The organism is Sphingobium tyrosinilyticum, assembly GCF_042654265.1.
Lineage (GTDB): Bacteria > Pseudomonadota > Alphaproteobacteria > Sphingomonadales > Sphingomonadaceae > Sphingobium > Sphingobium tyrosinilyticum.
In genome coordinates, this window is sequence record NZ_JBHSFZ010000006.1 from 111,416 (window position 1) to 282,333 (window position 170,918).

162 protein-coding genes and 2 tRNA genes (1 of these 164 cut by a window edge) are annotated in these 170,918 nt (G+C 62.0%); 83 read left to right on the plus strand and 81 right to left on the minus strand.

What is annotated here, in order from left to right; genetic code table 11:
• The 4 genes from ACFO3E_RS04945 to ACFO3E_RS04960 all read right to left on the minus strand — a co-directional run.
• On the minus strand, positions 1-231 hold the beginning of the coding sequence (locus ACFO3E_RS04945) for a flavin reductase family protein (RefSeq protein WP_380802863.1). 426 nt of this gene lie to the left of the window's left edge; only the first 231 of its 657 coding nucleotides appear in the window; the start codon lies at positions 229-231; the stop codon falls past the left edge of the window.
• A 12-nt stretch (positions 232-243) separates the two neighbouring features.
• Entirely contained in the window at positions 244-1,053 is an 810-nt protein-coding gene (locus ACFO3E_RS04950; RefSeq protein ID WP_380802865.1) for an enoyl-CoA hydratase/isomerase family protein, read from the minus strand.
• A gap of 95 nt (positions 1,054-1,148) precedes the next feature.
• The gene (locus ACFO3E_RS04955; protein WP_380802868.1) at positions 1,149-1,883 is read right to left on the minus strand and encodes a TetR/AcrR family transcriptional regulator; all 735 of its coding nucleotides are present in this window, start codon (positions 1,881-1,883) and stop codon (positions 1,149-1,151) included.
• Between the two features lie 178 nt (positions 1,884-2,061).
• Complete coding sequence (locus ACFO3E_RS04960) at positions 2,062-4,116, minus strand: PQQ-dependent dehydrogenase, methanol/ethanol family (RefSeq protein ID WP_380802870.1); 2,055 nt, start codon at positions 4,114-4,116, stop codon at positions 2,062-2,064.
• A gap of 158 nt (positions 4,117-4,274) precedes the next feature.
• On the opposite strand from ACFO3E_RS04960, the gene ACFO3E_RS04965 reads away from it, so the two are divergent.
• The 3 genes from ACFO3E_RS04965 to ACFO3E_RS04975 are packed head-to-tail and all read left to right on the plus strand — an operon-like array spanning position 4,275 to position 6,672.
• Positions 4,275-5,045 (plus strand): enoyl-CoA hydratase/isomerase family protein, encoded by a 771-nt coding sequence (locus ACFO3E_RS04965; RefSeq protein WP_066523951.1) that lies wholly within the window; start codon positions 4,275-4,277, stop codon positions 5,043-5,045.
• A 7-nt stretch (positions 5,046-5,052) separates the two neighbouring features.
• Positions 5,053-5,481 carry a Zn-ribbon domain-containing OB-fold protein gene (locus ACFO3E_RS04970; protein ID WP_066523953.1) on the plus strand — a complete coding sequence of 143 codons (429 nt, stop codon included), beginning with the start codon at positions 5,053-5,055 and terminating at the stop codon, positions 5,479-5,481.
• A gap of 3 nt (positions 5,482-5,484) precedes the next feature.
• Positions 5,485-6,672, plus strand: coding sequence for a thiolase family protein (locus ACFO3E_RS04975; RefSeq protein WP_066523955.1), 1,188 nt, complete (start codon positions 5,485-5,487; stop codon positions 6,670-6,672).
• Here ACFO3E_RS04975 and glgX read toward each other — a convergent pair.
• From glgX to ACFO3E_RS05005, 6 genes are all read right to left on the minus strand, one after another.
• The gene (gene glgX / locus ACFO3E_RS04980; RefSeq protein ID WP_066523958.1) at positions 6,656-8,527 is read right to left on the minus strand and encodes a glycogen debranching protein GlgX; all 1,872 of its coding nucleotides are present in this window, start codon (positions 8,525-8,527) and stop codon (positions 6,656-6,658) included. The genes ACFO3E_RS04975 and glgX overlap by 17 nt on opposite strands.
• Positions 8,524-9,972, minus strand: a complete 1,449-nt coding sequence (glgA, locus tag ACFO3E_RS04985; RefSeq protein ID WP_066528501.1) for a glycogen synthase GlgA — start codon at positions 9,970-9,972, stop codon at positions 8,524-8,526. The genes glgX and glgA overlap by 4 nt, the downstream gene beginning before the upstream one ends.
• 17 nt (positions 9,973-9,989) lie before the next feature.
• Entirely contained in the window at positions 9,990-11,249 is a 1,260-nt protein-coding gene (glgC, locus tag ACFO3E_RS04990) for a glucose-1-phosphate adenylyltransferase (RefSeq protein ID WP_066523959.1), read from the minus strand.
• A gap of 49 nt (positions 11,250-11,298) precedes the next feature.
• A complete protein-coding gene (gene glgB, locus ACFO3E_RS04995; RefSeq protein ID WP_066523960.1) occupies positions 11,299-13,458 on the minus strand; it encodes a 1,4-alpha-glucan branching protein GlgB in 2,160 nt (719 codons plus the stop codon).
• A 19-nt stretch (positions 13,459-13,477) separates the two neighbouring features.
• Positions 13,478-15,943, minus strand: a complete 2,466-nt coding sequence (locus tag ACFO3E_RS05000) for a glycogen/starch/alpha-glucan phosphorylase (protein ID WP_066523962.1) — start codon at positions 15,941-15,943, stop codon at positions 13,478-13,480.
• 103 nt (positions 15,944-16,046) lie between these two features.
• Positions 16,047-17,246, minus strand: coding sequence for a serine hydrolase domain-containing protein (locus ACFO3E_RS05005; RefSeq protein WP_380802877.1), 1,200 nt, complete (start codon positions 17,244-17,246; stop codon positions 16,047-16,049).
• A gap of 146 nt (positions 17,247-17,392) precedes the next feature.
• Here ACFO3E_RS05005 and ACFO3E_RS05010 point away from each other — a divergent pair, with 146 nt between their 5' ends.
• From ACFO3E_RS05010 to ACFO3E_RS05020, 3 genes are read left to right on the plus strand one after another with little or no spacing between them, the layout of a single operon-like run.
• Complete coding sequence (locus ACFO3E_RS05010) at positions 17,393-17,905, plus strand: RNA polymerase sigma factor (protein WP_066523965.1); 513 nt, start codon at positions 17,393-17,395, stop codon at positions 17,903-17,905.
• 55 nt (positions 17,906-17,960) lie between these two features.
• Positions 17,961-18,890, plus strand: coding sequence for a FecR family protein (locus ACFO3E_RS05015; protein WP_380802880.1), 930 nt, complete (start codon positions 17,961-17,963; stop codon positions 18,888-18,890).
• Positions 18,874-21,306, plus strand: a complete 2,433-nt coding sequence (locus ACFO3E_RS05020; protein ID WP_066523969.1) for a TonB-dependent receptor — start codon at positions 18,874-18,876, stop codon at positions 21,304-21,306. Before ACFO3E_RS05015 ends, ACFO3E_RS05020 begins: the two co-directional genes overlap by 17 nt.
• A gap of 284 nt (positions 21,307-21,590) precedes the next feature.
• On the opposite strand, the gene ACFO3E_RS05025 is transcribed toward ACFO3E_RS05020, so the two are convergent.
• The 4 genes from ACFO3E_RS05025 to gatC form a co-directional block, all read right to left on the minus strand.
• On the minus strand, positions 21,591-22,466 hold the full coding sequence (locus ACFO3E_RS05025) for a hypothetical protein (protein ID WP_066523971.1): 876 nt from the start codon (positions 22,464-22,466) through the stop codon (positions 21,591-21,593).
• A gap of 74 nt (positions 22,467-22,540) precedes the next feature.
• On the minus strand, positions 22,541-24,043 hold the full coding sequence (gatB, locus tag ACFO3E_RS05030; protein WP_380802882.1) for an Asp-tRNA(Asn)/Glu-tRNA(Gln) amidotransferase subunit GatB: 1,503 nt from the start codon (positions 24,041-24,043) through the stop codon (positions 22,541-22,543).
• 98 nt (positions 24,044-24,141) lie between these two features.
• Positions 24,142-25,626, minus strand: coding sequence for an Asp-tRNA(Asn)/Glu-tRNA(Gln) amidotransferase subunit GatA (gene gatA / locus ACFO3E_RS05035; RefSeq protein WP_066523975.1), 1,485 nt, complete (start codon positions 25,624-25,626; stop codon positions 24,142-24,144).
• A complete protein-coding gene (gene gatC, locus ACFO3E_RS05040; protein ID WP_066523977.1) occupies positions 25,626-25,913 on the minus strand; it encodes an Asp-tRNA(Asn)/Glu-tRNA(Gln) amidotransferase subunit GatC in 288 nt (95 codons plus the stop codon). Before gatC ends, gatA begins: the two co-directional genes overlap by 1 nt.
• Before the next feature lie 126 nt (positions 25,914-26,039).
• Between gatC and ACFO3E_RS05045 the strand changes: the two genes are divergently transcribed.
• Both ACFO3E_RS05045 and ruvX read left to right on the plus strand, forming a co-directional pair.
• Positions 26,040-27,158, plus strand: a complete 1,119-nt coding sequence (locus ACFO3E_RS05045) for a DUF3089 domain-containing protein (RefSeq protein WP_066528503.1) — start codon at positions 26,040-26,042, stop codon at positions 27,156-27,158.
• Positions 27,155-27,628, plus strand: a complete 474-nt coding sequence (ruvX, locus tag ACFO3E_RS05050; protein ID WP_066523978.1) for a Holliday junction resolvase RuvX — start codon at positions 27,155-27,157, stop codon at positions 27,626-27,628. The genes ACFO3E_RS05045 and ruvX overlap by 4 nt, the downstream gene beginning before the upstream one ends.
• Positions 27,629-27,646: 18 nt before the next feature.
• Here ruvX and ACFO3E_RS05055 read toward each other — a convergent pair whose 3' ends face one another.
• Positions 27,647-28,036 (minus strand): MerR family transcriptional regulator, encoded by a 390-nt coding sequence (locus tag ACFO3E_RS05055; RefSeq protein ID WP_066523980.1) that lies wholly within the window; start codon positions 28,034-28,036, stop codon positions 27,647-27,649.
• Between the two features lie 66 nt (positions 28,037-28,102).
• Here ACFO3E_RS05055 and ACFO3E_RS05060 point away from each other — a divergent pair, with 66 nt between their 5' ends.
• On the plus strand, positions 28,103-28,867 hold the full coding sequence (locus ACFO3E_RS05060; protein WP_066523982.1) for a MauE/DoxX family redox-associated membrane protein: 765 nt from the start codon (positions 28,103-28,105) through the stop codon (positions 28,865-28,867).
• A gap of 48 nt (positions 28,868-28,915) precedes the next feature.
• Here ACFO3E_RS05060 and ACFO3E_RS05065 read toward each other — a convergent pair whose 3' ends face one another.
• From ACFO3E_RS05065 to serB, 3 genes are all read right to left on the minus strand, one after another.
• Positions 28,916-30,535 (minus strand): L,D-transpeptidase scaffold domain-containing protein, encoded by a 1,620-nt coding sequence (locus tag ACFO3E_RS05065; RefSeq protein ID WP_082919527.1) that lies wholly within the window; start codon positions 30,533-30,535, stop codon positions 28,916-28,918.
• Positions 30,478-30,741, minus strand: a complete 264-nt coding sequence (locus ACFO3E_RS05070) for a hypothetical protein (RefSeq protein WP_082919528.1) — start codon at positions 30,739-30,741, stop codon at positions 30,478-30,480. The genes ACFO3E_RS05065 and ACFO3E_RS05070 overlap by 58 nt, the downstream gene beginning before the upstream one ends.
• Positions 30,742-31,010: 269 nt before the next feature.
• On the minus strand, positions 31,011-31,889 hold the full coding sequence (gene serB / locus ACFO3E_RS05075) for a phosphoserine phosphatase SerB (RefSeq protein WP_380802886.1): 879 nt from the start codon (positions 31,887-31,889) through the stop codon (positions 31,011-31,013).
• Here serB and miaA point away from each other — a divergent pair.
• The 9 genes from miaA (at position 31,888) to trmFO (ending at position 41,473) form a co-directional block, all read left to right on the plus strand.
• On the plus strand, positions 31,888-32,862 hold the full coding sequence (miaA, locus tag ACFO3E_RS05080) for a tRNA (adenosine(37)-N6)-dimethylallyltransferase MiaA (protein WP_380802887.1): 975 nt from the start codon (positions 31,888-31,890) through the stop codon (positions 32,860-32,862). The genes serB and miaA overlap by 2 nt on opposite strands.
• Before the next feature lie 101 nt (positions 32,863-32,963).
• Entirely contained in the window at positions 32,964-34,712 is a 1,749-nt protein-coding gene (locus ACFO3E_RS05085; protein WP_066523986.1) for an acetolactate synthase 3 large subunit, read from the plus strand.
• Complete coding sequence (locus ACFO3E_RS05090) at positions 34,709-35,059, plus strand: hypothetical protein (RefSeq protein WP_066523988.1); 351 nt, start codon at positions 34,709-34,711, stop codon at positions 35,057-35,059. The genes ACFO3E_RS05085 and ACFO3E_RS05090 overlap by 4 nt, the downstream gene beginning before the upstream one ends.
• Positions 35,059-35,574: an acetolactate synthase small subunit gene (gene ilvN, locus ACFO3E_RS05095; RefSeq protein WP_066523989.1), complete on the plus strand. Its 516-nt coding sequence runs from the start codon at positions 35,059-35,061 to the stop codon at positions 35,572-35,574. The genes ACFO3E_RS05090 and ilvN overlap by 1 nt, the downstream gene beginning before the upstream one ends.
• A gap of 189 nt (positions 35,575-35,763) precedes the next feature.
• Entirely contained in the window at positions 35,764-36,783 is a 1,020-nt protein-coding gene (gene ilvC / locus ACFO3E_RS05100; RefSeq protein ID WP_066523990.1) for a ketol-acid reductoisomerase, read from the plus strand.
• A 273-nt stretch (positions 36,784-37,056) separates the two neighbouring features.
• The gene (locus ACFO3E_RS05105; protein ID WP_066523992.1) at positions 37,057-37,683 is read left to right on the plus strand and encodes a YceI family protein; all 627 of its coding nucleotides are present in this window, start codon (positions 37,057-37,059) and stop codon (positions 37,681-37,683) included.
• A 65-nt stretch (positions 37,684-37,748) separates the two neighbouring features.
• Positions 37,749-38,048 carry a GIY-YIG nuclease family protein gene (locus ACFO3E_RS05110; RefSeq protein ID WP_066523993.1) on the plus strand — a complete coding sequence of 100 codons (300 nt, stop codon included), beginning with the start codon at positions 37,749-37,751 and terminating at the stop codon, positions 38,046-38,048.
• A 344-nt stretch (positions 38,049-38,392) separates the two neighbouring features.
• Positions 38,393-40,057: a 2-isopropylmalate synthase gene (leuA, locus tag ACFO3E_RS05115; RefSeq protein WP_066523994.1), complete on the plus strand. Its 1,665-nt coding sequence runs from the start codon at positions 38,393-38,395 to the stop codon at positions 40,055-40,057.
• Positions 40,058-40,129: 72 nt separating this feature from the next.
• Positions 40,130-41,473, plus strand: a complete 1,344-nt coding sequence (gene trmFO, locus ACFO3E_RS05120; RefSeq protein WP_066523996.1) for a methylenetetrahydrofolate--tRNA-(uracil(54)-C(5))-methyltransferase (FADH(2)-oxidizing) TrmFO — start codon at positions 40,130-40,132, stop codon at positions 41,471-41,473.
• Between the two features lie 4 nt (positions 41,474-41,477).
• On the opposite strand, the gene ACFO3E_RS05125 is transcribed toward trmFO, so the two are convergent.
• Both ACFO3E_RS05125 and ACFO3E_RS05130 read right to left on the minus strand, forming a co-directional pair.
• Positions 41,478-41,942 carry an EF-hand domain-containing protein gene (locus ACFO3E_RS05125; RefSeq protein ID WP_066523997.1) on the minus strand — a complete coding sequence of 155 codons (465 nt, stop codon included), beginning with the start codon at positions 41,940-41,942 and terminating at the stop codon, positions 41,478-41,480.
• 10 nt (positions 41,943-41,952) lie between these two features.
• The gene (locus ACFO3E_RS05130; RefSeq protein WP_335675835.1) at positions 41,953-42,597 is read right to left on the minus strand and encodes a hypothetical protein; all 645 of its coding nucleotides are present in this window, start codon (positions 42,595-42,597) and stop codon (positions 41,953-41,955) included.
• Between the two features lie 135 nt (positions 42,598-42,732).
• On the opposite strand from ACFO3E_RS05130, the gene ACFO3E_RS05135 reads away from it, so the two are divergent.
• The 3 genes from ACFO3E_RS05135 to ACFO3E_RS05145 are packed head-to-tail and all read left to right on the plus strand — an operon-like array spanning position 42,733 to position 46,059.
• A complete protein-coding gene (locus tag ACFO3E_RS05135) occupies positions 42,733-44,748 on the plus strand; it encodes a TadE/TadG family type IV pilus assembly protein (RefSeq protein WP_380802893.1) in 2,016 nt (671 codons plus the stop codon).
• Between the two features lie 23 nt (positions 44,749-44,771).
• Positions 44,772-45,365 (plus strand): TadE/TadG family type IV pilus assembly protein, encoded by a 594-nt coding sequence (locus tag ACFO3E_RS05140; protein ID WP_380802894.1) that lies wholly within the window; start codon positions 44,772-44,774, stop codon positions 45,363-45,365.
• Positions 45,366-45,375: 10 nt separating this feature from the next.
• Complete coding sequence (locus ACFO3E_RS05145) at positions 45,376-46,059, plus strand: TadE/TadG family type IV pilus assembly protein (RefSeq protein WP_380802896.1); 684 nt, start codon at positions 45,376-45,378, stop codon at positions 46,057-46,059.
• Between the two features lie 53 nt (positions 46,060-46,112).
• Here ACFO3E_RS05145 and ACFO3E_RS05150 read toward each other — a convergent pair whose 3' ends face one another.
• The 4 genes from ACFO3E_RS05150 to eno form a co-directional block, all read right to left on the minus strand.
• Positions 46,113-47,501 (minus strand): pyruvate dehydrogenase complex E1 component subunit beta, encoded by a 1,389-nt coding sequence (locus ACFO3E_RS05150; protein WP_066524003.1) that lies wholly within the window; start codon positions 47,499-47,501, stop codon positions 46,113-46,115.
• A complete protein-coding gene (gene pdhA, locus ACFO3E_RS05155; protein ID WP_066528507.1) occupies positions 47,501-48,574 on the minus strand; it encodes a pyruvate dehydrogenase (acetyl-transferring) E1 component subunit alpha in 1,074 nt (357 codons plus the stop codon). Before pdhA ends, ACFO3E_RS05150 begins: the two co-directional genes overlap by 1 nt.
• Before the next feature lie 111 nt (positions 48,575-48,685).
• Positions 48,686-48,997, minus strand: coding sequence for an FtsB family cell division protein (locus ACFO3E_RS05160; RefSeq protein ID WP_066524004.1), 312 nt, complete (start codon positions 48,995-48,997; stop codon positions 48,686-48,688).
• A gap of 76 nt (positions 48,998-49,073) precedes the next feature.
• Complete coding sequence (eno, locus tag ACFO3E_RS05165; protein WP_066524006.1) at positions 49,074-50,348, minus strand: phosphopyruvate hydratase; 1,275 nt, start codon at positions 50,346-50,348, stop codon at positions 49,074-49,076.
• A gap of 211 nt (positions 50,349-50,559) precedes the next feature.
• Between eno and ACFO3E_RS05170 the strand changes: the two genes are divergently transcribed.
• The 4 genes from ACFO3E_RS05170 to ACFO3E_RS05185 all read left to right on the plus strand — a co-directional run bounded on the left by ACFO3E_RS05170 (position 50,560) and on the right by ACFO3E_RS05185 (position 52,829).
• The gene (locus ACFO3E_RS05170; protein WP_066524007.1) at positions 50,560-51,174 is read left to right on the plus strand and encodes a hypothetical protein; all 615 of its coding nucleotides are present in this window, start codon (positions 50,560-50,562) and stop codon (positions 51,172-51,174) included.
• Positions 51,175-51,228: 54 nt separating this feature from the next.
• Entirely contained in the window at positions 51,229-51,603 is a 375-nt protein-coding gene (locus tag ACFO3E_RS05175; protein WP_066524008.1) for a phage holin family protein, read from the plus strand.
• A gap of 312 nt (positions 51,604-51,915) precedes the next feature.
• Positions 51,916-52,503: a DUF883 family protein gene (locus tag ACFO3E_RS05180; RefSeq protein ID WP_066524012.1), complete on the plus strand. Its 588-nt coding sequence runs from the start codon at positions 51,916-51,918 to the stop codon at positions 52,501-52,503.
• Positions 52,504-52,607: 104 nt separating this feature from the next.
• The gene (locus ACFO3E_RS05185; protein ID WP_066524013.1) at positions 52,608-52,829 is read left to right on the plus strand and encodes a DUF4170 domain-containing protein; all 222 of its coding nucleotides are present in this window, start codon (positions 52,608-52,610) and stop codon (positions 52,827-52,829) included.
• Positions 52,830-52,833: 4 nt separating this feature from the next.
• Here ACFO3E_RS05185 and ACFO3E_RS05190 read toward each other — a convergent pair whose 3' ends face one another.
• The 6 genes from ACFO3E_RS05190 to carA all read right to left on the minus strand — a co-directional run bounded on the left by ACFO3E_RS05190 (position 52,834) and on the right by carA (position 59,177).
• The gene (locus ACFO3E_RS05190; RefSeq protein ID WP_066524015.1) at positions 52,834-53,475 is read right to left on the minus strand and encodes a rhomboid family intramembrane serine protease; all 642 of its coding nucleotides are present in this window, start codon (positions 53,473-53,475) and stop codon (positions 52,834-52,836) included.
• A gap of 27 nt (positions 53,476-53,502) precedes the next feature.
• A complete protein-coding gene (gene greA / locus ACFO3E_RS05195; protein ID WP_066524017.1) occupies positions 53,503-53,979 on the minus strand; it encodes a transcription elongation factor GreA in 477 nt (158 codons plus the stop codon).
• 83 nt (positions 53,980-54,062) lie between these two features.
• Entirely contained in the window at positions 54,063-57,398 is a 3,336-nt protein-coding gene (carB, locus tag ACFO3E_RS05200; protein ID WP_380802903.1) for a carbamoyl-phosphate synthase large subunit, read from the minus strand.
• Positions 57,398-57,622, minus strand: a complete 225-nt coding sequence (locus ACFO3E_RS05205; RefSeq protein WP_066524022.1) for a hypothetical protein — start codon at positions 57,620-57,622, stop codon at positions 57,398-57,400. Before ACFO3E_RS05205 ends, carB begins: the two co-directional genes overlap by 1 nt.
• Positions 57,623-57,648: 26 nt before the next feature.
• On the minus strand, positions 57,649-58,017 hold the full coding sequence (locus ACFO3E_RS05210; protein WP_380802905.1) for a ribonuclease E inhibitor RraB: 369 nt from the start codon (positions 58,015-58,017) through the stop codon (positions 57,649-57,651).
• Complete coding sequence (carA, locus tag ACFO3E_RS05215; protein WP_066528508.1) at positions 58,014-59,177, minus strand: glutamine-hydrolyzing carbamoyl-phosphate synthase small subunit; 1,164 nt, start codon at positions 59,175-59,177, stop codon at positions 58,014-58,016. Before carA ends, ACFO3E_RS05210 begins: the two co-directional genes overlap by 4 nt.
• Before the next feature lie 154 nt (positions 59,178-59,331).
• Between carA and ACFO3E_RS05220 the strand changes: the two genes are divergently transcribed.
• The 9 genes from ACFO3E_RS05220 to ACFO3E_RS05260 all read left to right on the plus strand — a co-directional run bounded on the left by ACFO3E_RS05220 (position 59,332) and on the right by ACFO3E_RS05260 (position 68,761).
• Positions 59,332-59,784, plus strand: a complete 453-nt coding sequence (locus ACFO3E_RS05220; protein ID WP_066524024.1) for a GatB/YqeY domain-containing protein — start codon at positions 59,332-59,334, stop codon at positions 59,782-59,784.
• Between the two features lie 63 nt (positions 59,785-59,847).
• Positions 59,848-60,258 carry an endonuclease domain-containing protein gene (locus ACFO3E_RS05225; RefSeq protein ID WP_066524025.1) on the plus strand — a complete coding sequence of 137 codons (411 nt, stop codon included), beginning with the start codon at positions 59,848-59,850 and terminating at the stop codon, positions 60,256-60,258.
• The gene (gene dnaG, locus ACFO3E_RS05230) at positions 60,255-62,153 is read left to right on the plus strand and encodes a DNA primase (protein WP_380802909.1); all 1,899 of its coding nucleotides are present in this window, start codon (positions 60,255-60,257) and stop codon (positions 62,151-62,153) included. Before ACFO3E_RS05225 ends, dnaG begins: the two co-directional genes overlap by 4 nt.
• Positions 62,154-62,190: 37 nt before the next feature.
• On the plus strand, positions 62,191-64,236 hold the full coding sequence (gene rpoD, locus ACFO3E_RS05235; protein ID WP_066524028.1) for an RNA polymerase sigma factor RpoD: 2,046 nt from the start codon (positions 62,191-62,193) through the stop codon (positions 64,234-64,236).
• A 141-nt stretch (positions 64,237-64,377) separates the two neighbouring features.
• The gene (locus tag ACFO3E_RS05240) at positions 64,378-65,058 is read left to right on the plus strand and encodes a DUF6975 family protein (protein ID WP_066528516.1); all 681 of its coding nucleotides are present in this window, start codon (positions 64,378-64,380) and stop codon (positions 65,056-65,058) included.
• A gap of 70 nt (positions 65,059-65,128) precedes the next feature.
• Positions 65,129-65,974, plus strand: a complete 846-nt coding sequence (locus ACFO3E_RS05245; protein WP_066524029.1) for an AAA family ATPase — start codon at positions 65,129-65,131, stop codon at positions 65,972-65,974.
• Positions 65,975-66,041: 67 nt separating this feature from the next.
• On the plus strand, positions 66,042-66,455 hold the full coding sequence (locus ACFO3E_RS05250; RefSeq protein ID WP_380802912.1) for a GFA family protein: 414 nt from the start codon (positions 66,042-66,044) through the stop codon (positions 66,453-66,455).
• 93 nt (positions 66,456-66,548) lie between these two features.
• On the plus strand, positions 66,549-67,574 hold the full coding sequence (locus ACFO3E_RS05255) for a hypothetical protein (RefSeq protein WP_066528518.1): 1,026 nt from the start codon (positions 66,549-66,551) through the stop codon (positions 67,572-67,574).
• A gap of 269 nt (positions 67,575-67,843) precedes the next feature.
• The gene (locus ACFO3E_RS05260) at positions 67,844-68,761 is read left to right on the plus strand and encodes a DUF817 domain-containing protein (RefSeq protein ID WP_082919640.1); all 918 of its coding nucleotides are present in this window, start codon (positions 67,844-67,846) and stop codon (positions 68,759-68,761) included.
• Here the strand turns inward: ACFO3E_RS05260 and ACFO3E_RS05265 are convergent.
• Positions 68,687-70,051, minus strand: a complete 1,365-nt coding sequence (locus ACFO3E_RS05265) for a methyl-accepting chemotaxis protein (RefSeq protein ID WP_197486324.1) — start codon at positions 70,049-70,051, stop codon at positions 68,687-68,689. The two genes, ACFO3E_RS05260 and ACFO3E_RS05265, sit on opposite strands and share 75 nt — an antisense overlap.
• A gap of 146 nt (positions 70,052-70,197) precedes the next feature.
• Here ACFO3E_RS05265 and ACFO3E_RS05270 point away from each other — a divergent pair, with 146 nt between their 5' ends.
• Positions 70,198-71,373, plus strand: a complete 1,176-nt coding sequence (locus ACFO3E_RS05270; protein WP_066528521.1) for a vWA domain-containing protein — start codon at positions 70,198-70,200, stop codon at positions 71,371-71,373.
• A gap of 7 nt (positions 71,374-71,380) precedes the next feature.
• Here the strand turns inward: ACFO3E_RS05270 and ACFO3E_RS05275 are convergent, their stop codons facing one another.
• Positions 71,381-72,469: an anhydro-N-acetylmuramic acid kinase gene (locus ACFO3E_RS05275; protein WP_066524035.1), complete on the minus strand. Its 1,089-nt coding sequence runs from the start codon at positions 72,467-72,469 to the stop codon at positions 71,381-71,383.
• A gap of 126 nt (positions 72,470-72,595) precedes the next feature.
• Between ACFO3E_RS05275 and tyrS the strand changes: the two genes are divergently transcribed.
• Positions 72,596-73,813 (plus strand): tyrosine--tRNA ligase, encoded by a 1,218-nt coding sequence (gene tyrS / locus ACFO3E_RS05280; protein ID WP_066524037.1) that lies wholly within the window; start codon positions 72,596-72,598, stop codon positions 73,811-73,813.
• Positions 73,814-73,888: 75 nt separating this feature from the next.
• Entirely contained in the window at positions 73,889-74,242 is a 354-nt protein-coding gene (locus tag ACFO3E_RS05285) for a PilZ domain-containing protein (protein WP_380802915.1), read from the plus strand.
• Here ACFO3E_RS05285 and ACFO3E_RS05290 read toward each other — a convergent pair.
• Together ACFO3E_RS05290 and recG are read right to left on the minus strand one after the other, a co-directional pair.
• Positions 74,208-75,305 carry a mechanosensitive ion channel family protein gene (locus tag ACFO3E_RS05290; protein WP_066524039.1) on the minus strand — a complete coding sequence of 366 codons (1,098 nt, stop codon included), beginning with the start codon at positions 75,303-75,305 and terminating at the stop codon, positions 74,208-74,210. The genes ACFO3E_RS05285 and ACFO3E_RS05290 overlap by 35 nt on opposite strands.
• Positions 75,306-75,495: 190 nt before the next feature.
• Entirely contained in the window at positions 75,496-77,559 is a 2,064-nt protein-coding gene (recG, locus tag ACFO3E_RS05295; RefSeq protein WP_380802918.1) for an ATP-dependent DNA helicase RecG, read from the minus strand.
• An 85-nt stretch (positions 77,560-77,644) separates the two neighbouring features.
• Between recG and ACFO3E_RS05300 the strand changes: the two genes are divergently transcribed.
• The 4 genes from ACFO3E_RS05300 (at position 77,645) to ACFO3E_RS05315 (ending at position 82,850) form a co-directional block, all read left to right on the plus strand.
• Positions 77,645-77,914: an FAD assembly factor SdhE gene (locus tag ACFO3E_RS05300; protein ID WP_066528526.1), complete on the plus strand. Its 270-nt coding sequence runs from the start codon at positions 77,645-77,647 to the stop codon at positions 77,912-77,914.
• Between the two features lie 141 nt (positions 77,915-78,055).
• Positions 78,056-81,517 carry a transcription-repair coupling factor gene (mfd, locus tag ACFO3E_RS05305; RefSeq protein WP_380802920.1) on the plus strand — a complete coding sequence of 1,154 codons (3,462 nt, stop codon included), beginning with the start codon at positions 78,056-78,058 and terminating at the stop codon, positions 81,515-81,517.
• Between the two features lie 192 nt (positions 81,518-81,709).
• Positions 81,710-82,132 (plus strand): hypothetical protein, encoded by a 423-nt coding sequence (locus ACFO3E_RS05310; RefSeq protein WP_066524042.1) that lies wholly within the window; start codon positions 81,710-81,712, stop codon positions 82,130-82,132.
• Between the two features lies 1 nt (position 82,133).
• Complete coding sequence (locus ACFO3E_RS05315) at positions 82,134-82,850, plus strand: TorF family putative porin (RefSeq protein ID WP_225870564.1); 717 nt, start codon at positions 82,134-82,136, stop codon at positions 82,848-82,850.
• 27 nt (positions 82,851-82,877) lie between these two features.
• On the opposite strand, the gene ACFO3E_RS05320 is transcribed toward ACFO3E_RS05315, so the two are convergent.
• Positions 82,878-84,896 carry a putative bifunctional diguanylate cyclase/phosphodiesterase gene (locus tag ACFO3E_RS05320; RefSeq protein ID WP_066524047.1) on the minus strand — a complete coding sequence of 673 codons (2,019 nt, stop codon included), beginning with the start codon at positions 84,894-84,896 and terminating at the stop codon, positions 82,878-82,880.
• Positions 84,897-85,017: 121 nt separating this feature from the next.
• On the opposite strand from ACFO3E_RS05320, the gene moaA reads away from it, so the two are divergent.
• The 3 genes from moaA (at position 85,018) to ACFO3E_RS05335 (ending at position 86,958) form a co-directional block, all read left to right on the plus strand.
• Complete coding sequence (gene moaA, locus ACFO3E_RS05325; RefSeq protein ID WP_066524048.1) at positions 85,018-86,031, plus strand: GTP 3',8-cyclase MoaA; 1,014 nt, start codon at positions 85,018-85,020, stop codon at positions 86,029-86,031.
• Positions 86,028-86,804 (plus strand): NAD kinase, encoded by a 777-nt coding sequence (locus ACFO3E_RS05330; protein WP_066524049.1) that lies wholly within the window; start codon positions 86,028-86,030, stop codon positions 86,802-86,804. Before moaA ends, ACFO3E_RS05330 begins: the two co-directional genes overlap by 4 nt.
• 79 nt (positions 86,805-86,883) lie before the next feature.
• Positions 86,884-86,958 (plus strand) — tRNA-Asn (locus tag ACFO3E_RS05335).
• A 259-nt stretch (positions 86,959-87,217) separates the two neighbouring features.
• On the opposite strand, the gene ACFO3E_RS05340 is transcribed toward ACFO3E_RS05335, so the two are convergent.
• The 3 genes from ACFO3E_RS05340 to ACFO3E_RS05350 are packed head-to-tail and all read right to left on the minus strand — an operon-like array spanning position 87,218 to position 89,794.
• Complete coding sequence (locus ACFO3E_RS05340) at positions 87,218-88,525, minus strand: SPOR domain-containing protein (protein WP_066524053.1); 1,308 nt, start codon at positions 88,523-88,525, stop codon at positions 87,218-87,220.
• 15 nt (positions 88,526-88,540) lie between these two features.
• Positions 88,541-89,053: a hypothetical protein gene (locus ACFO3E_RS05345; protein WP_066524054.1), complete on the minus strand. Its 513-nt coding sequence runs from the start codon at positions 89,051-89,053 to the stop codon at positions 88,541-88,543.
• Positions 89,054-89,071: 18 nt separating this feature from the next.
• Positions 89,072-89,794 (minus strand): ParA family protein, encoded by a 723-nt coding sequence (locus ACFO3E_RS05350; protein ID WP_066528529.1) that lies wholly within the window; start codon positions 89,792-89,794, stop codon positions 89,072-89,074.
• Between the two features lie 183 nt (positions 89,795-89,977).
• Here ACFO3E_RS05350 and ACFO3E_RS05355 point away from each other — a divergent pair, with 183 nt between their 5' ends.
• The 5 genes from ACFO3E_RS05355 to purU all read left to right on the plus strand — a co-directional run bounded on the left by ACFO3E_RS05355 (position 89,978) and on the right by purU (position 93,039).
• The gene (locus ACFO3E_RS05355) at positions 89,978-91,018 is read left to right on the plus strand and encodes an SPOR domain-containing protein (RefSeq protein WP_380802926.1); all 1,041 of its coding nucleotides are present in this window, start codon (positions 89,978-89,980) and stop codon (positions 91,016-91,018) included.
• Between the two features lie 324 nt (positions 91,019-91,342).
• Complete coding sequence (locus tag ACFO3E_RS05360; RefSeq protein WP_380802929.1) at positions 91,343-91,525, plus strand: hypothetical protein; 183 nt, start codon at positions 91,343-91,345, stop codon at positions 91,523-91,525.
• 15 nt (positions 91,526-91,540) lie between these two features.
• Positions 91,541-91,876, plus strand: coding sequence for a 2-oxoadipate dioxygenase/decarboxylase family protein (locus ACFO3E_RS05365; protein WP_380803075.1), 336 nt, complete (start codon positions 91,541-91,543; stop codon positions 91,874-91,876).
• A gap of 54 nt (positions 91,877-91,930) precedes the next feature.
• Positions 91,931-92,104, plus strand: coding sequence for a hypothetical protein (locus ACFO3E_RS05370; protein WP_380802931.1), 174 nt, complete (start codon positions 91,931-91,933; stop codon positions 92,102-92,104).
• A 95-nt stretch (positions 92,105-92,199) separates the two neighbouring features.
• Positions 92,200-93,039 carry a formyltetrahydrofolate deformylase gene (gene purU, locus ACFO3E_RS05375; protein ID WP_380803078.1) on the plus strand — a complete coding sequence of 280 codons (840 nt, stop codon included), beginning with the start codon at positions 92,200-92,202 and terminating at the stop codon, positions 93,037-93,039.
• Positions 93,040-93,609: 570 nt separating this feature from the next.
• On the opposite strand, the gene ACFO3E_RS05380 is transcribed toward purU, so the two are convergent.
• The 4 genes from ACFO3E_RS05380 to ACFO3E_RS05395 all read right to left on the minus strand — a co-directional run bounded on the left by ACFO3E_RS05380 (position 93,610) and on the right by ACFO3E_RS05395 (position 97,314).
• On the minus strand, positions 93,610-93,813 hold the full coding sequence (locus ACFO3E_RS05380) for a DUF2093 domain-containing protein (protein ID WP_066524057.1): 204 nt from the start codon (positions 93,811-93,813) through the stop codon (positions 93,610-93,612).
• Positions 93,813-95,216, minus strand: coding sequence for an NAD(P)H-dependent flavin oxidoreductase (locus ACFO3E_RS05385; RefSeq protein ID WP_066524059.1), 1,404 nt, complete (start codon positions 95,214-95,216; stop codon positions 93,813-93,815). The genes ACFO3E_RS05380 and ACFO3E_RS05385 overlap by 1 nt, the downstream gene beginning before the upstream one ends.
• A gap of 93 nt (positions 95,217-95,309) precedes the next feature.
• On the minus strand, positions 95,310-96,452 hold the full coding sequence (locus ACFO3E_RS05390; protein ID WP_066524060.1) for a glycosyltransferase: 1,143 nt from the start codon (positions 96,450-96,452) through the stop codon (positions 95,310-95,312).
• Complete coding sequence (locus tag ACFO3E_RS05395) at positions 96,445-97,314, minus strand: alpha/beta fold hydrolase (RefSeq protein WP_380802934.1); 870 nt, start codon at positions 97,312-97,314, stop codon at positions 96,445-96,447. The genes ACFO3E_RS05390 and ACFO3E_RS05395 overlap by 8 nt, the downstream gene beginning before the upstream one ends.
• Before the next feature lie 74 nt (positions 97,315-97,388).
• Between ACFO3E_RS05395 and ACFO3E_RS05400 the strand changes: the two genes are divergently transcribed.
• From ACFO3E_RS05400 to ACFO3E_RS05435, 8 genes are all read left to right on the plus strand, one after another.
• Positions 97,389-98,783, plus strand: coding sequence for a protein adenylyltransferase SelO family protein (locus ACFO3E_RS05400; protein WP_380802937.1), 1,395 nt, complete (start codon positions 97,389-97,391; stop codon positions 98,781-98,783).
• Between the two features lie 62 nt (positions 98,784-98,845).
• Positions 98,846-100,279: a succinylglutamate-semialdehyde dehydrogenase gene (gene astD / locus ACFO3E_RS05405; RefSeq protein ID WP_380802939.1), complete on the plus strand. Its 1,434-nt coding sequence runs from the start codon at positions 98,846-98,848 to the stop codon at positions 100,277-100,279.
• 117 nt (positions 100,280-100,396) lie between these two features.
• Positions 100,397-101,185, plus strand: coding sequence for a uroporphyrinogen-III C-methyltransferase (gene cobA / locus ACFO3E_RS05410; protein ID WP_380802942.1), 789 nt, complete (start codon positions 100,397-100,399; stop codon positions 101,183-101,185).
• Positions 101,182-101,478, plus strand: a complete 297-nt coding sequence (locus ACFO3E_RS05415; protein WP_066524068.1) for a DUF2849 domain-containing protein — start codon at positions 101,182-101,184, stop codon at positions 101,476-101,478. The genes cobA and ACFO3E_RS05415 overlap by 4 nt, the downstream gene beginning before the upstream one ends.
• A gap of 3 nt (positions 101,479-101,481) precedes the next feature.
• The gene (locus ACFO3E_RS05420) at positions 101,482-103,113 is read left to right on the plus strand and encodes a nitrite/sulfite reductase (RefSeq protein WP_380802944.1); all 1,632 of its coding nucleotides are present in this window, start codon (positions 101,482-101,484) and stop codon (positions 103,111-103,113) included.
• Entirely contained in the window at positions 103,106-103,546 is a 441-nt protein-coding gene (locus ACFO3E_RS05425; RefSeq protein ID WP_066524073.1) for a DUF934 domain-containing protein, read from the plus strand. Before ACFO3E_RS05420 ends, ACFO3E_RS05425 begins: the two co-directional genes overlap by 8 nt.
• Positions 103,539-104,330, plus strand: a complete 792-nt coding sequence (locus tag ACFO3E_RS05430; protein ID WP_066524074.1) for a phosphoadenylyl-sulfate reductase — start codon at positions 103,539-103,541, stop codon at positions 104,328-104,330. Before ACFO3E_RS05425 ends, ACFO3E_RS05430 begins: the two co-directional genes overlap by 8 nt.
• A 96-nt stretch (positions 104,331-104,426) precedes the next feature.
• Positions 104,427-104,822 (plus strand): MAPEG family protein, encoded by a 396-nt coding sequence (locus tag ACFO3E_RS05435; protein WP_380802947.1) that lies wholly within the window; start codon positions 104,427-104,429, stop codon positions 104,820-104,822.
• On the opposite strand, the gene ACFO3E_RS05440 is transcribed toward ACFO3E_RS05435, so the two are convergent.
• Positions 104,812-105,669: an SGNH/GDSL hydrolase family protein gene (locus ACFO3E_RS05440; protein WP_380802949.1), complete on the minus strand. Its 858-nt coding sequence runs from the start codon at positions 105,667-105,669 to the stop codon at positions 104,812-104,814. The two genes, ACFO3E_RS05435 and ACFO3E_RS05440, sit on opposite strands and share 11 nt — an antisense overlap.
• A complete protein-coding gene (locus tag ACFO3E_RS05445) occupies positions 105,662-107,146 on the minus strand; it encodes a replicative DNA helicase (RefSeq protein ID WP_380803081.1) in 1,485 nt (494 codons plus the stop codon). The genes ACFO3E_RS05440 and ACFO3E_RS05445 overlap by 8 nt, the downstream gene beginning before the upstream one ends.
• 118 nt (positions 107,147-107,264) lie before the next feature.
• On the opposite strand from ACFO3E_RS05445, the gene ACFO3E_RS05450 reads away from it, so the two are divergent.
• The 5 genes from ACFO3E_RS05450 to ACFO3E_RS05470 all read left to right on the plus strand — a co-directional run bounded on the left by ACFO3E_RS05450 (position 107,265) and on the right by ACFO3E_RS05470 (position 110,246).
• The gene (locus ACFO3E_RS05450; RefSeq protein ID WP_066528531.1) at positions 107,265-107,747 is read left to right on the plus strand and encodes a UPF0262 family protein; all 483 of its coding nucleotides are present in this window, start codon (positions 107,265-107,267) and stop codon (positions 107,745-107,747) included.
• 81 nt (positions 107,748-107,828) lie between these two features.
• Positions 107,829-108,446 carry a GH25 family lysozyme gene (locus tag ACFO3E_RS05455; RefSeq protein WP_066524080.1) on the plus strand — a complete coding sequence of 206 codons (618 nt, stop codon included), beginning with the start codon at positions 107,829-107,831 and terminating at the stop codon, positions 108,444-108,446.
• Entirely contained in the window at positions 108,443-108,892 is a 450-nt protein-coding gene (locus ACFO3E_RS05460) for a cytidine deaminase (protein WP_066528534.1), read from the plus strand. The genes ACFO3E_RS05455 and ACFO3E_RS05460 overlap by 4 nt, the downstream gene beginning before the upstream one ends.
• 1 nt (position 108,893) lies before the next feature.
• Positions 108,894-109,448: a dCTP deaminase gene (gene dcd / locus ACFO3E_RS05465; RefSeq protein ID WP_066524082.1), complete on the plus strand. Its 555-nt coding sequence runs from the start codon at positions 108,894-108,896 to the stop codon at positions 109,446-109,448.
• Between the two features lie 45 nt (positions 109,449-109,493).
• A complete protein-coding gene (locus ACFO3E_RS05470; RefSeq protein WP_380802953.1) occupies positions 109,494-110,246 on the plus strand; it encodes a metallophosphoesterase family protein in 753 nt (250 codons plus the stop codon).
• Positions 110,247-110,308: 62 nt separating this feature from the next.
• Here ACFO3E_RS05470 and ACFO3E_RS05475 read toward each other — a convergent pair whose 3' ends face one another.
• Positions 110,309-111,004, minus strand: coding sequence for an anti-sigma factor family protein (locus ACFO3E_RS05475; RefSeq protein WP_380802955.1), 696 nt, complete (start codon positions 111,002-111,004; stop codon positions 110,309-110,311).
• Positions 111,001-111,489: an RNA polymerase sigma factor gene (locus ACFO3E_RS05480; protein ID WP_380802958.1), complete on the minus strand. Its 489-nt coding sequence runs from the start codon at positions 111,487-111,489 to the stop codon at positions 111,001-111,003. The genes ACFO3E_RS05475 and ACFO3E_RS05480 overlap by 4 nt, the downstream gene beginning before the upstream one ends.
• Positions 111,490-111,647: 158 nt before the next feature.
• Between ACFO3E_RS05480 and ACFO3E_RS05485 the strand changes: the two genes are divergently transcribed.
• Together ACFO3E_RS05485 and ACFO3E_RS05490 are read left to right on the plus strand one after the other, a co-directional pair.
• On the plus strand, positions 111,648-112,895 hold the full coding sequence (locus ACFO3E_RS05485) for a S8 family serine peptidase (protein ID WP_380802961.1): 1,248 nt from the start codon (positions 111,648-111,650) through the stop codon (positions 112,893-112,895).
• 100 nt (positions 112,896-112,995) lie between these two features.
• A complete protein-coding gene (locus ACFO3E_RS05490) occupies positions 112,996-113,685 on the plus strand; it encodes a hypothetical protein (protein WP_380802964.1) in 690 nt (229 codons plus the stop codon).
• Positions 113,686-113,873: 188 nt separating this feature from the next.
• Here the strand turns inward: ACFO3E_RS05490 and ctrA are convergent, their stop codons facing one another.
• Complete coding sequence (gene ctrA, locus ACFO3E_RS05495) at positions 113,874-114,581, minus strand: response regulator transcription factor CtrA (RefSeq protein ID WP_066524089.1); 708 nt, start codon at positions 114,579-114,581, stop codon at positions 113,874-113,876.
• A gap of 207 nt (positions 114,582-114,788) precedes the next feature.
• Entirely contained in the window at positions 114,789-115,682 is an 894-nt protein-coding gene (locus ACFO3E_RS05500) for a LysR family transcriptional regulator (protein ID WP_380802967.1), read from the minus strand.
• 107 nt (positions 115,683-115,789) lie between these two features.
• Between ACFO3E_RS05500 and ACFO3E_RS05505 the strand changes: the two genes are divergently transcribed.
• The gene (locus ACFO3E_RS05505) at positions 115,790-116,509 is read left to right on the plus strand and encodes a pirin family protein (protein WP_380802970.1); all 720 of its coding nucleotides are present in this window, start codon (positions 115,790-115,792) and stop codon (positions 116,507-116,509) included.
• Between the two features lie 114 nt (positions 116,510-116,623).
• A complete protein-coding gene (gene wrbA / locus ACFO3E_RS05510; RefSeq protein WP_380802972.1) occupies positions 116,624-117,223 on the plus strand; it encodes an NAD(P)H:quinone oxidoreductase in 600 nt (199 codons plus the stop codon).
• 101 nt (positions 117,224-117,324) lie between these two features.
• Here the strand turns inward: wrbA and ACFO3E_RS05515 are convergent, their stop codons facing one another.
• Positions 117,325-118,311, minus strand: a complete 987-nt coding sequence (locus ACFO3E_RS05515; RefSeq protein ID WP_380802974.1) for an acyltransferase family protein — start codon at positions 118,309-118,311, stop codon at positions 117,325-117,327.
• Between the two features lie 65 nt (positions 118,312-118,376).
• Between ACFO3E_RS05515 and ACFO3E_RS05520 the strand changes: the two genes are divergently transcribed.
• The 6 genes from ACFO3E_RS05520 to ACFO3E_RS05545 all read left to right on the plus strand — a co-directional run bounded on the left by ACFO3E_RS05520 (position 118,377) and on the right by ACFO3E_RS05545 (position 121,420).
• Positions 118,377-119,054 (plus strand): RluA family pseudouridine synthase, encoded by a 678-nt coding sequence (locus ACFO3E_RS05520; protein ID WP_066524095.1) that lies wholly within the window; start codon positions 118,377-118,379, stop codon positions 119,052-119,054.
• Positions 119,041-119,445, plus strand: a complete 405-nt coding sequence (gene arfB, locus ACFO3E_RS05525; RefSeq protein WP_380802976.1) for an alternative ribosome rescue aminoacyl-tRNA hydrolase ArfB — start codon at positions 119,041-119,043, stop codon at positions 119,443-119,445. The genes ACFO3E_RS05520 and arfB overlap by 14 nt, the downstream gene beginning before the upstream one ends.
• 78 nt (positions 119,446-119,523) lie before the next feature.
• The gene (locus ACFO3E_RS05530; protein WP_380802979.1) at positions 119,524-120,009 is read left to right on the plus strand and encodes a GAF domain-containing protein; all 486 of its coding nucleotides are present in this window, start codon (positions 119,524-119,526) and stop codon (positions 120,007-120,009) included.
• A 130-nt stretch (positions 120,010-120,139) separates the two neighbouring features.
• The gene (locus ACFO3E_RS05535) at positions 120,140-120,991 is read left to right on the plus strand and encodes an RcnB family protein (protein ID WP_380802982.1); all 852 of its coding nucleotides are present in this window, start codon (positions 120,140-120,142) and stop codon (positions 120,989-120,991) included.
• 52 nt (positions 120,992-121,043) lie between these two features.
• Complete coding sequence (locus ACFO3E_RS05540) at positions 121,044-121,295, plus strand: VOC family protein (protein ID WP_380802985.1); 252 nt, start codon at positions 121,044-121,046, stop codon at positions 121,293-121,295.
• Positions 121,238-121,420, plus strand: coding sequence for a VOC family protein (locus ACFO3E_RS05545; RefSeq protein ID WP_380803083.1), 183 nt, complete (start codon positions 121,238-121,240; stop codon positions 121,418-121,420). The genes ACFO3E_RS05540 and ACFO3E_RS05545 overlap by 58 nt, the downstream gene beginning before the upstream one ends.
• Before the next feature lie 57 nt (positions 121,421-121,477).
• Here the strand turns inward: ACFO3E_RS05545 and ACFO3E_RS05550 are convergent, their stop codons facing one another.
• Positions 121,478-122,296 carry an arginyltransferase gene (locus tag ACFO3E_RS05550; RefSeq protein ID WP_380802987.1) on the minus strand — a complete coding sequence of 273 codons (819 nt, stop codon included), beginning with the start codon at positions 122,294-122,296 and terminating at the stop codon, positions 121,478-121,480.
• Between the two features lie 122 nt (positions 122,297-122,418).
• Positions 122,419-123,666: a threonine ammonia-lyase gene (locus ACFO3E_RS05555; protein WP_380802989.1), complete on the minus strand. Its 1,248-nt coding sequence runs from the start codon at positions 123,664-123,666 to the stop codon at positions 122,419-122,421.
• Positions 123,667-123,763: 97 nt separating this feature from the next.
• Here ACFO3E_RS05555 and ACFO3E_RS05560 point away from each other — a divergent pair, with 97 nt between their 5' ends.
• Together ACFO3E_RS05560 and ACFO3E_RS05565 are read left to right on the plus strand one after the other, a co-directional pair.
• Positions 123,764-124,633 (plus strand): NAD(P)-dependent oxidoreductase, encoded by an 870-nt coding sequence (locus ACFO3E_RS05560; RefSeq protein WP_066524104.1) that lies wholly within the window; start codon positions 123,764-123,766, stop codon positions 124,631-124,633.
• Entirely contained in the window at positions 124,630-126,324 is a 1,695-nt protein-coding gene (locus ACFO3E_RS05565) for an amidohydrolase (protein WP_380802991.1), read from the plus strand. Before ACFO3E_RS05560 ends, ACFO3E_RS05565 begins: the two co-directional genes overlap by 4 nt.
• On the opposite strand, the gene ACFO3E_RS05570 is transcribed toward ACFO3E_RS05565, so the two are convergent.
• From ACFO3E_RS05570 to ACFO3E_RS05660, 19 genes are all read right to left on the minus strand, one after another.
• Positions 126,321-128,063 (minus strand): MFS transporter, encoded by a 1,743-nt coding sequence (locus tag ACFO3E_RS05570; protein ID WP_380802994.1) that lies wholly within the window; start codon positions 128,061-128,063, stop codon positions 126,321-126,323. The two genes, ACFO3E_RS05565 and ACFO3E_RS05570, sit on opposite strands and share 4 nt — an antisense overlap.
• A complete protein-coding gene (locus ACFO3E_RS05575; RefSeq protein ID WP_066524107.1) occupies positions 128,064-128,816 on the minus strand; it encodes an FkbM family methyltransferase in 753 nt (250 codons plus the stop codon).
• Entirely contained in the window at positions 128,813-129,958 is a 1,146-nt protein-coding gene (locus ACFO3E_RS05580) for a glycosyltransferase family 4 protein (RefSeq protein ID WP_380802996.1), read from the minus strand. The genes ACFO3E_RS05575 and ACFO3E_RS05580 overlap by 4 nt, the downstream gene beginning before the upstream one ends.
• On the minus strand, positions 129,955-131,241 hold the full coding sequence (locus ACFO3E_RS05585; protein ID WP_380803086.1) for a hypothetical protein: 1,287 nt from the start codon (positions 131,239-131,241) through the stop codon (positions 129,955-129,957). The genes ACFO3E_RS05580 and ACFO3E_RS05585 overlap by 4 nt, the downstream gene beginning before the upstream one ends.
• Positions 131,242-131,270: 29 nt before the next feature.
• Entirely contained in the window at positions 131,271-132,023 is a 753-nt protein-coding gene (locus ACFO3E_RS05590; RefSeq protein WP_380802998.1) for a class I SAM-dependent methyltransferase, read from the minus strand.
• A 62-nt stretch (positions 132,024-132,085) separates the two neighbouring features.
• Positions 132,086-133,219 carry a glycosyltransferase gene (locus ACFO3E_RS05595; RefSeq protein ID WP_380803001.1) on the minus strand — a complete coding sequence of 378 codons (1,134 nt, stop codon included), beginning with the start codon at positions 133,217-133,219 and terminating at the stop codon, positions 132,086-132,088.
• The gene (locus ACFO3E_RS05600; protein ID WP_380803004.1) at positions 133,219-134,568 is read right to left on the minus strand and encodes a sugar transferase; all 1,350 of its coding nucleotides are present in this window, start codon (positions 134,566-134,568) and stop codon (positions 133,219-133,221) included. The genes ACFO3E_RS05595 and ACFO3E_RS05600 overlap by 1 nt, the downstream gene beginning before the upstream one ends.
• A gap of 101 nt (positions 134,569-134,669) precedes the next feature.
• Positions 134,670-136,565 carry an XrtA/PEP-CTERM system amidotransferase gene (locus tag ACFO3E_RS05605; protein ID WP_380803006.1) on the minus strand — a complete coding sequence of 632 codons (1,896 nt, stop codon included), beginning with the start codon at positions 136,563-136,565 and terminating at the stop codon, positions 134,670-134,672.
• 11 nt (positions 136,566-136,576) lie between these two features.
• A complete protein-coding gene (gene xrtA, locus ACFO3E_RS05610; protein WP_380803009.1) occupies positions 136,577-138,112 on the minus strand; it encodes an exosortase A in 1,536 nt (511 codons plus the stop codon).
• Positions 138,109-139,338: a TIGR03087 family PEP-CTERM/XrtA system glycosyltransferase gene (locus ACFO3E_RS05615; protein WP_380803012.1), complete on the minus strand. Its 1,230-nt coding sequence runs from the start codon at positions 139,336-139,338 to the stop codon at positions 138,109-138,111. Before ACFO3E_RS05615 ends, xrtA begins: the two co-directional genes overlap by 4 nt.
• The gene (locus ACFO3E_RS05620) at positions 139,335-140,399 is read right to left on the minus strand and encodes a FemAB family XrtA/PEP-CTERM system-associated protein (RefSeq protein WP_380803013.1); all 1,065 of its coding nucleotides are present in this window, start codon (positions 140,397-140,399) and stop codon (positions 139,335-139,337) included. The genes ACFO3E_RS05615 and ACFO3E_RS05620 overlap by 4 nt, the downstream gene beginning before the upstream one ends.
• A complete protein-coding gene (locus ACFO3E_RS05625) occupies positions 140,396-141,244 on the minus strand; it encodes an XrtA system polysaccharide deacetylase (RefSeq protein WP_380803089.1) in 849 nt (282 codons plus the stop codon). Before ACFO3E_RS05625 ends, ACFO3E_RS05620 begins: the two co-directional genes overlap by 4 nt.
• A gap of 19 nt (positions 141,245-141,263) precedes the next feature.
• Complete coding sequence (locus ACFO3E_RS05630; RefSeq protein ID WP_380803015.1) at positions 141,264-142,469, minus strand: XrtA/PEP-CTERM system-associated ATPase; 1,206 nt, start codon at positions 142,467-142,469, stop codon at positions 141,264-141,266.
• A gap of 23 nt (positions 142,470-142,492) precedes the next feature.
• On the minus strand, positions 142,493-144,076 hold the full coding sequence (locus ACFO3E_RS05635; protein WP_380803017.1) for a hypothetical protein: 1,584 nt from the start codon (positions 144,074-144,076) through the stop codon (positions 142,493-142,495).
• Positions 144,073-144,987 carry a P-loop NTPase gene (locus tag ACFO3E_RS05640; protein ID WP_380803019.1) on the minus strand — a complete coding sequence of 305 codons (915 nt, stop codon included), beginning with the start codon at positions 144,985-144,987 and terminating at the stop codon, positions 144,073-144,075. The genes ACFO3E_RS05635 and ACFO3E_RS05640 overlap by 4 nt, the downstream gene beginning before the upstream one ends.
• A gap of 10 nt (positions 144,988-144,997) precedes the next feature.
• Complete coding sequence (locus ACFO3E_RS05645) at positions 144,998-146,515, minus strand: XrtA system polysaccharide chain length determinant (RefSeq protein ID WP_380803020.1); 1,518 nt, start codon at positions 146,513-146,515, stop codon at positions 144,998-145,000.
• Between the two features lies 1 nt (position 146,516).
• Entirely contained in the window at positions 146,517-147,161 is a 645-nt protein-coding gene (locus ACFO3E_RS05650; RefSeq protein WP_380803023.1) for an XrtA/PEP-CTERM system exopolysaccharide export protein, read from the minus strand.
• 133 nt (positions 147,162-147,294) lie between these two features.
• A complete protein-coding gene (locus tag ACFO3E_RS05655) occupies positions 147,295-148,527 on the minus strand; it encodes a pyridoxal-dependent decarboxylase, exosortase A system-associated (RefSeq protein ID WP_380803026.1) in 1,233 nt (410 codons plus the stop codon).
• On the minus strand, positions 148,524-150,056 hold the full coding sequence (locus ACFO3E_RS05660; RefSeq protein ID WP_380803028.1) for an acyl-CoA ligase (AMP-forming), exosortase A system-associated: 1,533 nt from the start codon (positions 150,054-150,056) through the stop codon (positions 148,524-148,526). Before ACFO3E_RS05660 ends, ACFO3E_RS05655 begins: the two co-directional genes overlap by 4 nt.
• A gap of 49 nt (positions 150,057-150,105) precedes the next feature.
• Between ACFO3E_RS05660 and ACFO3E_RS05665 the strand changes: the two genes are divergently transcribed.
• Both ACFO3E_RS05665 and ACFO3E_RS05670 read left to right on the plus strand, forming a co-directional pair.
• The gene (locus ACFO3E_RS05665; RefSeq protein ID WP_066524134.1) at positions 150,106-151,113 is read left to right on the plus strand and encodes a GNAT family N-acetyltransferase; all 1,008 of its coding nucleotides are present in this window, start codon (positions 150,106-150,108) and stop codon (positions 151,111-151,113) included.
• A 29-nt stretch (positions 151,114-151,142) separates the two neighbouring features.
• Positions 151,143-151,433 (plus strand): acyl carrier protein, encoded by a 291-nt coding sequence (locus tag ACFO3E_RS05670; protein WP_066524135.1) that lies wholly within the window; start codon positions 151,143-151,145, stop codon positions 151,431-151,433.
• Between the two features lie 138 nt (positions 151,434-151,571).
• Here ACFO3E_RS05670 and trxB read toward each other — a convergent pair whose 3' ends face one another.
• The 5 genes from trxB to ACFO3E_RS05695 form a co-directional block, all read right to left on the minus strand.
• Positions 151,572-152,534 carry a thioredoxin-disulfide reductase gene (gene trxB, locus ACFO3E_RS05675; protein ID WP_066528545.1) on the minus strand — a complete coding sequence of 321 codons (963 nt, stop codon included), beginning with the start codon at positions 152,532-152,534 and terminating at the stop codon, positions 151,572-151,574.
• 118 nt (positions 152,535-152,652) lie between these two features.
• Positions 152,653-153,390, minus strand: coding sequence for a proteasome-type protease (locus tag ACFO3E_RS05680; RefSeq protein WP_066524137.1), 738 nt, complete (start codon positions 153,388-153,390; stop codon positions 152,653-152,655).
• A gap of 24 nt (positions 153,391-153,414) precedes the next feature.
• On the minus strand, positions 153,415-154,287 hold the full coding sequence (locus ACFO3E_RS05685) for a transglutaminase family protein (RefSeq protein ID WP_380803032.1): 873 nt from the start codon (positions 154,285-154,287) through the stop codon (positions 153,415-153,417).
• Between the two features lie 15 nt (positions 154,288-154,302).
• Positions 154,303-155,238: an alpha-E domain-containing protein gene (locus tag ACFO3E_RS05690; RefSeq protein WP_066524140.1), complete on the minus strand. Its 936-nt coding sequence runs from the start codon at positions 155,236-155,238 to the stop codon at positions 154,303-154,305.
• A gap of 199 nt (positions 155,239-155,437) precedes the next feature.
• Complete coding sequence (locus ACFO3E_RS05695) at positions 155,438-156,847, minus strand: circularly permuted type 2 ATP-grasp protein (RefSeq protein ID WP_380803035.1); 1,410 nt, start codon at positions 156,845-156,847, stop codon at positions 155,438-155,440.
• Between the two features lie 233 nt (positions 156,848-157,080).
• On the opposite strand from ACFO3E_RS05695, the gene ACFO3E_RS05700 reads away from it, so the two are divergent.
• Positions 157,081-157,157, plus strand: a tRNA-Met gene (locus tag ACFO3E_RS05700).
• A gap of 253 nt (positions 157,158-157,410) precedes the next feature.
• On the opposite strand, the gene ACFO3E_RS05705 is transcribed toward ACFO3E_RS05700, so the two are convergent.
• The 3 genes from ACFO3E_RS05705 to ACFO3E_RS05715 all read right to left on the minus strand — a co-directional run bounded on the left by ACFO3E_RS05705 (position 157,411) and on the right by ACFO3E_RS05715 (position 162,088).
• Complete coding sequence (locus tag ACFO3E_RS05705; protein ID WP_380803038.1) at positions 157,411-158,649, minus strand: hypothetical protein; 1,239 nt, start codon at positions 158,647-158,649, stop codon at positions 157,411-157,413.
• A gap of 75 nt (positions 158,650-158,724) precedes the next feature.
• On the minus strand, positions 158,725-160,827 hold the full coding sequence (locus tag ACFO3E_RS05710) for a S8 family peptidase (protein WP_380803040.1): 2,103 nt from the start codon (positions 160,825-160,827) through the stop codon (positions 158,725-158,727).
• 142 nt (positions 160,828-160,969) lie between these two features.
• Complete coding sequence (locus tag ACFO3E_RS05715; RefSeq protein WP_380803043.1) at positions 160,970-162,088, minus strand: AAA family ATPase; 1,119 nt, start codon at positions 162,086-162,088, stop codon at positions 160,970-160,972.
• Positions 162,089-162,596: 508 nt separating this feature from the next.
• Between ACFO3E_RS05715 and ACFO3E_RS05720 the strand changes: the two genes are divergently transcribed.
• The 3 genes from ACFO3E_RS05720 (at position 162,597) to ACFO3E_RS05730 (ending at position 164,655) form a co-directional block, all read left to right on the plus strand.
• Complete coding sequence (locus ACFO3E_RS05720; protein WP_380803046.1) at positions 162,597-163,337, plus strand: hypothetical protein; 741 nt, start codon at positions 162,597-162,599, stop codon at positions 163,335-163,337.
• A gap of 131 nt (positions 163,338-163,468) precedes the next feature.
• The gene (locus tag ACFO3E_RS05725; protein ID WP_380803048.1) at positions 163,469-163,840 is read left to right on the plus strand and encodes a glycine zipper 2TM domain-containing protein; all 372 of its coding nucleotides are present in this window, start codon (positions 163,469-163,471) and stop codon (positions 163,838-163,840) included.
• Between the two features lie 86 nt (positions 163,841-163,926).
• Positions 163,927-164,655: a hypothetical protein gene (locus tag ACFO3E_RS05730; RefSeq protein WP_380803051.1), complete on the plus strand. Its 729-nt coding sequence runs from the start codon at positions 163,927-163,929 to the stop codon at positions 164,653-164,655.
• Positions 164,656-164,821: 166 nt separating this feature from the next.
• Here ACFO3E_RS05730 and ACFO3E_RS05735 read toward each other — a convergent pair whose 3' ends face one another.
• Positions 164,822-165,262: a CBS domain-containing protein gene (locus ACFO3E_RS05735; protein ID WP_380803054.1), complete on the minus strand. Its 441-nt coding sequence runs from the start codon at positions 165,260-165,262 to the stop codon at positions 164,822-164,824.
• Between the two features lie 296 nt (positions 165,263-165,558).
• On the opposite strand from ACFO3E_RS05735, the gene ACFO3E_RS05740 reads away from it, so the two are divergent.
• A complete protein-coding gene (locus ACFO3E_RS05740; protein WP_380803056.1) occupies positions 165,559-165,795 on the plus strand; it encodes a DUF5818 domain-containing protein in 237 nt (78 codons plus the stop codon).
• Between the two features lie 83 nt (positions 165,796-165,878).
• Here the strand turns inward: ACFO3E_RS05740 and ACFO3E_RS05745 are convergent, their stop codons facing one another.
• Entirely contained in the window at positions 165,879-166,550 is a 672-nt protein-coding gene (locus ACFO3E_RS05745; protein WP_380803058.1) for a DNA ligase-like domain-containing protein, read from the minus strand.
• 228 nt (positions 166,551-166,778) lie between these two features.
• Positions 166,779-166,946 (minus strand): hypothetical protein, encoded by a 168-nt coding sequence (locus ACFO3E_RS05750; RefSeq protein WP_380803060.1) that lies wholly within the window; start codon positions 166,944-166,946, stop codon positions 166,779-166,781.
• 213 nt (positions 166,947-167,159) lie between these two features.
• Between ACFO3E_RS05750 and ACFO3E_RS05755 the strand changes: the two genes are divergently transcribed.
• Together ACFO3E_RS05755 and ACFO3E_RS05760 are read left to right on the plus strand one after the other, a co-directional pair.
• Positions 167,160-168,839 (plus strand): SIR2 family protein, encoded by a 1,680-nt coding sequence (locus ACFO3E_RS05755; RefSeq protein ID WP_380803063.1) that lies wholly within the window; start codon positions 167,160-167,162, stop codon positions 168,837-168,839.
• Positions 168,832-170,616: a hypothetical protein gene (locus tag ACFO3E_RS05760; RefSeq protein WP_380803065.1), complete on the plus strand. Its 1,785-nt coding sequence runs from the start codon at positions 168,832-168,834 to the stop codon at positions 170,614-170,616. Before ACFO3E_RS05755 ends, ACFO3E_RS05760 begins: the two co-directional genes overlap by 8 nt.
• Positions 170,617-170,918 lie beyond the last annotated feature (302 nt).

Genomic DNA, 170,918 nt, shown 5'->3' on the forward strand with positions numbered 1-170,918 from the left:
GATGATGTTACTGGCGGTATTCTTCAGGCCCCGCGAAGCAGGTTCCTTCAGCAGTCCCAGCACCACCAGTGGCGGTTCCGTGCCTACGCAATTAAAGAAGCTGTAAGGGGCGGCATTGATGATGCCGTCCTGCGACTGGCTGGTGATCCAGGCGATGGGGCGCGGCGTGATCGTCGAATTGACGATCTTGTAACGGGTGACCATCGGCACCTCACGCATGTCGAACTGCATGGATAGCCTCCCCTACTGCGCCGCTTTTGCTGCAGCCTTGGCCGCCGCTCGAGCCCTGAATTTTTCCCGCGCGCGTGGCACTTCCTCGCCCGCCTGACAGCTGTGGCAATAAACCAGCTCCAGCGCATGGGTTGCCGCCAGATCACCGCTCTCGGCCTGATTGAGCAACCGCTTCGTCAGTTCGACCGCGTGACGGTTACCGCTGCCGATCGTCTCCCCCAGCGCCAGCGCTTCGCCAACCGCCGTGCCCGGCGTCACTAAGCGGCTGACAAGCCCAAGCGCCAGTGCTTCGCCAGCATCCAGCGTTCGCCCGGAAAAGATGATCTCCGCCGCTCTTGCCCGCCCAAGCTGGCGCATCAAAAACCAGGCCGCGCCGCCATCGGGGACCAGCCCGAACTCCAGGAACGGCGCACCAAATAGCGCATTTTCCGCCGCGAAGATCATATCGCAGGCCATGGCAAGGCTCCACGATACGCCGAAGGCGCCGCCCTCCACGGCCGCGACGGTGGGGATCGGCAAAGCCCGAACCCGGCTTATGATCCGCTGCCCCATCTCCAGACGCGCGGCCAGCGCCAGCGCGCCCTCACCGCGCGCGGGAGGCAGCTTCACATCACCGCCGTTGCTGAAATATCCCTCCGCCCCGCTGATGATCAGCATCCGCGCAGGCGTCGCATTTTCCAGGGCGTCGAGCGCCCCGGAAAACTGCTCCCACATGGCGAAGGAAACGGTATTCTTCGCGCGCGGCCGATTGAGGATGATGTGCGCCACACCCCTGTCGTTCAGTTCGAACAGCAATTCGGGGGCATCGCTCACCGCGTTCATCCTTCGCTCTCCATTCCGCGCATCTTTTCGGGGCGCGGAAACTGCCTAACCGACCCGCGCCTCCTCATCAAGTAAAATTGCATCTATGTGCAAATTCACGCTGCAATGGCCTTGCTACGCTGGGGCGCGGGCAGCGCATCGATTCCGCGTTCGGCAATGTCCTTGATCAGCGTCTCGACCTCCTTGCGCGCGTTACCCTTCAACGCGCCGAGCACGCAGATCAGATAACTGCTGACCAGCCTAACGATCACGTCGTCATCGGGGATTCGGCCCTGCGCCCAGTCATTGATCGTCGCATATTCGAAACGCACCAGATCATCGACCAGCTTGTCCACCTCCACCCAGGGCTGCAGCTGCTTCTTCGCCTCCAGCACCTCTATCCACTGGCGGTTATGGTGGATCGCGGGCGAGTGCATCGCCGTCCAGATGTCATGGTCAACGTCCGAACTGAAATAGAGCGCCATGATCGCTTTGATATAGTTGCGGATTTTCCGATTGCGCTGGACGACGGAAACCATGCGCTCCAGATTGTGCTGCATCGTTCCAGGCGCGCTCGAATAAGGGATCTTGCCAACATATTCGTCGAAATATTCCTGGATTGCCGATGCGATCATCCGCTCGCGGGTCTGGAAGGCGTTGTAGAGGGTCCGCTTGGCGACCCCGGCACGCTGCCCGATCTCGTTCATGCTAAGCGCGGCGATGCCCTGTTCAGCGATTACCTTGCGGGTCTCTTCCAGTATCCGCTTGCGCCGTTCGATGATCGCGGGGCTGGAATAGGTTTGCGGCCGATCGCCCACATCCTTCAGCACCGGCTTGTCCTTGGTCGTCAAAATGCGTCGTCCTCATTATCTCGCCAATTCATGCGGACGCTCATAATAGCGACAATGCATGAACGTGCAAATTTCCCGGTGAGCGACTGCTTACCTAGACAAAGAAGCCCCGCTCCGCCGTCAGGCGAAGCGGGGCCATCGGCTGCCCGCAGGGAGGTCGGGCAGGCCAGGGGAAACATCATTTGGCCTGCTGGGCGCTTTCCCGCGCCCGCTGACGAATATAGTGGCGCAGCCCTTCCAACTCGGCGTCGGTCAACTGAGCGAAGGAACCCATGCCCCGCGCCATCAGCGCTCCGTCTCGCACCACAGAGGTGAAGGTTTCCGCATCCATGGGAACCGCCGACTTGCGCAGGTCAGGCGCCGCACCGCCAGCCATCATCCCCGAACCATGGCAGATGACGCAGGAGCCGTTATAAATGCCAGCTCCGACCTTTGCCTTGCCCGGGTCGATGACGAACGCAGGATCATCCTGGATCGGGTCGTCCACGGGTTCGAAAGCGGGCAATTTCTTGACGCCGCCGATGGCGAAGGTCAGTAACCGCCGCTGCTGCTGGCGATAGTCCCAGTTGGGCGAGTTGGGGAAACTGCTGCGAAATCCGGTGATTACGCTCACATATTGCTTCCCACCGACAGTATAGCTGATCGGCGCCGCCAGCATCCCGTTCTGCACCGGATAGGACCACAGCTTGCGCCCGTTCGCGGCCGAATAAGCGTTGAGGTTGCCGTCATTGGTGCCTTGGAAGATCAGCCCGCCGCCCGTCGCCAGCGTTCCGCCGTTGAACACGCCGGGTTGCGGCACTGACCAGGCGATCTTGTTGTTCGCAACGTCGAAGGCGACCAGCTTGCTCGATGCGGTCGGCGGCACGAGATTGGCGGGAGGAGCCCCAAGGCCGGTATTGACGAACATGCCGGGCTTATACTGCCACTCCTTGACGTTCGGCGGATCGACAAACACGCGCCCGCCTTCCATCACCGGGATGTAGCTCAGCCCCGTCTTGGGGCTGAACGACATGGCCTGCACGCCGTGCGCCCCATTGGGGAAGGGGTACATGAGGAAAGGCTTGCCCCCTGGATATTGGGCTTCCGGATTGATTTCCGGCCGTCCCGTCACAGGATCGATCCGCTTCGCCCAGTTCTGCTTGGCGAACTCTCCTGCGGAGATCAGCTTCCCATTCTGTCGGTCGATGACATAGAAAAAGCCATTTTTAGGCGCATGGATCAACACGGACCGCTGCTTGCCGCCGATCATCATGTCGGCCAGTTCGATGTCCATCGCATTGTTGAAGTCATGGCTGTTTTCCGGGTTCACCTGATAATGCCAGACATATTCCCCGGTCTTGGCATTCAGCGCCACGATCGAAGAAAGATAGAGATTATCCCCACCGCCCGGGCTGCGGATCTTCTGATTCCACGGCCAGCCATTGCCGGTGCCGAGATAAATGCGATCATATTTCGCATCATAAGCCATGGCGTGCCAGACAGTCCCACCGCCGCCGAACTTCCACCATTCGCCGGTCCAAGTCTTGGCGGCCGCCTCCATCGCCTTGTTTTCGAAACCCTTAGCCGGATCGCCGGGCACGACATACCAGCGCCACGCCTTCTTGCCCGTCTTGATGTCATAAGCCGTCACATAGCCGCGTGTCGGGCTATAATCCGCGCCGCCAAAGCCGACGACTACCTTGTCCCCCGCTACCCATGGCGGACCTGTGATATAGCCGTTCTCCGCTTCATCCAGCGTCTTGGCCGACCAGAGCGGTTTCCCCGTCTTCGCATCGACGGCGACCAATCGCCCTTCACGCGTGGCGGTGAATAGCACGCCATCCTTATAGGCGATGCCCCGCGTGCCCCAGCCTGCGCGGAGCCGCCACTTAGCCTCTGGCTGGCTCGCCACGTCGGGATCATATTGCCACAGCAGTTTGCCGGTCCGCGCATCCACCGCATGAATGACGCTAAGCCCCGCCGCGAAATAGACGACGCCGTTGACCGCGATCGGCTGAGTATAGCTGTCGAAGGTGTCGATGTCGTAGGATGACACCAGCCCGAGCTTTCCGACATTCTGCTCAGTGATTTCCTGCAGCGGGCTGTAATGCTGCTCCTTGTCATCACCGCCATAGGTCGACCAGTTGACCGTAGCCGCTGCTGGAGCCGCGCTTTGCGCCGAATATGAGGAGATGCCCTCGGCCAGCGCCAGAATCGCAGCGCCAGCCACCAGAGCGGAAACTCTTCCCTTCATCGGTCCTATCCTTGTTTTCGCGCCCTCAAGGGTCGCATCTTTTATTGCACCATCGTGCAATATTTATGACTTGTCAAGCGACGGCAGATCATCATAATATTGCACCAAAGAACATATTTAGGAGAGGATCCCATGGGCAGGTCCAGTGGAGCCGTGCGATGACCATTCGCGCCGCCAGGGATGGTCCCGTTGCCATCATCACGATCGACCAGCCCGGCCGGATGAACGCCTTCACCATGGAGATGCGCGAGCAGCTCTGGCGTCAGTTTGAAGATCTGGCGGAGGATGATGGAGTCCGCGCGATCATCCTGCGCGGGGAGGGCGAAAATTTCTGCGCAGGGGCAGATACTGGCGATATGGGCGCGCAATCCACCGGGGCTTTCCTGCGCCGGATGCGCTGGCTGCACCGCATGATCCGTTCGATCACCGCCATTCGCAAGCCGGTGATGGCCGCCGTGGACGGGGCCTGCGTAGGCGCGGGCTGGAGCATTGCGCTCGCCTGTGACTTCGTCCTTGCAACGCCGCGCGTTCGTTTCTGCCAGAGTTTCGGCCGCATCGGCTATGTTCCAGACGCCGCCGCGGTGTGGCAGCTCAGCCGCCTGATCGGCGTCATGCGCGCCAAGGAGATCGTCTATTCCAGCCGCATGGTGGAGGCCGACGAAGCGCTGCGCCTCGGACTTCTACTCGACATCGTCCAACCTCAGGCCCTCATGGACGAAGCGCTGACTCTCGCCCGATCGCTCGCCGCAGGGGCCCCGCTGGCGATCGGCATGGCCAAGCGCCAGTTCGAGGCCGCCCATGCCCTCTCGCTCGATCAGTTTCTAGAGCTGGAATTCAACATGCAACCTTTGATGGCCACGACGAGCGACCATCAGGAAGGGCTCTCCGCCGCCCGCGAAAAGCGGCCACCTCTCTTTGAGGGAAAGTAGCAGGACCATGACCGCAACCGCCACGACCCAGCGTCCCCTTCCCGTCCCCGATACGCTGTCCACCCCCTTCTGGGCAGCAGCGCGCGATCATGCGCTTCATATGCAAAGATGCGACAGCTGCGGCCATATGGCCTACCCGCCGGAGATCGCCTGCCGCGCCTGCGGGGGCGACCATCTCCACTTCGCGCCGGTATCGGGCCGCGCCACGCTCCACAGTTGGACAGTGCTGCATGAAGCACCGGCTCCGGGTTTCCGCGATCGCCTGCCGCTGATCCTGGCCGTCGTCGAGTTGGAGGAGCAGCCTGGGCTCCTCATGAGCACCAACCTTGTCGATGCAGATCCCGCCGCGCTTCGCATCGGCATGCCCCTGCGCGCTTGGTTCGAAAATATCACCGACCAGTGCGCACTTGTCCAGTTCCGCCCGGCGGGCCGCTGATCGATGTGGGCGCATCGCAACAAGGTGGCGGTCGCTGGCGTCGGATACAGCAAGCTTGAGCGGCGCTCCGGCCGGACACTCGCGGCGCTGACGCTGGAGGCGTGCGACGCCGCTCTTGCCGACGCGGGGCTGTTACGCAGCGACCTGGATGGCATCGCCACATCGCCCTCCATGCCTCGCTATGGCGGCAGGAAAGGCGTCGATGAAGGGATCGACATCGTCACCCCCTGGTATCTCGCTGACCTGCTGGGCGCTGCGGGCCGGGTCCAATGGATCGGCTCCACCAACGGCATGGTGACGCAGAGCCTGATCGACAGCGCTCTGGCGATCATCGCGGGACTTTGCGATCATGTCCTGGTCTATCGGTCTCTCCATGTGCCGGAGGGCCGCTATGTCAATTTCGACACGGCCCATGCCGTGGGGACTGACCAATATCTCGCCCCTTACGGCTTCAGCATGCCACCCGCATGGGCCGCAGTCGTACTGCGTCGCTATTTCGAGCTTCATGGCTATGACCGGCGCGACTTCGCCCATTATATCGCCGCCAACCGCGCCAATGCCCAGCGTAATCCCCACGCCTATTGGCGCGGCAAGAGCCTATCCGAAGCGGACTATATCGACGCCCGCATGATCGCCGACCCGCTCTCCATCCTGGACTGCGACATACCCGTCGATGGCTGCTGCGCCCTCATCCTGACCTCTGCCGAGCGGGCACGCCACCTGCGCCAGCCGCCCGCCCTGCTTACAGGCTTCGCCGCGTCCGCCTATCAGGGCGCAAGTGGCACCCCGATGAACCTGGAAGACATGTGGAGCGGTGCGCGCGCTTTGGGCCGCCGGCTGTGGGACATGACGGGCCTCACCCCCGCCGATGTGGACACGGCTCAACTCTATGACGGCTTCAGCGTGCTGGTCCTCACCTGGCTGGAGGGCATGGGCTTCTGCCGCGATGGAGAGGGGCTGGGCTTGTTGCGTGACGGATACGGCGATCTGGACGGCAAGCTGCCGATCAACACCGGCGGCGGAGCACTTGGGGAGGGTCGCCTGCACGGCATGACGCAGCTTGCCGAAGCGGTAGCGCAAGTCACTGACCGTGCAGGCGTTCGCCAAGTTCCCGGCGGCGCCTGCGCCCTCGCCACCATTTCCAACGGCCTGGCGAAATCGACCGCGTTCCTGTTCAGCCGAGACAGCTGACCGATCGCGCAGCCACTTCCAGATTCTCGCCCCCGACCCTGAACAGGCAGCTCTCGTCCGTCCCATTGATGCACAGAGTAAAGCCCGACTTGCGGTAACGCACCACCAGCCGCCTGCGCCGGGCTTCTTCCCATTGTACCGGACTGAGCGGCCGCCCCTCCTCGTCCAGCCATTCCACATCATCGTCGGTCAGCAATGCAGGATCAGCAAGCTCCGTCCGATAGGCCCGCAGCGCCGCCATGGTGAAGGCATGCTCCTCAATCTCTGCATCGCGTGCAGCCCAATCGACCCAGCCGATGGGATTGTCCTGCGCATAGGCATTGTTGTTCCCCTGCTGGCTACGGCCGAACTCGTCTCCCGCCGTCAGCATGATCGTCCCGCGCGAACAGAAGAGCGTGGACAGCAGAGCCTTGACGTCACGCCGCCGCGCGGCCGCGACAGCGGGATCATCGCTCACTCCCTCGACGCCGTTATTCCAGCTGAAATTCTCCCCATGGCCATCACGATTCCGCTCGCCATTGGCCTCATTATGCCGCTGCTCATAAGCGGTAAGATCGGCGAGGGTGAAACCATCATGCGCCGCGATGAAGTTGACGGTTCTGCTGCTGCCCTCACCGCCGAACAGGTCCGAAGAACCAGCCAGCCGCGTGGCAAGTGGCCCCAGCATCCCCGCATCCCCGCGCCAAAACCGCCGCACATCATCCCGATAGCGATCATTCCATTCGATCCACGGCTCGCCGAACCGCCCCAGCTGATAGCCGCCGGGCCCAATGTCCCATGGCTCCGCGATCATCACCCGGTCGCTCAGCACTGGGTCGTCCCGCATTGCGCGCAACAATGGTGCATCCGGGTCGAAGCCTTGGGGCATCCTCCCCAGCGCGGGCGCCAGATCGAAACGGAACCCATCCACTCCCGCCTCTGTCACGAAATAGCGCAGCGACGACAATATCATCTCCTGCATCACCGGATGATTGCAATCGATACTGTTGCCGGTGCCGGTGTCGTTGATCAGCCGCCCATCGCCTGCATGCCGGAACGCACCCCGCGCATCCAGGCCGCGCATCGACAGCGTCGGCCCCAGCGCATCGCTTTCCCCATCATGATTATAGACCATGTCCAGGATCACGCCGATCCCGGCCGCGTGCAGCGCCTCCACCGCCCGGCGCAGCTCCGCCATGCCGCCCGGAGCCAGTCGAGGGTCGAGCGCGAAAAAGCTCACCGGATTATAGCCCCAGGCGTTCCGAAGCCCCAGCGGCCCAAGATGCCGCTCATCGATCCAGGCGGTGATGGGCATCAATTCCACTGCGCTGACATGCAGCCGCCGCAGATGATCGATGATCGCGGGATGCCCAAGCGCCGCTACCGTCCCGCGCTGCGCCTCCGGCACATCGGGATGCAGCATCGTGAAACCGCGCACCTGCAATTCGTAAATCAGCCCGCCCCGCTGGAACATAGGCGGCGCTAGATCGACCTTGGGCAGCGGCTCCACCACCACCCCCTTTGGCATCAACGCCGCCGTGTCGACCCCGTCCAATCGGGGCGCGGCAAGTCGCGGATCATAGACAAAGGGCCGATCGATCGCCCGCGCATAGGGGTCCAGCAGCAGCTTGGCTGGGTCGAACCACAGACCTGCCCCCGGTTCATAAGGTCCGTCGGCGCGCAAGCCATAGCGCGCGCGCGCGCCGACGCCCGGCACATCGAGCGACCAACTTTCCTCACCATCCCGTTCCATGGCGATCCGGGTCTCGCGATCCCCGGCATCGAACAGGCACAGCCACAGTTGCGTAGCATCAGGCGACCGTACCCGAAAATGCGTGCCGCGCTCGCCAGCCTGCGCGCCAAATGCTGCCGTCACGCCGCGCCCTGCACGAGCGAACGGAACAGTCCGGCATATTGCGCCGCGCTATGCGTCCAGGAAAAGTCAGACCGCATGCCTGCCCGCTGCATCGCTTGCCAACCGGCTTTATCCCCATGCAGCCGGATCGTCCGCGCGATCCCGCCATGCAGCGCCAGCGGATCGGATGGCGCAAACACCACGCCCGTCGCGACCCCCGCTCCAACCGCAGCCTCATTGGCGTCGATCACCGTGTCGGCCAACCCACCGACCCGCGCCACCACGGGCACGCAGCCATAGCGCAGCCCATATAGCTGGGTCAGTCCGCACGGCTCGAAGCGAGAAGGAATGAGGATCGCGTCTCCCCCTGCCTGCATCAGATGCGACAGCGGCTCGTCATAGCCGATATGCGCGCCCACCCGACCGCGATGCCGCTCGGCCGCAGACAGGAAAGCCCCCTCCAGCGGATGGTCGCCCGCCCCCAGCACCGCCAGTTTGCCGCCAAGCCCCACCAAATGATCGATGGCGTCGGCGACCAGGTCCATGCCTTTCTGCCAGGTCAGTCGGCTGACGATGATGAAGATCGGCGCATCGTCCCGGTCCAGCCTGAAATGCTTCTCCAGCGCCCGCCGGTTGGCCGCTCGCCCGCCCAACGCCCTGCTCGTATAGCGCCGCGCGATCAACTCATCGGCTGCGGGGTCCCAGATTGCCGTGTCGATACCATTCAATATGCCGTGCAGCCGGTCAGCACGCCCGTTGATCAACCCGTCCAGCCCCATGCCTTGCGTCGGCGACCTGATCTCATCGGCATAGGTAGGGCTGACCGTAGTGATCGCATCGGCAGACACCAAACCGGCCTTCAAATAGCCGATCCCGCCATAATATTCGACGCCGTCCATTCCCCACGCTTCAGGCGGTAGCCCGAGGCCCGCGAACACATCCGCGCCGAACCGGCCCTGAAAGGCCAGGTTGTGGATCGTCACCACCTTGGGCACTCTATGAGCCGGGCCGAAGCGCATATAGGCGGCCGTCATCGCCGCCTGCCAATCATGAGCATGCACCAGATCGGGCCGCCAGCCCTTCACGCCATCTTCCGCTATATCCGCGCCGACCCGCGACAATGCGGCGAAGCGGCGCCAGTTGTCGGACCAATCGGTCCCGCTTAGGTCGCCATAAGGCCCGCCTTCCCGCTTGAAGAAGTCTGGCGCGTCCAGCACCAGCAAGTCCAACTCGCCCACCTTCGCAGCCAATAACGCGGCGGAAGCGCCGAACAGCGCTTCATAGCGCCGAACGGTCTTCGTCTTCCCCAGCTTTGAAAGAACGGAAGGATAGCCAGGCACCAGCGTCCGCACGCCTATGCCATGTTCCGCCAACGCGCCCGGCAAGGCCCCCGCCACATCGGCCAGCCCCCCCGTCTTGATCAGCGGATAGATTTCGGACGCGACCGAAAGAACCTGCATCGCCACTATCTTGCCCAAGCGCCTCAGCCTGCCAGCCGGTCGATCATATATTGCGTGATTAGACACACACCATTGTCCGATCGCCGAAAGCGCTGTGCATCATGTTCGGGGTCTTCGCCAACCACCAGCCCCGGCGGGATGACCACTTCGGAATCGAGCACGCATTTATGCAATCGCGCACCCCGGCCGATCACGCAGTCCGGCATGATGATGCTCTCCGTAATGGACGAGAAGCTGTGCGTGCGCACTCCGGAAAAAAGCAGGCTTTTGTGCAGCGCGGACCCCGACACGATGCACCCGCCCGCAATAAGCGAAGAGGTCGCGGACCCGCGCCGCCCTTCCTCATTATGCACGAACTTGGCCGGAGGCGTGACTTCCGAATAGGTCCACAGCGGCCAGTTGCGGTCATATAGGTCCAGCGACGGCACCACTTCGGTCAGGTCGATATTCGCCTGCCAATAGGCGTCCAGCGTTCCCACGTCGCGCCAATAGGGCACCGGCTCGCTTTCGGCCCGCACACAGCTGCTTGAAAAGCGATGCGCCACCGCTTTCCCATGCTTGACGATATAGGGGATGATGTCGCCCCCGAAATCGCGCTTGCTGTTGGGGTCATCGGCATCCCGCCGCAATTCCTCGATCAGAAAGCGGGTGCGGAAGACATAGATGCCCATCGACGCCAGCGCCATCGCCGGGTTGCCCGGCATGCTCGGCGGCTTCTTGGGCTTTTCGACAAAGGCTGTGATGACGTCATTCTCATCGACATGCATGACGCCAAAGCCCGTCGCATCGCGCAGCGGCACCTCCAGGCACCCGACGGTGACGTCAGCGCCACTATCGACATGCTGCTGGAGCATTAGCTCATAGTCCATCTTATAAACATGGTCGCCCGCCAGAATGACCATATATTCGGGAGCATAGCTTTCGATAATGTCGATATTCTGGAACACGGCGTCCGTCGTGCCTTCGTACCATTGGCTTTCCGATACGCGCTGGCTGGCGGGCAAGATGTCGAAGCTTTCGTTGCGTTCCGGCCGGAGGAAATTCCACCCGCGCTGCAAGTGCCGGATCAGCGAATGGGCCTTATACTGCGTCGCCACGCCCATGCGCCGGATGCCACTGTTCAGCGCATTGGACAGCGCGAAATCGATGATGCGCGCCTTGCCGCCGAAATGCACCGCAGGCTTGGCGCGCCGGTCGGTCAGTTCGGCAAGGCGGCTGCCGCGTCCGCCTGCCAGGACATAGGCCATGGCGTCGCGCGCGATCGGCTGGTTTCTGGCTTGCATAGGGCTCCTCTCCTTCATGCCCGCGACCGCCTTCGCGCGTTCGTCGGTCTCAATGGTCCAGTTCCAGCATCAGGGTCGCCAGCGGCGGGATGTTGATCTCCGCCCACCCATCCTCTGCAGCGAAGACGGACCCCAGATTCCCCGTCCCGCTGCCGCCATAGTCGGCCGCATCGCTGTTCATAATTTCCCGCCAGCGCCCGCCGGCCGGCAGGCGGATGCCATAACCCTGCCGCAGCATCGGCGTGAAATGGCTGATGACGACGATGGGCGCTTCACCCGGCGCGCGCCGCGCCCAGGCGAAGACCGAATCCGCCGCCGCATCCACGAGTACCCATTCGAACCCTTCCGCCTCGCAGTCGCGGGCATGCAGCGTCGCGCGGGAGCGGTAGAGCCGGTTCAAGTCACCCACCAGCCGTTGCACCCCCTGATGCGGCGCATGGTCCAGCAGATGCCAGTCCAACGCGCGCGTCTCGCTCCACTCCTCGCGCTGGGCGAATTCCTGCCCCATGAACAGCAGCTTCTTGCCCGGATAGCCCCACATCATCGCATAATAGGCGCGCAACGTAGCGAACTTCTGCCAGTCATCCCCCGCCATCTTGTGCAGCAGCGACGCCTTGCCATGCACCACCTCGTCATGGCTCAGCGCCAGCACGAAATTCTCGGTAAAGGCGTAGAGCAGGCCGAAGGTTATATCGTCATGATGGTGGCCCCGATGCACCGGATCGCGCGCCAGATAGCGCAGCGTGTCGTGCATGAAGCCCATATTCCATTTGAACCCGAAACCTAGCCCGCCCTCATGCACCGGATGCGAAACCTTGGGCCAACTGGTCGACTCCTCGGCAATCGTCATGACGCCGCGATGCGTGCCATATAGCGCCTTGTTCATCTGCTGGAGGAAATCGACCGCCTCTATATTCTCGCGCCCGCCCTGCGCATTGGGAATCCACTCCCCATCCTTGCGCGAATAATCGAGGTACAGCATCGACGCGACCGCATCCACGCGCAGGCCATCGACATGATAGCGCTCGGCCCAAAACAGCGCATTGTTGATCAGAAACTGCGCGACCTCCCGCCGACCAAAATTGTAGATCGCGGTATTCCAGTCGGGGTGAAACCCCTTGCGCGGGTCCTCATGCTCATAGAGCGCCGTGCCGTCGAAGCGCGCCAACCCGTGCGCATCGGTGGGGAAATGCGCAGGCACCCAATCCAGGATCACGCCAACCCCCGCTCGGTGCGCGCCGTCGATAAACCGCGCAAAGCCATCCGGATCACCAAAGCGCGCGGTCGGCGCATACAGGCCAGTCGTCTGATAGCCCCAGCTTGGATCATAGGGATATTCGCTGATCGGCAGGAACTCGATATGGGTAAAGCCCATGCCCACGACATAGGGGATCAGCCGGTTCGCCAGTTCGTCCCAGCTCAGGAAATGCCCATGCTCATCCTTCTGCCAGGACCCGGCATGAACTTCATAGATTGAGACAGGCTCGCGGCGCGGGTCTGCCTTCGCCCAATGGTCGCGGTGCCGCTCGTCGCCCCATTGGTGATCGGGAACGCCCGCGACGATCGATGCGGTCGAAGGCCGCAATTCCGACCGAAATGCGAAGGGGTCGGCCTTCAGCGGCAACAGCTTGCCGTCCGGCCCCATGATCTCAAACTTGTAGGGGCTGCCCGGCCCCACCTCCGGCAGGAAAATCTCCCACACCCCGGCATCCTGCCGCCGCCGCATCAGGCCCCTGCGCCCGTCCCAGCGGTTGAAGTCTCCCATGACCGACACCCGCTGCGCATTGGGCGCCCAAACGGCGAAATGCGTGCCCTCCACCCCTTCATGGGTGATCAGATGCGCGCCCATCTTGTCGAACAGGCGGCCGTGCGATCCTTCAGCGAAATAATAATCGTCCAGCGGCCCCAGCACCGGGCCAAAGCCATAAGGATCGATCATCCGATATTCGCCGCCATCGGCATAGCTGGCGTGATAGCGCAAAGGCTGGCGCTTTCTGATCGACACCTTGCCTGAAAACAGCCCGCGCGGATCCACCTGCGTCAGTGAACCGGCTTCCTTGCCGTCCAGCCTGTAGGCCGTCACGCTGACTGCTTCGGGCAGCAGCACGCAGGCAGTAAAGCCGTTGCCCGCCGGATGAACGCCAAGCGTCGCGAAAGGATCGTCCTCACGGCCTTCCAGCAGCCGGGCGATCTTTTCCGGAGTCAGCACCGCGGCGCGCAGCCCGTCATCACAGCACCTTCCAGATATCCGTCGCATATTCACGGATGGTCCGGTCCGACGAAAACCATCCCATCCGCGCGACATTATGGATCGCCATCTTGGCCCATTTCGCCTGATCGCGCCAGATGGCATCTACCTTTCTCTGGGCGGCTGAATAGCTGTCGAAATCGGCCGCCACCATGAACCAGTCATGGTCGTAAAGCCCCTGGATCAGGTCGCGATAGCGGTTCGGCTCGTCCGGCGAAAAGACACCGCTGGCGATAGCCTCCAGCGCCTGCCCCAGTTCGCGGCTCTGCGCGATCACGTTGCGCGGATCATGACCCTGGGCCCGCCGTTCGTTCACCTCCTGCGCGGTCAGGCCAAAGATCACGATATTCTCTTCGCCGACATGGTCGCGCATCTCGACATTGGCGCCGTCCAGCGTGCCGATGGTCAGCGCGCCGTTGACCGCGAACTTCATGTTCCCGGTGCCGGACGCCTCCATGCCCGCGGTCGAAATTTGCTCCGACAGGTCCGCTGCGGGGATCATCATCTCAGCCAGCGAAACATTGTAATTAGGCACGAACTGCACCTTCAGCAGCCCCTGCACCGCAGGGTCGTGATTGACCGCCCGGGCGACGTCTCCCGCCAGCTTTATGATCAGCTTGGCATTATGATAGCTCGGCGCCGCCTTGCCACCGAACAGCTTCACGCGCGGCACCCAGTCCCGCTCGGGATGCGACCGGATTTGATCGTATAGCGACACCGCTTCGATGATGTTGAGCAGTTGGCGCTTATATTCGTGGATGCGCTTGATATGGATGTCGAACAGAGCCGCCGGATCTATCCGCGCGTTCACGCGCTGCTTCAGAAGGTCCGCCAGCGCCACCTTGTTGGCGCGCTTTACTGCAACGAACTTCTCCTGAAAGGAGGCATCGTCGGCAAAGCGATCCAACTCCCGCAGCGCCTCCGGATCGTCCATGAACCGGTCGCCGATCGCCTCGCGGATCAACCCGAAAAGCCCCGGATTGCATTGCATCAGCCACCGGCGGAAGGTAACGCCATTGGTCTTGTTATTGATCCGCGCTGGATAGAGCCGGTGGAAATCGGCGAACACCGTTTCCTTCATCAACTCGGTATGCAGCGCCGACACGCCATTGACACTATGCGATCCGGCAAAGGCCAGGTTGCCCATCCGCACCCGCCGCTCGCCGCCCTCATCGATCAGCGATATACAGCCGATCGCCCGGTCGTCGAAGTGACCCGATCGCCGTGCCTCGCCCAGCAACCGGCTGTTGACGGCATAGACGATCTGCATGTGCCGGGGCAGCAGCCGCTCGAACAGCGGCACCGGCCAACTCTCCAGCGCCTCGGGCAGCAGCGTGTGGTTGGTATAACTGAACGTCCGCCGCGTCACGTCCCAGGCTTCGTCGAAATCCAGGCCGTGATCATCCAGCAGGATCCGCATCAGTTCAGCAACCGCCACAGCGGGGTGGGTGTCGTTCAGCTGGATCGCGGCCTTGTCCGCCAGCGTGCTGATGTCGCCGAAATATTGGATGTGCCGCCGCACTATGTCCTGCAGCGAAGCGGAGGAGAAGAAATATTCCTGCCGCAGCCGCAATTCCTGTCCGGCAGGCGAACTGTCCGCAGGATAAAGCACCCGCGTCAGCGCCTCCGCCCGGTTGCTCTCGGCCAGCGCGCCCAGATGGTCGCCCGCATTGAAGCGGTCGAGCAGGATCGGGTCGATCGGCTGCGCCTCCCACAGCCGCAGCGTGTTGACCCGCTTGCCCCTCCATCCCACGATCGGCGTGTCATAGGGCGTGGCGATCACGCGTTCCGTGGGTCGCCAGTGCATCTGGTGCAGCCCTGCATCCGCACCCTCCGCCGGGTCCACCCGTCCGCCGAAGCCGATCTCGTAACTCGCCTCGCGCCGCTCGAACTCCCATGGATTGCCATGCGTCAGCCAGGTCTCCGGCAGTTCCACCTGCCAGCCGTCCGAAATTTCCTGCCGGAACATGCCGTTCACATAGCGGATGCCATAGCCATAAGCTGGCACGTCCACCGTCGCCATGCTCTCCATGAAACAGGCCGCCAGCCGCCCTAGGCCCCCATTGCCCAGCGCCGCGTCGGGTTCCAGCGCCGCTATGACGTCCAGGTCCACGCCCAATGAATTGAGCGCCGCCTGCACCTCGTCCAGCATCTCCATGTTGGACGCCGCATCGCGCATCAGGCGGCCGATCAGAAATTCCAGGCTCAGATAATAGACCCGCCGCCCTTGTTCCTCGTAGGTTTTCTGGGTCGAGGCGATCCAGGCGTCGATCACGCGGTCGCGGATCGACAGGATCACCGCATGCAACCAGTCGTGGGGCTTTGCAGCCTCCGCATTTTTGCCGATGCGATAGGTCAGCCGCTCGACGATCTCATGGGCCAGCGCCTGTGGATCGACTTGCCGGGGCGCGGGCTTGGGAAGGGTGGTGTTGCCCTTGAGGTTCATGATTGGCGTCCCCTTGGCTGAATCCGGCCCCGATGATGGCACAGGCTCCTCACCCTCGCCAACAGCAAATTTTGCAGCGCAGCATGATCCTTATGATTGTGGATCAGCCCCGCCGATCACGGATTGCCGCGCGTACGCCCTCGCGCAGCTGGCGGCGCACCGGATAGGCGCTCGATGGCAGATGTTGTGTCAACAAAAGGCCGATAATGCTCTCGCGCGGATCGATGAAGAAGAAGGTCGAAAACACCCCGCCCCAGAAATATTCTGCCGTCTTGAGATCGGTCGCAAAGCCGAGGCCGAAGCCAACGCCTGCATAATCCGCCTCGCTGAACATTGACGATGAGTGACGGGCAAGATCACCGCCGCCCGGCAGATGGTTGGCACGCATGCTGGCGACCGTCGCGGGCTTGAGAAGGCGGACGCCATCCAGTTCGCCGCCCCGCAACAGCATCCGGGCGAACCGATTATAATCCGCTGCGGTTGAGATCAGCCCGCCGCCCCCTGAGTGGAATCGAAGCTTACGCCTCCATCCGCTGCGCGCACCACGGTCGTAAAGCGACAATCGGCCGTCCTGATCCAATTGCCAGGCGTCCGTCATCCGCTCTACCTTCTCCTCGGGCAGCTCGAAAAATGTGTCCATCATGCCGAGCGGACCGAATATGCGCTGGGATAAGAAGGCATCAAGGGGAAGGCCACTCAGCCGCTCCACAACCACGCCCAGCACATCGGTGGAAACAGAATAATTCCACCGCTCGCCCGGCGAAAATTCCAGCGGCAGCCCAGCCAGCGCTTCGATGAATTCGTCCGCACTGCGCTTCTGCTGAAATTCGTCCAACCCCAATTCGCGATAACGCGCATCGATCGAGGTTTGCCGCTGAAGTCCGTAGGTCAGGCCGGACGTATGCCTTAGCAAGTCGATCATCCGCATCGGCTGCCGCAACGGCCGCCCATCCGTCCCCACGCGCAGCTTTGAAAATTCCGGCAGGACATGGGTCACCGGATCGTCCAGCGCAACAAGCCCCTGTTCGACCAGCATCATGAAGGCGGCGGAGGTCACCGGCTTTGTCATCGACGCGATCCGAAACAGCGAGTCATCCACCAACGGTTCCTGCGTCGCGCGGCCGACCCCGCTCACATGCGACAGCAGCACATGTTCGTCCCGCGAGACCAGTAGTTGCAGATGCGGAAGCTTGCCCGTCGCGACATAATCGGCGTGCAGCGCGCAAGCTAAAGCATCCAATCGCACCGGGTCCATGCCCGCGGCCTCCGCTGCCGCTACGTCAACCTGCGTCCTCGCCTGCATCCTGCCTCCAAACCGGCTCCTTATTGTCCGCTAAAGCAGCGCGAACTGCAGGACAATGGCGGCGTCGGCTTTCGCTTGTCCATTGCCAAAGCCCTGCGCTGCCCTCTATCTCAACCTGCCTTCACCTGCACGGGACCCAATAGGGCATGGCCAGCGGCCTATCTGCGATATTTCTGAACAACCGCCCCGCCTTGCTGCGATTCCTGCGCGCGCGCGGCGCGGGCGACGATGCCGAGGATTTGCTGCAGGACATGTGGATGAAATTGGAGTCGAAGGACCTCGGCCCCGTCTCCGATCCGTTGCCCTATCTCTACCGCATGGCCAACAATCTCATGCTGGACCGTTATCGCTCAGCCACCCGGCGCGAGCGGAGGGAGCAGCATTGGGCGGAGGGCGGCGGTGGTGTGATGGCTGACCCAAGCGAAGACATCGCCGTCGATGAAAGGCTCATTCTCGCCCAGCGCCTGGAAGAGGCCGAAGCCGTGCTGCACGGCCTTGGTCCCCGCGTCGAACTGGTGTTCCGCCGCTTCCGCATCGAAGGCGTCGGACAGCGCCTCATTGCCGAGGAATTGGGCGTCAGCCTGACCACCGTGGAGAAGGATCTTCAAAAGGCTTATCGCGCGCTTATCGCACTCCGGCAAAGGCTGGATACGGAATGAGCGGGCGCGCGCCGTCTCTCCCGGCATGGGGTCATATATGACAGGGGCCAGCATAATGCTGCACGAGGAAGCGCTCGGATGGGTCATCCGCATGCGCGATCCGGAATTTACAGATTGGGACGCTTTCACCCTCTGGCTGGAAGCAGACCCCGCCCACGCGCCTGCCTATGACGCGCTGCTGGCGGCAGACGCTGACCTACCCGACCTCTTGCCCGCGGATCCCATCTTCGTGGGCGCACCCGCCAATGATCCGGGCGAGCGGCGATGGCGCCCGATGCGCTGGATCGGTGGTGGCGCGCTGGCCGCCGCTTTGGTGGCCGCGCTCTCAATTGGTCTATGGAACCGCACCGACATCTACAGCGTCACCACCCGTCCCGGCGAAACCCGCACCATCGCGCTGAATGACGGTACGCGCATCGACCTTAATGGCGGCACGATCCTCAGGCTCGACCATAATAATAGCCGCTTCGCCGCCCTCGACAGCGGGGAAGCCGCCTTCACCGTGCGGCACGACCCGCGCAACCCGTTCCGCGTGACCGTTGGCGATGCGCTGTTCGAGGATGCGGGCACGATCTTCAACATCGTCCACAGCGGCGGGATGACGCGCATCGACGTATCAGAAGGCAAGGTCATCTATAATCCGCAGACGCAGGCCATCGCCCTCCCCGCAGGCCGCGCACTAACCCAAGACGCCACCGGCCTGCGCGTCATGAACATCGCCCGTCAAGCCGTCGCAAGCTGGCGTCAGGGACAGCTGAGCTACGACAATATGCCCGTGGCCCAGATCAGCGCAGACATTGCGAGGTCGCTCGGCGTTCGGCTGGCGACAACGCCAGGCGCAGGCGCTGCCCGCTTCACCGGCACCATCCGGCTCGATCGCAACGCCCCCCGCTTTTTCGCCACCGCCGCCCCGCTCATGGGCCTTTCCGCCATCCGGCAAGGCGACGGTTGGTTGCTGAAGGAAGGGGATGCCGCGCCACGCTGACGTCCTTTTCGTCACCGCCATAGCCTTAGCGGCCGTATCGCCAGCCAGCGCGGCGGACAGACAGATGATCAGCATCGCCCCCGGACGGCTGGGCGAGGCGGTGATCGCGCTCGGCCACCAAACCGGGGCCAGCATCGGCATTTCAGACCAGTCGCTAACGGCGCTCCCCACGCCAGCGGTGCACGGCCACCTGTCCTCGGAAGCCGCCTTGAAACGATTGCTTCGCGGCACCGGCGCGACCCTCCAACGCATTGACGCCAACAGTTGGCGCGTCATCCGCCGCCTTCCCAAACGCCGTCCCTCTCTCGCCTTCGGTCCACCGCAGCCTCCCCCGGCGGCAACCCCACCCCCGGCGGAAATCATCGTCACCGCCTCAAAGCGCGACCTTCCCCTGCCGCGCTATCCCGGCATGGTCGAGGCCATCGACTATGGCGCGATTACCAGCGGGGAAGCGGCATCAGGCACGGCCAGCCTGCTCAGTCGCGTCGCCAGCCTCAGTTCGACCCATGCGGGACCGGGACGGAACAAGCTGTTCCTCCGCGCCATCGCCGACTCCGCCGTCGCTGGCCCTACTCAGGCGACGACGGGACAATATCTGGGCGACATGCGCCTCAACTATGCCGCGCCCGATCCAGACCTGCGGCTCTACGACATGCAGGGTGTGGAGGTGCTGGAAGGGCCACAGGGCACGCTTTATGGTGCGGGATCGCTGGGCGGCATCATCCGCATGATCCCCAATCCGCCCAATCTGACGCGCTATGGCGGCCTACTATCCGCGGGCTTCAGCGCAACCCAGCATGGCGACCCCGGCGGCGATCTGTCCGCAACCCTCAATCTCCCCATCGTCGCGGAAAGGCTGGCGCTGCGGCTGGTTGGATATGGGGTGCGGGAGGGCGGATATATCGACGACGTCCAGCGCAACCGCGACGACGTAAACCGCACCGACATATATGGCGGCCGCGCCACGCTCCGCTTCGCCCCTACCGAAAACTGGATCATCGACCTCAGCGGAGTGTACCAGCATATCAGCGGGGACGACGCGCAATATGCCGACAAGACGGCTGGCCACCTCGACCGCGCGTCCAGCGTGGCTCAGCCTTATTCGTCCGACTATGCGCTCGCCAATCTGCGGGTGGAGCGGCAGTGGAGCGACCTTCGCTTCATCTCCTCGACCGGCTTTGTCCGGAACATCCTGTCCGAAAGCTATGACGCGACGCAGCCCAACACCCCGGCCAGCCTTTTCCGGCAGCATAATCGCGTAACGATATTCTCGACCGAAAACCGCCTCGTCCGGGATCTCGAAAATGGCCTGGGCTGGATCCTCGGCGTCTCCTATCTCGAAAGCACATCGACGATCAGCCGCTCGCTGACCTCGTTCGGCATGGCGCCCGTGGCAGCGCAGGTCATACCGGGCGTGCCCCTTTACGGCTTCGGTATGCCCGCGACGACCACCGGCGTTCGCAACCGCATCCATGAAGCCACTCTCTTCGGCGAAGCCTCGTTCGAACCGATAGCCGGGCTTGTCGCGACGCTGGGTGGACGCGTCACTAACAGTCGGCTTTCGGGCCAGGCGATCGATCCCATCTCGCTGCTGTCCAGCGCCGAGATCGCCCGCGCCGAAGCTGCCGCGGATCGCAACGAAACCATGTTTCTCCCGTCCCTGTCGCTGCTGAGCGACGCCATCCCCGGCCTTACCCTCTACGCTCGTTTCCAGCAGGGCTTCCGTCCAGGCGGCCTGGCGGTGGACGATCAACATGTGCTGCGCTTCAGCAACGACCGCGCATCAACATTGGAACTTGGCATCCGTAAGGGCCTTGCCGGGCGCGATCCGATCGCGATCAGCGCCAATGTCGCCTATACCGACTGGCGAGACATCCAGGCGGATGTGATCGATCGGATCGGCCTGCCGGCGACGGCGAATATCGGCGACGGACGCATTTATACGCTCGAAGGCCGCATCGCCGTCAGGCCGTTGCCCGGCCTCACCCTGGACGGCAGCATCGTCTATAATGACAGCCGCCTCAGCCGCCCTACCCCCTATGTGAGGGCGCTGGCCATCGCCGATCAGTCGATGACGCTGCCCAATGTCGCCAACCTCGGCGGCAGGCTAGCGATCGACTATCGCAGTGGGATCAGCAACGACATCAGCCTGAATCTGAATGGATCGGCCCGCTATGTCGGCAAGTCGCGCGTGGGCATAGGGCCCATCCTTGGCCGCAACCAGGGCGATTATTTCGATACGGCGGTCACCGCCAGCCTTGCGCGCGGTCCCGTCCAACTCTCGCTTTCCCTCAGCAACATCCTGGACAGCAGCGGCAACCGCTTCTCGCTCGGCACGCCCTTCAACCTGCGCGGCGATTATGTGACGCCGCTCAGGCCAAGAACGCTCCGGGTCGGCATAGACTTCGCCTTTTAAATCTTGAAAGTGGCCGTGGCAGATGCGCCCACTTCTCCGTTCGGTTCGAGCGAAGTCGGGACGCCCCGCGCGGCTTCGCTGGGCAGCAACGCATTTATGTCAGTCATCATGCTCCAAAGAGGACGGCAAACCCCATCCCGCGCCGTCTAGCAGATGAAAAGCTGGCGGGCGCCACCCCACGACCCTCCTGGTCCGCCGGCCCTGCCATGAGGCAGTCCCGCCCCCCGGGACATGCCTTGTGGGCGGGGACGCTGCTTGCTCCTCAGGCGGCGTCCCCCTTGCCCTTAGGGGTGAACGGCAAAGTCGAAAATGCGCGCTGATCCGGTGCCATGGCTCCACATCCCCGGCCCCGCCCCCGCGCTTATCGAGTAGATGAAGCCATATTCGCCCGCCGGGAGATCGGCTGTAGGCGTGACCTTGAACACGCCCGGCGTCACCTGCTCATAGTCGAAGGCGATCCGGTCCTTGTCCATGACGCCGGACTTTGCGCCCGCCAGGTTCATGCTCCCCGTCCGCGTCTCGCGCCGGTCCTTCTTGACGTCGAAGCGGATGAGCGTGAACTCATTGGGTGACGTGATCGCGCTTGCCGGGCCGGATAGCCAGGGTGAAGGCGTGCCGGCCTGGGAAAGGCTGCGGGTCGCTTCATCGAAGTAGAAATAGAATGTCGGCCGCGCCCGCCCGGTTCGGACCCTGGCCGTGACATTCGGGATCACCGCCTTGATGCTGAGTGACGCCAGCCCGCCGGTGAAGGCATAGCCGAGCAGCCCGCCAGTCTTGCTCTGGTTCGACGTCGTCGGGTCGATCCGTACCATGCGCGCGTCGCTCAACAGATACAGGCCCGACGGATGCGGCGTCAGCGGATCAGGGGAATCGGCGGAATAGGCCGCCTTCGCCGAAACCGCTCCTTGTGAACCGGACTCGATCATCGCTGCGATCACCGGCCCCGGCACGCCGCGTTTCTTCAGCGCGATCAGGTCGTCCGTCGTCAGCGCATAATTGCCGGCAGACGCCCTGATCTTCCCGATCACCGCGTCATCGCCAAGACCCGCCTGAACCAGCGCCACGACCATGTCGTTGGTCAGCGTCTCGGCCCGCGCCGTCATCGGCGACAGGCCGGACGCCATCAGCGCCAGCACGGCAATCAGTCTGCCTGCTTTCATGTCCACCCCCCCGTTTGACGGAAGCGCCCCCGCGTCCGCCCGATACCCCAAGGGTTTAGACAGCGGCCTCCGATTTACGCAAGCGCCTTGCGAACCAGTTCGTTCACGACCTGGGGATTGGCCTTGCCCTGCATCGCCTTCATCGTCTGTCCGACGAAGAAGCCGAACAGCGCTTCCTTGCCCGCCTTATACTGATCGACCTTGTCGCCATTATCGGCCAGCACCTTCGCCACCGCCGCTTCGATCGCGCCGGTGTCGCTGGTCTGTTTGAGGCCCTTTTCCTCAACGATCCTGGGTGCCCGCTCGCCGGTCTCCAGCATGATCTCGAAGACCTGCTTGGCAATGGTGCCCGAGATGGTGCCATCGGCGACGAGCGCCAGCAGTTCCGCGCCCTCTTCCGGCCCAACCGGGCTGTCTTCCAAGCTCTTGCCCAGACGATTAAGCGCACCATACAGCTCCGACAGCAGCCAGTTGGCCGACGCCTTGGCGACTTCCCCCTCGCTCTTCTTCTGGATGCGCGCACCTTCCGCAAGCAGCGCCTCAAACCAGCGCGCGGTATCCGCATCCGCGGTCAGCGTCGCTGCGTTATAAGGGGAAAGGCCCAACTGCTCTTCGTAGCGGCGGCGCTTGGCGTCCGGCAGCTCGGGCAGCGACTGGCGGCACTCTTCCAGAAACGCGTCGTCCAGTTCCAGCGGCAGCAGGTCTGGATCCGGGAAGTAGCGATAGTCATGCGCATCTTCCTTCGACCGCATGGACCGGGTCTCATTCTTGTCCGGATCGTAAAGGCGGGTTTCCTGCACCACCTTGCCGCCAGCCTCCAGCACATCGACCTGACGGCTGGCCTCATATTCGACCACCGCCATGACGAAGCGGACCGAGTTCACATTCTTGGTCTCGGTGCGGGTGCCGAACTCATGACCTGGCTTGCGTACGGAGACGTTGACGTCTGCGCGCATAGAACCCTGGTCCATATTGCCGTCGCACGAGCCGACATAGCGCAGGATGGTCCGCAGCTTGGAAAGATAGGCCCCGGCTTCGGCGGGCGAGCGCATGTCCGGCTTCGACACGATTTCCATCAACGCCACGCCAGAACGGTTCAAATCGACATAGGACCGCGTCGGATGCTGATCGTGCATCAGCTTGCCCGCATCCTGCTCGACATGGATACGCTCGATGCCGATCCGCTTCGTTGCGGCGTCGGGATTCTTCTCGTCGAGATTGATCTCGATCGCGCCCTCGCCCACCAACGGGTGGTACAGCTGGCTGATCTGGTAACCCTGAGGCAAGTCCGCGTAGAAATAATTCTTGCGGTCAAAGCGCGACCATTTGTTGATCTTGGCGTCGATCGCCATGCCGGTGCGTACCGCCTGGCGGATGCACTCGCGGTTGGGCACGGGCAACATGCCTGGCATCGCCGCATCGACCAGCGACACCTGAGTGTTCGGTTCCGCACCGAAAGCCGTCGCCGCGCCGGAAAAGAGCTTCGCCTGGCTCGTTACCTGCGCATGGACTTCCAGGCCGATCACGACCTCCCACTCGCCGGTTGCGCCCAGAATGCGATATGCTGTCTCGGTCATCTTCTACACCGTCATCCCAGCGAAAGCTGGGATCTCTCTTTTCTAATGTCACAACATAGGCACTGAGATGCCAGCTTCCGCTGGCATGACGACACCTGTTACCACCACTTCTCCGGCCGCGCCGTGAATCCGGCGCGCTCCTCGATCGCAAGCCCCGCGTTCAGCACGGTCTGCTCGTCCAGCGCCTTGCCGATAATCTGCAATCCCAGCGGCAAACCTTGCGCATCCAGCCCACCCGGCACCGCCATGGCGGGCAGACCCGCCAGCGAAGCCGGAACCGTGAAGACGTCGTTCAGATACATGGCCAGCGGATCGGCCTGCTTCTCGCCCAGCGCAAAGGAAGCGCTCGGTGCAGTCGGCGTCAGCAGCAGGTCGCAATTCTCGAAAGCCTGCTCGAAGTCGCGCGCGATCAGTGCCCGAACCTTCTGCGCCTGCGTATAATAGGCGTCATAGAAGCCCGCCGACAGCACATATGTGCCGATCATGATGCGGCGCTTGACCTCCGGCCCGAAACCGGCGGCGCGGGTCGCGGCATACATGTCTTGCAAGCCCGCCCCATCGGGCAGGTCGCGTTGGCCGTACCGCACACCGTCATAGCGGGCGAGGTTCGAGGAAGCCTCGGCAGGCGCGATGATATAATAGGTCGGCAGCGCATATTTGGTGTGCGGCAGCGACACCTCCACCACCTCGGCGCCCGCATCCCTCAGCCATTCGATCCCGCGATCCCACATCGCGGAGATTTCCGCATTCAGGCCATCGGGGCGATATTCCTTAGGAATGCCGACCTTCTTGCCGCGCAGGTCGCTGGAAAGCCCTGCCTCCCACTGCGGCACCGCCAGATCGAGCGAGGTCGAATCCTTGGGATCAAAGCCCGCCATCGTCTCCAGCAGGATCGCATTGTCCCGCACCGTCCGCGCCATCGGCCCTGCCTGATCGAGCGACGAGGCAAAGGCGACGATACCCCAGCGCGAGCAGCGGCCATAGGTCGGTTTGATACCCGAAATCCCGGTAAAGGCCGCAGGCTGGCGGATCGAGCCACCCGTATCGGTCCCGGTCGCCGCCGGACACAGCCGCGCCGAAATCGCCGCGGAAGACCCACCCGAAGACCCACCCGGCGCCAGCGCGGCATTATCGCCACCGCCGCGCCGCCATGGCGAGATCACATTGCCAAAATAGCTCGTCTCGTTGGACGACCCCATGGCGAACTGGTCGAGGTTGAGCTTGCCCAGCATCCCCGCGCCCGCATCCCACAGCTTCTTCGATACCGTGGACTCATAGGTCGGCGTGAACCCCTCCAGCATGTGGCTGGCGGCGGTCGTCTGCACGCCTTCGGTGCAGAACAGGTCCTTCATGCCGATCGGCACGCCCGAAAGCGGCTTCAGAACCTCGCCCGCAGCCTTGGCCTTATCGGCGGCATCGGCGGCATCCAGCGCCTTCTCCGGCGTTTCGACAATAAAGGCGTTCAGCGCCTTGGCGGCAGCGACATTGGCGTTGAACGCCTGCGCCGCTTCGCGCGCCGAAAAGTCGCCCGCGCGAAAGCCGTCACGGATTTCCGCGACCGTCAGATCAGTCAGATTGCTCATTATTCGATCACCTTGGGGACCGCGAAAAAGCCATGTTCGGCCTGCGGCGCATTGGCCAGCACCCGGTCGCGGACATCGCCATCGGTCACGGCGTCCTCACGCAGGCGCAGCTTGTTGGGGATGACGGCGGTCATCGGCTCAACGCCGGTCACATCCACCTCGCCCAATTGCTCCACCCAGCCAAGGATGTTGTTGAGTTCCGGCACCATCGCTTCGGCTTCGGCGTCGGTCACCGAAATACGCGAAAGGCTGGCGATCTTCTTTACGGTCTGCAGGTCTATCGACATGGGCCGCCGCTACCACCCGCTCACGCCCGCTTCAAGTCCGCACTTGCGCACTACCAGCACCTGCGCCAGACAAGCGCCGCCAGAGGCGCGGGTCGGGGCCCCGCCGAAGTGACGGAGAGCAAAGCCTTGGCCCGCAAGTTCCTTTATGTCGTCGCCAGCCTGATCGTGCTGGTGATCGCGGCGTTGCTGGTTTACCGAATCTGGGGCATGCAGCTGATCCGCGCCGTCATGGTGCCGCGCGAAGCCTTCGCCCCGCTCTCCCCACTGCCCCCCAACGCCTATGATGATCCCAAGATGTGGATCGCCCGTCCCGACATCACGACAGGCAATCCCGCGCTCTGGAAACCCGCAGGCGTGAAGGACCAGCCCACCGCGCAGAAGGCCGCTATCTTCTTCATTCACCCCACCTCCTACATCACCACGCTCGGCGACGCGCATTGGAACATGCGCCTGGATGACAAGGATTCGCTCGCGACTGCCCGCCGCTTCGTGCAGGGGCAGGCAAGCGCCTTCAATGCCGTGGGCGACGTCTGGGTCCCTCGCTACCGCCAGGCGAACTACGGTGCCTTCCTCACCGACAAGCCCGCAGGCGATCAGGCCCTCTCCGCCGCCTATCACGACGTAGTCCAGGCGTTCGCCGCTTTCCTGAACGCCAATCCCACCGGTCCGCTGATCCTCGCCGGGCACAGCCAGGGCTCGCGCCACCTCCTCCAGCTCCTGCGTGAACAGGTAGCCGGCAAGCCCGTCGCATCCCGCGTCGCTGCCGTCTATGCCGTGGGTTGGCCCGTTTCGGTCGAAGCCGATCTCCCCGCGCTCGGCCTACCCGCCTGCGCGCGCCGCGATCAGGCGCACTGTATTGTCAGCTGGCAAAGCTATGCCGAGCCCGCCGATCCATCACCCGTCGTCCAGACGTTCGAACGCCGCAACGGCTACACCGGCAAGCCGCGCAAGGGCACGCACATGCTCTGCACCAACCCGATCACCGGCGCCTTCAACGGAGCCGCCCCAGCAAGCGCCAATCGCGGCACACTCGATAGTCGCGACGAAGCCAAGCCGCCGCGTCTCCTTAAGGGCGTCGTCCCCGCCCGCTGCGACACCAGCGGCGTGCTGATGATCGGCGAGCCGGTGGACATGGGCCCCTTCACCCTTCCGGGCAACAACTACCATGTCTATGATTACAGTCTTTTCTGGGGGGATGTTCGCGAAGACGCCCGCCAACGCCTCGCGGCGTTCCTGACGAAATGACCACCCTCCTCACTGCCGACCGCGCCGCCTTCCGCGAAGCCCTTCCGCAAGGCGGCCGCCTGCTCGGCATGGACGTAGGCACAAAGACGATCGGCCTTGCCCTGTGCGACGCGGGCTGGTCCATTGCGAGCCCGGCCCACACCGTCTCGCGCGGCAAGTTCAGCAAGGACAAGATCGCCCTTGCCGCCTTCATGGAGCAGCAGCAGGTGAAGGGCGTCGTGATCGGCCTACCCCTGAACCTCGACGGCAGCGAAAGCCCCCGCAGCCAGGCGAGCCGCGCTTTCGCCCGCAACATTGCCGACTTGGGGCTCCCCATTTTCCTCTGGGACGAACGCTGGTCCACCCAGGCGGTCACCCGCACCCTGCTCGAAGCCGACGCCAGCCGCGCCCGCCGCGAAGAGCTGGTGGACAAACTCGCCGCCAGCTATATTCTCCAGGGCGCGATCGATGGCCTGATGGCCGGATTTTGACGACACGGGGTCAGGCACTCATCCCTCAAACGCCGAAATAATCGGACAAGGCCCCTCCTCCGACGCATGACAAGCGCTCGCCAACCGCCGCAGCGCATCCCGCGCCGCCTGCAACTCCGCGATCTTCGAATCCAGCGCCGCCAGCCGCTCCGCCGCCAACTCCCGCGCTCTCGCCCGGTCTTCCCCGGCATCCAGCCGCAGCAACTCACCAATCTGCTCCAGCGTGAAACCTGCCCCCTGCGCCGATCGGATAAAGCGCAACCGCCGCACATCGTCCTCGCCATACCGCCGCACGCCGCCGCTGCCCCCACGCTCCGGCGTCCCGAGCAATCCCTTGCGCTGATAAAAGCGCACCGTTTCGACGCCCACGCCGCCAGCGCGCGCCAGACCAGAAATCGTCATCGCCATACTTGACTCCGGACCATGGTACGGAACCCATATAGGCGGCATCGGATCACGAACAAAGGCCATGCCATGACTTCATCAGCCGCCCTCGTCAGCACCCCGACGCGCACCGCGCAACTCCACCGCATGGTGATGCCGGGCCATGTCTGCCCCTATGGCCTCAAGGCGCGCTGGCTGCTCCAGCGAAAGGGATATGTGGTTGAGGATCATTGGCTCACCACCCGCGAGCAGGTCGATGCGTTCAAAGCTGCTCATGACGTCAAAACGACGCCACAGATCTTCATCGGCGGCGAACGGATCGGCGGCCATGATGACCTGCGCCGCCATCTCGGCCTGAAAGTCGCCGACCCAAAAGCTACGACTTATACCCCGGTCCTGGCCGTTTTCGCCGTGGCCGCGCTGCTTGGCCTGGCGCTCACCTGGCTGACCGGGATGCCGCTCGCCAGCATCATGACCGTCGAACATTTCATCGCCATCAGCATGATGCTGCTCGCCATGCTGAAGCTGCAGGATGTGGACCGCTTCGCCACCATGTTCCTGAACTACGACCTGCTTGCCCGGCGCTTCGTCCCTTATGGCCGCATCTACCCTTTCCTTGAGCTCGGCGCGGGCGTGCTGATGCTGACGGGGCTTCTCAACTGGCTCTCCATCCCCGTCGCCCTATTCATCGGCGGCATCGGCGCCGCCTCGGTGTTCAAGGCCGTCTATATCGACAAGCGCGAACTCAAATGCGCCTGCGTCGGCGGCAGCAGCAATGTGCCGCTGGGGTTCGTGTCCCTGACGGAGAATATCATGATGATGGCGATGGCATTGTGGATGCTGGCAGGGCGCTAGACCGCCACTCAATGGAGCGGGCTATATCACTGCCCCCCATGCAGCAGATCAAACCCCATCCCGCCCGTAAACATCAGGCAGGAACTGCACCCCCTGCCCGATCGGCACCGCAGTCAAATAGGTGAGGTAAACCGGCACCGGCTGGGGCAGCGGAACATGCTGCTCGGGTTCGCCGCTCTCCGCCACCAACGGCTTGCCGAAGAACCAGCGGCCCAGCCTTTGCGCATCCTCCAACCGGACGCATCCATTGCTGAAATGCCGCGCCGGTTTGGCAAGCAGATCGCGCGAAGGCGTATCGTGCAGGTAGATGCCCAGATCATTGGGGAACATGAACTTCACCTTCCCCATGGCATTGGCGCCGCCCGGCAACTGACGCACGCGCAACTGCTGCCGCCCGTCCGCCACCGCCTGCCAATCGATCTCGGTCTCGTCCAACCGCCGGGCATTGGCGCCCCAGTCAGACAACGCCTCATAGTTGAGCTGGCTCAGAGACGCGCCGTTCAGGATGCGCTGGGACAGCTTCCGCTGCACCAGGTCGGACGGCACGTTCCAATAAGGATTGAGCGTGGCGTAACGGATCATGCCCGCCATCAACGGCGTCTGGCTTTCCGGTGCGCCAGCGACGACCTTCATCGTCCCGTCCTGCCGCCCATTGCTAAAGTACCAAAGCCGGGCCGACGCCGCATCCACCACCACATGCCGCACCCATGGCCCCGGCAACAATCGCGCCCTATCCAGGTTGAGCGCCAGCATCCGGTCGTACCAGCCAGAGGGCCGATTGAGCGCCTCGACCGTCTGCGCGCCCGCAACGCCATCCGCCTTCAGGCCATGATCGGCCTGAAACGCTCGCACCTTGGCGGCGAGCGCCTTGTCGTAGCTGCCCCCCTCCGCAAGGCCCAGCCGACGGCGCAGCAAGACGGCCGCCTGCCCCTTCACCCCCGGCCGCAGCTTCGCGCCTGCAGAGACCATGACGTCAGGCAGGTTCCCCCAACGCTCGGCGAACCCCTGCCGCGCTGTGCGCAGCTGCATATAAAATGGGTTCATCCAACCGGCTTGACGCACATAGTCGGTAAAGGAAGCCGCGACAGCGGCGGCACGCAATATCTCCGCGGGGTCATCGTCGCGCGGCTGCACCTCTGGATCGAGATAGCGCATCTTCACGCGTTTCGATGGACGCCGCATGTCGCGCACGATCGCAGAGAAGGATTTGGAAAGCGCCAGGTCGGCCCGCGCCAGCAGCTTGGGATCGCCGCCTCCGGAATTCGCCTCCTCGACCACCCGCTCGAGGTCGCGCAGGTCATAATCCTTGGGATCAAGCCCATCGGCACGCGCGGTGCGGATCAGGTCCAGCAAGGCATCGGCCTGGCCGCCGACCCTGCTCCCATCCACCCATAGTGGCCAATAGCCGCGCGGCGCGTAGAAATCGCGCAGCTTGCCGCCCACCGATGCGCGAATTTCCGCACCAATACTGGATCGCACACCCTCTTGACCCGCCGCAGGCTGGGCAAGCGCGGATGACTCAATCAAGGCGACCGCCAACAGCGCGGCGATCATCGGCGCGCAAATTTGGCGGGCGCGGCGAACATGCCGCGCCCTAAAAGCCATATCGGTCAGCCGCGTTCTCCGCGTCTGGACGGCGGCGGCGGCGGCGGTGGCGGCGGCGGACATGGCGGCCCCATCACCTCATGATACATGCCGTCCGGCGAGTAATAGCCATCGATGATGCCATCGCCGTTGCGATCCGCCGCGACAGTGCCGGCAATCGCACCGGGGCCGACTGGCGGCGCGGGCGCGATAGGTTCATCTCTCGTCGTCGAGCAAGCGCTTAATCCAAGCGCAGCTCCGCCAAGAAGAGCCAAAAGCCTGATGTTCATATCCTCTCCCTTGGCGCAACGAGGACCGTGCGCCGGTTTTAGGTGGGCACTGCGGAATGCAGCGGAGGTGTAACGACCCACGTGGCCTTTCGAACCCATTACCGGAGCGCAATGACGGTGAGATGTGCCTAATGCACGATTAACCGTGCACGACCATTTGAGGGCGATATCGCAAAAACGCGTTCGCTTCTCCCACCTCCGTTCAGGATGAGCGTGCCGAAGCCCACGCTCCATAGTCAGCTTACTCGCCCGCCAGCGGAACTAAGGCGTCAGCCCTCAACCCAATCCGCCGACGCAATGCCCTGCGCATAGAGCAGCACGGACAGATCCCCATGCACGATCTCCGCGGCCGCAGCCTCCCGCGTCTTGGGCTTGGCGTGATAGGCGACGCCCAATCCCGCACCTTGGATCATCGGTATATCATTGGCCCCGTCGCCCACCGCCAGCGTCAAAGCCCGGTCGATGCCGCCTTCGATCGCCGTCTCCAGTTCCGCGCGCTTGCGCGAGGCATCCACAATCGGCAGCGTCACAGTTCCCACCAACGCGCCGTCTGCAATTTCCAGTACATTGGCGACAGCGCGATCGAAGCCAATCTCCTCCGCGACAGGCCCAGTGAAACGCGTAAATCCGCCCGACACCAGCAGCGTCTCCGCGCCGCGCGCCTTCATCGTGCGCACCAGCGCCCGCGCGCCGGGCATGATCTTCACGCGCTCGGTCCGGCACTGGTCGATGGCCTCGTCCGCCAGCCCCTTCAGCAGCGCCACCCGCTCATGCAGCGCGCCCGCAAAGTCCAGTTCGCCGCGCATCGCCCGCTCCGTGATGTCGGCGATCTGCGGCTTGATCCCTGCATAATCGGCCAGCTCGTCGATGCACTCGACCGTGATCATCGTGGAATCCATGTCCGCGATCAGCAGCTTCTTCTCGCGACCGGCGGCTGGCTGGACGATTACGTCCACCTTGTCGCCAATGTCCGTCAACGCAGCGCGCGCCGTCACCGGATCGCTGCCAAAGAAGATGTCGGCCGCCTTGCCCTCGTCGATCCAATTGCTATCGACCGGCGCGCAGCCAGCGGTCGCCAGCCGCGCAACGGCTTCCTCAATATCCCCCTGACTCAAGGCCGCACTTGCCACTAAGGTCGCGACGAACATGGACACTCCTGAAACATCTTGGCCTGAAACAAACCGGCCCGAAACGAACAAGGGCGAATCCCGCCCGCGCGTCGCGCTTATTGCCGGGCCGACCGCCAGCGGCAAGAGCGCGCTGGCGGTTCGCTTGGCGCAGGCCGCGAACGGCGTCGTCATCAACGCCGACGCCAGCCAGGTCTATGCCGACCTCCAGGTCCTTTCGGCTCGCCCCAGTGCACAGGAAATGACGCAGGCCCCTCATCGCCTCTTCGGCCATATCGACGGAGGGGAGGCTTGCACCGCCGCGCGTTGGGCCGCCGAAGCCCGGTTGGAGATCGACAGCGCGCATCAGGAAGGCCGTCTCCCCATCCTCGTCGGCGGCACCGGCCTCTATCTCCGTACGCTGCTCGATGGCATCGCTCCGGTCCCTGACATCGACCCCGGCATCCGCGCCGCCGTTCGCGCGCTGCCGGTGGCCGAAGCCCACGCCGCGCTGTCCCGCGAGGACCCCGATGCTGCCGCCCGTCTCGCCCCCGCCGACACGACCCGCGTCGCCCGCGCCCTTGAAGTCGTCCGCTCCACCGGCAAGCCGCTCTCCTATTGGCAGCAGCACAAGAGCGGCGGCATCGCCGATCGCATCCACCTCTCCCCCCTCATCCTCCTCCCCCCGCGCGACTGGCTCATCGCCCGCTGCGACCTGCGTTTCGAGCAGATGGTGGAGGGCGGAGCGGTGAAGGAAGTTGAAGCCCTTCTGGCCCGCAATCTCTCCCCCTCCCTCCCCGTCATGCGCGCCATCGGCGTCCCCGAAATCGTCGGGTGGCTGCGGGGCGACATGGATCGCGAGACCATGCTGGAACGCGGCCGCATCGCCACCCGCCAATATGCCAAGCGCCAATATACGTGGTTTTCCCGCCAGCCGCCGGACAGCTGGGCGCGTGAAGGACGCTCCATTGATGACAAGATTGCCGCCGAACTGATAATAAAATTACGCCGATAGGTGTTGACTAGCCATTTTATGTCTAATAGAGGCACCCGCCTTGCCATCTCTCCGCTTCCGGGGCAGAGGGCGCAACCTGCATCCAGTGGAAGGATTTCATCGTGGCCGAAAAGAGCGGCGCGGACATTTTGGTTGAATGCCTGATCGATCTGGGCGTCGAAGTCGTGTTCGGTTATCCGGGCGGCGCGGTGCTGCCCATCTATGACGCGCTTTTCAACCATCCGAAGATCCGCCACGTCCTCGTCCGCCACGAACAGGGCGCTACCCATATGGCGGAAGGCTATGCCCGCTCGACCGGCAAGCCGGGCGTCGTCCTCGTGACCTCCGGCCCCGGCGCGACCAATGCCGTCACCGGCATCACCGACGCGCTGATGGATTCCATCCCCATGGTCGTCATCACCGGCCAGGTCCCGACGCAGCTGATCGGCACCGACGCGTTCCAGGAAGCGGACACGGTCGGCATCACGCGCCACTGCTCGAAGCACAATTATCTGGTCAAGGACCCAGCGAAGCTCGCTAGCGTGGTCCATGAGGCGTTCCATATCGCCACCACCGGCCGTCCCGGTCCGGTCGTTGTCGATATCCCCAAGAACGTCCAGATCGCGACTGCGGCCTATGCCCGGCCGCTCGGCTTTGAACATGCCAGCTACAAGCCGCAAACCAAGGCCGACGCCTCCGCGATCGCGACCGCCGTCGAAATGCTGGCGGCTGCCGAACGCCCGATCTTCTATACCGGCGGCGGCGTAATCAACTCCGGCCACAAGGCATCGCTGCTCTTGCGCGAACTGGCGGAACTGACCGGCGCGCCCGTCACCTCGACCCTCATGGGCCTCGGCGCATTCCCCGCCTCCTCGCCGCAATGGCTGGGGATGCTGGGCATGCACGGCACCTATGAAGCCAATTGGGCGATGAACAAGGCGGACCTCATCATCTGCGTCGGCGCCCGCTTCGACGACCGCGTCACCGGCCGCCTCGATGCCTTCGCGCCGAACAGCAAGAAGGTCCACATCGACATCGACCGCAGTTCGATCAACAAGACGGTCGAGGTCGATCTCCCCATCGTCGCGGACGTCGGCAACGCGCTGACCGACATGATCACCGCCTGGAAAACGCACGGCCACAAGCCCGCGGACCTCTCGGAATGGTGGGCCCGGATCGAAGGCTGGCGCGCCCGCAACAGCCTCGCCTATCCGGAAAGCCGCGAGGAGATCATGCCGCAGGAGGCGATTGCGCAGCTTTACAAGGCGTCGCGCACGGCAAAGGACGTCATCATCACCACCGAAGTCGGCCAGCACCAGATGTGGGCGGCCCAGCATTTCGGCTTTGACGAGCCCAACAAATGGCTGACCTCCGGCGGCCTCGGCACCATGGGCTATGGCTTCCCTGCCGCCATCGGCGCGCAGGTCGGCAATCCCGACAGCCTGGTCGTCTGCGTCGCGGGCGATGCCTCGATCCAGATGAACATCCAGGAAATGGGCACCGCGAGCCAGTATCGCCTGCCGGTCAAGATATTCATCCTCAACAATGAATATATGGGCATGGTCCGCCAGTGGCAGGAACTGACCTATGAAAGCCGCTATTCGAACAGCTATTCGGACAGCCTGCCCGACTTCGTGAAGCTGGCCGAAGCCTATGGCTGGACCGGCATTCGCATCGAAGGACCGCAGGAACTGGAGGCGGGCATCCGCCAGATGATCGACACGCCCGGCCCGGTGATCGTCGATTGCCGCGTGGCGAAGCTGTCCAACTGCTTCCCGATGATCCCGTCGGGCGCGGCGCATACCGACATGCTGCTCGATCCCAACCAGATCGCAGGCATCATGTCGGATGAGGCGAAGGCTTTGGTGTGACGCAACATCTGAAGCTCCGCGTCCATGTGAGCGAACCCTTCGACTTCGAACGGATCAGCGGCACGGCCGAGCTGAAAGGCTGGACCGTGGATCATGCCGATCCAGAAAATGAAGCATGGGAAGTGCATCTGGATGAAGGCTTCGATTTCCATGATCGCCATATCGGCCGCCTGCTGGTCAGCCCGCGCTATGTGGGCGAGCATCTGGCCCGCATGTTCGACGCGATCGCGGGCTTCCCTGTCCGCCTCGCGCATCGGGACGACGGCAGCTGGCACTATGCCTTCACCGGGATGATCTCCCAGCGCCATGAGCGCGAAAAAGAACCGGATAACGGAACGAGCATCTGATGCACATTCAGGAAGAATATAGCGAACGGCACGTCCTGTCGCTCACGGTCACCAACGAAGCGGGCATCCTCGCACGCATCGCGGGCCTGTTCACCGCGCGCGGCTATAATATCGACAGCCTGACCGTGGCGGACATCACGCCCGATCACGCGATCAGCCGCATCACCATCGTCACCAATGGCCCGCCCAAGGTGATCGACCAGATCATCGCCCAGCTCGACCGCTTGGTGCCGGTGCACAAGGTCACGGACCTCACCGCCAACGGCCCCTTCGTCGAGCGCGAACTGGCGCTGGTGAAGGTGTCGGGCACCGGCGAAGACCGGATCGAGGCGCTGCGCCTCGCCGACGTCTTCCGCGCCAAGGTGGTGGACACGACGATCGAAAGCTTCATCTTTGAGATCACCGGCACGACCGACAAGATCGACAATTTCGTCGGCCTGATGCGCCAGATCGGCTTGGTCGAAGTCGGCCGCACCGGCGTAGTCGGCCTGATCCGCGGCAAGGAGCCGAACTGACTTAGACCCCTCTCCCGCCTGCGGGAGAGGGAGGGGCCCGCCGCGCAGCGGTGGGAGGGTGAGGGCCAGCCCAGCGCGGCCCCGCTCGGTGGTTCCCCCTCACCAACTTCGACTAGGACCATTCGGCCCAAGTCTTCGTATCCTCTCCCTCCAGGGAGAGGGTCAGGATATGAAAAAGGAAGAACGGACATGAAGGTTTACTACGATCGCGACGCCGACATCGGCCTCATCAAGGGCAAGAAGGTCGCCATCCTCGGCTATGGCAGCCAGGGTCACGCCCACGCCCAGAACCTGCGCGACAGCGGCGTTGCCGAAGTCGCCATCGCTCTCCGCCCCGGTTCGGCCTCGGCCAAGAAGGCCGAAGGCGCAGGCTTCAAGGTTCTGCCCAACGCCGAAGCGGCTGCGTGGGCCGACGTCCTCATGATCCTCGCCCCCGACGAGCATCAGGCCGCCATCTATGCCGACGACATCCATGCCAATCTGAAGCCCGGCGCGGCGCTCGCCTTCGCCCACGGCCTCAACGTCCATTTCGGCCTGATCGAACCCCGCAAGGACGTGGACGTCATCATGATCGCGCCCAAGGGTCCCGGCCACACCGTCCGCAGCGAATATCAGCGTGGCGGCGGCGTGCCCTGCCTGATCGCCATCGCGCAGGATGCGACCGGCAACGCCCATGACATCGCCCTGTCCTACGCTTCGGGCGTCGGCGGCGGCCGCTCGGGCATCATCGAAACCAACTTCCGTGAAGAATGCGAAACCGACCTGTTCGGCGAGCAGGCCGTGCTTTGCGGCGGCGCGACTGCGCTGGTCCAGGCTGGCTTCGAAACGCTCGTGGAAGCTGGCTACGCGCCGGAAATGGCCTATTTCGAATGCCTCCACGAACTGAAGCTGATCGTCGACCTGATGTATGAAGGCGGCATCGCCAACATGCGCTACTCGATCTCGAACACCGCCGAATATGGCGACATCAAGACCGGCCCGCGCATCATCACCGAAGAAACGAAGAAGGAAATGAAGCGCGTCCTGGCCGACATCCAGTCGGGCCGCTTCGTGAAGGACTTCGTGCTCGACAACCGCGCTGGCCAGCCCGAACTGAAGGCCAGCCGCCTGGCCGCCCAGCGTCACCCGATCGAGGAAACCGGCGCAAAGCTGCGCGCCATGATGCCCTGGATCGGCGCGAACAAGTTGGTGGACAAGGAAAAGAACTAAGCCAATCAACCTGGAGCAGATTCCGATCTGATGGCATCGGTTCGGCTGCTCTAGGTTTTTGTTTTACCGCGTTTTCCGAGTCAGCAGGTAATTCTACCTGCTTAGAAAACGCTCTAGCCTCTCCCTTTCAAGGGAGGGGTTGGGGTGGGTGCGAGCGAAGCGAGCTTCCAATATCGCAAGCCGGTAACTCTCTGTTTCCAGTTACACCTCTGGAACAATCAAAGGACGCCGCTATGGTAGCGCGTCCTTTGACTGCTTCTGGAGAACCCATTCATGCGCAAGTTGCTGATTTCCGCCGTCGCTGTCGCCACCCTCACTGGCGGCACCGTCGTGATCGCCCAGCAGATGCCCGCCGCCCCAGGCGCGAAGGACCCCGCCCGCGTCACCGGCGGCACCTATCAGATCGACCCAGGCCACACCCAGGTCGTTTTCGCCTATGATCATATGGGCTTCTCCAACAATCTCGGCATCATTTCCGAATCCACCGGCACGCTGACGCTCGATCCAAAGAATGTGGCCGCCTCGAAAGTCTCCGTCGAAGTCCCGATCAGCAACATCCGGACCGGCGTCGCGAAGCTTGACGAACATTTGATGAAGCCCGAATTCTTCGACTCCGCCAAATTCCCCAAGGCCACCTTCGTTTCGACCGCCGTAAAGGCAGACGGCCCGACAGGCGCCGAAATCACCGGCAATCTCACGATCAAGGGCGTGACCAAGCCGGTGACGCTGGACGCCGAGTTCTACGGCGCGGGCAAGGCTCCGGCGATGGCAGGGGGCAAGGAAAATGTCGGCTTCGTCGCGACCGGCGCCGTGAAACGCAGCGACTTCAAAATGGGCTATGGCGTGCCGATGGTCGGCGATACAATCGAACTGAAGATCGTCGCCGCGTTCCAGAAGTAATCGGCCCTGCCAATGCCGTCACCCCGGGCTTGACCCGGGGTCCCGCTTTTTTAAATACGCCAGTAATGACAAGCGACCAGCAAGGCGGCTGGGTCTATATCATGGCCGATCGCTATCGCGGCACCATGTATGTCGGCGTCACGGCAAACCTTGCGGCACGCATCCATCAGCATCGATTGGGCGAAGGATCTGACTTCTGCACCCGTTACGGACTTGTCCACCTCGTATGGGCGGAGCATGCAGATGACATCGCAAGCTGCATTGAACATGAAAAGCGCCTCAAGCGCTGGCGCCGCCAATGGAAGTTCGACCTGATTGAAAGAGCCAACCCGGATTGGCGGGACATGTTCGATACACTTGCGTGAATGGTAGCGGGACCCCGGATCGAGTCCGGGGTGACGCGACTGTGGTAGGGCGCACTATCCAATTCGTCACCCCGGGCTCGACCCGGGGTCCCGCTTCTTCATCACTCCCCACTCCCTCCCCCAACACACCAAAACTTGCACTTCCCCGCCAATCCCGTTAAACCCCCACCCATCATGCAGCGCGCGCTTCTTCCCCTGCTACGACTTACACGCCCTTAGGCGTGGCTTTTGTGCTGCTCTTCGCTTGAATGACGCAGCAATCCGCCTAAGGGCAAAACCAAGCAGATAGTCGTTTCACCGGACCCGCGATGCGCGGCCCGTTTGCGTAAAGAAGTAGCTTTCCCATGATGCTGACCGACCCTTCGCAGAAATACCGCCCCTTCCCTCAGGTGGATCTGCCCAACCGCCAGTGGCCCAGCGCCGTCATCACCTCGCCGCCGCGCTGGCTCTCGACCGACATGCGCGATGGTAACCAGTCGCTGATCGATCCCATGAACGCGGAAAAGAAGCGCCGCTTCTTCGACCTGCTGATCAGGGTGGGCGTCAAGGAGATCGAGGTCGGCTTCCCCAGCGCGGGCGCGACCGAGTTCGACTTCATCTCCGGCCTGGTCCGCGACGGCGCGATCCCCGACGATGTCTTCCCGCAAGTGCTGACCCAGGCCCGCGAAGACCTGATCGCGACCACCTTCGAAAGCCTGCGGGGCGCCAAGCAGGCGATCGTCCATGTCTATAATGCCGTCTCTCCGGCGTGGCGGAACATCGTGTTCCAGATGGACCGACCGCAGATCAAGGAAATCGCGATCAACGCGGCAAAGCTGCTGCGCGACAATGCGGCCAAGCAGCCCAACACCGACTGGCATTTCGAATATTCGCCGGAAACCTTCTCCACGGCGGAGCTGGATTTCAGCCTGGAATGTTGTGAAGCGGTCATGGAAATCCTGCAGCCGACGCCAGAGCGCCCGCTGATCCTGAACCTGCCCGCGACGGTCGAAGCCGCGACGCCCAACATCTACGCGGACCAGATCGAATGGATGTGCCGCAACATTTCGAAACGCGACAGCGTCGTCATCTCGCTGCACACCCATAATGACCGCGGCACCGGCGTCGCGGCGGCCGAGCTGGGACTGATGGCGGGTGCGGATCGTGTCGAAGGCTGTCTGTTCGGCAATGGCGAGCGTACCGGCAATTGCGATCTCGTGACCGTCGCGCTCAACATGTACACGCAGGGTGTCAATCCGGGGCTCGACTTCTCCGACATCGACGAGGTCATTCAGACCGTCGAATATTGCAACCAGCTGCCCGTTCATCCGCGCCATCCCTATGCGGGCGAACTGGTCTTCACCGCCTTCTCCGGCTCGCACCAGGACGCGATCAAGAAGGGTTTTGCCGTTCAGGAAACGCGCAACGACCGGATTTGGGACGTGCCCTATCTGCCCATCGATCCCAAGGATCTGGGCCGCGACTATGAAGCGGTGATCCGCGTCAATTCGCAGTCCGGTAAGGGCGGCGTCGCCTGGGTGCTGCAGCAGGACAAGGGGCTGAAGCTGCCCAAGCGCATGCAGGCGGATTTCTCCCGCGTCGTCCAGGCGCTGGCCGACCAGACCAGCCGCGAGCTGAACGCCGCCGACATCTGGACCGCGTTCGAGGATCATTACCGCCTCTCGGGTGACCAGCCCTACAAGCTGATCGACTATAATGAGAGCGGCCATGCGGGCGACCGCATCTTCACCGGCAAGATCGCGCACAAGGGCGGCGAACGGAGCATTTCCGGACGCGGCAACGGCCTGCTCTCCTCGGTGCTGGCCGCCCTGCGCGAGGATCTCGGCGTCGATCTGGAGATTGCCGACTATAGCGAACATGCGATCGGCGCAGGCACGGACGTTGCCGCCGCCGCCTATGTCGAATGCCGCACGCCCGACGGCCGCACAATCTTCGGCATCGGCACCGACACCGACGTCGCCACCGCGTCGGTCCAGGCTGTGCTTTCGGCCGCCAATAGCATTTCATAACGAAACTGAAAATAGGAAATGGCGAGCAAAACGCGTTTTTCTCGCCATTTCATTCATTAAATCGGAAAAACAGTGCCAGATCATCAGGTTCACATAATCGGCGGCGGCCTCGCCGGTTCGGAAGCCGCCTGGCAATTGGCGCAGGCTGGCGTCAAAGTCCGCCTCTCCGAAATGCGCGGCTCCGGCGACATGACTCCGGCGCACCAGACTGACGGCCTCGCCGAACTCGTCTGCTCAAACAGCTTCCGCTCCGACGATCCCGACAAGAACGCCGTCGGCCTCCTCCACCAAGAAATGCGCCGCCTCGGCTCCCTCATCATGGCGCAGGCAGAACCGGCGAAGGTTCCTGCCGGTTCGGCCTTGGCAGTCGATCGGCATATCTTCTCCGAAGGCGTCACCCGCACCCTGTCGGAACATCCCAATGTCGAAATCGTCCGCGAACGCATCGACCAGTTGCCCACAGAAGGGCTCACCATCGTCGCCACCGGCCCCCTGACCGCGCCCGCCCTCGCCGCCAGCATCGGCCAAGCAGCAGGCATGGACCATCTCGCCTTTTTCGACGCCATCGCGCCCGTCATCCATTTCGACAGCATCGACATGGACAAATGCTGGATGGCGAACCGCTGGGACAAGATCGGTCCCGGCGGTGGCGAAGGCAAGGATTACATCAATTGCCCCATGAACAAGGAGCAGTATCAAGCCTTCGTCCAGGGACTGCTCGACGGCGAAAAGACTGAGTTCAAGGATTGGGAAAAAGACACTCCCTATTTCGAAGGCTGTATGCCAATCGAGGTGATGGCGTCCCGCGGCCCTGAAACTCTGCGTCACGGTCCGATGAAGCCGATGGGCCTCGACGACCCCCGCACGGGCCGCTGGCCCTATGCCGTTGTCCAGCTGCGCCAAGACAATGCCTCAGGCACGCTCTGGAACATGGTCGGCTTCCAGACCAAGCTCAAACACGGGGCCCAGGTCGAACTGTTCCGCACCATCCCCGGCCTCGAACAAGCCGAGTTCGCCAGGCTCGGCGGCCTGCACCGCAACACCTTCATTCAGAGCCCCAAGCTGCTCGACGCCACCCTCCGGCTCAAAAGCGCCCCCCACATCCGCTTCGCGGGCCAGGTGACCGGCTGCGAAGGCTATGTCGAAAGCGCGGCCATCGGCCTGCTGGCCGGGCGTTTCGCTGCCGCAGAAGTGGTGGGCAAGGAATTTGCGCCGCTCCCGGCCACAACCGCCCTAGGCGCGCTGCTGGGCCATGTTATCGGCAACGTAGATACCGCGGACTATCAGCCGATGAACGTCAATTTCGGCCTCTTCCCGCCGATCGACGATGTGAAGAAAAAACAACGCAAAGAAGCCCTGACTTCCCGCGCTCGCGCGGCACTTGGCCAATGGCTGGGCGAGCTTCAGCCCGCCTGAACCATTAGCACTTGCACTGGGGCTTAGCGGCCCGTTTCGGCGCAGTAGTGGCGAACTCTACCGGAGTCAGCTTGCCGTTTGCATCGCTATCCGCCTTGCCGAAACGATCGGATGTGGCGACCGCCCATTCTTCGAAGGACAGCAGATTGTCCTTATCCGTGTCGAGCGCCTTGAACGCCTTTACCCGGCTGCCCAGCATCTCAATACGCGTGATCACGCCGTCGCGATTGCGGTCATAACGGGCGAAGCGTTTCTGTTCACGGCTTTGCGGGCTCGCCTCGCCAGGGCTGGGCGGCGCTTTTCCAACGGCAGCGGCGTCACCCTCCGGCAGGGCATCAATTGCTGGAGGCGGAGGCTGAGCAATGACAGCTTCCGGTGCCGGACCGTTGGCTGCCCGCCCCTGCCACCAGAATAGACCCGCCGCGACAAAGAGCAGCGCAGCGCCCGCACCGGCTATAACTCGCCCCACCAAATCCCCCTCAACGGGCAGCCAGCGCTACGCGCAACAGCCGCAGATATAGCCCCAGCGTCAAATATTTAGGGGCAGCCCTGCCCCGTAGAATGTCCTGCCGCGCCAAGCCATAGGCAATCTGCATCGGGCGCCATGCCGCGGGCCATGAAGGCGATGCCGAAAGGAGTTTCTCTCTGCCGCGCTCGATTGCGTCGGCGGCGAGAACAGGGTCGCTCACATGGCCGGACAAGTCCCACAACGCCCAAGCAGCACCAGCCTGGATTAGCCAAGGCGGCGCTTCAGCCTCCCCCGCAAGCGAGTGAAACAACCCTCCACCCCGCCCATCCGCATAGGCGTTTAGATCGATGTCTCCAATCATCGCCTCCCAGCCATCTAACCACGCGGAAAGACCCACAGGCGGAACCGCTTGGATGCCGCGCAGGGCATCGATCAAGGGTTCGCCCCTTCCTTTAACCCCCGTCTCGTCGTTCAAGGCGTCCTGCCACCAAGCAAGGCGGATCTGACCGATCATCGACTCACTCGTCGTTGCGGCCAACCGCGCAAAGCGCGCGTCCAAGGCCCACAAGAGCTGATGGCGCGATATGGCCTCACCCGCATAGGCACAGAGCAACGCCACAATCGGGGCTAACTCTTCATCCACTATTTCAGTCACAGGGCATATATCACCAGATATAGATTAGCGTCATTTTAACTATGCCCCGAATAATGATCCTAACAACTGTCCATTAAGGAACAGCGGCTGCCCTGCCTAAATGGGGGGTCGGGACAAGCACGGGTGAAAGCAAAAATGAGCGACAGGATCAAGCAAACGCTGTTCATTTTAATGCGGCTTTTTCACAATCAGGCAGGCAACACGCTGGCGATTGTGGCGGCTGCCATCTTTCCTCTGGCGGCACTTATTGGCGGAGGCGTGGACATGAGCCGCCTTTACCTCACCAAAACGCGCCTGCAGCAGGCTTGCGACGCCGGAGCGCTCGCGGGGCGGCGCTCCATGACGGGTCTCACCTGGACGACCGGTGCCGGCAGTTCGGAGGACACCGCCAATCGCTTCTTCAACATCAATTTTCCTGCTAATAAATATGGCACCAGCCTGGCCACGGTCACCTACTCCGCAAGCGCGGCAGGCGCAGTAACGGGGAACGCTTCTGTCTTAGTGCCAATGACCTTGATGTCGCTGTTTCATATGCCCGACAAGACCGTCACGGCGCGCTGCACCGCTGATCTCCAGTTACCCAACACGGACGTAATGTTCGTTCTGGATACGACCCTGTCTATGAACGACATCAACCCAGGCGACAGTCAGAGCCGCATCGCTGTTCTGCGGGGCGCAGTTAGCAGCTTCTATACAGAGTTGGAGAACGTCCGTCCCGCCGGCTCGCACATCCGCTATGGGTTCGTGCCTTATTCCTCCACGGTCAATGTGGGCATGTTGCTCAAGCGAAGTTGGATCCAGGACAATGCGATTTACGATTCACGGGCTTATGAAAATAACGACAAAGAGTTGAAGGATGGCGGCACGCAAGGAACCACCATCTCTGGTACCGATCCGTGGCAGAAGGTCAGCGGATCGTCCGCAACCGGCACAAAATATCAAGGCTCCTCTGAACAATGTGCAGCTCCCGCCAACACGTTGTCTGATAGCAGCACTTATACAAGCTGGTCTCCTTCAAACACGGCAGTCCCTCGCAGCCGCGTACGGACGCGCACGCGTAATGGGACGACCTATTCAGCCGGCTTGACCAACGGCATTTGTTGGATAACGCCAACGATATACACCAATCTCGTCGAGACCCAAAATGAATGGGTCAAAGAAAACCCCAACGCCGGTCAGGAAAACGCCGACAGCTGGGTATATTATTGGCAGTATAAACCAATAAGCTACTCGATGGCTGCTCTGAAAGGTGCAGGCGACGAGAATGGAACCGTCAGCGGCGGCAGCTTCAATGCGCTGGTAAATAACATAAACACAACCACCGGCACGGCCACCAACCGTTCCATTGCATGGAACCAGACGAACGCCTGCATCGAGGAACGCGCTACCCGTCGTTCGGATGAGGGCAACACTGTTCCTCGTTATGACATGGACATCGATCTGATCCCGGACAAGACCAAGCCCGAAACGCAGTGGAAACCGTTCCTTCCGGGACTGGTCTATGGCCGGAACGCTACCGCTTTCACGGCGACGACGAACTGGGTTTATAGCGGATCGACTGCCACCCGAAGTTCCACCAACCTTCCGACGCCATCATCAAGCCCGACCGAATATGGCGCTTGTCCGACCTATGCGCGGAAAATGGGAGAGATCGATTTATCAACACTGTCCACCTATCTAACCGCGCTCAAGCCCGCCGGTTACACATATCATGACATCGGCATGTTGTGGGGTCTGCGCCTGATGTCGCGCGAGGGTCTGTTCGCAGCCGAGCATGCGGCGGCGGAAGCCAGAGGACGCTATGCGCGGAACCTGATCTTCATGACCGATGGGGGCACGGATACCCGCATCGGCGCCTACGACGCATGGGGCATGTCGGGCGTTGCCCGCCGCCGCACGCCGACGGGATCGATCCCCACAAATGCAACCCAGAACGCCATCACCGAAGCGCGTCTCGGGGAGCTTTGTACGATTGCCAAGAACCAGAAGAACATCACGGTGTGGGTGATCGCCTTCGGCACCACCCTTACCACCATGCTGTCAGACTGCGCCTCGCCGGGCCGCGCTTATCAGGCCAACAACGCCGCGCAATTGACGGCAACTTTCTCACAGATCGCTTCGCAAATCGCGCAGTTACGGATTACGCAATGAGGAAGCTATCCACTCTCATGCGCGTGAGGCAGAAGGGTCCGTTCCTCTCCCGCGACACGCGCGGGGCTACACTGGTCGAATTCGCCTTCGTCGCGCCCATTCTCGTGCTTATGCTGATGTTCCTCTTCGACACCGGCTACTATCTCTATGCCCGAGCAATATTGAGCGGAGAAGTTCAGGCAGCCGGGCGGGCATCGGCGTTGGAGACAGCCACCGACACAAACCGGGCACTGCTCGATGCCTCCGTCGAAACGGCGGTCAAGAGACTGGTCGGAGGCGGCACACTTAGCTTCGATCGCCTTTCCTTCAAATCCTATGGCCGCGCTCAATCGAGGGCAGAAGCCTTCATTGATTCAAACTCGGACAATATCTGCAATAACAACGAGAGCTTCGACGACGCCAACCGCAACGGCTTTCGCGACACAGATTCTGGGGTGGCAGGTCAGGGCGGTGCCAAGGACGTCACGATATATTCGGTGACCCTTCGATATGATCGCCTGTTCCCGATGGCCTCTCTTTTGGGATGGAGCCAGCAGGTCAGCATGAACTCGCGAACGATCCTTCGCAATCAGCCCTTCGACAAGCAGGCCGAAGCTCTGATCGGCCGGTGCACTTAAGGATTTATTGATGAACAAGTCCCCCTCTGCGCCAGTTCAGCCCGCGAGCAACCGAGCACCACTTTCGCTCCGACAGAAGTTGTTGCGCTGCCAAAGTGGTATAGCACTGACCGAATTTGCCATGGCCTTTCCCATTCTTATGATCCTAGCCACTTCGGGGCTGGAACTCACAAATTACGCGTTGACCGTGAAACGGGTGGGCGAACTCGCAGTGATGGTCTCGGATAATGCGTCCCGCATGGGTTCGCAGAGCGCGATCAACAACAAACCGGTTAGCGAGGCAGAGATCAACGACGTCTTCGTCGGTGCCGACCTGCAAGCATCCGGCCTGAACATCGAGCAAAAGGGCAAGATTGTTCTCTCCAGCCTACAGACAAACGCCGATGGCGGACAGACCATCAAATGGCAGCGCTGCTTCGGTGGGGACGCCTACCATTCTGCTTATGGATCGGAGGGGACGGGCGCCACGGGCACGAGCTTTACAGGCATGGGCCCAACGGGGCAGGAGATCAGGGCGGCTACGGGAACCGCGGTGATGGTGGTGGAAGTCCACTACACCTACAACCGCCTGATGCCGATCATATCGCTGCCCCTACGTGACATCACGGAATTCTCTGCCTACAACGTGCGGGACAGCCGGGATATCACTCAGGTCTATAACAGCGAAAATGTCACTCCATCCACCTGCACCTGATATAGCGCAGGGAAACCCGGCGAAGGCTCCGACCCTCGCCGGCTCTCGATTCATCAGTTGCGGTAGCACACCTTCTTTACCGCAGTGACCACCCGCGACGCGTCGATAAGCGCAGCCTTTTCCAGATTAGCGGCATAGGGCAGCGGCACGTCTTCGTTCGTGACCCGCAACACAGGCGCATCAAGGTCGTCAAAGCCTTGCTCCATGACCACTGCTGCGATTTCCGATGCGATAGAGCAGACGGGCCAGCCTTCCTCGACGACCACCAAGCGGTTGGTCTTCTTGAGGCTTTCCAACACGGTGGCGGTATCCAGCGGACGCAGCGTGCGCAGGTCGATGACCTCGGCATCGATGCCCTCCGCCGCCAATTGCTCCGCGGCTTCAAGGGCAACGCCCACGCCGATAGAGTAGCTGACCAGCGTTACATCCTTGCCCGCGCGCATGATCCGAGCCTTGCCGATGGGCAGGACATAATCGTCCACCTTCGGCACGTCGAAGCTGCGGCCATAGACCAGCTCATTTTCCAGAAATACGACCGGATCTTCCGACCGAATCGCCGCCTTGAGCAAGCCCTTCGCGTCAGCAGCATCATAGGGCGCGATGACAATGAGGCCGGGAACAGCCGCATACCAAGGGCCGTAATTCTGGCTGTGCTGGGCCGCTACACGGCTCGCCGCGCCATTGGGACCACGGAACACGATCGGACAGCGCATCTGGCCGCCGGACATATAGTTGGTCTTGGCCGCCGAGTTGATGATGTGATCGATCGCCTGCATGGCGAAGTTGAACGTCATGAACTCGATAACCGGGCGAAGACCACCCATCGCCGCGCCTGCGCCGATGCCGGCAAAGCCATACTCAGTGATCGGCGTGTCGATGACCCGTCTGTCGCCAAATTCGTCGAGAAGTCCCTGGGTCACCTTGTAAGCGCCCTGATATTCTGCGACCTCTTCACCCATGACGAAGACGCGCTCATCGCGGCGCATTTCCTCGGCCATAGCGTCGCGTAACGCTTCGCGCACCGTCGTCTTCACATATTCGGTGCCTTCGGGAAGGTCGGGGTCAGCAACGCTGGCCTTCGCTTCCGAAGCCAGCTTAGCCGTGCCACTCTCCGCCTTTGTCGGCGCTTCGGGCGCGGCTTCAGGCTGAGCAGGAGCTGCGGTTTTCTCGGTCTGGGGCGTAGCCTTCACGGTCGCACCGCCTTCGCCCGCCATGGTGGCGATGACGGTGCCGACTTTCACGCCTTCGGTCCCTTCGGGAATGACGATCGCGCCGATCTTGCCTTCATCGACCGCTTCAAATTCCATCGTCGCCTTATCCGTTTCGATCTCGGCGAGAATGTCACCCGAACGCACTTCGTCGCCTTCCTTCACTAGCCATTTGGCCAGCGTGCCTTCCTCCATCGTGGGGGAGAGCGCCGGCATCTTGATTTCGATACCCATCAATATTGCTCCACCAGCACGTCGGTATAGAGTTCGGACATTTCCGGTTCAGGCGACGTTTCGGCGAAGTCCGCCGCATCGCTTACGATCTTGCGGATGTCCTGATCGACCTTCTTGAGCTCGTCCTCGCTTACCCCCTCGTCGATCAGATATTTCTTCACGCCTTCGATAGGATCGGATTTGTCGCGCATGGCCTGTACCTCTTCACGCGAACGGTATTTCGCCGGGTCGGACATGGAGTGGCCGCGATAGCGGTAGGTCTTCATTTCAAGCAAGATGGGGCCGTTGCCGCCTTGCACCCATTTGAGTGCTTCCTCGGTTGCTCCCCGCACCGCGAGGACGTCCATGCCATTGACCTGAATGCCGGGAATGCGGAAGCTTTCGCCGCGGCGATAAAGCTGGTCCTCTGCGGAGGAACGGTTGACGCTGGTGCCCATGGCATATTGGTTATTTTCGATCACGAAGATGATCGGCAGCTTCCATAGCTCAGCCATGTTGAAGCTTTCATAGACCTGGCCCTGATTGGCCGCGCCGTCGCCGAAATAAGCGACGCAGACGCCACCGTCATTGTTATATTTGTGCGCGAACCCCAGACCGGCCCCGAGCGAAACCTGCGCGCCCACAATGCCATGGCCGCCGAAGAATTTATGTTCGACGCTGAACATGTGCATCGAACCGCCCTTGCCCTTCGAAATGCCAGCTTCGCGGCCAGTCAGTTCGGCCATGATGACATTGGGATCAATACCGTAGGCGAGCATGTGGCCATGGTCGCGATAGCCGGTTATCACGCTGTCCTTGCCAGGCGTCAGCGCAGATTGAATGCCAACCGCAACAGCTTCCTGGCCAATATAAAGGTGACAAAAGCCGCCGATCAGGCCGAGGCCGTAAAGCTGGCCCGCCTTTTCCTCAAAGCGGCGGATAAGGACCATCTGCCGGTAGAATTCCAGCAATTCTTCCTTCTTTGCCTTGTAGTCCGTAGGAGTTTCTGGGCGAGGCCGGTTGTGGTCCGCGCTGGCAGGGCTTTGCGCCTTTGCCTTTGCACGCGAAGGACGCGGCGTCGTAGGTTTCGCCAAGGCTCTTATCCTTTTGCCTGGGTATGGATTGGAAGGAAGCTCGATATAGCGGCAGAGCAGGCCGAAATGCAACGCTGCAGCCCGTGGAATAGCGGCATTGGATGCCGCGGCTTAGTTCAGCGGCACGATCACTTCATCATGATGTATCACGCCGAGCTGGCGGCGGATCAGTTCATCGCTGAGATCAGGATCCACGCGGCGCGGATTGAGTAAATCCACGCGATTGCGGAGATCATTCCGCTGCGCCTGAACCGACTTCAGCTCGCCTTGAGCGCGATGAAGCTGGCGCGTGTAATCGCCCCACGCAAGAACCCCGTTAGAGCCGAGCACGACATAACCGGCGAAGAAAAGAAGAAGAAGCACCGCGATCGCTGGCCCGAAAGCCGAAAACAACAACATGCGAAGCTTAGCGATGTGCGCCATGGAACAGTTGAATCACAGGCCGGAGCCGGCCGCAAGCAAAATCTCGTTAACTTGCGGCCGAGTGCTGAAATAGGGATTAGCGGAAGATAGACCGTCCCGCATAAACGGCCACATCACCCAATTCTTCTTCGATGCGGATCAACTGGTTATACTTGGCGAGCCGATCGGAACGGGCCAGGGATCCCGTCTTGATCTGCCCGCAATTGGTGGCGACGGCGAGGTCGGCGATGGTAGCATCCTCGGTTTCGCCCGAGCGGTGGGACATAACCGCAGTGTAACGCGCACGATGGGCCATATCGACTGCAGCGAGTGTTTCCGTCAGCGAACCGATCTGGTTCACCTTCACCAAAAGGGAGTTAGCCAGACCCTTGCCGATCCCCATCTCCAGGCGCTTCGGATTGGTGACAAAGAGGTCATCACCCACCAACTGGACCTTACCGCCAATCTTGTCTGTCAGCGCCTTCCAGCCCTCGAAGTCATCCTCGCTCATCCCGTCTTCGATCGACTTGATTGGATAGTCGGCGCAAAGCGCGGCCAGATAGTCCGCCATCTCGACGGGACTCAGGGACAGGCCCTCTCCCGAAATCTCGTACTTGCCGTTCTTGAAGAATTCGGTGGCTGCACAATCCAGTGCCAGCATCACATCATCGCCGGGCTTATAGCCCGCCTTTTCGATCGACAGCATGATGAAGTCCAGCGCATCCCGGGTCGAAGCAATATTGGGGGCAAAACCACCCTCATCGCCGACCGAGGTGGCCAACCCCTTGTCATGCAGGCCCTTCTTAAGCGTGTGGAAGATTTCCGCGCCCACGCGCACAGCGTCCGCGAGACTGTCAGCCCCGACCGGCATAATCATGAATTCCTGGAAATCGATCGGGTTATCGGCGTGTTCGCCTCCGTTGATGATGTTCATCATCGGAACCGGCAATACGTGAGCGGACACACCGCCGACATAGCGATACAGAGGCAAGCCCCGTGCATCCGCAGCCGCCTTGGCCGTGGCGAGGCTGACGCCCAGAATCGCGTTGGCGCCGAGGCGGCTCTTATTCTCCGTGCCATCGAGCGCGATCATCGCAGCATCGACTTCGGCCTGATCCTCGGCATCGAGGCCGATCAGTTGCTCGGCGATTTCGTCATTGACCGCGGCGACAGCGGCGAGAACGCCTTTGCCGAGATATTTGCTCTTGTCCCCATCGCGCTTCTCAACCGCCTCATACGCGCCGGTCGATGCGCCCGAGGGCACGGCGGCGCGGCCGAAGCTGCCATCTTCCAGCATGACATCGACTTCGACAGTGGGATTGCCGCGGCTATCGAGAATCTGACGGGCATGGATATCAAGAATGGCGGTCATGGTCGCTCCCTGGAATGCTGCAATGCGCCTCAAGTCGGGGCCCGCTTAGCCAGCACCTTTCCGATTGGCAATGCAGGGGCTTGCATGGACTCGAAAAATGCCGATGCTCAAATTAGTAACGGCAACGGAACTGTGGCCCGTCGCGAGCATTGAGGACGGATATCCATTCGCCCGCATCGCGACCCCACAATATCTGAGGAGACATAGGACGATGGCCGACACCCCGGAAACCCCGCCCACCAAGCGCACGAAAAAGGCCAGCCCGGCCAAGCCGGTCAAAGGCAAGCCCGTTGCGGCCACCGAGGCGACAGCCACGCCAGCAGCACCAGTCAAGACGGCTGCAACGCGGAGCGCCCCGACAGCAAAGCCCGGTAATGGCGCGGCTTCGCATGGCTGGGCGGCGCAGATAGCTCCTCTCAAGGCGCAAGCGGAAAAGGCAGCAAAGAGTGCAGCAGACAAGCTGAACACCGTGGATTGGAAGACGCATATCGACCCGCTGAAAGACCAGGCGACAAAAACCGCTAAATCTGCCGCTGTTGTAGCGAAGGACAAGACTGGCACGGCTATGCAGAGCCTGGCCAAGCTTATCACGGATACGGCTGGCACGGTCGATGCCAAGCTCGGCCCGCAATATGGTGATTATGCGCGTCAGGCCGCTGAGGCAGTCGCAGGCGCGGCCGACACCTTGGACAGCAAGGATGTCGATCAACTGATGAGTGAAGCGCGCGATTTTGTCCGTAAAAGTCCGGCCGTTGCGATCGGCGCTGCGGCGGTGGTCGGCTTCGTGCTGATGCGGCTCGCCAAGGGTTCCGACGATAAAGCCTGACGCCGTCACTTTTGACAATTTACAATAGGCCCCTCTGATGGGGCGGAGGGGTTTTTGACGGAAGAGCCAAGCCTGGTAGCGGCGCAGCCGGAAACTGAACGGCAGCAGGACAGTGTGCGTTCGGCGTTCAGCAAACTTTATACGGACGGCCGCGCCTATGCCGACGCGGAGATAGAGCGGCAAAAGCTGCGCGCGGGGATCGCCGGGGCGGGCGTTCGAGATGCCGCGATCTTCGCTACGGCGGGGCTCATGCTGGCCTTCGCAGGTCTGATCGCCTTCCTCGTGGGAATGGTGCTGATGCTCAGTCGGCATCTTGGGGCGGGCTGGTCAGCCTTGGTGATATTTGGCTCTTCGCTGATCGTTGCGATCATATTGCTGCTGATGGCCAAAGCGCGGATCTCAAGGATGCGGAAAGCCATTAAATCATGAACGCGCTAGAACGATATCGGCAGGCTCAGGCTCGGGCGGAGCAGAAAAAAGCTCAATTTTTGTCGAGCGCCTCGGCTGCAAAGGCCCGCATCAGACCTGCTCGCCTAAAGCAGGACATCAAGCAACGGGCCTTGGACAGCTTTTCGAACGGCCGCGATTATGTGTCGGCGAAGGTTCAGGAGCGCCCAGTGGCAGCCGGAGCCGCTGCTGCTGCGCTAATGATCTATCTGTTCCGCCGTCCGCTTTCGGCACTTTTCAGGCGGACATACGTTCGGATTACCAATCGTCACCCGGAGAGAGCGGAGACCGACAATGGCTGATATTCATGCTCAGATTACACGCGTGCGCGATGCCGCGAATGACATTGCCGAAACGGCGTCCGGCAAGTTCCGCGACACAACTGGCAAAGCGCGCGACAGCGCTGCGGACCTGATCCAGACAAGTCGCGACCGCGCGGGCGATGCTTACAGCGATGTGCGTGACCGGACGCAGCGCGTGGCCGCGCGCGCAAATGAAATTGTCCAGGAGCACCCCATTGCTGCCGTTGCTGGGGCAGTTGCGGCTGGAGCCGTAGTGGCGTGGTTGTTTCCTAAGAGCCGCGCGGCGATGAAGGCGCTGCCGGGCTTGGCGGCGACGGCAGGCAGCCGCGTCGTTGAAGCGGCGCTTGCGGCACGGGCCGCCGCTGCAGAGGGCGCGGAAACCATCCGGTCGAATGCGAGCGATGCGCTGCATCATGTCCAGGAAAGCGCCAGTAAGACGGCATCTTCGGCCCGTGAGACCGCAGCATCGGCAGACATAACGGGTACAGCGTCGCGAGTTGCGGATGACCTTGTCTCTCTGGTTGCGAGCAAAATTGATTCGGTCAGCGAAGCCTTGAAAGCGCGATTGCCGAAACGGTAATTGCTCCGGCCTAAAAAGCAGCCCGCTACGACTGCTGGAAGCCTTGGACGGGAGTGCGCGCACTGCTAGAGTGGCCACTCCTTCCATGGGAGACTGATGAAATTATGAGTAAACTCCACCTGGTCATGGGGGGACGGGTCAAAGACCCCCAAACTCTGGAATTCGAAGACCTGACCTCGATCGACCTCGTCGGCGTTTTTCCCGATTATGCATCGGCTGAAAATGCATGGCGCGGCGCTGCCCAGCGCACCGTCGATGACGCTGAAATGCGCTATGTCATCGTTCATCTGCATCGCCTGCTGGAGCCCGAGTTGCCACAGGGGTAAGCGATCAAACTAGAGGCTTCGGCCCCTTGCGGAAGCGCCAGCGAAGCAAGGGACGGGTCAGTACAAGCCCGACGAGAAAACCGCCAATATGCGCGGCGATGGCAATCTGGCCGAGATCACCAAGCCCACCGCGCGCCGATGCGAGTCCGATCATCAACTGCAAGATGATCCATCCTGCCGCCAGCCAAAGCACCCGCAGCAAATTGGCGGAAAAGGGGCCAATCCGCCGGACCGTGCGCTGACCATAAAGAAGCGCATAGGTCGCCAGGATCGCGGAAATCGCTCCGCTGGCGCCCACCATGGGATTGGGAGATGACGGTCCTGTAGCCCATTGCAGCAGTGCCGCGCCATAGGCGCCAGCGATGTAGAGGAGCAGAACCGCGCCTTTCTGCAGCACCTGTTCAACTTGACGCCCACAAAAGACCAGCATCAGAAGGTTAAAGCCGATGTGCAGCCAGCCAGCATGAACGAGCGTGCAGCTAAGCGGCGTCAGCCATAGGGGAACAGCCAAAACCCCCTTAAATAACTGGGGATCATCGATCCGGACGGGTATGAAGCCGCCCAAGATCGCCGCATTGTCCACCTGCCCCGTCAACGACAACAACATAAAGGCGACGAAGGTAATCGCCGCGATTATGTCCGTCATCCGTCCAGTGGGTAGTCTCACCGGCGTTTAGATGAATTCGATTTTGTCGATCAGGTAGAATTTGTCCCCGGAGGGAACCGACACTTCAACCTCTTCACCGACCTGGCGGCTGATCAGCGCGCGGCCCAGCGGGCTGTTATAGCTGATCATGCCGAGCTTTGCGTCAGCCTCAGCTTGGCCGACTATTTGATATTTGACGGGCTTTTCGTCCTCATCGAGGAGGGTGACGGTGGCACCAAACACCACCTTGTCGCCTGAGAGCGCCTTAGGATCGATGATCTGGGCGCGCGACAGCTTGTCCTCAAGATCTGCGATCGTTGCTTCGACCTGGCCCTGCCGTTCCTTTGCCGCATGATATTCGGCATTTTCCGACAGATCGCCATGGGCACGCGCTTCTTCGATGGCGTCCACGATCAAAGGCCGTTCCGCCTTCAGTTCGCGGAGCTGCTCATTGAGCTTGTCATAGCCCATCTGCAGCATCGGCATCTTTTCCACGGTGGCCATTTTATCGCAGATCCTTTGTCAAAACTTCCCTTTGGCGGCCTCGCTTATGAGGCCGCCCGCAGCATGGTTCCTGATGCAGGGGGTCAGGCTTGCGGCCTTGGATAATAGGACTGCAACGACCGTACTTCAAGGGCGTGGCCGCGCAGCGCCTCAATCGCATCCGCTGCCGCCACGCTGGCCGCGGCGGTAGTGAAGCTCGCCACCTTAGCCCGCAGGGCGCTGGTGCGGATGGCCTTACTGTCCTTTAGCGACTGCCAGCCTTCCGTCGTGTTGACGATCAGATCGATGTCGCCATCGGTGATCTTGTCCACGATATGCGGACGGCCTTCGGCCACCTTGTTCACCAATTGCACCGAGACGCCCTGCTCTTCCAGATAGCGGGCGGTGCCGCCGGTCGCGATGATGGTGAAGCCCAGAGCCGCCATCTTTTGCACGGCGGGCAGCACCACCGGCTTGTCACTATCCTTGACCGACACGAACACCGTGCCACTTTTGGGCAGAATGGTGCCGGCGCCAAGTTGTGCCTTGGCGAAGGCGGTCGCGAAGTCACTGTCGATGCCCATGACTTCGCCGGTGCTCTTCATTTCCGGCGATAATACGGGATCGACGCCGGGGAAGCGGGCGAAGGGGAAGACCGCTTCCTTGACCGCGATGTGTGAAATCGCATTACGATCGATCTTCGGCAGATCCTTCAGCTTCTCGCCCGCCATGACGCGGCTGGCGATCTTGGCGATAGGCGTGCCGATCGCTTTGGCGACGAAGGGCACTGTGCGGCTAGCGCGCGGGTTCACCTCGATCAGGTAAACCACGCCGTCCTTGACCGCGAATTGAATATTCATGAGACCCCGCACCGACAGCGCACGGGCTAGAACATCGGCTTGACGCTCGATTTCGGCGATGACCTCATCGGAAAGGCTGTAGGGTGGCAGGGAGCAGGCGCTATCACCGGAGTGCACGCCAGCCTCTTCGATATGTTGGAGGACCCCTGCAACCACGACATCATCACCATCGCAGAGCGCGTCCACGTCCACTTCGACCGCGTCGCGCAGATACTGATCGATCAGCACAGGCGAGTCACCCGACACCTGCACGGCGGTGGCGATATATTCTTCCAACTGCGCCTGGCCATCGACAATCTCCATGGCGCGGCCGCCAAGGACATAGGATGGGCGCATCAGCACCGGATAGCCGATGCGGTTGGCGACCGCGATCGCCTCTTCCCGACTGCGGGCAATGCCGTTGGCTGGCTGCTTAAGTCTGAGCTTGTCGATCAGCGCGGCGAACCGTTCACGGTCTTCGGCCAGATCGATGGCGTCGGGCGACGTGCCCAGGATCGGGATGCCCGCATCCTCCAGCGCCTGTGCGAGCTTGAGCGGCGTCTGGCCGCCGAACTGGACGATGACGCCCGCCAGCGTGCCGTTCGACATTTCGACGCTAAGGATCTCGAGGACGTCCTCGGCGGTTAGCGGTTCGAAATAGAGACGGTCGGACGTGTCATAATCGGTGGACACGGTTTCCGGGTTGCAATTGATCATGATCGTCTCGAAGCCAGCTTCGCTGAGCGCGAAGCAGGCGTGGACGCAGCAATAGTCGAACTCGATGCCCTGGCCAATCCTGTTGGGGCCGCCACCGAGGATGACGACTTTCTTCCGGTCACTGGGCTGCGCCTCGTTCTCCGGCTCACCGAAGATCGGAGCCTCATAGGTCGAATACATATAAGGCGTCTTCGCCTCGAACTCGGCCGCGCAGGTGTCGATGCGTTTGAAGACGGGGCGGATGCCCAGCCTATGACGGAGCGCGCGAACCTCATCCTCGGTGACGCCGCCGGTCATCGCCTTGACCGCTTCGTGGATCAAACCGGAACCACGCGCGATGCCGCGCTCCATGCCGCGCAGATTAGCGGACTTGAGCGCGAGGTAAGCGAGGCGCTTGTCGGCAAAACCCATAGCCTTCAGGCGGCGCATGCCCTCCGCGTCCTGCGGCAGACCGTTGCTGAGGATTTCCGCCTCGGCGTCAATGATCTCCTTGATGCGCTCCAGAAACCATGGATCATACTTCGCCACGGCATGGACTTCTGCAACCGTCAGTCCTTCCCGCAGAGCTTGGGCAGCGACCAGCAAGCGATCCGGAGTTGGTTGAGCGAGCGCTGCGATGATGTCGTCTTTCGGCGCGCCGACCAGATGTTCGACCTCATTGAAACCGCACAGCCCCGTTTCAAGGCCGCGAAGGGCCTTCTGCATGGATTCATGAATGTTGCGGCCGATCGCCATCACTTCGCCCACCGACTTCATCGCGGTGCCGAGCAGCGGTTCAGAGCCCTTGAACTTCTCGAAGGCGAAGCGCGGGATTTTGGTTACGACATAGTCGATGGTCGGTTCGAAGCTGGCGGGCGTCGCGCCGGTGATGTCGTTCTCAATCTCGTCCAGCGTGTAGCCTACGGCGAGTTTCGCCGCGACCTTGGCGATGGGGAAGCCGGTCGCCTTCGACGCCAGCGCCGAGGAGCGAGATACGCGCGGGTTCATCTCGATGACGACCAAGCGGCCGTCTTTCGGGTTGACGGCGAACTGGACGTTGGAGCCGCCGGTCTCAACGCCGATCTCACGCAGCACCGCGATGCTCGCGTTGCGCATGATCTGATATTCCTTGTCGGTCAGCGTCAGCGCCGGCGCGACGGTGATGGAGTCGCCGGTATGGACGCCCATCGGATCGACATTTTCAATCGAGCAAATGATGATGGCATTGTCATTCCGATCCCGGACGACCTCCATCTCATATTCCTTCCAGCCGAGGAGCGATTCCTCGATCAGGACTTCGGTGGTCGGCGAGGCGTCGAGCCCTTCGGCTACGATCCGCTTGAACTCTTCCTTGTTGTAGGCGACGCCGCCGCCGGTGCCACCGAGCGTGAAGCTGGGGCGAATGATCGAGGGAAGGCCGGTGAACTCCAGCCCCTCCAGCGCCTCTTCCATCGTATGGGCGATGCGCGAGCGGGCCGATTCCAGCCCAATCTTGTCCATCGCGTCGCGGAACTTCAGGCGGTCCTCGGCCTTGTCGATGGCTTCGGCATCCGCGCCGATCATTTTGACGCCATATTTCTCCAGCGTGCCGTCATTGAACAGCGCCAGCGCCGTGTTGAGAGCCGTCTGGCCACCCATGGTCGGCAGCACCGCGTCGGGGCGCTCCTTCTCGATGATCTTCGCCACGATTTCGGGCGTGATCGGCTCGACATAGGTCGCGTCGGCAAATTCCGGGTCGGTCATGATGGTGGCTGGGTTGGAATTCACCAGAATGATGCGATAGCCCTCTTCCCTGAGCGCCTTCACCGCCTGCGTGCCCGAATAGTCGAACTCGCAAGCCTGGCCGATGATGATCGGGCCAGCGCCGATGATGAGGATGGAGGAGATGTCGGTGCGTTTGGGCATTAGAAGTGACTTTTCCCGAGCTGGACCAGCTTTTCAAAAGCGGCTTTATCTAAGCGGATTGTTTGCGACAGCTTGCCAGGAATTTCTCGGCCTGGCCGCCCGTAAGTATCAATTTGGATGAGCTTCTCTCGACCGCAATCGACCAACCGAACGATCGTTTCGACCTCTTCATGAGGCCGAGCATTTTCTAGATGCTCAACAGTAAAGTCGCGCACTGTAGCCATCGCTCAGTTCCCCCACCGTTGCTTCATCAATGCACAGCCCCCGTCCGGGCCTCGCAACCCCAGCCGTCATATTCGACGCCGCACAGGATTTCGATCTGGAGGCACTTCTTCGTCAGCGCGCGGATGGACGCTTTGTCGACCGCCTGCTCGGTTTCGAGGAACAGGTAGAGATCGCCATCCTCATCCTCTTCGCGGTCGAGTTCGACAAAGCCGAACTGACTGGCGATGGTCAGCACGCGTTCGAAATCCTTCTCGCTTCCCCGGAAGCTGACATCGACCAGGCGCGGGATGCGCGGCTTGTCGCCATTCTCGGTGAGATTGGCGAGAACGGCCTTGTCCGCCTCCCACTCCGCTTCGAGCCGGGCGGGATCAACCTGAGGCAGATTGAGGCTCACTTCAGCCCTTCGACGAAGCGCTGGAACAGGTAGAAGCTGTCCTGAGGGCCGGGCGATGCTTCCGGGTGATACTGAACAGAAAATGCTTTCTTATCAGTTAGTTCTATGCCGCAGTTGCTGCCATCAAAGAGCGACACATGGGTCGGCTTGACATTTTCAGGCAACGTGTCGCTATCGACCGCGAAGCCGTGGTTCATCGAGGTGATCTCGACAAGGCCGTCTGAGAGCCGCTTGACGGGGTGATTGGCGCCGCGATGGCCCTGGTGCATCTTCACGGTCTTGGCGCCGGCAGCGAGCGCCAGCATCTGGTGGCCGAGGCAGATGCCGAAGACCGGCAGGTCGGCCTCCAAAACCTGCCTGATGACGGGCACGGCATATTCGCCGGTCGCGGCCGGGTCGCCGGGGCCGTTGGACAGGAAGACGCCGTCGGGCTTCTGCTCCCTCACCTGCTCATAGGTAGCGGTGGCGGGCAGCACGGTGACTCGGGCGCCAGCCTTCACCAGGTTACGAAAGATGTTGTTCTTCGCGCCATAATCGATCGCGACGACATGAGGGCGTTCATCGCCCGCTTCGCCCAGGCCATAGCCATGACCGAGCTTCCAGACGCCGTCCTTCCACAGGCGGCTTTCCTTGCCGGTGACTTCAATGGCGAGGTCCATGCCCTCAAGACCGGGCCAACTGTCGGCCTTGTCAGCCAGCGTAGCGAGGTCGAAATTGCCGTCCGGGTCATGGGCGATCACAACATTGGGCGCGCCCTTGAGGCGGATCATGCGCGTCAGTGCGCGGGTATCGACGCCCGAGAGGCCGATGCGGCCATGTTCCTTCATCCACTGGTCGAACGGCTCGACATTGCGGAAGTTGCTGGGCGCGGTGACGTCCTCGCGGACTATGCAGCCCAGCGCATGCGGGGCATCCGCCTCCACATCGTCGACATTGGTGCCGACATTACCGATATGGGGGAAGGTGAAATTGATGATCTGACCCGCGTAGGAGGGATCGGTCATAATCTCCTGATAGCCAGTGATCGAGGTGTTGAAGCAAAGCTCGCCCACCGCATCGCCGACCGAGCCGAAGCCGCGTCCAAACACCGCGCTGCCGTCAGCAAAAACCAATACCCCTGTCGCTCCTTTGGGCACGGTGAGGGTCTTGGCATCAGCCATGGTCGTAGCGTCCTTCATGTTTTTGCGGGAACCCGTCTGCAGCGGGTTAAACGGCCGGTCACCTATGCCTTGAGCCCCGCGCGGTCAACCGCTGTTAAAAATCTCTTTTCGCATTATATCTGGCTTTTTCCCGTAGCACAGGATTCGTGTCGCCATGATTCGCGAGAAGGTAAAGAGCGCCCAGGTCGAAGCCATGAAGGGCGGGGACAAGGAACGCCTGGCCGCGGTGCGGCTGATCCTCGCCAAGCTGAAGGACCGGGACATCGAGTTGCGGACCACCAGCAGCGTGCCTGATGACGACACGATCGTGGTCGAGGTGCTGCAGAAGATGGCCAAGCAGCGGCGCGAATCGATCGACATGTTCAAGAGTGGCGGACGCGACGAGTTGGCCGCGAAGGAACAGGCGGAATTGGTGGTTATCGAGAGCTTCCTGCCGCAGCAGCTGAGCGAGGATGAGACCAAGGCGGCCATTGACGCCATCAAGGCTGAGGTTGGGGCGAGCAGCGTCAAGGATATGGGGAAGGTCATGGCCGTGCTGAAGGAACGGCATGGGGCTGTGATTGACATGAGCAAGGCTAGCGGGCTGGTGAAAGCGGCGCTGTCCTAAAGCTGCGATACGGTTCCCCTGCCGCCTTGCGTGAGGGATCAGGGGAGGGCATGTTCAAGATCAATGGACAAAGGCTATGCCCGCCCTACCCTCCGCGCACGCCCCCTCCGCAACAATGCGACCGATGCGGAGCGCGTTCTGTGGCAAGCGATCAGCGCGCGCAAACTAGCCGGCATTCGGTTTAATCGGCAGGTTCCAGTAGGCCCGTTCATCTGTGATTTCGTAGCACGATCGATCCGGCCCGTGATTGAAGTTGATGGCTGGCAGCATGATGCGTCCGTCGATGCAGGCCGGACAGCGTTTCTAAAGCAACGCGGGTATAGAGTGTTGCGCTTCTGGAATAATGATGTGCTGGGGAATTTGGATGGGGTTGTGGCCGAGATTGAGCGCGTCATTTCCCGGATGATGGCACACATCCCCTCCCCCAACCCCTCCCGCGAGCGGGAGGGGAGCTTTTGTGGTGAGGGGACATGAGCCTTTCCCCCGCCTTCCTTGACGAGCTGCGTATGCGGACATCCCTGTCCACCCTGATCGGGCGGACGGTGAAGGTCACCAAAGCGGGGCGGGAGTATAAGGCTTGCTGTCCTTTTCATAATGAGAAGACGCCCAGCTTCACCATCAATGATGAGAAGGGCTTTTATCATTGCTTCGGCTGCGGAGCGCATGGGGATGCGATCCGGTGGATGACCGATCAGCGCGGCTTGCCGTTCATGGAGGCCGTGAAGGAACTTGCTGCGACGGCGGGAATGGATGTGCCCGCGCCCGATCCGCATATGGCGAAACGGGCGGAGAAGGCGAAGGGCCTGCATGACGTCATGGTGGCAGCGCAAGCCTTGTTCGAAGAGCAGCTTGGCGGGATCGAAGGCGCTGAAGCCCGGGATTACCTGAAGCGGCGCGGGATCAGCGAAGCCACTCGGCGAGCCTTTGGCTTTGGCTATTCCGCGGATTCCAATGGAAAGCTGAAAGGCGCGCTAACCGAGTTTGGCGAGCCTATGCTGATCGAGGCCGGATTGCTGATCGATCCGGATGCGAGCGAGGGTGAAAAGGCGCGAAAGCGCGAAAGCTATGACCGGTTCCGGGGGCGGCTCATGCTGCCGATCCGCGATATTCGGGGGCGAGTGATCGCCTTTGGCGGGCGCATATTGGGCCAGGGCGAACCCAAATATCTGAACTCGCCGGACACGCCGCTCTTCGACAAGGGACGGACGCTTTACAATATCGATCGCGCCTCCCCCGCCAGTCGCCAGAGCGGACGGGTGATCGTGGTCGAGGGCTATATGGACGTGATAGCGCTGGCCCAGGCTGGTTTCGGCGAAGCCGTCGCGCCGCTCGGCACGGCTCTCACCGAGCATCAGATCCAGCGACTGTGGAAGATGGTGGACGTGCCGATCCTTTGCTTCGACGGGGATGCAGCGGGTCAGAAGGCGGCGATCCGGGCGGCGACGCGCGCGCTGCCGCTGCTACGGCCTGGGATGAGCCTGGCTTTTGCGACGCTCCCGGCTGGGCAAGACCCCGACGACCTGATCCGGGCCGAAGGACCGGTAGCGATGGAGAAGGTGTTGAGTGTTGCTGAACCGCTGGTCGAGCGGTTGTGGGCCCATGAACAGAATGCGGTGCCGCTGGATACGCCCGAGCAGCGAGCGGCCTTAAAACAGCGGCTGGGCGCTATCACGGACGCCATCGCGCATCCCGATGTACGGGCGCATTATGTGCAGATATTCCGCCAGCGTTACGATGCCCTGTTCTTTGCGCGGCAAGCTTCGGGCGGCGGCCCCCGGCATCAGCGAGGCGGCGGCGCTCGTCAGGGGTGGCAGCGTGACCGGCGGGGCAATTGGAAGCCTCCCCTGCCCCCGGTTGGCAGCGAAGCGCGGGCGATCGGGGTGAGCGGCATGGAGCAGCGGCTGCTGCGCGCGGTACTCGCAAGCCTGCTGCGCCATCCGGAGCAGATCATGCTGCATCGGGAGATGCTGTCAGCACTGCATATCGGCGATTCGGCCTTGGCCGGACTGCTGCGCGCGATGGTGACGGCTTCCTTCACGCAAGAAACAGTTGAAACCGAGGGCCTCCTTACCATATTGGGCCAAGGTGAAGTGTATAATATGGCGAAGGGGATGCTCCGGGCCGACACGTTCACATTCACCCCCAACAGGATGACCGCCGACTCGGGTCGCGTTTCGCGCGATCTGGAGGAGGCTATCCGGGTGATGGCGCAAGGACCGGAGTTGGAGACGGCGCTGGCGGAAGCCACCAGACGGGCAAAGGAAGACCTCAACGAGGAGACCTTTGCCGAGCAGCAGCGGGTTCATCGGATGAAGATGGATCATGACCGGCGCTTGGCGGAACTGGCGCAGTCCGAAGATATTGTTTGATTCGTCCCAATCGGGACGGCGGAGTTAAGGCGAATAAATGGCGAGCAAGGCGACAGGCAAGGGTGCGGGCGAGGATGTGGATACCGGCGATGCGCCGCTCCTTGATCTGAACGAGGCGTCGGTCAAGAAGCTGATCGCGCGTGCGAAGAAGCGCGGCTACATCACCTATGACGAGCTGAACGACGCCCTGCCGCAGGACCAGATGTCTTCCGAGCAGATTGAGGACATCATGGCCGCGCTCAACGAGATGGGCGTGAACATCGTCGAAAATGAAGAAGCCAGTGAAGATGGCGACGATCAGCGCGACGACAGCGATGACGACGCAGCGGACGACAGCGCCGATGATGACGGTTCGCCTCGCCCCGTAGCCGAGAAGAAGAAAGAAACGGTCGATCGCACCGATGACCCTGTGCGCATGTATCTGCGCGAAATGGGTGCGGTCGAGCTGCTGAGCCGTGAGGGCGAAATCGCCATCGCCAAGCGCATTGAGGCCGGGCGCGACACGATGATTCTGGGCCTGTGCGAAAGCCCGACAACCTTCAACGCGATCATCGAATGGTCGACCGCGCTCAATAATGGCGAGATGCAGCTGCGCGAGATCCTGGATCTCGACGCGATGCTCTCCAAGGATCCGGCTCCGGAGAATCTGGAGGAAGGCGCCGAGGATGATGATGGCGAAATCAGCGAGAAGACCGCTGGGCCCAGCTTCAAGGAAGAGGAGGAGCCCGAGGAAGAGGCGGCCGATTCCGACGAGGATGAGGACGGCCTGACCGAGCGCCGGACCCGCCGGGTGGAAGAGGAAGAGGAAGAAGACAACACCCTCTCCCTCGCCCAGATGGAAGAGACCCTGAAGCCGATGGCGCTGGAGAAATTCGCGACCATCACGGAGATTTTCCGCACCTTCTCGCGCGCGCAGGAATCGCGCATGGCGGCCATGGCCAATGGCGAGGCGCTAAGCCAAGCGGCGGAGGACGACTATCAGGACCTGCGCGAGCAGCTGACCGCGGAAGTCGAAAGCGTTCAGTTCCACCAGCAGAAGATCGAATATCTGGTCGATCAGCTTTATGCCTATAACCGGCGCCTGACCGCGCTGGGCGGCCAGATGCTGCGCCTGGCCGAGCGGCACAAGGTGAGCCGCAAGGATTTCCTCGACCGCTATGTGAACCATGAACTGGACGATGGCTGGATGGACAAGGTGTCCGGCATCGACAAGAAATGGGCGGCCTTTGCCGCAGCCGAGGCACGCGCCGTCGAGCGCATCCGCAATGAGGTGAGCGAGATCGCGCAGGCGACCGGCATGTCGCTGAATGAATTCCGCCGCATCGTCAACATGGTGCAAAAGGGCGAGCGCGAGGCGCGCATCGCGAAGAAGGAAATGGTCGAGGCGAACCTGCGCCTGGTCATCTCCATCGCTAAAAAATATACGAACCGTGGCTTGCAATTCCTTGATCTTATTCAGGAAGGCAATATCGGCCTGATGAAGGCTGTCGATAAGTTCGAATATCGGCGCGGCTATAAATTCTCGACCTATGCGACCTGGTGGATCCGGCAGGCGATCACCCGTTCGATTGCGGATCAGGCGCGGACCATCCGCATTCCGGTCCATATGATCGAGACGATCAACAAGCTGGTGCGCACCAGCCGCCAGTTCCTGCACGAGCAGGGCCGCGAGCCGACTCCGGAGGAAATGGCCGAGCGCCTTTCCATGCCGCTGGAGAAGGTGCGCAAGGTGATGAAGATCGCCAAGGAGCCGATCTCCCTCGAAACGCCGATCGGCGATGAGGAGGATTCACATCTGGGCGATTTCATCGAGGACAAGAATGCGATCATCCCGGTGGATGCCGCGATCCAAGCGAACCTCAAGGAAACCGTGACGCGGGTTCTGGCTTCGCTGACACCGCGCGAGGAACGTGTGCTGCGCATGCGCTTCGGCATCGGCATGAACACCGACCATACGCTGGAGGAGGTGGGCCAGCAGTTCAGCGTGACGCGCGAACGTATCCGCCAGATCGAGGCAAAGGCTCTGCGCAAGCTGAAGCATCCGAGCCGCAGCCGCAAGATGCGCAGCTTCCTGGACCAATAGGGGCTCTGGCGCGGCGAAACGATAGGGAGGACGGCTTTCGGGCCGCCATTTTTTTTGAGCGCATAAACCCCTCTTTTACCTCGCTTCCCTATAGTGCGCAAAACGGCCGCAATGGCGCTGGCGGCCGCGCAGGGGTTGACGATGAACGAAGCAGCAGCACGCCTGGGGACAGGCGACATATCTCAGGTGATCGAGGCGCTTGTCGCAGCCGACGGGACGGATGGTCATGCCCATGCCAGCAGCGCGCGGGCGGGGATCGGCCGCGACGCAGTGTTGACGCTGGCAGATCTGGCCGATGCCGCGCACTATCTTTGCCTGCTGCATGGCCGCCATCCTGGCGTGATCGATCATGCCGCGACGCGATCGGCAGACAATGGGGCTAGGGCGTGGCTAGTGCAGGCTGCTGACGCCTTTGCGCGGGAGCGGGCGTATTTGACGCAAGTGACAGTGGCGGTGGGGCCGGTGCCCAGCACAGCCGGGCAAAGTGATTGCGAGGCGATTGTCAGTCAGCAGCGCCATGCGCTGGACATGCTGGCGCAATCGGACCGACGAGGCTGCGCGATGGGCGCTGCGATCGCGCTGTTGCTGGACTGGCGAGCGGTGCGCCACATATTGGAAATGGCGGGGATCCGCGTTGGGGTGGAACCCCACGCATGCGACCTGCCCGATCGGGCCGCGACCTTCAATGTCGCGCGCGCCATCGGCGGAGACGATGCGACGGATCGAGCGATCCAGTTCGGTGCGCGCCAGTTGCTGAGCCAGCAGCGCGGCTTGTGGGACCTGTTGCAGGCGCGGGCCGAAATAAGGCGGCAGAAGCGATAGGAATAAACGCATTGCGGCGCTGGTTCGCTTTCCCTAGGTCGAAGACAGGACAGGAAAGCGAAGCAGGCTCATGCGGTTTGAAGGTACGGAAGATTATGTCGCAACCGACGACCTGAAGGTCGCGGTCAACGCTGCGGTGCTGCTGCGCCGCCCGCTGCTGGTGAAGGGTGAGCCGGGCACCGGCAAGACGGTGCTGGCGCAGGAAATCGCCAAGGCGCTCAATGCTCCGCTGATCGAATGGAACGTCAAATCGACGACGAAGGCGCATCAAGGGCTGTATGAATATGACGCGGTGGCGCGCCTGCGCGACGGGCAACTGGGCGACCCGCGGGTTCATGAGATCAGCAATTATATCCGCAAAGGCAAGCTGTGGGAGGCGTTCACCTCCCCTACCCTGCCGGTCCTGCTGATCGACGAGATCGACAAGGCGGATATCGAGTTCCCCAACGACCTATTGCAGGAACTCGATCGCATGGCGTTTCATGTTTATGAGACGGGTGAGACGGTCGCGGCCCAGGAAAGGCCTGTGGTTGTCATCACGTCGAACAATGAGAAGGAATTGCCCGACGCGTTCCTGCGGCGCTGCTTCTTCCATTATATCAAGTTTCCTGACCGGGAGACGATGCAGGCGATCATCGATGTGCATTTCCCAGGCATCCAGAAGATATTGGTGAACCGCGCGCTCGAGATTTTCTACGAGATCCGGGATGTGCCGGGGCTCAAGAAAAAGCCGTCTACGAGCGAATTGTTGGACTGGTTGAAGCTGCTGCTCAACGAGGACATGCCGCTTGACGTTCTGCAGGAGCGTGATCCGACAAAGGCCATCCCGCCGCTGCATGGTGCGCTGCTGAAGAATGAGCAGGACATCATGATGTTCGAGCGGCTGGCCTTTATGGCTCGGCGGCAGGGGCGTTAGTTTGTAACCTGCCCCCTCCCCTAGCCCCTCGCGCCAGCGGGAGGGGAAGCTGGAAGGAGAATTTTCGATGACCCATCAAGCCGGATGCCTGTGCGGGGCGGTGGGGATCGGCATTGAGGCCGAGCCGCTGGCGGCGCGGATGTGCTGGTGCAGGCTGTGCCAATATCTGGGCGGCGGATCGGCAACGGTCAATGTCTGCTTCCCTGCCGAGAACGTGCAGACGCAAGGCGAGGTGCGGTGGCATGAGAGCGTTGCCGACAGTGGCAACCGTATGCGGCGCGGTTTCTGCCTGGAATGCGGGACGCCGCTGTTCAGCATCGCCGAATCGCGGCCCCATCTTATATTCATACGAGCAGGCGCGCTGGACGATCCCGGCCTGATTGGACCAGAGGCGGTTATCTGGACCAGCGCCGCACCCGATTGGGCGCATCTGGACCCGAACCTGCCCCATTATCCGGCGCAAATTCCGCCGGTCGCGTAAAAGCAGGCTTGCCTACTGCCTGCAATTCGGCTCAACTTTCCTGACATATATTTCAAAGCCGCGACAAGACGGCGTGAAATGGGAAGGATGCCGATGTTCAAGCCTGTCTTGTCCCTGTTGCCGGTTCTGCTGATCGCGTCAGCGCCCGCGCTGGCCGATGCTGTCGAAGAGCATGAAGCCTGGTCGGCCAGCGACACGAGCCTGCGTGCTGACGCCGCGGGTATCAGCCTGCCGCAAACGATCGCGGGGCTGTCGCTCGCGAAGAGCGGTGAGGTTTCCAACGGCGGCAAGGGCATCGACAATTACGCGCAATATCTGTCCGAAGACGGAGCGATCCAAGCGACGGTCTATGTTTATTTACCGAGCTATGCCGACAGTTCGCTCGCGGCGCATATGACGGATCGCGCCATCATGGAGCGGTTCGGCACGAAAACCCGCCGCACCGCTTATGCAAGCGCGCCACTCGCCGGCCAGACGGGTCGAGCAATCCGAGCGGTTTATGAAGACGCCGCCGATGGCGCCCTGACCACGGCGGCTGGTTTCGCTCATGCCGGACGCTGGCTGGTGAAGCTGCGCGTTACCGGCCCTACGGAACGGCGCAAAGAAGTCCTGGCAGGATTGGACAGCATGCTGAACGGGCTACGTTTCGATGATCCGGGCAGCGTAAAGCCGATAGCCCCAGCCCGTTTCGCGGCTTGCCCGACGCAGGACGGGACGGACGCAAAGCTTACCGCTCAGGCGCCCGCGGCTGCCGCGGATGCTGCTCCTCTGATCGAGGGGCGCGCTTCTTTCTGCATTCGCGGGCAGGTGCGGACGGCGGAAGGCAGCTACGACGTGCTGCAACAGCGCGATGTGGCGAATGGCGCGGTGATCGTTCCGGTCGATGATGCCGGGACCGTGATGACCTTCGATCCCGCGGCGGCGGGCAAGGGTTATCAGCTATCGATCCATTCGATCGGCCAGACGCAGCTTTTCGGGGTTTATGATCGGGTGCCGAGTTCACGCCAGATAGCTGAGATACTGGGTGGCAAGGATCCGCAAACAGCCCAGGCGCGGACGACCGCGCATTATGCCGCCAGTGGTGAAGTTATCATGCGGCATGCTGGGGCGGCGCAGTAAGGGATAGTTCCCGACCCTTCGACGTAGTTCAGGGCAGCTTTACTCCGAGCGAAAGCTGGCGGGCGGGCGGGTGCCATTGCCGTTCCGGCTTCATTTTGGCTATGGCATCCCCGGTCATTTGCGTCGTTTCTCATCTCCATGAACTTGTCGAAGGGCGTTCTTTTCTTCAGGTGAATGAAGGGTCGTTCGACCTACCTGCTTGCAGCAGGCGCTCAGGACAGGCTTTGCCAGGCTCAGCCCGAACCGGGGAGATGGTTTTGGAACCCGCCATGATCGACCACGCCAACGCCACACGGTTTGGGCGGGTTCGCACACATTTGGAGGCAGTGCGGATCGCAGCCGGGCTGCGGGCTTGGCTCTATGAATTTCTACTGTTCGGGTTCAAGCAGGGCTGGGCCTGCCTGTTCGGCGCCCTGATGCTGGCGCTGCTGCTCGGCACTCATCTTTTCTACCCGGCAGATGCACCGCTGCACCGATATGATTTCCTGACGCTGGCGGCGGTCCTCATTCAGCTTACGATGCTGGCGTTGCGCCTGGAAACGCCCCGTGAGGCGATTGTCATTTGCGCCTTTCACCTGATCGGCACGGTTATGGAACTGTTTAAAACGCAGGCGGGATCATGGATTTATCCGGAACAGAGCCTGCTGCATGTAGGCGCAGTGCCTCTATTTTCCGGCTTCATGTATGCGGCGGTCGGCAGCTATATCGCGCGCATCTGGCGCATCTTCAGCTTTTCCTTCAGCGGCTATCCGCCCATGTGGACGACCGCCCTCCTGGCTGGGGCGATCTATGTCAATTTCTTCGCCCATCACTGGTTGCCCGATGTCAGGATCGCCCTGTTCACCGCCGCCATAGCAATATTCTGGCGCAGCTGGATTTGGTTCACGCCCTGGTATGAGGTACGGCGCATGCCTTTGCTGTTGGGTTTTCTGCTGGTCGCGCTCTTCATCTGGTTTGCGGAGAATATCGGGACGTTCGCCAACGCCTGGAATTATCCCGATCAGCACCATGGGTGGCAGATGGTGAGCCTGCCCAAGCTCGGCTCCTGGTATCTGCTGATCATCATATCCTTTGTGCTGGTGTCGTTGATCCATGGGATCAGGCGTATGAGATCAGATGAGATAGCCGACCTCATACAGACCCCAGCGGCGTCCGTTGAACAGCAAGGGCACGAAAACGCTGCGTAGTGCGCGATAGCGGCCCTCCCCCAGATCCTGCCGGTAGGTGAAGAGGAAGAAGTCGCCGTCCCCGTCCAGGGCGCGGCGGGTCTGGCTGTCCATGAAAATCTGCCGGTTACGGGCATGTTCCATGTTCCAGTTACGTGCGCCCTCACGCTGAGGGTGGCTGCGCGCGGTGATGTGCGTCGGAAGATAACCGTTCATGTCGATAAGGCAGCAGCCGACGATCGCTTCATCCTGCGCCGTGCGCCGGTCCAGCACCGGCCGAACAGCACGATCCGCAAAAGCCGTGAGGCCATTTTCATATTGCGGCGGATCTGACGCCAGGATCGGGCGATAATTAGCGTCAAACAGGGCTGAGGGAGACAATTCGCCTGATTGCAGCGCAGCTTCGATCAGGCGCGAAATCTCTTCCGCGCCTTCTTCCGCATAAGCGATATAGCGGCTGTTGCGCGTGCGATGGCCGCCATGGGCGGCGGTGTTGAGCATGTCGTTCGCCATGCCTTCGAGCTGTTCGAGCTGCACCTTCGCCACTTCGACCCGGCCGGCGCTTTCGGCGGCGGACTGGCTGAAGCTGGTAAGGCCCTGGCGCAGCGCCCCGACATCGGCGTCGGCTTCGTCGGTGCAGGTGACGATCGCATTGGACCGATCGCCAAATTGGGTCACCAGGGACGCGATTTCGGCCATGGTGACGCTCAACGTGTCGATATGCGCGCTGACGTGGCGACCGCGCACGATATTGGCTTCGACGCCGCTGATGAGGTGGCGAGCGTCCCGATCGAGCTGGCCAAGCTTGTCGCCGACCGACGCCGCCGAATCGCCCGCCTGCCCCGCGAGACGGCGGATTTCGTCTGCGACTACGGCAAATCCTTGCGTTGCTTCTCCGCCGCGAGCCGCCTCGATGGCGGCATTTACCCCGAGGAGCCGGGTCTGGCGGGCAATGGCGCCGAGCTGATCGGAGATGCCCCCTACTGCTTCGATGACATCGAGAAACTGGCGGAGGCGGCCCTCCAACCCCGTGACATGTTCGACCAGCCCGGCGACCTGCGCCAGAGATTGGGTGATCGCCTCATGCCCCTCGGCGATGATGCGGGCCGCACGGCGGGAGGTGAGGCTAAGCTCCTGTGCAGCGACGACACTTTCATTCTGACTGCCTGCGAGGGCCTCCATGTTGGATTGGAGTTGGCTGAGCAGTACCGAGTCGGCCTGAATGCGGCGCGTCAATTCTCCCAAGAAGCCAGCAGTTTCGCTGCACTGCAGCGCTATGTCCCCCGACCGCTCGCCCAAGTCCGTCAACAAATGCCCGTTTTCCAATGGTTGTTCGCCCCCACGACCCGTCATGGATACTGCCCTATTAACGATGCAATGCAACACTTAACATTCCCTCAACCAAGCGGAGGGTGGGTCTTGCATCCGCAACCCTGCTGGCGGAGAAGGACGCCGTCATGATGTTAAATTTCCTTGATGCGCTCCGCGCGGCCGGCATCCCGGTCGGCATAAAGGAGCATCTGCTGCTGCTGGAAGCGCTGGACCGCGATGTGATTGGGCAGCGGCCGGAGGAATTCTATTATCTCGCCCGCGCGACCTATGTGAAGGATGAGGGTCTGATCGATCGCTTTGATCAGGTCTTTGCGAAGGTCTTCAAGGGCGTGCTTGGCGCGGAGGGCGTTGAGGCAGAAATTCCGGAGGAATGGCTGCGCCTGGTCGCCGAGAAATATCTGAGCGCCGAGGAGATGGAAAAGATCAAGTCCTTGGGCAGCTGGGACGAGATCATGGAGACGCTAAAAAAGCGGCTGGAGGAGCAGAAAGGCCGTCATCAGGGCGGCAACAAGTGGATCGGGACCGGCGGGACGTCGCCCTTTGGTTATGGCGGCTATAATCCGGAGGGCGTTCGGATCGGCGGCGAGAGTCGGCACAAGCGCGCGATCAAGGTGTGGGAAAAGCGTGAGTTCCAGAATCTGGACAGCAGCAAGGAGTTGGGCACGCGAAACATCAAGGTGGCGTTGCGGCGGCTGCGACGCTTTGCGCGGGAGGGCGCGGCGGAGGAGCTTGACCTGGAGGGCACCATTCGCGGCACCGCGCGGCAGGGCTGGCTGGATATCCGCATGCGGCCGGAGCGGCACAATGCGGTCAAGCTGCTGCTGTTCCTCGACGTGGGCGGATCGATGGACCCGTTTATCCGGCTATGCGAAGAGCTGTTTTCAGCGGCCACCAGCGAATTCAAGAATATGGAGTTCTTCTACTTCCACAACTGCCTCTATGAAGGGGTGTGGAAGGATAATAACCGCCGCTTTTCAGAGCGCATTCCTACCTGGGACATCCTGCACAAATATGGGCATGATTATAAGGTGATCTTTGTCGGGGACGCGGCGATGAGCCCCTATGAGATCAGCTATCCGGGCGGATCGGTCGAGCATATGAATGAGGAGCCCGGCGCTGTCTGGATGAGCCGCGTGCTGCATACCTATCCCGCGACGGTGTGGCTGAACCCCACGCCGCGCTCGCACTGGGATTACAGCCAGTCCACGCGCATGATCCGGGAAATCATGAGCGAGCGCATGTATCCGCTGACGCTGGAAGGCATTGACGACGGGATGCGCGAGTTGACGCGGAAGCGGTGATCCTGTCTCAGGCCGGTGGGTACAGGACACCGCCAGTCATCGGCTGCGGCGCGCCAGTGGTGCCGGGGAAACTGATAGGCAGCCCTTTCAAATGACGGACGGCCATATAGGCGAAGCCCTGCGCTTCCAGGGCGTCGCCGTCCCATCCGAGATCATCGACGGGGAGGACCGTTGCGCCCGTGTAGCTGGCGAGCATAGCCATGAGCGTGGCGTTATGGCGGCCGCCGCCGGCTACGTAAATGTGGGCCGGGCGTTGAGGCAGATGATCGAGGCCGCGAGCGAGGGCCCTCGCGGTGAAGGCGGTTAGGGTTGCGGCCCCGTCTTCCAGTGAAAGGCCGCTGACGGCGTCGATCGAGAAAGCCTCACGATCGATGCTTTTCGGCGGCGGGAGCTCGAACCAGGGGTCGGCGAGCATCTGATCGAGGCGGGCTTCATCGATGCGGCCGGTTCCGGCGGTTTCGCCATTTTCGTCGAAGCTGCGGTCGCTGTGGGTCTGCATCCAATTGTCTATGAGGCCGCTCGCCATACCGGTGTCGAAGGCGGTGATGTCGCCATCGGCTGCGATGGCGGTGATGTTGGCGACACCGCCCAGGTTTAGGACGGCGACCGGCTTGGGCAGGTCATGAGCGAGAGCGCGGTGATAGACCGGGAGCAGAGGAGCGCCCTGCCCCCCTGCAGCTACGTCGGCGCTGCGCAGGTCGCTCACTACTGGAATGCCGAAGGCTCCGGCCAGGGCAGCGCCGTCGCCGATCTGCCAGGTCCAGCGCCATTCGGGACGATGTGCGACAGTGTGGCCGTGGAAACCGATGACCGCGATGTCCTCTGCGATATGGCCGCTGCGCGCGAGCAGATCGGACACGGCCTCCACATGCAATTCGGTGAGTTCTTCTTCCACCGAATGGAGCAGCGGTTCGAAGCCCGGCTTGTCCATGGCCATGGCCCGCCGACAGGCTTCGGCAAGGCGAACACGGAACCCTTCCTGATAGGGCATCGCGTGGAAGCTGATCGCTTTGTTGACGCCCTCGCCGTCCGTTTCGATCAATGCCGCGTCTATGCCGTCGCGCGAAGTGCCCGACATGAGGCCGATTGCCAGCATTGTTCCTTCCTTCCGTTGGGGCTGTGCTTCTTTCGTCTTTAAAGAAGTGGAGGGCTTCGACAAGCTCAGCCCGAGCGGAGGAGGGACTTTCCCGGCCCGCGACGCAATGCTAGAGGGCGCGGCATTATGACCAATTACCAGTCCGATCTGCTCCGTCTACTCGAAACGCGCGGCTACATCCATCAGCTGACCGATGCGGAGGGGCTCGATGCCCTGGCCGCCAAGCAGATCGTGCCGGGCTATATCGGTTTTGATCCCACAGCGCCTTCGCTGCATGTCGGGCATCTGGTGTCTATCATGATGCTGCGGCTACTGCAGAAGGCAGGACACAAGCCGATCGTCCTGATGGGCGGCGGCACCGGAAAGATTGGCGATCCGAGCTTCAAGGACGAAGCGCGCAAACTGCTGACCACCGACCTGATCGCGGAGAATGTCGCGAGCATCAAGCGCGTGTTCGAGCGGTTCCTGACCTTTGGAGACGGGCCGACCGACGCGATCATGCTTGATAATGCGGAGTGGCTCGACCGCCTGGAATATATCCCTTTCCTGCGGGACATCGGCCAGCATTTCTCGGTCAACCGGATGCTAAGCTTCGATTCGGTGAAGCTGCGGCTGGACCGGGAACAGTCGCTGAGCTTCCTCGAGTTCAATTACATGATCCTCCAGGCCTATGACTTTCTGGAGCTTTCGCGACGGTCGGCTTGCCGGTTGCAGATGGGCGGATCGGATCAGTGGGGCAATATCGTCAATGGCGTCGAACTGGCGCGGCGGGTTGATGGCACGCAGGTATTTGGCCTCACCACCCCGCTGCTGACCAACGCGGACGGCACCAAGATGGGCAAGACCGTGGGCGGTGCGGTGTGGCTGAACGAAGATCAGCTTTCCAACTACGACTATTGGCAGTTCTGGCGGAACACGGCGGATGCCGACGTGGCGAACCGCCTGCGGCTGTTCACCGATCTGCCGATGGACGAGGTGGAGCGGCTTGCTGCGTTGCACGGCGCGGAGATTAACGAGGCGAAGAAGATCCTGGCCAATGAGGCGACGGCGCTTTGCCGTGGCCCCGAGGCTGCTACTCTGGCGGCCGAGACGGCACGTAAGACGTTCGAGGAAGGCGCTTCCGACGCCAACCTGCCGACCATCAGCCTCGGCGCCGACGGGCTCAACATCGTTCAGGGCACAACCGCGCTCGGCTTTGCGGCATCCAACAAGGAAGTGCGGCGCAAACTTGCCGAAGGCGCGATTCGCGTGAATGGCGAAGTGGTGAGCGACCCCGCCCTGACGCTGAAGCCCGGTGACAAGCTGAGCTTCGGCGCAAAGAAACATGGGTTAGTAACTGCTTGAAATTATAGAGAGTTAAAGCGGCATTAGGCATGTCCGGCAAGGAAGGGGCGACTGTCCCGGACTTAAGCTTCGGACATGTCTTCGGTGCTCGCAAGCCTCGCCCAGGTCGCCCGTTTACGGGATCCTTCGATTAATCAGCGGCGCGCTCAGCGCGTGCTGGTCGATATGGTCAGCCATATCATGGCGCGAGGCCGAACCCATCGCGTCCGCGTCATCAATATTTCCGAACTGGGGCTGATGTGCCGCACCGATGCCGAGGTGTTCATCGGCGAGCGCGTTTCCGTGTGGCTACCGGTGATCAAGGATGTGGAGGCGGAGGTCCGCTGGGCCGAGGATGGCCGGGTCGGCATGGAATTTCGCGAACCCATCAAGCCGCGCATCTATGAGGCGATGCTTAGCCTGATCCCACCGCGCCAGACGGCCTGGTAAAGGCGTCCGCGAATCCCTCTGCCGCTTCGAGCCGCTGGCGTGAGCGCACCAGCGCTTCCGGCATTTCGGCGCGTAGAAAGAGCATCATCGCTTCGCGAACCTCACATCGCAGATCGAAGGCGAGGCCCGCATTGCGGGCGCTGAGCAGTCCCCTCAGTTCCAGCGCGTCGGCCCGATGATCGGTGACCTGCAAGATTGCGACGCGGCCATCCCAACGGCTGTTCGCCTTCACCGCTTCGACGAACTTCGCACGGATGCGTTCCACATCCGCTGACGGATCGACATAGAGGAAGACGGTGCCGAGCAGGTCGGACGTTCGGGTCGTCCAATTTTGGAAGGGCTTTTCTAGAAAATAGGAAACGGGGACGATCATCCGGCGATCGTCCCAGATGCGCACCACGACATAGGTGAGCTTGATATCTTCGATACGGCCCCACTCACCCTCCACGATGACGACATCATCGAGGCGGATGGGCTCGGAAAAAGCCATCTGGATGCCCGCGATGAGATTCTTGAGCGCGGGCTGAGCGGCGGCGCCTACGGCAAGTCCCACAAGACCCGCCGAAGCCATGAGAGTTACGCCCACCGTGCGGACGCCGGGGATCGCGATCAGCATGAGCGACAGGATCAGGAAGCCGATGATGAACTGCACCACTCGGTAGAGGATGCGGATGCGGGTATGTTGGCGACGGGCCTTGAGATTGTCTTCAACCGTGATGTCGCTGCGGCGTTCGAGAAGAACACGCATTACGCGCATGAGGGAGAAAATCAGCCAACCGGTGAGCAGGATGAACAGCATCTTCGAGGAGATCGACCAGATCGCCTCTATCCGCGGACTGAAGGTGAGTGGTTGAATCCCCGCAGCGAGCGTCATCAGGACGACGATCCAGCGGGTCGGATGATAGATGGCGGGCAGGATAATCGGCGCGATGCCGATGCGGCGAGCTACGCGGGTCGCGATCCAATATACCAGCCAGTGGAGCAGGAAGGCGGCGGCGACCGAAATGGCGATGGACATGGCCGCCATGGGGGTGACGTGATCGAGGCTGATGTCTGTGCGCATGACTTTGGCAACGAGGCGGCATGCGGGATGGTTTCGCAGGCATCTGTCGGTTTGGATGAGCCGTGCGTGGGGAACGTTGTCACCCTCCGCCTTACTGTCATTCCAAAGCTGGGATCTAAGTCATCCTCCCATCTCACCTCCCGAAATGCCAGCTTTCGCTGGCATGACGCGTAGAGTGGAGATGATCGGCTTATCCGCTGCGGAGCAGACCTACCGCTGCATCTCGTTCGAAAAGATAGAGGCACGTTCGAGCCGCTTCCCCCCTCGCCTCCGTGAGGCCGCCGTCGCGGTCGATGAGGAGGTGAGCGTCGTCCCGCGCCGCGTCGAGCAGGGTGGAGAGATGTTCCGGCGTGGCGATCTTCAACTGCTGCTCACCGGATTGGCGGGTGCCGAGGATTTCGCCGGCACCGCGCAGGCGCAGATCCTCTTCGGCTATGCGGAAGCCGTCATTGGTTTCGCGCATCAGGGCAAGACGCGCGCGCGAGGTTTCGGACAGGGCATTGCCGCGTAGCAAGAGGCAGACCGAATGGTTCTGGCCGCGCCCTACCCGGCCCCTTAGCTGGTGGAGCTGAGCTAGGCCGAAGCGGTCGGCGCCTTCGATAATGATGAGGCTGGAATTGGGCACATCGACGCCGACTTCGATCACGGTCGTGGCGACAAGGATCTGCGTCCGGTTGGTGGCGAAAGACTCCATCGCGGCGTCTTTTTCCGGGCCTTTCATGCGGCCGTGTACGAGACCGACGCGGTCGCCAAAGCGCATCTTGAGGTATTCGGCGCGCGCTTCGGCAGCAGCCTGGTCGCTGACTTCGCTTTCCTCCACCAGCGGGCAGACCCAATAGGCCTGACCGCCGCCCTCGACATGGCGGGCGAGTGCATCGACAACCTCATCCAGACGGTTGGCGGACATGACGACCGTCTGGATGGGCTGGCGGCCGGGGGGCATCTCGTCAAGGCGGGAAACGTCCATTTCGCCATAATAGGTGAGCGTCAGCGTGCGCGGGATTGGCGTTGCGGTCATTACCAGCAGATGAGGCGTGCGCTCGGCCTTGGCCGCCAGCATCATGCGCTGGGCGACACCGAAGCGATGTTGCTCGTCGATCACCGCGAGGGCGAGATTTTTGTAGCGGACGGCTTCCTGAAAGATGGCGTGGGTGCCGACGAGAATGTCGATGCTGCCGTCGGCGAGGCCCATAAGGGTGGATTCGCGCGCTCTGCCCTTTTCGCGGCCGGTAAGGATGGCGATGGTGACCGGCAGGCCGGAAGCCATCTTGCGAAGGGTTTCGTAGTGCTGGCGGGCAAGGATTTCGGTGGGCGCCAGAAGTGCACCTTGAGCGCCCGCCTCGACCGTGTTGAGGAGCGCCATCAGGGCAACGAGCGTCTTGCCCGAGCCGACATCGCCTTGGAGAAGGCGGAGCATGGGGACGGGTTGGACCATGTCGCCTTCAATCTCTCCGAAGGCGCGGCGCTGAGCGCCTGTCGGGGCGAAGGGAAGCTGGAGCATGGCGCGAAGGCGGCCGTCTCCGGCGATAGGGACGCCCTTGCGCTTGCGGGAGGATTGGCGAACCAGCATCAGTGCGAGTTGGCCGGCGAAGATCTCGTCATAGGCGAGGCGTTCGCGCGCCTTGGCATCGCTGGGGTCAGCGTGGATGCGGGTTAACGCGTCGCGCCATGCGGGCCAGCCTTTCCGCGCGAGCAGGCTAGGCTCAATCCATTCGGGAAGGTCGGGGGCGCGGGCGAGCGCCTGAGCAACGAGGTCGCGCAGGCGGTTGTTGGTGAGACCTTCGGAAAGGCCATAGACCGGCTCACGCGCGGGGATGGTGGCGGCTTCCTCCGGGGGCAAGACATAGTCGGGATGCACGATCTGGAGATTGTCGCCATAGGCCTCCAGCTTGCCGGAGATAAATTTGGGTTCGTTTAGCGGCAGCAGCTTGCGTGGCCAGGCGCTGTTGCGACCGAAATAGACCAGCGCGACGATGTTGCCGTGCTTGTCCTGCGCGATGACCCGGAAGGGCGCACGGGCGCTGCCGGAGGCTCGATAGTCGGTGGGCGTCAATTCTATTCCGATAACGCGGCCGGAGTCGCTCAGCACCAGCTCGTCGACCATGCGGCGGTCGATGAAGCTGACCGGCAGGTGGAAGGCGACGTCCACGGCGCGGGCCAGCCCCAGCCGCTCCAACGGTTTGGCGAGCGCAGGGCCTACGCCCTTGAGCGCTTCGATTTCGGTGAAGAGTGGGTTGAGGATATTCGGGCGCATGTCTATCTGACGGCATCTAGCCCAGCCGGGACGATGCGCAAACATCCGATCGGCGATTTTGGCATGCCCGATCAAGGAACAAATTGTGAACGAAGATCCCCGTATCCGCCGCCTGCAATTCCGGGCCTGGCATCGCGGCATCAAGGAAGCCGATCTAGCCGTAGGGGGATTTTTCGATCGCTATCATACCGAGTGGAGCGAAGAGGAGATTCAGTGGTTCGAGCGGTTCATGGATGAGCAGGACGCGGACATCATGGCCTGGGCGATGGGGGTGCTGCCGGTGCCCCAGGAATGGCAGGGCGCAATGTGGGACAAGTTCGCCCAGTTGGATTTTGTGGAGATTGGGAAGACGTGACTTCCATGTCCCTCCCGCAAGCGGGAGGACAGCGAGACTTGCCCGGGCCGCAGGCCTGGTTAGCGGGGTGGGCCTGATCCGCCAGCGCTGCAATGCCCACCCCTAACCCCTCCCGCTCGCGGCAGGGGGATTGAGAAGCGAATGACCGATCTTCTGAAAATCCTCAAAGCCGCCGCGCCCATCACGCTGTCCGGGGTGCCCGCCGGGTTTCAGCCCTGGTTGTTGGCGGACATCGCGCGGGCGGCGCCTTCGCGGGCGCTGTTCGTCGCGCCCGATGAGCAGCTCATGCGGGCGGTGGCGGACACGGCGCATTATTTTGCGCCCGAGATCGAGATTGTCGAGATTCCGGCGTGGGACTGCCTGCCTTATGACCGGGCAAGCCCTTCCTTGCGAACGGCTGCGGCGCGTCTGGCCGGACTGCATGCTTTGCAGGCGAAACCTAAGGGGCCGCAGCTTGTCCTGACGACGATCAGTGCGCTGACCCAGCGGACGCTCACCCCCTTCCGCGTGCGGCAGCTGGTGGCGAAGCTCGCGTCCAAGGAGCGGATCGCGATCTCGCGATTGGCGGAGATGTTGCAGGCCAATGGTTATGTGCGGACTGATACCGTGCATGACCGAGGGGAGTTCGCCATTCGCGGCGGGATTGTCGATCTGTTCCCCGGCGGCGAGGAGCAGCCGCTTCGGCTCGATTTCTTCGGGGATGAGATCGAAACGGTGCGGCGATTCGATCCAGCGGACCAGCGGACCAGCGGGGGCGTCGATGGCTTCACGCTTCTGCCCGCGTCCGAGGCGTTGCTCGACGAGGACACGATCAAGCGCTTTCGCGGGCGTTATCGCGAGACCTTTGGGGCGACGGCGACGGGCGACCCCCTCTATCAGGCGGTTAGCGACGGGCGGCGGCTGGCGGGGATGGAGCATTGGCTGCCGCTGTTCGAGGAAAAGCTGGTGCCGATGACCGAGCATCTGGGCGACGACACCATCGTCGTACTGGACCATGGCGTGGCGGGCGCGGCAGAATCGCGGTTCGAGGCCATCCGGGATTATCATGCCAATCGAGTGCAGGCGAAGTCGTCCGATCCGGGTGCTTACCGGCCTTTGGAGCCCAAGGCGCTGTATCTGGATGCGGCGGAATGGGACCGCCTGGTGCGTGACTGGCCGATGCACGCGACCTCGCCCTTCCACGAGCCGGAAAGCGCCACTGTCCTCGATTTCGAGGTTGATGGACCGCGCGATTTCGCGCCGGAGCGGGCGCAGAACGCTAATGTCTATGAGGCGGTGGGCAAGCATATCGCCTCGCTCCAGCGGGCCAAGAAGAAGGTGGTCATTGCTAGCTATTCCGGCGGTGCGCGGGAGCGGCTTTCGGGCCTGTTGATCGATCATGGACTGAAGCGGGTCGCAACGGCGGACAGCTGGCAGGAGGCGCTGGGGATCGCGGCGGGCGGGAGCACGGTGCTGACCGTGTTGGCGCTGGATCACGGCTTTACTGCCCCCGACGTCGCCGTGCTGACCGAGCAGGACATGCTGGGCGACCGGCTGGTGCGGCGCGCCAAGCGGAAGAAGAGCGCCGACGCCTTCCTGGCCGAACTGGCGACGCTCTCACCGGGCGATCTGGTCGTGCATATGGACCATGGCATCGGCCGCTATGAAGGGCTGACGCAGATCCCGGTCGCCAAGGCGGCTCATGATTGCGTGGCGCTGGAATATGCAGGCGGCGACAAACTCTATGTGCCGGTGGAGAATCTGGAGGTTCTCTCCCGCTATGGCTCCGACAGCGAAGGGGTGAGCCTCGACAAGCTGGGCGGCGAGGCGTGGCAGCGGCGCAAGGCGAAGATGAAGGAGCGCATCCGCGAGATTGCGGGTGAATTGCTCAAAACGGCAGCGGAGCGGGCCCTGCGCATGGCGACCGTGGCGGAGCCGGACAGCGCTGGATATCCGGCGTTCGTCGATCGCTTCCCCTATCAGGAGACAGAGGATCAGGATCGCGCGATCAGCGATGTGGTCGAAGACCTGGGCGCAGGGCGGCCGATGGACCGCCTCGTGTGCGGTGACGTTGGGTTCGGCAAGACCGAAGTGGCTTTGCGTGCTGCTTTCGTGGCGGCGATGGCGGGGATGCAGGTGGTGGTGATCTGCCCGACCACCCTGCTCGCCCGGCAGCATCATATGAATTTCGAGGAGCGCTTCCGGGGCTTTCCGGTGAATATCGGGCGCCTGTCGCGACTGGTGCCGGATAAGGAGGCGAAGGCCGTGAAGGCCGGGTTGGCCGATGGGACCGTCGATATTGTCGTGGGCACCCATGCGCTGCTGGCGAAGGGGCTGGAGTTCAAGCGGCTGGGGCTTGTCATTGTCGATGAGGAACAGCGGTTCGGCGTGACTCATAAGGAACGGCTGAAGAGCCTCAAGACCGACGTGCATGTGCTGACGCTGACGGCGACGCCGATCCCGCGGACGTTGCAGATGGCGATGTCAGGCTTGCGGGAACTGTCCGTGATCCAGACGCCGCCGGTAGATCGCCTGGCCGTGCGGACCTATATCATGCCCTGGGACGGGGTGGTGATCCGCGAGGCCCTGCTGCGCGAGCATTATCGTGGCGGGCAGAGCTTCTTCGTGGTCCCGCGCATTGCCGATCTGACCGAAGTGGAAGAATTTCTGCGGACCGAAGTGCCGGAGGTGCGGCCCGTTGTGGCGCATGGGCAGATGGCGGCTAGCGAGGTCGAAGAACGCATGTCGTCCTTTTACGACAAGCGCTATGATGTGCTGCTCTCGACCACCATCGTTGAGAGCGGCCTCGACATTCCGTCAGCCAACACGCTGATCATACACCGGGCAGATCGGTTCGGGCTGGCGCAATTGTACCAGCTTCGCGGGCGTGTGGGGCGGTCGAAGACACGCGACTATGCCTATTTCACGACGCCTGCGAACAAGGTCATCACCGAGACCGCGGAAAAGCGGCTGAAGGTGCTGTCCGATCTGGATACGCTGGGGGCCGGGTTCCAGCTGGCGAGCCATGACCTTGATATTCGCGGCGCGGGCAATCTGGTCGGTGATGAACAGTCCGGTCACATAAAGGAGGTCGGGTTCGAGCTGTATCAGTCGATGCTGGAGGATGCGATCCTGGAGGCGAAAGCTGGCGGCGCGGGGATTGAGAGGCGGGAAAGCTTCTCACCCCAGATCAGCGTGGATGCGCCCATCCTCATCCCGGAAGATTATGTGCCGGATCTGGACCTGCGCATGGGCCTCTATCGCCGCCTGAATGAGGTCGAGGACCGGCAGGGGCTGGAGGCTTTTGCAGCGGAACTCATCGATCGCTTCGGCAATCTGCCTGCGCCGACGCAGAATCTGTTCAAGATCATCGAGATCAAACAAAATTGCGTGGCGGCAAACATCTCGAAGATCGACGTCGGGCCAAAGGGTGCGCTGGTGAGCTTCTTCGAGGACCGTTTCCCGCGGCCCGAAGCGCTGGTGGCCTATATCCAGCGGTTGAACGGCGTGGCGCGGTTGCGGCCGGACAGCAAGGTCGTGGTCAATCGGGCCTGGGCCGATCCCGCCGCGCGATTGAATGGAGCTTTGCAGCTGTCGAAGGGACTGGCGAAGGCGGCGGGGTGACGGCGATGGAGGCCGTGAAGCGTTAGCAAAGCGCTTTTCCGTTTCTCGATTCCGCTCGAAACGAACGGAAGCGGTGCGTGGCTCTTCGCAGCACCCCTTTGTCGCCCGTCAGCAAAATAGCAGCAATAGTCGCAACCTAAATCCCGCCTCGATGAACGGACAGCAAAGTCCGGCATCGAGCAGGAGATAGACATGAGTTTGACCTTCATCGCCATGGCGGCTGCGGCTGCCACGCCCCATGCCACGCATGTTGTTCAGTTAGACCATCGCGGCACGCCGATGCAGGCGACCTATACCGCGCGGGCGGAGGTTCGTCACAAAACGGTTGGGGCGAAGGTCCCGAACCGGATGGACATGACGCGGTGCCAGTGGACGGCGACAATCGTCGTGGACCGCGCGCTAAATCACGGCCCCGCGCTGGCCCGCACTGTTTCGAGCGACAAGCAGATTTCGGGCAGCGAAACGGGCGCATGCACGCCGGGCCGCCGGTCGGGCGAACGCAATCTGGCGCAACATGATGCGGCGATCCGGGATCATCTGCTGGCGGTGGCCGAGGGTGATCGCGCGCCCTTGCTGGCCGAACTTGATGCCGTCCGCAACCTTGCGTCGAACTGACATGCGCCTGGCGCTGGCGAGCGGATTGATCGCTTGCGCCAGCGCCTCCCCCGCCCTCGCGCAATATGAGAGCGGGGTGTCGGCGACGGTTGAAGCAGCGAGTGAGGAGCGGCGGCGGGGACTAAGCTGGAGCGACGGCGAGCCGGTGCTGCGCGGGTCAATTTCGATGCCCGTGGCGAAAGGGCTGAGCATCGAGGGGGCTACAACATCCTTGTGGGGCAGCGACCGGCATGGCGACGCGGACGCCGTCATTGACCTGGGCGCAGTCTTTGCCCGGCAGTTCGGCGGGTGGAGCCTCTCGGCCGAGGGCCGTTATCATCTGTTCCCAGGAGCATCCGGGCCGGGCTATGGCGAGATCGGGGCAGGCGCGGCTTTTCTGATCGGGCCAGCGAGCGTGGACCTGAGCGCGAACTATGCGCCTAAGCAGTCAGCCATCGGCGGGGACAATCTTTATCTGTCGGCTTCGGCGGTGGTTGGGGTGCCCGGAACACCACTGACGGTGTCCGCACGGATCGGGCGGTCTTCAGGAGATGTTCGTGATCCGGTCCGCGCGGCTCGGTTACGGCCGAACGGCGCATATTGGGATCATGGCTTCAACATCGATTATCTGAAAGGGCGGTGGTTTGCCGGGCTACGCTATGCTGACAGCAGCATCGATGGGCCGGGCTCGCATCACGCTGGAGCCACGCTGATAGGCCGCGTGGGCTTCAACCTTTAGCTTTCCATGTCACCTTCGCGGTCGCGGTCAGGCCGCCAGCGCCATGGCGACGAGGTCTGCTGACGCCACGCCCGCCGAGCGCAGGAACCCTTGATAATAGTCGCATCCTTCGCGGGCGAGCAGATCGAGTTGCTGCTGCGTTTCCACGCCCTCCGCGATGACGGCGAGGCCGAGGGACTTGGCCATGTGGATGACTCCCCGCACGATGATGCGGTCGCGGGCGGTGCCCGCTATGTCCTGCGCCAGGCCGCTGTCGATCTTGAGATAGTCGAGCGGCAAGCTCTTCAGGTAGGCGAGGCTGGAGTAGCCGGTGCCAAAATCATCGACCGCGACCGCCAACCCTTCGGCCCGCAATGCGGTCAGGAGCGCGGTGGCCGCACCGACATTTTCGATGAGCCCGCTTTCGGTAATCTCAACGGTCAGGCGCGCGCGTGGAAAGCCACTGCCATCGACGAGATTGAGGAACTGACTCATGAAGCCAGGCTGAGCGATGTCCGCGGCCGTCACATTTATCGACAGGCGCAGATGCGACAGCGCACGGGGCCATGCGGCTGCCTGATGCAACGCTTCGGCCTGTATATGGGCCGAAAGCGGGAGCATATAGTCGGACCGCTCGGCCGCGGCGAAGAGCATGCCCGCGCCAAGTGAGCCATATTGCGGATGATTCCAGCGCGCGAGCGCCTCCACGCCGACCATATGAACGCCATCCACCGGATATTGCGGCTGAAACAAGATACCGATCTCCCCCCTGTGGAGGGCCAGGCGGAGGTCGGTTTCGAGCTGGTCCGGATCGACTTGACGGCTGCGCTTTTCAGCAGAGAAGATGCGGATGCCCTCCCCGCCTCCGGCCCTCGCATCGGCCAGTGCAGTGCCCGCACGGCGGAGCAGGCGGGTAGCGTCGTCGTCGGCGCGCGACTGGGCAATGCCGCAGCGCGCGGTGAGGCGAATGAGGTGATCGCCCGCGCTGAATGGCCGGCCGATCGCTGCCATGAGCTGACGAGCCAGGAAGGTCGCCCGGTCGCTCGCCGCCGCTTCGCCGGTCAGGCCGATGAGAAATTCGGTCCCCGCAATGCGCGCGACGATTGCGCCGGGTGCGGCGTCACCGGCCATGCGCTCGATCCGACGGGCGATGCGGCCCAGCAATGCGTCGCCCACGACCTGGCCATAGGCAGCATTCATGCGATCGAACTGGCTGATGGAAAGCAGCAGAATTGTCTTCGCGAGCCCTGAGCGCTTCTCCAGCCAATCGAGCGCCGCCTGGCGTGAGCGAAGGCCAGTCAGGTCATCGCGTCCAGCCGCATCATGACCATGCGCCTCCGACAGCCACTCGACATCGGCGGCGACGGTGCCATCGATCCGTCGCACGTGATGCACAAGCCTGTCATCCGGCCGTCCGGGAGCGGCATGGGCGAAGACTTCCGCCCGGCCAGAACGCATCATGCCGCGCAGCGCCGCGATGACCGAACGGCGTTCGGAACGCGGCAGGCAGCGGACGAAGCGCGCGGGGCTGATCGTCTGACGATCGAGATTGAGATGCCGGGCGAGATTGTCGCTGAGCCGTACAGCACGCCCGCCCTCCTCCAATTCCCAGAAAAGCGCATCGCCACGGCGGATGCGCTGGGCTCTTTGGCTGTGTGTCACGCCGCCGCCGAGGCGATCGACCAGCCGCTGGGCGGAGGCGAGCGTTGCGTGCATCTGTTCCGGCGAGAATGGTGCGGCGAGAAAATGAGTCGCGCCAGCCTCGAACAGTCCCGATGTCCCGCCCACATTTGGGGCATCGATGAGTGCAATCAGCGCGCCACCGCCTGCCTCGACTGCGGGAAGGATGGAAGCGATCAGGCGGACATCACCTTCCGAAGCGTGACGCATGTCGACTATCGCGATCTGAGCATCGCTGTGAAGGAATCGTTGCGCCGCGTCGGTCGGCCGCCGCGCGGCGATGGCGCGCCAGCCAGCCTGATCAGCTGCTCGCGACAGCCCATCACGATCTCCAGGAGACAGGATGAAAAGGCTGCGCTGTCCATGCAGTGCGGTTTCACCGCTCACGTTAAAACTCCTAGGGCGCAGCGCATTGGGCGTAGATAGTGGAAAGGGGTTAGCGACCCGTTCACGCCGCTGCAACCGGCAGTGCTTGCGCGGCGGTTTGCCATGGCTTAGCTAGTCGAACATGAACAAGCCCGATCTCCCGCGCACGGGCCTGACCGATGCGTTGGGCCGCCGGATCAACTATTTGCGGATTTCGGTGACGGATCGCTGCGACCTGCGCTGCCGCTATTGCATGGCGGAGCGGATGAGCTTCCTACCCAAGGATCAGGTACTGACGCTGGAGGAGATCGCGCTGCTGGCGGACCTCTTCATTGCGCGGGGGGTTCGCAAGATCCGGCTGACGGGCGGTGAACCGCTGGTTCGCCGGGACATTGTCGATCTGGTCCACCGCATCGGGCGGCATTTGGGCGAAGGTCTGGACGAACTGACGCTGACCACCAACGGCACCAGGCTCGCTCAGCACGCCGACGCGCTGTTCGATGCCGGGGTGCGACGGATCAACGTGAGCCTGGACAGCCGCGATCCGGAACGCTTTGCCCATGTGACGCGCAACGGCAATATCGGGCGGGTGTTTGAGGGGCTTGCAGCGGCGAAGGCGGCGAGCCTAGCGGTGAAGATCAACATGGTGGCGCTGAAAGGCGTGAATGAAGATGAGATCCTGCCAATGCTGCATTGGTGCCATGAGCAGGGTTTCGACCTGACGCTGATCGAAACGATGCCGTTGGGCGAGACTGGCGAGGATCGGACGGATCATTATCTGCCGCTGACGGAAGTCGTGGATCAGCTGCGGGCGCATCATGAACTGCGGCCGCTTGCGCATCGGACGGGCGGGCCGTCACGTTATCATGCGGTAGAGGGCCTGACGGCGCGGTTGGGACTGATCACGCCGCTGACGAACAATTTCTGCGCAGATTGCAATCGGATGCGGATGACTTGCGAGGGCAAGATTTTCATGTGCCTGGGGCATGAGGATCATGTGGATCTGAAGTCGGCCTTTCGCGAAGGCGGGCTGTTGGCGGTCGAGCCGCTGATCGATCGAGCGCTCCGGCTGAAGCCTGCCGCCCACGACTTCCGCATCGGCGCGGGCGCACCTGGCGCAGCGGTCAGCCGCCACATGAGCGTGACCGGCGGATGAGCGAGGAGCCCCGGCGGGCCCTGCTCGCCTCCCCCACTCAGGCCGCCAGGGCCGCGGAGGAGCGGCTGCGCGCCGCTTATGACTTCGTGCCGGTCGAGCAGGCCAATATGATCATCGCGCTCGGTGGCGATGGCTTCATGCTGCAGACGCTGCATTCGATGCTGGAGGGCCACAGGATCATGCCGGTATTTGGCATGAACCTGGGCACGGTCGGCTTCCTGATGAATGAATGGCGGCTGGAACGGCTGGAGCAGCGGATCGAGGCGGCGAAGCCGTTCAAGGTCAATCCGCTGCGCATGACCGTCGATACCGTCGATGGCGAGCGTTTCTCGATCCCCGCGATCAATGAAGTGTCGCTGCTGCGTGAGACGCGCCAAACGGCGAAGCTGGAAGTGCATGTGAACGGGCGCACCGCGCTTTCCGAACTGGTTTGCGACGGCGTGCTGGTAGCGACTCCAGCGGGATCGACCGCCTATAATCTTTCGGCGCATGGCCCGATCCTGCCGCTGGGTTCGGGGCTGGTCGCGCTGACGCCGATCAGCCCGTTCCGACCCCGCCGGTGGAGAGGCGCTATCCTGCCGGAAAGCACCGCGATTCGTTTTACCGTGCTGGACCCGGTGAAACGTCCAGTCAGCGCCGTGGCGGATCAGCGGGAAGTTCGCGATGTCGCGCAGGTGGAAGTGCAGATCGATCGGGGCACGCCGCTCACGCTGCTGTTCGACCCCGAACATACGCTGGATGACCGCATTGCGGCCGAACAATTCATCGCCTAAAAAAATTCGCAATTCTGCGCTTGCCATCCGAAGAATCCCACTGCTATAGGCGCGGCCTGCCCAGCGAGAGCCGGGCTGCTCCCCGATAGCTCAGCGGTAGAGCATTCGACTGTTAATCGAATGGCCGTAGGTTCGAATCCTACTCGGGGAGCCACTTTCACCACTCTGGCGGGTGTTCAAAATGGCCGGAAATTCCTATAGATCAGGATGATAGCGCGGAGATTTTGCGCACGTAGGCGATCGTATGTTGCGCGAGGCGCGCGTCGGCTTGCGTGAACGGCCTGGGCGGCCTGAGCCTATCGTGGGCGCCCCTTTTCGAAAGAAGAGGAGCGCTTGGATAAGCTCAGCCCAATGGCGGGAGCTAGCGAGACATGCGTGGTTTAGCGGGGCGGCGAAGCCCCGGTGCTGCCGCTTCAGCGCGATGCGAACTGACGGGGTTTAAGCGCCAGCGCCCAGCGCTGGGGCGCTGCGTCAGGAGCGTTTTCGCGCACGAAGCATTGGCCGCGGCGAGCGCGGATGGCTCGACATAGGGCGGCCGCTTCAATGCGATCGTTGAAGCCGCTGACAGCCAGGCGAGAATAGCTGACGCCGTTCACCGTGATCTGGCTGGTGAGTACGGGCAGGGTTGAAAGCGCGTTGTTGCGGCGTGCCATCTCAAACCATTTTTCCTTGGCGATAGCAGCATTTTCGTAGGCGCCGAGTTGCACGACCCAATTGCTGCTACCCCTTCCTTCCACATGGAAGGCCGCCTGCATGCGGCGGGGCGCGAGTTGGGCACGGACAGTTGCCGGCTGACGGACGCTGGCAACCTTCATCGGCGCTCGAGGCGCTGCGAAAGCCGGGGTGGGGGTTTCGGCAGCCACATAAGCGGCCTGCTGCACGGCTTCGGCCTGCGGCATATCTGCCGCGGCGACTTCCACAGGCACGGGCTCGGCTACAGGTTCCGGCGCGGTAGCTTGTGCGGCCTGGACCGGCGCGGCTTCTGGCGCGAGCGCCAGCGCGACCGGCTGACCGACATCGGCGCCGCTGATAGTTACGCCCATCAGTCCAGCAATGCGCTGCTGCGCGAAGTCCGGAGCTGCGGTCTGTGCCCACTGCGCGATCCGCTGATTGGCGGCGAGCGGCTCAAGATCAAGCCCGGCCATCATGCGGGCGTCCTTCCAGCGACCTGCCATCGCATAGGCATAAGCCAAGTTCTGGCGCGTGCGCGCTGTAGCCGACGGATCGTGGATGGCATCGGCAAGGATGCGGACCCCTTCGGCAGCGTCACCCGCCATCGCTATGGCAAGACCATAGTCGCCGGCGGGAACGATGTCGGCATGGGCCGCGAGAAGATCGCGGGCCGCTTCATTCTTGCCGAGCGCTACCTTGACCAGCGCCAGGCTGACGATGGTGCGAGGATCGCGGTTGCCAAGCGTCATGGCGTCGCTGAGCGCTGTTTCAGCCGAAGCAAAACGGCCGTTGGCGACATAGGCGCGGCCCAGCAACTGGCGGTAACCGGCGTCACGAGGCGCAGCCTGCACCGCAGCCTCGGCTGTAGCAAGGGCATGCGCGCCATCCCTGCCTGCCAGCGCCTTGTCGATCGCCGCAGCGGCGCGATCGTCGCCCCGCTTCACCGGGGCAATGGCGGAGGGACGAAAGGCGGCGCCGGTGCAACCGACCATCGTCGTTCCAACGAGCAGCGACGACAGGGCCGCCTTGGCAAGAGCGTTGCGCTTCATGGCGATGTCCTTCTCTTACTCTGCTTCGCTACGCGGCAGTTGCTGCGCGAGCCGGTCTATTTCGGGCAGGCTGGCGAGGAATATGTCGAGCGCCTCCGTCACCATCTGCTGCGACGACCGGCCGATGACGGCGCTGGCAAGGCGGAGCTTGAGGTGGCGACTCGCATCGAGGCGAAGCGTGAACGCGGCTTTCCGGCCCTTCGAGCGCGTGGCAGGAGACACCGTCTTGACGGCTTCCTCCATACGCTCAACCAACTCTTCGCGTGCGATCACCACGGGTGGTACGGGAGCAGCGACAGGCGGTAGAGTCATCGGGGTAAGCCCCACGACAGCGCGGGGCTCTGCGGGCACAGGCTCCGGTTCCGTCACGTCAAAGCCCATGTCGTTCCAGCCCAGATCGTCCTGCATCAGGGCGGCGTTCGCCTGACGTCCGAAACCCATGACCGGACGGCGCATGGCGGGTTGAGCAGCGCCCTTGCGAGCGAGAAGCCCGGAGGTCAGCGAAGCGAGTGGCTTAGGTTCGGCCATGATGTCTTCCCTTTCCTTTTACTGGCCAACGACTCGGCGGCCGAAGCCACCTGTCGCCGGACGAACTGCACCAGGCGTGCCCGCAGTGCCGTTGGGCACCGAGAAGACGGTTCGGCGGAAATTCTTTTCAAGCCGGTCGGAGACGTAGCTCCAGAGTTGGGTGACTTCGCCAGCGGACCGGCCGTTGGGATCCACCTCCATCACCGTGCGGCCATCGATCATCGACGCCGCAAAATCGGTACGATGATGCAGCGTCACCGGCGCGACCGTGCCGTGCTGAGAAAGGGCCACAGCGGCTTCGGAAGTGATCCGCGCCTTGGGCGTCGCAGCGTTGACGACGAAGATCAGCGGCTTGCCCGCACGGTCGCAAAGATCGACAGTCGCGCCAACGGCGCGGAGGTCATGAGGGCTGGGGCGCGTCGGCACTACGATCAGTTCGGCGACGGAAATCACGCTCTGGATCGCCATGGTGATGGCGGGGGGCGTATCGATGACGGCGAGCTTGAACCCCTGCTGGCGCAGAATTTCCAGGTCTGCGGCGAGCCGCGCGACCGTTGTCTGCGCAAAAGCGGGATATTCCGCTTCACGCTCGTTCCACCAGTCAGCGAGCGACCCCTGAGGATCGATGTCGATCAGAACCACCGGGCCGGCGCCCGCCATCTGGGCCTGCACGGCCAAGTGACCAGACAGGGTGGTCTTGCCTGATCCACCTTTTTGCGATGCCAATGCGAGTATGCGCACGCGCGTTTCCCCCAGAAAATCCAATTGCGGACTGAAGTGCCATGGGGGCGCCTAAGAATTGGTTAACGCCTCGCCATCCCTTCGAGATGAGCGAAACACTATCACGCAGCATGTGCTTAATGCTAAGTTGGCATTAACCTTGTTAGATCATAGGCTGCGGCGAAGCTGTCCTTTCAGGAGCACATGCATATGAAGCAGATCTGGGGCGCCTTGGCCGCCGCAACCATGCTGAGCCTGGCGCCGCCCGCCTTCGCCGATGTGAAGGCCGGGGTAGATGCTTGGCAGCAGGGAGATTATGACAAGGCGGTCACCCTATGGCGGCCACTCGCCCAGGCTGGCGACCCCGACGCGCAGTTCAACATGGGCCAGGCCCACAAGCTGGGACGCGGGGTGAAGGCCGATATGGCCTCTGCCATCGATTGGTATCGCAAGGCGGCGGCGCAGGGCCATGCACGAGCGGAAGATAATCTGGGGCTGCTGATGTTCCAACAAGGAGACCGTGCGGGTGCCCTACCTTATCTTCAGCGGTCGGCGGCAAGGGGGGAGCCGCGTGCACAATATATCGTCGGCACCGCCCTGTTTAACGGAGACATTGCGCCGAAGAATTGGCCGCGCGCCTATGCGCTGATGACTCGCGCATCGGCAGCGGGACTGGCTCAGGCGACGGCCAGCCTTAAGCAGATGGACAAATATGTCCCGGCCGACCAGCGCGAGCAGGGCCTCGCTATGGCGCGGGACATGGGACAGAAGGAAGTAGCGGCGCTGGCGGAGGCGAATGGCCGGACGTCAAGCGCACCTGTTGTGCGCGAGGGGCCGCCGCCGCTCGCAACCGCAGCCTTGCCCCCTGCCCCGGATGCTGAGAAGCCTGCTTTACCCAAGGCTTCCGCGAAGGCGAAGCCGGCGGCTCCCAAAGCGGTCGCGGCCGTTCAGCAGCCGAAAACGCCCGCTGCCAAGGCGCCTCGCGAGGCGGAAGCCCCAAGAGCAGCTACAAGCGGCGGCTGGCGGGTACAGTTGGGCGCGTTCAGCGAAGAGGGCCGTGCGCGCGCTCTCTGGAACAGCTTGCGCAGCAAGGTTTCCGGCCTGTCCACCTATCAACTTTTCCTAGTGAAGGGTGGCGCGGTGACGAAGTTGCAGGCCGGGCCCCTGGCTAGCAATGCCGAAGCGGCGCGACTGTGCGGCGCGATCAAGGCTGCTGGCGCAGACTGCATGCCTCGAAAAATGTGACATGATTGGCGGCTTCTGCATCTTGGCAGAGTGAAGGTCGCAGGCGATAACAGGCTTTCTGTCTGTGAAGCGCCATGGGCTGGTGACAGGGAATTATTCCGGCACTCGCCGAAGCGGTGCTGGAGCAAGATGCTGCCCGGCAGGTGATGGCGACGATGACTATCGCGCCGTCATTGCTGGCGGAAAAAAGACCCGCCGTATCGCGGGCGGCACTTGCGATGACAATGAACGTCGTCCTGTTCCACGGGCTTCTTGAGCGGGTTACGAGCGGGACGGCTTATGTTGCCGACACGCTTGCGCGAGGCGGCAAGGTGATGTTCGACCATGGCGCATGCGGACGGTACGCTTGGTCCAAGGGCCACTGGCGCCCTGCCCGCTGGCGAGGATGCCTTCGCTCGTATCTTTTTGCCTTTGGGCTATCAACTGGCAGGCGTCTATCCGCTCGATCAGCTGAAGATGACCGGCAGGACCTATGCCCATGCTGACGCGCCCGAGGATATTCCATAGTTCTTCCTTTCCGAACTGCATGTCGATCGTTTTGACGCCGATTTTGCCAATGTTGCGGCGAGGACATTCGGGACTTCGCGCGATCCGCTGAACGCGGACACAATGGGCCTTCTGGAAAGCTATGCCCAAGGGGGACCGGTGCGGTTCGACCAGGCAGCAGCGGCGCTGCCCGTGCTGGTATCGGCGTTCGACCGGCAGCATGACCCAGTAACGCTCGATGACTATGAGTTGTTGCTGTCGAGGTCCCATGAGGCGGCCTGGATCGCGACGGAAGGCAATGCCTTCAATCATGCGACCGACCGGGTGGCAGATGTTGCCGCCCTTGCCGACCGGCTGAAGCGGGAGGATTGACCGATCAAGGACAAGATCGAAATATCCCGCACCGGCCGCGTGCCCCAAACGGCGTTGCGAGCAGACCCCGTCGAACGAAATTTCGCAGGGAGAGAGCTGCGCGAGGTGCCCGGATCATTTTACGAGTTCATCAGCCGCGACGTCGATCCGGCGACCGGCCGGCTGGACCTGTCCTTCGACGCGGGCAATGCGACCGGCATTTTCGCGACGACCAGCGTGAAGGGCTGATCCTTTAACGGCTTGATCATGCAGCCGCCATAAGGCAACGGCGTTGCCGATCATTGGCGGAGGCGTTGTTGAACAATCCGGTTGTCCCTTCCTGGGTGCTGACGCTCGTCTGCGCCGACCGCGTCGGCATCGTTGCTGCGGTCAGCCAATTTCTGGCCGAGCGCGGGGGCTTCATCACGGACAGCCAGCAATATGCCGACCGGGAGGCCGGACGCTTTTTCATGCGGGTGGCGTTTGAGGCGACCGATGGGCAAATGGCGGATACGAACCGGCTGCAGGCGGAGTTCGAGGCCATCGGCACGCGCTTCGCAATGGACTGGCGGATGACGCCTGCACAGGAAAAGCCGCGCATGCTGCTTGCGGTGTCGAAGGGATCGCATTGCCTGGCCGACCTGCTACACCGCTGGCAGACGGGCACGCTAGCGATCGATATTATGGGCGTGGTGTCCAACCATCCCGACATGCGACGCATCACCGAATGGCACGGCATCCCCTATCATGAACTGCCGCCTAATGGGGACAAGGCTGGACAGGAAGCGGCGTTGCTAGGGATTTTTGACAGGACGCGGTCGGACTATCTTGTCCTTGCGCGCTACATGCAGGTGCTGTCAGAGGACCTAGTCGGACGGCTTGAAGGCCGCTGCATCAACATCCATCACAGCTTCCTACCCGGCTTCAAGGGCGCGCGTCCTTATCACCGTGCGCATGAACGCGGCGTCAAGTTGATCGGCGCAACGGCCCATTTCGTTACGGCGGACCTGGACGAAGGGCCGATCATTGAACAGGCAGTCGAGCGTGTCGACCATCGCGCGACGGCGGAAGATATGATCCGCATTGGTCGCGACATCGAGGCACAGGTGCTGGCCCGGGCGGTCGGATGGATCGCCGACCGCCGGGTGCTGCTGAACGGCGGGAAGACCGTCGTTTTCCGCTAATCAGAGACCGAGACGGGCCCAGAAATCTTCGGGCGCAATCGCTGCATTCGCGCTCGCTCGCGGCGTTCTGGACCAGGATGAGTGGGGCAGGTAAATGTCGCGCCGCCGGTCGGATGGGCGCTTTTGCTGAGAGCGAACAGATTTGCGGGTCATCGTTTTCTCCTTGTGCGGAGGAACACGAAACCTTGCGTGGTCGCATCAGGGTCGTGCGCTTTAGCCGTTGTTGACGCGGAGCAAGCTGTCATCCTTCAAAAGCCGCGGAGCATATACTCACGATCTTATCTACTTATAAGGTTGAGAAAGGAAACATAGCTTTGCTTTAGCGGTAACGATTCCCGCTACTGGGGGGGGGGAACCCGAAGCGGGCAGCCTAGAAGATGATGCTGTAAATGAACCAGCCCACGATCAGGAAGCTGGTGGCGACGCAAATTCGATCGCCATAGATATCTATTCGCGACATCGCTGACATCCTTCCGCACGCGGCGATCTTTGTCGCCTGCTTGCAAAGCATAACGCACAGATCGGCGGAAGGGAACAGAAAGGATGAAGCTCAGCGAGCGCTAATTTTGCCTAGAGGCCGCGATGGCGCAGGAAGGATTGCGTCGCCTCTACCGGCCCGCGATACGCCTCCTGAAATTCGGCGCTCCAATATTTCAGATCATCGAGATCGATTCGCGCGCCCGAGACAGCACAGAGAACGAACTGTCCGGGGCGCACGATGTCGAAATGTGGCGTGTGATATTCCAACACCGCCAATCCCTGAATATCCGCCATCAGTGGCCCGTCAGGATGCGATCGACCAGCTGCTTCACGGTGGGCACGAAGCCGTTGGAGTAGAAGGGGTCCTGCTTGAATTTATAGGCGCCATGGCCAGCAAACAGCAGATTCTTGTCCAGGTCGCCGCCATGGACGGCTTCCTGCAGCGACTTTTGAATGCAGAAGCTGCGCGGATCGGCGAGGCGGCCGGTCGAGTTGGTTTCGCTGTCCATCCAGCTGGAAAAAGCGCACTGGCTGAGGCAGCCCATGCAGTCGGTCTGATCCTTGCGGATCTCCGCCTTTTCCTCTTCCGTGACGAAGACAAGCGTGTTGTCCGGCGTCTTGAGCGCGGAGGTGAAGCCCTGCCCCACCCATTCCCGCGCCCGAAGGAGGTCGCCGCGCGTGACCCAGAAATTCTTGCCCTTCACGCCCGCGTCAAGCTGATGCGTGTGATCACCCGCCTGTTCGGTGCTGAACGGAATCTGCCGTTCCGACCGAGCCTCCAACTGGCGCAAGAAGGGATTGCGCACCGCCGAGCTGTAAAAGCCGGTGGGCGAAAAACGGTGCAACAGGACATCGCCCGGCTCGAGCTGGGTCAGGCGCTGCTTCCACTCATCCGGGATCGGGCTTTCCTGCGTCAGCAGGGGACGGGTGCCGAACTGGAAGGCGATGGCGCCCAGTTCCGGATTGTCGATCCAATCATTCCAATCCTTAAGCGCCCAGACGCCGCCGGCCATGACTATCGGCACATCGTCGGAAATGCCGCCTTCGCGCATGGTCGCGCGCAGGTCGCGAACCCGGGGATAGGGGTCTTGCGGCTGACGCGGATCTTCGGCGTTGGACAGGCCGTTATGCCCACCCGCGAGCCAGGGATCTTCATAGACCACCGCCGCCAGCCATTCCGACGCCTTCGAATAAGCGCGCTTCCACAGCGCACGGAAAGCGCGGCCGGAACTGACGATGGGAAGGTAGCTGACGCCGTAGGAAGCGGCGATTTCGCTCAGCTTGTAGGGCATACCCGCGCCGCAGGTTACGCCGGCAACCATGCCCCTGGTCTTTTCCAGTACGCCGTGCAGCACACGCTGGGCCCCGCCCATTTCCCACAACACGTTGATGTTGATCGCGCCCTTACCACCTGCGATTTCAAAGGCGCGCTTTACCTGTTCGACGGCGCCGTCGATGGCATAGGCGATCAGTTCTTCGTGGCGGTCGCGGCGGGTGCGGCCATGATAGATTTGCGGGATGATATTGCCCATGCTGTCATAGCTGTCGGCGTTGACGGCCGACACCGTGCCGATGCCGCCCGCTGCCGCCCAGGCCCCGGAGCTGGCGTGGTTGGACACAGCGACGCCCTTGCCGCCTTCGACCAGCGGCCAGACTTCACGACCACCATAGATGATGGGCTTCAAACCCTTGAACAACGCAATCTCCCGCGCAATAGCTGCTGGGTCCCCGATCGGGTGAAAGCGGCTTTATAGCAGCTTCCGCCAGCGGTGACGAATTTCCGGCGCGCCCTACCGCAAAATATGGGGGCTGGATAGTGCTTGTCCATAGAGGGACGCATAAGCATCGACCATGGCGGCTTCGTCGAAATCGCGTTGAGCGCGGTGGCGGTTGGCTTTACCGAGGCGGGCGCGAAGCTCGGGATTTGCCGCAAGGTTGCCGAGAGCGTGGGAAAGGCTGGCTTCATCAGGCACGATAAAGGACTGATTTTCAGGGGCGATCATCTGTATGACGTCACCCACGTCCATGGATGCTATGGGCAGTCCCGCAGCCATCGCTTCAACCAGCGAGATCGGGAACTGCTCACTGTCGGACGAGAGCGCAAAAATATCGAGCGCTCCCATGAAACGCCAGGGTTGGGTGAGGAAGCCGGGCATGCAGATGTCATCCAGCCCGTGGCGGTCCGCTTCTGCCAGGATCGAATCTCGTTCCGGGCCATCACCGATGATCACCAGTTGCAGCCGGTCCCGATGAGGCGCGACGGAGCGTATCAGGCGAGGAATATTCTTGACGGGGCGCAGCCCGGCCAGGGTTCCGACGAGCAGCTTGCCCGGCGAACGCAGAAGCCCAGGTATCGCGTCAGCAGCGACGGGCCGCGCATAGCGGGCAACGTCAATACCGTTGCGGATCAGATGAACCTTAGACGCAGGCTGCTTCCAAACGGTGCGCGCGATTCCGTCGAGGCGGATTGACGGCACGACCACGGCCCTCGCCCGCTGAAGCGCCAGACGGCGATAGAGGTTGCGCTCGGCCTTCAGCCGTTCGGCTTCCTCTATATTGAACCCATCCTCATGGTGGATAAGCGGCGGCATCCGAAGAAAGGGCGAGCAGAAGCGGTGAGCCATGACCGCATCCATCGCGCCCCAATTATAGGTCAGAATCAGATCGAACCCGGCCAGGAAGCGGCCGAGCGCACGGAAACGCAAGGGACCGGGGCGACCGGTGAGCGCCGGGGGTTCGGGAAAGCTGACTGCGACGGAGGGATCGATCGCAGCGCGTGCGCCCATAGATTGGGGCGCAGCGCTGACGATCATATGCTGGGCGCGGTCGCCCCACAGGTTCATCAGGCGTACCGCACGCGCTTCCTTCCCGCCAAGCGAGAAGCTGCCATGCACGTGCAGCAGCCGGGGCGGCCGCCGGGAAATATCAGCCATGGAGGACCCGCACCAGCAAGCGGTCTATGGCGGCGGCGGCTGCCGGCTCGTCTAGGACGGGGGCGTGGCCCACATCGGGAACGGTGACGAGTTCCGCGCTGGAACCGATTTCGGTCGCCATCCGCTCCGCCGTGGCGGCGCTGAGCAGATCCGAGCGTTCGCCGCGCAATATCAGGGTCGGCACGTCACTGAAGGACGCCATGACGGGCCACATATCGACGCCTGCCTCTCCGCCCATTATGCGAAGCGGCTCGGCAACGCGCATGTCATAGTCGAGTACAACACGGCCCCCGCTGCTGAGCCGGTAAAGGCGCTTGGCCATGGCCAGCCATTGTTCCAGTCCATAGCCAGGATAGACGTCGCGATTGGCCTCCTCCAGCGCGCGGGCGGCCTGCACCCAGCTTTGATGCGACTGGCCGACGCCGACATAGGTGCGAATCCGGTCCAGCCCCGCCTGCTCCAGCTTCGGGCCCACGTCATTGAGCAGCGCGCCTGCGAGCCATTCCTTGTGCGTTGCGGCTATCAACATGGTGATGAGTCCACCAAGAGAGGTGCCGATCGCCACGAAGCGAGTGATCGCCAGGTCGGCCAGAAGGCGGCTGATGTCCTGCAGATAATTGAGCGGGACATAGGTCATCGGGTCTTTGGCCTGCGCACTTTCCGCGCGACCGCGCATGTCCGGGCAGATTAGGCGCCAATCACCGGCGAGACGCTCAGCCAGCGGCTCGAAATCGCGGGCGTTGCGCGTCAGGCCGGGGAGGCAAAGGAGCGGCGGACGGCCATCGTCATCACCGGGATAGTCCCGATAATGAAGCCTGAGGCCGTCGGGGGACCACCAATATCCGTCGGTGAACTTGGTCAACGGTCGTGCGCCCTCATTTACTTGGGTTTGTGGCAGCGGTTGCAACTTCCTACCCTGTTCCCCCATATCGCCGCATGGACAAATCCTCGCAAGCCACCAGATACAATCCGGCAAAGGAAATATTCGCTCTTCAGCCGGACTTTGCCGACAACGTCGCCGCGGCGAATTTTCCGCAGACAATTCTGCGCTTTCGCAATGACAAAGCGGCGACCAGCGTCGGACTGGATGGGCTGACGGATGAGGAATGGGTGCGGCATTTCGGCCGGTTCGAGCCGCTCGCCGATAATCTGCCCGAGCCGCTGGCGCTGCGTTATCATGGACATCAGTTCCGGGTTTATAATCCCGATATCGGGGATGGCCGGGGATTCCTTTTCGCCCAACTGCGCGACAAGGCGGGGCGGCTGCTGGACCTTGGGACAAAGGGTTCGGGACAGACCCCCTACAGCCGGTTCGGCGACGGCCGCCTGACGCTGAAAGGCGGAGTGCGCGAGATATTGGCGACCGAAATGCTGGAGGCGCTGGGCGTAAATACGTCCAAGACCTTGTCCCTGATCGAGACCGGCGAGGCGCTGGAGCGCAATGATGAGCCCTCCCCTACCCGCGCGGCGGTGATGGTGCGCCTCAGCCATTCGCACATCCGCATCGGCTCCTTCCAGCGCGCCGCTTATTTTGATGACAAGCCGCTGCTGGAGCGGCTGACGGATTATGCGCTGCGCGAACTTTACGGCGAGGAGTCGGGGAATAACGCACCCGCCCAGCTGCTAGGCCGCGTCGTGGAGCGGACGGCGGATCTGGCGGCGAGCTATATGGTCGCAGGCTTCGTTCATGGGGTGCTGAACAGCGACAATATCAACGTCACGGGTGAGAGCTTCGACTATGGGCCTTGGCGCTTCACACCGTTGTGGCAGCCGGGTTTCACCGCCGCCTATTTCGATCATGCAGGGCTATATGCCTTTGGGCGCCAGGCGGAAGCGATCCATTGGGACGCGGCGCAGCTCGCAGTGTCGCTGCGGCCGCTGGTGGAGGCGGAACCACTGATCGAGCAACTTGAGCGCTTTCCGCAGCTTTATGGGGAGGCGATGGTGCGGCGCTTTTGCTGGCGGCTGGGGGGCGTGCCTTCAGGTGACGCGAATGGGATGATCGAGGCGGCCGTGCGGGCGATGGCGGCGACCGAGACTCCGATCGATCGTTTTTTCCATGATTGGCGCGGCGGGGAACCGCGTGACGGGACGGACTATTCCGCAGAAGATTGGGCACCATTTCGCGATGCCATCGCCGGGTTTGACGCCCGCGAAAAGGATGAGCATCCCTATTGGCGGGATGCGGCGCCTTGCTCGATGTATATCGACGAGGTCGAGGCGATCTGGAGCGCAATTGCCGAGCGGGATGATTGGGAGCCGTTGCACGCGAAGGTGGCGGCAGTCAGGCGGATGGGAGAAGCGATGGGAAGCGGGCCGAAAGTGCCGTAGTTCCCGCTCTTCCTCGTGCCACCGCCCTTCCCTAACGTCCCGTTATCCTCCATATCGGAACAATGGCCGCCACGCTGACTTCGACCGAACCCGCTACCGGCGCTGTCCTGTGGCAAGGCTCTTTCAGCGATGTCGAGGCCGAGGTTGCACGGGTCCGCGCAGCCTGGCCTTCATGGGCTGCGCAGCCCGTTGCCTACAGGATCGAGACGCTCCGCCGCTTCGTCAATGTCGTGCGGGCGAATGAGGAGGCGCTGGCCGACCTGATCGCGCGCGAAACGGGCAAGCCGCTGTGGGACGCGCGGACCGAAGTTGCGGCGGTGATGAACAAGGTCGATATCTCCGTCGCCGCTTATTCGGAGCGCACCGGGCAGCGGCGGCTGGAGGCGGCAATGGGGGCACGCCAGTCAGTGCGGCACAAACCGCATGGCGTGATGGCCGTGCTAGGCCCCTATAATTTCCCGGCGCATCTGCCTAACGGACATATCGTTCCCGCGCTGCTGGCGGGTAATGGCGTGCTGTTCAAGCCGTCCGAAAAGACGCCTGCAGTCGGCGAGATGTTGGTGCGCTTCTATCATGAGGCAGGCGTGCCGCAGGATGTCGTGCGCGTGGTGGTGGGCGGCCCGGATGAAGGCAAGGCGCTGGCATCTCATGGAGATGTGAACGGCGTCCTTTTTACCGGCTCGGCGGCAACAGGGATTGCGATCAACCGTCAATTCGCAGCCAATCCAGGCAAGATTTTGGCGCTCGAAATGGGGGGCAACAATCCCATCATTGCATGGGATACCGGCGACATCGCAAGCGCGGCGGCTTTGATCGTCCAGTCGGCCTTTCTGTCGAGCGGACAGCGTTGCACGGCGGCAAGCCGATTGATCGTGAAGGAAGATCTGGCGGGCCTGTTGATCCCGGAAATCAAGAAGATAGCAGATCGGCTAATCGTCGATCATCCCCATGCGGACCCTGCGCCTTTCATGGGTCCGGTGATCGACAATCAGGCGGCGGATCAACTCACCGAAAGCTTCCTCTACCTGATGAGTCACGGCGGCCGGCCGATCAAACATCTGGTGCGTCTGTCAGAGGAGCGGCCTTTACTAAGCCCCGCGATCATAGACGTGACCGCGATGGCTGAGCGGCCTGACGTGGAACTGTTCGGGCCTTTGTTGCAGGTCATCCGGGTGCCGGATTTCCCAGCGGCGATCGCGGAGGCGAACAATAGCCGTTATGGGCTTTCCGCTTCGCTGATCGGGGGATCGCCAGAGCAATATAATCAATTCTGGGCGAATGTCCGATGCGGGATCGTCAACTGGAACCGGCCGACCAACGGCGCTTCGTCATCGGCGCCTTTCGGCGGGCTTGGGATTTCCGGCAACCACCGGCCGAGCGCTTATTATGCCGCGGATTATTGCGCCTATCCTGTGTCTTCGGCAGAGATTGAGCAGCCGCGAGCATCCATTGGCGTCGGGCTGAAGGATATTGATACGAGCACAATGGGGGAGTGAAGCGATAGCTTCTTTGCCCCAGCCGTTGCTCGAGGACGAGCTTACCCCAAATTTTCCTTCGTCCCGGACAAAGCATTCTGAATTGAAACGCTTGGGCCTTTTCGCCATTTGCCCGTCATGGCCGAACAAGCACCTGCTACCGTCTTTCTCGTCGGCGCGGGTCCGGGTGATCCGGAACTGCTGACACTTCGCGCTGCACGGTTGATCGCGCAGGCGGAGGTGATCGTGCATGACGGGCTGGTTTCGAAAGATATCCTGGCGATGGCGTCGCAGGGTGCCGAACTGATCTCGGTCGCCAAGCAGCGCAGCCGCCATTCAATGCCGCAGGAGGGAATCAACGCGCTGCTGGTGAAGCTGGCTCTCGCCGGGCGGTCTGTGGTGCGGTTGAAGGGTGGCGATCCGTTTGTTTTCGGGCGGGGCGGCGAAGAAATGGAAGCCTGCCGCGAAGCCGGCGTGCCCGTGGAGGTAGTGCCGGGAATCAGCGCGGCGATCGGCTGCGCAGCGCAGGCGCAGCTTCCCCTCACCCATCGCGATGCGGCAAGTGCGGTGAGCTTCGTCGCGGGCCAGTGCAAGGGGCTGACGGATCAGGATTGGTCGGGATTGGCGGGCAAAGGGCGGACGCTCGTCATCTACATGGGCGTGGCGACGGCGGCGGACATTGCGGACAAGCTGATCGCCGATGGCGTGTCGCCGGCCATTCCGGTGGCGGTGCTGGAAAATGGCACGCGGTCTGACATGCGGACGCTGCGGACGCTACTCGCCGACCTGGGCGACATGGTGGTTCGCGAACACGTAAAAAGCCCGGCGCTGATTGTGGTTGGCGATGTGGCGGCCTATGCGCTGGCGCAGGATGTGCTGGCCGGCTGGGCTGCGCAAATGAAAAATGGGGTGGAGATGCATTCGTGAAGATTTTGACCGGCAATGACCTTGGCACCGGGGATGTGATCTGGTGGGCGGGCGACGGCTGGTCGCGGCAGGTCGGCGATTCCATTGATGTGGGCGACAAGGGCGAAGAACTGGCGCGCTCCGAAGAGGCTGCGCTGCGAGTCGTTGGCGCTTATGTGATCGATGCGACCGTCACTGACGAAGGCGTGCGCCCGGCCCATATCAAAGACCGCATCCGCGCTCTGGGACCGACCGTGCGGCCCGACCTGACGCTGAAACCGAATGACGCCGATGCCGGCAACTGGGTGATCTAAACCATGTATCGTTACGACAGCTACGACCAGTCCATCGTTGACGCACGCGTCGAGGAATTTCGTGATCAGGTGCAGCGGCGCCTGGCCGGTCAGTTGACTGAGGATCAATTCAAGCCCCTGCGGCTGATGAATGGCCTCTATCTGCAGCTCCACGCCTATATGCTGCGCGTAGCCATTCCCTATGGCACGCTGAATGCGCGGCAAATGCGCAAGCTGGGCGAGATCGCGCGTAAATATGACAAGGGCTACGGCCATTTCACGACGCGTACGAATTTGCAGTATAATTGGATCAAGCTGGCCGACGCGCCGGACATCCTGGCAGAGTTGGCGACGGTCGAGATGCACGCCATCCAGACCAGCGGCAACTGCATCCGCAATATCTCTTCTGACCAATATGCAGGGGTATCAGCGGACGAAGTAGCCGACCCACGTCCTTGGGCGGAGCTGCTGCGTCAGTGGTCGACCTTCCATCCGGAATTCACCTATCTGCCACGCAAGTTCAAGATCTGCGTGATCGCGTCCGAAGAGGATCGTGCGGCGATGAAGCTGCACGATATCGGCCTAAAGCTGGTGTCGCGCGATGGGCAGGTAGGCGCGGAAGTCTATGCCGGTGGCGGTATGGGCCGTACGCCGATGGTTGCGCCGCAAATCAGGGACTTCGTGCCCGAAGATGAGATCGTGCCTTATCTGGAAGCGTGCCTGCGCGTCTATAACCGTTACGGCCGCCGCGATAACAAATACAAGGCGCGGATCAAGATCCTGGTCCATGAACTGGGGGTCGAGGAATATAAGCGCCAGGTGGAGGAAGAATTCGCGCATATGCGGATCCTCGGCCTCAATCCGCCGGTCGAAGAGCTGAATCGTATCCGGCCTTTCTTCGCCAACCCGGCCTATGAGCAGGGTTTGAGCGATGATCTCGATCGCACCGATCCGGCCTTCGCGCTGTGGGTTGACCGTCAGGTCGCAGCCCACAAGCAGCCCGGTTATGCCATCGTCAACATCAGCCTGAAGCCGCGCGGCGGCATTCCAGGCGATGCTTCGGCGGAACAGATCGAACTGGTGGCGGATCTGGCGGAGACTTATTCGCTTGACGAACTGCGCGTCACGCATGCGCAGAACCTGGTCCTGCCGCATGTGAAGAAGGCGAATCTCCACGCCATCTGGCAAAAGCTGGATGAGGCTGGGCTGGCCGAGGCCAATCTGGACCTGATCACTGACATCATCGCCTGCCCCGGCCTCGACTATTGCAGCCTCGCCAATGCGCGGTCGATCCCGCTGGCGCAGAAACTGTCGGAGCGGTTCGCCGCGGCAGACCGGCAGAAGGATCTGGGCGAACTGAAGGTCAAGATTTCCGGCTGCATCAACGCTTGCGGCCACCATCATGCCGGCCATATCGGCGTGCTGGGCGTGGACCGGAAGGGCGTGGAGAATTTCCAGCTCTCTCTCGGGGGATCGGGCGCGGAAGATGCGAGCGTCGGTCAGATCACCGGCCCCGGCTTCTCCGAGGACGGCGTGGTGGACGCGATCGAGAAGGTGACGGACCTCTATCTTGCCCAGCGCGAGGAAGGCGAACGCTTTCTCGATACCTATCGCCGTCTTGGCATGAAGCCCTTCAAGGAGGCGATCTATGGTTGAGTTCCTGTCTTTCCGCGACGGTGAAGCCGCGCAGGAGCCCGCCGTGACGGTCGAATCCTTCACGGGCCAGTCCAACTCGACCGCCGTTCGGATCGAAGCGGGCGAGGATGCGCGCGAATTGCTGCCCTATATTGACCGCCTGTCGCTGGTTGAGGTGAACTTCCCGGCCTATGGCGACGGGCGTGGCTATTCTGCGGCGCGTATCCTGCGTGAGGCCGGATATCAGGGCGAACTGCGTGCCGTCGGCGATGTACTCGTCGATCAGCTTGTCGCGATGCGCCGCTGCGGTTTCGACAGCTTCCGGCCCGACAAGGCGCTGGACGATGCCGCCGTGGAGCGTGCGCTCAATCGTTATGCCGACGTCTATCAAAAGACCGTCGATGGCCGCAGCCCGGTTTGGGCAAAGCGGCACCCGGAGAGTGTGAATGGCTGAACCAGCCCGCCAGCTTGACGTCATAGACGCCCGCCCCGCCTTTACCCAGGCAGATGCCGATGCGCTCAATGCGCGGTTCGAAGGTGTGGATGCGCTGACCATGCTGAAAACCGTCTTCGCCGAAGGGCTGGCTGGCAAGGTTGCTGTCGTATCGTCTTTCGGCACCGAGAGCGCCGTGCTGCTTGACCTAGTGGCAAGGGCGGACAAGACCGTTCCCGTGATCTTCGTCGATACGCTCAAGATGTTTGCAGAGACGCTGAACTATCGCGACACGCTTATCGCGCGACTGGGCTTCACAGACAGCCGTTCGGTGGTGCCCGATCTTGATGTGCTGGCGAAGAAGGACGAGACGGGCCTGCGCTGGTCTTACGATCCCGACGGCTGCTGCGACATCCGCAAGGTTGAGCCGATGAACCGTGCCAAGCAGGGATTGGACGCATGGATTTCCGGGCGCAAAGCGTTCCAATCGACCACGCGCCAGAATATGCCGCGCTTCGAGATTGAGGATGGTCGGCTGAAGATCAATCCGCTGGGAGATTGGGCCAAGGACGACCTTGAAGCCTATTTCGCGGAACATGACCTGCCGCGCCACCCTCTAGAAGCGCAAGGCTATCTGTCAGTAGGCTGCGAGCCGTGCACATCCAAGGTGCTGCCGGGCGAAGACCCGCGTGCAGGACGCTGGCGGGGTTGGGACAAGGTGGAGTGCGGGATCCACTCGCCGATCACTCCCATTCCGGTTCCGGTTGTCGATCCGGATGATCCGGCTAACCAGCCAGTGTTCTGAGGCGCGGTCCATGGTTCGTCTCGTTTCGACCGAGCCATGGCGCCGCCGCTCCTGGTAAGATAGTGTCGCGCCCGGAACAAATGGCGGGAGAGACATATGGCCGTGGAGTTGAAGATCCTTACATGGAGTTGCGCACTGCTGCTCGTGCATATTTTTGCGGCGGCGCATCTCAAGACACGGCAATATGGCGTTAAATGGAACATGGGCGCGCGGGACGAGACGCTTCCGCCGCTTAATCCGCTCGCCGGGAGGCTGGTGCGAGCGCAAGCCAATTTCATGGAGACCTATCCCGTGGCCATTGTGGGTCTGCTGGGGGCAGTGATCGCCGGACAAACAAGCGAAATGACGGCGATCGGCGGCTGGCTATGGCTGGCAGCCCGCGCGGTCTATCTCCCCCTCTACGGCATAGGCGTGCCTGTTGTGCGGACGCTGGCCTATGGTGTCAGCATGGTCGGCTTGGCTCTCGTGTTCGGAGCGTTCGTCAGCGGCTGAGCGATTTGCTCGTCATTCGTTCGAGCGCATCGGCCACGGCGGTCATTCCCGCCAGGTTGGGGTGATAGGGGGCGAAGGACGAACTGCCTGTCGCTTTGATGAAACCGTTCATCCAGGGATCTGCCGCGCAGGCATCATGCCCGCGGCTGAGCGAAGATGCTGCCAGTATCTCAGCACCCGCGTCGTGGGCCACCTTGGCTGTCAGCGCTGCGAGGCGGCTCGCGATCATCCGGCTCCTGTCGGCCTGCTCGGGCGACAATGGTGCTGCTGCACATTGTCCGTGGTCCGGGAGAACCGTCGGATAATCGACAAGAATTATGCGGGCGTTCGGTGCCCGGCGTCGCATTTCGGCAAGCAGCTTGCGCATATCGGCTTCGAGCTTCTGCCATTTCTGCTCGGTGGGTTCCGGCACGGTCATGCACGCCTTGCCGTTCATCGGCTGGCATGACGCGGCCATGATGCCACCAATATAGCCCATATCATTGCCGCCGATGGTCGCGGTTATCAGCGATGTGTCAGGGGTGAGCGCGTCAAGCTGCGGAGGCAGTTCGGACCAGGGACCAAGAAGATGAGCCGTAGTCGCAGCACTACAGCTTACGTCGATCAGCCGAAGTCCCTTTTTTCGCGCGAGTTGATGCGCATAATTATCGATAGATCGAGCGCAGCGCGTGGGCGGCGTGTCCGCCGGTTTGCTGATCCCTGGCCCGGCCGCGAAAGAGCTGCCAATGGCCACATAGATGTCACCCGGCGCCAGAGATCGCCTGCCAGCGCCTGGTTCTAGGGTCATGCAGCCCGGCAGGCCGAGCGCCACAGCGCAGGCGGAGATTATCCGCCCGATTTTATTCATAATCGCCCATATATCCACCGTCGGCGAGGTCGGAGAAGCGGGTGATCTTGGCATCGAACTTCATGCGGATGCGGCCGGTGGAGCCATGGCGCTGCTTTGCCACGATCAGCTCGGCAAGGCCGTAGATCCGCTCCATTTCCTGCGCCCACTCGAGATGCTCGGAGCTTTCCTTATTCCCCGGCTCTTTGGCTGCGACATAATAGTCTTCACGGAACACGAACCAGACCATATCCGCGTCCTGTTCGATCGAGCCGGATTCGCGCAGGTCCGATAGCTGCGGGCGCTTGTCCTCGCGCTGCTCGACGGCGCGGCTGAGCTGCGATAGGGCTAGAACTGGAACGTTAAGTTCCTTCGCCAAAGTCTTTAAACCACGAGATATCTCGGAAATTTCTTGCACGCGGTTGTCGCTGCCCCTCCCACTACCCTGAAGCAGTTGGAGATAATCGACGATGACCAAGCCGATGTCGTGGCGGCGTTTCAGACGGCGGGCGCGGGTGCGTAGGGCAGCGATGGTGAGGCCGGGCGTGTCGTCGATAAAAAGCGGCAGCTCCTGGAGATCGCGCGCGGCGCGGGAGAGATTCTGGAAGTCAGCGCGGCTGATCTTGCCCATGCGAAGTGCTTCACCGCTAATGCCCGACTGCTCGGCGAGAACGCGGGTAGCCAACTGGTCGGCCGACATTTCCAGGCTGAAGAAAGCCGTCTTTGCGCCCATATTTTTTTCAGGCGGGATGCCGTCGCCATTATCCCGCATCCAGCGGGAGGCAGCGTTATAGGCAATGTTGGTAGCGAGCGAGGTTTTGCCCATGCCAGGGCGCCCAGCCAGGATCATAAGGTCCGAATTGTGGAGGCCGCCGATCTTCTCATTGAGACTAGCCAGCCCTGTCGTGATGCCCGAAACATGACCGCCGCTGTTCAGCGCCCGTTCTGCGACCTGAACGGCCATGGTGGTAGCGGTGGCGAAGCTCTTGACGGAGCCGGTCTCCCCCTCGCCCTCCGACACCTTATAGAGCGCAACTTCGGCCTGCTCGATCTGCTCGCGGGGATTGACATCCTCGCTAGTATCCAAAGCGTTTTCAACAAGTTCACGGCCAACATTAACAAGCTGACGCAGCAAGGCCAGGTCATAGATTTGGCTGGCGAAGTCGCGTGCGCCCAGAAGCGCCGCACCATTGCCCGTCAGCTGGGCGAGATAGCCGACGCCGCCCAGCTCCTTGAGCGCCGGGTCCTGTTCCAGCAGCGGCTTCAATGTCACGGGATTGGCGATCATGTCGCGTTCCACCAGCTTCATGACCGATTCATAGATGCGGCCGTGGAGCGGCTCGAAGAAATGCTCTGGCTTCAGCTTGAGCTGCACGTCCTCGGCGATTCGATTGTCGATCATCAGTGCGCCAAGCAGCGCCGCCTCCGCCTCCACATTGCGAGGGAGTTCGGGCACGCCTGCTTCCGCGGCGGGGTTTATCTGCACCAGTTCGACCATGCGCTTCTCATCGCCTTCGCAGCGGTCCGGCGCAAGGGGCAAGCTACGAGGCGATCGGCAAAACTGTGGAGAACTCCGCTTGCTTTTCGGCGGCCGCAGCAGCAGGGACTATGAGCCCATGACCGACCCGCGCATCATAGATATCACGCTCGACGAGCGGACGATCCTGTGGCGCAATGCGGATGTCGAGCAGGAACGGCGGATCGCGATTTTCGATCTGCTGGAGGACAATCATTTCGAGCCGCAGCGCGCTCACCCCGACGGCTATGCCGGACCCTATCGCGTGCTGCTGCGCGTCGAAGAAGGCCGACTGGTGATCGAGATCAAGCGGGAAGATGGGGAACCGCTGGAGGCCATCATCCTAAGTCTCGGGCGGTTCCGGCGGCCGATCCGCGAATATTTCGCCATTTGCGACAGCTATTATCAGGCAATCAGCAACGCGTCGCCCCAGCAGATTGAAACGGTGGACATGGCGCGCCGCGCCATTCACAATGATGCGGCGGACATGCTGATCGATCGGCTCGAGGGGAAGATCAAGGTCGATTTCGATACGGCACGCCGCTTGTTCACGCTGATCTGCGTGCTGCATATCAAGGGGTAAGGGGACATTCGTCAGGGTTCTTCCGGCCAGTTTCTGGTCCGCATCTTTGCGGGCGCGGCTATCATCGCTCTGCTGGCGGTGATGCTGTGGGCCTATGCGTGTCGCTGGGCACCGGAGCGCGACGTCTATCCGGTTCAGGGTGTGGCGGTAGCGGCCGGCAATGGCCGTATCGATTGGGGTACTCTGGCAGCCAATGGCGTGGATTTCGCCTATATCCGCGCGGCCGAGGGGGCGGAGGGACGCGATCCCGCCTTTGCGCGCAACTGGTCGGCGGCGCGCTCTTCCGGGCTGCGCTATGGGGCGGTGCTCGACTTCAGCCTCTGCAAGCGTGCGGCCGAGCAGGCGACACGCTTCATCACCACCGTGCCTCGCGACAATGCCGCTTTGCCTCCGGTGATCAGGCTGGCGTTCGATCCGTCCTGCACAGCACGACCGGGTCGGGACGCGGTGCTGTCCGAACTCAACACATTGGTGAACCTTATCGAAAGCAATGCCGGCAAGCCTGCCTTGATCAATGTTTCCAACGACTTCGAGGAAGAATATGACATCGCGTCTGGGATCAACCGGACGCTGTGGCTGGATGGCAATTTCTTTCCGCCTGATTATGCGACGCGTAAATGGGTGATGTGGACCGCCAATGACATGCGGCATATCGATGGGGTTGAAGGGCCGGTAAGATGGGGCGTGGTAGCGCCATGAGCGTGGACGAGGCCGTCAAAGAGTTGGTCGAGGCGGCGCAGTTGGCGAAGGGGAACGCCTATGCCCCCTATAGCCGCTTTGCTGTTGGGGCTGCCGTACGGTTGACGGATGGCACGATCATCGGCGCGGCAAATTTCGAAAATGCCAGCTATGGCCTCTCGCTCTGTGCTGAAACGGTGGCTCTTGCAGCGGCCAATGCGCAAGGGCGGCTGGGCGACGTAGAGGCGATCGCAGTGGTTGGCGGAGATACCGCGCCCGTGACCCCGTGCGGCAGATGCCGCCAGATATTGAACGAGGCGGAGCAGGTGGCGGCACGGCCGATCGCCATCTATTGTGCAACGCGCGGCGATGATTCTGTGGTCACGTACAGCGTCGCTGAACTTCTGCCTTTTGCATTTGGAACCAAAGACTTAGGCTGTACTTCTTCAAGGACGAGTCAAGAATAGCATGTCGATCTTGTCGGATAAATGGATACGCGAACAGGCCCTCTCCCATGGCATGATCGAGCCTTTCGTGGAGAGCCAGCGACGTGACGGTTGCATCAGCTACGGCCTTTCGTCCTACGGCTATGATGCGCGCGTAGCGGATGAGTTCAAAATCTTCACCAATGTCGATAGCGCAGTCGTCGATCCGAAGGACTTCGCGGCGAACAGCTTTGTCGATCGCAAAACCAGCTGCTGCATCATCCCCCCCAACAGCTTCGCTCTGGCCCGGACGGTCGAATATTTCCGGGTGCCGCGCGATGTCCTGGTCATCTGCCTAGGCAAATCCACCTATGCCCGCTGCGGCATCATCGTGAATGTGACACCGCTGGAGCCAGGCTGGGAAGGGCATGTGACACTGGAATTTTCCAACACCACCCCCCTGCCCGCGAAAATCTACGCCAATGAGGGCGCGTGCCAGTTCCTATTCCTGAAAGGCAATGAGCCGTGCGAGGTCAGCTACGCCGACCGGGCCGGAAAATATATGGGGCAGCAAGGCGTCACATTGCCGCGACTCTGACAAGCATGCGAAGATCGAGCTTATGTTTTCCATGCGCGACCCACCATGCTGAAATTCCTCCGCCGCAGAGAAGCGCCGCGTCCCCTGCCCAGCCTCGGTGAGGACCGGCGCGTCTATGCGGTCGGCGACATACATGGCCGCCTAGACCTTTTCGACCAACTGCTTGAGTTGATCGAACGAGACGATGCCCGGCGCCACCCCCTGCCCTGCCATCTCATCCTGCTCGGCGATTTGGTGGATCGAGGTCCGCACTCAGCACAGATGGTCGAGCGGGCGATGGCGCTGCAGGACGTAACCGAGAAGGTGCACTTCATCAAGGGCAACCATGAGGAAGTGTTCGTCAGCGCAGCACGCGGAAGCTCCCAATATGCGGGCTATTGCCGACGGATTGGCGGTGTTCAAACGCTGGCCAGCTACGGGCTCGACGTTGGATCATCAGAACGAATGACCGACGAGGACGTGGCGTCATGGATGCTCAATCACGTGCCGCGAAGCCATGTGGATTTTCTGGACCGGTTCGAAGATATGCTAACGATGGGCGATTATCTGTTCGTTCATGCAGGGATTAGACCCGGCTTGCCGCTGCAGGCGCAAACAGCTGCGGACTTGCACTGGATCCGCAGCGAATTTTTGAACCATAGGGGCGATCATGGATATGTCGTGGTCCATGGCCACAGCATCAGGGCCAAAGTTGACGAAAAGCCCAACCGCATCGGCATCGATACTGGAGCATGGAGCAGCGGCAAGCTGACCGCCATCGGCTTGCAGGGAACAGAGCGCTGGTTCCTGCAAACCTAGGCCGAAGCAAAAAGAGGCCCCGACAAGCTCAGTCCGAATGGGGGGACCCGACCTAACAAAGCCTAGCGCCAACCTTTCGCCTTGGCGGCAGCTTCTCCCGCAGCGTCGGCAGGCGCACCTTCGATCAGGGCATCAACTGTGGCTGTGACGCGAGCATCAGTGGAGGAAGCCTGGCGATAATCGTTTGTAGGGCCCTTCCCCGATATCAGTTGCTGGACTTGCCAGCCTTTGGTTTCACGGCAGGCTACTCCAGAAAGGGCGCTGCCCTCGAAGCTGCGGCACCAGCCGCCGCCCTTCCTCTGAAAGCTGAGTCCAATGCGGACGCCTGAGTCCTGCGGGACGGAGGCAAGTTGGGTATCGAGAGCGGAAGCGAGTTGCCCTTGTGCCATCATGACGCCATTGCTGACGGCAACGGGCCCTGCGGGGCCGCTTGAGATACGGCCGATACCCAGGCCCAGCAACAGGCTGGCGGCGATCGCGCCGCCAATGCTCCAACTGCGCCAGCGGGGCGCTGCGGGACTGACCAAGGAAACAACCTTGGCGCTGTCTTCCAGCAGCGTGCGCATTGCCGGCGGCACCGGCTCGGCCTCGATCGGGGCATAATAGCTCGAAAGACGCGTGCGCAAGCGGCGGTGCATCTCCAGGCGTTCGGCGAGAGCGGAGTCTTCCGCCACCGCGCGATCGATGCGGCGACGGGTCACCTCGTCCAGTTCCCCATCGACCCAGGCGATCAGCATGGCTTCATCAATGTCGGTCATGCCGCTTCCCCCAACAGTTCAAGTAGGGCGCCGCGCCCCCGCACCATACGCGAGGTGAGCGTGCCCATCGGGATGCCCAGAACCTCCGCCGCTTCCTTGTAAGACAGGCCCTCAACGAGCACGAGCGCAATGGCTTCGCGCTGCTCGTCCGGCAGAGCGTGCATCGCGCGATCGACGTCGGAGAGCATGACATGCGCCTCCACATCCCGGTCGCCGGCATGACCGACATGCTCGCCCGCCTCTTCCGGTGCAAAGGTCCGGGCGGCGCGCTGCCGCGAACGGCCCTCATCAATCCAGACATTACGCATGATCCGATACATCCAGCTGTCCAATCTCGTACCCGGCTGCCATTGATCGCGCGCCCGCAGCGCCTTTTCCAGCGCCGCCTGGCACAGATCGTCGCCGTCGGCACGGTCCCGCGAGAGGCTGGCGGCAAAGCGCCGCAGCCGGGGCAGGATCGCCAACAGATCGCTCTCGAATGACATCCGTTCTCCATTACATGGTCGAAGGATGAAACGGCCCTGCCCAAGCGTTTCATCCCTAAAGCCACATCATCTATCGGAATTTTTTCGCGATGAAGCATTTTGCGGAGGACAGGATCGAAAAATTCGCGTCTGCGCAAGGCGAGAGTAAAGAGGCTGATATGAGATTGGGACGAACCTGGATCGCCGTTGGCTTACTGCTGGCCGGGCCCGGTGCGCAGGCGCAATTATTGCCTTCTCCGGGCGGTGGGCTTGGACAGACGGCGGGCGTGGTACCCAACTTACTCAATCGGGTGGACGGGACGCTGGATGAAGATGGGCCGGACCGGCTAAACCCGGCGCGGCTGGCCGAACGGCTTACTGCGGCACGGGCAGCGCGTATCGGCGACTTGCTGCGGCGGCATGGCGACAGCATCGAACTGGACGACCGGCGTGAGCCCGCGCGGCGTGGCGTCATCCTGCTGACCGGCGCGAAAACAACCAGCATCGAGGCGCTACGCGGTGCAGGCTATGGCGTTGAGAGCGAGGCGCTGGAGGGCATTGAACTTCCCGTCACCCGCCTGATGGTCCCGCAGGGACGCAGCCTGCCGCGCGCGTTGAAGCAAGTGCGATCAATCGCCCCCGAAGCCCAAGCGAGCGCAGACAACCTGTATTTCCCCAGCGGCGTACTGACTATGGCGACAGCCGCGACGCTGGCGGGCGCAGGGTCCGTGCGCGGGCGCGCGGTGGGCTTGATCGATGGCGGGGTTGCGCGGCACGCGTCCCTGACCGGCGAGGTCGAGCAGCGCGGCTTTGTTCGCGGGGCGCCAAAGGCCAGTTCGCACGGAACAGCCGTAGCCTCCCTGATCAGCGGGACCGGAATTGTTCGCGGCGCAGCGCCCGGCGCGCCGCTACTGGCAGCAGATGTCTATGGCGATGATCCGGCTGGCGGGAGCGCTTTCGCGATAGCCCGCGCGTTGGGCTGGATGGCGGCGCGAGGCGTCCCTGTCGTGACGGTGAGCTTGGTCGGACCAGACAATCCGCTGCTAGCTGGGGCGATACGGCTCGCCCGAGACAAGGGCGTCGCAATAGTAGCGGCCGTAGGGAATGATGGGCCTGCCGCTCCCCCCGCCTATCCCGCTTCCTACCCCGATGTAGTGGCCGTAACGGGCATAGATGGACGCGGGCGTCTGCTGCCAGAGGCGGGGCGCGCGCGCCACGTGGACTTTGCCGCACCGGGCGCCGACATGAATGCGGCTCGTAGCGATGGCGGCAAGGGACGGGTGCGCGGTACGTCTTTCGCAGCTCCCCTGGTGGCGGGACGTCTCTTTGCGGCGGGAAATATCGGCGCGCTGCGGATCGAGGCCAAGCCCGGCCAACGCGAGTTTGGCCGGGGCGTGATCTGTGGAAATTGCAGAAATATCGATTGATTTTCATTGGTTTGAGAAATTTTTTGCGAGGCTTGGGATTAAACTGAAAGTGCGTCCCGTTCTCTTTTCATCGGATCGACAACGAACAAGGAGACGATCGATGAAAGCGAAGTTTTTTCTTGCCACAGCCTTCCTCGCCGCGCTGACGACGGCCCCTGCTTCCGCCCAACTGCTTGGCGGCGGCGGTGGACTGGGTGGCGGTCTTGGCGGTACGCTGGGTGGCGTTGGCGGATCGCTCGGCGGCACGCTGGGCGGATCAGGCGGCGTCGGCCTCGATCGCAGCATCGACTTGCAGAATGGCCGGGTTAGCGCGAACGGCTCCGGTTCTGGCCGGGCCGACGGCTCAGCAGCCGGTTCAATCAGCCGCAAGGGCAAGAGCCGCAGCGCGAACGCATCGGGTTCGGCAAGCGGATCGGCAAGCGGCGGTCTGACTGCCGACACGCTGGGCACCAATGATGTGGCCAATGCTGTGGGCAGCGTGCGTGACAGCGCCAGCCAGACAGCAGGCGCCACTCGGGACCGCGCGGTGACCGCCACCGCGGCAGCCCAGGGACAGGCGAGCGCCACTGCACAAGCGGCGCGTAACCGCGCCACCACGGCAGCTAACGGCGCGGGTAGCGCAGCAGGCAGCGCGACGGGCGCCGCTCAATCTGGCGCGAGCAACGCGGGTGGTAATGCGGGTAATGCGCTGAACGGCGCGGCTTCACTCAGCGCTGCCGGACAGCTTTCGGGAAGCGGGCAAGCCTTCGGGTCGAACGATGGCGCGTCCTCCGGTCAGACGGAAGAATAACCCTTTGCGGGGCGGCTCCCCCCACCTGACGGGCTTTCAGCCCGCCCCTCTCCGCCCCACCGTCTGACAAGGCAGGGCCGGTGATCTCGACGGATCACCGGCCCTTTTTTTCGCGCTTTCCCAACGAAAAAAGCCGGCAGTCCTTCGAGGACGACCGGCTTTTTCTACACTTGCAAGAAGCTATTTGATCAGGCCACCTTAGTGGCGAAGTCCACCGCCTCATCCGGATCACGCAGCACATAACCACGGCCCCAGACAGTCTCGATATAATTGTCGCCGCCACAGGCCAGCGCGAGCTTCTTGCGCAGCTTGCAGATGAAGACGTCGATGATCTTGAGTTCAGGTTCGTCCATGCCGCCATAGAGATGATTGAGGAACATTTCCTTGGTCAGTGTCGTGCCTTTGCGGAGCGAGAGCAGCTCCAGCATCGCATATTCCTTGCCGGTCAAATGGACGCGGTTACCATCGACTTCCACCGTCTTGGCGTCCAGGTTCACCGCCAGCTTGCCGGTGCGGATGACCGACTGCGAATGCCCCTTGGATCGGCGGACCACAGCGTGAATACGGGCGATCAACTCTTCGCGATGGAAGGGCTTGGTCACGTAATCGTCAGCGCCGAAGCCGAAGGAACGGACCTTGCTGTCCATCTCTGCAATGCCCGACAGGATCAACACCGGCGTCTGCACTTTGGCCGCGCGGAGCTTCTTCAGCACGTCGTAGCCGTGCATGTCCGGCAGGTTGAGGTCCAGGCAGATGATGTCGTAGTCATACAGCTTGCCGAGATCGAGGCCCTCTTCGCCCAGGTCGGTTGTGTAGACATTAAAGCCTTCGGTCGTGAGCATCAGCTCGATCGCCTTGGCTGTGGTCGGTTCGTCTTCGATTAGCAGAACGCGCATGTGAAGCCCCTGTCCTTGCAGATCCCGTCAACCCCTCAGAACGGCGTCTGCTCCAATTCATTAACCAAAAAACTTCTGAAGGACAAAGGTTAATTTTTCGCTAACCCGCAGAAATCCACGAGTCGTGCGGAATTGAATCTATTTCAAAAGATTTTCAACCGAAGTGATTCAAATTGAGTCAAGATGGATTCGCCTGTGCAACGATGCTCAGCAACCATGATGTTCCGCGATGAAATCAAGTAGCGCCTGCACACGAGCGGGCCGTAGTCGGGATGGCGGCGTCACCAGGTGCAGGCCCAAAGGCGGCGGCCTCCAGTCGATCAATATTTCTTCCAACTCGCCCGATGCCAGCGCGTCTCCGACAATAAAATCGGGGAGCCTCGCAATGCCGATCCCCGCGCGAAGAGCCGGCAACATCGCCTCACCACTGTTGACCGTGATCCGTGCCCTTACCTGGATGGTGACATTCTGCTGCCCTGGCCCAGAGAAACGCCACACGTCGGGCGTCGGGACATTTGCGTAGCAAAGGCAATCATGATCGCTGAGATCCGCGGGATGCGCTGGGCGCCCGCGCTCTGCCAGATAATCAGGCGAGGCGATGAGGTGCATGTTGACGTCGGCGAGACGCCGCGCGCGGAGTGAACTGTCGGGCATGTCCGCGATGCGGATGGTCGCGTCCAGCCCCATGTCGATCATGTCGATGCGCGCGTCGGAAAGGTGGAGGTCCACATTGACGGCCGGGTGAAGCTTGGTGAATTCGGCGATCAGGGGAGCGACGCGAAACAGGCCGAAGGTCATGGGTGCGCCAAGGCGAACCGTGCCCGAAAGTTCGGCTGTGTCGTCCCGCGCCGCTTCCTCGGCGGCCTGTCCCTCGGCCAGGATGCGGGCAGCATGGTCGGCCAGGCGCTTCCCGCTTTCGGTAAGGGCGAGACGACGGCTGGTACGGCTGAACAGGCTGGTCTCCAGATGCTGTTCAAGGCGAGTGACCGCTTTCGACACGGTGGCCTTGGAAACGCTCAGCGCCTTGGCGGCATCCGTAAAGCTGCGGTGCTCCACCACGGCAGCAAAAATGGCCCAGGCTTCAAAGTCGGGAAGACGCATAAGGAAACAATCCGTTTCAATGCTGCTTATTTCAGAAACGATCCTGATAGCTAAATTGATCGAAAGCAAGCGGGAATGGCTTCCCGCCTCATTGGAAAGGCACCGCAATGACCATGACTGTGGATAACTCTATCGAACGCCGCCCCTTTGCGTCGCTGGGTCACGCCGACCATGGGTGGCTGAACGCCCGCCACCATTTCTCCTTTGCCGACTACCATGATCCGGCCCGGATGGGCTGGGGTGCGATCCGCGTCTGGAACGATGATGAAATCGCGTCGCACACCGGCTTTCCGCCGCACCCGCATCGGGACATGGAAATCATCACTTATGTTCGCAAGGGCGCGATTACCCACCAAGACAGCCTGGGCAACAAGGGCCGTACCGAAGCGGGCGACGTTCAGGTGATGAGCGCCGGCACAGGTATTCGCCACTCCGAATATAATCTGGAAAGCGAAACGACGACCTTGTTCCAGATCTGGATCATTCCCAAGGCACAGGGCGACGCTCCCAGTTGGGGAGCCAAGCCTTTTCCCAAGGGCGATCGGTCGGGACGGCTGGTGGTACTCGCCAGCGGTTATGACGAAGATCAGGACGCACTCCGAATCCGCGCCGATGCTCGCCTGCTGGGCGGCACGGTCAAGGCCGGCACGAGCGTGACCTATGACAGCGCGGATGGACGGCATCTTTATCTTGTGGCTGCGACGGGCCGGATTGAGATTGACGGCCAAACCTTCGAAGCACGGGACGGCGCAGCCATTTTGGGCGGAAAGCCCATCACGATGACCGCGATCGAAGATAGTGAAATCGTCCTGGTCGATAGCGAATAGGGCGACGGACCTGGTGGCCGCCTGCTCCCTTCACCCCCCATCTGGAGCAGGCGGTCGCATCTTCGAAGAAACCTTTTTCAGTTCAATGCATTACATCTGATTGGAGATAGCCCCATGGCGAAGGTACTCGTCCTTTACTATTCCTCCTACGGCCACATCGAAACTATGGCGAAGGCCGTGGCGGAAGGTGTGGCATCCACAGGCGCTCAAGTCGATATCAGACGAGTGCCTGAGACTGCTCCCCTGGAAGTTGCCCAAAATGCGGGGTTCAAGCTGGACCAGGATGCGCCCATCGCGACCGTGGCTGAATTGGCAGACTATGATGCGATCATCATCGGAACCGGCACCCGGTTCGGGCGCATGTCCAGTCAGATGGCAGCATTCCTGGATCAGGCGGGCGGCCTTTGGGCTCGCGGCGCCCTGAACGGCAAGGTGGGTGGCGCTTTCACTTCGACCGCCAGCCAGCATGGCGGGCAGGAAACGACGCTTTTTTCCATCATCACCAACCTGCTCCATTTCGGCATGGTGATCGTCGGGCTGGACTATGGGTTCACGGGACAGATGGGCGTCGATAAGTTGCGCGGCGGTGCGCCCTATGGGGCGACAACCATTGCTCACAGCGACGGGAGCCGCCAGCCAGGCGAGGAGGAACTGGAAGGCGCACGATATCAGGGGCGGCGGATCGCAGAGACGGCGATCAAGCTGCAAGGTTAGGAAAAGGCTGCACCCTCCTCTCAGTGCAGCAGTTGAGCCTTGGGTCGCAAGGCGCAACGATAGGCCGGCGCACAGGATGGGTGCGCCGGCCCCTTTTTTGCTCACAGGAAGATGCGTCGGCCCCAGCCGTTTGCGCGCAGAAAATAATAGAGGGCGATAGGCAGCAACAGCGCGTGGATCAACAGCCAGGGCTTGGAAAAATAAGGCGACAGATAGTGTATCACCGCCACATGCAGATACATGATGACGAGCGAGGCCCGCCCGATAGCTGCCAACCATCCGGCGACCGGGGCGATCCGAACCGAAAGCCGAAAGAGAAGCAGCGTGCTCGCGACGGCTGAAGCGATCGACAGCAAGGGCAAGCCATAGTCGGCCGCCTTCATGTTGAGCGTGGGCAAGACAGCGGAAAGCCCGGCGAGAGACAAGGCCGTGAGCGGCAACCACATCCACCGTCGCCATGGAACGCGCTGCCATGCCGCGCCCACCCAGAGTAGGACCAGCGCCATCGGCACGGTGAGAGAGCCCAGCACTGATGCTCGCGTCACGTCGCCTACGATATAAGCCCCGATGAACGCGGGCACGATCGCAAGGGCCCAGCGGTGGTCGAGCGGATCGGGCCAACGAGCGGACAGTGCATTGAAAATTATGCGCGAGGCCATCAAGCAGGGCACGAACCAGAAGATGGTGAAAGGGCCGCGCAGCCAGGAACCGCCAAGCAGGACAGGCAGTAGATCTTGCGGCCACTGGTCGAAAATCGGGCTGTTGCCTTTCGACGGTTCGATGATCGAGTCCGCTATGATCAGCAGTATGAGAAAAGCGGCATAGGGACGCATCTGCGAAACCAACTGCCGGATCGCAAAGCGGGCAGGCGGCTGCGGCCGTGACAAAAAGCCTGACAGCAGAAAAAAGAGCGGCATGTGGAAGCTGTAAACAGCATCCCGCAGCGGGCCGCGCGTCCAGACATGCCCAGCCACTACGGCGATAATGCCGATGCCGCGCGCGACGTCGATCCACTCCAGCCGCCCGCCCCCGCGCACCCATTCGGATGCCGCGGACCGGGACTGGACCTCGTCCCCCCTGTTCTCCATGGCTTCCACGCCCTATAGGAAGCCGCGCGCGCGTCAATCATCCCCTATTATCCGGATACTGCCTCTTGTCCCTGCTCCATGACCGAGTTCTTTTTATTGATGGTGAAGCCATCATCATCGACAAGCCTGCTGGCCTGCCAGTGGATGCGCCGCGCGACGGGTCGCTGAGCCTGGAAAACCATCTTTCCTCGCTGACCTTCGGATTCCAGCGCTGGCCGCTGCCGGTGCATCGACTAGACCGTGATACCAGCGGTTGCCTCCTCCTCGCGCGCAATCCCAAGGCGCATAAGCGCTACGCTGCAGCGTTCGAGGCCGGGACGGTCCAGAAACGCTATGTCGCAGTGGTAGAGGGCGTGCCGGAACTGGACAGCGGGACGATTGAATTGTCGCTCAAGAAAGTGAGCAGCGCAGCTAAGGGTTGGCGCATGATCGCGGCGAAGGATGGCAAGTCAGCCGTCACTGAATGGCGCAAACTGGCCGAAAATGATGGCCGCGCCCTTATCATCTTCACCCCGCGCACAGGCCGGACGCATCAGATCCGCGCTCATACCCTCCATGGTCTGGGCTTTGGCATCGCGGGAGACCCGGTTTATGGCACCGGCCATGGACCGATGCTGCTGCACAGCCGTTTTCTGAGCATCCCTCGTACCGGCAAGGCGCCGGCGGAGGCGACCGCTCCCCTGCCCGCCACCTTCACCGCGGCGGGGTTCGGTCCGGAGTATCTGGACGATGCCGGACTTTGATATTCCCGAAGACGCGCTGGAAGAGCGTTTCATCACAGCGGGCGGTCCAGGCGGCCAGAATGTCAACAAGGTCGCCACGGCAGTGCAATTGCGTGTGGACCTCTACAAACTAGGGCTGCCAGTCCATGCCTTTCGCAAGATGAAGGAATTGGCGGGATCGCGGCTGACCTCCGGCGGAGAAGTCGTGATCCAGGCATCCCGTTTCCGTACGCAGGAAGCTAATCGCCAGGACGCGCGAGAGCGGCTAGTCGACATGATCGCTCAGGCGCATCAGCGCGACGCCCGGCGGATCGCGACCAAGCCGGGAAAGGCCGCCAAGGCACGAAGGGTTGACGCGAAAAAGGCCCGAAGTTCAGTCAAACAGGGGCGCGGCAAAGTTCGTATGGATTAAAAGCAACCCCAGCCTCTCTAGAACTTGGTCAGGATGACGGCCGCAGCTGGGGGTTTCCGAAGATGAGGTGGATGTAGCATGTTCGACTTCTATCCCGCCGAGCAGGGCAGCAAGGTGGAACTCTACCAAGACCTTCTCTCCGCCGCTGAAGCCGTGACCAGGGGCGAGCCGGACATCATCGCCAATATGGCCAATGTCGCTGCGCTGATCTGGCAATTTCTGCCGGACCTGAATTGGGCAGGCTTTTACCGCATGGTGGCCGATGAACTGGTGCTTGGCCCGTTCCAGGGCAAGCCTGCCTGCATCCGCATCGCGTTGGGGAAAGGCGTATGCGGCACCGCCGCCGCCACAGCTCAGACCCAACTGGTGAAGGACGTTCACAGCTTTCCCGGCCACATCGCCTGCGACGCCGCCAGCGCTTCGGAAATCGTGGTGCCGGTCATTGTGAAGGACCGCGTTATGGCAGTTCTCGATCTGGATAGCCCATCCCTCGGACGCTTCGATGCTGTCGATCAGCAAGGCTTGGAGGCGCTGATCGCTAGGATCGGCACGCGGATCGCTTGACTCGCGCTGCCTCGTTTCGGGACAAAGCAGCCGCCCTCAACGCGTGGATCGGCGGGGTTCACCATGCTAAACAAGCCATTAACATTGCGGCCGGGTGATCGGCGTGAGGCAAGCAACGGGAGGTTTTGGCATGCGGATCTGGAGCATCATGCTGGCGAGCGCGAGCATAGCGGTCGGCGCATCGGCCCCTGCATCAGCAGGCGAAGCCGTTTTGGCGGGCGCCGCACTGCCCGTGATGGGGAAGAGCTTCACCTCTCCCGGAGTCCGGCATGGCGGCATCCGTGGGGGATCGGCCGTGCACCGCTGGGGTCCGCGCTTTCAAGGGCGCTGGTTCGCGGGCTGGCATGCGCCGGGCGGCTGGACTGCTTACCGTCGGCCAGTCGTGGGCTACGTCTTGCCAAGCTATTGGATCAACCCTTCCTACCGCATCGGTAACTATGGCGGCTATGGCCTGCCCGCTCCGGTGGATGGTTATGGCTGGTCCCGCTATTATGATGACGCAGTGATGGTCGATCGGCACGGAAGAGTGCGGGATCATCGCAGTGATGTCGATTGGGATGCCCATGATGGCGGCGACTTACCGCGCGGGGCACCCTATGACGACGACGTGACCGCACATGATGGCCCGCCACCGCCCCATGAATATGAGGGCCGCTGGACCGGGACCTGGACGGACGACAAAGGCCGGACGGTCAGCGGGGAATATGAAGGCCGCTTCGAAGGCGAAGCGCGGAGTAATTATGGCGTCGAATATAATGCTCCACCCTATGCGGCTTCGCCCGCCGTCGTGCATCATAGCGGTCCCGGCCAGCCGGTCGTGACTACCACTCAGGCGCCGGGCTATATCGCAGGCGGCTATTATTATCCCGGCGCGACGACGACCACCGTCGTGGTTACCCCGACGATAACGGAAACCAGCTATGTGACCGACGTCTCCTCGCACCGGCGTCATGGAGCCAAGCGACAGTGCAACTGCAAATAGCTCTGCTCGTTTAAGCCTGTCCGCACCCCATGGCAGGACAGGAGGAAACGGCATGATCCATCATGTGTCAGTCGGCACCAACGACGTCGATCGCGCGAGGGCCTTTTACGATCCGCTAATGGCGCTGCTCGGTTACCGCAACGTTCGCGATTATCCCCATTCGCTGGACTATGGCGTTACCGATGTGGTGTTCAGCGTCGAGACGCCGGTGAACGGGAACGGGCCTCTGCCGGCAACGGGGTCCACATATGCTTCGAAGCGGCGGATCGGGAAACAGTCCGGGAATTTTATCGCCTGGCTTTAAAACTGGGCGGGACTGACGAAGGAGCGCCGGGAACGCGCCCTAACTATGACGCCTACTATTATGGCGCGTTCGTCCGCGATCCGGATGGCAACAAGATTGAGGCGGTCACTTTCGTGGCGAAGTAAGCTCAGCATGACGCGAGACATCGCAGTCCATTCCTAGCAGGACTAAGCTGACCGAGTTTATTTCCGGAAAATCCCCGCGAGCTCGATCGGCAGTGGCGGCTCGTCCCGCGGCAAGACGACGCGGATGGCCTGCGCCTGCTCCTGCGGATCGAAGCGGACCCAACCGCTGCGGCTCAACTTTTCGAGCGGGCGGTAGCGGACCTTATATTGCATCCGCTGCGACCCCTCGACCCAATAGCCAAGATAGACATAGGGCAACCCCGCCTTCGCCGCGCGCAGGATATGATCCATGATGATGAAGTTGCCGAGCCCCTTGCGATGCTCCAGCTCGGTATCGAAGAAGCTGTAGATCATCGAAAGCCCGTCGCCCTGCCGATCGGTCAGGCATGCGCCTATCAGCTTGCCGGGCCGGCCGTTTTCGCCCGGCTCGCGATATTCGACGACATGGCTCTCCACCGGGGTCTGCTCGACCATGTCGGCGAAATCCATCTCATCCATCTCGGTCATACCGCCGCCCGGATGGCGGGCGCGCAGATAGCGCTGGAGCAGTTCGAACTGCTCCTCGGTGGACCAGGGCTTGCACGCGGTAACGATGAGATCGCTGTTGCGGCGGATGAGCTTGCGCTGTGTCGCGTTCGGCGTGAATTCACCAGCGACGACCCGGACTGATACACAGGCAGAGCAGTCCGCGCAGCTCGGACGATAGGCCACATTCTGGCTACGACGAAAACCGATGCGGCCGAGCGCGTCGTTCAGTTCCGACGCATTGTCGCCGTTCAACTCGGTGAACACCTTCCGCTCACTCCGGCCCGGCAGATAAGGGCACGGGCTGGGGTTTGTCACAAAGAAGCGCGGGAAACGAAATGGTGCGCTCACGCCACGGTCTCCGTCAAAACGCTGCGCGAAACTTGAGTCATGGACAGACTATGACGCCCGCAGCCTTCCATGAAAAGGTCATTTACCACGAAAAAAATGCGTACTCCCGACGAGGCTCGCGATCAGGCGACCTCGATCGGGGCGACCTCATAACCTGCCTCACGAAGGGCGGCGATCAGGCGATCAAGATGATCGCCATCGCGAGTCTCGCACTCGACGTCGAGGCTCAAGCCCTTGGCCGGGAGGTTGGTGAAGATGCGCTGGTGTGACAGCTCCAGGATGTTCACCGCTTCCTGGTCGAAGATGCGCGCGACGTGGAAAAGTGCCCCCGGCCGATCCTGAAGGATGATGCGCAGCCGCGCCAGACGGCCTGAGCGCGCCAAGTCACGCAGTAGCACGTTCGCCAGCAGGCGCGTATCGATATTGCCGCCGGTCAACACGAGGCCGACATTGCGGTCCACGAACATATCCTTATGCGTGATCAGCGCCGCGAGGCCAGCGGCTCCCGCACCTTCCACCACCGTCTTTTCGATCTGGAGCAGCAGGCTGACCGCTTCCTCCAAATGACGCTCGCTGACCAGCAGTACGTCATCCGCCAGACGTTCGACGAAGCGGCGGGTGAGTTCGCCCGGCTCCTTCACCGCGATGCCTTCGGCGAGCGTGTCGCCGTCACAGGCGAGCTTCGCGCCCTTGATATGGCTGTACATCGACGGATAAAGCTCCGCCTGCACGCCATAAACCTTGATATCCGGCTTCATCGCCTTGGCAGCTGTTGCCATGCCGGAAAAGAGCCCGCCGCCGCCGATCGGGATGATCAGCGTATCGATCTCCGGCGCATCCTCCAGCATTTCCAGCGCAACAGTCCCCTGCCCCGCCATGATGTCAGGCTCGTCAAAGGGATGGACGAAGGTCAGCCCATGTTCCTTGGCAAGCTGGCGCGCATAGGTGCTGGCGTCGTCGAACTTCTCGCCGTGCAGCACCACGGTCGCGCCATGCCCTTGCGTCTGCGTGACCTTCACCGTCGGGGTGGTCACCGGCATGACGATCGTCACCGGCACGCCCAGTCGACGACCATGATAGGCAAGGCCCTGCGCATGATTGCCGGCTGAAGCAGCGATTACGCCCTTCTCCTTCGCCGCCTTCTCCAACTGAAGCAGGCGATTGAGCGCCCCGCGCTCCTTATAGGCGGCGGTGAACTGAAGATTTTCGAACTTCAGGAAAACCTTGCAACCAAACATCTCGGACAGCGTCTGGCTGACCAAAGTCGGCGTATGAACGACCGCGCCCGAAATCCGCACGCGCGCCGCCAATATGTCATCGACGGTAACGGGGAGCGGCATCGCGCTTTCAATCTTGCTCAAGGTGTTCATGGGGTCGCCCCTAGCTTAATTTTGCTGCGGAAGGAACTGGCCCTCATCGAAAACTCGCCCTATGGCAAAAGGCTACGCGGCTAACTGTACGAGGCATATGGCTAATATCGCGTTTATCGGTCTGGGCATCATGGGCGGCCCGATCGCCGGGCATCTCGCGAAGGCCGGGCACAAGCTGACCGTCTATAATCGCTCCATCGGCAAGGCGAAGCGCTGGGCGGAAGCCTATGGTGGCGCGGTCGCGGTGAGTCCCGCTAAAGCGGCCGAGGATGCCGAGATCGTCATCAGCTGCGTGGGCACGGACGATGATCTGTCACAGGTCACGGTAGGCCGCGAAGGCGCATTCCGTACGATGAAGCCGGGCGGCTTGTTCGTCGATCATACTACCGTGTCGGCGCGGATCGCACGGCAGTTGTTCGTGGAAGGCGAGAGCCGGGGCCTGCACTGCGTCGATGCACCGGTGTCGGGTGGCCAGGCAGGCGCGGAAAACGGAAGGCTCTCCATCATGTGCGGCGGCACGAAACCGGCAGTCGAAGCAGCGAAGATCGTCATGCAATCCTATGCCGCGCGTATTGTCCATGTCGGCGGCGCCGGATCGGGCCAGACCACCAAGATGGTGAACCAGATATGCATCGCCGGCGTTATCCAGGGCTTGTCGGAGGCGCTGCGCTTCGCCCAGGCGGCGGAGTTGGACCTCGACAAGGTGTTCGAGGCCGTTTCGGGCGGGGCGGCGCAAAGCTGGCAGATGGACAACCGTTGGAAGACGATGGCCGAGGATAGTTTCGATTTCGGTTTCGCGATCGATTGGATGCGCAAAGATCTGGGTCTGGCTCTGGAGGAAGCGCGCGCTAACGGCGCGACGCTGCCGGTCACAGCACTGGTCGATCAATTTTACGCCGATGTGCAGGCGATGGGCGGCAACCGTCAGGATACAAGCGCGCTTGTGCGGCGGATCACACGGGCATGAAGCGAGCTTTGTTGGCGGCGGTCGCCGCGCTTGTGTTGCCAGCGGCCGCCTTTGCGTCGGGCGTCATCGACAATGTGAACGGCATCGCTCTGGACTCGACCGGCAAGGTCGTTCGCTTTCGGGCACTGATTATCGATGACGAGGGCAAGGTCGAAAGGCTGCTACCCGGCCGCTATGAAGCCCCGCCCCCCAAGAAGAAGCTGAAAAAGGGCGAGTCTTGGCCCAAGGGTCCCGACTTTCAACTGGACGGCGGCGGCAAGACGCTGATCCCCGGCTTCATCGATTCGCATGTCCATGTGATGGCGCTGGGCCTCTCCCAGATCACGCTCGACCTGTCCACGGCGCGCTCATTGGCCGAAGCACAGGCCCGGATACGGGAATATGTAGCGGCCAATCCGGGACGTAAGTGGATCATCGGGACGGGCTGGAACCAGGATCTTTGGGGCCTCGGCCGCTTCCCCACCGCTGCCGAACTGGATGCAGTCGCGAGCGACGTGCCGGTGTGGCTGGAGCGCGTAGATGGCCATGCGGGCTGGGCCAACTCAGTGGCGATGCGCGCGGCCAACGTGACCGCCGCGAGCAAAGCGCCCCCAGGGGGCCGGATCGAGATGGCGGGCGGGAAGCCCTCCGGCGTCTTTATCGATAAGGCGATGGACCTCATCCAGCGGGCAGTTCCCGCGCCTGCGCCTAAAGACCGGGACATCGCGCTCGAGAAGGCACAGCAGCAATTGCTGGCGAACGGCGTCACCGCCATCGCCGACATGGGAACCAATATTGAGGATTGGCAGGCTTTCCGGCGATCGGCTGACCGGGGTGCATTGCGCGTCCGGATCATCTCCTATGCGCTTGGCCTCGACAATATGGTGCTGATCGCCGGACCAGAGCCGACACCCTGGCTGTATGACGACCATCTACGGATGGGCGGGCTGAAGCTCGGGCTCGACGGCGCTCTGGGATCGCGCGGGGCATGGCTGAAGACGGATTATGCCGATGCCGCCGGGCAACGTGGCTATCCGCTGATCCCCGCCACCCAGTTGCGCAATGTCATGAGCCGTGCGGCGATGGACAATTTCCAGATCGCCGTCGATGCCACAGGGGACGCGGCGAACAGCGAATTGCTCGACGCGATCACGGAACTCAGCGAGACCTACAAAGGTGATCGGCGCTGGAGAATCGAACATGCGGAGATCGTCGATCCCATCGACCTGCCCCGCTTTGGGCAGAACGCCGTCGTCGCGTCGATGCAACCTGCCCAGCAGCCATCCGACTGGCGCATGGCAGCGGCGCGGGTCGGCGAAGCACGGCTGAAGGGCGCCTATGCGTGGAAGGCCATGACAGACAATCGCATCCCTCTTGCGTTCGGATCGGGCGCACCGGGCCAGAGCGTCAATCCCTTCACCGGCATGGCCGTCGCGATGAGCCGGGAGGATGCGGCAGGCGAACCGGCTGGCGGATGGATGCCGCAGCAGCGCGTCAGCTTCGAAACCGCGCTCAACGCCTATACGCGCCAGGCGGCTTATGCGGCGTTTGCCGAGAAGCGATTCGGTAGCCTATTGCCGGGACAACGCGCGGACTTCCTGCTGATCGACCGGGATATCTCTCTTGCCCGCCCGGCGGACATACGCGCCGCCCAGGTGCTGGAAACCTGGATCGGCGGAAAGCGCGTCTATATGAAGGGCGTCAAACCCTAAAGCACGTCGCCCGAGGCATTGAACGCGTCCTCGATCGTCTCGGGCAGAGGCGGCAGCACCGGCTTGTCGCACCCTTCCGCCTTCATATGCGCACGCAGCGCGTCCATGCGGCCCAGGTTCCACCGGGCCAGCGGCACACCCAGCGGACGGAACTCGGCGCGGTCGAACAGTTCGACCACATAATGCTCGCAAAGCTCATCGACCTGATTCAGCGTGAGCATACCAAGGTTCATGACCATTGGCCGTCCCGGCACGCCATCGCGCCCGCGCACCAGATCGGTAACGTAAAGTCCGCCGCGCGGATCGACGAGCACGACATCGGCCTTGGAAGCGTCGATCATGCGATGGCTGGCGGCATAGGGCGCAACGAAAACATGCGTGCGCCAGACGAGAAACGCACTCATGACTAGAGTGATCACCACGCCAAGATAGAGCGACCGCATCGCCGCCGGACGGAAGCGCGCCCATCCCAGCCCTGCCAGCAGGCAGAAGGGACCGATAAAACCATGGGCGTAGCGAAAGCCCCAGCCATAGCCCTGCGCCAGAGCCAATGCACAACCCGCGAAACAGCCGAGCGCCAGCGGCAGGGCGATTTCCTGCCCCCTTAAAGCACTGCGCCAGCGCATCGCGAAGACGCCGAGCGTCGCCAACGGCACCATCAGGATATTGTTCCAGGCGACGAAGCGGCTGAGGTTGACCAGCGGCTGCCATCGATCGCCCAGCCGCTCGAACAGGCTGCCGACTTTGTCCGCAACGCCCGCCGACGGACGGACATCGGCGGCCGGGCCAAGCGATTGCACCAGAAATCCGGGCCACAGCTTGGCCCATACAATCACGATGGCGGCGAGGACGACGATATGGAACGCCGCAGCCGTCCAGCGCCGGGCAAGCAGCATCCAAAGGATGAAAGGCGCAATGAAGATCGGGGGGAAGTGCCATTGATGCAGCCCAGCCGCCAACACCGCCACGGCCCCGGCGCTGACATGACCAATGACTCCGCCGCGCAGGACCAGCGCCAGCCAGATCATGTTGAGTGCGAAATGCCCGGTCATGGCATAGGGGGTCATCGCCGTGACCCAAAGCTGTGCGGAAGACAGGCCCAGCAGCATCGTTACCCATACCGCGTCGCGCCGAGTGGGAAAAAGATGCAGCGCCACGCGCCACAGCGCGAACAGGCCAGCCATCAGCAGCGCGGGGCCCGCCAGGTTTGGATCTCCCAACTGCCAGAAAAGCGCCTGGATCGCGCTGTTCACTGGCAGATATGCGGCCGTCCAGTAATCAGCCGCGCCGAAGGGCGAGAAAAACTCTGGCATGATCGCGCGGCGATAGGCTTCCCACTCCGCCGGAATGGGCCGGGCGAACAGACCTTCGCGCATATAAGCGGCGGCAAAGCGGGCGACCTCTTCATCCCGCGAGATCGAATAATTCTGAAACAGCCAATAATGCCCGGCCCAGGCGATCAGCCCGAACGAAAGGATCAGCGGCACGATAACCCGGGCGCGTGGCGCGGGCAGGCGCAGGCCCATCCCTTCGGCAAAAGGCGCAGCGAGCGTCAACAGCAGAAGCCCGCCCAAAAGCGCGGGGAAATCCTGATCCAGAAAAAGGATGACGGCAAGGCTGATGCCCTGACGATAGGTAACGTGCCACAAGAATGTCGCGCCCAGCCATAATGTCAGGCCGATTGCGCCCGCCAGCAACAGACGGCGGGCATCGACAGGCCGGGCGGGCGGAACGTACATTCAGCCTTCCTGCGACAGCAGCGCCTGATTGACGAAAATGCCGTCCATCTCGACCAGCAGCGGGAAATGCCCTTTATTGTTCGCGAAAAAGGCGGAGGGCAGGAAATTCCTGTCGCGCAGCCAATCGATCATCGCGCGATAGCCGGTGCCGCCTTCGTAGATGGGACGCACGCCAAGTTCGGTCTGCACCCCGGCCATTTCTTGTAGAGCCTGCGCGGCCCCATTGCAGACTGACAGGTCGTGGCCCTGCGTATCCATCTTCAGGAACGGCCGTGCAAAGCTGTATGCTTCGCGCAGCTCGGGAAGAAGGCCGTCGATGCGGCGGCATTGCATCTCCACAGTGCGGGTCACGCGGTTCCGATCTGCGAAGATCGCATCCTGTTCCTGCGCAGGTTTCTTAAGCGAACTGAACTGATCAGCCGCCATGATGTTGAAGCTCGCCGTGCCATCGAAATCGGACAGAGCGACATTGAAAACGTGCCATTTTGCATCGGATGCCGCGCGGCGACACAGTTGGGCGAAAATGTCGGGATTGGGTTCAAACGACAGGATCGTGCCCGAAAAACCGGCGTCCTTGCGCAGCATCGTGGCATACTGCCCACGGTTCGCGCCCACATCGAACACGCAATCGACGGCAAACGCGGTCAGAAAGCGGCGCAACGCCTGAATTTCCGGATATTGATGCACTCGCCCGGCAAGAGCGAGGCGAGCCGCCAGCACACGGTCGGTTACCTCGCGGACATAGCGATTCACGCGCGTGCAGCCAGTACGGAACGATAGACGCCCATCGTAGCCAAGCCCATGTCCTTCCAACTGCCCATGCTGTCTCCATAAGCGCGCGCTGCTGCGCCTGCCGTCTGCCTGATGGCGGGGCTTTCGAGGAGCCGCAAGAGGGCTTGGGCAAGGAACTCCGCATTTCCAGCGGGCGTGCGGATCGCGACATCGTCGCGCAGCGCGGCGAACATGCCGACGTCCGATGTCACCATCGCCTTGCCATGGTGAAGCGCCGAGAGAAAAGCGCCGCTTGAATCGATCTGGCGATAGGGGAAGATGATGGCGTCCGCCTTCACCATATGCGCGTCAAGCCGCGGTTCGGTGAGGAAGCCCAGATCAGTGACCAGCCGATCGGCAAAACCCGCTGTCCGGACCCTCTCCAGCACGGGAGTGATATCCATGAAGGGCTTCCCCGCTATCGCCAGTTCAAACTGGCGCCCCGCCTGCCACAAGGACAAGCATGCTTCGATCAAAACATCGATGCCCTTATAGGGCCTGATCGTACCGAAGAAGAGAAAGCGCGGCGCTGTCGGCTGAGGAACCGCCGCGATATCTGCGGGTGTCGCTGGCGCCAACTGCATCGGAGGGTGCGGCGTCACATGGATGCGGCGAGGATCGATGCTTTGGGCCTCCAGCGCACGGCGCGTTGTATCGCCATGGACGATGAGCGCATCGAAAAAATCCAGCAGCGCGCGATAACCGCTCCCCTGCACACCCGCGTCCGCATGATAGGCGTCGGCATTATGGACCGTGTGGACCAGCGCCGTCCGTCCTTTCAACCGGCGCAGCAGCAGGCGGTCGGCTGGCGCGAGAGGGAGCCACTGAAAATGGGCCACCTGTGCGCTTGCCAGTTCCTTTAGACCTCCCAATGCGCAGGCGGCCACATATTCCGCAGCCTTGAGCAGCCGGAAGGCCCGCCCCTCGCCCAGCCGCGCGCGCAGCGCTTCGCTGCGCCGGAAGAAGTGAGGACTATAATGATAGCCGCAGGGCGCAACGGCGTCAGTCGGCCGCATGGGGCGAGCGAGCAGCCTCACATCCGCGCCTTCGTCTCCCAAGGCTGCGCACAGGCTGTCATCGTAGCGACCCGTGAACAGCGACGGATCGACCATCGCTACCTTCATGGCCGCGCTCCCTGAAGCAGGCGGCGGAGCGAAAGCGCATGAAGCGCCGAGACGGTCAGCAACGTCAGCGCGTAAAGCGACAGGAAGCCAAGGTCGAACCGATCGCCTAGCAGAGCCGCCAAGGGAACACTGAGCAATGATCCGGCGAGGAATGGCAAGGAGCGCTTCAGCAGGTCGGCGAAGCGTCCCAAGGCAGCCTGGATATAGACCGACACGCAGATGACCGTGAGCGCCAGCAGCGCCCCATCGATTATCAACAACTCCGTAATATCGATAGCGGCACGCCCGGCAAATAGCTTGGTAAAGAGCCACTGCCCCACCAGCAGCAAAGCGCCCGAGGCGATCAGGGCAAAGAGGAAGGCTGCCCCCAGCGCGCGGACCAGCAACTGGCGCAGCCGTGCGGCGTCGCCAGCATGGAAAGCGCGCGTGATGCGAGGCAGTGCGGCTTCGACAGTCGCACGGACGGCCATGGATAGTGCGCGCGACATCTTGAAGAAGAAGTCGAACAGCAACATCGGCCGCGCATCCTGCGTCGCCAGCGCAATGGTGAAATAGAGCGCGTTATAGCCAACGATTTCCGAGATGGTGAACAGCGCCGAAGCGCCGATATCGTGCAAATAATGCGCGCGGACATGCACGCCGCCTCGGCGAAACGCCAGCCAATGCCGCGCCGTCATGCCAAGCCGCTTGTGAACGAGCGTGATCGCATAGCCGATGACAGTCAGGCTGATGGCCAGTTGCAGCAAAACCGAGAGGCGCGGATCAAGCCCGTTGAGGATGAGCAGCAGCAGGGCGATGGTCATCAATCGCCGCAGGCAATCCAGCGCTTCCCACAGGAAATTGCCGTCCACCGCAGCCAGCGCGCGCTTGGCGAGCAGGGCGGGCAGGTTCACGCAGGCCGACAGGAAGAAAAGGATGAAGAGCAGCGGCATCGTCGTACCCACAGCCCCGGCCACGAGCGCGACCAGCAGGATCACCAACCCGCCGAAGATCAGCATTCCCAGGAAAAGAAATAGGACGCCCATCTCTTCCGGTTGGAAGCCACCCGCTCCCTCATCCTTGTGGCCGAGCCAGTGACGCCGCAGCCGGGCGTAGATAATGCTGGTGAGGCCAAACTCGGCCGAAATAGTGAAATTGCCGAAAGCGACGAGCAGCAGGAACGCCTGAAACTCGCGCAAAGGCAGGGCGCGCACGAACACGTAGGTGACAGCAAAGCCCCAGATCAGCGTCAACCCGACATTGGCCAGCTTAATAAGGGCAAGGAAGCGGGCGGACCCTTCCATCCGGGCCACCGCCCTCCCGAGCGCGGCGCTCACCGCGCGGCGGCTCCTACCGGCTTGCGGGCGCGGAACAGGCGGTCGTCGAGCGCGTAAAAGTGCCGCGTATCCGGATCGACACCGCTGGCGTCGATTTCCTCCAGCTCAAACCCCGCCGCGCGAATCCGGTCGGCGAAGTCCGGCCCATATTGGCGGACATGATCCCACTGACCGAAGCGGCGCTCCCGCTCACGCGGCGGAATATCGAAACTGCCGTCCTCGGTAGGCTTGGCCCACAGCGGCACGATCAGCCAGGCTTCACCGCCGGGCTTCAGCGCCCGGTGAATATTGCGCAAAACGGCATGATCGTCCGGCACATGCTCCATGACATGGCTGGCATAGAAGAGGTCGTACCGTTCTTCGTCAGCCAGCGCCATCAGATCGACGCGCCGCATGCCCTGTACGCTGTAACGGTCCGGATCAAGATCGGCAGGCGTGTAATCGGCGGCAGTGGAGAAGCGGCGCACTAGGCTGCCTTCATTCGGGGCCATGTGCAGGATCGCGCCCTCCGCCGGCACCTGCAGCACCTTACCCTCAATGAGATGGTTCATCAGCCGCTCGCGGGGGGACGCGCCGCAATTGGGGCAGCCCCATTCGGCATTGTCGCCATAACGGAAAAAGCCCACCACGCCCCGCCCGCAGGCAGGACATGCACGGTTCGCACGCGCGCCGATCGCCTTGCGCAGCGCGAGCATGGTTCGGGTCAGATGCTTGCCGGCGGCTTTCGCCACCCGCTGGAAAGTAATCACGCCTTGGCTCCGATCAGCATTGGGGAGGCCTATACAATATGCCCCGCTTTTGGCGAGGGGGATCAGCGCGACTTGGCCGGATTCCAGACGGTGACTGTGCGGCCGCTCATCGCCTTGAACACACCCTGGAGAGTAGCAGCATAGGCAATGAGGATATCCACCACAGCGGCTACCGGGCCACCCTTCGACCGCAGACCCAGCGCCAGCAGGATAAGGGCCAGCGTCACTCCCACCATCGCTAACAGCGGCGCGATACGCAGCGCCAGCGCGAAGGCCGCCATGACGCCGGTCAGGATGAACAGCCCGCCAAACCACCGCACGATTTTGCGCGAAGCATATTTGAAGCGATCGATGGCACTCATTCGCCGCAATTGTGGGCGCAAATGGCCGTGGGTGTGCCAGGCACGCGCCGCAATCCGAACCTTGCGCCGATATTCATCACCGCGCGCCGCAACCAGCCGTTCGCGGGCAATGACGTCCTTCGCCTTCACCAATCGCTTGCCCGCGAATATCACCGCCATGGAAACAGTAAGGTCATCAAGGACGCTGTCGGGAAAATCAGGGTAAAGCGCGCGCCGGATGGAAAAAATAGAGCCATCCGCCCCAAGCACATTGCCCGTCCGCGATTCCTCGTCCTTCAACCGCTCCTCAATGCGCCAATAGAGCGAACCGACTGACGCCGTCGCGCTCTTCCCCTCCCCCAGATAGTGGAGCGAGCCCAGCACGCCGCCAACCTGCGGGTCAGCATAGCGGGCAAGAAGATTGTCGATGGCCTCAGCATCCAGCAGGACATTGGCGTCGGTGAAAATCAGCACATCACCCCGCGCCCGCACCGCCAACCGCTTCATGCCATGGGCCTTGCCGCTGCGCCCAGGACCTTGGACCAGCGTCACCAAGTCGCCCTGCGCAGCAATCAGCGCAGCGGTGTCGTCGGAGGAGCCGTCATCGAAGGCGAGTATCTGAAGCTGCGGGTGACGTCGTTTCAGCATCGCTAGATTGGCGAGCTTCTCAGGCATCGCCACCGCCTCATTATAGGCGCAGAAAAGAAGCGATGCCGATGGCGGTTGCCCTTGCCCCGGCTGCTCCGGCCGGGTCGTCAGCATGCGCAGGATCAGGGGATAAAAAAGGAACGGCCACAGCACCGCTCCCAGGGAAAGCATGACGACCAACGTCAGGAACAGATCAATGCCGCGCATCAATAAGCCTTGTGATGCACAAGCACGCCGATCGTCGCGAAGATGATCCGCAGGTCCCGCCAGATCGACCATTTGGTGACATATTCCAGATCCGACTGAAGCCGGTCGATCAGGTCCTGATGATGGTCCGTCGATCCGCGATGGCCACGCACTTGCGCCAGGCCGGTCATGCCGGGCTTGATGCAGTGACGCTCCCAATAACGATCGTCCACCTCCCAATAGAGGCTGTCGCCTGCCTTGGCGGCTGCGGCATGCGGCCGGGGGCCGACGATGCTCATGTCCCCGCGTAGTACGTTGAAAAGCTGGGGCAATTCGTCAATGCTGGTTCGGCGGAGGAAACGCCCGACGCTGGTTACCCGATCGTCGTCTCGCGCCGTGAGCTTGTCAGCCTTGCGATCGCTTGCGTCGGTCCGCATCGACCGGAATTTGTATATGTTGAACGGACGGGCGTCGCGACCGATCCGGGGCTGCTTGAAAATGATCGGGCCAGGGCTGGTCAGCCTCACCGCCAGAGCTGCGGCAATCAACACCGGAGATATGGCCAGCGTAGCCACAGTAGCAACGATTATGTCGAAGATCCGTTTGATGATGCGGTCACGGAACTGGAACGGTCCACCAGCAACGATGATCGTCGGTTGCCCATCGAACTCGTCAACGCGCGCCGGGGCGAAGCGCAACAGTTCTGGCACGACGATTTCGCCGCGCGCCGACAGGGACTTGAGCGCGACCGACCAATCGCTCATCCGCTCCATGGGACAGGCGACGATCACGCGTTCGGCCATGCCGACCGCCGCCGCAAGTCGCGCAGCCATATCGGCGTCGTGACGTTCCGGACGCAAGTTAGCGGCGTCAGCGTCAATCAACTCCATGTGCGGCCGGGTTTCGATTTCCACGCCATCCATGATGACGGCGGTAAGATGCGGCACCTCCCCCAGCAGCCGCGCGCCGAGGCGGCTAATGGCCAGCCGGACCAGCGCCACGCTGACCGCCGAAAAGCCGAGCCCTGTAACGAAGGTGAGACGGGACAGTTGCTCTGCGATCTTGCCCAGATAAACGATCAGCAGCATCAGGAGCGCTGCTTGCGCCAGGGCGAGCAGGCCGCGGACAATGCCGCGGCGGATATTATCCAGCATATGGATGCCATAAGCGCCGCCCTGCACGGCCAGCAGGATATAGAGCGGCGCGACCATCGCGAACATCACCAGGCCATGCGGCTTGCCTGGCTCACCCAGCAACGCCCCCAACACCAGCCAGTTGGCAAGCAGGAAGGACAGGAACAGCCCCGCCAAATCCCCAAGGAGGCAGAGCAAATATAGCCGCGCTCGAACTATTTCCTTCGAAACTGTCACTTGGCGTCCTGCTTGCCCTTTGCCCGATTGTTCCGTTGGCACCCGCAGGCGTGGGTTGCAAGGGGGGTGCGCGGCATCTTACCCATAGCCGAAGGGGTAATTTAGAGGCCGAACAATCGCCCTAGCGCCTTGTCGAGCATCAGCAACTGCCAAAGCAAACGGCCATGGTCAGCGATGCCCGACTTGTGGTCGACGGCGACTTTGCCAAGCATTTTGGTGTCGAACCAGCCGGTCTTTGCGAGAGCCGACCCCCCTGCAATAGCAGTTGCCTCTCCCACAAGTGGCCCCCGAAACCAGGAACTGATCGGCGTCACGAAACCCATTTTCGGCCGGTAAAGTATGTCCTGCGGCAGATAAGGCTCCATCGCCTTCTTCATCAGATATTTGCCGCTGTTGCCGCGAATACGCTGAGCGACAGGCAGACGAGCGGCGAACTCGACGAGCCGATGATCGAGCAGCGGCTCTCTCGCTTCGAGGCTGACGGCCATGCTCATACGGTCCGTCTTGGTCAGAATGTCACCGGGCAGCCAGATGCGAATATCGGCATATTGCGCGCGATCGAGCGGATCGCGAGCGGGCGCCTGCGCCATGGCGCGGATATAGCGATCCTCGGCGCGATAGGCGCCCAGCCGACTGCGCATGTCCTGGCTGAACAGCCGCTGGCGCAAAGCATGCGGCGTGACGCTCACCGATGCCGCATAAGCTTCGCCCCCTTCCCCGGCTAGCTCCAGAAGAGTCGATTTGGCGCGGAGCGGCCGAGGAGCCCAATCCGCCTTGGGATACCAGCGGCCAAGTGAACCGAACAAAGGCTGGCGAAGGGATGAGGGAATGAGCGCACGGACCCGCTCGCCCTGCATCTGGAAGCGGTGCCGGCGATAACCGGCAAAGGCTTCGTCCGCCCCGTCGCCGGACAGTGCGACGGTAACCTTCTCCCGCGCCAATTCGCACACGCGATAGGTGGGAAGCGCCGACGCGTCCGCAAAGGGCTCGTCGAAATGGAAAGCAAGCGTGTCAATCAGGCCATAATCATCGGGCGACACGATCTTGGCCCGGTGATCCGTTGCGAAGCGGCGCGCGATGCGGTCGGCATAGGCCGTCTCATCCAGGCTTGCGACATCGAAGCCGATGGTGCAGGTCTTGATCGCCTGCGACGAAGCTTCCGCCATCAGCGCCACGACGCTGGAGCTATCGACACCGCCGGAAAGGAAGGCGCCCAGCGGCACGTCTGCGACCATGCGCGACCGCACGGCCTGCCGCATCAGGTCGATCAGCTCCTCCTCCAGCGCTTCAGGCTTCGCTTTGCTGCGCTCGGCAAAGCTCACATCCCAGTAGCGCTGCGGCTGCGGCACCGGCCGGCCTCGCACCAGGCGCAACGTCTCGCCCGCGCCCAGTTTACGCACGCCCGCCACCATGCAGGCGTCGTCGGGCACATAGCCATAGGCCATAAAATCTTCGACAGCCGCCAAATCGGGCGCGCGGCGGAGCAGCGGATGCGCAAGCAGGCTCTTCAATTCCGATCCGAAGATCAGGCTACCATCCGACAACTGCGCGTAATGAAGCGGCTTCACCCCTAGCCGGTCGCGCACAAGCCAAAGCGACTGAGCCCGCGCATCGAACAACGCGAAGGCGAACATGCCGTGGAAGCGCTCGACACAGGCTTCGCCCCACTGGCGGTAGCCGTGCAGGATTACCTCAGTGTCGCTGTGCGTGCGAAAGATATGGCCTTTCGCCTCCAGCTCGGCCCGGACTTCCGCGAAATTGTAGATTTCACCGTTGAAGGTGACGGCCAGGCTGTCATCTTCCGTCAACATCGGCTGAGCGCCGCCGCCAAGGTCGATGATCGAAAGCCGGAGATGGCCAAGGCCCACACCCGGCGCGGTCCAGATGCCGCTGCCGTCCGGGCCGCGATGCGGCATCACGTCCAGCATCACCCGCACGCGGTATGGATCGACCGGCTTAGCCGTTTCAAGATGGAAAATGCCCGCTATCCCGCACATGCGAAAGGGCTTTAGCGGATGCTGAGGCTGCGGTCAGCCAAATCCTTCATGTCGCCAACATCTTGCAAAAAGGCGGCAATGGCTGCGTCGGCGGGCATGCCTCGCTGCTCCTCGACGGAAATCAGGATCGCGCCAGCGCGCTGGTCTCCGCCGAGCAGCCTCGCTTTCATCGTGTCGATCTTGACCTGCGGCGCACTGCCTGTGAGCGGCGCTCCACCGACCTTATAGACGCTGACCACATGGCGGACAACCGGACCGGGCGCGGTGATCTGCTCGCCACGCGCGTCCCTTGGCGCGGGCGCGGGCGACGACCAGCTCCAATGCTGGTCCGGATCGGCAGCACCCTGAGCAAACCCCACCAGTTCACGCCCTTCCTCCTGACGGTCGAAGCTGACGATGGCGAGATCGACCACCTGTCCGGCTGGGTTGCGATAGCGTGCCATGACAAGATGGTCCGCCCCGTCGAAGCGCGGCTTCCACGGATAGCGCGGCTGCTCAGTCGTCCGAGCCCAGCCCTTCACCTCCGGGGGCGTTGGGGCGCCTAAGAGTGGCTCGCTCGCCGCCGCGCTCACGATCAGCCAGAGCGGCGCGGCCATAACCACCCCGAACGCAGCGCCAAATGCGAGGGGAAGTGAGACCGCCCCCCAGGATGAGCCCCTCAATTGCTCCGGGTCGAACCAAGCATCCCCCGGACGCCGATCGAAGAAGGGCCAAGCCGCCGCCATCACCACCGCCATGACGATCGCGAAGAATATCCAGCCATAGAGGACATGGTCGAAGCCCACCGCCGCATCGATGCTCGTCAGATGCGCCACCAGGATCGTGGCAAAGGCGCGCACGCCATTGGCGAGTACCGATAGCATCAGAGCGCCCGTCATGAAGAGGGCACGACGCGGCCAACTGGTGAAACAGACATTGCAGACCAGCACGCCATAGGCGGTCATGGCGATCACGAACTTCGCGCCCGAACATGCCTCCGCCACCCTGAAATATCCGGTCGCTGTGGTGATGAAGATGCCGTCCATATGCGCAGGCACCCCCGACAGGCTCAGGAACATCATGCACAGCCGCGCGGTGATCAGCTGCAAAGGCGCGACGATCTCCTCCCCAATTGGCACCATGAAGAAGGCATAGAAGAGCGGAAAGAGAAGCGCTCGCCCCACTGCCGGCCCCAGCAGGGTCACGACCGCGCCCTGCAACATCAGGATCAACGCGCCATGCCGGAACACCGCGACGCCTGCCGCTGCGCCCAGCAGCCAAGCGAAACCGCCGAGCGCGATCCACAGCAGGCCGGGCGCCCAGGCGATAGGCTCCAACTGCTGCAGGCCGGGCAGGCGCTGCTGCACGAGCCAGGCGATCAGGATCGGGATGAACAGGCAATGGCCGAAGGTAGAGGCGTTCCACCAGATGAAAACCATAGCGATAACATCGCGATGGAAGAGCGACAGGATAAGGAAGCTCAGGCCCCCCAGCGCCGCCAGGTGCCCGCGCCAACCCAGGACAGCGCTACCCGACAGCCGGGCCATGGAAAGCGCGCGTGACGTCACGCCGCCCGCACGCTTGCTTCGCCCCGCTGACCGAACAGCATGGTCGGCAGATCCTTCAGCGTTTCAGACCAGCGATAGCGTTCTTCCATCCTCGCCCGCGCCGCGCGGCCAAGGCGCTGCGCCCGCTCCGGATCGGCCAGCAGAGCGGCAACCTTTTCCACCTCTTCGGCAGGGTCGGCAGCGATCAGGAAATGCTTGCCATTGCTGGCGTCGATCCCCTCGGCCGCCTCTCGCGAAGCCACGACCGGCCGCGCCATGGCCATCGCCTCCAGCACCTTGTTCTGAATGCCCCGCGCGATCCGTAGCGGCGCAACCACCACATCCGCCGCCGCCAACCAACCCCGCACATCGGGCACGGAGCCGGTAACGATCACGCCCGGTAGCGCCTTCAGCGCCTCCACCTGCGGAACCGGGTTCCGCCCGACAATCGCGAAGCAGGCGTCCGGGTGGACCGATCGCACGGCGGGAAGGGTATGATGAGCAAAGCTTTCCACCGCTTCGATATTCGGCCGGTAATCCATCTGGCCGGTGAAGACGATCAAGGGCCCGCTGATCCCCTCAACCGGCTCAAAGGCGGCCGCCGGATCGAAATAATCGAGCGCAACGCCATTTTCGATCGCGATCACGCGACCCGCATCCAGTCCACTGGCACACCGGAACAGCTCCGCCTCGGCTTCGCTCACAAAGGCGCTGAGGTCTGCGCGACGAGCCGTGGCGCGTTCAAACTCGAGCAAGAGCCGCCCTTCGCGCCGGTTGATCCAGGCTATCGGCCCGCCGCTCCCGGCGCCATAGGCCGCATATTTGGCCGAATCCAAATCCACAAAGTCCATCACGAAGCGCACGCCAGGCGGCAGCGCGGGGACGAAATGCGCCATTTGCGCCGAATAGCCCATGACTGCGGCAATCGGACGCTCGCGCATTGTCCGCTTCACCCAGCGGTGCATCTCCCGGCTTTCGAACAAGGACACCAGCATCGGCTGACGCTTCGCCAGTCCGGCAAGCCCAGCGATAGCGCGTGATCTATCGCGCTTCAGCACGCACTGGCTCTTGGTCAGTGCCTGCATATCCGTCGCAAACCCCATGTCACGATCATCATCGGCGAAGGAGCCGACATGGACGGGCGCGATCTCCGCCAGCCGTTTGAGAATATGGTAGGAGCGGATCTTGTCGCCGCGATCCGGGGGAAAGGGGATGCGGTGGCAGAGGAACAATATCTCCCCCGTCATCCGAGCCCCCGCGAAATGAGCGGGCCCAGCAGGTTGGCGACCGGCAAGGGTAGCTTCTTCCACAGATCGACGCGCCGCTGATATTGGGCGCTGCTGGGATTGATGTCCCGCCGTTCTCCGCTCGCTGACCAGCTATGATAGGTGAGCGGCTCGGGATCGAAGCCAAAGCTTTTCTTCCACGCCGCCTGACCGCTGCCCGTCTTGGACCGGCCGAAGTCAAAGAGTTTCATACCCCGCGTCCGGCCATGCCCCATCAGCCGGTAATACATCAGCTCATTCGACCGCAGCCGCCGCGCATCCGCGACGCCGCCGCCCCAGAAGGGCATCACCCGCCCCTGATGATAGAGCGTGAGAACAGCCGATACGGGCCGGTCGCCGTCCAGCACCAGCAATATGTCCGCATCTTCTCCAAAGGCGGACAGCACCTCGCAGAACAGCTGCGCCGGGAAAACGGGGGTGCCAAGATTACGAACGCTCTGCGCATAAACATCATAGTGCGCGCGGACGAGCCGAGCGTCGCGCCCCACCTCGACCCGGAGCGCGAGATTGGCCAGCGCCTTGCGCAATTCGGCCCGATGCTTGCGCGGTATGGCAAGCAGTTCGGCTTCGTCGTCGGCCGCAATCGGGCGGACAAAGCCCAGATGGCTTCCCTCATGCACGGTCCAGCCCTGCCCTGGCAGCGGCCCACCGCGCAGTTCCACCGATCCCACGCCACGGTCACGCGCCAGCCCCTCGGCCGCGCTCGCCAACGCTGCAATGACAGCAGGATCATCCGCTAAAATCCCGCCATCTACAGCGAAGCCCGATGATACCAGCGCCTGCCCGAACAAGCGGCTCCTCATGTGCGTCAGCGGCAACAGACCCGCGATCTGCCCTGAGGACGCGACAGCAGCGAGCATATCGCCGCGATTGCCCGTCCCGCGCGCAATTGCCTTCAACCAAGCCGGTCGGTGGAACGGCGTCGCATCTGCCCTGCCCGCAACGAAGGCGTCGGCGGCCGCCACCTGCGTCGCGTCGTCAAGGTCCAACGGCACCACGCCAAGACCGGTGCTGAGGTTCATGCTGCGCGCTCCGCTTCCCTGGCGATGAGCGCATCGATGCGAGTCCACGCAAAATCACGTGCCAGCCGCCGCAGCTTCTGCGCCATGACGGACAGGTTGGTATAATGACGCAAACGCGAACGAAGCGGCGCACCCCGTACCCGCGGCTGATCCGGATCGATCTCCCACGGATGGAAATAGATGATAGCTGGCCGATCTTCCCGTCCATTCACCTGCCGGATCGCCCAACGGGAAAAACCATAGGGCAGCAGCCTAAAAAACCCGCCCCCGCCAGCCGCCAGCCTGCGCCCGCCAAACTCAGCGGTCGTCACCGGCAGTTCCAGCAAAGATGCGCCCTCCACCGGCCTCCAGGCGAAGCGTGGCGAATCCGGCCAGCCATAATGGTCGTGCCGGATCGGCGCGACGCTGCTCGAATAGAGATAGCCTTCTTCCACCAGCACTTGGTGCGCCCACGGGGTGCGATGATCGATCGAAAAGCTCGGCGCGCGATAGCCGATGACCCGTTCCCCGCTGGCATCCTCCAACAGCCCGCGCGACCGGCGCAAATCCTCCCGAAACGCCTCAGGCGTCAGGGAAAAGACGCGCGCATGGTCATAGCCATGGCTCGCAATCTCATGTCCCGCATCGACGATCCGCCGCATCAGCGCCGGGTAGCGCTCTGCCACCCACCCAAGCGTGAAGAAAGTCGCGCTGACGCCCGTTTCCGCAAACAGCGCCAGCACCTCGTCGGTGTTGCGCTCAACCCGATGGGTCAGCGCATCCCAGCCGTCCCGGCCGATCGTGCGCTCAAAGGCGCCGACATGGAACCAATCCTCCACATCGACCGACAAGGCATTCTGCATCATGACGCGGTCAGCGAACGGTTCAGGCTGCGGCGCTATGCGGCGTATCGCCCATGCGCTGCTCACGCTCGACCCACTCGACCAGCAACGTCAGCACTCGGCGAAGCGCCGTATCCTGTTCACCGACCCGAAACTCCAGCGATGCCAGGCGCTCTTCGATCAGGGTGAAGCAGTCCTTCAGCGCTTCTGGATCGACGGACGTGATCGTGGCCTGCTCGATGCGGAGCGACTCCACCTCCGCTCGCAACGCCGCGATCTCATCCATCAAGCTGCTCGACGGCTCCGGTTGGCGCGCCCGCAGCGCGTCCAGTTCCGCGCGCAACGTATCCCGAGCAGGCGCAGACTGCGCCGCCGCAGGAGCAGGCACTTCCTCTGCACGATCCAGGACCGACGGTGGGACTGCCTGCAATGTCGCGTCGCTGTCAGCGCCCATATCCTCGATCACCGCCTGCACCGCATCGGCGTTGATTTCGGACAGCTGGTCCAGCGCACCCAGCAGCAGGACACGGCTGGCGAGCACATTGACTCGGCGCGGTACGCCGCCCGTCGCCGCGTAGATTGCGGCGAAGGCGTCAGCTGTGAAATGGGGATCGCCATTCCAACCCACGATCGACAGTCGGTGCAGGATATAAGGTTCGATTTCGCTCCGCTGCATCGGGTCAAGATGATGCGTGGCTATGACGCGCTGCCGCAGCTGCTCTAGTTGGGCGGACTTCAACAAGTCGCGAAATTCGGGCTGGCCCAGCAGGAAGATCTGCAACAGCGATTGTCCGCCCAACTGGAAGTTGGACAGCATCCGCAGTTCCTCGATCGCCGAAACCGAAAGATTTTGCGCCTCGTCTACGATCAGCAGCGACCGGCGGCCAGCGCGTGCCTGACCATGCAGGAACGCCTCGATCTGACGAAGGATCTGCGCTTTGGGCATGTCGTCGGTAGGCAGTCCGAAGCTCTGCGCCGTCAACCGCAGCATGTCGTCGCCGCCCACTTGGGTGGACACGATCTTGACCGCGGTCAGCCGCGCCGGATCGATCGTCGCCATCAAATGCCCGACCAGCGTCGTCTTGCCCGCCCCGATGTCGCCAGTGATGACGATGAAACCTTCCCCTTGGGCGAGGCCGTATCCCAGATAGGACAGCGCTTTGCGATGCGTGGCGCTTTCGAAATAGAAGTGCGGATCGGGCGTCAGCTGGAAGGGGCGGCCCTCAAATCCGTAAAACTGATCGTACATCTCTCGTCTCCACCCCGACGGGATTAGAAGCTGTACCGCAGGCCGACTTGGCCCATGGCGTTGATAACCGCATCCAGTTCATCCGCCTTGGCGCTGTCGAACCCAAGCGAAGCGGATGCCTGAAGATTGCGGTTGATGAGGCGGTTGTAGCTGGTGAAAGCGCCCATGTTCAGCACGTCCAGCCGCGCGCCGCTCGCGTCGAAATAACTGGCGTAGATCGCACTATCCAGGCTCGACCGGCTGTCGATGACATAGCTAAGCGACGCGGTGCCGTACCAATTCTGGTCCTTCGATCCGCGCACCAGGATCGTCTCTCCCGAAGGCGTCACGAACTTGCGCTGCGAATAGCCGAGGCCCACGCCCAGCCCCCACGGTCCCCGCTGCGCCGAATATTGTGCCGCGATACCCCTGTAGCGGAAGTTGGCGGCGGTGATCCCCGACAGCGCGTCGTTGAAGCATTGCCCGCCCCCGGTCTGGGAGAAAGCGCAGCCGGTGAAATCGCCGGTGAAGGGGTTACGCACGACATTCAGGCTGCTGCCTGAAACGGCCGCCACGTTGGAGGTGATGATCCGGCCGAAGCTGTCGATGCCGTCGAACACCACCAACGCAAAGGACTGGTTACGCCCCTGCCAGACGAAGCTGCCGCTATAGCTCATGCCGCCATAGCGCTCTCCGACCCGCGCCTCGAGCGAGGTGCGGCGGTTCGGACGCCAGAGGACGCCTACATCCCATATGATGTCGTCGAAATCATAGATGAGCGCATGGGGCGAATTGTCATCGGTGACATAGCGGCCGTTGCGGACCACGGGCTGGCCATTGCTGTCCAGAAGCGGCGAACGCTGGCTGATCTTGATCCGCTCATAACCCACGCCCCCTGCAAGGGCGACAGTAGGCGAGACGGGCAGCGTCGCATCGACGCGGCCCCAGCCATCTTCGAACCGCTGATCGAGTTGGCTCGCATCCTCGCGATCATATCCCGCACTCACGATGATGCCGAGCGGCAACCAGACACCCGGCGCAACCCCGACGGAGCCGGTCAGGCTATGCGAAACGGAATCGGCGAAAGCGCCCGCATTGGGCACGCCCGCCAAATCGGCATCGACATCCTCTTCCACCCGCGCATAACCCAGGCGATAGGAGGCGGTGACGTCCACATCGCCCAAGGACGTGGCGTAGGACGGCCCGGCATAAGCAGCATAGACTTGGCTCGTCAGGCTGTCGTTCAGCGTCGCTGCGCCGGACAGCCCATCGGTACGAACGCGCGCCGCAAGGCCGCCTGCATTCAGCGTCAGTCCTCGTGAAACGGCATATTGGCCCGACACGATTCCGCTGATGACATCCTGATCAGTCGCCTCGCGGCCCCAGCCGAAGCTGTGATTATATTGCACATCCGCCACGGCCTCGACCCGGCGCGTGCGCAACTCTGCCGTCACGCCAGCGGTGACATTGGTATAGGTCAGAACATCGCCGCCACCCTTCAGCGGCACCATCACTGTCTGATCAACGCCGAGATAAGGCGTGACATTCACCTTGCGGTCCTGCGCGCCCGCCGGAGATGAGGCAAGCGCCACCGCGCCCAACAGAATCAGGGAAGTGCGGAGCATCATTCGCCCTCGCCCCCCTTGGCATAATAGCTGCCGAACCGGCGACCGCTGGAATAGGTGACGCCGTTCAGCAGCAATTGCACCTGACCCGCGCCCTTCAGCAAGCCCGCCGCATCGCGCAGCGCGCTTTCACTGGTCTGATCGGCACGAACCACCAGCACGGCAACCGCCGCATGGCTTGCCAGCACCGCGCCAGCCGAAGCGGCAAGCAGCGGCGGCGAATCGAACAGGATCACCCTGTCCGGACGGCCTTCGGTCAGGCGGTTCAGCAATGCCTCGGTCCGTGCCGACGCGAGATATTCGGTGTCGTTGTTGCTGCGCTGACCCGCGGGCAGCACTGACAGAGACGGAATGTCGGTGCGGATCACGCAATCCTCGATCGCTTGTCCCGGATCGGCAAGCGCATCCATCAGACCGGGTCCACTGGTCAGCCCCAGCGCATCCGGGATGCCCGGTTTGCCGAAATCGGCATCGACCAGCAGGATTTCCCGGTCCTTCTCCGCCGCTAGACTGAGCGCTAGGTTGATCGCGCAGAAGCTCTTCCCCTCGCCGCTATGGGCGGAACAGATCAGGATGCGATTGCCGCGCGGATCGCCGCCAAGCTGCGCCAGCAGGTCGCGCTTCAGGAGGCGGAACTCCTCGCTCATCGCCGTAACCGGCCCGTCCGGCAGCAGATAGCCGCCTTCCGCCAGCGCGATCCGGTCGATACTCTGCACCGGCCCGCGCCAGTCGGGCGCGCGAAACTCACCAGCGGCAACAATCGGCTGCACGATCTCAACCACCGGCGGCAAGGTCGCTTCAACCGGCACCTCCATGGCGGGAGCCGCGCGTCCTTGCAGGGCCGCGCTGAAATCGTAGATCTCAGTCGCCCGCTCGATCAGCGACCCTTTGGACAGTGAGCTATGCTTGTTCATTGTCCGCTCCTCACGCCATGCCGCGCTGGATGAATTCGACCAGGATCAGCAGCAGGCAGAGCCCGGCCAGTCCTCCGCTCGCTCCCGCGAACCATTTCAACCGCTGCTTTTCGACCGCTTTTTGCGCAGCGCTGACCGTCTGGGTGATGGAGCCGATGACCGGCACGCCGACCGCCCTTTCCAGCCGCGCCGCAGTCGGAAAGCTGCCCTTGAGCTGCCCCATGGCGAAGGCGTTACCGATGCCCGCGCCAATGCCCACGATCAATATGCCCAGCAACAGCAGCGGACGATTTGGCGCGGTCGGCGCGGTCGGCGCGCTTGGCGGATTGATGACGCGGAACTGGACGGATCCAGTCTCGGTCTTCACATCGCCGCGCAGCCTCACATCCTCGCGATCGGCAAGCAGCTTGTCATATTGCGTCTTCAGCACCTCATAATCGCGGTCGAGCTTTTCCTGCTCGGCGGCGAGGCCCGGTTCATCGGTCTGGCGCGAGGACATGGCGTTGAGGTCCGCCTGAAGCTGCGACTTGCGGGTCTGAAGCGCCTGCACGGTCGCGGCGCGTTCCGCCTGCATCGACTTGATCGACAGATAGGCGGGGTTGGGCGATCCACCTGCCGCACCTCCACCACCGCCCTGACGGCGCAGCGCATCGACCTGCCGTTGCGCGGCGATCACGTCCGGATGGTCGCTGGTCCAGCCACGCGCCCGCATGCCCGCCAAGTCGGCCTGCGCCTGCGACAGTGCCGAGGGACCACCCGACGCGCCCATGCCCGGCAACACCTGCGGCGTCCCGGCAAGTTGGCCATTCATGGCGCTCAACGCGCTCGATGCCTGCACCAGCTGCGACTCGATATTGTTGATCTCCATCCGGGCCGCATCCATCCGCTGACCGATGGAGCCTGCGCCCGGAAGCATCCCGGCATAGCGCTGCTCGAATTCGACCCGGCGCTGCTCGGCTGCCGCAAGCTGGCGACCGCGCGCGGCGATCTGCTGGTCCAGGAAGGCCAAGCTCTGCTTCGTCTCGACACGATCGGACGACAGATTGGCTTCCTGAAATATCTCGATCAATTTCTGCACGGCCTGCTGCGCGATGCGGGCATTGGCGCCGTCAGACAGGCTGGAGTCTGCCGACTTGGCGCTGATGTCGATCATGCTGGGATCGGCCTGCGCCATAACGGTGATGCCCTCACGCAACGCAGTGATCTTGGCGGCCATGTCACGCGGCCCGCTGATCGTCTGGTTGAGGTCGGTTTCCTTGACGACGCGCTCCAGATTGGCGGTGCTGGCCAATGTCTGGCGCACCCGGTCAAGGTCCTGCTGCGACTGGACCTGAGTGATGCCCACCTTGTCCTGCAGCAGCGACTGCGTGTTCACATAAACCCGCGCCTTGCTTTCGTAGCTATTGGGCACCAACGCGATACCCAGCCAGCCGAGCATGCACACGCCCCAGGCGACGCCCAGCGCCAGCCAGCGCCGCGTCCATATGCCATGCAGGACGATCAGCAGTTCGTCATAAAGACCCGCCATATCAGAACATGCTTTCAGGGATGATGATGACGTCGCCGGGCGCCAGCATGACATTCGCCTTGCTGTCCCCGCGCTTCAACAGGTCGCCGATGCGGACCTGATATTCCTGCTGCTTGCCCTCTTCCTTGTTGAAGCGGACCAGCCGCGCCCGGTTGCCCGCCGCATATTCGCTCAGCCCACCGACCGAGATCATGGCGTCAAGCAGCGTCATGTTGGCGCGGTAGGGAATTGACGCGGGCTTTTCGGTTGCCCCCACGATCCGCACCTGCTGGCTGAACGTGCCGGAGAAATTGTTGACGATCACCGAAACCAGCGGATTTTCGATATATTTGGTGAGCGCGACCTTCATATCGTCCGCGAGCTGCTTGGGCGTCTTCCCTACGGCCGGCATATCTGCGATCAGCGGCGTGGTAATGCGCCCATCGGGCCGCACCTGCACCTTCGCGCCCAGTTCCGGGTTGCGCCACACGAAAACCGTCAGGTCGTCGAGCGGACCGATCACATATTCCTCGCCCGGTCCTTCCTGTTGCGAGACAAAGGATGCCGGCGGCAATTGTTGACCCCCGCCGCCCGCTGCGCAGCCCGACAAAGCCATGGCGGGCAGCGAAGCACCGATCAGAGCCCGGGAAACCGACAGGAAACGCATATCTTCACCTCATGATGCGGCCACACGACTGCGCAGCCGCCAAAGAGGTGAAGCGGCCGCAAAGCGATGGGCTTTGGGCCTCTTCTTGCCTTCAAAGGGTAAAGATACGGTTAGGCGTCAAACTATTGGCATATCAGCCAAGTAATAGTTCCAGAGCAGGCGGGTGCCCCAAAAATCCGGAGGGGCTGGCCGACGCGCCATAAGCTCCCGCGACGAAGATCGCGATCAGGTCGCCTTCCACGACTTTGGGCAGCGCCACCTTGTCACCCAGCTTGTCGATAGGCGTGCAGAGGCATCCAACTACCGTGACAGCTTCGTTCTCCGCGGTCTGACCGAAACGGTTCGCCACAGCGATCGGATAGTTACGTCTCACCACGGTGCCGAAATTGCCGCTCGCCGCCAACTGGTGGTGCAGGCCGCCATCGACGACGACGAACGTCTCGCCCTGGCTCTGCTTCACATCGACAACGCGCGTCAGATAAACGCCCGCCTCGCCCACCAGCCAACGACCCAGTTCCATCGCGAACTCGCTGCCCGCCAAAATATCGGCCCGCGCTTGCAACGTCTGACCCAGCGCATCGCCGATCGGAACGATATCCAGCCGTTGATCGCCGGGGAAATAGGGGATGCCAAAACCGCCTCCCAGATTGACCAGCGGTGGCGTCACGCCAACCTCATTCGACAATCGCGCTGCAAGGCCCACTGTCGCCGCCTGCGAGTCAATCAGCGCTTCCGCGTCCAGCGCCTGCGACCCGGCAAAGATGTGCCATCCGCGCCAGTCCGCTCCGGCGTCGATCAAGGACCGCGCAAGCCCCGCCGCCCGGTCGGCATCCACACCGAACGGCTTGGCTCCGCCCCCCATGCGCATGCCCGATCCTTTTAGGTCGAAATCGGGATTGACCCGCACCGCAAGCCGGGGCGTCCGTCCACGCTGCTCCGCAAGCGCAAGCGCCCGCCGCGCCTCCCCCTCAGACTCCAGATTCAGCGTGATCCCCGCATCGATCGCGGCGATCAGTTCATCATCTCGCTTCCCCGGACCGGCGAAGCTCACATGCGCTGCATCCATACCCGCTTCCAGCGCTCTGGCCGCTTCACCGCCCGACGCTACGTCAAATCCATCAACCAGCCGCGCCATCCGCTCCAGCAATGCCGGGTGCGGGTTGGCCTTCACCGCATAATGGATCGACAGTTCGGACGGCATGGCGTCACGCAGCGCCCGCACCTGCCACTCGACGATCCCCATGTCATAGACGAATAGCGGCGTATCCCCCGCTTCATCCACCAAACTTGCAGCGCCGCATCCGCCGATCAACAGCATGCCCTCTTCGCTTTCGAAAAAGGGTGGAATGGGTCCCATCGGCTTCATCGGTCATATTCCTTGGCCAGCGCCACGCGATCAATCTTGCCATTGGGCGTGCGCGGGAAGTCCACAAGTCGGATGATCGTTCGGGGCTGCATGAAATTGGGCAATTCGGTCTTCAGCCGGACCTCCACCACCGCCTCCACTTCGACATCGTCCGACCGGATCAACAGCAGGACGGCCTGCCCCAGCCTGTCATCCTTGATCCCCAGGGCGACCGCTTCGGCAACGCCGGGCACGGCTACCGCTGCTTCCTCGATCTCCGTCGGGCTGATGCGATTGCCCGATGATTTGATCATCGCATCATCGCGCCCGACGAAATAGAGAAGCCCCTGCGCATCCCGCCGCACGCTGTCGCCCGACCATACGGCCAAGCCTCCATAGCGCGAAGCTGGCGGCGCAGACCGGAATCGTTCCGAAGTTCGCTCCGGATCGCGCCAATAACCCTGCGCCACAAGCGGCCCGCAATGCACCAGTTCGCCGGTTTCCTCATCATCGGTAAGGCTGCCGTCCTGCCTCACGACCAATATCTCCGCATGCGGTATCGCCGACCCCATCGAGTCGGGATGGCTCTCGACCAAAGCAGGCGGCAGATAGGTCGATCGGAAGGCTTCGGTCAGCCCATACATCGGATAGAGATCCGCCTTGGGAAACAGGCTGCGCAGCTTAACCACCAGCGGCCGCGTAAGCGCCCCGCCGCTGTTGGTGAGACGCTTCAGCTTGCCCGCCACTTCGGGTTGCCAATCCAGTTCGGTTAGCTGCACCCACAACGGCGGCACCCCAGCTAATGTCGTGATATCCCGCCGATCGACCGACTTCATGACATCCCGCGCCGTCAAATAGTCGAGCGGATAGACGCACCCACCCGCATACCAGGTGGAAAATAGCTGATTTTGCCCATAGTCGAAGCTGAAAGGCAGCACGCACAGCGTTCGGTCGTCAGCCCCCAGCTTCAAATAGCGCGCCACCGCCGCAGCGCCGAGCCAGAGATTGGCATGGCTCAGCATCACACCCTTAGGCCGCCCGGTCGATCCGCTCGTATAGAGTATCGCCGCCAGGTCATGCGGCCCGGCGTTCGACGGAGGCAGCGGGTCCCCGCCACTCATGGCGCAAGCCGCATCATCTTCCCGCAGCAGACGGCACTCGTCCGGAACGTCACCATCCGCCAGCGTATCCACGCGACTCGCCGTGGCGATCAGAAGCTGCGTGCCGCTGTCGGCCAAAATATGCGCAACCTGCGCGTGTTTCAGAAGCGGATTGACCGGAACATGGACCAGCCCCGCACGCGGCGCGGCCAGCGGCATCAGCGCGGCGACGGGCCCTTTCGCGATCCAGCTTGCGACTCGCGCGCCTTTTTCCAGACCGAACCCCGCCAGCCAGGCGGCCAGCCGTCCCAGACTTTCTTCCAGCTCCGCATAATTCTGCAGTCCCGACCGCCCGTCCAGCGCCGGGCGCATGGCGTCTCCCTGCAGCAGCAGATGGTCGATCGGCCGGACTTCCTCGCCATCGATCAAGGCGGCGCTGCTTAACTCCATTTCCAGACTTTTCACCTAAGGCAGAGGATGGTGCCGGGGAGATAATGATTTGCTGGTCACAAGGGAATATAGCACGATCGCCGATGCGCGAATGGCGCTCGCAGGACAGATGGAGCGCGCCGCGACACCATCGCTGTTCAACCGCATCGATTGGTTCGAATCTCTTCACAGCCATTGCTTTGCCCGGCAGCCCCTCCGCGCCCTGCAAGTGATCGAAGAAGAGGTGGAGGCATGGCTATTCCTGCTCTCTCCTTCGCCGGAACGGCAAAGCGCGCTCGCCAACTGGTATAGTTTCGCCTGGTCGCCGGTCTATCTCGGCAATCCGGACGCACCCACGCAGCGAAGGCTAGCGGAGGTGCTCGCGGCCGAGTTGTTCAAGACCGGCCGCCACATCGATCTTTATCCTGTCGCGGAGAATGCCGACATGCTGCTTGACGCCTTTCGGCGTAGCGGCTGGTTCGGGGTGCGGCGGCCGATGGGCGGGCGTCACCTGCTTCTCGTAAACGGCCGCGATTTCGCCACCTATTGGGCTGATCGTCCCAGTCGCCTGCGTAACCAGGTTCAGCGGAAGGCGCGCGCAGGCCGCTTCACTATCGATATTCGCCACGAAGTGACGGACGCGCTCTGGAACGATTATGTCGCGGTCCATGCGAGCAGTTGGAAACAGCCTGAGCCCGGCCTCCCCTTTCTTCGAGCATTGGCCGAACGCGAAGCTGCCGCCGGAACGCTCAGGCTGGGCTTTGCGAGGCTGAACGCGCAGCCGGTGGCGACACAGCTATGGACCGTCGAAAATGATGTGGCGCTGATCCACAAACTATCCCACGATCGCGCCTTCGACGGCGCATCGCCAGGCACGCTGCTCAGCCACGCGATGTTCGCCCATGCGATTGATCAGGATGGGGTGCAACTCATCGACTATGGCACCGGCGACAACAACTATAAGGCCGAATGGATGGAGCAGCGCCAGACTCTGTACCGGCTCGACTTCTTCAATCCGCGATTCGCCTCTACGTGGCTGCCTGCCGCGCGAACGGCCATTTCCGCCCTTGTGGGCTAGAGGCGGAACGATTAGGTAAGCCCCCCATCATGCGGGCGGAAACCTCTATGCCGGTCGACCGGACAAGCGACGTAAAAAACGCGATGCGCGATCTGCTGCGCGACGTGCTGGGCCTGTCACAGGATCGGGTCGATGCTTTCGATGCCGACACCCCGCTCTTTGGTGCGCTTCCGGAACTCGACTCCATGGCGGTCGCCACGCTTCTCACCGAAATGGAAGATCGCCTCGGCATCCTGATCGAGGATGACGATATCGACGGCGAGACGTTCGAGACATTCGGAACGCTGACCGCTTTCGCACAGGCGAAGGTCGCAGACTGAACCCTTATTAGCCGTCCCTGCCTGATAGGAACGATTCGACCGGCCTCCGTTCGCTCCCAGCGAAGTCGAAAAGCATCACGCATGACGCACCTCGACTTTGCTCACACGAACGGAGATTGAGCTACGCCCGCCAGGGCCTTACTCCGCCGCCAGCGCTTCGAAATCCGCTTCGGCCAGGAATTTCTCCACATCCAGCGCCGCCATGCAGCCCATGCCGGCCGCCGTCACCGCCTGACGATAGATCTTGTCGCTGACGTCACCCGCAGCGAACACGCCCGGAATGGCCGTGCGGGTCGTGCCCGGCTCCACCAGCAGATAGCCTTCATCCATCGGCAGCTTGTCCACAAACAGCTCGGTCGCGGGCTGATGTCCGATCGCGACGAAAGCACCATCGGTCTCGATATGCGACGCCTTGCCCGTGACCGTATCGATCAGGTCCACACCGACCAGCCCTTCCGGGTTGCCGCCGCCGACGAACCGATCGATCTTCTGGTTCCAGAGCACCTTGATGTTCGGATGCGCGAACAGCCGCTGCTGCAGGATCTTCTCCGCGCGCAGCGAATCGCGGCGGTGGATCAGCGTCACGTCATGGCTGTGGTTGGTAAGGTATAGCGCCTCCTCGACCGCGGTATTGCCGCCGCCGATCACCACCACTTTCTTTCCGCGATAGAAGAAGCCGTCGCAGGTGGCGCAGGCGGACACGCCCTTGCCCTGCAACAACTGCTCACCCTCTGCGCCCAGCCACTTCGCCTGCGCGCCGGTCGCGATCACCAGGCTGTCGGCATAATAGACGGTGCCGCTGTCGCCCTTCAGCCGGAACGGACGATCGGACAGATCGACGTCGATGATCTGGTCATACATCATCTTCGCGCCGACATGCTCGGCCTGCGCCTGCATCTGCTCCATCAGCCAGGGGCCCTGGATCACATCGCGAAAGCCGGGATAATTCTCGACATCGGTGGTGATGGTCAACTGCCCGCCCGGCTGCATGCCTTGCACCACAATCGGCGCCAGACCTGCGCGCGCGCCATAAATGGCGGCGGAAAGCCCGGCCGGACCCGACCCCAGGATCAGCATGCGTGTGGAATGGGTGGCAGTCATCAGATTCCCCATATCTTGGATTCGTTCGTCGGGACGACATAAGCAGCACGGCCCAGCGCGCAACCCCGACAATGGCATGGATTTCCTTGGGACGGCGGAAGCTGCCCTCCCCTAACCGTCAATCCATCACGTTGGGCAGGTCCTCAAACCCCTTGCGCAGCGCCGCTGACCAGCTGTGCGACAGCAGTTGAAACTCCTCATTATCCGCCTCGATGCGGGTACGGACGCGAAAGTCAAACTTGTCCCGCTCGATCACCGTCAGGTCGAGCGGCATGCCGACCGACAGGTTGGACCGCAGGGTGGAATCCATCGACACCAGCACCGCCTTGGTCGCATCCTCCAGCGTCGTGTCGCGCTTGATGATCCGGTCCAGAATCGGTTTGCCATATTTATGCTCACCGATCTGGAAGAAGGGCGTATCCTCCGTCGCCTCGATGAAATTACCCGCCGAGTAGATCAGGTAGAGGCGCGGCTTGCCTCCCCGGCGCTGTCCCGCCACCAGGATCGACGCATCGGCGCCTGCACCCTGCATTTCGATGGTGCTGCGATAATGATGCTGCATCTCGCTCATGGCGTCACCGACCAGCTGCGCCGCGCGGTGCATCGTCGCGCAATTGAGGATGCTTTCCACCTCAGGATCGAGCTGCGAATCCTTGATTGCTTGGCCCAGCATCGTCTTGACGCCCTGGGTGATCGACAAATTGCCCGAACATAGGAGGACCATCGCCCGCTCGCCTGGAACGCTATAGGTGAAGCTCTTCCGGAACCGCGCAATATTGTCCATACCCGCATTGGTGCGGGTGTCGGACAGCATGACCAGTCCCCGATCGACGCGCACCGCCACACAATAGGTCATCGCCCAGGGGGCTCCTATATCCGTTCAACCCTGCGAGGTGGTTGGCTGAAGGCTTTGTTGCTGCTGCCGTTGCAGCTGCCTTTCTTCCACCCCTTCCTCCGCCTGCGCGATCCGGACGTCCGCGTCAATCCAGATATCTCCCGCCACCGTCACCGACCCCCGGATCGGAGCCGCGGCATGGGCGTCGAGTCCTGACGCAAGGCGCAGATAGCGTTCGGTCACGCAAACCCGGTTGGAAGGATCGAAGCCGACCCATCCCAGATCCGGTACTAATGCTTCGACCCACGCATGGGTTTCATGCAGCGCAACCCCGCCCCGCGCCAGAAGATAGCCGGTCACATAGCGTGCCGCGATGCCGATCGACCGGGCCGCCGCGATAAATATCTGCGCATGATCCTGGCAGACCCCGGCGCCCAACGCGAAAGAGTCCGCTGCGGTGGTGCTGGAGTTCGTAACGCCGCTGCGATAGGCGACCGCATCGCTGACCGCCGCCGACAACGCATGAAGCCGGGCCAGCGTGCCACCTGCTTCCGGCAGCGATCTTGCCATCGCTCGGATTGCGTCGGAAGCGCGGGTCAGTCGTGTCTCTCGCAGGAAATAGGCCGGCGGCACGGCTCCGTTCAGCCGGCCCAGCATGCCGTTGGTGTCGCAGGTTTCAACCAGTCCCTCCGCCACGATGACGGCGTCATCCAGCCGGTCGTGCCGGATCCAAACCGCCTCCATCTCGCCAAAGCTGTTGCGCCGAAACGGCTCCACGGGGTCGCCATTCACGCTCACCTGCCAATCCAGCACCTTCTGTGCGCGCGTATCGATCGGCGTGAGTTTCAGCCGCATCGCGACCCGGCCAGCGGAAGCGGCATAGTGATAAATGGTCTGATGGCGGACCAGCAATTTCACTGCGCCCTGTCTCCTTCAGCCGAAATGATAGGTCCGGGCGATTTCCGCGCCCAGCCTGTTGGTCATCCGCAAGCCGCTCTGCACCGTTTCATGCAGACCGACACGGAAAATCTCCCCGCTGTCCAGCTGTTCCAGATCGGTTACCATCTGCCGCACGGTTTCATGGCACGCGCCTCGGCTGTCGTGCCAGCCCGCGAGCCGGTTAAGGCGGTAGGCGAGCTGATCGTAGCAATAGGCAACGCTGCGCGGAAACAGGCGGTTGAGCATCAGGAAATCGGTGATCTGCCAGGGCGTATAGGTGCCGCCATAGACATGATGATAGGCGCGCGCACCCGACAGCGCATAAAGCACCGACGTCCACTGATAATGATCGCGATTGCCCCCGATCACCTCAGTTTCGGGCAACAGCACATAATATTTGACGTCCAACAGCCGCAAGGTCATCTGCGCCCGCTCCAGCGCAGACCCCGTGCGCAGGAAATCATGCCCCTCATTGCGCAACTGGCCCGAATGCGCCGCCCCGCGAAAGGTCATGACCCGCGTCTTGACCCAGTCGATCAGCGCGGGAAGCTGCTGCCGCGCCTCCCCCACATCATAGCTGTCCAGCTTGCGCCATCCTTCGTTTAGCGCCTCCCACATGTCCTGCGTCAACATGGTGCGCGCCGACTTCGCATTGGCGCGCGCCTTGAGAAGGCAGGACCGGATGGAACTGGGATTGTCGAGGTCCAACATCAGGTAGGAAACAGCATCGCTTTCCGTCACTTGCACGCCTTCGGGAAAGACGCGGCTACCGTTGCCCGTGGCCCGCACGACAGACCGCCATTCATCGCGATGGTGCGCCCCCGGCAGGATCGCCATGCGCTGCCCCATCGTCAGCAGGCGGGCGGTAGCCTCCGCGCGTTCCATATACCGCGCCATCCAGAAGAGGTTTTCGGCGGTCCGGCTCAGCATGCAGCAAGTTCCCGGTCAAACGTGAACTTGGGTGTGCCGCGATTGGGCTCAGGGGGAGCCGAAAATGGTGCTGTTCGAGAAGCTTGGAACGAGTGATGCGCCTCATTCCAACGCAGCGTGTTCAAAGCACGTGAGCACCGTAAGCGCAAAACAGTGCCATTTGCAGGCCGCCCTGGGCCAGATCGCCGCACACCCACCATCAATCCTGCAACACCCATGTATCCTTGACCCCACCCCCCTGGCTGGAGTTCACCACCAGCGACCCTTCTGTCAGTGCAACACGCGTCAGCCCGCCGGGCACCAGCCGGATCTGCTTCCCAACCAGGCAATAGGGCCGGAAATCCGCATGCCGCCCCACCACCGCCGCCGGTCCCAGCGTCGGCACGGTGGACAGGTCCAGCGTCGGCTGGGCAATGAATTCGCTTGGATTGGCGCGGATGCGGTCGGTATAGGCGGCAATCTCGTCCTTGGTCGATTTGGGACCGATCAGCATTCCATAGCCGCCCGATCCATGCACCTCCTTCGCAACCAGTTCGTGCAGATGCTCCAGCACATAGGCGCACTCGTCCGGCTTGCCGCACTGCCATGTTTGGATGTTGTCCAGGATCGGCTGCTCGCCCAGGTAAAAACGGATCATTTCCGGCACATAGATATAGACCGCCTTGTCGTCGGCGATCCCTGCACCGGGCGCGGAAGCCAGCGTCACTCCGCCATTGCGATAGACGTTGAAGATGCCCGGAACGCCGAGCAGGCTGTCAGGCCGAAACACCAAAGGATCGATATATTCGTCGTCGATCCGGCGGTAGATGACGTCCACCTGTTTCGGGCCGAGCGTCGTCTTCATCCAGACGCGCTCCTCATCGACGAACAGGTCGGCAGGCTCCACCAACTCGATCCCCATCAGGTCGGCAAGGAAGCTATGCTCATAATAGGCGCTGTTAAGCGATCCCGGCGTCAGGAGCACTACCACCGGATCGCCCTTGCAGGCAGGCGGCGCGACTTCCTTCAGGCTCTTTAGCAACTCGGCGGGATAATCATCGACCGGCGCTACCAGCCCCTGCCCGAATAGCTCGGGGAACATGCGCGTCATGATCTCGCGATTTTCCAGCATGTAGGACACGCCCGAAGGGGTGCGGCAGTTATCCTCCAGCACTTCAAAGCGCTTGGGGCCAGTGCGCACGATGTCGATTCCGACGATATGGCTGTAAACTTTCCCCGGTGGCGTGAAATCCGCCATTTCGGCCAGATAGGCGCTATTCTGATAGATGATGTCGGCCGGCATGATGCCCGCCTTCACGATTTCACCGCGATGATAGACGTCATGCAGGAAAGCGTTCAACGCCCGCGCCCGCTGGCGAATGCCGCGATCCAGCACGCGCCACTCCTGCGCGGTGAAGATACGCGGCAACAGGTCGAAGGGGATCAGCCGTTCCGGATCCCCGCCCTCCCCATAAACAGCGAAGGTAATGCCGATCCGGCGAAAGATCGCCTCCGCTTCCTCCAATCGACGATTGAGCCCGGCAATGCCTGTTCGCTCCACCCAACTCTGCACTTCCGCATAGCAGGGGCGTATCGGACCATCGGGCTCAAACATTTCGTGGAAGGGCAAAGTGTCGATCCTCCCTCGGGGGCGCCCCCGGTTGTGCATTGCAACATTAGTGCAACGCACGTGCGTGATTGCAAGCTCTAAAACGTAAGCGCGCCTGAAGCTGCCGATATTTTTTGCGCCTGCACGATGCAGAGAGAATTTGCGTGAGGGCCTCAAACCCCGTTGACCCCACCGATCCTGCTGCTTATAGCGCCGCCTCACCGCAGGGCCGAGCAGCCCGGCGCAGCCCTTGGGGCGGAGTAGCTCAGCTGGTTAGAGCAGCGGAATCATAATCCGCGTGTCGGGGGTTCAAGTCCCTCCTCCGCTACCATCGAAAACCATTCCAAATCAGTGTTCTAGCTGCGATGAGTTGGGCTATCGGCCGGCCTTTTCGCATTTACATGCAGTTCAGAAAATCCGCAGAATTACGTCAATTTCAACCAACTTCGGCGGCTCCGTGCAACATAGCTGCAACATGCGCGACAATGGCCCCGTCGGTAAAATTCGTGCTGCGCGCGTCCAGAAAACCGCCATGTTTCTGATGTGTGAGCTTAGCACTCCATGCCGTCACCACGCCGCGGAGCTCAACGGTAGCGCGCCAGATGAAAATCGAAGTCGTCGTCTTCGCCAAAGAGTTTCGCGTCGGCCAGCCGCTGTTCCAGGATTTCCGCCGTTAACGCAGCTTCTCTTTTTTCGAGCCGAGCCTCGGCGAACGCGACAAATGCCCCAACTCGGCCCGACGCCGCTAGACCTAGCTCGGCTCGCAATGCCACCACAAGCCGCCGCAGCCGATCGAGAGAACTCACCTCTTCCAGCAGCTGATCAAGGCCTTCACTGCGACGCTTCGCCACGTGTTTAGCGCGTTGGACGGCTTCGCGCCGCTGCCGCTCATCCTCTTCGCGACGCGCGGCCTCCTCGCGCTTCAGACGATCGTCCTTGATCGCGGCAGCCAGCACCACGATGCCGACCGCGATATCAGCTGCCATCTTCTCTAATCTTTGCGTCTTTCCATCACGGAACAGGCGGCGTGGGCTGCCGTCTCGGATGTATCGCTGCTCAAGTTCGAAGGAGAGCTGCCCAGTTGGGGCATAATCAAATTCGGGAAAGCGAGGACGGGAAAAACCCATCAGCGTCTCTCGCTCCCAAGGGTCTTTGCTCGTCCATCTTTTCGCCTGCTTTTTCTCCCAAGCAGCAAGTTCCGACTGCTCCTCTGCTGTCATCACGTGCTTTTCACGGCTTGTGCTTTCCGTCACGGAGAAGCAGATCATCTCACCGTCGCACTCAAATGCTGCAGCTGCATCAGTGCTAGTGATCCGAATACCCATCGGTGCGCCCACGGCAGCGATACGATTGAGGGCCAGCGCCAGGCGATCAGCGGATTCCGGCGCCACTTCGAGTTTAATCAACCCGCGCTTTTCAACCTTAGTGAGTTTGGTTGTCGCGTTTGGCTTCGCCCGAATCAGTTCAGCGATAGTGCGCTCCACTATTTGATTTGGCGTCGGGTCATCTTCCACCACAGCAGAGGCGAGGATACGGGCCCTTTCGCGCGCACCGGCAATCAGATCTGGCTCAGCGCGTAGTTCACCGGCCGCTATCGTTATTTGCGCCAACACTCTGTCTTCGAGGGGTGGCAGCGGCGCCTGCTTCACAGGCTTGCCTGCCGCCTTCTTAGCCCACCAGCCTAGCGGCGGATGCGGAATATCATGCTTCTTGCAAATCTTGTGTAACGCCACATCAGAAAGGACGAACTCCTTTGCCAGATGCGTCAGCGGCTTCGACCAAACGAGGTCATAAAATTCTTGGCGGGTGAACGTGCGCGCCATGATGCCTCCGCGGCGAATCGCTAGCAGGCCCTTTTTACCGCATACCCGTCACCGCGCAGAATAAGCTGTACCTTATCAGCCTCCCAGGTGATCAATGTCGATGTCAGATTCTACGACTGCTGTTTCGACGAACGAACCGAGCTGATCGCGAAGCTGATTATAAACATCGTCACGCTCATCGCTCCCGCTGAGCGACAGCACGAATACCGCATCGAGAGGCGACACCTCATCCGGCGAGAGGCCGTACACATAGTGATCGCGAGTGTAGATGCGCGCATAGATGCGTAGCACATTGCCGTCGACCTTGTAGCCACGGGTCGAGAAATCCTTGGCATGATTGCGAACGGTGCACCATTTATGATCAACGGCGCGGGCAATCGCCTCGGGTACTTTGTCGGTGTCCATCGATCCGAGCAAGTTCGCGAACTTGTCACCTTTGGGATATTGTACCGCAGTGTTGAGCCGTGCGCTGAAATAATTCGGCCCCGCAAACTCATCGACCATTGGGTGCGGGTTAAGAACAGCGGTCAGCCGCCCCTTACCCCGCAGGCGCCCATCTTTGAGCAGGGCGGGAGGGATCGGAAGTTCCCAGTAGTACGAAGCCCGGTCGCGAAGCGACGCCTTCCACTGCAGCGTGACCGTGCCAGGGCGACATTCCCAAGGGAGAGTGACGAGGTCGGGTGTTCCGAACCCCTTAGCGACATCGAATCCCTCGCCATCCGCCGTGTGGATCAGCAATGCCCGAACCAAGTCGGGGTCAGGTTCGCGTAACCGGTCCATTGTGTGGGCAGCCAGCGGCGAAGCTAACGCGGTCGCGAAGCTGGATCCTGAGATGATCGCCCCGCCTAATGCCCGGACATGTGAGAAATGCGAAATGTCGGGCTTAAGCATACCGCATGGTCCCGGACCGGACAGGCTTACTGTGCAGCTGTCACCAGGGCGCCCCGCCGCATCGTGCAAGCGCCCTCCGACCGTCAACGCAGCCTCGCAGTCTGCCGGCCGCTTCGCGCAATCGCCCGGGGCATTGCCGATGGAGTTGACTAGTAGAACTCCATGTTTGCGTGCGAGCATCGACAGTGCGTGCCCCAGATAGCTAACCGCATCAACTTCGCACGCAAGATCCTGATTGAACGACAAATTCCAGACCTTGGTCTCGGGATGCGCTGTCATCACGGCATCGAGATACTCAATCAGTTCCTCTTGGTCGGGGCCTGGATGACCGCGCTTGGCGATCGCTGGGACTGTTCCGACACGGCAGTGCAAAGCCGGAAGCACAAGGTTGTTGTTCCATTCGTGACCTTGCACAACAATCGAGGTGACACGATTACCGTGCATGACCTCCGCTGCAGGGCCGTGGACCAACGGCGGTGCCCGCCAAGCCTCGGCAGGAAAATAGGAGGATGCGTTCAACCCGCCATCAACCACACCGACAATCGGCAAGCCGGACAGATTGGCAGGGAGGGGGCGGTCCGGCTCGCGCCCCTCCCCCGGGTCGGCGACGGTTATGGGTAGCACGGGATCGAGACGCATCACCGCGCCCGATGCGGCAACGCGCTGTAACGCCTCGGGGCTTTCGACGATCACCGTCGTTCGAGCGCGCTGATGCAGGCGATAGTCGCGCAACGCGCGGCCGATTCGGTCCGTACCGCTAATTGCTCGCACAGCGCGAGCGAGCGCCGTGTCACCGCCTGTTTCCGCTTCAACGGCAAGATCGAGCATAAGTTGGCGCGAGGGCGGAAGGATCGTGCCATCGCGCAAACCCGCAAAAGCCTGAAGCAGATGCTCTACCGCATATTGATCGCGCAACGGCATCAGCGATGCGAAGAAGGCACGGCCGTTTTCTCGGCGCGGCGCCTGCTCCCAAAGCGCTTCGATCGTGCGATCGCTTAGCACATCCTTCGAGGTGAAAAACCGCACGGATTCGACCCGCGATATATCGACTTGGTCCCGGATCGTACCAAAATTGGCGACGAATACCGCAAAGCGCTCAATTGCGCGGGTATCCATTTCCACAAGGTAACCACGGGCATAGGGCGCAACAAGGCGCGCGCCATTTTCAAAGCGAAAAAGATCGCCCGGGGTCCACGTAGGGGCGAGCGAATCCTCGAACATAGAGGCATAGACGACAGCGCGATCATTGAAGCGGGGCTGATGCGCCACCTGACGTGCCATCGCCATCGCTTCACTCGAGAGCTTAGCACGCTGATCGGCCAGCCGCTCGATCTTAATGCCACCTACTGCCTTGCCCCGGCCTGTGATGGATTCAGGCCTTGGCTCTTTGGTGAACCGAAGAACTGGGTTAAGTAATGGTCGGCGCTCGTCAGGCATCGTCGCTCCCCTTCAGGTAGCGGTGGATCATCTGCCGACTGAGCCCAAGCCTCTTTGCAATCTCAGTCCTCGGCAACTCGAGTTCGTCCAAAAGCTGTGCCAGCGACTTCTTTTCGTCGGCGGACAGCGCATGATTGTCAGGCAGCTTGGGCACGCCATTAGTGCTTGACGTTATAGCCAGCAGGATGTGCGGGAGGCTGGGCTCCCGTCGGCTGAGTACCGCCCGACGCCGCGCAGCATGTGCAAAATTCTCGATATCGGCACCCGTCATATTCTCTGACAGTCGTGCCAGCAAAGCACTGGCTTCGCCGTCCTCGCCGCCTTGATAAAGAAAGTGCTTCCACATTGCCGCGCGAACTTCGCTGTCAGGCGGGAGCAACTCCGCTTTATATGGGAAACGACGCCAGATTGCAGGGTCCAGCAAGTGCGGGTGGTTAGTCGCACCTATCACGATCACCTCATCCGCGAGCGAGTCGAGGCCTTGCAGAACTGTGTTGACCACCCGCTTTAACTCACCAAGCTCGTGACGATCATCCCGCAATTTTGCGATCGCATCCATTTCATCGAGAAACAGGACTGCATCCTTCGTCGGAATGAAATCAAACATTCCGCGGATGTTCTTGGATGTTTCACCAAGCCGTGATGAGATCACCGAGTCGAGTCTGACAACGTAGAACGGCCGGCCAAGCCGCGCCGCAAGATGACCGGCCAGCAGCGATTTACCCGTTCCCGGTGGGCCGTACAGCAGGATGCCGAGCCGCGCTGAAATGCCATTCGCGGCTAGCAGCGCGATATTGTTGGCATCCTCGATGAATTGCTCGATGACGTGACCTGCATCGGTGTTGAGGAACAACGGGGATGTCGGCCACGGAGCTTCTTCAACCAGTGGCAGCCGCGAACCAGCGTCGCGCGGGATTGCTTCTACATAGCCCGAAGCCTGAAGGGGCACGCCGCGCTTCCGCAGCATAGCTTCCAGCGATTTAGCCGCATCACCCTCCTTGCCAGCAGCCAGATCGCGTGCAAGCCGACCACCGATGCGCCGGACCGTCGTGTAATCGGCGCCAAGAGCGGCTTCAAACAGCTTCAGGATAAGAGAGTTGTCAACTTCCATAGGCAGAACTGTAACGGCCCTGCCAAAATGTGTCAACCAAATATCAAAATGTGTAAACTGCAATGAACAGGAGATTTGCGGTCTCCCGGCCACTTAGTTCAGCCTACACCATATCGCAAAGCGAAATGGCAGCCAGGTATCATCTCGGTCGCGGCCAAGGCCTTAAATCAGCTTAGCCTGCGCTTCCACTCATCGACTGAAGCTGCAGATGCAACGGATTCTCGAAAACGAGAATGAGAAAGTGACGCTATTTTTACGTAAGCGTCAGAATTGCGTCAGTTCAAGACTCCTGAAAAACCCAGGCACCACCGGTGTTTTCATGCATCGGGCAGGGTGACGAAATTGCTCGTCAGGCCTAACTACGGGCGCCTTGCTCCTTCGCGGCTGTACCGTTGCGGAGCGTAGCGAATTGCGACGGTCGAACACGCTGTCTTTTCCTTCCGGATAGGTAATAATCACCTATGAGTCGTGGTGCGCAGGGGCGCGCGCCGCGCAAGGAGGGGGAATCATGAAACCAGCAATTCTTGGAACGATCGCGTTTGGCCTGGCAGTGCCGGCGAATGCGCAGCAGATGTCGCCGCCTGCGACGGCGGCGGCGCCCATTGCGGCCCAGCCCGCAATGCTGATTGCCCAGCCGCAGGTGCAGCAGGCCACAGCTGTTTTGCCGGCCAATACGCAGATCACGCTGGCGATGAACGACACCATCACCACCAAGGGCAACCGATATAGCGAGGGCGACACCTTCGGCCTGTCCGTGGTCCATAACGTGATGCTGGGCAATTACGTGATCATTCCCAAGGGCAGCCGCGGCGTCGGCCGCATCACCTGGCTCACCAACAAGGGCGCCTTCGGCAAGTCCGGCAAGATGGAGATCGGCCTGGAATATGTTGAGGTCGGCGGCCGCCAGATTCCGCTCACGGGCACCTATCGTCAGGAGGGCGAGGGCAACACCGTGGCCACTGTCGGCACCGTCATCGCGGTGGGCGTGTTCGCGGGTTTCGTGACCGGCAAGAGCGGCACGATCCCCCAGGGCCGTGAACTGGTCGCGCGCACGAAGGAAGATCTGCCTGTCGCGTTCGCGGGCCCTGCCCCTGTTCTTTCCGCCCCGATGGCGGTACATGCCGTCGCCGCTCAGCCCTCGCCGATGACGGTCTCAGCACCGACTGCGCCGACAAGCGTCGCACCCGCTTCTTCGTCATTCCAGGCTCCTACGGGGCGCGCCAAGATCCGCTGCGATACCTGCCAATAAACAAGGCGTCGGCTGCGGTGCGCGCCCAACCCGTATTCTCGGCCGCTTAGCTGAACGTCAGCTAAACCGCTCATTCAGGTCGCGGCCAAGAAGCGCCAGCCATATCCCCATGACAACACAGGGAGATTGTCATGGGGATCAAGAAAATCACGCTGGCGCTGAGCTTGGCCGCTACGCTGTGCAGCGCTGTGCCCTCGGTTGCACTGGCGCATGATAACGGCAGGCATCGCGGCTGGCACAAGCATCACCGCGATTACGATGGCGACCGCTATTATCGGCGGGGCGCCTACGATGACCGCCGCTATTACCGCGATGACCGGCCCCGGTATGTTCGTCGGGATTGCAAAACCAGCGGCACCACTGGCCTGCTGGTAGGTGCGGCCGCCGGCGCCTTGCTCGGTCGGTCGGTCGACACTCGCGGTGACCGCCTGCCCGGTACGCTCATCGGCGGCGGCGCGGGCGCGCTGATCGGCAAGGAGATCGACAGCAAGCATCGCTGCTGATGCGCCGAATTGCATCGGGCGGTCCATACTGATGCTTTACCATTGCGCTGTAGGCATGGGTTCAATCCCTCGTCGAAGACAGCGCAATGGCCATCACACCTGCACCTCTGATTGCCGCAGCAGCGCGGCGCCTCCAGCATCGCACCTATACCGATGCCGAGGGCATTCGCATGTTGCGACAAGATGGCCGGCAAGCTGTCTGGCTCACCGCTGAGCAGCATCGCGCCCTTATAGACGATTTCGGCCAAGCAATGCGGGCGGTGAACAGGCGCGCGAAGTGGGGTTTCGCGCTCTCCATCCCCGTCACCATCTGGACACTCGGCAAGGTGCATGTGCTCAGCTGGGACCGGATCATCGATGCCTCAGGCGTGCCCGGCGCCTCCTTTGTGTCGGTCCTCCTTATCCTGACATGGTGGCCGCTGCTCGTCCTGCTAAACCATTGGCGGGAAGTGCGCGGCGTGAATGTGATGGTCGACAAACGGCTGGCAACCATGCCGGTCGCTCCCGCGCCTCCCCCGCGCCCTGTCGCCTTCCAGACGCTGGAAGTCATCGCGCTATTCCTTGTCGGGCCCGGCCTGCTCATCGACATCATCGGCAGCCTGTTACCGCATGCATTCGACCACACGCCATTCATGGGACGCGGCCTGGGCCCGATCAGCATCGCGGGACTTGTCGTGTTCGGGCTGCTCGCTGGCCGGCGGCTCCTTCATCGGAGAGGAGTAGCAGCACCAGCTGAGCAGCACCCTGCGGCCACCACTCCGCCCAACCGTGTTGCCGGGATCGTCGGGCGAGCGCGCGCCGACGGTGGGCCCTGAAAATGCGTGGGTCCTACCCAGGGGATCGGGAACCCAAAGCGCTCAGGAGTCCGCCATTTTTTGTGATCAATCCAAATGGTTAGAAATCTGTCCCGGCACAAAGCAGCCCTTCTGGAGGCGACCAATAGCAGACCGCACCCTGGTGAGTCCGTTCGAGCTAGGGGGTTTAGATGTGCCGTTCATAGTCGCCTTGGATGTAGGCGCGCATTGCGCCAGCTTCTTGCTCGATCTGATCGAGCCGTGATTTTACAAGATCGCCAATCGACACGAACCCAACCACCCGATCGCCCTCCACCACCGGGAGATGACGGACGCGCAACCGTGTCATCATAGACAGGGCGACAAGGACCGTCGTATCGGGGGCGACGGTGAAAGCGGGTGAGGTCATCACCCGATCGACCGTCCATTCCATCACCTCTGCGCCGTTGGTTCGGAGTGCGTTGATCAGATCACGTTCGGACATGATCCCCACGATCCGCTCCCCATCGAACACCGGGACCGCACCGATGCGCTCATCGGCCAGCAGCTCGACGACATGCCACACCGTCTCCCGGGGCGTGACGGTCACAACGTCGCCCCAGCTTCGCATAGTGCCCGAAATCGTCATACGGCCCTCCTGACTGCGCGGGCTTTTGTGCTGACATCATATCATGCGCGGACGGGGTGGCCCAAACTCATTCCTTCTCCGCCCATACACCCGAAATGTCGGCTTGATGCCCCACCCGAGCGGGAGGGCTATGCTTCTTAATCCACCCCGCCCGTGCTCCGGCCGCATCACAAGCAACCCGACTGACAGTCGCGGAAAGGTCGTCCATGTCTGACTAGGCTCGCCCCATCGGCTTATTTGCACGAGCTGGAGGGCCTGTCCTGGCGCGGTCATTGAGAGCCGCGTATCTGGCCCACATGAATATCGGTTCATACTTCCGCCTCGAAGGCGTCCTGGTCGCTGGAGCGGTCAGCCTATACGTTCAGGCGCGAAATGGTGCGCTTTGGGAAATCGGCTTGCTGAAGAACGTCGGCCATTTCCTGCAAACCAACGTCATTGTTGAAGGCATCCGAACGGGGGCCGAAGCAATCGCGGTGAACTGGATAGAGGCGTGTGAGCCGATCCGACGGACGCTCATCCCGCCTACGATGTAGAACCTGAATGCGCCCGTGGTGCTAATCGCCGCGCTCGCAAGGTATTGCCATCACGGCATAAGGTTGGAAACGAAAGAATGTTCTCATCCCACGCAGTGTTTGACTTTAGCCCACGCCATATCGCGCCGCCGCCGATAGAGGGAGGTGGGCACCTTAGCGACCAGCCCCTCGCCCTCGCGCGCCCATATGCCCTCAGCATCCCTCTGCACTGCACTCGGCGTTGCAACGAGCCGCCGGGGCAGGACCGAGACGGCATCTCCCCTCAGAGCAGCCCCGCCAGCGTCGAGCACATCTAAGCGGGCCGTAAGGGGTATCTGGCACCGATCGGTCCTCCAGTCCTCCAGCGGCACCGCGTCGAAGAGAAACAAGTGTCCTGCGTCACCATAGCGTCCGCCGTTGGCGAAGTGGCGGAGCGTCGGCTGTAGCGCAGCGCCGACCTGAAATTCCCCGTCGAACATCATGCGTCGGCCGAAAGCCTGCTCAAGCCGGGCAAGGGCGGCGGCAATATGGCTGGTCCCGCCGATGGCGTTCCCTTCGCGCGTGACGAGTTGTCCGTCGATCCACAGCGCGCGAATGCCATCGACCTTCTCTTGCACGATGAGCCCGCCGCCCGGCACCGTACCGTCCCACTTCACTGCCAGGGTGCAGAGTTCAGATGGACCACGCACGAACCGGGGATCACGCGGCGCGAGCGGCGGTGGCGTGAATAGCCGCAGAGATGCGAGCGCATCAGGGTCATTCCGGATGGTGAGCATGAGGGCGATGAGGCGCTGAGAGCCGCAGGAAATCAAGGAAAATTCCCGGGTCCTACCTGGGGAATGCGAAAACCAAAGCGGCCAGTGACCCCAAAAAAAACACGAGTGCGCCGAAAATTTTTTTACGTAAGTCAGCGGTTGGCATTCGCAGGAAGACCAACGTATGAATTACTTCGCCAAAGCGAATTTCGCCTTTAGGCACAATCTGGCGACCCCTCCCCCCGTTGATCAGACCTTTCGAGATAAAGAAACGTTATGCCGACCTTCGTCCCAAAAGGACCATTCGTTCCTGACCGCCTGGTCCAGCAGCTCGAAGATGATCGGGTCGTGATATTCTGCGGCGCGGGCATTTCGATGGGTGCCGGCCTCCCGAGCTACGCCGGTCTTGTGCGCCATTGTTACGGCGAACTGGGTGTGCCGCTACCTTCCGCGAAAAGCACTGATTGGTTATGGCCTGATCGTATGCTTGGTGCCGTCGAAAGCCGGTTCACACCCTCCGAAGTCCGCCGCAAAGTCGCAGAACGACTAGACCAGCAGTGCAGCGACCTAGAACTTCATCGTGCAATCCTAAGACTGGCGAAAATGCGGCGAGGGAACGGATTGCGCCTCGTGACCACCAATTTCGATACATTGTTCGAACAGGCGCAGAGTGGGCTCGTAATGGGCCGGGATCTCCATTCTGGACCAGTGCTACCCATTCCTCGCAATGATCATGTGACCAGCTGGCGGAGCATCGTTTATCTTCACGGCCGGCTCGCTTCGGCTGAGGAAACCAATGATCATCTCGTCCTAACTAGCGCGGATTTCGGCCGAGCTTATTTGACGGAAGCCTGGGCAGCCCGATTTGTGGCTCGGTTGTTCGCCGACTTTACCGTGTTGTTCATAGGATACAGTCTGAACGATCCGGTTCTAAGGTATATGACGGATGCGTTCGCTGCAGAGGATGGGAGCGCGCGTGGCCGCCCCCCCCGAGGTCCAGCTTACATATTTCTGCCTTATAAGGGCCGAATCCCGCCAGACGCGCAGCATTGGCGCGAGCGCAATCTCGAGCCGATATTTTACAATCAGATGCGCCGGCATTCCCAGCTGAGGCGCACGCTTGTCGCATGGGCGAATGCCCGAGAGGATTACCTTTCTAACACTGGTGTGATGATCGCGCGAATAGCTCCGAGCAAGCCGGAGACGCTGCATCCCAGCGATGTGGATAATCTAGTTTGGGCAACTATCGGGCGTGAAGATGACGCCGGGCATGGCGCACGAATTTTTGCGGCAATCAGTCCGCCGCCGCCGATCCAATGGCTAACCATGATCGCACGCCATGAACAAGAAGCGTTGCAGGTTCATCAAATGGCTGTCGAAGCAGCGCATCGCGACGGACGGGACGCTCCGCCTCTGCCCCCCCGCTACTTGAACCAATTATTTCCGAAGATCACCGATGGCCACAGACGACTCGATCCCACTGCATTTCAACTGATGACTTGGCTGACACGACACCTCAGCACCCTCGATCTGGTCACATGGATAATCGATCGGCTGCGCGAAAGTAGATGGCCTCATCCATCATTGAGGGAAGCCATTCGCGCTCAGTTGCTGGCGGAAACGAGTCTGCCAGAAGGGTATAGGCGTTTTTGGCGAATACTCTCGGCTGAAGGAAACTGGGCGTGGAGGCTTCCTCGCTACTTCGTCGCCTGGGATCTTGCAAAATTACTCAGGGCGGAGCCTGGCGGACCCTGGACAGCTCGCGAACTAGCTGCAGCTTTGCGGCCGGTGCTCACACTGAGCCAATCGTTCTACAGTTACTGGCATGGTGATGATGAAGCCGCTCTAGCACGCGACTACTCGCGTTTGTCACACCTTGCCGAGGTAGAGGTCGAACTGGCTGATGATGAGCACGTCGAGACCATCCTGACAGCGATCGAGGAGCTTTCGGACTCGGATCAGTTTTGCGGGGAACACTTGCATCTGTTCGTTGAGCTGCTCCGAGATGTACTCGATCTTTACTCTGTAGCCGGGGAGGCCGATGACTTCCGCGATCCAAGCGCCATGCAACGCCCATCGATCGAGCCGCACGCTCAAAATAACAATCATCAGCGCTGGACCAGGCTATTCGATCTAATCTGGCGAGGATGGTGCTGGGTCGAAGCAAACGATGGACCCATGAGTAGGAACTTGGTCGAGGGGTGGCGGCGCGCTCCATACCCCGCCTTTCGACGGTTAACGCTGGCGGCAGTTCGTAGAAGCTCACAATTTTCGCCGGCGGAAAAGCTGGAGGTGCTGCTTAATGGCTAACCTGCCGATGCTTTGGCAATCATCCTCCAGGAAGGAGGCGATGGACCTCCTCCAAACTCTTTGGCCGGCCTTGGATGGTGCTGGCCGCGACCTGCTTTCAGCAGCTATCACTGCCGGCCCCCCCGATGAACTGATGGCGGGGCTCGAACCTGCAGAGCTGACGATTTCCCGAGACCGAAGAATTTTCGACCGTATTGCAGTCCTCGGTCGAGTTCAAAATCCCCCTCTAACGCCGACGCTCAAAGCCGAACTATTGCGCCTTCGTGAGCTTTATCCCGATTGGCGATCGCCTCCCGGTGAGCAGGCTCACTTCGCCATTTGGCAAGAGAGCCGTTTCGGTCCCGGCACCAAATACGGCATTAACGACCTCATCGCACTCGACAACAATGGCCTGCTCGACGCGCTAGTTCATGAGAGCGAAGATCGTGAAGGACTGCTCGATGCTTGGCGTCAGTTGGCCGCCAGCGATGGCGATCGAGTGCTCCTCGTGCTAGAAATGTTGACTTCGCTCGAAACGCATGGCCGTTCTGATATTTGGCGCTATGGACTGTGGGGGCTTCGTGATAATACGAAGGCGGGCTCCGCAGAACGGCTGCTAGCATTGCTAAGCAATGTGCCGGATGCCTTGTTCTCCCTTCCTGATTTTTCACAGCCGGCGGCCGAGATTATCCAAGCTATTAGTAGTGCGTCGGACAAATCAGATTTGGCAGACCAGTTCTGGCGCCAGTTCGATCGAACGCTCGCCGCCGCGGGGCAGGATCCCTCAAATAAGGCTGAGAGCGGCCAAACTGACTGGGTTGGTTTCGCTATCAACTGTTCAATGGGCTATCTCGCTCAAGGCTTTTTCGCCGCATTGTTTGGACGCGACCTCAAAATCGGCGCCGGCATACCATCAGACATGATCAATCGGCTAGACACTCTGATGGGGACTAGCCGGCTCGAGCATCGCCCCGCCCGCGTGATCGCATCGGCTCGGTTGTCCTACCTAAACGCCGTCGACCCACTTTGGGTCGAACGAGTGCTGCTACCGGGCTTCAGTTGGAAGGATGAAGAGGAATCACAGGCACTGTGGCAGGGATTTGGCTGGCACGCTCGATTAGATCCCGAGCTGTGGTCTGCGATAAGATCGGGTTTCCTAGACCTATTCTCGCCACAACGACTCGAGAGGCTGGGCGGATTTCGTCGCAATCTCGCACAGTTGCTGATGCTGGCGGGGGTCGAATTCGGCATAGAAGAATTGCCTCGAGATGCAGTTCGTGCAGCTATCCGAGCAATGCCAGAAGACATGCGACGGGATGCCGCCGACTGGATAACCACCTACCTAGAGCAGGCGAAAGGCGAGGCAGTCGAAGCGACAGACAAAGACGGGAGGCAGTCAAAAGTTGATATAGTATGGCGCACGCGGGTTGAGCCTTGGTTGAAACGGGTCTGGCCCAGCGATCCGGCGTTGCGTGCACCGGGCATCTCCGAACAGCTCGCTGCTGCAGCTATCGCAACCGAAAAAGCATTTCCTGACGCTCTAGCCCTGGTGAGCACATTTTTCGCGCGCGGCGAAGGCTACTATGTCTTTCACCAACTCGCCAGTTCAGACCACCCGGAACAGCACCCCAGAGAGACGATGGTGCTGATCGAAAAACTGATCGATCCCACGTCGCTTAATTGGGCTAATACGGATTTGCGGGCGATCCTCGACCGCGCATCAGAAGCTGCGCCAGAACTAGTCGACGACGCGGCATTCCGGCAGTGGGATCAGCGGCTGAAATCACTGGGCGGCTGAAAAAACTGACCTGCTTGCGTCGATGGGGCGAGTTGTCTCAAGGACCGGCGCCTGTCCTACTGGGCGGAAAGCCAGCGAACGGTCATCCGCTTCCGCGAACCCGCAACTGACTTAGCCAGCGCGCGATGGTCGCGGCACCGGCGGGTCGGCGTGGAACCTGTCGCTGACGACGTGGTCAGGTATTCTTTGCCGCAGGTGGGGCGTAAGCGCTAAAACACTCCCACTGGGAGGCGTTAGGCGGCCTGATCGATGACGGCGCTGGCGGCGGCGCGGCTATCTACCCAGTTGTAGGGGAGCAGATC

Excerpts from the sequence above, each read along its gene's own strand:
- ACFO3E_RS04950 (WP_380802865.1), bottom strand. The coding sequence starts at position 1,053 with ATGAACGCGGTGAGCGATGCCCCCGAATTGCTGTTCGAACTGAACGAC.
- ACFO3E_RS04960 (WP_380802870.1), bottom strand. The coding sequence starts at position 4,116 with ATGAAGGGAAGAGTTTCCGCTCTGGTGGCTGGCGCTGCGATTCTGGCG.
- ACFO3E_RS04965 (WP_066523951.1), top strand. The coding sequence starts at position 4,275 with ATGACCATTCGCGCCGCCAGGGATGGTCCCGTTGCCATCATCACGATC.
- ACFO3E_RS04970 (WP_066523953.1), top strand. The coding sequence starts at position 5,053 with ATGACCGCAACCGCCACGACCCAGCGTCCCCTTCCCGTCCCCGATACG.
- ACFO3E_RS04975 (WP_066523955.1), top strand. The coding sequence starts at position 5,485 with ATGTGGGCGCATCGCAACAAGGTGGCGGTCGCTGGCGTCGGATACAGC.
- glgC (WP_066523959.1), bottom strand. The coding sequence starts at position 11,249 with ATGCAAGCCAGAAACCAGCCGATCGCGCGCGACGCCATGGCCTATGTC.
- ACFO3E_RS05000 (WP_066523962.1), bottom strand. The coding sequence starts at position 15,943 with ATGAACCTCAAGGGCAACACCACCCTTCCCAAGCCCGCGCCCCGGCAA.
- ACFO3E_RS05005 (WP_380802877.1), bottom strand. The coding sequence starts at position 17,246 with ATGCAGGCGAGGACGCAGGTTGACGTAGCGGCAGCGGAGGCCGCGGGC.
- ACFO3E_RS05010 (WP_066523965.1), top strand. The coding sequence starts at position 17,393 with ATGGCCAGCGGCCTATCTGCGATATTTCTGAACAACCGCCCCGCCTTG.
- ACFO3E_RS05015 (WP_380802880.1), top strand. The coding sequence starts at position 17,961 with ATGCTGCACGAGGAAGCGCTCGGATGGGTCATCCGCATGCGCGATCCG.
- ACFO3E_RS05020 (WP_066523969.1), top strand. The coding sequence starts at position 18,874 with ATGCCGCGCCACGCTGACGTCCTTTTCGTCACCGCCATAGCCTTAGCG.
- ACFO3E_RS05025 (WP_066523971.1), bottom strand. The coding sequence starts at position 22,466 with ATGAAAGCAGGCAGACTGATTGCCGTGCTGGCGCTGATGGCGTCCGGC.
- gatB (WP_380802882.1), bottom strand. The coding sequence starts at position 24,043 with ATGACCGAGACAGCATATCGCATTCTGGGCGCAACCGGCGAGTGGGAG.
- gatA (WP_066523975.1), bottom strand. The coding sequence starts at position 25,626 with ATGAGCAATCTGACTGATCTGACGGTCGCGGAAATCCGTGACGGCTTT.
- gatC (WP_066523977.1), bottom strand. The coding sequence starts at position 25,913 with ATGTCGATAGACCTGCAGACCGTAAAGAAGATCGCCAGCCTTTCGCGT.
- ruvX (WP_066523978.1), top strand. The coding sequence starts at position 27,155 with ATGACCACCCTCCTCACTGCCGACCGCGCCGCCTTCCGCGAAGCCCTT.
- ACFO3E_RS05055 (WP_066523980.1), bottom strand. The coding sequence starts at position 28,036 with ATGGCGATGACGATTTCTGGTCTGGCGCGCGCTGGCGGCGTGGGCGTC.
- ACFO3E_RS05060 (WP_066523982.1), top strand. The coding sequence starts at position 28,103 with ATGACTTCATCAGCCGCCCTCGTCAGCACCCCGACGCGCACCGCGCAA.
- ACFO3E_RS05065 (WP_082919527.1), bottom strand. The coding sequence starts at position 30,535 with ATGTCCGCCGCCGCCACCGCCGCCGCCGCCGCCGTCCAGACGCGGAGA.
- ACFO3E_RS05070 (WP_082919528.1), bottom strand. The coding sequence starts at position 30,741 with ATGAACATCAGGCTTTTGGCTCTTCTTGGCGGAGCTGCGCTTGGATTA.
- miaA (WP_380802887.1), top strand. The coding sequence starts at position 31,888 with ATGGACACTCCTGAAACATCTTGGCCTGAAACAAACCGGCCCGAAACG.
- serB (WP_380802886.1), bottom strand. The coding sequence starts at position 31,889 with ATGTTCGTCGCGACCTTAGTGGCAAGTGCGGCCTTGAGTCAGGGGGAT.
- ilvN (WP_066523989.1), top strand. The coding sequence starts at position 35,059 with ATGCACATTCAGGAAGAATATAGCGAACGGCACGTCCTGTCGCTCACG.
- ilvC (WP_066523990.1), top strand. The coding sequence starts at position 35,764 with ATGAAGGTTTACTACGATCGCGACGCCGACATCGGCCTCATCAAGGGC.
- ACFO3E_RS05105 (WP_066523992.1), top strand. The coding sequence starts at position 37,057 with ATGCGCAAGTTGCTGATTTCCGCCGTCGCTGTCGCCACCCTCACTGGC.
- ACFO3E_RS05110 (WP_066523993.1), top strand. The coding sequence starts at position 37,749 with ATGACAAGCGACCAGCAAGGCGGCTGGGTCTATATCATGGCCGATCGC.
- leuA (WP_066523994.1), top strand. The coding sequence starts at position 38,393 with ATGATGCTGACCGACCCTTCGCAGAAATACCGCCCCTTCCCTCAGGTG.
- ACFO3E_RS05135 (WP_380802893.1), top strand. The coding sequence starts at position 42,733 with ATGAGCGACAGGATCAAGCAAACGCTGTTCATTTTAATGCGGCTTTTT.
- ACFO3E_RS05145 (WP_380802896.1), top strand. The coding sequence starts at position 45,376 with ATGAACAAGTCCCCCTCTGCGCCAGTTCAGCCCGCGAGCAACCGAGCA.
- ACFO3E_RS05150 (WP_066524003.1), bottom strand. The coding sequence starts at position 47,501 with ATGGGTATCGAAATCAAGATGCCGGCGCTCTCCCCCACGATGGAGGAA.
- ACFO3E_RS05160 (WP_066524004.1), bottom strand. The coding sequence starts at position 48,997 with ATGGCGCACATCGCTAAGCTTCGCATGTTGTTGTTTTCGGCTTTCGGG.
- eno (WP_066524006.1), bottom strand. The coding sequence starts at position 50,348 with ATGACCGCCATTCTTGATATCCATGCCCGTCAGATTCTCGATAGCCGC.
- ACFO3E_RS05170 (WP_066524007.1), top strand. The coding sequence starts at position 50,560 with ATGGCCGACACCCCGGAAACCCCGCCCACCAAGCGCACGAAAAAGGCC.
- ACFO3E_RS05180 (WP_066524012.1), top strand. The coding sequence starts at position 51,916 with ATGGCTGATATTCATGCTCAGATTACACGCGTGCGCGATGCCGCGAAT.
- ACFO3E_RS05185 (WP_066524013.1), top strand. The coding sequence starts at position 52,608 with ATGAGTAAACTCCACCTGGTCATGGGGGGACGGGTCAAAGACCCCCAA.
- ACFO3E_RS05190 (WP_066524015.1), bottom strand. The coding sequence starts at position 53,475 with ATGACGGACATAATCGCGGCGATTACCTTCGTCGCCTTTATGTTGTTG.
- greA (WP_066524017.1), bottom strand. The coding sequence starts at position 53,979 with ATGGCCACCGTGGAAAAGATGCCGATGCTGCAGATGGGCTATGACAAG.
- carB (WP_380802903.1), bottom strand. The coding sequence starts at position 57,398 with ATGCCCAAACGCACCGACATCTCCTCCATCCTCATCATCGGCGCTGGC.
- ACFO3E_RS05205 (WP_066524022.1), bottom strand. The coding sequence starts at position 57,622 with ATGGCTACAGTGCGCGACTTTACTGTTGAGCATCTAGAAAATGCTCGG.
- carA (WP_066528508.1), bottom strand. The coding sequence starts at position 59,177 with ATGGCTGATGCCAAGACCCTCACCGTGCCCAAAGGAGCGACAGGGGTA.
- ACFO3E_RS05220 (WP_066524024.1), top strand. The coding sequence starts at position 59,332 with ATGATTCGCGAGAAGGTAAAGAGCGCCCAGGTCGAAGCCATGAAGGGC.
- ACFO3E_RS05225 (WP_066524025.1), top strand. The coding sequence starts at position 59,848 with ATGGACAAAGGCTATGCCCGCCCTACCCTCCGCGCACGCCCCCTCCGC.
- dnaG (WP_380802909.1), top strand. The coding sequence starts at position 60,255 with ATGAGCCTTTCCCCCGCCTTCCTTGACGAGCTGCGTATGCGGACATCC.
- rpoD (WP_066524028.1), top strand. The coding sequence starts at position 62,191 with ATGGCGAGCAAGGCGACAGGCAAGGGTGCGGGCGAGGATGTGGATACC.
- ACFO3E_RS05240 (WP_066528516.1), top strand. The coding sequence starts at position 64,378 with ATGAACGAAGCAGCAGCACGCCTGGGGACAGGCGACATATCTCAGGTG.
- ACFO3E_RS05245 (WP_066524029.1), top strand. The coding sequence starts at position 65,129 with ATGCGGTTTGAAGGTACGGAAGATTATGTCGCAACCGACGACCTGAAG.
- ACFO3E_RS05250 (WP_380802912.1), top strand. The coding sequence starts at position 66,042 with ATGACCCATCAAGCCGGATGCCTGTGCGGGGCGGTGGGGATCGGCATT.
- ACFO3E_RS05255 (WP_066528518.1), top strand. The coding sequence starts at position 66,549 with ATGTTCAAGCCTGTCTTGTCCCTGTTGCCGGTTCTGCTGATCGCGTCA.
- ACFO3E_RS05260 (WP_082919640.1), top strand. The coding sequence starts at position 67,844 with ATGATCGACCACGCCAACGCCACACGGTTTGGGCGGGTTCGCACACAT.
- ACFO3E_RS05270 (WP_066528521.1), top strand. The coding sequence starts at position 70,198 with ATGATGTTAAATTTCCTTGATGCGCTCCGCGCGGCCGGCATCCCGGTC.
- ACFO3E_RS05275 (WP_066524035.1), bottom strand. The coding sequence starts at position 72,469 with ATGCTGGCAATCGGCCTCATGTCGGGCACTTCGCGCGACGGCATAGAC.
- tyrS (WP_066524037.1), top strand. The coding sequence starts at position 72,596 with ATGACCAATTACCAGTCCGATCTGCTCCGTCTACTCGAAACGCGCGGC.
- ACFO3E_RS05285 (WP_380802915.1), top strand. The coding sequence starts at position 73,889 with ATGTCTTCGGTGCTCGCAAGCCTCGCCCAGGTCGCCCGTTTACGGGAT.
- ACFO3E_RS05290 (WP_066524039.1), bottom strand. The coding sequence starts at position 75,305 with ATGCGCACAGACATCAGCCTCGATCACGTCACCCCCATGGCGGCCATG.
- recG (WP_380802918.1), bottom strand. The coding sequence starts at position 77,559 with ATGCGCCCGAATATCCTCAACCCACTCTTCACCGAAATCGAAGCGCTC.
- mfd (WP_380802920.1), top strand. The coding sequence starts at position 78,056 with ATGACCGATCTTCTGAAAATCCTCAAAGCCGCCGCGCCCATCACGCTG.
- ACFO3E_RS05310 (WP_066524042.1), top strand. The coding sequence starts at position 81,710 with ATGAGTTTGACCTTCATCGCCATGGCGGCTGCGGCTGCCACGCCCCAT.
- ACFO3E_RS05315 (WP_225870564.1), top strand. The coding sequence starts at position 82,134 with ATGCGCCTGGCGCTGGCGAGCGGATTGATCGCTTGCGCCAGCGCCTCC.
- moaA (WP_066524048.1), top strand. The coding sequence starts at position 85,018 with ATGAACAAGCCCGATCTCCCGCGCACGGGCCTGACCGATGCGTTGGGC.
- ACFO3E_RS05330 (WP_066524049.1), top strand. The coding sequence starts at position 86,028 with ATGAGCGAGGAGCCCCGGCGGGCCCTGCTCGCCTCCCCCACTCAGGCC.
- ACFO3E_RS05340 (WP_066524053.1), bottom strand. The coding sequence starts at position 88,525 with ATGAAGCGCAACGCTCTTGCCAAGGCGGCCCTGTCGTCGCTGCTCGTT.
- ACFO3E_RS05345 (WP_066524054.1), bottom strand. The coding sequence starts at position 89,053 with ATGGCCGAACCTAAGCCACTCGCTTCGCTGACCTCCGGGCTTCTCGCT.
- ACFO3E_RS05355 (WP_380802926.1), top strand. The coding sequence starts at position 89,978 with ATGCATATGAAGCAGATCTGGGGCGCCTTGGCCGCCGCAACCATGCTG.
- ACFO3E_RS05360 (WP_380802929.1), top strand. The coding sequence starts at position 91,343 with ATGGCGCATGCGGACGGTACGCTTGGTCCAAGGGCCACTGGCGCCCTG.
- ACFO3E_RS05380 (WP_066524057.1), bottom strand. The coding sequence starts at position 93,813 with ATGGCGGATATTCAGGGATTGGCGGTGTTGGAATATCACACGCCACAT.
- ACFO3E_RS05390 (WP_066524060.1), bottom strand. The coding sequence starts at position 96,452 with ATGGCTGATATTTCCCGGCGGCCGCCCCGGCTGCTGCACGTGCATGGC.
- ACFO3E_RS05400 (WP_380802937.1), top strand. The coding sequence starts at position 97,389 with ATGGACAAATCCTCGCAAGCCACCAGATACAATCCGGCAAAGGAAATA.
- astD (WP_380802939.1), top strand. The coding sequence starts at position 98,846 with ATGGCCGCCACGCTGACTTCGACCGAACCCGCTACCGGCGCTGTCCTG.
- cobA (WP_380802942.1), top strand. The coding sequence starts at position 100,397 with ATGGCCGAACAAGCACCTGCTACCGTCTTTCTCGTCGGCGCGGGTCCG.
- ACFO3E_RS05420 (WP_380802944.1), top strand. The coding sequence starts at position 101,482 with ATGTATCGTTACGACAGCTACGACCAGTCCATCGTTGACGCACGCGTC.
- ACFO3E_RS05425 (WP_066524073.1), top strand. The coding sequence starts at position 103,106 with ATGGTTGAGTTCCTGTCTTTCCGCGACGGTGAAGCCGCGCAGGAGCCC.
- ACFO3E_RS05430 (WP_066524074.1), top strand. The coding sequence starts at position 103,539 with ATGGCTGAACCAGCCCGCCAGCTTGACGTCATAGACGCCCGCCCCGCC.
- ACFO3E_RS05435 (WP_380802947.1), top strand. The coding sequence starts at position 104,427 with ATGGCCGTGGAGTTGAAGATCCTTACATGGAGTTGCGCACTGCTGCTC.
- ACFO3E_RS05440 (WP_380802949.1), bottom strand. The coding sequence starts at position 105,669 with ATGAATAAAATCGGGCGGATAATCTCCGCCTGCGCTGTGGCGCTCGGC.
- ACFO3E_RS05445 (WP_380803081.1), bottom strand. The coding sequence starts at position 107,146 with ATGGTCGAACTGGTGCAGATAAACCCCGCCGCGGAAGCAGGCGTGCCC.
- ACFO3E_RS05450 (WP_066528531.1), top strand. The coding sequence starts at position 107,265 with ATGACCGACCCGCGCATCATAGATATCACGCTCGACGAGCGGACGATC.
- ACFO3E_RS05455 (WP_066524080.1), top strand. The coding sequence starts at position 107,829 with ATGCTGTGGGCCTATGCGTGTCGCTGGGCACCGGAGCGCGACGTCTAT.
- ACFO3E_RS05460 (WP_066528534.1), top strand. The coding sequence starts at position 108,443 with ATGAGCGTGGACGAGGCCGTCAAAGAGTTGGTCGAGGCGGCGCAGTTG.
- dcd (WP_066524082.1), top strand. The coding sequence starts at position 108,894 with ATGTCGATCTTGTCGGATAAATGGATACGCGAACAGGCCCTCTCCCAT.
- ACFO3E_RS05470 (WP_380802953.1), top strand. The coding sequence starts at position 109,494 with ATGCTGAAATTCCTCCGCCGCAGAGAAGCGCCGCGTCCCCTGCCCAGC.
- ACFO3E_RS05475 (WP_380802955.1), bottom strand. The coding sequence starts at position 111,004 with ATGACCGACATTGATGAAGCCATGCTGATCGCCTGGGTCGATGGGGAA.
- ACFO3E_RS05480 (WP_380802958.1), bottom strand. The coding sequence starts at position 111,489 with ATGTCATTCGAGAGCGATCTGTTGGCGATCCTGCCCCGGCTGCGGCGC.
- ACFO3E_RS05485 (WP_380802961.1), top strand. The coding sequence starts at position 111,648 with ATGAGATTGGGACGAACCTGGATCGCCGTTGGCTTACTGCTGGCCGGG.
- ACFO3E_RS05490 (WP_380802964.1), top strand. The coding sequence starts at position 112,996 with ATGAAAGCGAAGTTTTTTCTTGCCACAGCCTTCCTCGCCGCGCTGACG.
- ctrA (WP_066524089.1), bottom strand. The coding sequence starts at position 114,581 with ATGCGCGTTCTGCTAATCGAAGACGAACCGACCACAGCCAAGGCGATC.
- ACFO3E_RS05500 (WP_380802967.1), bottom strand. The coding sequence starts at position 115,682 with ATGCGTCTTCCCGACTTTGAAGCCTGGGCCATTTTTGCTGCCGTGGTG.
- ACFO3E_RS05505 (WP_380802970.1), top strand. The coding sequence starts at position 115,790 with ATGACCATGACTGTGGATAACTCTATCGAACGCCGCCCCTTTGCGTCG.
- wrbA (WP_380802972.1), top strand. The coding sequence starts at position 116,624 with ATGGCGAAGGTACTCGTCCTTTACTATTCCTCCTACGGCCACATCGAA.
- ACFO3E_RS05515 (WP_380802974.1), bottom strand. The coding sequence starts at position 118,311 with ATGGAGAACAGGGGGGACGAGGTCCAGTCCCGGTCCGCGGCATCCGAA.
- arfB (WP_380802976.1), top strand. The coding sequence starts at position 119,041 with ATGCCGGACTTTGATATTCCCGAAGACGCGCTGGAAGAGCGTTTCATC.
- ACFO3E_RS05530 (WP_380802979.1), top strand. The coding sequence starts at position 119,524 with ATGTTCGACTTCTATCCCGCCGAGCAGGGCAGCAAGGTGGAACTCTAC.
- ACFO3E_RS05535 (WP_380802982.1), top strand. The coding sequence starts at position 120,140 with ATGCGGATCTGGAGCATCATGCTGGCGAGCGCGAGCATAGCGGTCGGC.
- ACFO3E_RS05540 (WP_380802985.1), top strand. The coding sequence starts at position 121,044 with ATGATCCATCATGTGTCAGTCGGCACCAACGACGTCGATCGCGCGAGG.
- ACFO3E_RS05555 (WP_380802989.1), bottom strand. The coding sequence starts at position 123,666 with ATGAACACCTTGAGCAAGATTGAAAGCGCGATGCCGCTCCCCGTTACC.
- ACFO3E_RS05560 (WP_066524104.1), top strand. The coding sequence starts at position 123,764 with ATGGCTAATATCGCGTTTATCGGTCTGGGCATCATGGGCGGCCCGATC.
- ACFO3E_RS05565 (WP_380802991.1), top strand. The coding sequence starts at position 124,630 with ATGAAGCGAGCTTTGTTGGCGGCGGTCGCCGCGCTTGTGTTGCCAGCG.
- ACFO3E_RS05570 (WP_380802994.1), bottom strand. The coding sequence starts at position 128,063 with ATGTACGTTCCGCCCGCCCGGCCTGTCGATGCCCGCCGTCTGTTGCTG.
- ACFO3E_RS05580 (WP_380802996.1), bottom strand. The coding sequence starts at position 129,958 with ATGAAGGTAGCGATGGTCGATCCGTCGCTGTTCACGGGTCGCTACGAT.
- ACFO3E_RS05585 (WP_380803086.1), bottom strand. The coding sequence starts at position 131,241 with ATGGAAGGGTCCGCCCGCTTCCTTGCCCTTATTAAGCTGGCCAATGTC.
- ACFO3E_RS05595 (WP_380803001.1), bottom strand. The coding sequence starts at position 133,219 with ATGCGCGGCATTGATCTGTTCCTGACGTTGGTCGTCATGCTTTCCCTG.
- ACFO3E_RS05605 (WP_380803006.1), bottom strand. The coding sequence starts at position 136,565 with ATGTGCGGGATAGCGGGCATTTTCCATCTTGAAACGGCTAAGCCGGTC.
- ACFO3E_RS05615 (WP_380803012.1), bottom strand. The coding sequence starts at position 139,338 with ATGACGGGGGAGATATTGTTCCTCTGCCACCGCATCCCCTTTCCCCCG.
- ACFO3E_RS05620 (WP_380803013.1), bottom strand. The coding sequence starts at position 140,399 with ATGAACCTCAGCACCGGTCTTGGCGTGGTGCCGTTGGACCTTGACGAC.
- ACFO3E_RS05625 (WP_380803089.1), bottom strand. The coding sequence starts at position 141,244 with ATGATGCAGAATGCCTTGTCGGTCGATGTGGAGGATTGGTTCCATGTC.
- ACFO3E_RS05630 (WP_380803015.1), bottom strand. The coding sequence starts at position 142,469 with ATGTACGATCAGTTTTACGGATTTGAGGGCCGCCCCTTCCAGCTGACG.
- ACFO3E_RS05635 (WP_380803017.1), bottom strand. The coding sequence starts at position 144,076 with ATGATGCTCCGCACTTCCCTGATTCTGTTGGGCGCGGTGGCGCTTGCC.
- ACFO3E_RS05640 (WP_380803019.1), bottom strand. The coding sequence starts at position 144,987 with ATGAACAAGCATAGCTCACTGTCCAAAGGGTCGCTGATCGAGCGGGCG.
- ACFO3E_RS05645 (WP_380803020.1), bottom strand. The coding sequence starts at position 146,515 with ATGGCGGGTCTTTATGACGAACTGCTGATCGTCCTGCATGGCATATGG.
- ACFO3E_RS05650 (WP_380803023.1), bottom strand. The coding sequence starts at position 147,161 with ATGCGTTTCCTGTCGGTTTCCCGGGCTCTGATCGGTGCTTCGCTGCCC.
- ACFO3E_RS05655 (WP_380803026.1), bottom strand. The coding sequence starts at position 148,527 with ATGAAGCCGATGGGACCCATTCCACCCTTTTTCGAAAGCGAAGAGGGC.
- ACFO3E_RS05660 (WP_380803028.1), bottom strand. The coding sequence starts at position 150,056 with ATGGAGTTAAGCAGCGCCGCCTTGATCGATGGCGAGGAAGTCCGGCCG.
- ACFO3E_RS05670 (WP_066524135.1), top strand. The coding sequence starts at position 151,143 with ATGCGGGCGGAAACCTCTATGCCGGTCGACCGGACAAGCGACGTAAAA.
- trxB (WP_066528545.1), bottom strand. The coding sequence starts at position 152,534 with ATGACTGCCACCCATTCCACACGCATGCTGATCCTGGGGTCGGGTCCG.
- ACFO3E_RS05680 (WP_066524137.1), bottom strand. The coding sequence starts at position 153,390 with ATGACCTATTGTGTGGCGGTGCGCGTCGATCGGGGACTGGTCATGCTG.
- ACFO3E_RS05690 (WP_066524140.1), bottom strand. The coding sequence starts at position 155,238 with ATGCTGAGCCGGACCGCCGAAAACCTCTTCTGGATGGCGCGGTATATG.
- ACFO3E_RS05705 (WP_380803038.1), bottom strand. The coding sequence starts at position 158,649 with ATGGCGCGCACGTTCACCCGCCAAGAATTTTATGACCTCGTTTGGTCG.
- ACFO3E_RS05710 (WP_380803040.1), bottom strand. The coding sequence starts at position 160,827 with ATGGCGATGGCACGTCAGGTGGCGCATCAGCCCCGCTTCAATGATCGC.
- ACFO3E_RS05715 (WP_380803043.1), bottom strand. The coding sequence starts at position 162,088 with ATGGAAGTTGACAACTCTCTTATCCTGAAGCTGTTTGAAGCCGCTCTT.
- ACFO3E_RS05720 (WP_380803046.1), top strand. The coding sequence starts at position 162,597 with ATGAAACCAGCAATTCTTGGAACGATCGCGTTTGGCCTGGCAGTGCCG.
- ACFO3E_RS05725 (WP_380803048.1), top strand. The coding sequence starts at position 163,469 with ATGGGGATCAAGAAAATCACGCTGGCGCTGAGCTTGGCCGCTACGCTG.
- ACFO3E_RS05730 (WP_380803051.1), top strand. The coding sequence starts at position 163,927 with ATGGCCATCACACCTGCACCTCTGATTGCCGCAGCAGCGCGGCGCCTC.
- ACFO3E_RS05735 (WP_380803054.1), bottom strand. The coding sequence starts at position 165,262 with ATGACGATTTCGGGCACTATGCGAAGCTGGGGCGACGTTGTGACCGTC.
- ACFO3E_RS05740 (WP_380803056.1), top strand. The coding sequence starts at position 165,559 with ATGAATATCGGTTCATACTTCCGCCTCGAAGGCGTCCTGGTCGCTGGA.
- ACFO3E_RS05745 (WP_380803058.1), bottom strand. The coding sequence starts at position 166,550 with ATGCTCACCATCCGGAATGACCCTGATGCGCTCGCATCTCTGCGGCTA.
- ACFO3E_RS05750 (WP_380803060.1), bottom strand. The coding sequence starts at position 166,946 with ATGGCGCACAAGACCGGCGTAGCTCGGGAGGCCGGCACCCATCGAAAT.
- ACFO3E_RS05760 (WP_380803065.1), top strand. The coding sequence starts at position 168,832 with ATGGCTAACCTGCCGATGCTTTGGCAATCATCCTCCAGGAAGGAGGCG.